Source organism: Paraburkholderia atlantica, from assembly GCF_009362785.1.
GTDB lineage: Bacteria > Pseudomonadota > Gammaproteobacteria > Burkholderiales > Burkholderiaceae > Paraburkholderia > Paraburkholderia atlantica.
On record NZ_WHNQ01000004.1, the window covers coordinates 57,672 to 285,562 of the forward strand.

209 protein-coding genes and 5 pseudogenes (2 of these 214 cut by a window edge) are annotated in these 227,891 nt (G+C 63.7%); 97 read left to right on the forward strand and 117 right to left on the reverse strand.

The window, feature by feature from the left end; all coding sequences use genetic code 11:
• Positions 1-877: the 3' portion of an NCS2 family permease gene (locus tag GCT19_RS06860; protein WP_018434391.1), read on the forward strand. The gene continues 425 nt to the left of window position 1, outside the view; 877 of the gene's 1,302 nt are visible here — the last part of the coding sequence; the start codon falls outside the window, past its left edge; its stop codon occupies positions 875-877.
• Between the two features lie 121 nt (positions 878-998).
• Complete coding sequence (locus GCT19_RS06865; protein WP_018434390.1) at positions 999-1,532, forward strand: cytochrome b; 534 nt, start codon at positions 999-1,001, stop codon at positions 1,530-1,532.
• Between the two features lie 165 nt (positions 1,533-1,697).
• Here the strand turns inward: GCT19_RS06865 and GCT19_RS06870 are convergent, their stop codons facing one another.
• On the reverse strand, positions 1,698-1,988 hold the full coding sequence (locus GCT19_RS06870; RefSeq protein WP_013092011.1) for a DUF1488 family protein: 291 nt from the start codon (positions 1,986-1,988) through the stop codon (positions 1,698-1,700).
• 305 nt (positions 1,989-2,293) lie between these two features.
• Here GCT19_RS06870 and GCT19_RS06875 point away from each other — a divergent pair, with 305 nt between their 5' ends.
• Complete coding sequence (locus GCT19_RS06875) at positions 2,294-2,602, forward strand: 2Fe-2S iron-sulfur cluster-binding protein (protein ID WP_018434388.1); 309 nt, start codon at positions 2,294-2,296, stop codon at positions 2,600-2,602.
• 61 nt (positions 2,603-2,663) lie between these two features.
• On the opposite strand, the gene GCT19_RS06880 is transcribed toward GCT19_RS06875, so the two are convergent.
• Genes GCT19_RS06880 through GCT19_RS06890 form a run of 3 tightly spaced genes read right to left on the reverse strand, consistent with a single transcriptional unit; the run spans position 2,664 to position 3,825 of the window.
• Positions 2,664-2,858 carry a YqaE/Pmp3 family membrane protein gene (locus GCT19_RS06880; protein ID WP_013092013.1) on the reverse strand — a complete coding sequence of 65 codons (195 nt, stop codon included), beginning with the start codon at positions 2,856-2,858 and terminating at the stop codon, positions 2,664-2,666.
• 36 nt (positions 2,859-2,894) lie between these two features.
• On the reverse strand, positions 2,895-3,122 hold the full coding sequence (locus GCT19_RS06885; protein ID WP_018434387.1) for a DUF1653 domain-containing protein: 228 nt from the start codon (positions 3,120-3,122) through the stop codon (positions 2,895-2,897).
• Between the two features lie 58 nt (positions 3,123-3,180).
• The gene (locus GCT19_RS06890; protein ID WP_026228479.1) at positions 3,181-3,825 is read right to left on the reverse strand and encodes a helix-turn-helix transcriptional regulator; all 645 of its coding nucleotides are present in this window, start codon (positions 3,823-3,825) and stop codon (positions 3,181-3,183) included.
• Between the two features lie 237 nt (positions 3,826-4,062).
• On the opposite strand from GCT19_RS06890, the gene GCT19_RS06895 reads away from it, so the two are divergent.
• From GCT19_RS06895 to infA, 3 genes are all read left to right on the forward strand, one after another.
• Entirely contained in the window at positions 4,063-4,281 is a 219-nt protein-coding gene (locus GCT19_RS06895) for a hypothetical protein (protein ID WP_013092016.1), read from the forward strand.
• Positions 4,282-4,782: 501 nt separating this feature from the next.
• A complete protein-coding gene (locus tag GCT19_RS06900) occupies positions 4,783-5,064 on the forward strand; it encodes a hypothetical protein (RefSeq protein WP_013092017.1) in 282 nt (93 codons plus the stop codon).
• A gap of 135 nt (positions 5,065-5,199) precedes the next feature.
• Positions 5,200-5,478 carry a translation initiation factor IF-1 gene (gene infA, locus GCT19_RS06905; RefSeq protein ID WP_013092018.1) on the forward strand — a complete coding sequence of 93 codons (279 nt, stop codon included), beginning with the start codon at positions 5,200-5,202 and terminating at the stop codon, positions 5,476-5,478.
• Positions 5,479-5,659: 181 nt separating this feature from the next.
• Here infA and GCT19_RS06910 read toward each other — a convergent pair whose 3' ends face one another.
• Entirely contained in the window at positions 5,660-6,403 is a 744-nt protein-coding gene (locus GCT19_RS06910) for a GntR family transcriptional regulator (RefSeq protein WP_152851456.1), read from the reverse strand.
• A gap of 204 nt (positions 6,404-6,607) precedes the next feature.
• On the opposite strand from GCT19_RS06910, the gene GCT19_RS06915 reads away from it, so the two are divergent.
• The 3 genes from GCT19_RS06915 to GCT19_RS06925 all read left to right on the forward strand — a co-directional run bounded on the left by GCT19_RS06915 (position 6,608) and on the right by GCT19_RS06925 (position 9,856).
• Complete coding sequence (locus tag GCT19_RS06915; protein ID WP_152851457.1) at positions 6,608-7,849, forward strand: cyanate transporter; 1,242 nt, start codon at positions 6,608-6,610, stop codon at positions 7,847-7,849.
• A 272-nt stretch (positions 7,850-8,121) separates the two neighbouring features.
• Positions 8,122-8,697 (forward strand): ANTAR domain-containing response regulator, encoded by a 576-nt coding sequence (locus tag GCT19_RS06920; RefSeq protein WP_152851458.1) that lies wholly within the window; start codon positions 8,122-8,124, stop codon positions 8,695-8,697.
• A 7-nt stretch (positions 8,698-8,704) separates the two neighbouring features.
• On the forward strand, positions 8,705-9,856 hold the full coding sequence (locus GCT19_RS06925) for a CmpA/NrtA family ABC transporter substrate-binding protein (RefSeq protein WP_152851459.1): 1,152 nt from the start codon (positions 8,705-8,707) through the stop codon (positions 9,854-9,856).
• 88 nt (positions 9,857-9,944) lie between these two features.
• Here GCT19_RS06925 and rhaS read toward each other — a convergent pair whose 3' ends face one another.
• The 6 genes from rhaS to rhaM all read right to left on the reverse strand — a co-directional run bounded on the left by rhaS (position 9,945) and on the right by rhaM (position 15,904).
• The gene (gene rhaS, locus GCT19_RS06930; RefSeq protein WP_152851460.1) at positions 9,945-10,955 is read right to left on the reverse strand and encodes a rhamnose ABC transporter substrate-binding protein; all 1,011 of its coding nucleotides are present in this window, start codon (positions 10,953-10,955) and stop codon (positions 9,945-9,947) included.
• 80 nt (positions 10,956-11,035) lie between these two features.
• Positions 11,036-12,061 (reverse strand): ABC transporter permease, encoded by a 1,026-nt coding sequence (locus GCT19_RS06935; RefSeq protein WP_013092022.1) that lies wholly within the window; start codon positions 12,059-12,061, stop codon positions 11,036-11,038.
• Positions 12,054-13,109: an ABC transporter permease gene (locus GCT19_RS06940; protein WP_152851461.1), complete on the reverse strand. Its 1,056-nt coding sequence runs from the start codon at positions 13,107-13,109 to the stop codon at positions 12,054-12,056. The genes GCT19_RS06935 and GCT19_RS06940 overlap by 8 nt, the downstream gene beginning before the upstream one ends.
• Positions 13,106-14,635, reverse strand: coding sequence for a sugar ABC transporter ATP-binding protein (locus GCT19_RS06945; protein ID WP_184128327.1), 1,530 nt, complete (start codon positions 14,633-14,635; stop codon positions 13,106-13,108). Before GCT19_RS06945 ends, GCT19_RS06940 begins: the two co-directional genes overlap by 4 nt.
• Before the next feature lie 49 nt (positions 14,636-14,684).
• The gene (locus GCT19_RS06950) at positions 14,685-15,578 is read right to left on the reverse strand and encodes an amidohydrolase family protein (RefSeq protein WP_152851462.1); all 894 of its coding nucleotides are present in this window, start codon (positions 15,576-15,578) and stop codon (positions 14,685-14,687) included.
• 8 nt (positions 15,579-15,586) lie between these two features.
• Positions 15,587-15,904 carry an L-rhamnose mutarotase gene (gene rhaM / locus GCT19_RS06955; RefSeq protein ID WP_152851463.1) on the reverse strand — a complete coding sequence of 106 codons (318 nt, stop codon included), beginning with the start codon at positions 15,902-15,904 and terminating at the stop codon, positions 15,587-15,589.
• Positions 15,905-16,025: 121 nt separating this feature from the next.
• Between rhaM and GCT19_RS06960 the strand changes: the two genes are divergently transcribed.
• The gene (locus GCT19_RS06960; protein WP_018434374.1) at positions 16,026-17,021 is read left to right on the forward strand and encodes a LysR family transcriptional regulator; all 996 of its coding nucleotides are present in this window, start codon (positions 16,026-16,028) and stop codon (positions 17,019-17,021) included.
• Between the two features lie 19 nt (positions 17,022-17,040).
• Here GCT19_RS06960 and GCT19_RS06965 read toward each other — a convergent pair whose 3' ends face one another.
• The 5 genes from GCT19_RS06965 to GCT19_RS06985 form a co-directional block, all read right to left on the reverse strand.
• A complete protein-coding gene (locus GCT19_RS06965; protein ID WP_321576772.1) occupies positions 17,041-17,823 on the reverse strand; it encodes an SDR family NAD(P)-dependent oxidoreductase in 783 nt (260 codons plus the stop codon).
• 57 nt (positions 17,824-17,880) lie between these two features.
• Positions 17,881-19,059, reverse strand: a complete 1,179-nt coding sequence (rhmD, locus tag GCT19_RS06970) for an L-rhamnonate dehydratase (protein ID WP_152851465.1) — start codon at positions 19,057-19,059, stop codon at positions 17,881-17,883.
• A 78-nt stretch (positions 19,060-19,137) separates the two neighbouring features.
• Positions 19,138-19,890 (reverse strand): SDR family NAD(P)-dependent oxidoreductase, encoded by a 753-nt coding sequence (locus GCT19_RS06975; RefSeq protein ID WP_152851466.1) that lies wholly within the window; start codon positions 19,888-19,890, stop codon positions 19,138-19,140.
• A 162-nt stretch (positions 19,891-20,052) separates the two neighbouring features.
• Positions 20,053-20,286, reverse strand: coding sequence for a hypothetical protein (locus GCT19_RS06980; RefSeq protein WP_018434370.1), 234 nt, complete (start codon positions 20,284-20,286; stop codon positions 20,053-20,055).
• Positions 20,287-20,434: 148 nt separating this feature from the next.
• Positions 20,435-21,052 carry a copper-binding protein gene (locus tag GCT19_RS06985; RefSeq protein WP_152851467.1) on the reverse strand — a complete coding sequence of 206 codons (618 nt, stop codon included), beginning with the start codon at positions 21,050-21,052 and terminating at the stop codon, positions 20,435-20,437.
• Between the two features lie 860 nt (positions 21,053-21,912).
• Between GCT19_RS06985 and GCT19_RS06990 the strand changes: the two genes are divergently transcribed.
• Entirely contained in the window at positions 21,913-22,191 is a 279-nt protein-coding gene (locus GCT19_RS06990) for a hypothetical protein (RefSeq protein ID WP_152851468.1), read from the forward strand.
• A 130-nt stretch (positions 22,192-22,321) separates the two neighbouring features.
• Here the strand turns inward: GCT19_RS06990 and GCT19_RS06995 are convergent, their stop codons facing one another.
• Positions 22,322-22,630 carry a hypothetical protein gene (locus tag GCT19_RS06995; protein ID WP_026228475.1) on the reverse strand — a complete coding sequence of 103 codons (309 nt, stop codon included), beginning with the start codon at positions 22,628-22,630 and terminating at the stop codon, positions 22,322-22,324.
• Between the two features lie 788 nt (positions 22,631-23,418).
• Between GCT19_RS06995 and GCT19_RS07000 the strand changes: the two genes are divergently transcribed.
• Complete coding sequence (locus GCT19_RS07000; RefSeq protein WP_013092035.1) at positions 23,419-23,745, forward strand: H-NS histone family protein; 327 nt, start codon at positions 23,419-23,421, stop codon at positions 23,743-23,745.
• Here the strand turns inward: GCT19_RS07000 and GCT19_RS07005 are convergent.
• Both GCT19_RS07005 and GCT19_RS07010 read right to left on the reverse strand, forming a co-directional pair.
• Complete coding sequence (locus GCT19_RS07005) at positions 23,742-24,380, reverse strand: arsenate reductase/protein-tyrosine-phosphatase family protein (protein WP_176135630.1); 639 nt, start codon at positions 24,378-24,380, stop codon at positions 23,742-23,744. The genes GCT19_RS07000 and GCT19_RS07005 overlap by 4 nt on opposite strands.
• A 364-nt stretch (positions 24,381-24,744) precedes the next feature.
• On the reverse strand, positions 24,745-25,446 hold the full coding sequence (locus GCT19_RS07010) for a J domain-containing protein (RefSeq protein WP_193727379.1): 702 nt from the start codon (positions 25,444-25,446) through the stop codon (positions 24,745-24,747).
• 506 nt (positions 25,447-25,952) lie between these two features.
• Between GCT19_RS07010 and GCT19_RS07015 the strand changes: the two genes are divergently transcribed.
• From GCT19_RS07015 to GCT19_RS07035, 5 genes are all read left to right on the forward strand, one after another.
• On the forward strand, positions 25,953-26,657 hold the full coding sequence (locus tag GCT19_RS07015; protein WP_018434362.1) for an NADPH-dependent FMN reductase: 705 nt from the start codon (positions 25,953-25,955) through the stop codon (positions 26,655-26,657).
• A 320-nt stretch (positions 26,658-26,977) separates the two neighbouring features.
• Entirely contained in the window at positions 26,978-27,193 is a 216-nt protein-coding gene (locus GCT19_RS07020; protein WP_008917353.1) for a hypothetical protein, read from the forward strand.
• A gap of 192 nt (positions 27,194-27,385) precedes the next feature.
• On the forward strand, positions 27,386-28,840 hold the full coding sequence (iaaH, locus tag GCT19_RS07025; RefSeq protein ID WP_152851470.1) for an indoleacetamide hydrolase: 1,455 nt from the start codon (positions 27,386-27,388) through the stop codon (positions 28,838-28,840).
• A gap of 103 nt (positions 28,841-28,943) precedes the next feature.
• Positions 28,944-29,732, forward strand: a complete 789-nt coding sequence (locus tag GCT19_RS07030) for a CDP-diacylglycerol diphosphatase (RefSeq protein ID WP_152851471.1) — start codon at positions 28,944-28,946, stop codon at positions 29,730-29,732.
• 159 nt (positions 29,733-29,891) lie between these two features.
• Complete coding sequence (locus GCT19_RS07035; RefSeq protein WP_152851472.1) at positions 29,892-30,884, forward strand: fatty acid desaturase; 993 nt, start codon at positions 29,892-29,894, stop codon at positions 30,882-30,884.
• 25 nt (positions 30,885-30,909) lie between these two features.
• Here GCT19_RS07035 and GCT19_RS07040 read toward each other — a convergent pair whose 3' ends face one another.
• A complete protein-coding gene (locus GCT19_RS07040; protein ID WP_018434357.1) occupies positions 30,910-31,395 on the reverse strand; it encodes a Cif family virulence factor in 486 nt (161 codons plus the stop codon).
• Between the two features lie 195 nt (positions 31,396-31,590).
• Between GCT19_RS07040 and GCT19_RS07045 the strand changes: the two genes are divergently transcribed.
• Positions 31,591-32,529, forward strand: a complete 939-nt coding sequence (locus GCT19_RS07045) for a cation diffusion facilitator family transporter (RefSeq protein ID WP_018434356.1) — start codon at positions 31,591-31,593, stop codon at positions 32,527-32,529.
• A gap of 125 nt (positions 32,530-32,654) precedes the next feature.
• Positions 32,655-32,966 (forward strand): hypothetical protein, encoded by a 312-nt coding sequence (locus GCT19_RS07050; protein ID WP_152851473.1) that lies wholly within the window; start codon positions 32,655-32,657, stop codon positions 32,964-32,966.
• Positions 32,967-33,011: 45 nt separating this feature from the next.
• On the opposite strand, the gene GCT19_RS07055 is transcribed toward GCT19_RS07050, so the two are convergent.
• The 3 genes and pseudogenes from GCT19_RS07055 to GCT19_RS07065 all read right to left on the reverse strand — a co-directional run.
• Positions 33,012-33,683, reverse strand: coding sequence for a SagB/ThcOx family dehydrogenase (locus tag GCT19_RS07055; RefSeq protein ID WP_018434354.1), 672 nt, complete (start codon positions 33,681-33,683; stop codon positions 33,012-33,014).
• Between the two features lie 97 nt (positions 33,684-33,780).
• Positions 33,781-34,062: pseudogene (locus GCT19_RS07060) on the reverse strand (MFS transporter); the annotation flags it as partial.
• Positions 34,025-34,294: pseudogene (locus GCT19_RS07065) on the reverse strand (hypothetical protein); the annotation flags it as partial. The pseudogenes GCT19_RS07065 and GCT19_RS07060, both read right to left, overlap by 38 nt.
• Positions 34,295-34,398: 104 nt before the next feature.
• Between GCT19_RS07065 and GCT19_RS07070 the strand changes: the two are divergent.
• The 4 genes from GCT19_RS07070 (at position 34,399) to GCT19_RS07085 (ending at position 38,970) form a co-directional block, all read left to right on the forward strand.
• Positions 34,399-35,232 carry a class II glutamine amidotransferase gene (locus GCT19_RS07070; protein ID WP_152851474.1) on the forward strand — a complete coding sequence of 278 codons (834 nt, stop codon included), beginning with the start codon at positions 34,399-34,401 and terminating at the stop codon, positions 35,230-35,232.
• 15 nt (positions 35,233-35,247) lie between these two features.
• On the forward strand, positions 35,248-35,940 hold the full coding sequence (locus tag GCT19_RS07075; RefSeq protein ID WP_227749210.1) for a response regulator receiver protein: 693 nt from the start codon (positions 35,248-35,250) through the stop codon (positions 35,938-35,940).
• Between the two features lie 163 nt (positions 35,941-36,103).
• Positions 36,104-37,396 carry an NRAMP family divalent metal transporter gene (locus tag GCT19_RS07080; protein ID WP_152851475.1) on the forward strand — a complete coding sequence of 431 codons (1,293 nt, stop codon included), beginning with the start codon at positions 36,104-36,106 and terminating at the stop codon, positions 37,394-37,396.
• A gap of 212 nt (positions 37,397-37,608) precedes the next feature.
• The gene (locus tag GCT19_RS07085; RefSeq protein ID WP_152851476.1) at positions 37,609-38,970 is read left to right on the forward strand and encodes a metallophosphoesterase family protein; all 1,362 of its coding nucleotides are present in this window, start codon (positions 37,609-37,611) and stop codon (positions 38,968-38,970) included.
• A gap of 250 nt (positions 38,971-39,220) precedes the next feature.
• Here the strand turns inward: GCT19_RS07085 and GCT19_RS07090 are convergent, their stop codons facing one another.
• The 12 genes from GCT19_RS07090 to GCT19_RS44360 form a co-directional block, all read right to left on the reverse strand.
• A complete protein-coding gene (locus tag GCT19_RS07090; protein WP_152851477.1) occupies positions 39,221-40,132 on the reverse strand; it encodes a LysR family transcriptional regulator in 912 nt (303 codons plus the stop codon).
• 93 nt (positions 40,133-40,225) lie between these two features.
• A complete protein-coding gene (aroE, locus tag GCT19_RS07095; RefSeq protein WP_018434346.1) occupies positions 40,226-41,059 on the reverse strand; it encodes a shikimate dehydrogenase in 834 nt (277 codons plus the stop codon).
• Positions 41,059-42,279, reverse strand: coding sequence for a CaiB/BaiF CoA transferase family protein (locus tag GCT19_RS07100; protein WP_018434345.1), 1,221 nt, complete (start codon positions 42,277-42,279; stop codon positions 41,059-41,061). Before GCT19_RS07100 ends, aroE begins: the two co-directional genes overlap by 1 nt.
• Positions 42,279-42,740, reverse strand: coding sequence for a MaoC family dehydratase (locus tag GCT19_RS07105; protein WP_152851478.1), 462 nt, complete (start codon positions 42,738-42,740; stop codon positions 42,279-42,281). The genes GCT19_RS07100 and GCT19_RS07105 overlap by 1 nt, the downstream gene beginning before the upstream one ends.
• A gap of 3 nt (positions 42,741-42,743) precedes the next feature.
• Complete coding sequence (locus GCT19_RS07110; RefSeq protein ID WP_018434343.1) at positions 42,744-43,136, reverse strand: VOC family protein; 393 nt, start codon at positions 43,134-43,136, stop codon at positions 42,744-42,746.
• Positions 43,133-44,083, reverse strand: coding sequence for a ketopantoate reductase family protein (locus tag GCT19_RS07115; RefSeq protein ID WP_152851479.1), 951 nt, complete (start codon positions 44,081-44,083; stop codon positions 43,133-43,135). The genes GCT19_RS07110 and GCT19_RS07115 overlap by 4 nt, the downstream gene beginning before the upstream one ends.
• A gap of 137 nt (positions 44,084-44,220) precedes the next feature.
• Positions 44,221-44,541, reverse strand: coding sequence for a DUF4148 domain-containing protein (locus GCT19_RS07120; protein WP_152851634.1), 321 nt, complete (start codon positions 44,539-44,541; stop codon positions 44,221-44,223).
• A gap of 131 nt (positions 44,542-44,672) precedes the next feature.
• Positions 44,673-45,428: a hypothetical protein gene (locus tag GCT19_RS07125; protein WP_152851480.1), complete on the reverse strand. Its 756-nt coding sequence runs from the start codon at positions 45,426-45,428 to the stop codon at positions 44,673-44,675.
• 202 nt (positions 45,429-45,630) lie between these two features.
• Positions 45,631-46,386 carry a glucose 1-dehydrogenase gene (locus GCT19_RS07130; protein WP_152851635.1) on the reverse strand — a complete coding sequence of 252 codons (756 nt, stop codon included), beginning with the start codon at positions 46,384-46,386 and terminating at the stop codon, positions 45,631-45,633.
• A 37-nt stretch (positions 46,387-46,423) separates the two neighbouring features.
• Positions 46,424-46,708 carry a protein kinase family protein gene (locus tag GCT19_RS07135; protein ID WP_152851481.1) on the reverse strand — a complete coding sequence of 95 codons (285 nt, stop codon included), beginning with the start codon at positions 46,706-46,708 and terminating at the stop codon, positions 46,424-46,426.
• Positions 46,709-46,823: 115 nt separating this feature from the next.
• Positions 46,824-47,237, reverse strand: coding sequence for a Tll0287-like domain-containing protein (locus GCT19_RS44355; protein WP_265334610.1), 414 nt, complete (start codon positions 47,235-47,237; stop codon positions 46,824-46,826).
• Between the two features lie 25 nt (positions 47,238-47,262).
• Positions 47,263-47,646 (reverse strand): DUF3365 domain-containing protein, encoded by a 384-nt coding sequence (locus tag GCT19_RS44360; protein WP_260326014.1) that lies wholly within the window; start codon positions 47,644-47,646, stop codon positions 47,263-47,265.
• 46 nt (positions 47,647-47,692) lie between these two features.
• On the opposite strand from GCT19_RS44360, the gene GCT19_RS07145 reads away from it, so the two are divergent.
• Positions 47,693-48,286 carry a ParB-like protein gene (locus GCT19_RS07145; protein WP_152851482.1) on the forward strand — a complete coding sequence of 198 codons (594 nt, stop codon included), beginning with the start codon at positions 47,693-47,695 and terminating at the stop codon, positions 48,284-48,286.
• A 14-nt stretch (positions 48,287-48,300) separates the two neighbouring features.
• On the opposite strand, the gene tssJ is transcribed toward GCT19_RS07145, so the two are convergent.
• From tssJ to tssF, 3 genes and pseudogenes are all read right to left on the reverse strand, one after another.
• Positions 48,301-48,822 carry a type VI secretion system lipoprotein TssJ gene (gene tssJ, locus GCT19_RS07150; protein ID WP_193727380.1) on the reverse strand — a complete coding sequence of 174 codons (522 nt, stop codon included), beginning with the start codon at positions 48,820-48,822 and terminating at the stop codon, positions 48,301-48,303.
• Positions 48,823-48,848: 26 nt separating this feature from the next.
• Positions 48,849-49,985: a type VI secretion system baseplate subunit TssG gene (gene tssG, locus GCT19_RS07155; RefSeq protein ID WP_152851483.1), complete on the reverse strand. Its 1,137-nt coding sequence runs from the start codon at positions 49,983-49,985 to the stop codon at positions 48,849-48,851.
• A pseudogene (gene tssF, locus GCT19_RS07160) lies at positions 49,982-51,043 on the reverse strand (type VI secretion system baseplate subunit TssF); the annotation flags it as partial. The pseudogene tssF and the gene tssG, both read right to left, overlap by 4 nt.
• A 15-nt stretch (positions 51,044-51,058) precedes the next feature.
• Here tssF and tssH point away from each other — a divergent pair.
• Positions 51,059-53,566, forward strand: coding sequence for a type VI secretion system ATPase TssH (gene tssH / locus GCT19_RS07165; protein ID WP_321576773.1), 2,508 nt, complete (start codon positions 51,059-51,061; stop codon positions 53,564-53,566).
• A gap of 14 nt (positions 53,567-53,580) precedes the next feature.
• Positions 53,581-54,006: a type VI secretion system baseplate subunit TssE gene (gene tssE, locus GCT19_RS07170; protein WP_026228468.1), complete on the forward strand. Its 426-nt coding sequence runs from the start codon at positions 53,581-53,583 to the stop codon at positions 54,004-54,006.
• Positions 54,007-54,347: 341 nt separating this feature from the next.
• Here the strand turns inward: tssE and GCT19_RS07175 are convergent, their stop codons facing one another.
• Positions 54,348-54,644, reverse strand: coding sequence for a hypothetical protein (locus tag GCT19_RS07175; RefSeq protein ID WP_152851484.1), 297 nt, complete (start codon positions 54,642-54,644; stop codon positions 54,348-54,350).
• Positions 54,645-55,334: 690 nt separating this feature from the next.
• Here GCT19_RS07175 and GCT19_RS07180 point away from each other — a divergent pair.
• The 3 genes from GCT19_RS07180 (at position 55,335) to GCT19_RS07190 (ending at position 58,131) form a co-directional block, all read left to right on the forward strand.
• Complete coding sequence (locus GCT19_RS07180; protein WP_018434318.1) at positions 55,335-56,627, forward strand: cation:proton antiporter; 1,293 nt, start codon at positions 55,335-55,337, stop codon at positions 56,625-56,627.
• Positions 56,628-57,041: 414 nt separating this feature from the next.
• Positions 57,042-57,320, forward strand: a complete 279-nt coding sequence (locus GCT19_RS07185; protein ID WP_018434317.1) for a DUF1488 family protein — start codon at positions 57,042-57,044, stop codon at positions 57,318-57,320.
• 19 nt (positions 57,321-57,339) lie between these two features.
• Positions 57,340-58,131, forward strand: coding sequence for a phosphate/phosphite/phosphonate ABC transporter substrate-binding protein (locus tag GCT19_RS07190; protein ID WP_018434316.1), 792 nt, complete (start codon positions 57,340-57,342; stop codon positions 58,129-58,131).
• A 40-nt stretch (positions 58,132-58,171) separates the two neighbouring features.
• Here the strand turns inward: GCT19_RS07190 and GCT19_RS07195 are convergent, their stop codons facing one another.
• From GCT19_RS07195 to GCT19_RS07210, 4 genes are read right to left on the reverse strand one after another with little or no spacing between them, the layout of a single operon-like run.
• Positions 58,172-60,241: an acetyl/propionyl/methylcrotonyl-CoA carboxylase subunit alpha gene (locus GCT19_RS07195; RefSeq protein ID WP_152851485.1), complete on the reverse strand. Its 2,070-nt coding sequence runs from the start codon at positions 60,239-60,241 to the stop codon at positions 58,172-58,174.
• Between the two features lie 52 nt (positions 60,242-60,293).
• Entirely contained in the window at positions 60,294-61,082 is a 789-nt protein-coding gene (locus GCT19_RS07200; RefSeq protein ID WP_152851486.1) for an enoyl-CoA hydratase/isomerase family protein, read from the reverse strand.
• A gap of 49 nt (positions 61,083-61,131) precedes the next feature.
• Positions 61,132-62,739 (reverse strand): carboxyl transferase domain-containing protein, encoded by a 1,608-nt coding sequence (locus GCT19_RS07205; RefSeq protein WP_152851487.1) that lies wholly within the window; start codon positions 62,737-62,739, stop codon positions 61,132-61,134.
• A gap of 52 nt (positions 62,740-62,791) precedes the next feature.
• The gene (locus tag GCT19_RS07210) at positions 62,792-63,973 is read right to left on the reverse strand and encodes an isovaleryl-CoA dehydrogenase (RefSeq protein WP_152851488.1); all 1,182 of its coding nucleotides are present in this window, start codon (positions 63,971-63,973) and stop codon (positions 62,792-62,794) included.
• A gap of 248 nt (positions 63,974-64,221) precedes the next feature.
• Between GCT19_RS07210 and GCT19_RS07215 the strand changes: the two genes are divergently transcribed.
• From GCT19_RS07215 to GCT19_RS07225, 3 genes are all read left to right on the forward strand, one after another.
• A complete protein-coding gene (locus GCT19_RS07215) occupies positions 64,222-64,959 on the forward strand; it encodes a TetR/AcrR family transcriptional regulator (RefSeq protein WP_013092088.1) in 738 nt (245 codons plus the stop codon).
• Positions 64,960-64,998: 39 nt separating this feature from the next.
• The gene (locus GCT19_RS07220; RefSeq protein ID WP_408582373.1) at positions 64,999-65,922 is read left to right on the forward strand and encodes a DUF72 domain-containing protein; all 924 of its coding nucleotides are present in this window, start codon (positions 64,999-65,001) and stop codon (positions 65,920-65,922) included.
• 239 nt (positions 65,923-66,161) lie between these two features.
• Positions 66,162-67,280 (forward strand): 3-deoxy-7-phosphoheptulonate synthase, encoded by a 1,119-nt coding sequence (locus tag GCT19_RS07225; RefSeq protein WP_152851489.1) that lies wholly within the window; start codon positions 66,162-66,164, stop codon positions 67,278-67,280.
• Positions 67,281-67,525: 245 nt separating this feature from the next.
• Here the strand turns inward: GCT19_RS07225 and GCT19_RS07230 are convergent, their stop codons facing one another.
• A complete protein-coding gene (locus GCT19_RS07230; protein WP_013092091.1) occupies positions 67,526-67,804 on the reverse strand; it encodes an HU family DNA-binding protein in 279 nt (92 codons plus the stop codon).
• Between the two features lie 392 nt (positions 67,805-68,196).
• On the opposite strand from GCT19_RS07230, the gene GCT19_RS07235 reads away from it, so the two are divergent.
• Entirely contained in the window at positions 68,197-68,550 is a 354-nt protein-coding gene (locus GCT19_RS07235; protein ID WP_152851490.1) for a hypothetical protein, read from the forward strand.
• A 215-nt stretch (positions 68,551-68,765) separates the two neighbouring features.
• Positions 68,766-70,739: a putative bifunctional diguanylate cyclase/phosphodiesterase gene (locus tag GCT19_RS07240; protein WP_018434307.1), complete on the forward strand. Its 1,974-nt coding sequence runs from the start codon at positions 68,766-68,768 to the stop codon at positions 70,737-70,739.
• A gap of 27 nt (positions 70,740-70,766) precedes the next feature.
• Here the strand turns inward: GCT19_RS07240 and GCT19_RS07245 are convergent, their stop codons facing one another.
• Positions 70,767-71,480, reverse strand: a complete 714-nt coding sequence (locus tag GCT19_RS07245) for a DUF899 domain-containing protein (protein WP_152851491.1) — start codon at positions 71,478-71,480, stop codon at positions 70,767-70,769.
• Positions 71,481-71,767: 287 nt separating this feature from the next.
• Between GCT19_RS07245 and GCT19_RS07250 the strand changes: the two genes are divergently transcribed.
• Positions 71,768-72,715 (forward strand): LysR substrate-binding domain-containing protein, encoded by a 948-nt coding sequence (locus GCT19_RS07250; RefSeq protein ID WP_152851492.1) that lies wholly within the window; start codon positions 71,768-71,770, stop codon positions 72,713-72,715.
• An 82-nt stretch (positions 72,716-72,797) separates the two neighbouring features.
• A complete protein-coding gene (locus GCT19_RS07255; RefSeq protein ID WP_018434304.1) occupies positions 72,798-74,078 on the forward strand; it encodes an MFS transporter in 1,281 nt (426 codons plus the stop codon).
• Between the two features lie 6 nt (positions 74,079-74,084).
• Here the strand turns inward: GCT19_RS07255 and GCT19_RS07260 are convergent, their stop codons facing one another.
• Positions 74,085-74,690 carry a peroxidase-related enzyme gene (locus GCT19_RS07260; protein WP_013092097.1) on the reverse strand — a complete coding sequence of 202 codons (606 nt, stop codon included), beginning with the start codon at positions 74,688-74,690 and terminating at the stop codon, positions 74,085-74,087.
• Between the two features lie 178 nt (positions 74,691-74,868).
• On the opposite strand from GCT19_RS07260, the gene GCT19_RS07265 reads away from it, so the two are divergent.
• The 8 genes from GCT19_RS07265 (at position 74,869) to GCT19_RS07300 (ending at position 82,632) form a co-directional block, all read left to right on the forward strand.
• Positions 74,869-75,285 carry a cupin domain-containing protein gene (locus tag GCT19_RS07265; protein ID WP_018434302.1) on the forward strand — a complete coding sequence of 139 codons (417 nt, stop codon included), beginning with the start codon at positions 74,869-74,871 and terminating at the stop codon, positions 75,283-75,285.
• 284 nt (positions 75,286-75,569) lie between these two features.
• Positions 75,570-76,589 (forward strand): VTT domain-containing protein, encoded by a 1,020-nt coding sequence (locus GCT19_RS07270; protein WP_184250292.1) that lies wholly within the window; start codon positions 75,570-75,572, stop codon positions 76,587-76,589.
• A gap of 251 nt (positions 76,590-76,840) precedes the next feature.
• Positions 76,841-77,062: a hypothetical protein gene (locus GCT19_RS43270; RefSeq protein ID WP_026228466.1), complete on the forward strand. Its 222-nt coding sequence runs from the start codon at positions 76,841-76,843 to the stop codon at positions 77,060-77,062.
• A 266-nt stretch (positions 77,063-77,328) separates the two neighbouring features.
• On the forward strand, positions 77,329-78,138 hold the full coding sequence (locus GCT19_RS07280; RefSeq protein ID WP_152851493.1) for a gamma-glutamyl-gamma-aminobutyrate hydrolase family protein: 810 nt from the start codon (positions 77,329-77,331) through the stop codon (positions 78,136-78,138).
• Positions 78,131-79,465 carry a glutamine synthetase family protein gene (locus GCT19_RS07285; protein WP_152851494.1) on the forward strand — a complete coding sequence of 445 codons (1,335 nt, stop codon included), beginning with the start codon at positions 78,131-78,133 and terminating at the stop codon, positions 79,463-79,465. Before GCT19_RS07280 ends, GCT19_RS07285 begins: the two co-directional genes overlap by 8 nt.
• A gap of 49 nt (positions 79,466-79,514) precedes the next feature.
• Positions 79,515-80,972, forward strand: coding sequence for an aspartate aminotransferase family protein (locus GCT19_RS07290; protein ID WP_152851495.1), 1,458 nt, complete (start codon positions 79,515-79,517; stop codon positions 80,970-80,972).
• A gap of 81 nt (positions 80,973-81,053) precedes the next feature.
• Entirely contained in the window at positions 81,054-81,788 is a 735-nt protein-coding gene (locus tag GCT19_RS07295) for an alpha/beta fold hydrolase (RefSeq protein ID WP_152851496.1), read from the forward strand.
• Positions 81,789-81,900: 112 nt separating this feature from the next.
• Positions 81,901-82,632: a DUF2278 family protein gene (locus tag GCT19_RS07300; protein ID WP_152851497.1), complete on the forward strand. Its 732-nt coding sequence runs from the start codon at positions 81,901-81,903 to the stop codon at positions 82,630-82,632.
• A 47-nt stretch (positions 82,633-82,679) separates the two neighbouring features.
• Here the strand turns inward: GCT19_RS07300 and GCT19_RS07305 are convergent, their stop codons facing one another.
• From GCT19_RS07305 to mdlC, 3 genes are read right to left on the reverse strand one after another with little or no spacing between them, the layout of a single operon-like run.
• Complete coding sequence (locus GCT19_RS07305; RefSeq protein WP_152851498.1) at positions 82,680-84,098, reverse strand: MFS transporter; 1,419 nt, start codon at positions 84,096-84,098, stop codon at positions 82,680-82,682.
• A gap of 59 nt (positions 84,099-84,157) precedes the next feature.
• Entirely contained in the window at positions 84,158-85,612 is a 1,455-nt protein-coding gene (locus GCT19_RS07310; protein ID WP_152851499.1) for an aldehyde dehydrogenase, read from the reverse strand.
• 35 nt (positions 85,613-85,647) lie between these two features.
• The gene (gene mdlC, locus GCT19_RS07315) at positions 85,648-87,291 is read right to left on the reverse strand and encodes a benzoylformate decarboxylase (RefSeq protein ID WP_152851500.1); all 1,644 of its coding nucleotides are present in this window, start codon (positions 87,289-87,291) and stop codon (positions 85,648-85,650) included.
• A gap of 104 nt (positions 87,292-87,395) precedes the next feature.
• Here mdlC and GCT19_RS07320 point away from each other — a divergent pair, with 104 nt between their 5' ends.
• The 5 genes and pseudogenes from GCT19_RS07320 (at position 87,396) to GCT19_RS07340 (ending at position 92,804) form a co-directional block, all read left to right on the forward strand.
• Positions 87,396-88,313: a LysR family transcriptional regulator gene (locus tag GCT19_RS07320; RefSeq protein WP_018434291.1), complete on the forward strand. Its 918-nt coding sequence runs from the start codon at positions 87,396-87,398 to the stop codon at positions 88,311-88,313.
• A gap of 8 nt (positions 88,314-88,321) precedes the next feature.
• Positions 88,322-88,483, forward strand: a pseudogene (locus GCT19_RS07325) (5-oxoproline transporter, DUF979 family subunit); the annotation flags it as partial.
• A 10-nt stretch (positions 88,484-88,493) separates the two neighbouring features.
• Complete coding sequence (locus tag GCT19_RS07330; RefSeq protein ID WP_152851501.1) at positions 88,494-89,504, forward strand: DUF2891 domain-containing protein; 1,011 nt, start codon at positions 88,494-88,496, stop codon at positions 89,502-89,504.
• A 134-nt stretch (positions 89,505-89,638) separates the two neighbouring features.
• Positions 89,639-92,023: a DNA polymerase II gene (locus GCT19_RS07335; RefSeq protein WP_152851502.1), complete on the forward strand. Its 2,385-nt coding sequence runs from the start codon at positions 89,639-89,641 to the stop codon at positions 92,021-92,023.
• A gap of 409 nt (positions 92,024-92,432) precedes the next feature.
• On the forward strand, positions 92,433-92,804 hold the full coding sequence (locus GCT19_RS07340; protein ID WP_018434287.1) for a BON domain-containing protein: 372 nt from the start codon (positions 92,433-92,435) through the stop codon (positions 92,802-92,804).
• Positions 92,805-93,011: 207 nt separating this feature from the next.
• Here GCT19_RS07340 and GCT19_RS07345 read toward each other — a convergent pair whose 3' ends face one another.
• Both GCT19_RS07345 and GCT19_RS07350 read right to left on the reverse strand, forming a co-directional pair.
• Positions 93,012-95,420, reverse strand: coding sequence for a heavy metal translocating P-type ATPase (locus GCT19_RS07345; RefSeq protein WP_152851503.1), 2,409 nt, complete (start codon positions 95,418-95,420; stop codon positions 93,012-93,014).
• 620 nt (positions 95,421-96,040) lie between these two features.
• Positions 96,041-96,538 carry a hypothetical protein gene (locus GCT19_RS07350; protein ID WP_152851504.1) on the reverse strand — a complete coding sequence of 166 codons (498 nt, stop codon included), beginning with the start codon at positions 96,536-96,538 and terminating at the stop codon, positions 96,041-96,043.
• An 842-nt stretch (positions 96,539-97,380) separates the two neighbouring features.
• Here GCT19_RS07350 and GCT19_RS07355 point away from each other — a divergent pair.
• Entirely contained in the window at positions 97,381-97,899 is a 519-nt protein-coding gene (locus GCT19_RS07355) for a DNA/RNA non-specific endonuclease (protein ID WP_085951675.1), read from the forward strand.
• A gap of 208 nt (positions 97,900-98,107) precedes the next feature.
• On the opposite strand, the gene GCT19_RS07360 is transcribed toward GCT19_RS07355, so the two are convergent.
• The 4 genes from GCT19_RS07360 to GCT19_RS07375 all read right to left on the reverse strand — a co-directional run bounded on the left by GCT19_RS07360 (position 98,108) and on the right by GCT19_RS07375 (position 103,583).
• Positions 98,108-99,598: an MFS transporter gene (locus GCT19_RS07360; RefSeq protein ID WP_152851505.1), complete on the reverse strand. Its 1,491-nt coding sequence runs from the start codon at positions 99,596-99,598 to the stop codon at positions 98,108-98,110.
• A gap of 133 nt (positions 99,599-99,731) precedes the next feature.
• Complete coding sequence (locus GCT19_RS07365; protein ID WP_152851506.1) at positions 99,732-101,687, reverse strand: aconitase family protein; 1,956 nt, start codon at positions 101,685-101,687, stop codon at positions 99,732-99,734.
• 133 nt (positions 101,688-101,820) lie between these two features.
• Positions 101,821-102,723 (reverse strand): LysR family transcriptional regulator, encoded by a 903-nt coding sequence (locus tag GCT19_RS07370; RefSeq protein WP_152851507.1) that lies wholly within the window; start codon positions 102,721-102,723, stop codon positions 101,821-101,823.
• Positions 102,724-102,827: 104 nt separating this feature from the next.
• Complete coding sequence (locus GCT19_RS07375; protein WP_152851508.1) at positions 102,828-103,583, reverse strand: 2OG-Fe(II) oxygenase; 756 nt, start codon at positions 103,581-103,583, stop codon at positions 102,828-102,830.
• A gap of 212 nt (positions 103,584-103,795) precedes the next feature.
• Here GCT19_RS07375 and GCT19_RS07380 point away from each other — a divergent pair, with 212 nt between their 5' ends.
• Both GCT19_RS07380 and GCT19_RS07385 read left to right on the forward strand, forming a co-directional pair.
• Positions 103,796-104,443 (forward strand): DsbA family oxidoreductase, encoded by a 648-nt coding sequence (locus GCT19_RS07380; protein ID WP_152851509.1) that lies wholly within the window; start codon positions 103,796-103,798, stop codon positions 104,441-104,443.
• A gap of 29 nt (positions 104,444-104,472) precedes the next feature.
• Positions 104,473-104,955, forward strand: coding sequence for a type II CAAX prenyl endopeptidase Rce1 family protein (locus GCT19_RS07385; RefSeq protein WP_227749211.1), 483 nt, complete (start codon positions 104,473-104,475; stop codon positions 104,953-104,955).
• A 53-nt stretch (positions 104,956-105,008) separates the two neighbouring features.
• Here the strand turns inward: GCT19_RS07385 and ppnP are convergent, their stop codons facing one another.
• A complete protein-coding gene (gene ppnP / locus GCT19_RS07390) occupies positions 105,009-105,329 on the reverse strand; it encodes a pyrimidine/purine nucleoside phosphorylase (protein ID WP_008917257.1) in 321 nt (106 codons plus the stop codon).
• 413 nt (positions 105,330-105,742) lie between these two features.
• On the opposite strand from ppnP, the gene GCT19_RS07395 reads away from it, so the two are divergent.
• Positions 105,743-106,030 (forward strand): BON domain-containing protein, encoded by a 288-nt coding sequence (locus tag GCT19_RS07395; protein WP_311734590.1) that lies wholly within the window; start codon positions 105,743-105,745, stop codon positions 106,028-106,030.
• A gap of 90 nt (positions 106,031-106,120) precedes the next feature.
• On the opposite strand, the gene GCT19_RS07400 is transcribed toward GCT19_RS07395, so the two are convergent.
• A complete protein-coding gene (locus GCT19_RS07400) occupies positions 106,121-106,900 on the reverse strand; it encodes a hypothetical protein (RefSeq protein ID WP_035490753.1) in 780 nt (259 codons plus the stop codon).
• A gap of 517 nt (positions 106,901-107,417) precedes the next feature.
• On the opposite strand from GCT19_RS07400, the gene GCT19_RS07405 reads away from it, so the two are divergent.
• From GCT19_RS07405 to GCT19_RS07420, 4 genes are all read left to right on the forward strand, one after another.
• A complete protein-coding gene (locus GCT19_RS07405) occupies positions 107,418-108,575 on the forward strand; it encodes an L-dopachrome tautomerase-related protein (RefSeq protein WP_018434273.1) in 1,158 nt (385 codons plus the stop codon).
• 247 nt (positions 108,576-108,822) lie between these two features.
• Complete coding sequence (locus tag GCT19_RS07410) at positions 108,823-110,028, forward strand: paraquat-inducible protein A (protein WP_152851510.1); 1,206 nt, start codon at positions 108,823-108,825, stop codon at positions 110,026-110,028.
• The gene (locus GCT19_RS07415; RefSeq protein ID WP_152851511.1) at positions 110,025-111,320 is read left to right on the forward strand and encodes an MlaD family protein; all 1,296 of its coding nucleotides are present in this window, start codon (positions 110,025-110,027) and stop codon (positions 111,318-111,320) included. The genes GCT19_RS07410 and GCT19_RS07415 overlap by 4 nt, the downstream gene beginning before the upstream one ends.
• Positions 111,317-111,952 (forward strand): PqiC family protein, encoded by a 636-nt coding sequence (locus tag GCT19_RS07420; RefSeq protein ID WP_152851512.1) that lies wholly within the window; start codon positions 111,317-111,319, stop codon positions 111,950-111,952. Before GCT19_RS07415 ends, GCT19_RS07420 begins: the two co-directional genes overlap by 4 nt.
• A 30-nt stretch (positions 111,953-111,982) precedes the next feature.
• On the opposite strand, the gene GCT19_RS07425 is transcribed toward GCT19_RS07420, so the two are convergent.
• The 3 genes from GCT19_RS07425 to GCT19_RS07435 all read right to left on the reverse strand — a co-directional run bounded on the left by GCT19_RS07425 (position 111,983) and on the right by GCT19_RS07435 (position 114,348).
• A complete protein-coding gene (locus GCT19_RS07425) occupies positions 111,983-112,975 on the reverse strand; it encodes a bifunctional helix-turn-helix transcriptional regulator/GNAT family N-acetyltransferase (RefSeq protein ID WP_152851513.1) in 993 nt (330 codons plus the stop codon).
• A 171-nt stretch (positions 112,976-113,146) separates the two neighbouring features.
• The gene (locus GCT19_RS07430) at positions 113,147-113,506 is read right to left on the reverse strand and encodes a protocatechuate 3,4-dioxygenase subunit alpha (protein WP_013092127.1); all 360 of its coding nucleotides are present in this window, start codon (positions 113,504-113,506) and stop codon (positions 113,147-113,149) included.
• Positions 113,506-114,348, reverse strand: a complete 843-nt coding sequence (locus tag GCT19_RS07435) for a gallate dioxygenase (protein WP_152851514.1) — start codon at positions 114,346-114,348, stop codon at positions 113,506-113,508. Before GCT19_RS07435 ends, GCT19_RS07430 begins: the two co-directional genes overlap by 1 nt.
• A gap of 390 nt (positions 114,349-114,738) precedes the next feature.
• Between GCT19_RS07435 and GCT19_RS07440 the strand changes: the two genes are divergently transcribed.
• Together GCT19_RS07440 and GCT19_RS07445 are read left to right on the forward strand one after the other, a co-directional pair.
• A complete protein-coding gene (locus tag GCT19_RS07440) occupies positions 114,739-115,440 on the forward strand; it encodes a GntR family transcriptional regulator (protein ID WP_152851515.1) in 702 nt (233 codons plus the stop codon).
• The gene (locus GCT19_RS07445; RefSeq protein WP_018434266.1) at positions 115,437-116,744 is read left to right on the forward strand and encodes a LysR family transcriptional regulator; all 1,308 of its coding nucleotides are present in this window, start codon (positions 115,437-115,439) and stop codon (positions 116,742-116,744) included. Before GCT19_RS07440 ends, GCT19_RS07445 begins: the two co-directional genes overlap by 4 nt.
• 72 nt (positions 116,745-116,816) lie before the next feature.
• Here GCT19_RS07445 and GCT19_RS07450 read toward each other — a convergent pair whose 3' ends face one another.
• Positions 116,817-118,952 (reverse strand): tetratricopeptide repeat protein, encoded by a 2,136-nt coding sequence (locus GCT19_RS07450; protein ID WP_152851516.1) that lies wholly within the window; start codon positions 118,950-118,952, stop codon positions 116,817-116,819.
• A 229-nt stretch (positions 118,953-119,181) separates the two neighbouring features.
• Between GCT19_RS07450 and GCT19_RS07455 the strand changes: the two genes are divergently transcribed.
• The 5 genes from GCT19_RS07455 (at position 119,182) to GCT19_RS07475 (ending at position 125,624) form a co-directional block, all read left to right on the forward strand.
• Positions 119,182-119,592 (forward strand): DUF2946 domain-containing protein, encoded by a 411-nt coding sequence (locus tag GCT19_RS07455; protein ID WP_152851517.1) that lies wholly within the window; start codon positions 119,182-119,184, stop codon positions 119,590-119,592.
• An 82-nt stretch (positions 119,593-119,674) separates the two neighbouring features.
• Positions 119,675-122,044 (forward strand): TonB-dependent receptor, encoded by a 2,370-nt coding sequence (locus GCT19_RS07460; protein ID WP_152851518.1) that lies wholly within the window; start codon positions 119,675-119,677, stop codon positions 122,042-122,044.
• A gap of 36 nt (positions 122,045-122,080) precedes the next feature.
• Positions 122,081-123,586 carry a PepSY-associated TM helix domain-containing protein gene (locus GCT19_RS07465; protein ID WP_152851519.1) on the forward strand — a complete coding sequence of 502 codons (1,506 nt, stop codon included), beginning with the start codon at positions 122,081-122,083 and terminating at the stop codon, positions 123,584-123,586.
• Positions 123,587-123,687: 101 nt separating this feature from the next.
• The gene (locus GCT19_RS07470; protein WP_018434261.1) at positions 123,688-124,482 is read left to right on the forward strand and encodes a DeoR/GlpR family DNA-binding transcription regulator; all 795 of its coding nucleotides are present in this window, start codon (positions 123,688-123,690) and stop codon (positions 124,480-124,482) included.
• Positions 124,479-125,624, forward strand: a complete 1,146-nt coding sequence (locus tag GCT19_RS07475) for an MFS transporter (RefSeq protein WP_018434260.1) — start codon at positions 124,479-124,481, stop codon at positions 125,622-125,624. The genes GCT19_RS07470 and GCT19_RS07475 overlap by 4 nt, the downstream gene beginning before the upstream one ends.
• Before the next feature lie 183 nt (positions 125,625-125,807).
• Here the strand turns inward: GCT19_RS07475 and GCT19_RS07480 are convergent.
• From GCT19_RS07480 to GCT19_RS07500, 6 genes and pseudogenes are all read right to left on the reverse strand, one after another.
• Positions 125,808-126,497: pseudogene (locus tag GCT19_RS07480) on the reverse strand (sterol desaturase family protein); the annotation flags it as partial.
• Between the two features lie 664 nt (positions 126,498-127,161).
• A complete protein-coding gene (locus GCT19_RS07485) occupies positions 127,162-128,106 on the reverse strand; it encodes a M23 family metallopeptidase (RefSeq protein ID WP_152851521.1) in 945 nt (314 codons plus the stop codon).
• A gap of 285 nt (positions 128,107-128,391) precedes the next feature.
• The gene (locus GCT19_RS07490; protein WP_018434256.1) at positions 128,392-128,619 is read right to left on the reverse strand and encodes a hypothetical protein; all 228 of its coding nucleotides are present in this window, start codon (positions 128,617-128,619) and stop codon (positions 128,392-128,394) included.
• Between the two features lie 97 nt (positions 128,620-128,716).
• A complete protein-coding gene (locus tag GCT19_RS42645) occupies positions 128,717-128,860 on the reverse strand; it encodes a hypothetical protein (RefSeq protein ID WP_018434255.1) in 144 nt (47 codons plus the stop codon).
• Between the two features lie 58 nt (positions 128,861-128,918).
• The gene (locus GCT19_RS07495; RefSeq protein ID WP_152851522.1) at positions 128,919-129,209 is read right to left on the reverse strand and encodes a hypothetical protein; all 291 of its coding nucleotides are present in this window, start codon (positions 129,207-129,209) and stop codon (positions 128,919-128,921) included.
• A 249-nt stretch (positions 129,210-129,458) separates the two neighbouring features.
• A complete protein-coding gene (locus tag GCT19_RS07500) occupies positions 129,459-129,791 on the reverse strand; it encodes a DUF2322 family protein (protein WP_018434253.1) in 333 nt (110 codons plus the stop codon).
• A gap of 760 nt (positions 129,792-130,551) precedes the next feature.
• On the opposite strand from GCT19_RS07500, the gene GCT19_RS07505 reads away from it, so the two are divergent.
• Positions 130,552-132,744: a hypothetical protein gene (locus GCT19_RS07505; RefSeq protein WP_152851523.1), complete on the forward strand. Its 2,193-nt coding sequence runs from the start codon at positions 130,552-130,554 to the stop codon at positions 132,742-132,744.
• Between the two features lie 368 nt (positions 132,745-133,112).
• On the opposite strand, the gene GCT19_RS07510 is transcribed toward GCT19_RS07505, so the two are convergent.
• From GCT19_RS07510 to GCT19_RS07530, 5 genes are all read right to left on the reverse strand, one after another.
• Positions 133,113-133,964 (reverse strand): carbohydrate ABC transporter permease, encoded by an 852-nt coding sequence (locus GCT19_RS07510; protein WP_152851524.1) that lies wholly within the window; start codon positions 133,962-133,964, stop codon positions 133,113-133,115.
• A gap of 10 nt (positions 133,965-133,974) precedes the next feature.
• On the reverse strand, positions 133,975-134,949 hold the full coding sequence (locus tag GCT19_RS07515; RefSeq protein ID WP_321576774.1) for a carbohydrate ABC transporter permease: 975 nt from the start codon (positions 134,947-134,949) through the stop codon (positions 133,975-133,977).
• A gap of 67 nt (positions 134,950-135,016) precedes the next feature.
• Positions 135,017-136,270, reverse strand: coding sequence for an ABC transporter substrate-binding protein (locus GCT19_RS07520; RefSeq protein ID WP_018434248.1), 1,254 nt, complete (start codon positions 136,268-136,270; stop codon positions 135,017-135,019).
• Positions 136,271-136,355: 85 nt separating this feature from the next.
• Positions 136,356-138,335: a beta-galactosidase gene (locus GCT19_RS07525; RefSeq protein WP_152851526.1), complete on the reverse strand. Its 1,980-nt coding sequence runs from the start codon at positions 138,333-138,335 to the stop codon at positions 136,356-136,358.
• A gap of 20 nt (positions 138,336-138,355) precedes the next feature.
• On the reverse strand, positions 138,356-139,507 hold the full coding sequence (locus GCT19_RS07530) for an ABC transporter ATP-binding protein (protein WP_152851527.1): 1,152 nt from the start codon (positions 139,505-139,507) through the stop codon (positions 138,356-138,358).
• Positions 139,508-139,700: 193 nt separating this feature from the next.
• Between GCT19_RS07530 and GCT19_RS07535 the strand changes: the two genes are divergently transcribed.
• Positions 139,701-140,744, forward strand: a complete 1,044-nt coding sequence (locus GCT19_RS07535) for a LacI family DNA-binding transcriptional regulator (protein WP_152851528.1) — start codon at positions 139,701-139,703, stop codon at positions 140,742-140,744.
• A gap of 61 nt (positions 140,745-140,805) precedes the next feature.
• Here the strand turns inward: GCT19_RS07535 and GCT19_RS07540 are convergent, their stop codons facing one another.
• Complete coding sequence (locus GCT19_RS07540) at positions 140,806-142,014, reverse strand: MFS transporter (protein WP_152851529.1); 1,209 nt, start codon at positions 142,012-142,014, stop codon at positions 140,806-140,808.
• A gap of 449 nt (positions 142,015-142,463) precedes the next feature.
• Between GCT19_RS07540 and GCT19_RS07545 the strand changes: the two genes are divergently transcribed.
• The 4 genes from GCT19_RS07545 to GCT19_RS07560 all read left to right on the forward strand — a co-directional run bounded on the left by GCT19_RS07545 (position 142,464) and on the right by GCT19_RS07560 (position 146,663).
• A complete protein-coding gene (locus GCT19_RS07545) occupies positions 142,464-143,465 on the forward strand; it encodes a sugar ABC transporter substrate-binding protein (protein WP_026228455.1) in 1,002 nt (333 codons plus the stop codon).
• Between the two features lie 97 nt (positions 143,466-143,562).
• Positions 143,563-144,552, forward strand: coding sequence for an ABC transporter permease (locus tag GCT19_RS07550; protein WP_018434242.1), 990 nt, complete (start codon positions 143,563-143,565; stop codon positions 144,550-144,552).
• A gap of 20 nt (positions 144,553-144,572) precedes the next feature.
• Positions 144,573-145,376, forward strand: a complete 804-nt coding sequence (locus GCT19_RS07555) for an ATP-binding cassette domain-containing protein (RefSeq protein ID WP_217709200.1) — start codon at positions 144,573-144,575, stop codon at positions 145,374-145,376.
• Between the two features lie 42 nt (positions 145,377-145,418).
• Positions 145,419-146,663 (forward strand): ROK family transcriptional regulator, encoded by a 1,245-nt coding sequence (locus GCT19_RS07560; protein ID WP_152851530.1) that lies wholly within the window; start codon positions 145,419-145,421, stop codon positions 146,661-146,663.
• A gap of 5 nt (positions 146,664-146,668) precedes the next feature.
• Here the strand turns inward: GCT19_RS07560 and GCT19_RS07565 are convergent, their stop codons facing one another.
• Both GCT19_RS07565 and GCT19_RS07570 read right to left on the reverse strand, forming a co-directional pair.
• Entirely contained in the window at positions 146,669-149,782 is a 3,114-nt protein-coding gene (locus GCT19_RS07565; RefSeq protein ID WP_152851531.1) for a transglycosylase domain-containing protein, read from the reverse strand.
• A gap of 308 nt (positions 149,783-150,090) precedes the next feature.
• On the reverse strand, positions 150,091-151,044 hold the full coding sequence (locus GCT19_RS07570) for a LysR family transcriptional regulator (RefSeq protein WP_152851532.1): 954 nt from the start codon (positions 151,042-151,044) through the stop codon (positions 150,091-150,093).
• Positions 151,045-151,203: 159 nt separating this feature from the next.
• Here GCT19_RS07570 and GCT19_RS07575 point away from each other — a divergent pair, with 159 nt between their 5' ends.
• The 3 genes from GCT19_RS07575 to GCT19_RS07585 all read left to right on the forward strand — a co-directional run bounded on the left by GCT19_RS07575 (position 151,204) and on the right by GCT19_RS07585 (position 154,379).
• Positions 151,204-152,136, forward strand: a complete 933-nt coding sequence (locus GCT19_RS07575; RefSeq protein ID WP_152851533.1) for a dihydrodipicolinate synthase family protein — start codon at positions 151,204-151,206, stop codon at positions 152,134-152,136.
• A 107-nt stretch (positions 152,137-152,243) separates the two neighbouring features.
• Positions 152,244-153,533, forward strand: a complete 1,290-nt coding sequence (locus GCT19_RS07580) for an NAD(P)/FAD-dependent oxidoreductase (RefSeq protein ID WP_018434236.1) — start codon at positions 152,244-152,246, stop codon at positions 153,531-153,533.
• 105 nt (positions 153,534-153,638) lie between these two features.
• Positions 153,639-154,379: a TetR/AcrR family transcriptional regulator gene (locus GCT19_RS07585; protein ID WP_018434235.1), complete on the forward strand. Its 741-nt coding sequence runs from the start codon at positions 153,639-153,641 to the stop codon at positions 154,377-154,379.
• Positions 154,380-154,492: 113 nt separating this feature from the next.
• Here GCT19_RS07585 and GCT19_RS07590 read toward each other — a convergent pair whose 3' ends face one another.
• Genes GCT19_RS07590 through aroQ form a run of 3 tightly spaced genes read right to left on the reverse strand, consistent with a single transcriptional unit; the run spans position 154,493 to position 157,301 of the window.
• On the reverse strand, positions 154,493-155,860 hold the full coding sequence (locus GCT19_RS07590) for an MFS transporter (protein ID WP_152851534.1): 1,368 nt from the start codon (positions 155,858-155,860) through the stop codon (positions 154,493-154,495).
• 50 nt (positions 155,861-155,910) lie between these two features.
• Positions 155,911-156,849 (reverse strand): shikimate dehydrogenase, encoded by a 939-nt coding sequence (locus GCT19_RS07595; protein ID WP_152851535.1) that lies wholly within the window; start codon positions 156,847-156,849, stop codon positions 155,911-155,913.
• A complete protein-coding gene (aroQ, locus tag GCT19_RS07600) occupies positions 156,846-157,301 on the reverse strand; it encodes a type II 3-dehydroquinate dehydratase (RefSeq protein ID WP_018434232.1) in 456 nt (151 codons plus the stop codon). The genes GCT19_RS07595 and aroQ overlap by 4 nt, the downstream gene beginning before the upstream one ends.
• A 320-nt stretch (positions 157,302-157,621) precedes the next feature.
• On the opposite strand from aroQ, the gene GCT19_RS07605 reads away from it, so the two are divergent.
• The 3 genes from GCT19_RS07605 to GCT19_RS07615 all read left to right on the forward strand — a co-directional run bounded on the left by GCT19_RS07605 (position 157,622) and on the right by GCT19_RS07615 (position 160,448).
• Positions 157,622-159,511 carry a bifunctional sugar phosphate isomerase/epimerase/4-hydroxyphenylpyruvate dioxygenase family protein gene (locus GCT19_RS07605; protein WP_152851536.1) on the forward strand — a complete coding sequence of 630 codons (1,890 nt, stop codon included), beginning with the start codon at positions 157,622-157,624 and terminating at the stop codon, positions 159,509-159,511.
• 196 nt (positions 159,512-159,707) lie between these two features.
• The gene (locus GCT19_RS07610; protein ID WP_013092163.1) at positions 159,708-160,040 is read left to right on the forward strand and encodes a hypothetical protein; all 333 of its coding nucleotides are present in this window, start codon (positions 159,708-159,710) and stop codon (positions 160,038-160,040) included.
• A gap of 153 nt (positions 160,041-160,193) precedes the next feature.
• Positions 160,194-160,448, forward strand: a complete 255-nt coding sequence (locus GCT19_RS07615) for a hypothetical protein (protein WP_152851537.1) — start codon at positions 160,194-160,196, stop codon at positions 160,446-160,448.
• A gap of 72 nt (positions 160,449-160,520) precedes the next feature.
• On the opposite strand, the gene GCT19_RS07620 is transcribed toward GCT19_RS07615, so the two are convergent.
• From GCT19_RS07620 to GCT19_RS07650, 7 genes are all read right to left on the reverse strand, one after another.
• The gene (locus tag GCT19_RS07620) at positions 160,521-160,850 is read right to left on the reverse strand and encodes a hypothetical protein (protein ID WP_152851538.1); all 330 of its coding nucleotides are present in this window, start codon (positions 160,848-160,850) and stop codon (positions 160,521-160,523) included.
• A gap of 17 nt (positions 160,851-160,867) precedes the next feature.
• Positions 160,868-161,635 carry an AraC family transcriptional regulator gene (locus GCT19_RS07625; RefSeq protein WP_152851539.1) on the reverse strand — a complete coding sequence of 256 codons (768 nt, stop codon included), beginning with the start codon at positions 161,633-161,635 and terminating at the stop codon, positions 160,868-160,870.
• Between the two features lie 159 nt (positions 161,636-161,794).
• Complete coding sequence (locus GCT19_RS07630) at positions 161,795-163,087, reverse strand: FAD/NAD(P)-dependent oxidoreductase (protein WP_152851540.1); 1,293 nt, start codon at positions 163,085-163,087, stop codon at positions 161,795-161,797.
• Positions 163,084-163,359, reverse strand: coding sequence for a (2Fe-2S)-binding protein (locus GCT19_RS07635; RefSeq protein ID WP_018434227.1), 276 nt, complete (start codon positions 163,357-163,359; stop codon positions 163,084-163,086). Before GCT19_RS07635 ends, GCT19_RS07630 begins: the two co-directional genes overlap by 4 nt.
• On the reverse strand, positions 163,352-164,503 hold the full coding sequence (locus GCT19_RS07640) for an NAD(P)/FAD-dependent oxidoreductase (RefSeq protein WP_018434226.1): 1,152 nt from the start codon (positions 164,501-164,503) through the stop codon (positions 163,352-163,354). Before GCT19_RS07640 ends, GCT19_RS07635 begins: the two co-directional genes overlap by 8 nt.
• On the reverse strand, positions 164,500-165,456 hold the full coding sequence (locus GCT19_RS07645; protein WP_152851541.1) for a 4-hydroxyproline epimerase: 957 nt from the start codon (positions 165,454-165,456) through the stop codon (positions 164,500-164,502). Before GCT19_RS07645 ends, GCT19_RS07640 begins: the two co-directional genes overlap by 4 nt.
• A gap of 179 nt (positions 165,457-165,635) precedes the next feature.
• Positions 165,636-166,343 (reverse strand): response regulator transcription factor, encoded by a 708-nt coding sequence (locus GCT19_RS07650; RefSeq protein ID WP_152851542.1) that lies wholly within the window; start codon positions 166,341-166,343, stop codon positions 165,636-165,638.
• Positions 166,344-166,635: 292 nt separating this feature from the next.
• On the opposite strand from GCT19_RS07650, the gene GCT19_RS07655 reads away from it, so the two are divergent.
• Positions 166,636-167,937 (forward strand): MFS transporter, encoded by a 1,302-nt coding sequence (locus GCT19_RS07655; protein WP_026228454.1) that lies wholly within the window; start codon positions 166,636-166,638, stop codon positions 167,935-167,937.
• Between the two features lie 154 nt (positions 167,938-168,091).
• Positions 168,092-169,552, forward strand: a complete 1,461-nt coding sequence (locus tag GCT19_RS07660) for an MFS transporter (RefSeq protein ID WP_152851543.1) — start codon at positions 168,092-168,094, stop codon at positions 169,550-169,552.
• Between the two features lie 39 nt (positions 169,553-169,591).
• Here GCT19_RS07660 and GCT19_RS07665 read toward each other — a convergent pair whose 3' ends face one another.
• The 6 genes from GCT19_RS07665 to GCT19_RS07690 all read right to left on the reverse strand — a co-directional run bounded on the left by GCT19_RS07665 (position 169,592) and on the right by GCT19_RS07690 (position 172,107).
• Positions 169,592-169,864: a hypothetical protein gene (locus GCT19_RS07665; protein WP_013092174.1), complete on the reverse strand. Its 273-nt coding sequence runs from the start codon at positions 169,862-169,864 to the stop codon at positions 169,592-169,594.
• Positions 169,865-169,926: 62 nt separating this feature from the next.
• Entirely contained in the window at positions 169,927-170,361 is a 435-nt protein-coding gene (locus GCT19_RS07670) for a DoxX family protein (RefSeq protein WP_018434221.1), read from the reverse strand.
• Positions 170,362-170,464: 103 nt separating this feature from the next.
• Positions 170,465-170,872 carry a VOC family protein gene (locus tag GCT19_RS07675; protein ID WP_018434220.1) on the reverse strand — a complete coding sequence of 136 codons (408 nt, stop codon included), beginning with the start codon at positions 170,870-170,872 and terminating at the stop codon, positions 170,465-170,467.
• Positions 170,873-170,908: 36 nt separating this feature from the next.
• The gene (locus GCT19_RS07680; protein ID WP_018434219.1) at positions 170,909-171,373 is read right to left on the reverse strand and encodes an RbsD/FucU family protein; all 465 of its coding nucleotides are present in this window, start codon (positions 171,371-171,373) and stop codon (positions 170,909-170,911) included.
• Between the two features lie 64 nt (positions 171,374-171,437).
• Positions 171,438-171,716, reverse strand: a complete 279-nt coding sequence (locus GCT19_RS07685; protein WP_013092178.1) for a hypothetical protein — start codon at positions 171,714-171,716, stop codon at positions 171,438-171,440.
• A 22-nt stretch (positions 171,717-171,738) separates the two neighbouring features.
• Positions 171,739-172,107 (reverse strand): nuclear transport factor 2 family protein, encoded by a 369-nt coding sequence (locus tag GCT19_RS07690; protein WP_013092179.1) that lies wholly within the window; start codon positions 172,105-172,107, stop codon positions 171,739-171,741.
• A gap of 284 nt (positions 172,108-172,391) precedes the next feature.
• On the opposite strand from GCT19_RS07690, the gene GCT19_RS07695 reads away from it, so the two are divergent.
• The 7 genes from GCT19_RS07695 to flhC all read left to right on the forward strand — a co-directional run bounded on the left by GCT19_RS07695 (position 172,392) and on the right by flhC (position 176,329).
• On the forward strand, positions 172,392-172,781 hold the full coding sequence (locus GCT19_RS07695; protein WP_026228452.1) for a type II toxin-antitoxin system RelE/ParE family toxin: 390 nt from the start codon (positions 172,392-172,394) through the stop codon (positions 172,779-172,781).
• Entirely contained in the window at positions 172,778-173,080 is a 303-nt protein-coding gene (locus tag GCT19_RS07700) for an addiction module antidote protein (protein WP_013092181.1), read from the forward strand. Before GCT19_RS07695 ends, GCT19_RS07700 begins: the two co-directional genes overlap by 4 nt.
• Positions 173,081-173,252: 172 nt before the next feature.
• The gene (locus GCT19_RS07705; RefSeq protein WP_084598341.1) at positions 173,253-174,101 is read left to right on the forward strand and encodes a helix-turn-helix domain-containing protein; all 849 of its coding nucleotides are present in this window, start codon (positions 173,253-173,255) and stop codon (positions 174,099-174,101) included.
• Between the two features lie 42 nt (positions 174,102-174,143).
• Positions 174,144-174,680: a GNAT family N-acetyltransferase gene (locus tag GCT19_RS07710; protein ID WP_152851545.1), complete on the forward strand. Its 537-nt coding sequence runs from the start codon at positions 174,144-174,146 to the stop codon at positions 174,678-174,680.
• 301 nt (positions 174,681-174,981) lie between these two features.
• Positions 174,982-175,218 carry a hypothetical protein gene (locus GCT19_RS07715; protein WP_152851546.1) on the forward strand — a complete coding sequence of 79 codons (237 nt, stop codon included), beginning with the start codon at positions 174,982-174,984 and terminating at the stop codon, positions 175,216-175,218.
• Between the two features lie 206 nt (positions 175,219-175,424).
• Positions 175,425-175,745 (forward strand): flagellar transcriptional regulator FlhD, encoded by a 321-nt coding sequence (flhD, locus tag GCT19_RS07720; protein ID WP_018434215.1) that lies wholly within the window; start codon positions 175,425-175,427, stop codon positions 175,743-175,745.
• A 14-nt stretch (positions 175,746-175,759) separates the two neighbouring features.
• Entirely contained in the window at positions 175,760-176,329 is a 570-nt protein-coding gene (flhC, locus tag GCT19_RS07725; RefSeq protein WP_152851547.1) for a flagellar transcriptional regulator FlhC, read from the forward strand.
• A 146-nt stretch (positions 176,330-176,475) separates the two neighbouring features.
• Here the strand turns inward: flhC and GCT19_RS07730 are convergent, their stop codons facing one another.
• The 6 genes from GCT19_RS07730 to GCT19_RS07755 form a co-directional block, all read right to left on the reverse strand.
• A complete protein-coding gene (locus tag GCT19_RS07730; protein WP_018434213.1) occupies positions 176,476-177,804 on the reverse strand; it encodes an Nramp family divalent metal transporter in 1,329 nt (442 codons plus the stop codon).
• Between the two features lie 58 nt (positions 177,805-177,862).
• Positions 177,863-179,062, reverse strand: a complete 1,200-nt coding sequence (locus GCT19_RS07735) for an acyl-CoA dehydrogenase family protein (protein ID WP_018434212.1) — start codon at positions 179,060-179,062, stop codon at positions 177,863-177,865.
• 187 nt (positions 179,063-179,249) lie between these two features.
• Positions 179,250-180,878, reverse strand: a complete 1,629-nt coding sequence (locus GCT19_RS07740) for an efflux transporter outer membrane subunit (RefSeq protein ID WP_026228450.1) — start codon at positions 180,876-180,878, stop codon at positions 179,250-179,252.
• A 13-nt stretch (positions 180,879-180,891) separates the two neighbouring features.
• The gene (locus GCT19_RS07745; protein ID WP_018434210.1) at positions 180,892-184,077 is read right to left on the reverse strand and encodes an efflux RND transporter permease subunit; all 3,186 of its coding nucleotides are present in this window, start codon (positions 184,075-184,077) and stop codon (positions 180,892-180,894) included.
• 43 nt (positions 184,078-184,120) lie between these two features.
• On the reverse strand, positions 184,121-185,344 hold the full coding sequence (locus tag GCT19_RS07750) for an efflux RND transporter periplasmic adaptor subunit (RefSeq protein ID WP_013092190.1): 1,224 nt from the start codon (positions 185,342-185,344) through the stop codon (positions 184,121-184,123).
• A gap of 35 nt (positions 185,345-185,379) precedes the next feature.
• Positions 185,380-186,246, reverse strand: coding sequence for an alpha/beta hydrolase (locus GCT19_RS07755; protein WP_013092191.1), 867 nt, complete (start codon positions 186,244-186,246; stop codon positions 185,380-185,382).
• 175 nt (positions 186,247-186,421) lie between these two features.
• Here GCT19_RS07755 and GCT19_RS07760 point away from each other — a divergent pair, with 175 nt between their 5' ends.
• A complete protein-coding gene (locus tag GCT19_RS07760; RefSeq protein WP_013092192.1) occupies positions 186,422-187,426 on the forward strand; it encodes a LysR family transcriptional regulator in 1,005 nt (334 codons plus the stop codon).
• Between the two features lie 210 nt (positions 187,427-187,636).
• Positions 187,637-187,939, forward strand: coding sequence for a DUF4148 domain-containing protein (locus GCT19_RS07765; protein WP_013092193.1), 303 nt, complete (start codon positions 187,637-187,639; stop codon positions 187,937-187,939).
• A 271-nt stretch (positions 187,940-188,210) separates the two neighbouring features.
• Here GCT19_RS07765 and GCT19_RS07770 read toward each other — a convergent pair whose 3' ends face one another.
• The 6 genes from GCT19_RS07770 to GCT19_RS07795 form a co-directional block, all read right to left on the reverse strand.
• Positions 188,211-188,876, reverse strand: coding sequence for a DUF799 domain-containing protein (locus tag GCT19_RS07770; protein WP_018434207.1), 666 nt, complete (start codon positions 188,874-188,876; stop codon positions 188,211-188,213).
• Positions 188,877-188,886: 10 nt separating this feature from the next.
• On the reverse strand, positions 188,887-189,255 hold the full coding sequence (locus GCT19_RS07775; protein WP_227717653.1) for a DUF4810 domain-containing protein: 369 nt from the start codon (positions 189,253-189,255) through the stop codon (positions 188,887-188,889).
• A gap of 71 nt (positions 189,256-189,326) precedes the next feature.
• On the reverse strand, positions 189,327-190,007 hold the full coding sequence (locus GCT19_RS07780) for a CsgG/HfaB family protein (RefSeq protein WP_026228448.1): 681 nt from the start codon (positions 190,005-190,007) through the stop codon (positions 189,327-189,329).
• 58 nt (positions 190,008-190,065) lie between these two features.
• Entirely contained in the window at positions 190,066-191,826 is a 1,761-nt protein-coding gene (locus GCT19_RS07785; RefSeq protein ID WP_018434204.1) for a ShlB/FhaC/HecB family hemolysin secretion/activation protein, read from the reverse strand.
• Positions 191,827-191,916: 90 nt separating this feature from the next.
• A complete protein-coding gene (locus GCT19_RS07790) occupies positions 191,917-192,390 on the reverse strand; it encodes a hypothetical protein (protein ID WP_018434203.1) in 474 nt (157 codons plus the stop codon).
• Positions 192,390-201,056, reverse strand: a complete 8,667-nt coding sequence (locus GCT19_RS07795; RefSeq protein WP_152851548.1) for a hemagglutinin repeat-containing protein — start codon at positions 201,054-201,056, stop codon at positions 192,390-192,392. The genes GCT19_RS07790 and GCT19_RS07795 overlap by 1 nt, the downstream gene beginning before the upstream one ends.
• Positions 201,057-201,339: 283 nt before the next feature.
• Between GCT19_RS07795 and GCT19_RS07800 the strand changes: the two genes are divergently transcribed.
• Positions 201,340-202,320: an aldo/keto reductase gene (locus GCT19_RS07800; RefSeq protein ID WP_152851549.1), complete on the forward strand. Its 981-nt coding sequence runs from the start codon at positions 201,340-201,342 to the stop codon at positions 202,318-202,320.
• A gap of 82 nt (positions 202,321-202,402) precedes the next feature.
• Here the strand turns inward: GCT19_RS07800 and GCT19_RS07805 are convergent, their stop codons facing one another.
• The 7 genes from GCT19_RS07805 to GCT19_RS43275 form a co-directional block, all read right to left on the reverse strand.
• Positions 202,403-203,308, reverse strand: a complete 906-nt coding sequence (locus tag GCT19_RS07805) for a cation diffusion facilitator family transporter (RefSeq protein WP_018434200.1) — start codon at positions 203,306-203,308, stop codon at positions 202,403-202,405.
• A gap of 182 nt (positions 203,309-203,490) precedes the next feature.
• Positions 203,491-208,329 carry an NAD-glutamate dehydrogenase gene (locus GCT19_RS07810; protein ID WP_152851550.1) on the reverse strand — a complete coding sequence of 1,613 codons (4,839 nt, stop codon included), beginning with the start codon at positions 208,327-208,329 and terminating at the stop codon, positions 203,491-203,493.
• Positions 208,330-208,527: 198 nt separating this feature from the next.
• A complete protein-coding gene (locus GCT19_RS07815) occupies positions 208,528-209,400 on the reverse strand; it encodes an alpha/beta fold hydrolase (RefSeq protein ID WP_152851551.1) in 873 nt (290 codons plus the stop codon).
• On the reverse strand, positions 209,397-210,434 hold the full coding sequence (locus GCT19_RS07820) for a M14 family zinc carboxypeptidase (RefSeq protein ID WP_035490748.1): 1,038 nt from the start codon (positions 210,432-210,434) through the stop codon (positions 209,397-209,399). Before GCT19_RS07820 ends, GCT19_RS07815 begins: the two co-directional genes overlap by 4 nt.
• Positions 210,435-210,704: 270 nt before the next feature.
• Complete coding sequence (locus tag GCT19_RS07825; protein ID WP_018434196.1) at positions 210,705-211,418, reverse strand: hypothetical protein; 714 nt, start codon at positions 211,416-211,418, stop codon at positions 210,705-210,707.
• Positions 211,415-212,029 carry a hypothetical protein gene (locus GCT19_RS07830; RefSeq protein WP_018434195.1) on the reverse strand — a complete coding sequence of 205 codons (615 nt, stop codon included), beginning with the start codon at positions 212,027-212,029 and terminating at the stop codon, positions 211,415-211,417. The genes GCT19_RS07825 and GCT19_RS07830 overlap by 4 nt, the downstream gene beginning before the upstream one ends.
• Positions 212,026-212,475, reverse strand: coding sequence for a hypothetical protein (locus GCT19_RS43275; RefSeq protein WP_018434194.1), 450 nt, complete (start codon positions 212,473-212,475; stop codon positions 212,026-212,028). Before GCT19_RS43275 ends, GCT19_RS07830 begins: the two co-directional genes overlap by 4 nt.
• A 690-nt stretch (positions 212,476-213,165) precedes the next feature.
• On the opposite strand from GCT19_RS43275, the gene phnC reads away from it, so the two are divergent.
• The 4 genes from phnC (at position 213,166) to GCT19_RS07855 (ending at position 217,035) form a co-directional block, all read left to right on the forward strand.
• Entirely contained in the window at positions 213,166-214,062 is an 897-nt protein-coding gene (gene phnC / locus GCT19_RS07840) for a phosphonate ABC transporter ATP-binding protein (protein WP_018434193.1), read from the forward strand.
• 60 nt (positions 214,063-214,122) lie between these two features.
• Positions 214,123-215,100: a phosphonate ABC transporter substrate-binding protein gene (phnD, locus tag GCT19_RS07845; protein ID WP_018434192.1), complete on the forward strand. Its 978-nt coding sequence runs from the start codon at positions 214,123-214,125 to the stop codon at positions 215,098-215,100.
• The gene (gene phnE, locus GCT19_RS07850) at positions 215,097-215,936 is read left to right on the forward strand and encodes a phosphonate ABC transporter, permease protein PhnE (RefSeq protein ID WP_018434191.1); all 840 of its coding nucleotides are present in this window, start codon (positions 215,097-215,099) and stop codon (positions 215,934-215,936) included. Before phnD ends, phnE begins: the two co-directional genes overlap by 4 nt.
• A gap of 262 nt (positions 215,937-216,198) precedes the next feature.
• A complete protein-coding gene (locus GCT19_RS07855) occupies positions 216,199-217,035 on the forward strand; it encodes a DMT family transporter (RefSeq protein WP_152851552.1) in 837 nt (278 codons plus the stop codon).
• Between the two features lie 161 nt (positions 217,036-217,196).
• Here the strand turns inward: GCT19_RS07855 and GCT19_RS07860 are convergent, their stop codons facing one another.
• On the reverse strand, positions 217,197-217,508 hold the full coding sequence (locus GCT19_RS07860) for a hypothetical protein (protein ID WP_018434189.1): 312 nt from the start codon (positions 217,506-217,508) through the stop codon (positions 217,197-217,199).
• Positions 217,509-217,776: 268 nt separating this feature from the next.
• Between GCT19_RS07860 and GCT19_RS07865 the strand changes: the two genes are divergently transcribed.
• Complete coding sequence (locus GCT19_RS07865) at positions 217,777-218,313, forward strand: thioesterase family protein (RefSeq protein WP_152851553.1); 537 nt, start codon at positions 217,777-217,779, stop codon at positions 218,311-218,313.
• Positions 218,306-219,298 (forward strand): alpha/beta hydrolase, encoded by a 993-nt coding sequence (locus GCT19_RS07870; RefSeq protein WP_152851554.1) that lies wholly within the window; start codon positions 218,306-218,308, stop codon positions 219,296-219,298. Before GCT19_RS07865 ends, GCT19_RS07870 begins: the two co-directional genes overlap by 8 nt.
• 40 nt (positions 219,299-219,338) lie before the next feature.
• On the opposite strand, the gene GCT19_RS07875 is transcribed toward GCT19_RS07870, so the two are convergent.
• Positions 219,339-220,301 (reverse strand): response regulator, encoded by a 963-nt coding sequence (locus GCT19_RS07875; RefSeq protein WP_152851555.1) that lies wholly within the window; start codon positions 220,299-220,301, stop codon positions 219,339-219,341.
• A gap of 618 nt (positions 220,302-220,919) precedes the next feature.
• Here GCT19_RS07875 and GCT19_RS07880 point away from each other — a divergent pair.
• Complete coding sequence (locus GCT19_RS07880; protein ID WP_227749212.1) at positions 220,920-221,729, forward strand: hypothetical protein; 810 nt, start codon at positions 220,920-220,922, stop codon at positions 221,727-221,729.
• A gap of 12 nt (positions 221,730-221,741) precedes the next feature.
• Here GCT19_RS07880 and GCT19_RS07885 read toward each other — a convergent pair whose 3' ends face one another.
• Positions 221,742-222,416 (reverse strand): HAD family hydrolase, encoded by a 675-nt coding sequence (locus GCT19_RS07885; protein WP_013092213.1) that lies wholly within the window; start codon positions 222,414-222,416, stop codon positions 221,742-221,744.
• 433 nt (positions 222,417-222,849) lie between these two features.
• Between GCT19_RS07885 and GCT19_RS07890 the strand changes: the two genes are divergently transcribed.
• On the forward strand, positions 222,850-224,010 hold the full coding sequence (locus GCT19_RS07890; RefSeq protein ID WP_018434184.1) for a porin: 1,161 nt from the start codon (positions 222,850-222,852) through the stop codon (positions 224,008-224,010).
• Positions 224,011-224,053: 43 nt separating this feature from the next.
• On the opposite strand, the gene GCT19_RS07895 is transcribed toward GCT19_RS07890, so the two are convergent.
• A complete protein-coding gene (locus GCT19_RS07895) occupies positions 224,054-224,935 on the reverse strand; it encodes a LysR family transcriptional regulator (RefSeq protein ID WP_018434183.1) in 882 nt (293 codons plus the stop codon).
• A gap of 120 nt (positions 224,936-225,055) precedes the next feature.
• Here GCT19_RS07895 and GCT19_RS07900 point away from each other — a divergent pair, with 120 nt between their 5' ends.
• Positions 225,056-225,808, forward strand: coding sequence for a TerC family protein (locus tag GCT19_RS07900; protein WP_152851556.1), 753 nt, complete (start codon positions 225,056-225,058; stop codon positions 225,806-225,808).
• A gap of 58 nt (positions 225,809-225,866) precedes the next feature.
• Here the strand turns inward: GCT19_RS07900 and GCT19_RS07905 are convergent, their stop codons facing one another.
• The 3 genes in view from GCT19_RS07905 to GCT19_RS07915 are tightly spaced (each overlapping or abutting the next) and all read right to left on the reverse strand, a layout consistent with a single transcriptional unit that may run on beyond the window.
• On the reverse strand, positions 225,867-226,499 hold the full coding sequence (locus GCT19_RS07905) for a DUF2894 domain-containing protein (RefSeq protein ID WP_018434181.1): 633 nt from the start codon (positions 226,497-226,499) through the stop codon (positions 225,867-225,869).
• Complete coding sequence (locus GCT19_RS07910; protein ID WP_152851557.1) at positions 226,492-227,145, reverse strand: OmpA family protein; 654 nt, start codon at positions 227,143-227,145, stop codon at positions 226,492-226,494. Before GCT19_RS07910 ends, GCT19_RS07905 begins: the two co-directional genes overlap by 8 nt.
• Positions 227,142-227,891: the 3' portion of a DUF802 domain-containing protein gene (locus GCT19_RS07915; protein ID WP_152851558.1), read on the reverse strand. 2,130 nt of this gene lie beyond the right edge of the window; only the last 750 of its 2,880 coding nucleotides appear in the window; its start codon lies off the right edge, out of view; it ends in the stop codon at positions 227,142-227,144. The genes GCT19_RS07910 and GCT19_RS07915 overlap by 4 nt, the downstream gene beginning before the upstream one ends.

Below are 227,891 nucleotides of genomic sequence, written 5' to 3' on the forward strand. Positions count from 1 at the left end.
CCTCTTTCTCGCGATCATTTCGCTGAAATCGGCGGGCATCGTGGTCGGCAATCCGGCCACGCTCGTCACGCTCGGCAATCTGCATGACGCGCACGTCGTGCTCGCGGCGATCGGCTTCTTCGGCATCGTCACGCTCGATCATCTGCGCGTGCGCGGCGCGATCCTGATCGGTATCGTCGGCGTGACGATCCTGAGCTTTTTCTTTGGCGGCAACCAGTTTCACGGCGTCTTGTCGATGCCGCCGTCGATCGCACCGACGCTGTTCAGGCTCGATATCCGCACCGCGCTGTCGAGCGGCATTCTGAACGTTGTACTGGTGTTTTTCCTCGTCGAGCTGTTCGATGCGACCGGCACGCTGATGGGCGTCGCGAACCGCGCGGGGCTGCTCGTCGAAGGCAAGATGCATCGGCTGAATCGCGCGCTGCTCGCCGACAGCACCGCGATTCTCGCCGGCTCGATGCTCGGCACGTCGTCGACGACCGCGTATATCGAAAGCGCGTCGGGCGTGCAGGCCGGCGGCCGTACCGGCGCGACCGCGATCACGGTCGCCTTGTTGTTCGTCGCGGCGCTGTTCTTCGCGCCGCTCGCCGAAGTGGTGCCGCCGTATGCGACCGCGCCCGCGCTGCTGTACGTGTCGTGCCTGATGCTGCGCGAACTGGTCGACCTGCCGTGGGACGACGCGACCGAAGTCGTGCCGGCCGCGCTGACCGCGCTGCTGATGCCGTTCACCTACTCGATCGCGAACGGCGTCGCGTTCGGCTTCATCTCGTACGCGGCGCTCAAGCTGCTGACGGGCCAGGCGCGCAAGGTGAAACTGGTCGTGTGGATCATCGCGGCGATCTTCCTGTTCCGGTATTTCTATCTCGGCAGCGAGTGAGGAAGTCGGGCGGTTGGGGAGCGAATGTGTCGTCGGGTTCGGGGACCGTTTATCATCCGATCTTTCGAACGACGATCGCCCGGGTCGCAGCGGACACGGGTCGCCGCCCCCAGGAGCCGCCATGTCCTCATATAACCGCACGACGGACCGCTATACGAGGCCCGCGATTTTCTTCCACTGGGTGATTTTTCTGCTGGTCGCGCTGGCCTATCTGGCCATCGAAATCCGCGGACCGCGCGGCTCCGACAGCCGCGAGTTCTGGACCGGCGTGCATTTCTGGGCGGGCACGCTGGTGCTCGCGCTGGCCGTGCTGCGGCTGCTGTGGAGGCTGTGGGCCGGCGCGCCGGAGGAACTCGAAAGTAACCGGCTGCTGGCTTTTGTCGCGCGCTCCGCGCATCTCGCGCTCTATGTGTTCATCTTCGCGCAGCCGCTGCTCGGCATTCTGATGGTCAACGCGGGCGGGCGGCCGGTGTCGCTCGCATGGACGGACATCAGCTTCACGCTGGTGCGTGCGGATTCGATCGCGCGGCCGCTGTTGAAGGACGCGCACGAGTGGCTTGGCAACGTGTTCTATTGGGTGATCGGACTGCATGCGCTCGCGGCGATCGCGCACCATGTGGTGTTCAAGGATCGGGCGCTGCGGCGGATCATTTGAATGCGACGGAGTTGGCTGCGTGCCGCCGATGCGTTTGACGCGGTCGCGGCTTGCTCGCGGGCCGGCGAGCCGCAGCGTCACGGCTGAATCCAGAACGCGCGCTTCGGCAGCGGTAGCGCTCGCCGAAGCTTCAGTACCGGTAGCCAGCCGATAACTTCCGGTCGGTCAGTTACGCCAGTTCGCCTCATAAAAGCGCACGTAGCCGCTTCTGAGCACGAGACACTGCGCGCGCGTTTCCGACAACAGCCGGCGCGTGGCGGCCTCGATGCGCGGACGGTGCGTGTCGAACGCAACGATCATGTCCTCCTGCCGGGGGGACGCGGCGCCGAAGTGATCCTCGAGCGCTTCAGCGGTGATCATGCACTCCACCCTCTGCCCATCGACCATTGCCGGAAACGCCAAAGTAAGTTCGCGACCTGAATATTCAGGGGCTTCGTTCGGAAATTGGATCTGCATGGGAGTCACCTGGAAGAGTGCGCGCGCGATGCGCTCGGGTAATGCGTGCGCTGATTGCTTGCTATCGCGTCAGCCGCTCATTCCTCCTTGTCCCATGCAGTCGACGCGGGCCGTCACTTCAACGCGGCATAGTCAATTCGCGCCACGCGGAGGTGAATTGATTCACTTTAGACGAGTTCGGGCGAGGTGCAAGATTTCCCCGATTTTTTCTTGACAACGCGACTGATTTGCCTATGTTGCAGCGCGGTATAAAGCGGCGTCCAATCCCGTGTAAAGTGTCGCGCACCTAGTCACCGACCCGCATGATGTCCTCCCCCACCCGCCCGCCTGTAGTTCGCGTCGAACCGCTCGGCCACAGCTTCGAAGCACCCAATTCGCTGACGATTCTCGAAGCCGCCGCTTTTGCGAATCTGCGTTTGCCGCGTTCGTGCCGCAACGGCACGTGCCGCACATGCTTGTGCCGGATGACGTCTGGCCGTGTGCGCTATTCGATTGAATGGCCCGGTGTGAGCCGTGAGGAAAAGGCGGACGGTTATATCCTGCCCTGCGTGGCGATCGCGGAAACCGACGTGGTGATCGAAGTGCCGGATGCGGTCGTGATACCGGTGGGGTGAATGATGGCGCGAGCGTGAGCGCGACGCGCCCACACTCGCCGACGACTTCAGACGCCGCGTGTTACCGCCCGTTGCCCATCGCGCGGGCGATTTTCTTGTCCGTGTTGTACTGGCTCAGCGCATACACCGACCAGATGGCGGCCGGCACCCAGCCGATCACCGTGATTTGCAGAATCAGGCAGATGATGCCCGCAAACGGACGGCCGATCGTGAAAAACTGCAACCACGGCAGAATGATGGCAAGCAAAAGACGCATTCGGTTTTCCTGTTCCTGTCAGTAAGGCAGCATGCGTTAGTCCGAGCGGCACGCATCTGCTTCGTTGTTGAGCTCATCGAGCGGCGCAAAGCGCGGCACCTTGACGCCGTCCTGCTCGACCAGCTCGAAAAACACCGTCGCTGGACGGGTCCAGATCGTACCATTGGCCGCCTTGTAGACGATCATCGTGACCGTCGGGTCCGATTCGAGCGTGGCCTCGCAGACCAGTTCGTAAATGCCGCCTTTGTAGTGTCGGTAGCGCATCGCGTATGTCCTTATTTTGGGCGTCATCGAAGCATTTTCAAGCACGTCGCGCCTGAACTCAGCCGCCCTCTTTCATCTGCTTCAGGATCTTGTAGACGGTCGCGCGTCCCATCGTCAGCACCGCGGCCACGTAGTTCGCCGAGCTGCGGCCGCGAAACGCTCCCTGCGCATGCAGCGCTTCGACGATTTCACGCTTGTGCTCGCGCGTCAGCGCATTGATGCCGATCTGCCGGTCACGCAACCACGTGTGCAGATACGTGTTGATGCGGTCCTGCCAGTCGTCGCGGAACAGATCGTCGCCGGGCGCGTCGGTCATCGTGCCGCCCTTGATGAACAGATCGAGCGTCGAGCGCACATCTTCGAACACCGCGATATTGAAGTTCACGCACAGGATGCCGGCGGGCTTGCCGTCGTCGTCGAGCAGGATGTTGCTCACGCAGCGCATGCGGCGGCCGTCCCAGTTCAGTTTCTCGTAGGGACCGATGGTCTGGCCGCGCGCCGCGAAGTGCGCGTCGTCGAGCACCGACGGCGCGCCCACCTCGAGCCGCGACAGATTGTTCGCCAGATACGCGATGGTCTGATCGCGCAGATCGTGAATCACCACTTCGGCGCACGGATAGAGCAGCGCGGCGATGCCGTCGGCGATCGGCGCGTAGCGCTTCAACAGCAGGTCTTTGACAGGAGACACGTTCGGGTTGCGCATGGAAAAAACGCGAGGTTCGAGGGAGGCGGCGCGCGATAGCGGATGGCGACGCTGCCAGATGCAAGCAGCGGGCTTCGGCGCGAACGCTCGGTCCGCCATTCAGGAAGCCGCCATTGTAGCGGCCTCGCGCTGGTGCCGCGAATAGCCGCCGGACGGCAATTTTGTCCACGTCGCGAGCGCATTTTTTTCGTGCGATAAACATTGATCTACCGACATCCAACCGAACGGAGCCTACCGATGGCCACACTCGAAGCACTTCGCGCCGTGCTCGACGACGAGCGCACGCCGGAGATCATTCGCAACCACATCATCGATTCGCTGCAGTACGCGCTGCGCAACTATGGTCAGGTCTTCACCGCGAAGGAAGTCGAATGGGTGGCCGGCTGGGACGATGCGCGCCTGCCGCTGGCAGCCGCGCGCGAATTGCAGAAGCGCGTCGCCGAGACGTCGCGCTGACGCCCGCAAAGCCAAGCCAGGCGGGCGTTGCGGCCGTGCGCTGAAGTTTGCACTATCCAATCAGCCCTATTTCAGGCATCATATTGCAATAGTTGCACCTCGCACCCATATAGCACTGGCAGCACCAGGCAGTCTCAGGCCGGCATCTCCGCACCACCCCCGACAGTTCGACCGCCCCTTAACGGCGATCCCGTCACTCCGGCAATGCGCCGTCCGCATTCGCCGCCGCGAGAAGTACACCGAGCGGTTCAGCATCATGCGCCCGGCGCACTAATCGGCGCGCCGCTTCAGCGTTTTCGGTCGAATCAGCGTTTTCGCGCGACCGCTCGCGCCATTGTCATTGAGCCCGCCGGGTCTAGCAGGCCTGTGCCAACCATTTTCATCGCGGCGCGCCCATCGGTGCTGCGCCGCCGGTCCGCGTCGCGACGCACCGAGGAGGCGTTGCCGGAAGCAGCGCCCCGCACGCGGCGAGCGGACCACGCAATACAGGACACGTTATTCATGAATTCAGCAGTCAAGACCTACAAGGGTTACGAAATTCACCCGCTCGTTTATCCGCGCCGCCCGGCGGGCGCGCAAGCGACCCGCAATCCTGGCGCCGGTTACGACGCGTCGGTGCGCATCTGCCGCGTCGGCGCCAATCCGGCGGCCGACGGCCGGGTGTTCCGTCTGCAGTATCTGTTTCCGTTCGACGGCATGGGCAAGGCGCGCATCGCGTGCATGGCGCATGCGGAACGGCTGATTGACGGCCAGGTGAGCGGTCAGTCGGTCACCGATCTTTGAGCGGCGTCATCGGCGCGTCACTCATGTCGCGCAGCGTGCTTGCGGGCGCCGCTGCTTTTCCAACGAATCCACAGTCGCGCCGCTCGCAATGCCCGCGGCCGATTTTCCCTTTATCCCATCGACCAGGAGTAATGCATGGCGAAAGAAGAACTGATTGAACTTGACGGTATCGTCGACGAAGTGCTTCCGGATAGCCGCTACCGCGTGACGCTCGACAACGGCGTCGTGGTCGGCGCTTATGCGTCCGGACGCATGCGCAAGAACCATATCCGTATCCTCGCGGGCGATCGCGTGACGCTCGAAATGTCGGTCTACGACCTGACCAAGGGGCGGATCAATTTCCGCCACAAGGACGAACGCCCGAGCGGCGGCGGTGCGCCACGTCCGGCGACGCAGGGTGCGCGGCGTAGATAAGCAGCGGTGACGGCGCCGCCCAGCGTACCTGCAATGCCATGCAGGTGACGCGGGCAGCCCGCCCGAATATCGGGAGTCAGCGCGAGGCTCTACAGACTCGCGCCATATCTTTCGACTCCGCGTTCCGTCTGAACGCGCGGCGTCTTGATAGGAATCTGGCGGCACGCCGCAGCGCGTCTCGCTAAACCCCAAACACCGCCCCCAAATCCTCCCCATCCGCGCTTTTGCGCACCTGCTCGACCACCCGCTCCTCCAGTTCCGACAGATGCTCGCGCATCGCCGTCAACGCGGCCTGCAGGTCGCCGGCATCGAGTGCGTCGATGATGCGCGCGTGCTCATCGGCCGAACAGCTCGAACCCTTCGACGGATCGAACAGCGCCTTGTACAGCTCGGTCTTCGCGACCAGTTGCCCGACCAGTCCAAGCAACTCGGTGCCGCCCGCCAGCTCCGTCAGCAGCACATGAAACTGGCCGGCGAGGCGCACGGATTCATCGATCGCGCCCGTGCGCAGCGCTTTTTCCTCGCTGCGCACATGCGCGCGCAAGCGCCGTTTATGCGCGGCGCTCAACGCCCCGCACAGCGATGCGACGATGCCCGCCTCGACGATCTGCCGCGCCCGATACACCTGGCGAATGTCCTCCTCCGACGGCGACGGCACGAATGCGCCGCGATTCGCCTCGAGCACGAGCTTGCCCTCGAAGCCTAGCCGCGCGAGCACCTTGCGCAGCGCGCCGCGCGTGCAGCCGAACGCGGCCGCGAGATCGCGCTCGACCAATTGCGCACCGGGCCGCAAACGCCCCTGCAGCAGGGCCGAGGTAATCGACGCATAAATGCGCTCTTCGACGCTCGGCGAGGCGTCGCCGCTCCCGGGGGATGCGGGTGGAGCGGTGTCGGCGGAGGGAGAACGCGGGGAACGCGTAGCCATGATTTCGGTGACCGTAGACGGTGGAAAACAAGAACAAATCAACGCCGCAGCATTCTAGCGATGCCCCGCGCACGACGCCAATCTACCTGGCTACGCCGTCGCTTATACCGGACATTCGCGCGAATGGTTAACCATTCCAGGTTACTATGGTTGACCAAAACGGAGACTGCAATGTCTTTCCGCAGTCCAGCTCCCAGGCTCGCCATGACTCTGCCCACCAGCGCTACGCCTCACAGTACCTCCGCAAACCGCGCCCGCTCCGCGCTGACATGGCACGACCTCGCATGGCTCGGCGCGATCGTCGTGCTCGGCATCAATCTGCGCCCGCTGCTGACCTCGATCAGCCCGTTGATGACGACGATTCGCGATGCCACCGGCCTGAGCTTCTACGGCGCGTCATTGCTGACCAGTCTGCCGGTCGTCGCGATGGGCGTCGGCGCGTTCGGCGCGGCGGCGTTGACGCGCAGCGTCGGCGAAACGCGCGGAGTCGCGCTCGGCCTCGCCGCGATCGCGCTTGCGTGCGCGGCGCGCTGGATTGCGTCAAGCGGCTTCACGCTGCTTTCGACGGCCCTGCTCGCAGGCGCCGGGGTCGCCGCGATTCAGGCGTTGCTGCCCGCTGTCATCAAGCAGCGTTTCCACGCCCGCGTGCCGCTCGCGATGGGCGTGTTCTCCGCGTCGATCATGGGCGGCGGCGGCCTCGGCGCGAGTCTGAGTCCGTGGGTCGGCCGCGCGATGCAGTCCTGGCACGCGGGGCTCGCGGTGTGGGCGCTGCCGGCCTGCGGCGCGCTCGCGTGCTGGTGGCTGTTGACGCGGCGGCATGCAGCGGCCCCCGCCACGCTGCGCACCTCTGCCATGCCCGCGCCGGCGTTCTCGCCGTGGACCACGCGGCGCGCGTGGACACTCGGCCTGTACTTCGGCATCGTCAATGGCGGTTATACGAGTCTGGTCGCGTGGCTGCCGGCGTTCTATCAGCAGCGCGGCATGAGCATCGCAGCGAGCGGCTCGCTGCTCGCTGCGATGACTGTCTTCCAGGCCGCGTCGGCGTTGCTGCTGCCGCTGGCCGCCGCGTCGTTCCGCGATCGCCGACCGTGGCTGCTGCTCGGGTTGTCGGCGCAACTGGCTGGCGTGCTCGGTCTGATCGCACTGCCCGACGCCGTGCCGTTGCTGTGGGTCGGTATCGCGGGCGCGGGGCTCGGCGGCGTGTTTTCGCTAACGCTCGTCACCGCGATGGATCATTCGAGCGATCATCGCGTGGCCGGCCAGCTGGTCGCGTTCACGCAGGGCGTCGGCTTTATCGTCGCGGCCGTCGCGCCGCTCGTGGCCGGCATCGTGCGCGGCTGGAGCGGCGGGTTCGCCGCCGCGTGGCTCATGCTCGCCGGCTGCATCGCCGCGATGATGGCGGTGACCTTGCTGTTTTCGCCGCGCAGTTATTCGCGCTGGCTTTGAGGCTTGGAGCCGTCGACCGCTGCGTACGCGATGCGCCGCATCGGTGCATCGGGCGTCCGCTGTCCCGCATGCCCCGCGCCGGTGCAGCGCGACCGACGTGGCCGCACACCTCTTTCGCGGACGATTCGCAGCCATCGCTCGCAAAAAAATCCCCATCGGCCCGCGCCATCTGCGCGCGCGCACGCTGCTCACACCCGTCGCCAAGCCCCGTCGCGCGAAGACTGGCATATCCATTGCTTTACCGGTGGTCAGATGTCCCTTCCCCTGACTCCATGCTGCGTGTTCTTCTTGTCACCGACACCGACAAACCCATCGGCGATCTGCGCGACGCGCTCGCCTGTCTCGGCTGCGAAATGCTGTCAGGCACCGCGACGCCGCAGGCGCTGCATCGCGCGGTGCAGGACGAGCGGCCCGATGTGATCATCATCGATACGGAGTCGCCGTCGCGCGATACGCTCGAACAGCTCGCCGTGATGCACGCGACCGCACCGCGCCCCGTGCTGATGTTCAGCCACGACGCGAACCAGCAACTGATCCGCGAAGCGGTCAACGCGGGCGTCACCGCGTATCTGGTCGAAGGCCTCGCGACCGAGCGGCTCGCGCCGATCCTCGAAGTCGCGCTCGCGCGTTTCGCGCAGGAGTCGCAATTGCGCGAGCGGCTCGCGCAGGCCGAAAACGAACTGGCCGAGCGCAAGCTGATCGATCGCGCGAAACGCCTGCTGATGGATCAGCAGAAACTCACCGAACCGGCCGCCTACGCGAGTCTGCGCAAACGCGCGATGAACCAGGGCGTCAAACTCGCCGAGATCGCGCGCGAGGTCGTCGCGTCGGCCGGCTCGCTCAAATGATGCGCTCATGAATCCAGCCACTTCCGTCACCGCGGCGGCCTTTGCGGAGCCGCCTGAAAAGACCCATCTGCGGCTCGGCTTCGTCGCGTTGTCCGACGCGGCGCCGCTGATCGCCGCGAAGCTGCTCGAGTTCGGCCATGCGCACGGACTCACGCTCGAACTGTGCCGCCAGCCGTCGTGGGCCGCCGTGCGCGACAGGCTGCTAGCGGGCGATCTCGACGCCGCGCACGCGCTCTACGGGCTCGTGTATGGCGTGCAGCTCGGCCTCGGCGGACCGCGCACCGACATGGCCGTGCTGATGGTGCTGAACCGCAACGGCCAGGCGATCACGCTGTCGAATCGGCTCGCCGATGCACTGGCGAAGCATGGGACCTTGCGCGAGGCGCTCGCGACGCTCGGACGCAAGCCGGTGTTCGCGCACACCTTCCCGACCGGCACGCACGCGATGTGGCTGTACTACTGGCTCGCGGCGCAAGGCGTCGATCCGTTGCGCGACATCGATAGCGTCGCGATTCCGCCGCCGCAGATGGTCGCGGCGCTCGCCGAAGACCGGCTCGACGGTCTGTGCGTCGGCGAGCCGTGGAATGCGATGGCCGAGGCGCAAGGCGTCGGCACAACGATCGCTTATACGAGCGAGGTGTGGCCCGAGCATCCGGAGAAAGTGCTCGCCTGCCGACGCGATTTCGTCGACGCGCATCCGCGCACGACGCGCGCGCTCGTGCAGACCGTGCTCGAAGCGTGCCGCTGGCTCGACGGCGCCGGGCATCGCGACGAGATCGCGCGCTGGCTCGCGCGCCCCGAATACATCGGTATCGACGAGTCGCTGATCGCGGCGCGGCTTGGCGACCAGCTTGACCCGGCGCACCCGCGCCGCCTGCCGATGCGTTTCTTCGACGACGGCGCGGTCAACTATCCGCATCCGATCGAAGGCGCGTGGTTCCTCACGCAGTTCGAGCGCTGGGGGATCATCGATGCGCGCGACGATTACGAAGCGATCGCCGCGCGCATCAACCAGACGCAGCTGTATCGCGAGGCCGCCGCGCGCGTGAACGTGGCGGTGCACGGCGAGGACGTGACGCGGGAATTGATCGATGGCGAGGTGTGGGGAAGCGGCTCATCGTCCGCCGCGTATGGGCAGCGTTTTGCGATCCGCCGCTGAGCGGACCGCGCGCGCAAGCTCGTGCTGATGCGCTAACTGCCCACGCGCCGCCAACGGCGGTCAAGTGGACAGTCGGCGTCGCCGAAGCTCAGAAGTTGTACTTGTCGATATTGCTCGCATCGAACGTGGTAGGCGGTCCGAGAATGATTTCGCCTTGCGCGCCGATCGTGCGTTTGCCGAGCTTGCCGGCGTCGAACGATTCACCCTCCTTACCCGCGATCTTGCCCGACGCGAGCGACGCCGCCGCGTACGCAGCCAGATAGCCGAGCTCGCTCGGGTCCCATAGCTGGAACGCGGTCACGGTGCCGTTTTTCACGAACGCGCGCATCTGGTTCGGCGTGCCGAGGCCCGTCACCGCCACCTTGCCCTTGCTCGACGACGACGAGATATAGCGCGCCGCCGCCGCGATGCCGACCGTCGTCGGCGCGACGATCGCCTTCAGGTTCGGATAGGCCTGCAGCAGACCCTGGGTTTCGACGAAGGACTTCTGATCGTCGTCGTTGCCGTACGCGATCTTGACGAGCTTGATCTTCGAGTACTCCGGTTTCTTCAGCTCCTCCTGCATCCACTTGATCCACGTGTTCTGATTGGTCGCGTTCGGCGTCGCCGACAGGATCGCGAACTCGCCCTCGCCGCCCATCAGCTTCGCGACCAGTTGCACCTGGCCGCGGCCGATGCCCTCGGCGTTCGCCTGATTGACGAACAGCTGGCGGCCTTCGGGCGCGGTATCGGAGTCGAACGTGACGACCTTGATGCCCTGGCCCATCGCTTTCTTCAGATACGGCACGACCGCGTTCGCATCGTTCGCGGCAATCACGATCGCGTCCTGGTGCTGCGTGATCAGCGTGTTGATATACGACACCTGCGACGATGCTCCCGCATCCGACGGCCCCACCGCCTTGCCCACGCCGCCGAACTCCTTGATCGCGGAGAGGCCGCCGTCGTCGGCGATCACTTCATACGGGTTGTTGATCTGCTTCGGCACAAACGCGATCTTCAGCCCGCTTTTCAGGTCCGCGGCGAACGCGCCGCCGCAGCTGATCGCGAGCAACGCGGCGCATAGCGCGGCCATGCCGGTGTGACGTAGAGGTTTGAACATGAAGTGTCTCCTGCGTTGTTGTTGGACAGAGAGGGGTCCGGGTTATCGGTCCTTGGGAGCTTTGTACAAAACGGTGACGACTAGGATGAAGAAGACGCTGCTGCGGACTTCGCGATGAAACGCCGGTCGCGCGCCGCACGCCAGCGCGCGACGAGGTTCGGAATCAGCACCGACGCGAGCAGCAGCACGCCGGTCACGATGGTCAGCGTTTCGCTCGATACGTCGTCGAGCGTCAACGCGTTTTTCAGCACGCCGATGATCAGCAGCGACAGCAGCACGCCGACCATCGAGCCGCGTCCGCCGAAAATGCTGACGCCGCCGAACAGCACCGCCGCGATCACCGACAACTCGAAACCCTCGCCGTTATCGCCGCGCGCACTGGTGAAGCGCAGCGTATAGACGATGCCCGCGAGCGCACTGACGAGACCCGACAGCACGAATAGCCGCAAGCGGATCTTCGCGACCTCGATGCCGGAGAACGCGGCGGCAGTCGGATTCGCGCCGATCGCATAGAGGCTGCGGCCAAACGCGGTGGCTTGCAGCAGCACGGTGAACAGCACGGCCGCGACGATCACGATCACGAACGGCAACGGGATAAACGTGGGCCCGAGCGTGTTCATGCCGAACGCCGTGTACGCGGCCGGAAAATCCGCGACCGCCTGATCGCCGAGCAGCACATACGCGAGACCGCGAAATAGCGCGAGCGTACCGATCGTGACCGCGAGCGACGGCAGGTTCAGCTTGACGATCACGAGACCGTTCAGCAGACCGGCCAGCGCGCCGGCGATCAGCACCAGCACGATCACGACCGGCATCGGCAGTCCCATGTGCCACAGCACGCCCATCAACGCGCTCGATGCGCCCAGCACCGAAGCCACCGACAGATCGATCTCGGCGGCGACGATGATCAGCGTCATCGGCAGCGCCATCAGCGCGATCTCGGTCAGATCGGCGAACACGTTGCTCAGGTTCGCGCCGGTCAGAAACACCGGCGACAGCCAGCGCCCCAACACCAGCGACACGACCAGCACGATCACCAGCAACACTTCCCATTGCAGCGGCGTTTCGCGCTTGCGCGTCAGCAGCGCGGAATCGGGTTTAGCCATGATCGCGTTTCCTCATCATGCGTTTGGCGACGGAGCGGGCCAGCAGCGTATCGGCGGCGATCGCGGCGACGATCAGCGCGCCCTGGATCGCCTGTTCCCAGAACGGCGACACGTGCAGCACGACCAGCGCGATGCTGATCACGCCGAGCACGAGCGCACCGAGCGTCGCGCCGAGGATCGTGCCGACTCCGCCGGTAATCGCGACGCTGCCGACCACCGCCGCCGCGACGACCTGCAATTCGATGCCCTTCGCGGTGCTCGCATCGACGGTGCCGAAGCGCGCGAGCCACAACGCGCCCGCGAAGCCCGCAATCGCGCCGGACAACAAAAAGCCCGACATCACGCGGCGCTCGACGTTAACACCGGCGAGCCGCGCGGCCTCCGGATTCGAGCCGATCGCGTAGTGCTCGCGACCGGCGCGAAACTGCTTCAGATACACCGACAGGCCGGCAAGCACGACGATCGCGATCAACGCGAGCGTCGGGATACCGAGCAGCGTGCCGGTCGCGAGCCGCGAGTACGCGTCCGGCAGACTGGTCGCGTTGATCTGGCCGCCGTGCACCCATGCGTAATCGGCGCCGCGAAAGATGTACAGCGTCGACAGCGTCGCCACGAGCGAAGGCACGCGCCCCACTGCGACGAGCAGCGCGTTGATGCCGCCCGCGACGAGCCCGATCGCGAGCCCCGCGGCCAGCGCGACGAGCACCGGCATATGCGGGAACGCAACGTACAGGCTGCCCACCGCATACGCGCTGACACCCACCGTCGAGCCGACCGACAGATCGATATGCCGCATCAGGATCACGACGGTCATGCCCGCCGTCAGCAGACCGATGATCGACACGTTCAGCAGCACGTCGCGCAGATTCTGCATGTTCAGGAACTGCGGCTTCGCAAGCCCGGTCCCCGCGATCAGCAGGATCAGCACGACGAACAACGTGGTTTCGCGGCTCTTCGCGATGCTCGCGACGAGACCGCCCGACGCAGCGGCGGAACGTTTCGGCAGCGATTGCTGGACCGGCGCGGGATGGGTCGAATGGCGCATCATGCTGCACGTCCCAATGGTGAGAGTCCCTGACCGAGCGCAGCGCCCATGATGCGTTCCTCGTTGGCGTCGGCGCGCGCGATCTCCGCGCTGATGCGGCCTTCGTGCATCACGAGCACGCGATCGGCCATGCCGAGCACCTCGGGCAACTCGCTCGAAATCATCAGCACGGCCATGCCGTCGCGTACGAGTTCGGCGAGCGCGCTATACACCTCGGCCTTGGCGCCGACGTCGATGCCGCGTGTGGGTTCGTCGATGATCAGCACTTTCGGGCCGGTCGCGAGCCACTTGCCGAGCACGACCTTCTGCTGATTGCCGCCCGACAGCGTGCCGACCGGCGCGTTCGGGTCGCCGGCCTTCAGGCGCAGACGTGTGCCCCACTTGTTCGCGAGCTGCGTTTCACTGCGCGTCGAAATGAGACCGTGCCGCACGAGCCGGCCGAGCACCGTCATCGACGCGTTGCGCGCGATGCTCAGTTCCAGCGCCAACCCTTGCTGGCGACGATCCTCCGGCACCAGCGCGAGCCCGGCGCGCACCGCGGCCGCGGGCTTGCCCGTGTCGAGCCGCTTGCCGGCCAGCCACACTTCGCCCGCATCGAGCGGATCGATCCCGAAGATCGCCCGCGCGACCTCGCTGCGCCCCGCGCCGACCAGACCCGCGAGCGCGACGATCTCGCCCGCGCGCACGTCGAAAGAGACGTCCTTGAACACGCCGATGCGCGTCAAGCCGCGCACCGACAAACGCACGTCGCCCGGCGTGCAATCGGCCTTCGGATAGAACGTTTCCAGATCGCGGCCGACCATCTTTGCGACGATCGCGTCGGTGCTCAGATCGGCGGTCAGCGCGTCGAAGACTTTCGCGCCGTCGCGCATGATCGTCACGCGCTGCGTCAGCGCGAACACTTCGTCGAGCCGGTGCGTGATGAACAGAATCGCGACGTCGCGTTCGCGCAGCTTGCGCACGATCGCGAACAGCCGCTCGACTTCGGGCAGCGACAACGCGGCCGTCGGTTCATCCATGATCAGCACGCTCGCGTTCAGCGACAACGCCTTGGCGATTTCGATCACCTGCTGATCCGCAATCGACAGACCGCGCACCAGTTGATCCGCGCGCAGTTCGACGCCGAGCGACGCGAGCAGTCCGTCCACTTCGCGATGCATCGCGTCGTACTGGATGCGGCCGAAGCGGTCGACCGGCTGCCGGCCCATGAAGATGTTCTCCGCGATCGACAGATCGAAGAACAGCGTCGGCTCCTGATAGATGACCGCGAGTCCCGCGTCGCGGGCTTCGGCGGGCGTCGCGAAGCGGCGCGGCTCACCGTTCACCAGCAATTCGCCGGCATCGGGCTGATGCACGCCGGCGAGAATTTTCACGAGCGTCGATTTGCCCGCGCCGTTCTCGCCGAGCAGCGCATGCACCTCGCCGGGCCACAGCACGAGGTCGCCGTCGGACAGCGCGCGCACCCGGCCGAAGGATTTGCTCGCGTGCCGCAACTCGAGTCGCGGCACCGCGGATGGGGATGGCTGCACTGCGTGTCTCCTTTTTTTTCGGCTGTGTTCTGCTCGACGCGGCGGCGCGTCAAATCCGGTAATACCGTTCCGCGTTACGCCGAAACAGCGCATCTTTCTCAGCCTCGCTCGCATCAGCGACGATCGACGCATACGCGCCCCACAAATCGGTATACGAACCGAACAACCTGTCGACCGGAAAGTTCGACGCGAACATCGCGCGTTCGACGCCGAACGTATCGATCGTTTCGAGCACATACGGCCGCAGACTTTCGACGGTCCATTGATGATCGAACATCGCGAGTCCGCTGATCTTCACCGCGATGTTCGGACGGCCCGCCAGCAAGCGCATGCCTTCGCGCCACGCGCGATAACCGGCCACGCTATTGCGATCGACGAACATGCCCGCATGATTGACGATCAACAGCGTGTCCGCATGCTCACGAGCGAGCGCGGCGGCCTCTTCCATCTGCGACGGATACAGTTGCAGATCGAACGACAGATCGAATCGGCGCAGCAAGGCGAAATGCTCGCGCCACTGCGGCTCGCGCATGTAGTGACGGCCGACGTAATCGAACAGCTTGTCGTCGTGTACGTTGAGAATCTGCCGGATGCCGCGCGTGTTCGCGAACGACGCGTGCGCTTCGAGCAACGCCGGTGCGTTCTGCGCGGACAGATCCACCGCCGCGACGATCGCATTCGGCATGCCGCGCGACGCGTGGCGATCCGCGATCGACTGCAACCAGCGCGTTTCTTCGACGGGATCGGCCGGATCGTGATTCGCTTCGACGTGCACGAGCTTCAGCACGTCGATGTCGCCCGCTTCACCGAGCAGATGCTCGAGCAGATAGTCATGCTTCAGCTCGCGCGCATCGCCGACGAACGACACGCCCGGGTTCTCCAGCCACGGATAGCGGTGCGTCTTCAGATCCCACAGATGGATATGCGAATCGACAACCTGCATGCGGCACCTCAATGACTGAGATGAAAGACCGGTTCGAGCATCTGCGACAGCGGCGTGTGATCGGGCGCGGTCTGCATGATGTCGGCCATGTAATCCCACCATTTGCGCATCACGTCGAGTTGCGGCAACTGCTCCATCGTGTGATCGCTGGTGCGCGACAGCACCGCGAAAAGATGATGCGTGTCGGGGTCGAAAAAAATGCGGTAGTCGCGCACGCCGGCGTTGTGCAATGCGTCAACGAGCTCGGGCCAGATCTCCGTATGACGCCGTTCGTATTCTTCGCGCATGCCGGGGTTCAGCACCATCCGGAAAGCGATCGTCTCCATTGCGGCCTGCCTCCTGTCGCCACTTCGAACGACTATAATTCCTGCATCGATAGCCTCTCAATCCCGTTGTTGGGATTGGGCGATCCACAAACCGAATCGCACGGGCACCTCTACTGGCACCATGAGCCAACATTCAGCCGCCGTCGCACTCGTCAACCGTCTGAAGTTCAAGCATCTCGCCCTGCTCGTCGCGCTCGACGACACCCGCAACCTGCACCAGGCCGCCGAGGCCGTCAACGTCGCGCAACCGAGCGCGAGCCGCATGCTCGGCGATATCGAGGAAGCGTTCGGCTTTCTGCTGTTCGAACGCAACGCCCGCGGCATGACGCCGACGCCGCTCGGCGTCGTCACGCTCGCTTACGCGCGCCGCGCGCTTGCCGAACTCACACGCTTCGCCGAAGACCTCGATGTCAAACGCCGTGGTGGCCACGGCCAACTGACCGTCGGCGCGATCATGGGCGCCGCGCCCGATCTGCTGGCAATGTCGGTCGCCACGCTGAAGACCGAAAGCCCGCTGCTCAACGTGCGCATCCTCGGAGAAACGAGCGACCAGGTCGTGCAATTGCTGCATCGTCGCGAGGTCGATCTTGCGCTGGGGCGCCTTACCAATCCTTTGCAGCACAACGACTTCAGTTTCGAGCCGCTCGCGCGCGAAACGCTGATGCTGGTCGTGCGCGCCGTGCATCCGCTCGCGCGGCGCACGCGCATCACGTTGCGCGAGCTGGTCGCGTGGCCGTGGGTTGCGCAGCCGGTCACAAGTCCGGCGCGCGTGCTGTTCGAGGAAGAACTCGCGCGCGCGGGGCTCGCCACGCCAGTCAATCTGACCGAATGTGCGTCGATCTTCGCGACGCTGCAATTGCTCGAAAACTACGATGCGGTCGCGATGCTGCCGGAGTCGGTCGTGCGCGATCATGTGCGCGGCGGGCTGCTGGTCGCGCTGCCGCTCGAAATCGGCAAGAGCCTCGCGGGTTTCGGCATTCTGACGCGCAAGGAAGAACCGCTCGCCGAGCCGGCGCTGCGTTTGATCGAGCTGCTGCGCGGCTTCTCGCGCAACCTCGTGCGCGACGATCCTGCCGTCGCACCCGGCACGCTGACTTCGCCCGCCACGGTCAATTGACGCCCGCATCGCGCGTCGCTTATTGCAGGTTCACGAACAGGCCGCCGTCGACGAGCAGCGCGGCGCCCGTCACATAGCGCGCGCGGTCCGACGCGAGAAACACGACGCAATCCGCGACGTCGTCGGGATGCCCGAGACGGCCGAGCGGAATGCGCTTCTCGAAGTAGGCCCTCTTTGCTTCGTCGGCGAGATCTTCGGCGTTCAGATCGGTGGCGATCGTGCCCGGCATCACCGAGTTGCAGCGGATGCCGAACGGTCCCAATGCAATCGCGCACGACTGCATCAGCGAATGCACGCCGGCCTTCGTCGGCGTGTAGTGCGTCTGCATGCCGCCACCCACCAACGCGCTGATCGAACTCGTCGCGACGATCGCGCCGCCGCTGCCCTGCTTTTTCATCTGCTGCGCGGCGGCTTGCGTGACGAAGAACGCGCCGTTCAGATTGACCGCGACCGTCGATTCCAGCACTTCGGCAGGCATGTCGAGAAACGCGTGGAACGGGCAGATGCCGGCATTGCTCGCGAGCACGTCGACCTTGCCGAACGCGTCGACCGTACGGCGCACCAGATTCTGGCCGGTGTCCCGCGCGGCGACGTTGCCTTCCACCGCGATCACGCGCCGCCCCAACCCCTCGATTTGGCCGACCACTTCCTCGACCGCCGAGCGGCGGCCATACGATGCGTCGTTGTCACCCCAGTAGTTGATCGCCACGTCCGCGCCTTCGCGGGCGCAAGCCACCGCGATTGCTCGTCCGATGCCGCGCGAGCCGCCGGTGACGATCACGACTTTGTCCTTGAGCAGCACCTTAGTCTCCTTTGACAGGGTTCGCGGTTCAGCACACGTTCAAAGCATTCAAATCGTTCAATGCTGATAAGGCCGCACCAGCGCGCATTCCGGGTTGAGCCGCACGCCAAAGCCCGGCGTGTCCGGCACCTTCATGCGCCCGTTCACCGGCACCGGCTCGTCGAGCAGCAGCGGGTTGAACATCGGCACGACTTCGTCGGCTTTCGGCGCCATCATCAGAAACTCGGAGAACGGCGAGTTATGGCGCGTGACGACGAAGTGATAGCTGTACACCGACGAACCGTGCGGCACCACCATCACGTTGTGCGCATCGGCGAGCGCGGAAATCTTGATTAGCTCAGTGATGCCGCCGCACCAGCCGACGTCGGGCTGGATCAGATCGCAGCACTGCATCTCCAGCAGCATCCGGAAGCCCCAGCGCGTCGCCTCGTGCTCGCCGGTCGACACCATCATGCCGCGTGGCACGTTGCGGCGCAGTTCGGCGTAACCCCAGTAATCGTCGGGAGGAAGACATTCCTCGACCCATTTGAGGCCGTACTCGTGCGCGCGTTGCGCGAGCCGCGTCGCGTAGCGCACGTCGAGACTCATCCAGCAGTCGTACATCAGCCAGAAGTCATCGCCGACGCGCGAACGCATGTCGGCGAGCTTGTCGAGGTTCTGCCTGAGTCCGTCTTCGCCTTCCGCGGGACCATGCTGCAACGGCAGCTTGCCGCCGATGAAGCCCATCTCCCTGGCGAGATCGGGCCGCGCACCGGTCGCATAGAACACCAGCTCGTCGCGCACGGGGCCGCCCAATAGTTGATACACAGGCTCCTTGCGGACCTTCGCGAGCAGGTCCCACAGCGCGAGATCGACGCCGGAAATCGTGTTCAGCACGACGCCCTTGCGCCCGTAGTACAGCGTCGCGAAGTACATCTGATCCCACATCTTCTCGATGTCGGTGACGAGCTGCCCTTCGAGAAAACGCGCGAGATGCTTCTCGACGATGAACGCGCCGATCTCGCCGCCGGTCGTCACCGCGAAGCCCACGGTGCCGTCGCTCGCCTCGATCTCGACGACCAGCGTGCCGAGCACGTTGATGCCGAACGACTGGCGGCTCTGGCGGTACTCGGGATAACGCGCCATCGGCGTCGCGATGTGATCGTCGATCCAGTGCCCGCCGGCCTGGTCGTGATAGTCCGCGCCGCCGCCGCGAACGATGAAGGCACGCACGTGCCGGATGGTAGGCATGGCCATGAAAGGGCTCCGTGAGAGAGGCGTCGAAGCGGCTCGACAACGCGCGTTCGACGCGTGTGAAATGCTTGAGCAGCGCGCTTAGTAAGTGGCGCGGCCGCCGGACAGATCGAATACCGAGCCGGTGCTGAACGCGCAGTCTTCGGAAGACAGCCACAGGATCAGCGCCGCCGCCTCTTCCGGCAGCAGGAATCGATTCATCGGAATCTTCGACAGCATGTAGTCGATGTGCTGCTGCGACATCGAATCGAAGATCTCGGTTTTGGCCGCGGCCGGCGTGACCGCATTGACGAGGATGTTTTTGGTCGCGAGTTCCTTGCCGAGCGACTTGGTGAGCCCGATCAAGCCCGCTTTCGACGCGCTGTAGTGGGAAGCATTCGGATTGCCCTCCTTGCCCGCCACCGACGCGATATTGACGATGCGGCCATAGCCCTGCTTCAGCATCTGCGGCACGACCGCGCGGCAAGTCAGGTACGGGCCGATCAGATTCACGTCGATCACGCGGCGCCACATGTCCGGCTCGAGTTCCCATGTCGTGCCGTTGCCGCCGGTGATGCCCGCGCAGTTGATCAGCACGTCGATCGAGCGGTGCTCGGCGAGCGTTTGCGCGGTGGCCTGCTGGACCGCGGCTTCGTCGGTCAGCTCGACCGTGACGGCGCTGACCTTGCCGAGTTCGCTCAGTTCGCGCTGGCTGCGCGCGAGGCGTTCGCTATCGACGTCCCACAACGCCACCGACGCGCCCGACTTCAATGCCCGCTGCGCGACCGCGTAGCCGATGCCGCGCGCACCGCCGGTGATGACGACCGCGCGTCCCTCCAGATCGATCCGATTCATTGCCGTGCTCCTGTGGGCCGCCGTGCGGCGCGCCGTCGAGTTGTTGTATATCGCTGCAGTCAATATACGGGCGGTGCGATGCACCAACAATTCGACTATTGCAGGAGGCGATAGCAAAAGTGGATCGGCAGCGGGATCGAACGCTAGAGGGAAGCGAAAATGCTAGTCATCGGCCGCGACGAAAAGCATCGACACATACAGAATGGTCGACACGACGATGATGCCGACACCGACCAGCACTTTGGTGCGGTCGAAGTTGATGCCGCCGATGATCGCTATGCCGATGCCGAACACCGACGACAATGTGCCGACCGCCGCGAGGCCCACGTGGATCTTGCTGCGGACCAGTCTTTTGCGCTCCGATTCGGCAGTGGTTTCCGTTTCGCTCTGTTCCATTCCCCGCTCCTTCGCGCGCGACGCAATGACCCTGGTGAAACCTGAGCCGCGATGGCCGGCGCGCGACATCGAATCTCCGGTTGCGGTTCGACGCCGCGCGCCTCGCGATACGCTTCAGCGTAGTTTATTTAAGCCTTGCCGAGCGCCGTTATTTGACGTCCGCGCCACTGCGCGACACCGACGCCGCGATGGCCGACACGAACACCGCGCGCACCGAATCGCCGACCTTCAGTTTTTCGAGCGGAATGTCCGGCGCCACGTCGAGCGTTTCGGTGCGAGACGGCCCGCGCAGCGTGATCGTGCGCTTCTTGCGATCGATCTTGCGCACCGTCGCCACGACTTCGACGCGCCGCGCCGATGCAACCACACCGTTGGCCGCGGGCTGCGTCACTTCGGTATCGATGCGCTGGCGAATTCCGCTCGGCGCGAGTTTGTCGACGCCGACCAGTAGCGCCTTTTTATACGCAATCGTCACGACGTCGCCGATATGCAGCTTGCTGACGTCGGCGGCTTGCGGATTCACGTCGAAGGTTTCGTCCCCGCCGTGGGGACCGCGCAGCGTCACGCTGTTCGTCGCGGGATCGATCGCGACGACGCGTGCCTGAACGTGCAGCAGCGCCGCGGCGCCGATTGCCCGCTGCTCCGGTGCGGACGCGGCCGCGTTGTCCTGCGCGAGCGCCGGCCCCCCCGCCGCGACCAAAACCGCTAACGCAACCGTGATCGCCTTCACCCGCATGAGCTCGGAGCCCGTTGCATTGCAAGCCATGAAATGCTCCTTTTGATTGCGTCGTTGTTACGACAAATGTTTTGTCGCAGATCGCGTACTACGCGCAGTAGCGGCAACTGCGGTCGCTTCGAAAAAAGGGAAAACGGACTATTAATCGCTTTTGTCAGACTGGGTATGCATTTTTTTGAAACCAATAACGGTTCCTTTCTGATGCGCCTATTTGTCTCGCAGAACTGATCGTGAAAAGCGCGTGCATCTCCATGCGATGCAGTCGGTATGCGCGGTGGGAGCGGGTGAGCTCGCGCAAGGAGCCGCGCGGCTTTGCGCACGGGTTCCCGGAGCGTCAGCGGTGGGGTTGGGAGCTAGCCATAACATATTCCTCGCAACGAGATGGACTACCGGGCGACCCAGTGTAAGCGGGTCCGGAAATTGCCGAACGTTATGACTATTTCAAACTGTCTCGGCGATGCTAGCAAACGGGTAAGGGAATGGCAAGACGAGGGATCGCGCATCGCTATTCCGACTAATCGGGCTTGCGGTGTCGATTCTTTTATGACGAGTGGCGATTCATTTCCGATAAAAATATGATGTCGTTGCCTGACAATGATCGAATCGACCCATTCGATATGCATTGAAAAGCGCCAGGCGCACAGGCGAATTTGCAATCTGCGAACTACTCAGCACAAACCCTTAATGGATGATACTGAAGCGATTGCGCATCGCTTCGCGACGGATACAAAAAATTGTCGTCAATCATTGGAATACTGCGGGTACGCCTGAATCGATCGAGCGAATTTTGCCGTGGAGGTCACAGTGATGTGGCATTACAGGCACAGCGTTTGCTATAGCTCGCGTCAGCGTTTAACACACACTATTTGAATATCGAAAGGACACCACACATGGTCACGACTCGCCCCTGCACCGCCGCCTGCGTCATCGACGGACGTCTCGTCACGCTCACTTTCTATCCGGACAACGGCGTGTTGCGGATTGCCGATCCGACCGGTGTCTGTCTAAAGGAAACGCGCTGGCATGGGTCATGGCGCGCTCTGCTGGAGGAGTTTCGCGGTTACTACGATGCGGCGGAAAACCACGACACGGCACGTGGCGTCGACGATATCGTCGCACGCCTCGGCGAGCGCAATGCTGATGCGCCGCGGCAATTGGCATTCGCGTGAAATGACATGCGCTTGCGCTCAAGCGCGTGAATGGCGGCGGCAGCGCGCGACGCCTTTTCACTGCCTGGAAACGCAGCGTCATTCTGGGCGCGCTTCATTCGGCGCGCCCGGCTGTAGGGGCGCGAACCGGTCATTGACCGAAATAGGTCTTGCACTCCGTGCTGAACGCGCAGGATTGGCTGCGCCGGCCTCCCGCTTGCGACTCGCCCGTCGGAACACCGCCATACGACGCGTTGCGCACGCCCTGCTCGCGCGGGTCCCAGCTTTGACCGTATGACATGTCGGTCGTCGCCTGTGCCGATTCGTTCGCATTGAGCTGCATCATCGCGCGACCTGACATGCCGGGGTCCGCCTGGCCGCTCAGTTCCTCCGCGGTGACTGTTCTCGGCACCAGAAACAGGACGGCGGTCGCGGCAATCATCAAGATACGTACTCTCATTTCCGGACTCCTCGATCCGGCGCAGCAGTGTTCGTCCTCCACAAGAATTGCTCCGCGAACAGCCAGCCTGCCCAATGGGGCCGAGGAACGGGTCGATGCCAATGCGCTACTGCTGCGACGGGTCACCGAACTAAACAGATGAAGAATTACCGCGCTTGCAACCGATATTCGACGCGCTCCTGAAGCGTCGGCGGAATCGGCGGGCATAAGGCGGTTGTAAGTCTGCGTTGCGCAGCTTTTCGTCTTTCTTTTATAGGTCGCGCCCCCTGGAATTCAATCCAGGAGCTTCCAGCAGAGTGGTCAATTGCCCACACCGTTCGATAAACCGCATTCACTGACAAATTCAATGTGAACTAAGCGTGCTTTGCTCGCGCATTGCGTTATGATGTTGCTACAAAGCACAAAAAGCGAACCCGCACATCGACGAAAGTCCGGTGAAAGACGGACAGCGTGGAGTGACTCCATCCATTCGCAATCACTGCATCGAGACTAAGAGTTTTTCATAGCGAACGTCAGGCTTACCGGCCTCGTTCGCCGCGCTGCGACATGCTGAAATATTTGCTGATTGAGACTCTCGGTTTGAGGGTCGGTTGTTCCAGCGGCCGTCTTTGTCCGAGGCCGTATAGCAATTCAGGGAGCAACGTTTTTTAGCCCGGCACATGGCATTTCCGTCAATCGACAACCCCACCGCGAGGCGGCCCCATTCAGTCGGGCTCGACGCTTCGCAGCTTTTTCCCCGCAATCTGTCTTCGACAGTACGCTGCACGTTTTAGAAGGACAAATATCCTATGGACGAAAGGAAGCGAGATAGCATGATTGCGTATCTCCGCCATCGCATGGAAGAGTTTGGTATCAGGCCAGAAGACCTTGCCGCGGCGCTGGCGACCGAGTCATTGGCCAAAAAGGCTGAGCGCTATCGCAATGCGACCGGAGACAGCTGGGATGGCAATGGCGAAATGCCGCAATGGTTGAAGCAGGCCATTAGTGCCGGCCAGAGCATTGAGCATTTCGAATTGGCCGCAAAACCGGCGCCCGCACCCCAACCGAAAAAACAGGTCGACTGGTCGAATGACCCGTTCGCCGGCACGCGGCTCGCGCGCCCGAATAACCGCTAGGTGCAGGCCGCCGCGCTCGAAGGCGCGGACACTATGGCTGTGGTTTCGAAACGAACCGCCGTGCCACGCACCGGTTTTGCGCCGCCGCTTGCCATATTCACGGTATTCGCGGCATTCACCGTATTCCCCGCATTGATGGCATTCGCCGGATCGACGATATTCGCGTGATTCGCGCGATTCGAGGCAGGCTGCGCATATTGCGGCAACTCGATAAACGCGCTGACCTGTCGCACGATCTGCCAGAAAGTCTTGTCGAAAAGACGGGCCTGCTCGTCAGCGGAGCCTTGGCCGCCCGCGAGCGGATCGGCAATGGTCCAATAGACGAACGCCGGCGCACCGGGAAATACCGGCGCATGCAGTCCGCCGACGGATTCGTCGAGCGCGATCACGATATCCATGCGGGGCGCCCATTCGCCGGTGAATTCCAGCCAGCTTTTAGGGCTCAGCACCGCGCGCCCGGAAATGCCCGGCTGCAATTGCGCGACCGCGAGTGGATGAAGCCGCGCGGCCGGTTCAGGGCCTGCGCTGAACGCCTCGAACCGGTGCCCCGCCAGTTCTCGAAGTAAAGCTTCTGCAATGATGCTGCGGATCGAATTATCGCGGCAGAGAAACAACACCTTATATTTTCTGGACACGCTTACCCCGTACCGATGTTCTTTTATTTAGCCTCTGGGCGGAATTGTGCCGCTCCAGTCTTGCGCCCCCGTGACACTACGGCGTCTTTTTTATTTGCGCCACGGGATTCGCGCCAGCTATCTCGAGTCCGGGGCACAGAGCACAACTTTGCGAACGATGGGCAGTGTACAGCGTCCTGCCCCCAGTTTCAGCACCCTTTTCAATATTAGTCAGATCAAGCGACGCGGCCGCCGTCCCACTGGTCCGGCTAGAACGGCTTTTCCGGTTCGCCGTCGGCTGCGGGCGTGGACGTGGCATAGGGTATACGCGGCCTGCGTCGCCTGGAAGAAGGTCGCGGGCGTCATCCCGGGTCGTTGCGACACGTCAGAATTTCAGGCCATTGAGGAACTGGAACCACAGGTTGCCGAGCGTGCCGGCCGGATGTATGTCGCCGGGGGTCTCATCGCGCTTCGCGTGGTTCGCGCGTTTGACATGCGGCGTGTCGTGAGAGGCGGTTTCTGAAGCCGCGCCGGTATCTTGCGCGGTTTTCGCCGGTTCCGGCTCGGCCGCCGCTTCCGCGCCCTTCGCCGCGTTGCCCGCGCGCTGGGCATTTTGCGCGGCGTCCGCCTCGTCGCGGCGCGCCGCCTGCAACGCCGCGACGCTGTCGGCGATCTGCGCGGCGCGCTGTGGTTCGCATTGCCGCCCGAGCAGCACGCCGAACAGCACGTCGCGATTGTGGCCCTGGTCCGCGAAGCGGATCGCGATCGAAACCATTTCCGCATACGCGACTTCGTCGGCCGCGCGCGCCGCCGCCTCACGCTTCGCCTGCGCGCGTTGCCGACGCGTGTGCTGCGCCTCCCACTCGCGCATCTGCTCGGCATAGACCGTGTCGTAGACCTTGCGCTGCTCGGCATCGGACAGGATCGCGTACGCGTCCTTGATTTCCTGGAACGCTGCGCGCGCCACGTCCTCGGCACCGTGATTACGATCCGGATGCCACTTCATCGCGGCTTTCCGATAGGCCCGCTTGATTTCGTCGTCGGTGGCGTGGGCGGGCACGCCGAGCGTGTCATACAGGGTTGCCATGCTGAGCTCGATCTCGCGGAAAATCACTGCGGGCATCGTAGCATGCAAAAACCGGCGTCATCGTGAAGTGGCTACCACGCAGGCGCATGCAACCGGCATTGCCGCAATGGCATAGCCGCGCATACCGGCCAACGACCCACGAAAAAAATGGCCCCACCACTTGCGTAGCGAGGCCGAGTCCCATGTCTAAGGAGATGTCATGGAGGAGACGAGTCCATCATATCGTCAGGCCCGCAACCGCCCAACCAACGGTTCACCATATGCTTATCTGCCGCGCTCTCACGTGCATTGCAGAGCGGCTCGGCGAGTTGTGGCCGGTCGGTTATATCGTTAGAACAAAAAGTCGCTTAGCCGTGTGGCGGCCGCTCATTAAGATGACACTTCAAAGTCCGGTTCGCTGCGGTCGGTCCATTCGCGGCCGTGCATGTGCGTTGCTAGCGCTGCATGAGTTCTGCATCAACCGCGCCGCCAACCACACCGTGAACCGCAATCGAAGGAGCATTTCGTTGAGCAGATCCGATCATTCCCGCCCGCCGCTCATCGTCGGTATCGGCGGTACGACGCGCGCGGCCTCGTCCACCGAGCGCGCGCTGGCCTTCGCGTTGCGCGGCGCCGAAGCCGCCGGCGCGCATACCCGCCTGTTCGGCGGCACTTTTCTGCATAGCCTGCCGCACTACGCGCCGGAACAGCCGGCTCGCACCGACGAACAGCGCGAGCTGATCGAAGCCGTGCGTCGCGCGGACGCGGTGATCATCGCGACACCCGGCTATCACGGCGGCGTGTCCGGGCTCGTGAAAAACGCGCTCGACACGCTCGAAGAATTGCGCGCCGACGAGCGCCCGTATCTGGATGGCCGCGCGGTGGGCTGCATCGTCACCGCCTACGGCTGGCAGGCGGCAGGCTCCGTGCTGACGTCGCTGCGCTCGATCGTGCATGCGCTGCGTGGCTGGCCGACGCCGTTCGGTGCCGGCATCAACACGCTGGAGACGCGCTTCGATAGCGTCGACAGCTGCTCCGATCCGAAAGTGATCGAGCAACTGGCGACCGTCGGCCAGCAAGCCGCGCAGTTCGCGCTCGCGTTCAATGCACAGCGTGCGCACGGCGCGCCCGCCGCGTCGAACCATTCGACCGCGAACCGGACATCCGCACCCAGCACCCCCACCTCGATCGCCGCGGACGGCCGTTCCGCGCGCGTCCTGCACGCGGTCTGAAATACTCTCCGGGCATCGTGACGCCGCCGCAATTGCGCGGCGCCACGCTTTGCGCCGAGCGACCGTGCGCCACATAACAGACATCGCGACCCCGCTCGAATAGAGTCCCGAACACAGCGACTTTGATCCGATCCGGGCTTCTGATTACCACTCCCGCGCCGCGCTGATTTGCTTCCGACGAAAGATTGGTTCACCCGCTGCGCAGCGCGCCCTACGCTTGACCTTGCCCGCCGCTTCACTCACCTTCGGCAACGACGGGGCCGCGCCGCACGCATTGGTATTCCGCACGACACTCGCGGACACACAGACAAGTCAAGATCATGAACTCACATATCCGCTATAAGGGCTACGAGGTCGAAGCGGCAACGCAACTGCTCCCCAACGGATTATTCGCCGCCAATCTGACGATCGAGCAGCGCGACGAGAATACGCGCAAGGCTTATTCGTTCGACGCGCTCGACTACTTCTTCGACGAAGAGCATGCGCTCGCCTATGCGTCCGACTGGGGACGCATGTGGATCGATAACCATCAATAAGCACATTCGATATCGATCGCAGCGAGCGCGACGCGTGTCGTGCATCGCCCGGCATCGGCTTTCAGGCGGATGTGCCAGAATAGCTGAACCCTTGCGTTCGCTGTCTGCCCGCGTGACCTGTCCGCTTCTTCGACGGATGCACTCGAACCTCGCGCCGCCCGCGACGCATCCATCGATACGGAGACGCCGGTCATGACATGGACCGTCGATGCACAACTCGCGCTCAGTGCGACACAAGCGGTCGAAGCGCTGCAATCCGGCCGGCTCAAAGCCGCCGACTATGTCGCAACCCTGCTCGCGCGCGCCGCCGCGCTCACGCAGCTGAACGCGCTCACCACGCTCGACTTCCATGGCGCGCTCGCCGCCGCGCAGCGCATCGACGCATTGCCTCCAGCGGAACGGGCGCGACTGCCGCTTTGCGGCCTGCCGATAGTCGTCAAGGACAACATCAACACCGCGGGTCTGCCGACGACGGCCGGCACGCCCGCGCTCGCCGGCTTCGTGCCGACCACCAGCGCGCCATCGGTGCAACGCCTCGTCGACGCGGGCGCGGTCGTGCTCGGCAAGGCCAACATGCACGAGCTCGCGTTCGGCATCACGAGTACCAACCTGTCCGCGCACGCGGGGCCGGTGCGCAACCCGTACGATCCGTCGCTGATGCCGGGCGGCTCGTCGGGCGGCACCGCGGTGGCGATCGCCGCGCGCATCGCGCCCGCCGGACTCGGCACCGACACCGGCGGCTCCACCCGCATCCCGGCGGCGCTGACCGGCACCGCGGGCTTGCGTCCATCGGTCGGCAACGGCGGCGCCGAGCGGCGCTATCACGACCCGAACGCGGTCGTGCCGATCAGCCATACGCGCGACACCGTGGGCCCGATGGCGCGCAGCGTCGCGGACCTGGCGCTGCTCGACGGCGTGATCACCGGCGACGGCGCGTTGCCCGAGATTGCGCTCGATGGCTTGCGCATCGGCTTGCCCGCGCCACTGTGGGACGCTCTCGAACGACAGGTCGAAGACGTCGCGCGCGCCGCGTTGCACAAGCTCGAAGCGGCGGGTGTCATGTTCGTGCCGGTCGCGATGACCGAGTTGGAGTACCTGAACGGAATGGTCGGCGGTCCGCTCGCCATTCACGAAGCGCGCGACGACGTGCTTGCGTGGCTCGTCGCGAATCAGGCGCCGGTGCAGACCGTCGCCGATCTGGCCGTGCGCATCGCGAGCCCCGACGTGCGCGCGATCTATGACGACGTGCTCGCAGACGTGCTCGGCTCGCACTACTCCGCCGCGCTCAACTACTGGCGACCGCGGCTGCAGAATTACGTCGCCGCGACGTTCGCGAATGCCGGTCTCGATGCGTTGCTGTTTCCGACGACGCGCCTCGTCGCGGTGCCGATCGACGATCTGAACGGCTCGTCGACGGTCACGATCGACGGCGGTCCGCCGATCGATACGATGGAAGCGTTCCTGCGTAATACCGACCCGGCCAGCACATCCGGCATTCCGGGGCTGTCGCTGCCGGCGGGTATCAGCGCGAGCGGGCTGCCGGTCGGCCTCGAACTCGATGGACCGCTCGGCTCCGACAGGCGGCTGCTGGCCATCGGTGTTGCGATCGAACAGGTACTGGGAGCGTTGCCGGCGCCGGTGCTGTGAAGCCCGTGTTTCACGCGTGCGCCATCCGGTTTGTGCTTTAATGCCTGCGCATTACAGCCTGCATTCCGACGCTTTCCCTGCCCGAACCCCACCCTAAGCGACGATGACGAACCTCGCCACCGCCCTCTCAACTCGCGGCCTCGCGCGCCGCATCGTTCATTTGACCGCCTTGCTCGCGGTCGCTTTCGCGGTCAGCGCCTGTGCGCGCCTCGCGACGGTCGATTCCAACGCGCTGTGGAAGATCGTCGAGATCCGCTGCGTGCCGTCGCAGCAGGCCACCGGCACGCCGGGTCAATGCACGGTCGTCGATCTCGACAAGCGCTATGTCGTCCTGAAGGACATTCTCGGCCGCTCGCAGTTTCTGCTGATGCCGACCGATCGCATCACCGGCATCGAAAGTCCGCTGATTCTCGCACCCGATGCGAAGGACTACTGGAGCGACGCGTGGGATTCGCGCCATTACGTGCAGCAAGCGGTCAAACGTGAATTGCCCGACGATCAGCTCGGCCTCGAAATCAACTCCGAATACCGTCGCTCGCAAAACCAGCTGCATATCCATATCGACTGCATGCGACATGAAGTCAGTGCCGCGCTCGCCAGTCACGCTCACGACGCGCCCGGCGAATGGCGCTGGGCGACGCTCGATGGCGAGCGCTACAGGATCATGCGCGTGAGCTCGCTGAGCGGCGCCGACAACCCGTTCAGGATCGTCGCGCGCGACAATCCCGATCCGGCGACGATGGCCACGCAAACTATCCTCGTCACCGGCGCGGGACCATCGGCGGCTCGGGATGGCTGGCTGATCGTCAACAGCGGTATCGACATCGATGGCGGCAGCGGCACGGCCGAAGGGCTGCTCGATCACGCGTGCCGCGTGGCGGACGATCATTGAACGCTTACCGGATACGCACTATCCGCGCCCGCTTTTCCACGATTGCGCAGATGCATTGCTCAATAAAATGGTTCGGGCGCACAGCGCCGCCCCGTACGATCGGTCTGGACCTGCGAACTGAAACCGCGGGTTCGAACAGACATTCGGACCGATTCAACGATGGCGATCTATCTCGACGACACCCAGCGCAACGATATCGACCGTCTGGCCGCTAGCCGGACCTGGCGCACGCAATGGCCGACATGGGCGCTGATCGTCGCGATCTACGGTGGCTGGTTCGGCGTCGCCACCCACGCTCGTCTGCTGGGTCTGCCGCTGACGGCCACGCTGCTGGCCATCTTCGGCGCGTGGTACATGTCGCTGCAGCACGAGCTGCTGCACGGTCATCCGACGCGCTCGCGATTCGTCAACGCGCTGCTCGGTTTCGCGCCGCTCGCGGTGTGGTTCCCTTATCCGGTGTATCGCGAGTCGCATCTGCGGCATCACGACGATGCGCATTTGACCGAGCCGGGCAGCGACCCGGAAAGCTATTTCGTTAGCGCAGCGCAGTGGCGACGCGCGGGCGCCGCGATGCGGGTGCTGCTGGTATTCCGCAATACGTTGATCGGTCGCTTGCTGGTCGGGCCGGCGTTTGCGATTGCCGCGACCGGTGCGCAGGCACTCGGCAAGATTCGCGACGGCGATTGGCGCGACCTGCCCGCATGGCTCGCGCATCTCGCCGCGCTGGTTGCACTCACTATGTGGTTGCAGCAGGTATGCGCGATACCGGCGTGGGTGTTTGTCGTCGGTGCCGGGTATGGCTCGCTCGCGCTTGCATCGGTGCGTTCGTTTCATGAGCATCGGATGGCGCAGCTGCCCGCACATCGCACGGTGATCAATGAGGCGGGATGGCTGTGGCGGTTGCTGTTTCTCAATAACAACTACCATGCGGTGCATCACGATCTGCCGCATGTGCCGTGGTTTGCGATTCGAAAGATCTATCAGGCGTCGCGCCAGCAATACATAGAACGCTCCGGGGGCTTTCTCGTGAATGGATACAGCGAATGGCTGCAGCGCTATTCACTTGTTCCAATCGCCGATCCCGTTGGCGGTGTGCCGCAAGATCACGCCGACAGCGGCCTTGATTCCGCTGCCGGGCATCTGTCGATATGAGGCCCGCAAGCGGCCCGTCGTTACGCTATGGAGCGGGCCGAATGGGCGTGTTCTGCCCCGCCGCAACCCACCACACTCCGTCCCGGCGCACCAGTACGTAAAGGGCCATCTCGGAGAACGACGCCGAAAGGTCATCGGACGGTTCTACCACCTGTCCGTCCAGCCCGAGCGCTATGCGCCGAACCTGCGCGACGGCCACACCGGGAGCCGGCGCAAGAACATCGACGATCTCGAAGCGGGAAGCATTGCCACCCTTTCCGGATCGCTTCAATCGCGCATGGATCGGATGCAGCTCCGCGTAGCCATGAACAGACGCGCCGAACGGGCTGCCCCACAAGATGTCCGCGGCAAAGTGGCGGTTCGACACGTCCGCGTCATGCTGGTCCCAGCCGGCCTGGAGTTCCTCGACGAAGCGCGCGACCGCATCGCTTGCCTGCCGCGTTGCGGATTCGTCGGCGCTCAGTGTCGGCCGGTTCGGTTGATGGCTGGCAGTCGTCGCGTGCGAAGTCATCGTGCATCTCCATTCGTCTGGTTCCTCAACAGAAAGGACAGAGGGCCGATGGGAATGTTCCACCTCTCACCCCGCAACGCACGGTTGATCGGTTGACTCTCTCGTAGTCGACAGGCGTTTCGAGGTCCGCTTTATGCTGTTCAATCTCCAAGCTCGGGAATCGCCCATTTTCGATTTGAACAAGGAGATAGGGTCATGAGGGCCAGGTCCGGGCGGCACATATCTGCGCCACGGGCGGTCTACTACGCCCTCGCATCGAATATCGCTGTCGCCGCGTGCAAGTTCGCCGTCGCGTTCTACACCAACTCGGGGGCCGCACTCGCCGAAGCCGTACACTCCAGCGCCGACTGCCTGAACCAGGTTGCGTTGCTCGTCGGTCATCGCGCCGCTCGAGCCGAGCCCGATGAGCAACATCCACTCGGCTTCGGTCGCGCGACCTATGTCTATGCAATGCTGGTGGCGATGCAGCTATTCATCTTCGGAGGCGTTGCGTCGATCGCGATCGGCGGCTTTCGCGCAATCCATCACTCGCGGCTCGAACAGCCTTTGCTCGCGATCGGCGTGTTGTGCGTGTCCGGCGTGATCGAGGCAGTCGCTCTCAGAGCCTCCATTCGCACGATCGAGCCCCGGCATCGCGCCCGCGGGCTATTGAACTGGTTCAGGGAAAGCGGCAGGCCGTCCGTGATGCTCGCGGTCAGCGAGGATGTGGCCGCGGTAACGGGCGTGCTCGTCTCCCTGATCGCGATCGGCATTACGGTTCTCACCGGCAATCCGCTTTACGATGCGCTCGGCAGTGTCGGCGTCGGCATTGTGCTGATGGCCACGGCTCTGTACTCGATGCGCGAGATCCAATCGCTTCTCGTGGGTGAATCGGCGCACCAGCGCATACGCCAGGAGATGCGCGCATGGCTCAGCGAGCGCAACGAAGTCCGTCGCATCGTCAGTCTGATCGCCTTGAAGTGGTCGGAGGATCTGGTAATCGCGATTCAGGCCGAGCTCGAACCGCACGACAGTGCGAACGAGCTGGTGCGCACGATCGACCGAATCGAGCGCGAATTGAAGGAGCGCTTTCCATCCGCTCGATGGATATTCTTCGAGCCCGAATTGCGAGAACATGGCCGAGCTCCGCTCTAGCAACGATGCAGCGCACCGGCGACACGTGGCGCGCCGCTTGCTTCCTCTATAGATGCGGGCGACATGGGGAGGGTTTGTTCCCCCAATGAACGGCTCGGTCAGGCCGGCTACGGCTGAGGGTGGCAATGGATAGCTTGCAGTGTGAGTACGACGATTGCGTGGTGCTGGTTCGCTCGCTTCGGAACTGGATTGACCGCCACTGGCCCATCGACCGCGCGCGCGTCAAGGCCGAGATGGGCCAGCTCATCGACATGGTGGAACGGGCCGGACCGCGCGACGCGATGTTTCACGGTCGTCTGGATGCGGCGCGCTCGCTGATCGTGCTCGGGCGATTGAGCGACGCGCTGGACTGTGTCGATACACTGCTGCCGGTCGTGCAACAAGGCGAGCGCAGCCCCAGGCGTTGGCCGATAACCGCCCGACGCTGGAGACCGTAAAACTCGCTGAGGCTCGATCGAACTCATCGTGCCTCTCCCCACGACTCAGGCCGGATAGCCTACCGGGATCAGATAGAGGACGGTCTGGCCGCGAGGCAGCCCGAGCTTGCGCGCCGCCGGGGCCCCGTCGACGGCGCCCACGGGTACGGCAACTAGCCCCAGCGCGACGACCTGCAGCAGCATGTTCTGGGTCGCATGCCCGACCTCGAGATCGGCATACAGATTGGCTCTGCCTCCATATCTCGCGGTCAGCCTGCTGGGGTCGGCGGCCACCACGAGCAAGGCCGGGGCCGCCTCGACCGACGCCTGGTTGACCGCAAGCGCTCGCAGTTCGGGGCGCAGGTCGTGGCTGGCGCGCTTCTCGGCCCGGTGGCCCTCCGGCAGGTAGTGCATCACCTCGGTCGCGGTCACCACGTAAAGTTCGAGCGCATACAAAGCGCCGGCCGCCGGAGCCGCGCGCTTACCGTCCGAGTTGGTGATGCCCTGCCCGGCCCACATCAATTGGCCAATGGCCTCGACCGGCAGCGGCTTCGCCGCGAATCTGCGCACCGACCTGCGCTTCGCGATGGCTTCCTCGAGGGACACCGTGCCTGTGAGGTTGGGCTTGGGCAACTCGATCTGATCGGTGAATTTCGCCTGGGCTGCCTGCGCCAGGCTGGTAGAACCCTCGGCGAGCGCGCCTGCGGCCAGCGCAACCAACAGTTCACGGCGTTTCATCGGGCACCTCCATCAGCAAAAAGCAGGCTGGCAGGCAGAGCCTGCAGCCTGCGCGAATCTCGGCACTGCGCGTTTGCGAACGCGGCCAGGCAACAGAACCCGCGACCGGTGTACGCCGCACTTCCGACAGATAGACCAGGATCAGAGAAACCCAGACGATCCCGTATAGGAACATGAAGCAGGTGGAACGCACGCTGAAAAAATCCAGCAGGATGCCGAAGATTATAGGCAGCAGGAATCCACCAAGGCCACCAGCAAGCCCGACGATCCCGGTGACGACGCCCATGTTCTCCGGAAAATCATCGGCCACCTACTTGAAGGTCGACGCCATGCGGAACGCGAAGACCGCGCCGAGCACGAACGCCAGCGCAACGAACACATACACGGTCACCCGCAGGTGAATGCTCGATCGACTGCCACGCCTGCACCGGTTCCAGCGAAGCGCGGCGCTCGCGCCACAGCTTGATCAGCGCACTGCGCACCAGCTCGTGATTGGGCACGTCGGGCCGGGTGCGCGGATAGTCCGCCAGCTGCGTTTCCCACGTGACGATGCCGCCCTTGACATAGATCTTCCATGAGCAGGAACCCGTGCAGTTCACGCCATGAGTTGTCTATGGTGACATGCGTCAAGTCTCCCTCAATCGGACTTTGGTCCTACAAACGCCGACCGCGCGGTGGTGTAGGTTTGTCATGCGCAACCGACAGGAGTCCAATCATGTGCCGCTGGCTCGCATATACCGGCAATCCACTTCAGCTCGAAACCGTGCTGTTCAACGCCCGGCATTCGCTGATCGATCAGAGCATGCATTCGCGGCTCGGCGCCACCACCACCAATGGCGACGGTTTCGGGATCGGCTGGTATGGCCACCCCACCGACATTCCGTTTCGCTACCGCTGCATCCAGCCCGCCTGGAGCGACCGCAATCTACGCGAGGCCGCGCGGGCGATCCACTCGCCGTTGTTCGTCGCGCATATACGCGCGGCGACCGACACGCCGTCGCAGGAAACCAACTGTCATCCGTTCCGCCACGGCCGCTGGCTGTTCGCGCACAACGGGCTGGTGCGCAACTACCCGAAGGTGCGCCGCGATCTGATGGTGCAGATCGATCCCGACCTGTTCCCGTCCATCGAGGGATCGACCGATTCCGAGGTGCTGTTTTTTCTCGCGCTGACCTTCGGGCTGCAGCTCACGCCCGTCACCGCGCTCGAACGGATGGTCGGCTTCGTCGAAACCGCCGGCCGCCGGCATGGCGTGGATGAGCCGCTGAACATGACCGTGTGCGCGACCGACGGCGAGCAGATCATCGCGGTCCGTTATTCGAGCGAAGGGCAGTCGCGCTCGCTGTTTCACAGCAGGTCGTTCCGTCATCTGCGCGAGTTGTATCCCGACGACGAGCGCATCAAGACGGCCGGCGAGAATGCGTTCCTCGTGCTGTCCGAGCCGCTCTCGGACTTGCCGGGTATCTGGCAGGAAATTCCCGAGAGCACGGCGGTGGTCGCACGCGGCGGCGAGATCGAGCAGTTTGCGTTCAAGCCACGAATGGACTGAGCCGCGCCTGGAATTTTGCGCCTTGCCGCCCTATGCTGCGGGAATGAGCAAGGTCAACGGCACAAAACGTGCGTACTGGCTCGGGAGAAACGCGGCGTGTCATCTTCGAATCCGGGACCGACGGCAGAAGACAAGCTCGCCTTCTGCGTCGCCTGCACCGCACTGGATCAGGCGACTCGCGATCTGCAACAGTTGAGAAGTAACCCGGCAACATCGCTGAATGCGCTGTCGAAAGCGCAGCGCGACTATGAATTGACCCGGGTGCAATGGCAGCGCTGTCAGTGGCAACTGCGGGCCGCAACGGCTCACGCAGTGAAGAGACCGTCACAATGCCTCGGCGCCGTCGTCATCGTCGGGCACGACAAGGCGGTCCGGGATTCTCTGCGCGTTCTGCTCAATGTAAAGGGCTATGGGCGCTCCAAAGCGCTCGGTTTCGATCATTGGCATGAAATATGGCTCGAACCGTCGCGCCAATTGATCGTTCTCGACGTGCCCGTCAATTCGATTACGACTGCGTTGTGGTTCGTGGAGAGCTTCGATACAAGCATCGATAAGCCGAGCATCATCGCGTTGGCGCGGCCGGAAGACGCGGCCAGTTTTGCTGGCAAGGTCGACGCCATCGTTGCCAAGCCCATCGTGCTCGAAGAACTGCTTTACGCAATCGACTTGATCCAGTTGCAAGCGAAGACTCCAGCGCATCATGGGTGACGGTGTCCGTCGGCACGGCCCCAGGTTCGTTCCTCCCCTATAGAAGCCCGTATTTCCGCCTACTTTCGCTGAAGCCGCGCTTCGCATCTGCTTGCCGAAGCCGCGCAACGCCTGCACGAACACCCGGGCCCGCAATTTGCTAACTGTGGGCGCGAGGTGACATATGAACGACGAAAAATTGATCGAGCCGGAATCCGCCGTACGCGATCCTGTCGAGCGATCCTGGATCAGACGCCTGGGCCCCGGCCTGATCACGGGCGCGGCCGACGACGATCCATCCGGAATCGGCACGTATTCGCAGGCCGGCGCGCAATTCGGATTCAACCTTCTATGGGTGATCCTGATCACCTATCCGTTGATGACCGCCATCCAGCTGGTCAGCGCGCAGATCGGCCGGGTGACCGGCAAGGGCCTCGCGTCGAACATCCGCGCGCATTATCCGGCTTGGCTGCTGTATGGCGCGGTCGCCCTGCTCGTCGTGGCAAACGTGATCAACATCGCCGCTGATCTGTCGGCGATGGGCGCCGCGGCCGGACTGCTGCTGCCCGGTCCGCAACACCTTTATGTCGTCGGCCTCGGGGCGTTCTCCGTCATCCTGCAGATTTTTGTCCCCTATGAAAGCTACGCGCGGATTCTGAAGTGGACCGCGCTATCGCTTCTTGCGTACGTCGCAGTCGCTTTCATCGTGCCGATCCCGTGGGGCGAAGTCGCACGCGCGATTGTGTTGCCGCGCATCTCGCTGACGTCGGACTATCTGACCATGGTGGTCGCGGTGCTGGGCACGACGATCAGTCCGTACCTGTTCTTCTGGCAGGCGTCGCAGGAAGTCGAAGAAATGCGCTCGGCACCGGAACAGGCGCCTTTGCGCCGCGTACCGCATCAGGCACCGGCGCAGTTGCGAAGAATCCGTTTCGATACGTGGGTCGGCATGGGGGTGTCGAACTTCGTTGCATTTTTCATCATGTTGACGGCGGCGGCTACACTGCATCTGCACCACATCGAAGTGAAAACCTCAGCCGATGCCGCGCGGGCGCTCGAGCCGTTTGCCGGACGCTTTGCTTACGTACTGTTTGCGCTCGGCATCATCGGCACCGGCATGCTCGCGCTGCCGGTTCTCGCCGGCTCGGCCGCCTACGCAGCCGCGGGCAGCTTTCGCTGGCGCAGCAGTCTGGCATTGCATCTGACGCTCGCGCGCGAATTCTATGCGGTGATCGCACTGGCCATCGTCGGCGGCGTGGCCATCACCTTCATGCATTTCGACCCGATCCGCGCGCTGTACTGGAGCGCGGTGATCAATGGCGTTACCGCGGTGCCGATCATGGTCATCATGATGCTGATCGCGCGAAGTCGGCGGGTGATGGGACAGTTCGCCGTCAAGGGCGTGCTGGCGTGGGGAGGATGGCTCGCAACGCTCGCGATGGCGCTGGCGGCGGTGGGCGTGTTCGTGCCGTCGTAACACACGTGTTCCACCACGAACCCGGCCTTCGCGCGGAACGGCGGTGCTCCGCAATTCGCGCCAATCGGGCGGCGCAACGGCAGCCGTATCTGAACTTCCTCGATTTACCTTCGTCTGAACGGTGCATCCGGCCGCGTACAGCACCGTCATATGCCGACGGTTTGCCGACAACCGCGTGGCCGCTCCCGTTCGACGATCAAGGAGGATTGCACATGCCGAAGAAGCGTTCAGACGAATCGTCAGCCGCCCGCGGCAACCGCAGAGGCAGAATTCTCGCCGCGCCGGTTTTCTCGCAGCCGCAACCCACGCCGGACCCGCAAACCTTCGTGGTCCGGCACGCATCCGATACCGCCGCGTACAAGGTGATCGACGAACTGAACCGCGAGCACAAGCTGAAGGCGCTGCCGTTTCCGCCGCCGCGCGGCGGCACCGAGCCGCGGCTGACGTTTGCGGAGGTGGTGAACAACAACCAGAAGCTCCTCGATACGATCAGCGAGAGCGGACAGATCGTCTTTCACGCCACCGGCGACTGTGGCAGTACGAAAGGTCCGGCCACCCAGAATGAAGTCTCGGACAAGATGGTCAGCGACTTCGACGAAGCCGATCCCGCCGAGGTGCCCCAATTCAACTTTCTGCTGGGCGACATCGTCTACAGCTTTGGCGAGGCGCAGTACTACTACGATCAGTTCTATGAGCCGTATCGCAACTATCATGCGCCGATTCTCGCCGCCGCCGGCAACCATGACGGAATGGTTTCGCCGTTGAAGCATGAGAAGAGCCTGCAGGCGTTTCTCAGGAACTTCTGCTCCGACTGCTTCCAGGTCTCTCCCGATGCGGGCCACCTTTCACGCACAGCGCAAATTCAGCCCGGTGTCTTCTTCACGTTCGAGGCACCGTTCGTGCGCATCATCGCGTTGTACAGCAATACGCTCGAAGACCCCGGTGTGATCGCTGACCGTCACATCGGCAACAGTCAGCTGAAGTTCCTGAAAGCGGCGTTATTGCGGGTGAAGAAAGAGAACTATCGAGGCGCGCTGCTGTTCGCGCATCACCATCCGCCGTATGTGGCGCGCGGCCGTCATGGCTGGAGCGTGGAAATGCAGCAGCAGATCGATACCGTTTGTCATGAGGTCGGTATCTGGCCACACGCGGACCTCGCGGGACACGCGCACAACTACCAGCGCTTTACGCGAACCCGTTCCGATGGCACCCACATCCCTTACATCGTTTGTGGGAACGGCGGTCACCAGGTGCAGCGGCTCACCACCAACGGACAGTCGCCCCTCCGCGCGCCGCAGCTGCTCCAGGCCGCGTCGAAAGACACCGATGCGGTCGTCCTTGAAAGCTACGACGACCGCAACTTCGGCTATTTACGGCTCGTCGCCAACGCGAGGCAATTGCGCATCGAATACCATCCCGCCGTTGACGGACCCAATACGAAAACCCCCGACGATCAGGTGACCATCGATCTGGCCACCCGGCAGGTCGCGCACTACGTCGCTCGCGACTCGGGCATACCCGCTCTTGCGGAGCGCATTCGTCAATTCGCGCAGGTCCAGCCTCGCGAAGGCTGACAGGTGCGCAATTCGCCGATTTGATGCGATCCGCGGCTCCCGCTGGTTTCCCCGCATTAAAGATTTGTGAATATCTACGGTAATCGTAAAAGTGAGGCGGCTCGCAGCGTTCGAGCCGTCGCTCAACCCGGTAGTCGGAGAACAGCGTGAGATTCAAAGCGGTCTCGTGCCCTAAAAAACCCCGATTGAGTCCCGGGTCGACAGCGACGCACACGCGAATGGCTGGTCAGCCCGCAACCAGCAGTTTCAACTATCTTCTGCTCCCATTGAGAAACAGATCCGCGACGACCGAGCGTAGCCAGCGATTGCCGGCTTCATGATGGTACTTCGCATGCCAGTGCTGGCGCACCGCGAACTTGTCCACCGGGAAAGGACATGAATGGACCACGACGTCGTTCGCCCGCGCCAGCGTCTCGCCAATGTGTCGCGGCAACGTAGCAATCAGATCGGTAGACTTGATGATCGATCCGAGTCCGAGGAAGCCGGGCAATTCAAGCACGACGTCGCGTTCGATGTTCTCGCGCAACAACGCCTGTTCGAGCAGTTGCCCGCCCGTGCCAGCCGCAATGACGACGTGCCCCTCGCTGCCGTATTGCTTCAGACTCAGCCGCGCACGCACGCGAGGATGATTGCGGTTCGCAAGGCATACCCAGTCCTGCATATAAAGCTGTTGCTGGTACATACCGCCCCCCAGCCATGGCACGTGCCCGATCGCAAGATCCGCCTCGCCGGATTCGAGTGCCCGCTCCGTATTGCCGTCGATCCTTGCCGCTTCCAGCCGAACGCCTGGCGCCTGCGCCCGCAAATGCGCCAACATTCGCGGCAGCAGCGTAATGTGGCTCGCGTCCGTCATGCAAATGCGAAAGCGTCGCTTGGCCGTGGCGGGATCGAACGAGATTTCCCACGCAGCGAACCGGCGCAGCGACTCCAGAATTTCCCTGCACGGTCCGATCAACGCGTCAGCCTGCGGCGTGGGCGTCATACCGCCCGGTGTGCGAACGAACAATGGGTCCTGCAAATGCTCGCGCAAGCGACCCAACCAGATGCTGACCGTCGGCTGACTTTGCCCGAGTTGCTCGGCGGCGCGCGTGACACTTCGCACGTCGTAAAGCAGGTCGAAAAGCTGAAGCAGCTTGAGGTCCGGAAGCTCAGTGGTACTCATGGCGATATTGTCAATTGCAATGTCGCCATTGTATCCATTGCGTCGTGCCATGGACGGACATCCGCAACCCGGGCGTCCTCGGCCCCTCGTGCGTCAAATGAGCGGAACGGTCAGCCGGTCGATGATCGCTTGCGTCTGCGGTCGAACGCCGCGCCACCATTCGAACGCTTCGGCAGCCTGCTCGACGAGCATGCCGACGCCGTCGGCGATGCCCTGCACGCCAGCATTTCGCGCGAGCCGCAAGAACGGCGTGAGCCCCTTTCCATACGCGAGTTCGTACGCGGTTCCCGCTGGGCTGAACACGTCCGGGGGAACGGCGGGCAACTGACCGGTCAGGCTCGCTGATGTCGCGTTCACGACGAGGTCGAACTGCCCCATCCCGTCGAGTTCGCGGTAGCCGCATGCGATCAATGGGCTGCTGCTCGCGACTTGTGCGACCAGCGCCTCGGCCTTGCGCACATCCCGATTCACGACGACCAGTTGCGCCGGACGCGCCGCGATGAACGGCAGCAGCGCACCGCGCACCGCTCCGCCCGCACCCAGCACGAGCACGCGCTTGCCTGCCATCGGCTGAGCGAGGTTCACTTCGATATCGCGCACGAGGCCGACGCCGTCGAAGTTCTCGGCAATGATCCGGCCGTCGTCGAACTTCAGCGCGTTCACGGCGCCGGCGAGCGTGGCCCGTTCGCTGCGCTCGTCGGCAATCGCGAACGCCTGCAGCTTGAACGGCGCGGTGACATTCATGCCTCTGCCGCCCGCGGCGATAAACGTCTTGACGGTCCCGGCGAAGGCATCGGCGGGCTCGATCGGACCTTCGATCGCCGAGTAGCTAATGTCCTGTCCGGTCTGCTGCGCAAACAGACCGTGAATCAGCGGAGATTTCGTGTGGCCGATCGGATTGCCGATCACCGCGTATCGGTCGCTCATCACGCGCTCCTCTTCGAAAACAGCACACCTTGAGTCTGCATCGCGTCGATTTCCGCGGCGCTGAATCCGAGCGACTGCGCGACTTCCGCGTTGTGCTGACCGAGGTCCGGGCCGACTTCGCGGATCGACGTATCGCAGTCGGAAAAGCGGAACGGCAGATTAGGAAGGCGCAGCTTTCCGAAGCGCGGATGGTCCTGCTCGATCACCATGCCACGCGCGACGATCTGCGGATCGTTCACCACTTCATCGATGCGCTGCACTTTTGCGCAAGGCACGTCGATGCCATCGAGCAGCGCCAGCACGTCGGCGACCGGGCGCGCCGCAACCCATGGCTTCACGACCGCGAGGATTTCTTCGCGATGGGCGTTGCGTCCGTTCAGACGGTGGAACCTCGCATCGGTGCCGAAGCCGGCCGGACCGCCGTGCTGTTCGACGAGCGAAGCAAACCGCTTCCACGCATCGTCGACCTGCGCGGCGATCACGAGATCGCCATCGGCCGCGCGGAACACGCCGTACAGCGTCGACGTCGGCATGTCGTGCCCCGTCTGCTCGGGCAGCACGCCTTGCATCGTGTAGCACTGCACCGCGTATTCGTGCATCGACACCAGCGTGTCGTACAACGCCATGTCGATATGCTGGCCGCGACCGCTCTTCACGCGCCCGAGCAAGGCAGCGTTGATCGCGGCGACCGCGTGAATGCCCGTGTACATATCGCCGAGCGAGATGCGCATCAGCGGCGGCGGTTCACCCGGATTGCCGATCATCTGCATAATGCCGCTCTTCGCCTCGGCGATCAGACCGAAGCCCGCGCGATGCGCGTCGGGCCCGGTGTGACCGTATGCCGAAATCGAGCAGTACACGAGCCCCGGATTGCGCTCGGACAACGCGGCATAGCCGAGGCCCAGCTTGTCGAGCGCACCGGGCCGATAGTTTTCGATGAACACATCGGCCGAATCGCACAGGCGTTGCATGAACTCCTTGCCGCGCGGGTCTTTCATGTCGACGCTGACGCCGCGCTTGCCCATGTTCAGTTGCAGGAAGTAGGCGCTTTGCTGGTCGTCGAGGATGGTCGCGTGCTGCCGGCCGGCATCGCCGCTGCCGGGACGCTCCACCTTGATCACTTCGGCGCCGAGCGCCGCGAGGCAGCGGCCCACGTACGGGCCGGCGAGAAAGTGGCTGTAGTCGACAACGCGGATACCTTCGAGGGGACGGGCTTGCATCAGTTCGCTCCCGGACGGCGCGGCACCATCAGGCGATGTTCGCCGCGCTGGACGACCTGGCCGTCCTGATTGATCAGCTCGGACGGCAGCACGACGATGCCCCAGTCCGGACGGCTGTTGCTCGCGCGCATATTGCCGACGCGGAACTTGACGTGAAGCACGTCGTTGACCTTGATCGGCAGCAGGAAATCCCACGTCCAGCCGAGCGACATGCCGGGCAGGAAGCGATAGTCGCTCTGCGTCTTCAAGCCGTCCGCGATCGACAGGCCGAACAGCCCGTGCGCGACGATCGAACCGAAGTGGCTCGCACTCGCATATGCCTCGTCGACATGCACCGGCGTGTGATCGCCGGTCAGATCGGCGTAAGCGAGAATGCGTTCTTTCGTGACGGTATAGGTCGGGCTCACGCACTCGTCGCCTTCGCTCGCGTCGTCCCAGTACCTTTCGATAATCGTGCTCATGCTTTACGCCTCCGCGCGTGGATTGATCGCCAGCGCCTGCGCAACGCACGTGGCGGGTTTGGCCTGAATCAGTTCGACCGCGAGTCCATCCGGCAGACGCAGCCAGTTGCGCCCCTGCGGCATTTCACTGACGCCGAACGCTTGCGCCGCGGCGAGCGAGGCCTCGAGGTCCTCGCACATCACGCCGAGATGCGCGAGCCGGCCCTCGGGACCTTCGTAGCGCGGATCACTGATGAACTGCAGTCCGCCGAGCGTCCAGTACTGACGCGGCTCGTCGCGCGTGCCGTCCACTTCGCGCATGCTCATGCCGAAGACCTGTTCAAAAAAGCGGATATGCCAGTGGATATCACCCACCCAGATGGCGACGTGCTCGAGATAAGCTTTCGCGCCGCTCATGCTGTCGCTCCTTCTCGCTGACGGTCCGTCATCGCGCGCTCGATGCCCTTGATGCACGCGACGAGCGTCGAATTGACCGGAGTCGGCACGCCGAGGCGCTCGCCCCAGCGCACGACCGCTCCGTTGATGAAGTCGATTTCCGTCACCGAGCCTTTTTCGAGACTCTGCAGCATCGAGGTCTTGAACGCGGGCGAGAGTCCTTCGGCCGCGAGCGTCCAGGCTTGCTCCGCTTTCGTCATCGAAAGATGGATGCCGGCGGCCTTCGCGGCCGCCATCGCTTCTTCGATCGCCGCCAACGCGGCGGCTTTCAGAACGGGCTCCTCGTACAGTTGCCCATACGTCAGACCGGTGATGCCGGTGATCGCGCCCGTCGCGACGTTGATCAGCAACTTGTCCCACATGGTGCCGAGGATGTTGTCGCTGACCGTGGTCGTCAGACCCGAACTGTTGAACGCGTCGGCGATGGCGCGAACCCGGTCGGTGACCCGGCCATCGAGTTCGCCGACGATCGTCAGCTTTCCGTTCACGCCCGACTGGATGTGCCCGGGCGCCTTCAGCACGCCGCCCACATAGGTCTTGCCCGCCAGCACGCGCTCCCGGCCGACGATTTCGCTGAGCACGTCTTCATGGCCGAGGCCGTTTTGCAGCGACAACACGAGCGTGTCGGGTCCGACGAGATCGAGCGCGCCGCGCATCGCCGAATCAGTGTGGAAGGACTTGACCAGCACGATGACGAGGTCCACCGGCCCGACTTCGGCGGGGTCGATGGTCGCGCGGACTTTTACGCGGCGTGAGCCGTTGGCATCGTCGACTAGCAGGCCGTCGCGGCGCATGGCCTCGACGTGCGCCGCGAAGCGGTCGACCAGCCACGTCTGGTGGCCGCCTTCAGTCAGCGCGGAGCCGATCGCGCAACCCAACGCGCCGGCTCCCAGGAATGCGATCTTCATAGATGTCTCCGTGATATGGAGACGAAGATACGATTCCGACATCATGCTGGCAATGCAATGAATGCAATAGCATCATTGCGATTTTTAATATCGAAGTGTGCCGCCGCCGCGGGTGGATCAACGTTCCAGTCTTTCTATCAATGCGTGCCCACCATTTGCCCGCTCTGTCCCGCGCTCATCGCCGCGGCCCTATCCGCTCGATGCATCGCGGCCACCTTTGCTTCCGCGGCCTGAATATCGGCGGGATAGGAACCATCATCGCCCATCGACGGGTTGTATCCCGCCGCTTCCAGTTCCTCTAGTTCGTGCATGACCTCCGCGCGCGTGAGTTGATGAGGCTCGGGCGCCGACGCAGTTTGCGCCTCCGCGCTTGCGCAGCCCGCCATCAACATCGCACCAGCGATCATGAGGCTCACTAACGAGGAAGCCGCGTATTGATTCAACGATTCCGATTTCATCATGAACTCCTTTTGACCTGAGGATGTATTCGCGCATCCGCATTCACTTCGGACCATCTCGTCAGATCGTGAGTGTTACGCGATGCACATCCGGTAGACGGAGTTTTCTCGTTGAATATTCCCGGTCTTATCTAAATAGAACTACCACGCAATCTCCGACGTTCTATCCCATTGCGCAATTGACCTGCGACGAACGCACCGACGATCAGAGAAAGATACAAGGCCACGAGATCGTGACGCCATGCGTTCAGCGCGAGCTGATGCGCAATCAGTTTTGGATCGGGAGTCGGGAGGATTGGCTGCTTCGCTTCGACGGCTCGCATCATCCGGACAAAGCCTGCCGCCGATAACAATGGCAGCAAGATGACCCACGTCAACAGCACGGGCTTCATGCGAAGCGCCCATCGCATGTGACGCAAGCGAAACCATAAGCCAAGGCATCCGTGTATCCATCCGGGCGCGAGCAGCGCAAGCTGCAAACCCTGCGTACCGGTCGTGAGCAACTGGATCACGATGCGCTCGTAATCCGGTTCGAAGCCATAGAGCGTGGACGCGAGCCGGGTCGTCACCGCATGACGGATCAGCAGCAGCGGCAGGCTCAGTCCTGCCCACAGACGCACCCACTCCGCCGGAGGCAACGCCCAGTGACGGCGCGCATAGATCGTTCGCATCGCCAGTGCGAAATGCAGCGCGGCCGCTCCGTACAACGCGATCGTTCCGGGAGCGCTGCGCCAGAGCCGCAGCGCCAGGACCAGACCACGTCCGGCCAGTTCGAGCGACCAGATTCCGAGCGCGTGATTGAGCAGATGGAGAAATAGATAGACCAGCAACACGACGCCGGAGCCGAGTTGCAATCGCCGCAAAGCGGCCTGCATCCGCAACGTCATGCGAACGTCCCGCTGGTGTCGTGCGTCACGTGCGGGGCAGACGCCGCCTTGTCGGGCATGTTCATTTGATCACCCATCCGATGTCAGTCTCACCTGCAAGACCACCGAGATGCGGTGCTTATTCCCGATTCGGCTCACGCCGTATCATCGTTTCGAGCGAGTACGACACGGTTGCGTGCTCGCGATGACAATTCGGGGACAGTCACAGCGTCGCCGTCACCCCACCATCGACATAAAGAACATGACCGTTGACGAAGTCCGACGCGCCACTCGCGAGGAAGATCGCCGCGCCGACCAGATCCTGCACATCGCCCCAACGCCGCGAAGGCGTGCGATTGACGAGCCAGTTGCTGAACGCTTCATCGTTGACGAGCGCGTCGGTCAGTTCCGTCTTGATGTAGCCGGGGCCGAGGCCATTGACCTGGATGCCATACTGGCCCCAATCGATCGCCATGCCTTTCGTCAACATTTTCACGGCGCCTTTGCTCGCGGTATAGGCGGCGATATTGGGCCGGCCGAGTTCGCTTTGCACCGAACAGATATTGATGATCTTGCCGCGCCTACGCGCGATCATGTGGCGCGCCACCGCCTGCCCGACCAGAAACACGCTATCCACATTGGTCTTCATCAACTGTTCCCATTGCGCATGGGAGAACTGCTCGAGCGGCGCGCGCCGCTGCATGCCGGCGTTGTTCACGAGAATATCGATCGCGCCGATCTCGCTTTCGATCTGCGCCACCGCCGTTTCCACCGCCTCCGGAGAAGTCACGTCGAAACATCGCCCATGCACGTTCCCGCCCGCGTCGCGCAGGCGGCTGACCGCTTCCGCCAGCCTCACTTCATTACGGCCGTTCAGCACGACTTCGGCACCGGCGCCGGCCAGCCCTTGTGCCAACGCATAACCGATACCGGTACTCGATCCGGTGACGAGCGCGCGACGCCCACTCAGGTCGAACATCTGCAAACTGTGGTTCAACTTGATCCCCCTTTTGAATTCAATGTACCAGCGTTCGATTCGTGGAAGCTAACCGGATGAATCGAGATCGTGCCGGAATTGGCGGCGCTGCGCGGCGTCTGTGATGCAAGCTTCGACCCGTTGAACGAAGCATGTCGCCGCTACTGTCCCCGTTGGCGAGCAGTTCCCGGCGCACGGTTTTCAGCGCCACCGGCCGTTCGAGGTGCGGATCGAACGCGAAATAGACGACGCCCATGGCTCCCGTGCCCAGCACGCGGTCGATCCGGTACTTGCCAATACGCGTAGGCGTTGCTTCGTTGCTCATGCGGGTTCCGATCGAGGGGCGCGTGGCCGATCACGCCAGCTTACGCCCCCAGCATCCGCAGCGCCTCGACGAGACTCGTCTTCATGCGGTTGAACGACACGGCGAGCGAGGCGATCTAGTCGCCGCCGCGCGTCGAAAACGATGCGGTGTCGAGCTTGCCGAGGCTGACTTCATCGGCCGCGCGCGACAAAGCCTTGAGCCGCTTCGTCACGAGGAAATGCACCATCAGGTTCGGCGCGATCAGCACGCACCCGAACACCGCCGGGAACGACAACATGAACGTGCGCCACACGCTGTGCGCCTGTCCCAGCGGCAGCGACATCGGCACGGACACGACCTGCGCGCCGATCGTTTCATGCAGAGGCCAGTTGAAGCCGTTCGCCGGCACGTACTTGTCGATCATCGTGCGCGGCGCCGCGCTGGGTGTGCTGTGGCATTCGAGGCACGCGGCCGAGTCGATGCGGGTGGGCCGCGCGATGTAGAGACTCGGGCTCGACGGCGTCGCGCGTTCGCCAATCAGTTTGGGCAATTCGGGGGGTCGTGCAGGCGCCGGATCACATCGGTCTCCCGTCCGTGGCGCGGTCGCGCGGGGCGGTCGGATCGAGCATCGCGCTCTTGTACGAGAAGCCCGGAAATTTCTTCTGGATCGCGAGCAGGCTCTCGACCGCCGAATACGCGGGAATCGACTGCGGCACGAACGCGTGTTTGATCTGCGTGGCCAGCAGCGGCGTCACCTGATCGGACGTGTAGTTCTGCGCCGTGGTAGCCGCTTCGATCATCAGGCTCGCGTCGCGCACGGTCGTCTGCACCGCGTTTTCCTGCAACACCCGGTCGGCCACGAAACCGGTCGCGGCGAATCCTGCGGCGAACACGACGAGGAAGGCGAGATTGAACAGCCGTCTCGTCCGGCACCGTGAGCGACGCTTCGTGCGGGGCATGAAATTTGCGGACTCCGCGTGATCGCATCCCGACTAGGAGACCGCCATGAACACCCGGCAAATCGAAGAACTCCGTCCGACGCAAATGACCCACGGCGCGCGTGAGGTCCGAGAAAAGGTCCGTCAATACCGATCGCTGAGCGGCCATGACCTGGAAATGGCCATCGCCGAAAAGCCGATACCGGTCGTCTGCGGACCGAACGGCATACCGTTCGCGATCGATCATCACCATGTGGCGGCGGCGTTATGGCAGGTTGGCGTCCGCTCGGTTCCAGTCGTGCTGGTGCGGGATCTATCCTCGTACACGTGGGCGTCGTTCTGGCTCAGCATGGAAAACGAACGATGGACGTTTCCGTATGACGCGCAAGGGATGCGCCGGCCTTTCTCCGAATTGGCGGAGCACGTCTGGGAACTGAAAGACGACGAATACCGAAGCCTCGCGGCAGCGGTCCGCGACGCCGGCGGCTATGAAAAAACCAATGTGCCGCTGGAAGAATTTCGCTGGTCCGACTTCTTTCGCTCGATGTTGCCTCGGCCCGATAGCGACGAAAAGTTCTCGGCTTTGCTCAAGGAAGCCTTGAAGCTGGCAAAGAGCGACTCGGCATTGGGACTGCCGGGCTATGTCGGTCGAAAGGATTGAGCCGGTGGCTCAACTCAATCGTGGGCCGCACTGCCCTCCGTCACGAGAAACTGATCCATCAACGAGATCTTCAGCGGCTTGTCCGCGTCGAGCTTCTTCTTCTCGATCACATACTTCCAGCCGTCCCCGCTGCCCGGATTGCGATAGAACGCGACGACCGCCACATATTCCGTATCGGCCTGCATCGGCTGCGACAGGCTCGCCGACGCACCCGGGTTCAGCACCGATGCCATGCTCGCCTGCAAATCCCGCGCGAGCAGCGTGCGATCGTTCTTCAGCAGATCCTCGTACGACGCGCCGTCGAACACCTTGCGGGCCTTCAGTTGATACACGCGCACCGCAACCGATGTCGCGCGACCGGCGTCGTCGGGGTTCAGCGCTTCGCGCGCGAACAGATCGACGTCGAGCACCTTGATCTGCTTGAAGAACACCGCGTGATACGCGCTCGACGACGCGTCCGACACGGCTTGCCATGCGCCGCATGCCGACAGCAGCGCAACGGACGCGACGGTGGAAACGGTAAAACGAAGATTCATCGATAGTCCTTTGGGCGCGTCGTTCATCACGCGGATCGAGTCAGGTACGGATTGGCCGCGGGCTTCGGAAACGCTTGACAAACCCCGAGCGCGACGTTGATCAGGCGTTCGCTCATGGCGGGCAGCACGGTGGTCCAGCCGAGGCGCGGCGCGGGTCCGGCCGATCCTCCGTGGATCGCGGGCAGCGGCGCGAGACGCGACGAGATTTCCATATGCAGATGCACGTCGGCCTTCACCCCGACATACAACTGCACGAACGCCATCAACTCGCGATGCAGCCACGCACCCGGCAACAGATCGTGCGCCTGGGCGGCATCGGCCGGCCGCAACGTCACGCGCACCGCCCCGCTGCGATACGCAAGCCGCTTGCCGAGCATATAGCCGCCGCCGAGGCCGCGGCGCGCGCCGTTGTCGTTGGTCGCACCAGCACGAGCGGCCAACGACGTCAGCGGTTGCGGCTTGCCGACGCGCGCGGGCGCGGGAAAGAACTCATCCACCCGTACATCGACGCCCGGTACCGCGAGCGCGACCACGCCCGCGAGCCCCTCGGGCGTGCGCGTGCGCTGGATCAACAGGCCGAGCAGCGCGAGCAGCCGCGAATCGGGCAAGCCTGCGCGCCGCGGCTTTTCGCCCCAGCCGAAGCCGGCGAGGCACAACAGATTGCGCGAATGCGCGTCGCTGCCGCCCGCGCGAAAGCTCTCGGGATACCGGTATTTCTTCCACGCGCGATACAGCAGCGTCACGAAGCGATGATTGAACTGATCGAGAAAGGCTTCGACCACTTCGTGCCCTTCCTCGCGCAGCACGATCTCGTCGATCATGTGCGACGGCATCGCCGCGTCGACGCCGTAGAGTCCCATGAAGGTCGTGCGTACGGTCGGCGGCGCGTCGCCGCCGCCGAAGGCATCTGGATCATCGTCGAATTCGACCGCGGCGATCTCGCCCGTCGGAAAGCCGGTGCGCGCGCGTGGCCGGAAGCGTACCGGCTCGTGCGCCGGGGTATCACGAGTGCCGAAATCGGCATGGGCCGGCACCCGCAATTCGAGCAGTCGGCACAACTGCATGAAGTTCATCCGTGGCGCGCGCGCGAGCAGCGCCGCGACGAGCGGTTCGAGATTCCGCGGTTCGTCGCGCGCCTCGAAAGCGTTCGTGTATGCGCTCATAACGGAGCCCGTTGCGCGTTGCTGCGCGGCCAATCGGTGCGGATCTGCGACGGCAGGCTCACGATCGATAGCTTCGTGAACAGATTGATCTCCGCATACAGCGCGAAAAAGCGTTGCAGCAATTCGCCGAACAGCATCACGTCGCCCTCGCCCGCGAACGCGTGCGAATCGAGTGTCACCTCGATAAGCACGCCGCGCTCGACCGAGCCGCCCGACACCTCCTCGAGCAACTCCTGCGACACCCACAGAATACCCGCGAGGCGCCGGCGGTTCAGTTCGTCGCTGGTCCAGTCGTATAGCGCGAGCGCGCCGCGCAGCACTTCCGCGTTCATCATCGACAGGAAATTCGGCGCGAGATGCGATAGCACCCGCCACTGGAAGCGGTCGCCGGTCGGCGGATAGAGCGGCAGCGTGGGCGCGACGAGATTGTTCACGCCGGCGAGGTTCGGCGTGCTCGTCGCCAGCTCGGCGATGCGCGCTTCGCGCAGGCCCTTGCGCGGCAGCATGCCGTTCGTGCCGGTGACGCGCAGCGACAGGCTTTCCTCGGGCAGCGTGTGCATCGTCTCCCACGCGTGACCGCCGAGCACGACCCACGTCTCGTGCAAACCCGCGACGCCGGGCCGCACGCGCGCGTGGAAGTAGCGCTCGGGCGCCTCGTGCCGCAGCATGCCGCCGCGATGCCGGAACGTCGCGAACGGCACGTACTCGTAGCGCTCGGCGGTGTCGTGATCGAACGCCTCGATCGCATCGACCGAATAGGTCTCGACGTGCTCGCCCTGATGGCCAGCGGGCAACACGCGGTATTCGGTTTCGTGATGATCGATCTCGATCGGCTCGGCGTCGAGTTCGAACAGGTTGATCACCGGAGTGCAGAAGAGCCGCACGTTTTCCGCACTGAAACGCTGATCTGACGGATACGCGTGCTTCAGAACGATCTCCAGTTCGAAGCGCGTCGAATTATCCGGCAGCTTCGTCACGTCGAGTCCGCAAAGATCGACGAACAGGAATTTCTCGCGGAACGTGAAGTATTCGAGTAGCAGCTGAAAGCCGGCGACGGCGACATCCCCGCTATCGTGCGGCATTACACGATCGATATCGACGCGCTGTGGGATGCGCTGCTCGGTGCAATCGATCGTCTGCCGCGCAATCTGCGCGGCAAGCCCGCGCTGTCGCCGCAGCTAGCGGCACTGCTTGCGGATGCATGGTTTCACGCGTCGTCGGAGAGAGACGACGCGCGAATCCGCTCCGGGAATCTGTTGCAGGCGATCGTCGATGCGCCCCATGTACTGCGCGCGCAGCATGCGTGGCCATTGCTTGCCGTCAGCAGCGCGCAGATCGAGCGTTTGCTGCCGCGAATTGCGCATCGGTCGTGCGAAAGTGAAAGTGAAAGTGAAGATGACGAACGGCAACCCGAACGGCCGCAACCCTCGGCGGCGAACGTCGTCTGTCGCGCAAAGGAGGTCACACCTGCCGGCGCCAACGCCCTCGCCCGCTTCGCGCTCGACCTGACCGACAAGGCGCGCCGCGGCGACATCGATCCGGTATTCGGGCGCGACCGCGAGATCCGGCAGATGGTCGACGTGCTCGCGCGCCGTCGCAAGAACAATCCGATCCTCGTCGGCGAGCCGGGTGTCGGCAAGACCGCGCTCGTAGAAGGGCTCGCGTTGCGAGTCGTCGATGGCAGCGTGCCGAACGTGATCCGCGACGTGCGCATCCTCACGCTCGATCTCGGCTTGCTGCAAGCGGGCGCCGGCGTAAAAGGCGAATTTGAGCAACGCCTGAAGAACGTGATCGACGAGGTTCAGGCTTCGCCCGTGCCGATCCTGCTGTTCATCGACGAAGCTCACACGCTGATCGGCGCCGGCAACGCCGCGGGCGGCGCCGACGCCGCGAACCTGCTGAAGCCCGCGCTCGCGCGGGGCGAATTGCGCACGATCGCGGCGACCACGTGGTCCGAATACAAGGAATTCTTCGAGCGCGACGCTGCACTGGAACGCCGCTTCCAGATCATCAAAGTCGACGAACCCGACGACGACGCGGCCTGCCTGATGCTACGCGGCCTGAAAAACCGCTACGCCCAGCACCATCACGTGCACATTCGCGACGAAGCACTGGTCGCCGCGGTCAAGCTGTCGCGCCGCTATATACCGGCACGGCAGTTGCCGGACAAGGCCGTCGATCTGATCGACACCGCCGCCGCACGCGTGCGCATGGGGCTCGACACACCACCGGCCGAGTTGCAACGCGCGCGTGCCGTGGTCGCCGCGCTGGAGCTCGAACACGCGACGCTCACAGACGACGAACGCGCCGGCATCGACGATGTCGAAGCACGCCGCGGCGCACTGGCCATCGCGCTCGCGAACGCGAAGACCGAACTCGCAGCGCTGCAAGCACGTTACGAACAGGAGCTCGAACTCGTTCAGGCGCTGCACCGCCAACGCGACAGCGACGCCGCAACCCACGATGCCACCGCGTTCGCGCAAGCACGTCGCGCACTCACTACCGCACAAGGCAAGGCCCCGTTGATCTTCGCGGACGTCGACGCCCAGGCGATCGCACGTGTCGTCGCCGAGTGGACCGGCGTGCCGGTGGGCAGCCTCGTCGAAGACGAACTGCAAAGCCTGCTGACACTGGAAAAGCAGCTCGCGACACGCGTGGTCGCGCAGCATGACGCGCTCGCTGCGCTGTCCGAAAGCCTGCGCACCGCCAAGGCGGGGCTCAAGAATGAACATGCGCCGCTCGGCGTGTTTCTGCTTGCTGGACCATCGGGCGTCGGCAAGACAGAAACTGCGCTTGCGCTCGCCGATTTGCTGTTCGGCGGTGAAGCCGCGCTGACGACGATCAATATGTCCGAGTACCAGGAATCGCACACGGTGTCGCAATTGAAGGGCTCGCCGCCAGGCTACGTCGGATATGGACGCGGCGGCGTTCTGACCGAGGCGGTGCGGCAGCGTCCGTATAGCGTCGTGCTGCTCGACGAAGTCGAAAAAGCGCACCGCGATGTGCTCGACATGTTTTATCAGGTGTTCGATCGCGGCATGATGCGCGACGGCGAGGGGCGCGAGATTGACTTTCGCAACTGCGTGGTCCTGATGACGTCGAATCTCGGCAGTGCGCAGATCGACGAAACGACCGCGGAAAACCCCGACGTCTCGCACAACGAACTGCTCGACGCGATTCATCCGCAGCTCGTCAGACACTTCCAACCTGCGCTGCTCGCGCGTTTCCAGACGCTCGTGTACCGCCCTCTCGATGCGAGCGCGCTGGCGTCGATCGTGCGCCTGAAGCTCGCTAAAGTCGCGCAGCGTCTACACCGCCAGCACGGCGTCGAACTGAACTGCGACGAAGTGCTGATCGATGCGATGGCCGAGCTGTGTCTCGCGCGCGAAACGGGCGCGCGCAATGTCGACGCGTTTCTCAATCAGCGCATTCTGCCGTCGGTGTCGCGTGAACTGCTCGCGCGCATGGCATGCGAAACCGCGCCTGCCAAGATCCTGCTGACCGGATCGCCCGCAGGCAAGTTGACGATCGATTTTGTCGATCGCGAACAAGCCGTCGCTGGCCATGCGGCGAACGGCTGACGGTGCGCCACTCGATGCCGGCGGGACCATCCCTCTACGACATGCTGCTCGGCCAGATCGGCGGCGAGCCGCTCGATGCCTACGACGATCGCACGCTCGAATGCCTGAGCGTCCAGCAGAACGTGCAGCGCATTCTGAACACTCGCGCGGGCGCGTTGAAACACCTGACCGACTACGGGCTGCCGGACATGACGAACATCTACAAGGCATTGCCATCGTCGGCGCACGCGCTGAAGCAGCAGATGGAAGCGACGCTGCTGAAATACGAGCCCCGGATTCGCGCTATCGACATCGACATCCTCGAGGACGATGATCCCGGCGTGCTGGTCAGCTTCGAAATGACGTGTCATTTGAAGAAGGCCGGGCTCGTCCGCTTCGGCACGTATTTCGAGCCGCCAGGGCGGCTACATATACGACGCAGGATACAGGGACGCGAGTAATCAATGCCACGCGCATGCCCATACAATTCTGATTTATTGGCAACTCGCTATAGTCGGGAAGGTCGATCACCGGATCCGATCGACCTTTCCAGACGGGGCAAAGAGCCTGCCCTTCGGCAGCCTCGATCGCGCTTCGCGTTCGAGGCTTTTCTCGTGTTTTCTGTTGTCATGCCGATGTCGCAGTGGGTTATCGAGCGCCCGCTATGTCAATTGGGCAAAAAAAATCCCGCACAGGGGGAGCGGGATTAAAACAACAGGACGCTGAAGAGACGAGCACGCCCTGTCGAGGACCCGCACGCATCGCAAGAATATGCGCGGTTATTTCTGAACTCGCCACAACCTCAGGCCGCCTTGCGCGCGACGCCATCGCCCATCATGTTCACCACGTCGTCGACCACCCGAGTGGCGGCCGCGAATCCAGCCGCCAGTACTTCCCGTAAATCGGTCGCCGAACGACCGGGCAACGGACCTACGCGGAAAGCAGTCGACCACTCGCCGCCGATCAGCCTTGTCTTCAACATGACGTTCGCCACGTACGCGCGCCGTGCAGTGACACCGCCCACATGTGAACACGTATCCGTCGCGTGCAACGCGCTGACCACGATGTCGAATTCACGATAACGATAGGTTTGCTCCATACTCTTCTCCGTCTTCATCAATTTCTACACAACAGCATTTCGCCATGTATCGATGCTGCATCATTCTCGACTCGTGATTGTCAAAAATTGTCAGATCTTCAGCGCTTTTCGGTTAGGGCTTTCCCTGTTTTCGACATGCCAATTCCGGCGTCCATCCTGTTCAATAGAGAAGTCATCGGATGGAAAAATCAGATTGCGAATTGATAACGAAATTCGGATCCAATTGAATAGATCGTGGCGAATCAAGCCGTGCGGAAGATCTCAAAATAAAAATCTATATCCCAAAATAAAGACCGGAACTCCCCCGGCGCTTCAGTGGTCCGAACACTACCACTGCCCATCGTGGCACCGTTCTGGCGAGCCTGGTTCTAACCGGTTTGCCGTCATCCGCTTGTGGTCCGATAAAGAGTACTTTGCGTCTGATCGCATCGTCCGTCGAGTTTGAATAAGGCGTCTGTAGCGGTACGTCGCTCTATCGCTAGCGGCAACGATCGTGTCATTGCAGACCATAGATCGTTTATCGGATTGAATGAGCCTGAATAAGGAATTGCTGGTGAAACACCTCGCTGGTTCAATATCGCAATCGTCGCGGCTTTCTCTGCCTGTCCGTTTTATGCCCCGTCGCGCGAGTTACGTCGGTGCCGTGGCGATCACGCATTCGCGCCGCCGCGAAGCGCGGGAGCGCACACGATGAGCGTCTTCCAGATTGCCGGCGCGCTGTTCGCCATCGTCGCGCTGTTCGGCGTACTCAACTATCGGTTCATCAGGTTACCCGACACGCTTGGCATCACCGCGGTCGGGCTCGTCGTGTGCGTCGGCATTTCGGCGCTCGGCTTCTACTATCCGGCGATGGCGATCGCCGCGCGCAAGATCGTCGTGCAGATCGACTTCGCCGACATCGTGTTTCACGGCCTGCTGAGCCTGCTGCTGTTCGCCGGCGCACTGCACGTCGATCTGTCGAAGATGCGCACGCAGCGGCGTGCGGTGCTGATGCTCGCGACGATCGGCGTATTGATTTCCATCGCGGTGGTCGGCTTCGGCTTTTACTACGCGGCGCAATGGCTCGGCCAACCGGTCAGCCTGTTGTGGTGCCTCGCGTTCGGCGCGCTGATCTCGCCAACCGATCCGATCGCGGTGCTCAGCGTGCTCAAGCGCGCCGCGGCGCCCGAAAGCCTCGAAACCAAGATCACCGGAGAATCGCTGTTCAACGACGGCACGGCCGTCGTCGCATTCGTCACGCTAGTCGGACTCGCGACCGGCGCGAACGAGTTCTCCGCGGGCGCAATTGCATTCGATCTGCTGCGCGAAGTCGCCGGCGCGCTCGTGCTCGGCGCGGCGCTCGGCTTCGGCGCGTCGCTGCTGCTGCGAGGCATCGACAGCTATCCAGTGGAGATCCTGATCACGCTCGCGCTTGCGACCGGCGGCTATAGTCTCGCTGAAGCGCTGCACGTGTCGGCGCCTCTGGCGGTCGTGATCATGGGGCTCGTGATTGGCAATCACGGTGCGTCGACATCGATGTCGGAGAAGACGCGCGAGCATCTGTTCAACTTCTGGGACCTGCTCGACGAGTTACTCAATCTCGTGCTGTTCGGGCTGATCGGGCTCGAAATCATTGCGCTGTCGCTGCGCTTCGAGATCGTCTGGCTCGGGCTCGCGGCGATTCCGGTCGTGCTGTTCGCGCGCGGCGTCAGCGTCGCGATTCCGCTGCTCGCGCTGCAGAACTTCCGGCGGCTCAGTCCGCATTCGGCTGTCGTGCTGACGTGGGGCGGACTGCGCGGCGGCATCTCGATTGCACTCGCGCTGTCGCTGCCAGAGTTTCACGGACGCGAAATGTTCATCGGCGTCACGTACCTGGTCGTCGTGTTCAGCCTGCTGATTCAAGCGACTACATTGGGCCCGCTGATCCGCCGGCTCAATTTCTCGGGCGCTCACGCAACCCGGCCGGCCCCGCCGGAGTCATTTCCTGCACAAAACTCGCGCTAATCGTAAAGTGGATACCTACGCGGATCTACACCGCGAGGTTGGTGGGAAAATCCCAAGGAGAGTCCGAGCCGGCGCGAGCTGTTCGCACGCCGGTTTCAACGTTGGATTGGAGCGCGTCCATTTAAGCGTCTTCTGAGCAGTGCCCGCCGTGATTGCGACCCGCGGCTGCCCACCACGAGGCAGGACCGATGGCGAGGCGAATCGCCGCAGCCTTCCCTCCGGCCACGGTTCACGCCGGGGCCCTGGCTCGGGCTTGAACGAGTCCGCCGCCAGTTTCTGGCTTGCTTTCCGCCAGTTTCCGGACCGTCGTGCCTGCCGCGGCGCCGGGCATTTGGCCGTCAATGCCGGTTTTCCCACATACCTGGCAGGCGCGGTTTGTCATCCTGTCGATTCAGGCGTTGGAAGGAGTTCGCCATGTCGGTCTATGTCGATGAAGGGTTTCGGCCCTGTGTGACGGAATGCGCGACGGTCGCGTTCCGGGTGTGCTGCGACGATCGCGCGCAGGTTTTTGAAGTCAGCGCCGACGCGCTGGTCGAGTTCTGCGGCGCCGAGAGCCGTCGCAAGGAGGACTTGCTGGTCGCGTTCGAGGATGCGCAGGACGAGATCCTCTCGGTAGCCGCGCAGCGCTGGCAGTACACGCCGAGCGAGCCGGTGCGGCTCGGTCTGGACGATTTCAAATTGGTCAGACATTAGGCGCGCGAGAAACGCCTTCATGAGCTGGATCGCCGCACTGCCGATGTACAACGTGACACCCGCGCTCGACCTCGAATGGCGCGAGTGGCTCGACGACGTGCTGCGCCGGGTCAAGCCCGCGTGCCGCATCGTCGAACCGGACGAGGAATTGCACGGCTTCTGGCGGCGCCCGAACCTGCTGATCTCGCAGACCTGCGGTTATCCGCTGATGCACGGGCTTCACGCGCAGGTGCAATTGGTCGCCACGCCCTGCTTCGACGCGCCGGGCTGCGACGGCGCGCATTACTCGAGCGTACTGGTCACGCGCGCCGACGCGCGCTTCGACTCACTCGCCTCGTGCCGCGGCGCGCGCGCCGCCTACAATCAGGACGATTCGAACAGCGGCATGAACGCGTTTCGTCACGCGGTCGCGCCGCTCGCTCGCGCCGGCATGTTCTTCGGCTCCGTGCTGCGTACGGGCTCGCACCTCGGTTCACTGCGCGCGGTTGCCGACAATCGCGCGGACGTCGCCGCGATCGACTGCGTGACCTTCGCCTTCGTTGGCGATGTGCTGCCGGAACTGGCGCGACGCGTGCGAGCGATCGGCATGACCGCCGCGTCGCCGGGCTTGCCGCTGATCGCCGCGGCCAATGTGCCGCCGGCCACGATTGCCGCGCTGCGCGACGCATTGAACGAGACGCTGAGCATCCGCCCCGAGCGCGCGAAACGTCTGCGTTTGAGAGGTTTTTCGACGCTGCCGCTGACCGACTACGCGCGCATCGGCGAGCTCGAAAGCGAGGCGCGCGCCGCAGGCTACGCGCGGCTTGCCTGATTCACGCCGTGGCTCATTTTCCACCCGGCGCTCGGCGCGCTTATCCATCCGCCTGCTGCACGTCCAGCACCAGCAGTTGCGCACCGTCGGTGACCTGATCCCCGACCGCATACAGCACCTCGGCGACGGTGCCGGCAGCCGGCGCGCCGATCGTGTGCTCCATCTTCATCGCCTCCATCACGATCAGCGGCGCGCCCTTCTCGACCACCGCGCCCGGTTCGACCAGCACCGCGATCACCTTGCCCGGCATCGGCGCGGTCAGTCGGCCTTCGCCATGCTCGGCATCCGCGGCATGCGCGAGCAGGTTCTGCCATTCGAATGCAAGCGTCTCGCCGTGGCAGAACACGTGGAACCTGTCGCCGTCGACAAATACACGCCCCGTCACGCGCGCATCGCCGATCGTCGCGCGGAATTCGTGGGCACCCGTGCCGACCGACCAGCTGAAGTCCTCGCGCAGGCCGTCGTGTTCGAGGGTTTGCACGAGCGCTTGCGTGTCCCCGTTGCGCGCGAAAACGACCGTGAACGACTCGGGGCTGACATCGTTGGCGCCGTCGTCGATCATGCGCCAGCCGAGCGTTTGCGTGTAACCGCCATTGAGCCGCCAGTGCGACAGCGCGTCCCACGGCGACGCGCCGTGCGCGGTGCCGCCCTCGCGCGTCAGCAACGCGGCGCACGCGAGCGCGAGCGCTTCCTTGAACGGCTTCCGTGCCGGCGCGAACAGCGCGTCGTGATGACGCTCGATCAAACCGGTGTCGAGATCGCCACTCGCGAACGGTTCGCTCGCGACGATGCGCCGCAGAAACTCGACGTTCGTATGCGGCCCGACCACCTCGCATGCATGCAACGCGCGGGAGAGGCGCGCCAACGCCTCCTCGCGCGTCGCGCCGTGCACGATCAGCTTCGCGATCATCGGATCGTAGAACGGCGTGATCGTGTCGCCCTCGCGCACGCCGCTGTCGATACGCACCGGCGCCTTGCGTCCCGGCTCGCCGAGTCCGGCCGCGTCGATCGCGAACTCGACGCCTTCGGGCAAGCGCAGATGCTTGAGCGTGCCGGTGGACGGCAGGAAACCGCGCGCCGGATGCTCGGCGTAGATGCGCGCCTCGATCGCGTGGCCGTCGAGCTTCAACTGCTGCTGCGTGAGCGGCAGCGCCTCGCCCGCGGCAACGCGCAGCTGCCATTCGACGAGGTCCTGCCCCGTCACCATCTCGGTGACCGGATGCTCGACCTGCAGTCGCGTGTTCATCTCCATGAAATAGAACTCGCCGGTCGGGGTCATGATGAACTCGACGGTACCCGCGCCGACGTAATTGACCGCGCGCGCGGCGGCCACGGCCGCTTCGCCCATCGCGCGCTTGACCTCGGCCGACAGCCCCGGCGCGGGCGCTTCCTCGAGCACTTTCTGATGCCGCCGCTGCACCGAACAGTCGCGGTCGAACAGATACACGGCGCCGCCGTGCCGATCGGCGAATACCTGGACTTCGACGTGCCGCGGCCGGGTCAGATACTTCTCGATCAGCACGCGGTCGTTGCCGAAACTGCTCGCCGCCTCGCGTTTGCACGACAGCAGCGCGGCCGCGAAGTCGGTGCTGCGCTCGACCACGCGCATGCCCTTGCCGCCGCCGCCCGCGCTAGCTTTCAGCAGCACCGGGTAGCCGATCGCGTCGGCCTCGCCCTGCAACAACTGCGGCTCCTGGTCGTCGCCGTGATAGCCGGGCACGAGCGGCACCGCGGCCGCGTGCATCAGGGCCTTCGCGGCGGCCTTCGAGCCCATCGCGGCAATCGCCTCGACCGGCGGTCCGATAAAGACGATGCCCGCTACCTCGCACGCATGCGCGAAGTCTTCGTTTTCGGAAAGAAAGCCGTAGCCCGGGTGTATGGCCTGCGCGCCGGTCGCGCGCGCGGCCTCGATGATGCGCTCGATGCGCAGATAGCTTTGCGCCGCCGTGGAGCCGCCGATATGCACTGCTTCGTCGCAGGCGGCGACATGTTTCGCGTTGGCGTCGGCGTCCGAATACACGGCCACGCTCGCGATGCCGAGCCGCTTGCAGGTCGCCGCGACGCGGCACGCAATCTCACCCCGGTTGGCGATCAGGATCTTGTTGAACATGAGTGTCTCGATGAAATAGGCGGTACGGGGCGGTTGTTGTTAGCGGGGCATGTTAGTTGCGCCAGCCCGGCGTGCGTTTTTCGAGGAACGACGCGACGCCTTCGCGGCCTTCGGCGCCGGCCCGCGTCTTCGCAATCCGCACTGCCGTGTCCTCGATCAGCGCGTCGCTCAATTCGCGGCCCGCGATGTCCTGCACGAGCCGCTTGCAGGCGCGCACCGCTTGCGGGCCGTTCGCGCACAGCGTCTGCGCGAGTTGCGCGACCGTCGCATCGAGCTGCTCGGCACTGGAGACCGCTTCGCTGACCAGACCCAGCCGCAACGCGGTCGCGCAGTCGAACGCCTCGGCGGTGACGAAGTAGCGCCGCGACGCCTGCTCGCCGAGCGCGCGAATCACATACGGCGCGATCGTCGCGGGAATCAGCCCGAGCCGCGCTTCGGACAGGCAGAAGTGCGCGCTGTCGACCGCGACGACAACATCGCACGCGGCTATCAGGCCCATGCCGCCCGCATACGCATCGCCACTCACGCGCGCGATCACCGGCTTGTTGCAGCGATATACCGCCGACAGCATGCCCGCGAGACGCATCGCGTCGGCGCGGTTCTCGTCGTCCGAGTAGCCGGACATTTTTTTCATCCAGTTCAGGTCGGCGCCCGCGCAGAACGCCTTGCCGTTCGCGGCGAGCACGACCGCGCGCACGTCGTCGCGCGTGTCGAGCGCGGTGAATGCGGCGGTCAGCTCGGCGATCATCGTTTCGTTGAACGCGTTGCGCACGTCCGGACGATTGAGCGTGACCGTCGCGAGCTGGCCGGCAACCTCGAGCTTCAGCGTTTCGTATTGCATGCGTTGCACTCCTTTGGCTGGCTTTGTCGCGGCGCGGCGCCGCGCGCCATCACATTCTGAATACGCCGAAGCGCGTGTCTTCGATCGGCGCATTCATCGCCGCCGACAGGCCGAGGCCGAGCACGTCGCGGGTCTGCGCCGGGTCGATCACGCCGTCGTCCCACAACCGCGCGCTCGCGTAGTACGGATGGCCCTGGTGCTCGTATTGCTCGCGGATCGGCTGCTTGAACGCCTCTTCTTCCTCCGCGCTCCAGCTGCCGCCCTTCGCTTCGATGCCGTCGCGCTTGACGGTGGCGAGCACCGACGCCGCCTGCTCGCCGCCCATCACCGAGATGCGCGCGTTCGGCCACATCCACAGAAAGCGCGGCGAATACGCGCGGCCGCACATCCCATAGTTGCCCGCGCCGAACGAGCCGCCGATGATCACGGTGAACTTCGGCACCTTTGCGGTCGCGACCGCCGTGACCATCTTCGCGCCGTTGCGCGCGATGCCTTCGTTCTCGTACTTGCGGCCCACCATGAAGCCGGTGATGTTCTGCAGAAACACGAGCGGAATCTTGCGCTGGCAGCACAGTTCGATGAAGTGCGTGCCCTTTAGTGCCGACTCCGAAAACAGAATGCCGTTGTTCGCGACGATGCCGACCGGATGCCCCCAGATATGCGCGAAGCCCGTCACGAGCGTCGTGCCGTAGCGCGCCTTGAATTCGTCGAACGCGGAATCGTCGACGATGCGCGCGATCACCTCGCGGATATCGAACGGCTTGCGCGTGTCGACCGGAATCACGCCGTAGATGCTCTGCGTGTCGTAGCGCGGCGGCTTCGGCTCCTGCAACACGAGCGGCGCCGGCTTCACACGATTCAGATTGCCGACGATGCTGCGCGCGATTCCAAGCGCATGCGCATCGTTCTGCGCGAGATGATCGACGACGCCCGACAGACGCGTATGCACGTCACCGCCGCCGAGATCTTCGGCGCTGACCACTTCGCCGGTCGCGGCTTTGACGAGCGGCGGCCCGCCGAGAAAAATCGTCCCCTGGTTCTTCACGATGATCGACTCGTCGCTCATCGCCGGCACATACGCGCCGCCCGCGGTGCACGAGCCCATCACGACCGCGATTTGCGGAATGCCCGCCGCCGACAGATTCGCCTGGTTGTAGAAGATCCGGCCGAAGTGATCGCGATCGGGAAACACGTCGTCCTGATTCGGCAGATTCGCGCCGCCCGAGTCGACGAGGTACACGCACGGCAAGCGGTTTTCGCTGGCGATTTCCTGCGCGCGCACGTGCTTCTTCACGGTGACCGGATAGTAGGTGCCGCCCTTCACGGTCGCATCGTTGCAGACGATCATGCACTCCTGGCCCGCGATCCTGCCGATGCCAGTAATCACGCCGGCGCCCGGCGCATCGTCGTTGTACATGCCGTACGCGGCGAGTTGCGACAGTTCGAGAAACGGCGTGCCCGGATCGAGCAGGTACGAGATCCGGTCGCGCGGCAGCAGTTTGCCGCGGCTCGTGTGCTTGTCGCGCGCGGCCTGGCCGCCGCCCTGCGCGAGCTGCTCGATCTTCGCGCGCAGATCGGCGACTAGCGCTTCGAGCGCCGCCGCGTTTGCGCGGAAGTCGTCCGAGCGTGGGTTCAGTTTTGATTCGATGATCGGCATGACGTGGCTTCTCCAGAGTGCCGTCTGTTGTTAGGGCTCACGCGCCCTTGCATCACAGCGTTTCGGCAAACAGCTCGCGGCCGATCAGCATGCGACGAATCTCGCTCGTGCCCGCGCCGATTTCATAGAGCTTCGCATCGCGCCACAGACGCCCGACCGGATACTCGTTGATATAACCATTGCCGCCGAGAATCTGGATCGCCTCGCCGGCCATCCACGTGGCCTTCTCCGCCGTGTACAGGATCACGCCCGCGCAGTCCTTGCGGACCTGGCGCACGTGGTCGTTGCCAAGCGTGTCGAGTTGGCGGCCCACCGCGTACAGATATGCGCGGCATGCCTGCAGCGTCGTGTACAGATCGGCGACTTTGCCCTGGATCAGCTGGAACTCGCCGATCGACTGACCGAACTGCTTGCGGTCGTGGATATACGGCACCACCGCGTCCATTACCGCGACCATAATGCCGGTCGGGCCGCCCGCGAGCACCGCGCGTTCGTAGTCGAGACCGCTCATCAGCACTTTGACGCCGCCGTTCAATGTCCCAAGGATGTTTTCCTCCGGCACCTCGACGTCCTGGAACACCAGCTCGCCGGTGTGCGAGCCGCGCATGCCGAGCTTGTCGAGCTTCTGCGCGACCGAGAAACCCTTCATGCCCTTCTCGACGATGAACGCGGTAATGCCGCGTGAATTCGCTTCGGGATCGGTCTTCGCATAGACGACCAGCGTGTCGCAGTCGGGGCCGTTGGTGATCCACATCTTGGTGCCGTTCAGCACGTAGCGATCACCCTTCTTCTCGGCGCGCAGCTTCATGCTGACCACGTCCGAGCCCGCGTTAGGCTCGCTCATCGCGAGCGCGCCGACGTGCTCGCCCGACACGAGCTTCGGCAGATACTTGCGCTTCTGCGCTTCGGTGCCGTTGCGATGAATCTGGTTCACGCACAAGTTCGAATGCGCGCCGTACGACAGGCCGACCGATGCCGACGCCCGCGAAATCTCCTCCATCGCGACCATGTGCGCGGTGTAGCCCATGTCCGCGCCGCCGTACTCTTCGGAAACCGTCATGCCGAGCACGCCGAGGTCGCCGAACTTGCGCCACAGGTCCATCGGAAACTGATCGGTGCGATCGATTTCTCCCGCGCGCGGCGCGATTTCTTTGGCGGCGAACGACGCAATGCTGTCGCGCAGCATTTCGATCTCTTCGCCGAGCGGGAACTGCAAACCGGGCAGATTGGGCATTGCGGTGTCTCCTGAGTTCGTGGGCGGCCGCTGACGGAACGCGAAGCGGCACGCGAAAACATGTCATGGCGCATTTCACGCCAGATTGACGTAAGCGTCAATAGGTATTTTTGAGCTTTACTCAGAAAATTTAGAAAACCGCGTCAGCACGCCTATTCAGTGCTAGGATCGCGCTTATCGGGCATATGCGCGGCCTTCTAACGCCGGTTTGCCCCTCAATCTGCATCGAAAATCTGAATCTGACTCATATGACGGTTGTCGAGAAGGCCGGATTACCTGTCTCGCGTCGCCAGCCGGCCGGGCGCAAGTCGCAGCAGCGCGTGAAGGAGATCCTTCAGGCGGGGCGCGACGTGTTTTCCGAAAAGGGCTACGAACGCGCAACGACCGCGGAAATCGCTCAGCGCCTCGGCATTTCCGAGGCGACGGTGTTCAGCTACTTTCGCGGCAAGCGCGAGTTGTGCGCCCGGGTTATCGGCGATTGGTACGACGAGATCATCGACGCGATCGAAGCGGGCCTGCCACGCGACGGCGACGTGCGCCAGCAGTTCGCGTTCATCGTGCGCATGCATCTGCGGCTGATGCTCGTGAACGGCACCGACCTATGCGCACTCGTGCTGTCCGAAGGTCGCGCGCGGCATCACGAACTGAGCGAAGCGCTGACCGAACTGCAACGCCGCTACACCGCGCCGTTGATGCGCGTGCTCGCGCAAGGCCAGCAAAGCGGCGAGATTCGCGTCGACATGCCGCTGCGACTGTTGCGCTCGATGGTGTTCGGCCCGATGGAACACGTGCTGTGGGACGCGACGCTCGCGAACCGGCAAATCGATATCGAGGCCACCGCCGATCAATTGATCGACGTGCTGTGGGCCGCGCTGACGCCCCCTGACCTCGCGCTTGGCGCGTTGCAGCGTTTTCGCGTGGAAGTGGCCGCAGCGAGCCGTCGTTTCGACGAAGCCAGCGCCGCGCGCCGCGAGAAAAGCGGCTAATCTACGAGCTTTCCCGCCGCAGCCCGAAGGAGAGCCCAAGTGCCCGCAGCGAAAAGCGCGAAGGAAAGCAGCAAGCGAAGCGACAAGCCTGACGAAGAACGCGGTGACAAGCCGCAAGCCGCACAGAAAGCGCCAACGAAAAAATCAACCGAAGCGCCGTCGAAGTCCGCGTCCGCCGCACGCATTCGCATCGGCATCGGCGGCTGGACCTACGCGCCATGGCGCGGGCCGTTTTATCCGGAAGACCTCACGCAGAGCCGCGAACTCGAATATGCGAGCCGGCATCTGACGTCGATCGAAATCAACGGCACGTTCTATGGTTCGCAGAAACCGGCCAGCTACGAAAAGTGGTTTCAGGAAACCCCCGACGATTTCGTCTTCTCCCTGAAGGCGCCGCGTTACGCGACCAACCGCAAGGTGTTGGCCGATGCCGGCGACACGATCGAGCGCTTCTTCGCAAGCGGCGTGCTGTTGCTCAAACAGAAGCTCGGACCGGTCAACTGGCAGTTCGCGCCGACCAAGAAATTCGACGCCGACGATTTCGAGTCCTTTCTGAAGCTGCTGCCGGCGAGCATCGAAGGACAGAAGCTGCGGCATGCGGTCGAGGTTCGTCATGATTCGTTCAGGACGCCGGAGTTCATCGCGCTCGCGCGCAAGTACAAGGTCGCGGTCGTGCTCGCGGCCGACAGCGAGTATCCGCAGATCGCCGACATCACCGCGCCGTTCGTCTACGCGCGCATCATGGGCACGAGCGACAAGCAAGCCAAAGGCTATTCGACGAAAGAACTCGACGCATGGGCCGAACGCGCGCGCCAGCTCGCCGCGGGTACCACGCCCGACGATCTGCAAACCTGCGCCGAGCCTCCCGCGAAAGCCGTCCCGCGTGACGTCTATCTGTATGTGATCAGCGGCTTCAAGGAGCGCAACCCGGCCGCCGCGATGGCGTTGATCAAGAAGCTCTGAATCCGCCAGCCGCCAAACCGGCGCGAGTGTCATAATCGCGCCAGCGCATCCGTGCGCGGTCGCGTCGGCGTCGCGTCAATTCCGACGCATGACCTTGCGTCGAACCTCGCCCGAGGCACGCAGCCAGCAGACCCGCACGGTCCACGTCAAATCCACGCAGCGCCCGCGCGCCTTCGTCGCGGCGGCGCTCGCATAGTCAGGCGGCAAGACCGCCTCATCAACCGATTGCGGAGAACATCTTGAGCGCCCTCGACAATCCCCTGCACGATCAGGAAGTCGGCTCGGCCGACGCCACCCAGGACACCACGCGCATCGACGACGTGCGCATCGGCGCGGTCCGGCCGCTGATTTCGCCGGCGCTGCTGCAGGACGAACTGCCGGTGCCGCCCGCGGTGCAGACGCTGGTCGAGAAGACCCGCGTCGAAATCGCCGACATTCTGCACGGCCGCGATGACCGGCTCGTGCTGATCGTCGGCCCCTGTTCGATACATGACCACGACCAGGCAATCGAATACGCGCGCAAGCTGAAGGCCGCCGCCGATCACTACCGCGACGATCTGCTGATCGTGATGCGCGTGTACTTCGAGAAGCCGCGCACGACGGTGGGCTGGAAAGGCTATATCAACGATCCGCGTCTGGATGGCAGCTTTCGCATCAACGAAGGGCTGCGTCGCGCGCGGCAGTTGCTGCTCGACATCAACGGTCTGGGGCTTGCCACCGCAACCGAATTCCTCGATCTGCTGAGCCCGCAATACATCGCCGATCTGATCGCGTGGGGTGCGATCGGCGCTCGCACGACCGAGAGTCAGAGTCATCGTCAGCTCGCGTCGGGACTGAGCTGCCCGATCGGTTTCAAGAACGGCACCGACGGCGGCGTGCAGATCGCCGCTGACGCGATCGTCGCGGCGCGTGCGAGCCACGCGTTCATGGGCATGACGAAAATGGGCATGGCCGCGATCTTCGAAACGCGCGGCAACGACGACGCGCACGTGATCCTGCGCGGCGGCAAGAAAGGACCGAACTACGACAGCGCGTCGGTGCAGGCAACCTGTGAAGCGCTGCGTTCAGCGGGTCTGCGCGAACAGGTGATGATCGACTGCTCGCATGCGAACTCGAACAAGTCGCACCTGCGGCAGATCGAGGTCGCGGACGATATCGCGCGGCAACTGTCGGCGCGCGAAGGCCGCATCATCGGTGTGATGCTCGAAAGTCATCTGGAAGAAGGCCGTCAGGATCTGAAGGCCGGTGTGCCGTTGCGTTACGGCGTGTCGATCACGGATGCCTGCGTGAGCTGGGCGCAGACCGAACCGGTGCTCACCACGCTCGCCGAGGCAACCCGCAAGCGTCGCGCCGGCTGACAGCACAACGCACGGACCGCGCGACCGCGGTTCGGCGACGACTCCACTCGCGACCCGATCAAGCCCGATCGAGGACGAGAACGCCAGGCCCCAAGATGCCAGGCACACGCGCCGCGCCAGTTGCCGGGCAAACCGCCAGGCGGGTTGGGCAGCGCGTGATCCTCACGCCTATCGCATCATTCACGCGTGCGCCTCACAGGAAGCTGCAAAGCGCACCGCGAATGCTCCGGCGTGATGCGCGTTGCTTACGACGCGTTGACGGCTTCCTTGAACGCCTTGCCCGCGGTGAACTTCACCGTCTTGGCCGCGGCGATCTGGATTTCTTCGCCCGTCGACGGATTGCGGCCCACGCGTGCCGCGCGCGCGCCGGTCGAGAACGAACCGAAACCGACCAGTTGCACCGTATCGCCGCTCACCACGGCCTTGGTCACTGCCTCGACGATCGCGTCGATGGTCTGGCCGGTTGCCGCTTTGCTTTCGCCCGTCGCTGCGGCGACTGCATCAATCAGTTCCTGTTTGTTCATAGCACTTCCCGTATGGTAATCATGGAACCGGCGCCACTCTAAGGCGCCGGGACCGACACACTAACGCATAGGCGCACCTTCGCGCAAACCCTTGGTGTAAGGCTTGTATCAAGGCCGGAGCGCCGGTTTGACGATTTTCCGTCGCAAACTGCCATAAGAATCGCGGGCTTATGCGCGCGCGTCGAGTTATTAGCGTTCGCCGCGCATCACAATCCGTTGCAATTTCAGTACTTTAGGTCGCGTTACGCGAGCCCGCGCGGCCTCCCCGATGACGATAGCCCTTTTCGCGAAGCGCGGGCGCGCTATTTGCAATACACGTCACAAGAAAACTTTCGGCAAGACATAAAAAAGTGAGAATTCGCCACTTTGCAACATGCGCGCTGCTTACCGTGATGTCATCGGCGGCTGCCGCGGCCGGCGACAACGCGTGCGCGACCCTCGTCGGCGCAACCAATTCCAGTGCCGCGCAGGGCTTTTCGCTCCGCGATGGCGAACCGGTCGACTTCGTCGGCGGCGCAAAAACGGTGCACGGCAAGCTGCTCGTGTTCAGCGACGGCGACGTGTTGCGCGCGTACTGGCAGCCGGACGACAGCCCGGAAAAATACGTGCTCGCGAATGCGGGAGCCGACGAGGTCCGGCTCGTCTCGTCAGCGCCACGGGGCACGCCCGCACCAGCCGGCCAGCCCGGCACTCCCATGCAGCCGCAGCGGGTGCTGTCGTGCCCCAACCTTGAGCATTTGCCATAGCGAGCTTTCATCGAGAGGCTCGCCACCGGCATCCAGCACAAACGTCTGCCTCCGGCGCCGCCAGGTAGTACTTACCGCGCGACGATTCGTAAGCATGCAGTCGGGTCACAGCCCCTCCGCTGCGATGCGCCTTTACCCCTCAAAACGCTCAAGTTAACCAGCTTTGCGCCGATATAAACAGCTGCGTTTAGCGCGCAAACGTTAAAAGGACGGTGATGGTTTGGCTCGCAAGATTGAAGAAGGTACTGTCGGTCGCCGATGGTGACCGTGCGCTGACGCGTGCACGGTTGCACGCGTTCAGCCGCCAGGTACCGCTTCTCTACTTCATCCTGCTCGTCAACACGGCGGCGGTCGCGGCGACGCATCTGGACAGCGCGCCGGCCTGGCTGTCGATATATATGCCCGGCGCGCTCGCCGCGCTGTGTGTACTTCGCTGCGTGCGCTGGTGGCGCAAACGCAACCGGCCGATGACGGACGCCCAGGTGGTCCGCGAATTGCGCGGCGTGACGTGGATCGTCGGCCTATTCGGCGTCGCGTTCAGCGGCTGGTCGCTGCTGTTGTTCCCGTACGGCGGTGCGTATCAGCAGGCGCAGGTCGCGTTCTACATGGCGACGACGCTGGTCGGCAGCATGTTCTGCCTGATCCACCTGCGCAAGGCCGCGCTTCTGCTGCTTTGCATCGTCCTCCTGAGTTTCTCCGGGTTCCTCGTGTCCAGCGGCTCGCCCGTGTTCTTCGCGATGGCCGTCGATATGACGCTGGTCGGCGTCGCGCTCGCGGTGGTCATCCAGCTTTACTGCCGCACGTTTGCGGACGCCGTGCGAGCGCAACGCGAACTACAGGCAAGCCATCAAAACACCCAACGGCTCAGCGACGACAACTACCGGCTCGCCAACATCGACAGTCTGACCGGCCTGCCGAACCGGCGCAGCTATTTCGCGGCGCTGAGCGCGATCCTGGAGCAGGCGCTCGAAACGGGCGGCGGCTTCAACGTCGGGCTCATCGATCTGGACGGCTTCAAGCAGGTCAACGACATATATGGTCACGCGAGCGGCGACCTCGTGCTGCAGGAAGTCGGCACGCGACTCGTGTCGATCAGCGAAACGGGCCTGATGTTCGCGCGCCTGGGCGGCGATGAATTCGGCGTGCTCGTGCGCCACAAGATGTCGAACGAAGCGCTGGTCGAGTTGGGACAGCGGATCTGCGACGCGCTCAGTCAGCCTTATCAGGTCGCCGACAATGTCGCGGAGCTGTCCGGCACGATCGGCTGGGCCGCATTTCCCGAAGCGGGCTCGACGGTCGCGCAGGTGTTCGAACGCGCCGACGCCGCGCTCTATGTCGGCAAGGAAAACCGCCGCGGCATGCCGGTGATTTTCTCGACCGAGCACGAAACGCAGATGCGGCGCCTAAGCCTCGTCACGCAGGAGTTGCGTCACGCGGACCTCGAAGCGGAACTGTTCCTGGAGTTCCAGCCGATCTACGATCTGCTCACCCACCGGCCGATCGGCCTCGAAGCGCTCGGGCGATGGCACAACGCGCGGCTCGGCATGGTCAGGCCCGAGGAATTCATTCGGATCGCGGAGCGTACCGAGCTGATTCTCGGCATCACCGACGTGCTGCTGCGCCAGGCGCTCGCCGAAGTCGCACACTGGCCGGGCGATCTGTATCTGTCGTTCAACCTGTCCGCGATCGATATCTCGACGTCGGCGCGCGCCCGTCGCCTGATCGACATCGTCGCGGCAAGCGGCGTGTCGCCGCATCGCGTGACGTTCGAAATCACCGAAACCGCGTTGACGCGCGATTTCGAGCAGGCGCACAGCGCGATGACGATGCTCAAGCAGGCCGGCTGCAGGATGTCGCTCGACGATTTCGGCACCGGCTATTCGAGCCTCAGCTACGTGCACCGCTTGCCATTCGACGCGATCAAGATCGACCGCAGCTTCGTCTCCGACGTCGATACCAACAGCGCGTCGAAGAAGATCATCAAATCCGTGATCGACCTGTGCCGCAACCTCGGGCTCGAATGCGTGGTGGAAGGACTCGAAACGCCGTTGCAGGCCCAGGTCGTCAAGGCGCTCGGCGCGCGCGCGGTGCAAGGCTATCTGTTCAGCCTGCCGATGCGGGCAAGCGCGGTCGGCACGTTTCTATGGACCGCGCTCGCGCAGAGCCACGCGGCGGAGACGCACTCCTAGCGCTCGATCGCTTCGCGGCAGTGCCGCTCAGTACGTCAGCTTCGGATACCAGTCGGTGCCGCGGCCGCCGGGGGTCATGTCGAGGATCGTCCATAGCGGCATCAAATCGGGCGCGCCGCGCGGGTCCTGCCCGGGGTCCGACGTCGATGGCCCCATCTCTTCGGCCCAGAAGTGCCGCACGACACCGCCCGTGCGCGTGAATACGTTGAGCGCGGGAACGTCGTCGGCGGCGGGATCTTCGGCTGCGTAATCGCGATTGAACGTGTTGCCGCCCGACGAATAGAGCCGCAGATGCCGCCAGCCGCGCTCCTGCTTGAACGCGACGAGCTTGTCGATCGGCGAACGGCCGATCACCGCGAACGCGACGCGCTGCTGGATATCGGGCATTTCGCCGTCCCACGCGCTCAGCAGCGACGTGCACATCGGGCACGGCTGCTCGCGCTGCGGTCCGAACATCCAGTTGTAGGTCACGAGCGTGTCGTGCGCGCCGAACATCTGCGATAGCGTGGCCGGGCCCGCTTCGCCGTCGAAACGGTAATCCTCCGGCACGATACCGCCCGCCGGCAGCGCGCGGCGCTGCGCGGCGACGCGCTCGATCTGGCGGCGCAACTCGATCTCCTCGGCGAGCAATGCGTTGCGCGCGCGTCGATATTCGGGGCTCTCGCCGGGAAAGCGTTGAGGCAGGTCGGCCAGTTCGCGGGCCGGTTTCAGTGTGTGCATCGAAGTGTTTGCGTCGTTCATCAGCCATCTCCTTGTGAGAAGTCGTGCGAAAAACGGACGGAAGACGGGCGGCCACCAGCGCTTTACCGCCCTTCCTATAAGAGACGACGGATGAGACCGCGGAAAATCGACATGCCTTGCGATGATTTTTGAGCGGCAGCCTTTTCGCAGCGTTTTGCCGACGGTTCGACAACGCACTCGCGAGCGCCACCGCAAGGTATGCTTGCGCCAGACAGCACGCCCACTACACTCGCCAACACCACGCGGCACGCGCGCCACGCACGACGCGGCCGCCTTGGGGAACGCACATGCCGCTTCGTCTGCCACCCCTGCCCGCGCTCCGTTTTTTCGAAGCGGCCGGCAGGCATCAAAGTTTCAAGCTCGCCGCCGCCGAGTTGAACGTCACGCCGAGCGCAATCAGTCATGGCATCGTCGGCCTCGAGGAAGCGCTCGGCGTCGAGCTGTTCGTGCGCGAGCCGCGCGGCATCTCGTTGACCGCGGTTGGCGCGGATTATCTGTCGTACGTCTCCGAGGCGTTTTCGCTGATCGCAATCGGCACGCAGCGTCTGCCCAATCAACGCGCGGATCGGTCGGTCACGCTCAGCTGCGCGCCGACCTTCGCGTCGCGCTGGCTGCTGCCGCGCCTCGGAAGTTTTCGCGCGCGCTGGCCGAATATCAACGTGAGCGTGGATACATCGCGTCGCCAGGTCGGTTTTCCGGTCGACGGCTTCGATTTCGCGATCCGCATGAGCCGCGCGCCGGTCGCCGGCACCGCATGGACGCGACTGTTCGGCGAGCGTTTCGTGCCCGTGTGCAGCCCCGCTTACCTGGCGACACTGCGCGACGAGCGCGGCGTCCCGAGCCTGCGACGCGCGACGCTGATTCACGTGAACGCCGCGAGTGAAGACTGGCAGATGTGGCTCGATGCAACCGGCACCGACGGCATCGACACGACGGGCGGCTTGCACGTCGACACGATCCAGCTCGCCTTCGAAGCAGCCAGCATGGGCCTCGGCGTCGCGCTCGGCCGCAAGCCGCTGGTCGACGGCGACCTGGCGAGCGGCGCGCTGGTCGAGGCTTGCGCGCCCACCATCGCATCCACCACCGCCTACTGGCTGGTCAGCACGGAGAACGCGGACAGCGCGATCCGGCGGCCCGAGCTCGCCGATTTCCGGCGCTGGCTCGTCGACGAGGCGGCCGCCTTCGACGCGCATGCCGACGCGGCCGCGGACGGCGACCTGGCAGCGCACAGGTGAGCCACGCTCACCTGTCGTCGAAATCTTTTCCTTTGCCGGCCATGCGGCGGGCTGCGACGATGGTGGCCAAGGAGAAGCCGCCATGTCGACCACCCACAGCAAGCAACCCACGCCGGCCCTCGCTCCGGCGACGACCGTCACCACGACGGTCGTGATCGTCGCCGCTGCGCTGATCCTGAGCGCCGCGATGGGCATTCGCCAGACCTTCGGCCTGTTCATCGGCCCGTTCTCGTTCGACCGCGGTCTGCCGGTCACGCTGATCGCCTTCGCGATCGCGCTGCACAACCTGGTGTGGGGCTTCGCGCAGCCGTTCGCGGGCGCGGCCGCGGATCGCTATGGCTCGGCGCCGGTGGTCGCGTTCGGCGCTTCGACGTTCGCGGCCGGCCTCGCGCTGTCCGCGGTCGCGCCGAGCGGCGCGCTGCTGGTGATCGGCATGGGGCTGCTGGTCGGCATCGGCGTCAGTTGCACGACCTTCGGCGTGGTGTTGCCGGCGGTCGGCCGCATGGCGTCGCCGGAGAAGCGCAGCGTCGCGATGGGCCTCGTCAGCGCCGGCGGCTCCGCCGGACAGGTGCTGATGGTGCCGCTCGTGCAAGGCATCCGGCTGCACGCGGGCATCGCGACCTCGCTATTCGTGCTCGCGTTCGTGATGCTGCTGATCGCGCCGCTCGGCATCGTGCTCGACCGTCGCGCGCAGATCCATGCGACAGGACAGGTCCGGATCGACGACGCACCCGAGACTTCGCTGCGCGAGGTTCTGTCACAAGCGACGCGCCATCGCGGCTACCGCCTGCTGACGCTCGGCTTCTTCACCTGCGGCTTCCAGCTCGCGTTCATCGCGACTCATCTGCCCGCGTATCTGACGCTGTGTCATATGCCGATCGGGCTGGGCGCCACCGCGCTGGCGCTGATCGGTCTATTCAACATGGCGGGCAGCTGGGCTTGCGGTTGGCTCGGCGGCCGGTTCCGCCAGCATCATGTGCTCGGCTGGCTTTATCTGATTCGCAGCGCGACGATCGCCGCATTCTTCGCGCTGCCGAAAAGCGCGGTGTCCGTGGTGATTTTCGCGGCCGTGATGGGCCTGACGTGGCTCGGTACCGTACCGCTGACGAGCGGGCTCGTCGCCAAGGTGTTCGGCACGCGACACCTGGGCAGCCTGTTCGGCGTATGCTTTCTGAGCCATCAGATCGGCTCGTTTCTCGGCGCGTGGCTCGGAGGCCTCGTGTTCGATCTGACGGGCTCGTACTCGCTGATATGGGTCGCGACGGTCGCGGCGGGATTGATCGCGGCACTGCTGCATTTCCCGATCGACGACACGGCGGTGACGACGCCGGCGCGGCGTTCACCGCGTCCCGCTCAGGCTTGATGCAGCTTACTTCTTCGGCGCATCCGCCGCGGCTTTCGGCACACGCCCCATCAGATAGAACTCGTCGTTCGGACGCATCGAGATCACGTTCGCCATCCGGTTCGATAGACCGAAAAACGCGGTGATTGCCGCGATGTCCCAGATGTCTTCATCGGTGAAGCCGTGGCCGCGCAGCGTCTGGAAGTCTTCTTCGTCGACCGTGCCCGACGCGCGGCACACCTTCAGAGCGAAATCGAGCATCGCCTTCTGGCGCTCGGTGAGGTCGGCCTTGCGATGATTGACCGCGACCTGGTCGGCGAGCAGCGGCGCTTTTTCGTAGATGCGCAGAAGCGCGCCGTGCGCGACCACGCAGTAAAGACAATCGTTGACCGCGCTCGTCGCGACCACGATCATCTCGCGCTCGCCTTTCGTGAGACCGCCCTCTTTCAGCATCAACGCATCGTGATAAGCGAAGAACGCGCGAAATTCGTCGGGCCGATGCGCGAGCGTCAGAAACACGTTCGGCACAAAACCCGCCTTCTGCTGCACTTCGAGAATGCGGGCGCTGATATCCTCGGGCCACTCGCTCGGCTCGGGGACCGGGTAACGGCTGATGGGCTGAAGCGTGGCCATGCGCTGTCTCCGTGATCTTTGTCTGGGATATGCCGACCATTGTAGCAACGCGTTTTCGCGGTCGCCCGCGCTTCACCCGGTCGGCTCGATCACGTCCGATATCGCCGCCCGCATCGTCTAGACTTTCAGTTCGGCATGCGTGAAGCCGCCCCGCACGGCGGCGACGAAAGGAGCAACCATGTCAAACGTGACGCACGACGCGCGGGCCACTGTGATCAAGGTGCGCCCGGAACGGGAAATGGCGACGATGCAGCGGCTGCCTTATTTCGTCGGCATTTCGGCGCGCACCGCGGGCACCACCGGCCTGTCGATGTATATGGTCGTGGTCCCGCCTGGCGGCCATGCGGAGCCGCACTATCACGCCGACTACGAAACCGCGATCTATATGCTCGAAGGCAGAATCGAGACGCGCTATGGCCCGGGCTTGCGCGAGTCGGTCATCACCGAGCCGGGCGACTTTTTGTTCATTCCGCCGGGCGTGCCGCACCAGCCGTTCAATCTCGACGCGAACGCCGCGGCGCGCGCGATCGTCGCGCGCAATCAGGCGAACGAGCATGAGCGCGTGGTGCCCTATGATCCGTCTGTAGATGCGTAAGGTGACAGGCCTCTTTCCGTACCACCTTGCCTGAAGCGACGCGAATCCCGCTGCTCTGTCCGTGTTGATCCACTTGCCGCGCGGCGCATGCAGCCTGCATGGCGCGGTGGGTCTCGCCCTTCCCCGCGCCCATTCGTCGCTCGCGCGCCACTTCGTCGGCGCACTTTCATAACGCCGACTCGCCACCTGTGCTTAAATCCGTCTTTCGCGTCGCTAGAGGCTTGTATGGGCCTCGGCCCGGACGATTTCTTTTTCCCTTTCTTTGCCTTATCAGGAGCGCGGTTGTGTGGCATTTCCCGGTCGCTATTCCACCGTCTGCGGGCGTGTGGGCCGTCTTCATGAGCGTGCTCGTCACGCAGCTCGGCATGCCGATTCCGGCCGCGCCGATGCTGATTCTCGCTGGAACGATGGCCGCGGTGGGCGAAGCCTCGTACCTGAACATGATCTGCGCGGCGGTCAGTGCGACGCTGATCGCCGACTCGCTATGGTTTTTTACCGGACGCGCGTATGGGCGCCGTCTGCTCAATTACCTCGTGCGCTTCTCGCTGTCGCTGGACACCACGGTGCGCGTCGCGCGCAATACCTATGAGCGCCATGGCGCGCCGATTCTGACGGTTGCGAAGTTCCTGCCCGGTCTCGGCCTGATTTCCGCGCCGCTGCTCGGCACGACCGCGATCGGCGTCGGCGTGTTCTTGTTGTGGGACATGGTCGGTGCGACGCTGTGGGCGAGCGTCTGGATCATCGGCGGCGCCGCCTTGCACGATGAGATCGTCCAATTGATGCTGTTCGTGCGGCACAACGGCGGCACGATCTTCGATACGTTCGCGGTGATCTTCGCGGCGGCTCTGCTGTATCGCTGGCTGCGCCGTTTGCAGTTTCGCCGCTGGCTCGCGCATGCACGCATTTCGCCCGATCAGCTCGACGCGATGATGAAGTCGAACGAACCCCCGCTGATTCTCGACGCGCGCCCGCACACCGTGCGCGCAAAGGAATCGCATCGCATTGCCGGCGCACGGCCGCTCGATCTCGAGTCGCCCGATCCGATTCATCCGGAGTATCTGAAGCGGCCGATCGTCGTCTATTGCGTGTGTCCCAACGAAGCGACCGCGAAGCGCATCGTCAGGCAATTGCATCGCAAGAACATTCACCATGTGCGCGCGCTGAAGGGCGGACTCGATGCGTGGGAAAAGCGCGGCTATCCGGTCGAGCCACTGCCACCCGATTTCAATACGGCGATGGCGCACATGCTCGAAGACAAGGGCAACGAAGGCGAATACACGGTGCGCGCGCGTCTCGCGGAGTGAACCAACAGTCGACAAAGCAGACGGCATCACGCTCGATGCCGTTTTGCCAAAAAACAAAAATAAATTGACGGCATTTTTAGCTCGTATATCCTAGCTATTGGGAGATCGCGTGCGCGGCGCTGCGAATTAAGCTATTACCGTTTAGTACCGTTTCTTCTCGATCGACCCGTGTCCTGTTTCTTCATTCAAAATCCGCTGTGGATTCGAAACAGGCCGTTCAATACCCTCAACTACGCCAGTCGAGTGTCATCGTGAGAGTCCGAGGCCCTTTGGTGAATTGGAATCGCAGTCAGGCGCGTTGTACTTGCACTGACGGCGCCAGCGCCGACGGCAGCAACGGCAGCCTTGCGTTTCGCCGCTTTCTGTCCGTCATCACAGTCCTGTCGCGTCGTTCCGTTCGACGCCGCAACGTCCTCTCCGCACGCGCGTTCATCGCAGTGCGCACAGACGAAGTCGCTTCGCTGCTGCCGTAGCGCCTCTCTTCTTTAGTCTCTTTTCGCGGCTCGATTCATCCGTTTGCACGCGTTTTCGCGAGCTGTCTGCTTGCGTCCGCGCGGTGCTGACTGATTGCCGCGCATCGCGACGGATTCAATCGAACCGCTTTTAATCTGACTAGCGCTGCGCGTTATTGCGCGGATTCGCTTTGGCGTCGACTCGCCTTCGCGGTTTCTCATATCGTCGCGCCCTATTTAACGCCGTTCACCTCGTGTGCGGCGTGGGATCGACACGCCTATTCGTTATGCGAAACCAACCGATAGTAGGAATCACCGCCGATAGAACGATGCTCGGCGCTCATCCATCGCACCTGGCCGGTGAAAAGTACATCGCCGCGATCGTCGAGGGCTCGCGCGCGCTCGCGATGCTGGTGCCGGCTTTCGGCGAACGTCAGTGCAGCGACGATGTGCTCGCCGCCGTCGACGGTTTGCTGTTCACCGGCAGCTATTCGAACGTCGAGCCGTGCCGTTACGGCGGCGCTTCGAGCGAGCCCGACACATTGCACGACCCCGCGCGCGATGCAACCACGTTGCCGCTGATCCGCGCGGCAGTGGCGGCGGGCGTACCGGTTCTCGCCATCTGCCGCGGCCTGCAGGAAATGAACGTGGCATTCGGCGGCACCTTGCATCAAAGCGTTCATTCGGTCAGTGGACTGAACGATCATCGCGAGAACAAGGACGACTCGCTCGACTTGCAATACGCCATATCGCATTCGATCGTGCTGACGCGCGGCGGCGTGCTACAGCGCCTCGCGGGCGGCGCCCACGTAGCGCGGGTGAATTCATTGCACGCTCAGGGCATTGCACGACTCGGCGTAGGCCTCGACGTCGAAGCCCTCGCCGCGGACGGCCTGATCGAAGCCATCAGCGTCAGCCACGCCCGCACATTCGCGCTCGGTGTGCAATGGCATCCGGAATGGAGACATGCAGACGATGCGTTATCGGCCGCGATATTCCGCGCCTTCGGCGACGCGTGTCGCCAGCGCATGAACACACGAAACCCTGCACGCATGTCTCCGGTCGCGGATCAAAACAGAGAGAACAATCATGCATGACATCGACGATTTTCTGAAAAAGCATCACGTCACCGAAATCGAAGCAATCATTCCGGATATGGCCGGCATCGCGCGCGGCAAGATCATTCCGCGCAGCAAGTTCGAATCGGGCGAATCGATGCGTCTACCGCAGGCGGTGATGATTCAGACAGTGACCGGCGACTATCCGCAAAGCGATTCGCTGACCGGCGTCACCGATCCCGACATGGTGTGCGTACCCGACGCGAGCACGATCCGGATGATTCCGTGGGCAGTCGATCCGACCGCGCAGGTGATTCATGATTGCGTTCATTTCGACGGCACGCCGGTCGAAATCTCGCCGCGCTGCGTGTTGCGCCGCGTGCTCGATCTGTACAACGCGCGTGGCTGGAAACCCGTGATCGCGCCGGAACTCGAGTTCTATCTGGTCGATATGAACCGCGACCCCGACCTGCCGCTGCAACCGCCGGTCGGACGTACGGGTCGCGCGGAAACCGGACGCCAGGCGTATTCGATCGAAGCGGTCAACGAGTTCGATCCGTTGTTCGAAGACATCTACGAGTACTGCGACGTGCAGGAACTAGAAGTCGATACGCTGATACACGAAGTGGGCGCCGCGCAGATGGAAATCAACTTCATGCATGGCGATCCGCTCAAACTCGCGGACAGCGTGTTTCTATTCAAGCGCACCGTGCGCGAAGCGGCGTTGCGCCACAAGATGTACGCGACCTTCATGGCCAAGCCGATGGAAGGCGAACCGGGCTCGGCGATGCACATGCATCAGAGCCTCGTCGATATGGAAACCGGCCGCAACCTGTTCACCGCCGCCGACGGCGAACCGACGTCGCTTTTCACCGGCTATATCGCCGGCTTGCAGAAATACACGCCGGCGCTGATGCCGATCTTCGCGCCGTACATCAATTCGTACCGGCGTCTGTCGCGTTTCATGGCCGCACCGATCAACGTCGCGTGGGGTTACGACAATCGCACGGTCGGTTTCCGGATTCCGCATTCGACGCCGGTCGCGCGCCGCATCGAGAACCGGATTCCGGGTGTCGATTGCAATCCGTATCTGGCGATTGCCGCGACCTTGGCCGCGGGTTATCTGGGCATCACGCAGCGGCTCGCCGCAACCGAACCGCTGGCGAGCGACGGCTACGCATTGCCCTACCAATTACCGCGCAATCTCGAAGAAGGCCTGACGTTGATGAGTGCATGCGAGCCGATTGCCGAAGTACTCGGCGAGCCGTTCGTCCGCGCGTATCTCGCGTTGAAAGAGACCGAATACGAAGCGTTTTTCCGCGTGATCAGTTCGTGGGAACGCAGGCATTTGCTGCTGCACGTGTGAGTGCCGCGGGCCAATCGGTCAATCAGAACTTTGGAAAGACGGAGGCAGTATGAGCTATAAGACCGAAGACTTGATGTATGCGGAGAAGGGAACGCCCGAACGTGGCGGCACGATAGACGCGCCGACCTCGCAAGCCACATGGCGAAGCACCGCCGAATACCGCGCACTGGATGCCGCGCATCACATCCATCCGTTCTCGGATATGGGCTCGCTCAACCGCGCGGGTTCTCGCGTGATCGTCAAGGCGCAAGGGGTGTACCTGTGGGATTCGGACGGCAACAAGATCATCGACGGCATGGCCGGACTGTGGTGCGTGAACGTCGGCTACGGACGCCATGAACTCGCCGACGCCGCCTTCCGGCAGATGCAGGAACTGCCGTACTACAACACGTTCTTCAAGACGACCCATCCGCCGGTGATCGAACTGTCGGCCCTGCTCGCCGAGCTAACGCCGGCGCCATTCAATCACTTCTTTTACTGCAACAGCGGCTCGGAAGGCAACGACACCGTGCTGCGCATCGTCCATCAATACTGGGCGACGCAACGCCAGCCAGCGAAGAAGTTCGTCATCGCGCGCAAGAACGCTTATCACGGGTCGACGATCGCGGGCGGTACGCTCGGCGGCATGGCTTACATGCATGAACAGATGCCGTCGAAAGTCGAGAACATCGTGCATATCGATCAGCCCTATTTCTTCGGCGAAGCAGCAAGCGATCAGACGCCGGAAGAATTCGCGCTGGCTCGCGCGCGTCAGCTCGAAGCGAAGATTCTCGAACTCGGAGCGGACAATGTCGCCGCATTTATCGGTGAGCCTTTCCAGGGAGCGGGTGGCGTGATCTTTCCGGCCGACACTTATTGGCCGGAAGTCAAGCGCATTTGCCGGAAGTACGACGTGCTGCTCGTAGCGGACGAAGTGATCGGCGGCTTCGGCCGAACCGGCGAATGGTTCGCGCATCAGCACTTCGGCTTCGAGCCGGACCTGATCACGCTCGCGAAGGGACTAACGAGCGGTTACGTGCCGATGGGAGCGGTGGGCCTGCATGATCGCATCGCCCGCGCACTGATCGACAACGGCGACTTCAATCATGGCCTCACCTACTCCGGGCATCCGGTCGCGGCGGCCGTCGCGCTTGCCAATCTGAAACTGCTGCGCGACGAGAAGATCGTCGAGCGCGTCAAAGCGGATACCGGTCCGTACTTTCAGAAGAGACTGCGTGAGACGTTCGCCGCTCATCCTATCGTTGGCGAGATCAGCGGCGTGGGCCTCGTGGCGGGGGTGCAACTCGCCGAGGTGCCGCTCGAGCGCAAGCGCTTTGCGAATGGCGGCGATGTCGGTGCGCTGTGCCGCGACTTCTGCTTCAACGGCAATCTGATCATGCGCGCGAGCGGCGACCGGATGTTGCTGTCGCCGCCTCTCGTGATCAGCCGGCCGGAAATCGACGAAATCGTCTCGAAGGCAAAAGCGGCGATCGATGCGACCGCGCGGCAGATGGGCATGCTATGGTAAGGCGGATGAATGACCACTCGACGATGGCGTCGTATCGAGTGTGATTTCTTTTATCCGTTCAACGCATCACAGGACCCACCCATGACCCACCAAATCGTTTTGCTCCCTGGACTGCTTTGCGACGACGCAGTGTGGGCCGATCAGCGCGGCGCGCTTGGCGCGATCGGCGACTGCTTCGTGCCCGACTACGGCATGCGCGACTCGCTCGGCGCGATGGCCGAGTTCGTGCTCGAGTCGGTTTCGGGAGACCGCCTGCTGGTCGCGGGTCATTCGATGGGAGGACGGGTCGCGCTCGAAGTGTTCCGGCGCGCACCGGAACGCGTCGCCAGTCTCGCATTGCTCGACACCGGTTGCGCTCCGCGCGCTGCCGGCGAGGCCGGCGAAAACGAGCGCGCGCAGCGGCTGAGGCTGCTCGAACTCGCGCGCGCGAAAGGCATGCGCGCGATGGGCAATGAGTGGGCGCCCGGCATGGTCAACGCTGACCGCCACGATTCCGCCGTCTACGAGGCGGTGCTCGACATGATCGAGCGAAGCACGCCAGATAAATTCGCGGCGCAGATCCGTGCGTTGCTCGATCGTCCCGATGCGACGGCGCTGCTTCACGACATCGCGTGCCCGACGATGATCGTGTGTGGACGCGATGATAAATGGAGTCCGCTGGCGCGTCATGAGGAGATGCACGCGCAGATTCGCGGCTCGAAGCTTCGCGTGATCGAACGAAGCGGTCACATGTGCACGATGGAGCGACCCGACGATGTGACCGAAGTGCTGGTCAAATGGGCTCGGTGGGCAGCCGGGTTCGAAACGGCTCGTTGATCTGTTTGCCGTTCGCCGCGCGGTCCGCACGATCCTGTTTATCGACGATTGGCACCTTATGCGTGGGTGCGAGTCGCTTTCCGTTCGTCAACTTCGACAAGGTCATTCAGTCATGAACGAATACTGCATGTTCAAGGGAAAACTGCTGCGCGCGGCGCCTTTCAAGGATTCGTACGTGGGCAGTCCGCACTATGTGATTACGGTGACTGGCAACGACAACACGCCATTCAATATCGTCGTCAATTCGGCATCGACGCAACCGGGCGCAAGCGGTAACGACGACGTGTACTTCTATGCAGATCTGAACTTCGCCGATCCACTCACCGCGAAACTGCAGGCCCTGAACCTCGGCCTCTACACCAGCGGCTTTCCGCGGCTCGATTACTTCCAGGACAGCAGCCTGCTCGACATTCACCGCATGCGGCCGGTCCCCTACGAGGATCAAAACGGCAATCGCGCCGACGTCAACGACATCATCGACGAAATCCTGAGCATCGACGAAAGCAAGCCGTCGCAAAGCCTGCCTTACGACAACGGCAGCGGTCAGCTGCATAACCGCGATTTTTGGACACCGACGACCGCAGGTATCGTCGTCTATGGGTTCGGCTTTCTGTTTCTGCCGAAGAAGGACGGTCTTCACGAAACCCACATGAATCAGGGCAATCCGCGCGGCCCGCATTACAACGAAAACGGCGCCTTCCAGGACGGCGCGGTGATCGTGCAGCGCGCCGACGGATTCGCCGCGATTTTTACCGCGTTTCAGACGCAATATTTGCCGACCAACGCGGCCGGCGATCCGGCCGCGAATGCGGTGGCGTTGCCTGTTTATATTCAACGAGGTTGATAGCGTCGCTACGCACGCCGGGGCATCGCGACGGACCTTCGCATCGGTCAGCGCGCGGTCGCGGCGCCTCGCCGTGGAATATGCCGCTGCACCACCGCCAGCGCGATCAGCACGATGACCATCGCGATACCGAGCATCAGCAGATAGCCCGATGCGCCGCCGGCCGTGATCACCGCGGCGCCCGCGAACGCGCTCAGAATCGCGCCGACGCGGCCGAATGCGAGTGCCGACGCAGTGCCCGTTGCACGCACACTGGTCGGGTAGACGTAGGCGCACAGCGCGTACATCGTCGATTGCACCGCATTGACGAACAGCCCGTGCAAGCCGAGACCGACGATCATCAGCGCCGTATGCCGCGTCGCGCTGACACCGAGCAGCATCCATGCGCTCGCGACGCCGCCCGCGCAGCACAGCAGCAACGGCCAGCGCGAGCCGTAGCGCCCGATCGCCAGCGCGCACAGCACCGCGCCGATTACGCCGCCGAGGTTGTATGCGCTCAGGCCATAGCCCGCGAGCGACACGCTCAAACCCTCGCTCGTCAGCATCGACGGCAGCCAGCTGAATGCCGCGTACACAGCGAGCAGGCACATGAAGAACGCGCCCCAGATTGCGACGGTGTCGCGCGAACGGCCATCGCGGAACAGCGCAGTGAAGCCAACGTGTTTCTCAGCGCTTTGTTCGCGTACGTCGGTATAGCTCGCATCGGCGGGCACGTCCCGCCCCATGCGCCGCAGCAGCTTCGCGAGTTCGGGCCAGCGATGCGGACGGCGCGCCATAAAACGCGGCGATTCCGGCAGCGCGGCGACGAGGACGATGCCGAGCACGAGCGGCAGCACCCCACCCGCGACGAACAGACCGCGCCAGCCATAAACCGGCAGCACCTGCCCGGCGAACAATCCCGCGACCATGCCACCGAGCGGCACGCACAGAATGGTCGCCGTCACCGCGAAGGTACGAAAGCGCGCGGGCGTGAATTCGGCGGTCAGCGTCGTCGACGTCGGCAACGCGCCGCCGATGCCGAGCCCCGCGATAAAGCGCAGCGTCGCAATGGCCGCGACGTTCGGCGCGAGACTGATCGCGCAGGTCGCGAGGCCGAACACGAACACGCTGCCGATCACGGCCCAGCGGCGGCCGAAGCGATCGGCGAACAGCCCCGCGAACGCACTGCCGATGCCCATGCCGATCAGCCCCGACGCGACCACCGGCGCAAACGCATTGCGCGTGATGCCCCACTCCTTGATCAGCATCGGAATCGCGAAGCCGATCAGCTGGCTGTCGAAACCGTCGACGACGATCGACAGCGCCGCCAGCACCACCGCGATTTTCTGCAGCAGCGTGTAGGGGCCGTCGTCGAGCGCATGACCGATGTCGACCGTGTTGCCGCCGCGCGCGATGCCCGCGAGCGCCACGTTGTCGCGCGCGGTCGAGGTCGAGGGCGCGGCCGAAGCCGGAGGAACGTAATTCATCGACAGGTCTCCGTTGTTTGCGCTGCACGCGCGTTGTTCGATTTTTTTGTTGTCGGCAGTTAGAACGGATAGTGACGCGGGGTCGTTTGCAGCGTGACCCAGCGCAGATCGGTGAACTCCGCGATCCCCGCCTTGCCGCCGAAGCGGCCGAAGCCACTCGCCTTCACGCCGCCGAACGGCATCTGCGCTTCGTCGTGCACGGTCGGACCGTTCACGTGACAAATGCCCGACTCGATGCGCTTCGCGACGTTCAGCGCGCGCGCCGCGTCGCGGCTGAACACCGCCGCCGACAGGCCGTACTCGTTGTCGTTCGCGCACGCTATCGCGGCTTCTTCGCCGCGCACGCGCACGATCGGCTTGACCGGCCCAAACGATTCGTCGTGATAGATGCGCATGTTCGCCGTCACTCGATCGAGCAGCGTCGCGGGCATCAAGGTGGTCTCGCTCTTGCCGCCGCACACGAGCGTCGCGCCCTTGGCGAGCGCGTCGTCGATCAGCGCATTGCAGCGCTCGACGGTGCTCATGTCGACCACCGAGCCGAGCACGACCGGCCCCTTGCGCGGATCGCCGAGCGGCAACGCGCGCGCACGCGCGGCGAGCCGTTCGACGAACGCATCGGCGATGCTGTCGTCGACGATGATCCGCTCGGTCGACATGCAGATCTGCCCGGAATTCGCGAACGCGCCGAACACAGCCGCATCGACGGCGGCGCCGATATCGGCGTCGTCGAGCACGACGAGCGGTGCCTTGCCGCCGAGTTCGAGCACCGAGGGCTTCAGATTGCGCGCGCACGTTTCGGCGATCCGGCGGCCCACGCGCGTCGAGCCGGTGAAGTTCACGCGGCGCACGGCCGGGTGTTCGATCATCGCGTCGACGATGCGCGCGGCGTCGGCCGGCGCATTGGTCACGAAGTTCACGGTGCCGCGCGGCAGACCCGCCTGCTGCATCGCCTCGACGATCAGGCCGTGCGTGGCGGGGCAGATCTCCGAGCCCTTCAGCACGACCGTGTTGCCGCATGCGAGCGGCAACGCGATCGCGCGCACCGCCAGAATCACCGGCGCATTCCACGGCGCGATGCCGAGCACGACGCCCGCGGGCTGGCGCACGCCCATCGCGAGACTGCCGGGCACGTCAGACGGAATCAGTTCGCCGGCGATCTGCGTGGTCAGCGCGGCCGCTTCTATCAGCCCGGCCGCCGCGAGATGCACGTTGAAGCCGGCCCAGATGCCCGACGCGCCGGTTTCGGCCGCCATGGCGGCGGCGAACGCGTCGGCCTTCGCTTCGAGCGCGTGCGCGGCCTTCGTCAGCAACGCGCGGCGCTCGCCGGGTCCGAGCGCGGACCACACCGGAAAGGCGGCCGCTGCGGCATCGACGGCGGCGACGGCATCTTCGACGGTCGCGGCCGGTGCGCGCGTCGCGACTTCGCCGTCGAGCGGATTGCGGCGCTCGAACGTCGCGCCGTTGCGTGCCTGGACCTGTTCGCCGCCAATCAGCATCGATACGGTTTTCGTCATGTGTTTGTCTCCTTGTTCGTGAACGGGAAGCGCCGTTAAGCGACGATGGCTTCGACGAGCGTGGGACCGCTTTTCACGTCAACTGCGTTCAACGCGCGACGCAACACGCCGGCAAGCTCAGCCGCCTCGCTGACGCGCACGCCGGGGCAACCCATGCCCGCCGCGATCGTCACGAAGTCGAGCCCCGGCAGGTCCGTGCCCTGCACGGTCTCGTTCGGCGCGAAGCCGAACACCGGCGCGAAATCCTGCAACGCCGCGTAGCGCGTGTTGTTCAGAATCACGAAGGTGATCGGCAACCGCATCTGCACCGCGCTCCAGATCGCCTGAATCGAGTACATGCTCGAACCGTCACCGATCAGCGCGATCACGCGCTCTCCCGGCCTCGCCAGCGCGACGCCGACCGCCGCCGGCATGCCGTAGCCGAGGCCGCCGCTGTCCATCGTCAGGAACGTGCCGGCACGCGCGATCGGCAGATAGGTCTGCATGACAGGCCGCGAGCTCGGCGCTTCCTCGACGACGACGCATTCTGGATCGCGCACTTCCGCGAGTGTCTGCAACGCGAATGCGACCGACATCCGCTCGCCTTGCGCGGGCGGCAGCGCACGCGGCGCCACCGCGCGCGGCGGGGGCAACTCGCGCGCTTTGGGCGCGGCGCGCGCGAGCAGGTCCTGCACGCCGAGCCGCATATTGCCGACCGCGGCGATGCCCTGCGGCGTCCATGCCGCGACGCCCGGATCGTCGATCAACTGGCATAGCCGCGCGCCCGGCGGCACATGCGGACCGCTGCCTTCGACGTGATACGTGAACGCGGGCGCGCCGATCACGAAGATCGCGTCATGCGCGCCGAGCATCTCGACGATGCGCTCGCGCATCGCCGGCAAAAAGCCCGCGAACAGCCGATGCGTTTCGGGGAAGCTGCAACGCCCGGTCATCGGCGCGACGTAGACGCGCGCGGCATGCCGCTCCGCGAGCCGGACGACTTCCGCCGCCGCATCCGCGCGATCGACCGCGCCGCCGACCACGAATGCAGGCCGCTCGCACGCATCGAGCACGGCGCCGATGCGCTCCAGCAGCGCCGGATCGGGACGCATGACGTGCGCGACTTCGCGCTCGGCCACCCGTTCGGCCGGCTGATCCCAGTCGTCGGCGGGAATCGACACGAACACCGGGCCGCGCGGCTCCTGCATCGCGATCGCGTACGCACGCGCGATCGCGAGCGGCACGTCCTGCGCGCGGGCCGGCTCGATGCTCCATTTCACGTAGGGCTTCGGCAATTCGGTCGCCTGGGTCGCGGCAAGGAACGGGTCGAACGGCAGGATCGAGCGGGCCTGCTGACCCGCGGTGACGACGAGCGGCGTGCGGTTGCGAAACGCGGTGAAGATATTGCCCATCGCGTTGCCGACGCCCGCCGCCGAATGCAGGTTCACGAGCGCCGCGTTGCCGGTGGCCTGCGCGTAGCCGTCGGCCATGCCGACCACGACCGCTTCCTGAAGACCGAGCACGTAGCGGAAATCCGCGGGGAAATCGCGGAACATCGGCAGTTCGGTCGAGCCTGGGTTCGCGAAGATCGACGTCATGCCGACGCGGCGCGCGAACTCGATGACTGCGTCTCGGACGCTCCATTGGGTGCCCTGCTCTTTTGTGTGTGCCGGCTTGTGCTGCGGCGCGCTGCCTGTCATGCGAGGCCTCCTGTGCGGTGAGGGCGAAAAATCGAAAGGCCATTATCACGGCCGCCGGGGTAACCGAAAATTGCCTAATTCGCTAAAAGGCATTACCTTTTGGCATGACTTACAACCTTCAACAACTGCAGGCATTCGCGGTGATCGTCGAGAGCGGCAGCCTCGGACGCGCCGCCGAAGCGCTGCACATCACACAGCCGGCGCTGAGCCGGACCATCCGTCGTCTCGAGGAACAGGTCGGCGCGCCGCTGTTCGAGCGGCACTCGCGCGGCATGCACCTGACCGCGGTCGGCGAGGCGCTGCTGCCGCACGCAATCCTGCTGCAGCGCGAAGCCGAACAGGCACGCGAGGAGATCGACGCGATGCGCGGCCTCGCGCGCGGCACGATCCGCGTCGGCGCGGTGGGCAGCATCGCGAGTCTGTTGTTGCCACTCGCGGTCAGCGGCGTGTTGACGAAGTGGCCGAACCTGCGCGTGGAGATCATCGAGGGCGTGTGGGACCGGCTCGCCGATGCGCTCGTCAAACGTCAGATCGATCTCGCGCTCAGCATGGCCGTACCCGATACCGACGAAATCACCGCGATCGCCGATTGCCGCTGGGAAGACGAGAGCTACGTGGTCGCCGCGCTCGATCATCCGCTGCGCGGTAAGCCCGACCTCACGCTGGCCGACACGCTGGGCGAGCGCTGGGCGATTCCGCCGCGCGGCACCGGGCCGTTCGAGCACATGCAGAGCGTGTTCGCCGAGCGCGGGCTGGGACTGCCGAATGTCGTCGTCGAAACGCGCTCGGTTACGGCGCTGAAGAGTCTGGTCGCGCGTTCGGGCTTTCTGAGCTGGATGGCGTCGACGATGTACGTGACCGAAAGCAAGGCCGGCGTGTTCGATACGCTCGGCGTGCCGGGCGTGGTCGGGCGGCGCACGTTGACCGCGTTCCGGCGGCGCCAAGGCATCCTGCCGAGTCCGGCGGTCAAGCTGCTGGAGCAGTTGCGGCAGTTGACGTCGGAGGGAATCACCACGGGTTGAGCGCTTCCGGCACGCTGATCACGCCGATGGCGGCGAACTTCAACATCATCCCCGCCGCGCTGCTCGAACTGAAGGAGCAGAACGGCGTGATCAACGCGCAATGGCCGACAGCTTTACTATTGCCGATCGTCAACACCATACTGTTGTACTTGTTCGTATTCCGCTTCTGAGGAGCCGTCGATGACCACCCAGCTCACCCGCGAATTCGCATCCAGATTCGCCAATGTCGCGCTCGCCCACCTCACGCGCGAATACCCGAACAAGCTCACGCACTCGCTCGCAGGGCCGCAGGACGTACAGGGTCCGCGCGCCCTGCATCCGATCTTCTACGGCAGCTACGACTGGCATTCGTGCGTGCACGGGTACTGGTTGATTCTGCATCTGCTCGAACGCTTCCCCGATCTGCCCGAGGCCGCGCGCATCGTCGCGGTGGTCGACGAGCATTTCAACGAGGCGAACGTCGCCGGCGAACTCGCGTATCTGGACCTGCCGCACAACCGCGGTTTCGAGCGGCCGTATGGCTGGGCGTGGCTGCTCGCGCTCAGCGCGCAGCTGCAGTCGATGAAGATCTCCGAAGCCGCGCGCTGGTCCAAGACGTTCGCGCCGCTCACCGAGACGTTCGTCGAACGCTTCGAGGAGTTCCTGCCGAAAGCGACCTATCCGCTGCGCGTCGGCACGCACTTCAACATGGCGTTCGCACTCGCGTTGACACTCGATTTCGCGCGGCATACCTCGCGCGAATCGCTCGAGGCGCTGATCGTCAGCACCGCGGAGCGCTGGTATCTGGACGACGTCGCGTGTCAGGCGTGGGAGCCGGCCGGCGACGAGTTCCTGTCGCCGTCGCTGATGGAAGCGGAGTTGATGCGGCGCGTGTTGCCGTCCGCGCAGTTCGCCGACTGGTTCGGACGCTTCCTGCCGCACCTCGGCGCGAAAAAGCCGGCAACGCTGTTCGAGCCCGTCACCGTTACCGATCGCAGCGACGGCAAGATTGCGCATCTGGACGGCCTCAATCTGAGCCGCGCGTGGTGCCAGCGTGCGCTCGCGCGTGCGCTGCCCGCCGGCGACGTGCGTCGCACCGTGCTGTTCGAAGCGGCCGAGCGTCATCTGCACTGTGCGCTGCCGCATGTGGCCGGCGACTACATGGGCGAGCACTGGCTCGCCACGTTCGCGACGCTGGCACTCGAAGCCTGAGCGAACCGGCAGCGGGCTGAGCAGTGCCGTTTGGGCGCTTCAATTTGAAGCGCCCTTTTCTTTGCCCGCTCAACAGCCGCTGCCCGCGGCGGTAAAATCGCGCAAGGCGATTGCGCCGCATCAAAGGTGGAAGTTTGACTGAGTTCGAGCAGGGTTTCATTTTGACCCGACATTGGCGGGACACACCCGCCGGCACGGAAATCGAGTTCTGGCTGGCGACGGACAGCGGGCCGCGCCACATCCGTCTGCGCCCTCAGCCGTCCACCGCCTTCATTCCAGCCGAACATCGCGAACGGGCCGAAACGATTCTTCGCCGCGACGCGCCGCTCGATTTGCGGCCGCTCGAATTGCGCGACTTCCAGCATCGGCCGGTCAACGGGCTTTACTGTGCGCAATACCGGCAATTGAAGGGCTTCGAGAAACGCCTCAGAGAAGGCGGTGTCGATGTCTACGAAGCTGATATCCAGCCGCCCGAGCGCTACATGATGGAGCGCTTCATCACCGCACCGGTGTGGTTCAGCGGCGTGCCGCAAAACGATGGTCCGGGGCGCGCCAGCCCGTGGCTCGATGGCGAGCTCAAACCGGCCAACGGCTATCGTCCGCCGTTGAAGCTCGTATCGCTCGACATCGAAACGAGCGCGCATGCCGAGCTTTATTCGATCGCGCTCGAAGGCTGCGGCGAGCGGCAGGTGTATATGCTCGGACCGTCGAATGGCAACGCTGCCGACGCCCTCGACTTCAAGCTCGAATACTGCGAAACCCGCGCACAATTGCTCGAAAAACTGATCGAGTGGATGGAGCGGCATGATCCCGATGCGATCATCGGCTGGAACCTGGTGCAGTTCGATCTGAAGGTACTGCAACAACATGCCGAGCAGTATCGCGTGCCACTGCGTATCGGCCGTGGCGGCGCGGTGATGGAGTGGCGCGAACATGGCGTTACGCGCAATCACTTTTTCGCCAGTGTGGCGGGTCGTTGGGTCATCGACGGTATCGAGGCATTGCGGTCGGCGACGTGGAGCTTTCCGTCGTTCAGCCTCGAATACGTGTCGCGCTCGGTGCTGGGCGAAGGCAAGGCGATCGACAACCCGTATCAGCGCATGGACGAAATCCAGCGCCGCTTCGACGAAGACAAGCCCGCCCTCGCGCGCTACAACCTGAAGGACTGCGAGCTCGTCACGCGCATCTTCGCGAAGACCGAGCTGCTGCCGTTCCTGCTCGAACGCGCGACCGTGACCGGCCTGCCCGCCGATCGCAGTGGCGGCTCGGTCGCGGCATTCACGCATCTGTACATGCCACGCATGCATCGGCAGGGTTATGTCGCGCCCAATCTCGGCGACGTGGCCGGCGCCGCGAGCCCCGGCGGCTTCGTGATGGATTCGCGGCCCGGCCTCTACGACTCGGTGCTCGTGCTCGACTACAAGAGCCTGTACCCGTCGATCATTCGCACGTTTCTGATCGACCCGCTCGGTCTCGTCGAAGGCATGCTGCATCCCGACGACGCGGACTCGGTGCCGGGCTTTCTCGGCGCGCGCTTCTCACGCACGCGTCACTGCTTGCCGTCGATCGTCGCGCAGGTGTGGCAGGCACGCGAAGCGGCCAAGCGCGAGCACAACAAGCCGCTGTCGCAGGCGCTGAAGATCATCATGAACGCGTTCTATGGCGTGCTCGGCTCGACCGGCTGCCGCTTCTTCGATCCGCGGCTGGCGTCGTCGATCACGATGCGCGGCCACGAGATCATGCACACGACGCGCGAGTTGATCGAGGCGCAAGGCTACGAAGTGATCTACGGCGACACCGACTCGACCTTCGTCTGGCTCAGGCACGCGCACGACGAGGAAGACGCCGCGCGCATCGGCCGCGCGCTCGTCGAACATATCAACGCGGCGTGGCGCCAGAAGCTGGAGGCGCGCTTCGGTATCGACAGTGCGTTGGAACTGCAATTCGAGCGGCACTACCGGCGCTTTTTCATGCCAACGGTACGCGGTGCAGAGGAAGGCAGCAAGAAACGCTATGCAGGCCTCACGGTACTGCCTGACGGGCGCGAGGACGTGGTCTACAAAGGGCTGGAAACCGTGCGCACCGATTGGACGCCGCTTGCGCAGCAGTTTCAGCAGGAACTGTATCGGCGCATCTTCAAGCAGCAACCGTATCAGGATTACGTGCGCGACTATGTGCGCGACACCCTCGCGGGCCGGCTCGACGATCAGCTCGTCTATCGCAAGCAGCTGCGCAGACCGATCGACGCCTACGAGCGCAACGTGCCGCCGCATGTGCGCGCGGCACGCGTCGCCGATGAGTTCAATCGCCAGCAGGGACGTCCGCTGCAATATCAGAACGGCGGCTGGATCAGCTACGTGATCACGGTGGCCGGCCCCGAGCCGCTCGAAACGCTGCGCTCGGCGATCGACTACGAGCACTATCTGACGCGGCAATTGCAGCCGGTGGCCGACGCGATTCTGCCGTTGCTGCGCGACGATTTCACGACGCTGATGTCTGGGCAGAAACAGTTGTTCTGATCGTGGCGGCGAGCGCGCGGCTGCGACCATGGACGAATTGCCTACTTCATCACGGACGGCGGCTGAGCCTCTTCATCGGCGGGCGCTCTATGCCCAAATGTAACTTTGCCGCCACATCCCGGATGGCTAAATATGTCAATCAGGCATAAGTAATCCATGATTAAAGGCGGAAAAAAACTAATCCTTAGTTTTTGATTTGTAACGCTATCAACGGAATTAGAGCGCCATCATAATTTGAAGTATTCTAATATCGTTGCTTGTCCGCGCAATTGGCCTGATTTCCATTGTTTCTTGACCAAACCCTTTATTGTCCTATAGTGCCATTTGATCCGCCCCGGAAAAATTGCGGGGGCCTGTGCGATATCCCCGAGTCTGTAGCCCAACGATCTGCAACGACAGGAGAAGATGCATGAAAGCAATCCACGCCGTCAGACTGGTCAGTGCCGCCCTTCTGATTTCGGGTTCGATTCACGCCTTTGCGCAGGCGAGCAACGCTAATGCGCCTGAGTCTGCCCCGACCACGACGCCCGAAGCCCGCTCGCATTACAAGTCGATGAAAGCAGCGAACCGGGCGCTACAACGCCAGGTTCGAAATGCGCTGGTGAGAGATAGGAGCATCTCGACGTCCAATATTACGGTTCGCGCCCGCGACGGTGCTGTGACGCTTCAGGGCAGCGTACCGCTTCAGGCACAGAGCGACCGGGCAACCGAGGTGGCAAAAGGTGTACCCGGTGTAACTTCGGTCAAGAACGCGCTGTCTATCCGGCCCGTCGGGACCTGACGTGCCAACGCGGCACACATGGCGGAGGGCCGGCTCGAAGCCGGCCTTCGCTATGTAGAAATCGTCTCCCGTCGGAGCGCTTGATCAGCATCGCGTGCGGATTTTGCGATATTGCGACGCAACAAGCTTTGCCTGGCTGCATCACTTCACTGCCTAACGGGAGCGCTGTGCACACATTTCGTGCCTAAGCTCCGCCCGGACGAAGCGTCAAATCCGGACTTTCCGGAGGCGCAATGCGTTCGCCACCACCGATGCGGAACTCAGGCTCATCGCTAGCGCGGCAACCATGGGCGAAAGCAACATACCCGTGGGTGCGTACAGTACCCCCGCGGCAAGGGGAACGCCCAACGCGTTGTAGACGAAGGCAAAGCCAAGGTTTTGCTTCATGTTCCGGATGGTCGCCTCCGACAAGTTCCGGGCACGGGCGATCCCGCGCAGGTCGCCCTTCACCAAGGTCACCTGAGCACTGCTCATGGCGACATCCGTACCTGTTCCCATGGCAATGCCCACATCGGCCTTGGCGAGCGCCGGCGCATCATTGATTCCGTCGCCGGCCATCGCGACGACCTTGCCGTCCTGTTGGAGCTTCGACACGAGAGCCAGCTTATCGGCCGGCTTTACCTCGCCGTGGAATTCCTCGATGCCCAGTTTGGCGGCCACAGCCTTCGCCGTCGCGACGCCGTCACCTGTGGCCATCACGACATGGATGCCTTCTTCCTTGAGCTTGGCAACCGCTTCCGGCGTAGTCGCCTTCACCGGATCTGATAAAGCAAGAAGCCCTGCGAGCTCTCCGTCAACAGCCAGATACATTACGCTGGCGCCCTCGGCGCGTAACGCGTCACCGTCGTTGGCCAGAGAGGCCGTCGCAATCCCCTCCGCTTGCATCAATGCCGTGTTGCCGAGTGCGAGTTTCCTGCCGCCAACAATGCCTCGCACCCCGATGCCGCTTCCAGACTCGAACTGCTCCGCCTTCTCGAGTGCAAGGCCTCGCTGACGAGCCGCCTCGACGATAGTTGCCGCGAGAGGATGCTCGCTGCCCTGGTCCAGACTTGCCGCCAGCCGTAGTACTTCGTCTTGCGCGAAACCGTTCGTACCGATCCCACGCTCGAACGTCGGCCGCCCCTCGGTGAGGGTGCCAGTCTTGTCGACAATTAGCGTATCGACTTTCCGCAGATGCTCGATGGCCGCAGCATCACGAAACAGCACACCGTTCGATGCCCCTTTGCCACTCGCCACCATGACGGACATTGGGGTTGCAAGTCCAAGAGCACACGGACACGCAATGATGAGGACGGCCACCGCGTTGACGAGACCATACACCCAGCTCGGCTCAGGGCCGAAGAAGCCCCAGACGAACAAGGTGAGTAGTGAAATACCAACCACCGCCAGAACGAATACTCCCGCTACTTTGTCGGCCATCCTCTGCATCGGTGCCTTGGAGCGCTGTGCCTGGGCGACCATCTGAACGATCTGGGACAGGACCGTTTGAGAGCCGACTTTCTCAGATTCGATGACCAGGCTCCCAGAGGTGTTCATCGTGGCGCCGATGACGTGGTCGCCAACACGCTTGGTGACTGGAATCGGCTCGCCGGTAATCATCGACTCATCCAGGGCGCTCGAACCTTCGGTCACAACGCCGTCGACCGGCACCTTTTCGCCCGGCCGGACTCGAAGCATGTCGCCAACGTGTACGTGGGCGAGTGGCACATCTTCCTCGCTGCCGTCCCGGTTGATGCGTCGGGCCGTCTTCGGTGCCAGTCCGAGCAGCGACTTGATAGCAGCCGACGTCTGCGAGCGCGCTTTCAATTCCAGCAACTGTCCGACCAGCGTCAGCGAGATGATGACCGCCGCAGCTTCGAAGTACACCCCGATTCGCCCCTGGGCTGTGAAGGTTGCCGGAAAGACATTGGGCGCAACCGTCGCGGTGACGCTGTACAGATAGGCAGCGCCCGTGCCCAGTCCAATCAACGTCCACATGTTGGGGCTGCGATTGATGAATGACTGCACACAGCGCTGAAAGAACGGCAGGCCAGCCCAAAGGACGATGGGAGTGGAGAGAACCAATTCCACCCAACTCTGGATAGACGCCTCCATCCAGCCAAGGAGATGCCCGAACATGGCCAGGATGAATACCACAGCAGTCAGTGGCAGCGTCCACCAGAAGCGATGGCGGAAGTCAACGAGTTCAGGATTCTCTTCGTCGTCCAACCCTGGAATGAGAGGCTCCAGAGCCATGCCGCACTTTGGGCAATTGCCCGGGCGGTCCTGGCGAATTTCGGGGTGCATCGGGCAGGTGTAAATGGTGCCTTCCGGGGCGGCTGCAACTTCCACGGGTGCGGGCGCGACGTACTTCAGGGGCTCAGCCTGAAACTTCCCCCGGCACGACTCACTGCAAAAGAAGTACTGGACTCCATCGTGTTCGCTATGGAATTGCGATGCTTCTGTAACCGTCATGCCACACACCGGGTCCTTCGATTGCGTCGCGGTGGTGGGAGTCGCATGGCCATGATTGTGCTCGTGCCCGGCATGGCTTTCGGGCGCAGAAGCATTCGGATTCGCGTGGTGATCATGGGAACATTGGTGGGAGTCCGCGTCCTTGCTACCCTGGTCGCTCATTTTCGATCCTCCAATTCTTACGTCGCACCGTGCATCCACCCTTCCACGCATTGCCTTCACAGCATCCAGCTCCGGCGCTGCCACGAAGCTCGCGGATTTGCTTAATAGCGTCGCGGCGCCGCTCATTCCAGCATCGGCAAGGAGGTGAGAAGCAGGGAACGGAATTTATGATAGTCCCCGCATAGCAGTTTGCGCACCCGCCGCACGCGTGGCCGCCTGGTGCCACGCGCGGGCCATAATTCGCGCTCGAACTGTGCAAGGGACGATCACCGTCAAGTGATCCCACTAGCGGAAGAGGCGTCGTCTGAGAAGCGGAAGTATCCGGTGCGCTCGCTCGGCTATGCCGCTGAGCGCCCGCAATCGCCCATCACTCGACAAGGCCGCATGGCAGGCGTGGAAGGGACCGCAGACGCTCGAATGCCAGGGCGAAGGCACCGATCAGTGTCCATCGATGGTCGACTGTACGCGTTCAGCAACCGTCACCTCGAGCAGCGATTCGCGCGTCGGAAAGCTCTGGAAACGGCATTGAAAATCGCGGAGACGGAAGTCGCTTCATGGGCGAAACACAGCCGATACGCATGGCCCCGGCTAATGTGTATGCGGATGACTCCGGCGAAAACTCAACGGATTCGATAGCTACCGGTCTTTTTGCCGATGTAGTTGAAAGTGCCTTTATCCGATGGCAAAGCCCGCACCTGCTCCCAGACCAATTGGCCCTCGATGCCCTTATATTTTCCGGTACCGGACCCGAGCGTGCCCTTTCCCTTGGTCTCGCCTACCTGATATGTGAATGACTCAATGAACTTGTCGCCGTCTTTGTCTGCGTATACGCAGTAACCAGTAGCGGTCGCTCCGCTCAAGCCGACCTCTGCACAGCGCGCGGTTACGTTCTGCATTAAGGGGGAAACAGGATTGTTAGCTAACAATAACGTCGACTCGAACAGGTAGACAGCGTCGTCGCCAGTGACGATTATGTCTTTCACATCTGAACCTGCCGCCGTGTAGGTCGCTTCGATGACGCCGCTCTTTGGAAGCGTCTGGGCCAATGCGGACGATACCCAAACAAGGCTTCCTATCACCATGGCGATCGACTTTCCAGCATTGCTTTTGTTTTTCATGGTCTTCCACCTCCTCACTGTTTTACCTGCGTCGCGGTCTGCTGTAGACAAGCGTGCGACATCGTTCGGGCAGACCGCTACCCGAAGGCAATAGACGTATTGGGATGGGAGATTATCGGAGCGGAAAAGAGCCGGATCTGCTCATGGAAGTCCGATTGATTCTACACATTCTTTTTATAGATCTTTCAAAGTGAAAGGTCTAGTACTTCCGCTTCACGGCATACCATGTCGGCTGATTTTTTCAGAGTGCCGGCCGAATCGTACTAATCAACCGGTTGTAATTTGTTGCTAAAAAAGCGAACCCGGTTGGATGGTTTTGCAAGGAAAAAACCTTCTGTCGGCTAGCCTCCTTTTTTAACCATCATAAGCAGATCGCAACTGCCCCTCGCCCGTTGAAGCTCCTTCCCAGTTTGCATACCGAGCTGTCCAGCACTATGTGCGCCAGGGCACACAAGGGGTTATCCACCTCATTCGCGTCGATTCGGGATCTCCTATTGTTACCTGGAAAATCGAACGGCATGTCGAAAAAGACTCCCGTATTGAAATCAGATTAAAACGGGACAACGAATAAGCGAGTCATCGCTGACAATGCGATATTCGTGAAAAGTGAACTCGCGAGCACACCTGGAAAGGTGCGATCTACTGCATGACCGCGTTGTGACAGCCGTAGTAAAGCGCTTCGAAAAATAGAAATATCAAAGTTAGTTGTCGCCTTTTCAAGCCTACGTTATGAGCAGTAGGCAAAGTCAAAAGCGTGGTTCTTGCGTCGAAAGACGATCAGTGCATCGAGTCAACGTCAATTTCGTATCTAGTGATCGAATAAAGCGAATGGAGAATCTTCGATGGAGAAGAAAACGATAGATGAAATCCGGTCCCGCGTCGCCGAAACGGAACCAGAACGCCGCCAGGTAGCCTTGCGAAGCAGATTGCATCATTGCGCGCAGACGAGCCCACGCGTAAGCAACAGTTTTTTCCTGGATCAGACGTTCTACTCGCAGTGGTCGACCTACTCCGACCGAGGTCATCTGACGCGTAGATCGGACCCAACATGGGGCACACCGGATGAAGCCGAACGTGCCAACGCAGATACATTTCATTTCTCGAACTGCTCACCGCAACACTTCCGTTTCAATGAAAGCGCCGTGTATTGGCAAGGCCTCGAGCGTTACGTGCTAGAAAACGGCGTACTGGACAACGAAACGAAGCGCAGGCTGTGCGTGATTCAGGGCCCCGTCTTCGACGATAAGATCGACCTGTGGGCCGATGATGTACAAATACCATCGTCATTCTTCAAGATCGTCGTCTGGAAATCGGCGGCAGGAACCAAGGCTGGAAAACGGGGCTTGATTTCGGCGCTCTGATTCGAAATGCCGACACCATCGACCAAGCGGACCAACCCGACGTCGGCGAAGCCAAGGTACTGATCAGGGACTTTTCCGCCATCAGGCTTTGAGAGATTTGGCTCGAGTCAGCTGAACCTAAAAATCGAGGCTACGCCGCCCGTCAAGAGATCGGTCAAACGATAAGAATCCCAGACGGGCGCCTTCACGCGCTGCTCCAAATGCCCTTCTATTTGGAGATTGCTTCGAGTTCAAGTCCTTTTGTACGCGGTCCCATCAAACCGATCGCCAGCATCACGATGAACATCGCACCGGCGATGAACACGAACACGCCGGTCGTCCCGAAATAGCGCAACACGGCCGCGATCATAAAAGCCGTAAAAATCGCGGAAAAACGGCTCCACGAGTAGACGAAGCCGACCGCGCGCGCCCGGATGCTGGTCGGAAACAGTTCCGTCTGATACGCGTGATAACTGTACGAGATGATGTTGCCAGCCAGTGTCAGGCACACCCCGAGGCTCACCAGCAGCACCGCGCCCGATGCCTGACTGAACCACAACCCGCACACGATATTGACGCCGGCCATCACGACGATCACCGTCTTGCGCTCGAAGCGGTCGCCGATAAACAGCCCGATGATCGGACCTATCGGCGCGGCCAACGCAATCACGCTCGAATACATCAGGCTCGTGGTAATGGTGATGCCCTGCTTGATCAGCAGCGTCGGCACCCAGTTCGCGAAGCCATAGAAGCCGACCGTCTGGAAGATATTGAAGATCGTCATCATCAGCGTGCGGCTGCGGTACGGCGGCACCCACATGTCGCGGAAACTGCCGCGTGGTGCGACCGCCACCGGCGGCGCCGGCGGCGGCAACTCGCGGCCGTATTCGTGGCGCACCTTCTCCTCGAGCGCACTCATCACACGGTCGGCTTCGGCGAGACGTCCTTGCTGCGCGAGCCAACGCGGGCTCTCCGGCAACGCGCGGCGAATCCACCAGACGAATAGCGCGCCGTGCGCGCCGATCAGCACGACCCAACGCCAGCCGTCCAGACCGAACAGCGTACGCGGCACCAGCAAAAACGACAGAAACGCGACCACTGGCACCGCCGTGAAGCCGACCGCCTGCTCGCACGCGAACGCGCGGCCGCGAATCTGCTTCGGCACCAGCTCGGAGATGTACGTGCCGATCGTCACCAGCTCGACGCCGATGCCGACACCGGCGACGAAGCGCCAGAAATTGAGGCCCGTAGCGGTCTCCTGGAATGCCATCACGACGTTCGCCGCGGTATACCAAAGCAGCGACCACGTGAACACCGCGCGCCGCCCGAAGCGATCCGCGAGGAAACCGCACGCGATCGTGCCGATAAACAGGCCGCTAAACAGCGCGGCGATGAAACTCGCGACGCCGGTCGAGCCGAACAGGCCACGCGTGGTCGCGGTCAGCAGGCCGCTTTTCACGAGGCCCGGCGCGACATAGCCCGAGTACAGCAGATCGTAGAGTTCGAAGAAGAAGCCGAGGCTCAGCAGCACCACGAGCTTCCAGATGGAGCGGGTGGCGGGCAAGCGGTCGAGGCGCGCCGAAATGCTGCCGGCGTCGAGCGATGCGTGGCTCGCCGCCTGAGCGGCGGTGCTGCGGGCGGCACTGCCGGCCGCGTCGGTGGAATGCGCCGCGTTGCCGCCGCTGCGTGCGACGGACCCCGCGTGATCGGGGGATGCCATGTTGTCTGTCTCCTTCTGTTGCGACTGCTTTTGCGGCGCGCTGATCGCTCGCCGCGGCCGGTCCGATGCCGGCCTTGCGTTTAGTCGCGCGTCGCACGCATCACGTTGCCCCGGCCGGAGTTCGGCCAGCATTCTAGCCGTGCGAGCGCTGCAATTGTTCGAACGTGGTGATTTTCCCGGCCAGCGCGCTCGCCGCGACCGTGTACGGGCTCGCGAGCCACACGTTGCCCGGTCCAGAACGGCCCGGGAAATTGCGGTTGATCGCGCTGATCGTCACATCGTGCGGGTTGGCCGATTGTCCCGGTCCGCAATTCGCACACGAGCCGCAGCCAGGCATCACGAGCGTCACGCCCGCGCGCTCGAACACCGGCAGATAGCCCTGCTCCTCGCAATACGCGCGCACCGCCATCGTGCCGAACTGCAGATACAGACGCGTGCGCTCCGGCACGCGCAGGCCGTGCTCGACGCCCCAGCGCAGCACCTCGTGATAGAAATCGAAATCCTCGCGCTTGCCCGCGGTACACGAGCCGCCGTACGCGATATCGATCGCGACGTCCTGTTCGAGCCGCGGCGCCGGCACGCCGTTGCCGGGGTCGCCCGGCCGCGCGAGCATCGGTTCGATCGCGTTCGCATCAATATGGATCGTGTCGCGATAGCTCGCGCCCGCGTCGCTTTTCATCCAGTTTTGCAGCACGAAATCGACGCCGCGCCGCTCCTTCAGGAACGCGACCGTGCGCTCGTCCGGCTCGACGATGCCGGTGAAGCCGCCGAGCTCCGCGACCATGTTGGTCAGCGTCGCGCGTTCATCGATCGACATCGCGCGCACCGCCGCGCCGCCGTATTCGAACACGAGGCCGATCGCGCCGCCCGAGCGGATCGCTTCCATCCGCAGCAAATGCAGCACGACGTCCTTCGCGGTGACGCCTTCGCGCAACTGGCCGTCGATCTCGATGCGCAGCGTCTCCGGCACCTTGCAGCGCACGTAGCCGGTGACCCAGCTATTGGCGATTTCGGTCGCGCCCGCGCCGAACGCGAGGCAGCCGAGCGCACCCGAATGCGGCGTGTGCGAATCGGTGCCGCACGCGACCTGTCCCGGCAGCGCGTATTGCTCGGCCATCAACGCATGACAGATGCCCTCGGAGCCGGGCACGCCGTCGAGCGCGCCGTGCGAGCGCACCGGGTAGTCGCGCGAAAACGACGTGTGGCCTTCCATCAGATTCGCGACGCCGGGCAGCAGACCGTCGCGCACGTGCGGGATGCTCTGCGGCGCGAGCACCAGATGATCCTGGAACGCGATGATGTGATCGGGCGCATGCAGCGGCGCGGGCTTGCCGAACGCGCGATGCATCAGATGCGCGCACATGCCGGTGAAATAGTCGTGGCTGAAGCGCCAGTCGGCGGCGATGAACACGCCGTCGCCGCGTTGCGCGCTCGCGGTGCCGGGATGCAGATGACGGCCGATGATTTTCTCGACCAGCGTTTTCGGCTCGGCGCCCAGCGCGTCGGTCGCGGCATTGTTCGCGCGCTCGGCCGGCGCCGGCCAGTCCGCGAACTTGCTATACGCGAGCAACCCGCCGCTGCGGATGATCTGCTGCGTGAGCGCGTCGCGGCCCTTCAGGAACTCGTCGATCGGAACCGCTTCACCCGCGAGCAGGCGATCGAGGACGGAAAAATCCGTCGTGGTCAGAATGCCGATGTTGTCGCAGTTCTGCTGATAGATACGCTCGAAGCTCTCGGCAACGATCAGCCGAATCCCCGCGGACAACTCCGCGAGCGGGCTCGATTCGCGCGACGAGCCCTTGCCATAGCGCTTGCCCGCCACCGTCACGCGAAAGCCGCCGTCCTTCACCGCGTTGCGGCCGATCGGCAGACATTCCCCCGCCTTGAAGCCAACGTACGGGTACTGGCCAAGGCGCTCGTCGTAGGTGAGCATCACAGTGACGGGCGTGATCTCGTCGGTCGACACGTTGTCGCGCAACGGCCCCGCTGTGTCGCGAGTGAAGTTTTCGCCGGCCAGTTGCGCCTCGATCACGGCCGGGTCTTGCGACAGGTACAGCACGCGGCCATCCAAACGAATCGTATCGCTCATCACTGCATTCTCCTTGCGCCCACTATACGGCGCGCAAGGCCGATGCCGAAGTGCCGATACGGCAACGCTGCCGTCTCGTTTCGCTAATGCTCGATGGAGGAACCGCGGCGCGACGTCCGTGTGGGGGAATCGACTAAGGCTGATTGCCGAGGAACGACACCAGCGCGGCCGCGCTCGCGCTCAACTGCTCGCGCGCCTTGAAGATGATGATCAGATGACGCTCGGCCCAGGGATCGGCAAGCGGCAGGAGCCGCACGTCGAGCGTGTTCACGTACAGCAGGCCGACCGGCTCGGGGACGACCGCAATGCCGAGCCCCGCATGCACCATCCGGCACAGCGCATCGAGACTGCTCACGCGCATCCGCACGTCGAGCTGCCGGCCCGCGCTCGCCGCCTGCTGGGCGAGCAAGCGCGTGAGCGCGCTTTCGCTGCGCAAGCCGACGAAGCTGTCGTGCAACAGATCGTCGAAGCTCACCCGTGCCGCGCTGGCGAGCCGATGCCCGCCCGGCACGAGTACCGCGAGCCGGTCCTGCCGGTATGGCACCTGCTCGAACGCCTCGCTGCCCGCAACCGGATTGCAGATGCCGAAGTCCGCACCGTGTTCGTCGACGATACGCAGCACGTCCGCGCTGTTTTCCTCTTCGAGTTCGATCGATACGTCCGGGAACGCGCGGCCGAACGCGGCGACGTCTTCAGGCAGAAACTGCACGATCGACGACAGATTCGCGACCACCCTCACGCGCCCTTTGACGCCCGTCGAAAAGCGCGACAACTCCGCGCTCATCTGCTCGATATTGCCGATGATCGCGAGCGCGTAGCGCAGCACGGTTTCGCCGACCGGCGTCACGGTAATGCCGCGCGACTGCCGCTGAATCACCGGCAGTCCGATCAGCGCCTCGATCTCGGCGATGCGCCGGCTCACCGCCGACGACGCGATGAACTCGCGCTCCGCAGCACGCGCGATATTGCGCTCCTGGCAAACGGCGACGAACAGACGCAGCGAAGTGAGATCGAGTTTCTTGAGCAGGTTTTCCATGGGACGAGGCGACGGGCGTTACGACAATGGCGGCGGATCGCTGCAATCGTGGAGCTTATCGTCTCACGGCGCGCAGTGTTGCGCCATTGCGCCGGCCTCGATCCTCACAACGCATCATGAAAGATGATGCCGACCGTATGCCGATGCCCCGAGCGCAGGCGGCTCACGCCATGCCGCAGATTCACGCGATACGGTCCGCGCGTGCCCTGCACCGGCCGGCTGTTCACCGTGAACACGACCGCGTCGCCCTTCGCGAGCGGCACGACTTCGGCGCGCGACTGCATGCGCGGACGCTGCTCGGTCATCACGAACTCGCCGCCGGTGAAGTCGCGCCCCGGCTCCGACAGCAGCACCGCGACCTGCAGCGGGAACACATGTTCGCCGTACAGATCCTGATGCAGGCAGTTGTAATCGCCTTCGCCGTATTGCAGGATCAGCGGCGTCGGCCGCACCTGGCCGGCATCATGGCAGCGTCGAATGAATTCCGCGTGCTTCGGCGGATAGCGCACGTCGATGCCCATCGCCCTGTTCCAGCGGTTCGCGACCGGCACGAGATGTGGATACAGCGCGCCGCGCAAGCCGTCGACGAGCGGCGGCAGCGGATACGCGAAGTACTTGTATTCGCCGCGGCCGAAACCGTGGCGCGTCATGACGATGCGGCTGCGATACAGCGCGTCGCGTGGGTAGAGCGCGCTCAGCGCGTCGCGTGGGTAGAGCGCGCTCAGCGCGTCGCATTCGCGCGGCGTCAACAGTTGCGGCACGGCGGCGCAGCCGTATTGATCCAGATCATGTTCGATCCGCGGCCAGTCGAGTGCGTCGACGCGTTGGTCGATGGTTTGGGTGGGAGCGATAGCGTTCATCGTCGATGAGAGGGCGGCCGGGCTCGTTGCCCGCGCCGCGAAAGTAGATAGCTCGATGCGCTTAGTGTACGAGTGTGGCGGCGGGAAAACACTCCGGGTCTTGCGGTCAAATTCGACAGCACTGCACGGGCGGACGATTCACGCTACGCTGTCGGTACCGTTGCGGCCGCATTTGCCCGGCCGCCTCGCAGTTCATTTCGCCAGGGACAACCATGAAACAGCAGCTCACCATCGATTTTGTTTCCGACATCGCCTGCCCGTGGTGCGCGATCGGCCTGTCGTCGCTGCAGCTCGCGCTCGCGCGGCTTCAGGACAAGATCGACGCGCGCATCGTCGTGCATCCGTTCGAACTGAATCCGCAGATGGGACCGGACGGCGAAGACATCGTCGAGTATCTCGGCAAGAAATATGGCCGCACGGCTGCACAGATCGCCGAAACGCAAGCGATGATCCGCGAACGCGGCGCGAGCGTCGGCTTCGATTTCGGTCCGCGCACCCGCACCTACCACACGTTCGACGCGCACCGCCTGCTGCATTGGGCGGGCCTGAAGGGCCAACAGTTGCCGCTGAAGCTCGCGCTGTTGCGCGCCTATCACGCCGACGGCAAGAATCCGGGCAATCATGACGTGCTGGTCGAAGCGGCGCAGTCGGTCGGACTCGACGCGGCCGAAGCGCGCGAAGTGCTGACGAGCGGCGCGTATGCCAGCGAAGTGCGCGAAGCGGAAAAGAACAATCAGGAAATGGGCATTCAATCGGTGCCGTCGATCATTTTCAATCGCCGCTATCTGGTGACGGGCGGCCAACCGGTCGAGCAATTCGTGCAGGTGATCGAGGAGATTCTGGCAAAAGAGACGGCCTGAGATCCTGCCAATCGCGAACGGAGCCCATATTGCACGCGCTGACGGTTTTAACGAAAAGAAGCTGGAACGAGGTGCCCCGATGGGGGCTGATAATCGGCGGCGCGGCAATCATGTTTTTCGGCCAGATCGCGCTGATCTTCGCTCAATACGCGCTGTGGGGCGCGCCGCCGCCGCATAAAATCCCGCTCGCCGATAAACCGATCCTGGTTCAGCTGTTCTTTATCGTCATGCTGATGCCGTTGCTGGAGACGATCGCCGGGCAATGGCTGCCCATTCGGCTCATTAGCGGCGTTTTTCGTTTGTCGTGGCGGGTTGCCGCAGTGGGGTCGATTGCGTTGTTCACGCTGATGCACGGTTACGTCGATCGTGCGGTCGTGTCGATTCTGTTGGGTGCGGTGGTGCTGGCGGCGGTGTTTATCGTCGAAGCGAAGCGTAATGGACGGCCCGTTCTAAGCACCTGGCTCACGCATGCACTCGCGAATGCTTGCGTGTTGTCTCTTCAACACATGTGAGCAAGGATGGCTTGGACCCATTGCCCAAGCCGTCGCGAGTGCCTTAAAACCGCTTACAGATAGCTGCAAACATAGTCGAGCGTTTCGACCACATCGATATCGAAGCGGCTCTTGCCCGGCACCGAGAACGATTCGCCCGCGCCATAGGTCTTCCACTCGTCGCTGCCGTCGAGACGGATGCGGCACTTGCCCGCCTGCACTTCCATCAGTTCCGGCGCGTCGGTGCCGAAGTTCAGCGTGCCGGGAAGGATCACGCCGAGCGTCTTGCGGGTGCCGTCGGCGAACAGCACGGTGTGCGATACGCACTTGCCGTCGAAGTACACGTTGGCTCGTTTGACAACAGAAACCTGGTCGAATTGCGTTGCAGCCGTCATGGCGGTCTTCCTCTGGGTCATCATCGTGAATGGATGCGTTGCGGCCCGTTGGGCGCGGCAGACGGCGCGCGATCCGCGCAAGCCGCCCGCGCGGGGCTCCGGCCCGGGCGCGAGCCCGCCATGATACAGGCTATTGATGGCGCCAATACGGTAAAGTCTGCCACAAGCGTATCGACACAGTGCCGACGACGTCCATGCGATGTCGCTGGCGAATCTCGAGTACTGCACGGTCGTCACCAGGACGCGCTATTGGGCAACCGGTAACCGCATTAGCCGGAACTCATATACGGCGAATTCCCGGTATAGGAGGACATGTGAGTAAAGTCAGCGCAAACACCATAATTGGCGCAATCGCAGCGGCAGCGATTGCGATCGGCACAGCGACCTGTGCGAACGCACAACCTGGTGGCGGCATGCCGACCGATGCTTCCGCGCAAAGCCAGTCCATCGCGGCGTCGCCGGCTCGCAACAGACCCGATAGCGAACTCGCGCGCGACGTGCGGCGCGCGCTCGCACGCACACCGAATCTGCATTCAACGGCGATTCACGTGCAGGCGCGCCGCGGAGTCGTGACGCTGACCGGTTGGGTGCCGCAGCGCGCCCAGGTGCAACGCGCGGGCAGTGTCGCGAGATCGGTGCGCGGAGTCCGGCAGGTGATTAACCATCTGAACGTGCGCACGAGAGGAGCCAGCGGTCATTAGCGCAAAGCGAATAAAAGAAAGTACTCAGCCCGGCACGAATGCGCCCGGCTGAGTACTTTCAATCGATGCGCGAGAGTTCGCCGCAATCCCTCAACGCCACATACGATAGCCATACACCGGCGGCGCACGATACGCATAAACGCGCGGCTGCGCCCAATAGACCGGCGGATGATAAACCTGATAAGCAACAGGCGCGGCCGGTTGAATCACCGTTTCCACGACCTGCGGCATTTCTTCGTATTGCGCCTGCGGATAAACCGGCACGTACTGCACGGGTGGCTGCGGATAGTCCTGCCGCACATAAACCGGCTGGTTGTCGTAGACCGGTTGCATCTGCGCGTAGGCCGGCGCCTGCTGGTATTGCATTGGCGGCGGCGCGTATTGCGGCTGCTGGTACACCTGCTGATATTGCTGTTGCGGCGGCGGTGGCGGTACCTGACGCTGCGCATACTGGACCGGCTGCGGCTTCTGAGGCTGCGGCGGAATACTCGTGTACTTCGAGTTATCGTCTTCTGGCACGCCCGGCGGCAGCGGCGGCACGTCGACCCGCGCGACGTCGGTCTTCGCGGGTTGCCGCTGACCGTGATTGTGCGAGTCGATCATTGCCTGGTAATCGGCCTGATCCTGCTTGCCGCGATTGATATAACCATTGCGATACGCGCGGGCCACGTCCGACATCTTCGCGTTCGGATCTTCTTTCATGCCGTCCGCATTGACCTTGTACTCGTTCGGACTGAGCGAGCCGGCCGGCACCTCGTCGCCGGACGCATACGCCGCTTCGGGTCCGTCGGCCCACGCTGGATAACACTGCAGCGTTAGCACCGAAGCGACCGTCGTCACCCCGAGCCCCCAAAGCGCACTTGTTCTCATGATCCACCTCACGGCCGATTAAGAGTATTGAAAGCCGAAATTTTTACTTGCAGGCGTGGCTATTTCTCTGCGCGTGCAATTGTTATTTTCTAGCACATTCCTTTGACGCCGGCATTATTTTTTCTTTGCAAATGAGCGGTGTAGCGCACGACTGACACGGCGGCTCCAAATGCGAGGCAGGAGAAACCCTGAGAGTCAAAGTTGCCGAAATGGACCGCCTGGTACGGCGGCTCCGCAAGCCGCCGCGAAGCAATTCTTTTCGCCATGAATGACTTGGTAGCGACGCGGCCTTTTAGCGCGCCAGTTCGCATCAAGCACTGCGCGACAACTCGGCTTTCCCTATTGCGCGACCTGCCGTTCTCTGCTCGCGCGAAACTCAAACAATATGCATAAAGGACGATGCGCAATTCAAGTGAATACCTTTCGAAAGATTCGCGGATTACGATCTACTTTATCTATGCCCGCGGCATTCGCTTTGCTGAATACGGACATTTCCACTCTGCCCCGGAGGCAGCCCATGAAAGACTCCGTCACGCCACCCGCCGCGGATAGGGTTCCGCTGACCGCCGCGCCCGCATCGAGCGCCGATGACGACGGCTCGCGGCCGCATCTGCGCGAGATCGCATCGTTCGGGCATCAGGTTACCGGCGTCGCCGTCGCGGCGGACGGACGCATCTTCGTCAACTTCCCGCGCTGGACAGAAGACTCGCCGATCTCCGTCGGCGTACTCACGTCCGATGGCGACGTGCGTCCTTATCCCGACGATCGCTGGAACGGCTGGCGCAATGCCAGGCGTGACGAGTTGAACCCGCAGGATCGCTGGGTCTGCGTGCAGGCAATGCTGTGCGATTCGCAAAACAACCTGTGGGTGCTCGACCCCGGCGCGCCGGCCCAGTCCTTCGTCGTGCCGGGCGCCCCTAAACTGGTCCGCATCGATCTTGCGACGGATAGCGTCGTCGGCTGCATCGCGTTTGCGCCCGAGATCGCTCCTCAGGGTAGTTATCTGAATGACGTGCGCGTGAGTCCCGACGGCCAGTTCGCCTACATCACGGACTCCGGAACACGCGGGGCGATCGTCGTGGTCGATCTCGGCACGGGTCAAGCGCGCCGCGTGCTCGACGGGCATCCATCGACGCAAATGGATCCGAGCGTCACCGTGCATGCAGGCGGCGCACCGTTGCGACGTCCGGATGGACGCGGCGTCGAATTTTCGGCCGACGGCATCGCGTTGACTCGCGATGGACGGTATCTGTACTGGCAGGCCTTGAAGGGCAAAACGCTTTACCGCGTGCCCACCGAAGCGCTTCGCGATACCGCGCTCGCGGCCGACGAAGTCGGCAACCGCGTCGAGAAAGTGCTCGAGCATCGACCCGCCGACGGCCTGCATATCGACCGCGCGGGCCGCCTGCTGATTACCGCGGTGGAAGAACATGCAGTGAAGGTATGGGACGGCACGACCTTGACGACGCTGCTGCACGAGCGCGGCCTGCGCTGGCCGGATACGTTCGCGGAAGGGCCGGATGGCACGATCTACCTGACCGATTCGCGCATCCCCGAGATGAACTGGTTCAAGCCGGGCCATCCGGACGCGCTGCCTTCGAGGTTGCTGATCATTGCCGACGCCGCTCCATCCGCCGCGCCGGACACCCAAGCGGGCACGCCGCCCGGCTCGTAAAGCGAGGCCGAGCGGAACTGCTCAACCGACTGACGCCATACCGCAGCCGCCGACCATCAGCGCTCCCCGGCGTGCGCAGGTCGCCCGGGAACGCGCAATGCTAGTGGAGGAAATGGAGCTGGCGCGTGCCAGCGCGCCTGCCGTGCATTCACGCGCCAACCGGCGCCGGGGGTCGAGGGATGATCGGCGAAACCTCATTTGCAACGCACTGCCCGCCTGAAGACGGACAGCCGATGGAGAACGTCGCATGACGATCGGCTGCCCCGAATGCGGCGCGCTGGAAGACATCCCGCCGCTCGCCGCACACACCTACGCGCGTTGCCGCGCCTGTCATTTTCCGCTCGAGCGGCGTAACGGCCGAAGTCAGACCGCGGCGCTCGCCTGCGCGAGCGCAACCTTCGTGTTGCTGTTTCCGGCCAACCTCGCGCCGCTGATGTACGTGCACATGCTCGGCGTCGAGCACTCGTCAGTGCTGTCGTCGGGCATCGTGCAGATGTGGAACGACGGCTGGTTCATTCTCGCGGTACTGCTCGGCACCTTCGGTATCGTGCTGCCGTTCGTCCGCTTCGGCGGCCTCGTGGCCGTCCTCGTCGCGCTGCGGCTCGGCTGGCGTACCAGGGCAATCGGCGCGCTGTTTCGCTGGACCACCTCGCTCGATATCTGGGCCATGCCCGATGTCTATCTGGTCGGCGGCTTCGTCGGTTACGCGCGCGTGACGCAGAATCTGACCGGCACGATCGCTCCGGGCGGCTACTGCTTCATCGCCGCGGCGCTGCTGTCGATGCTCACGCGCGCGTCGCTCGACCGAAGAACCGTGTGGCGCGCGATCGCCCCCGACAACGAGTTGCCGGAACACGAAGCGCCGCTGTCCTGCACGGTTTGCGATCTGGTCGTGCCGATGTCGCAGGAGGGGCGTCCCTGCCCTCGCTGCGCGCTGACGTTGCGCGCTCGCAAAACCGACGCCGTCGTGCGCGCGGCTGCGCTGTCGCTCGCCGCGCTCGTTCTGACGATCCCGGCCAACGTGTTTCCGATGACCAGTTCGATGCAACTCGGGCAGATCCAGTCGACCCGGATCATCGACGGCGTCTACCAGCTGTTCCACGTGGGCCTGTGGCCGCTCGGCATTCTGATCATCTGCACGAGCATCGTCATTCCGGTGGCGAAGATTGTCGGCATGGGCTGGTTCATCGTCTCCGTCCGGCGCCGTTCGCGTCGGCATCTGCGGGTCAAGGCGCATCTGTATCGCCTGATCGACGAACTCGGACGTTGGTCGTTCGTCGACGTGTTCACGATCGCCGCGTTCGTGCCGCTGATCCAGTTCGACGGCATCGCGTCGGCCAGACCGGCGATCGGCGCCACCGCGTTCGCGCTGGTCGTGTTCCTGACGATGGCCGCTTCGCGCGCATTCGACCCGCGCCTGATGTGGGACGTCCACCCGCGGAGCAAGCGATGAGCGGCACGCGTCCCCGTCGTTCGCAAGCTCAGGTGCGGCGCAGCCCGTGGCCCGGCTGGATCTGGGCGGTGCCGGTCGCCGCCTTCGCGATGGCCGGCTGGCTCGGCGTTCGCGCGCTGACGCAACAGGGCGGGACGGTCACGGTCACCTTCGACAACGCATACGGCATGAAGCCCGACGATACGATCGTCACGCTGCGCGGCGTGAAGGTCGGCGCCGTCTCGGAGATCACGCTCGCGCCCGATGGCCAGCACGTGCAGGCCGAGCTCAAGATAGATCGCGCCGAGAAGAAGTATCTGCGCAGCGAGACCAGGTTTTTTCTGCGCGGCGCACATGTAGACCTCAACGATCCAGCGTCGCTCAAAGGCGTGCTGTCCGGCCCCGAGATCGTGATGGAGCCTGGGCCCGGTGAACCGACGTCGCGCTTCGACGGTGTCGATCGCCGCCCCGCGCTCGCACCGGGGCACGGCCCGGTCGTCACTTATCTGGTGCGCTTCGACGGTGCCGTCGGCGACCTGAAGAGTGGTGCCGATGTGCAATTGCGCGGTTTCGACGTGGGCACCGTCACCAGCGTGCGCCTGAACTACGACGCACGCACGGGCGCGCTGAGCACCCCGGTAGAGATCGCGCTGAACCCGGCGCAGCTCGGCATCGTCGGCGCGCCGCCGCCGGCCAACGGCGACTGGCGCCCGCTCGTCGACGCCATGCTCGGCCGCCTCGTCGCCACGGGCTTGCGCGCGCGGTTATCGCAAGATCCGCCGGTCGTCGGCGCGGACAAGATCAACCTCGACTTCGTGCAGGGCGCGCCGGTCGCGACGCTCGCCAGCGAGGACGGCCTGCCCGTCATTCCGAGTGTCGCCGCCGCGAATCTCGACACCACGATGGCGAAGGCCAACGAGGTGATCCAGAAAATCGACGATCTTCCGATCCGGCAAACCGGCGAACAGGTCCGCAGTATCGCCGCGCACATCAACGCGCTCAGTTCGTCGCCGCAGATCAAGGACAGCCTGACCCACATCGACCACTCCGTCGCGCAGATCGATCACACGTTGCAGCAGGTCTCGCCGCAAATCGGTCCGCTCGTCGCGCAACTGCGCGACACGGCGAGCGCGGCAGATCGCACCGTTGCGGCGGCTAACCGTACGCTAGGCGGCGATGCGTCGAGTCAGAACGACCTGCCCGCCGCGATGCAGGAGCTGACCGACACGGCGCGCTCGATTCGGGCGCTGGCCGACTATCTGGACCGCCATCCCGAGGCGCTGATCCATGGCAGGCAGCAGGAGACTCAATGATGACGAGGTCCACGCTTCGCATCGGACGCGCCGTCGCGGCATCGCTCGCGACGAGCGTCTGGACGGCGGCGTTTGTCGTCTCGGTCGCCGCGATGACGCTTGCCGGATGCGGGCACAGCATGCCGACGCGCTACGTGACGTTGAACCCGATGCCCGCCGACGCGCCGCCAGCCACGGCGCCGATGCCACCGATTCAACTGACCGCCGTGCATATTCCCGCGGTGCTCGATCGGCTCGAAGTCGTCACGCTGGCTTCACAGAACCGCCTGACGATCGACGATAGCGACCGGTGGGGCGCACCGCTCGCTCAGATGATGCGCAAAACGCTTGCCCAGGACTTGCTCACGCGGCTGCCCGCCGGGTCGTTCGTCGTACCGGATGCGCCCGCGCCGCCGGGCACGCGCAGGCTGGTCGTCACCGTGTTGAACGCGACGGCCGACGCGAGCGGCACACTGAACTTGCAGGCGGAGTGGACGTTGTTGAACGGGCATTCGGATCAGGCGCCGCTGCGGCAGCAGGTGACGCTCGACTCCGCGATCGACGGACACGATGCGCCCGCGCAGGCGGCCGCGTTGAGCCGCATTCTCGCCGTCCTGGCCGACCGGATCGCAGCGTCGGTGGTCGCGCATTGACCGAAGGTATCGAGCTCGCTGCTGCGTCGATCACGCGGCGCCGCTACCGCCCTTCTTTGCGGAACGCCGGTTGAAACGCTGCTCGACGACGCGTGCTCCCCATTGCTCACCTTCCGATTCTTCGCTCAGCCGAAAACCGAACGACTCGTATAGATGGCGCGCCGCGTCGAGCCCCTGGAAGGTCCATAGATAGGTTTCGTCAAAGCGCTCGTCGACGAAACGCATCGCATGCGCCAGCAATTGCCGTCCAATCCCCAAGCCGCGCAAGGAATCGTCGACGATGAACCAGCGCAAATGCGCGACACCCGTGTCGTTGTCCCCGTCGATCACGACAGAAGCCAGCGTGCGGCCGTTTTCGACGTAAAGCCAAAGCCCTTTGCCTTCTGCCGGCAATGCGCCCGCGAACTCCGCCAGCTCCGTCGCGACCTTCTTTTCGAAGAAGGCGCCGAAACCCCAGTGTTGCGCGTAATAGCGCGCGTGCAGACTCGCGATATCGCCGATACAGCCGGGTTGGTAGCCTGCCACGAATCCCGCGGACCCCGCTTCCGTCGCAGGCAGCTTGCTGACCTCGCCATGCGCCAGGGCGTCCGCATAAAGCGCGAGAGAACGGACCAGCGCCTGCTGGTCGGCGGGAACCATGCGACGCAGAGCGCCGGACACGCGATCGGTCGCGAACCGGTCGATCTTTTTACGCAGCTTTTGACCTTCGGCCGTCAGGTAGAGCTCGGAAGAACGGGCATCGTCGGCGCAGACCGCGCGCTCGACCAGCCCGCTCGCTTCGAGCTTTGCGATCTGCCGGCTCGTATTCGATTTGTCGAGCCGCAGGATGGTCGCCAGATCTTTCGCGCTGATGCCCGGCGACATGCCGATCTCGATCACAGCATGCACGGCCGAGGGCGCCAGATCGCTGTCGGCGAGCGTCGTGCGCATGAAGCCGAGTTCGCGAACCAGCCGGCGGGAAAACTCGCGCAGTTCGAGAATCGTCGTGTCGCGAGGCTTGGCGGGGGCTTCGATCAGATCCATGATGGCGCTCACATAGCAGTTGCGTTGCGCAATCAATATAGTTGCGGCCCGCAACTTAAGCAAACGCTAAGTTGCGGCCGACAGCGTTGCAACGCGGCATCCAGATGAAAAAAGCCGGGCTCGAACGAACCCGGCTTGCTTTTCCGTGCGCGCGCCTTCGATGCCCGGCCTTTAAACGGCGTCGGGAACCTGGCGGGTCTTCAGAAACTCTTCGAGCGTTTCACCACGCATGCTCGCGTACACGCCGAGATTGGTGATCTTCACGACGCGCGCGAACTTCTCGAGCACGAAGAAAGACACCCCATAACGGATCAGACCGATCCAGTCGGTGTTGTCGACCAGCGTGCGCTCTTCCGGCGTCAGGCCGGCCGCATCGTAAGCGGCGGTGCGATTTTCGAGCCACAGCGCGCGCGCCGACGCTTCGCGCATCTGCCAGAAAAAGCGGTTCAGGCGCATCGCCTTCATGCTCTGGCGGATATCGAACGGATACGTGCCGGTCAATTCTTCGACGCCAACCAGTTGCGGATTCATTACGCCACCTCTCCTTCGTAGATCGTCACGGCCATCGCGGTGCTGGTCGCAAGGTAGTAGCTGCGATGCAGCTCCCGGACCTTCTGGCCGAGCGCGCCGCGCATCGCGAGCCACATGATCGTCTCGACGCTTTCCGCGCCGCCGAGGCGCACGTAGTCGACGTGCTTCATGCTGGCAAGACGCTCCGGATCGTTGACGATCAGGTCGAGGAACTCCATGTCCCATTCGGTGTTGTTGAAGCCGCTGCGCTCGCCATGCACCTGGTGCGACAGCCCGCCCGTGCCAACCACCACGACCTTCAGATCCTGCTCGAACGATTCGATCGCGCGACGCAGCGCCTGGCCGAGCCGGTAGCAGCGATTCGCGGTGGGCAGCGGATACTGCAGCACGTTGACTTCGAGCGGCACCAGCGACAACGGCCAGCCGCCCTGATGCGGCAGCATCAGCGACAGCGGCGAATTGACGCCGTGATCGAGCGGGCGATCCTGGAAGACGGTCAGATCGAATTCGTCGGCGACCAGTTGCTCGACGATATGGATTGCCAGATCCGGGTGGCCGGCGATGTCCGGCAGCGGACGCTTGCCCGCGCCTTCATCGGCGAATTCGTGGTTGGGCGATACGCCGAGCGCGAAGGTCGGATAGCAATCGAAGAAAAAGCTGTTCGCGTGGTCGTTGTAGAACATCACCATCACGTCGGGCTTCTGCTCGGCCAGCCACTGCGCCACCGGTTCATAACCCTTGAACATCGGCGCCCATGCCGGTTCATTCTGCTTGCCCTTGTCGTACGCCAACCCGATCGTGGGTACGTGGGACGTGCCGATACCACCAATGATCCTTGCCATATTCGTTCTCTTCCGTCACTTCGTGCTGCTGCCAATCGGATAGGTCGCCTGGCTTACCGCGCTAGTCGCGGCGACCGTCTTGGGATACAAAGATAGAAATTGTGCCTCGATACGGGAAGCACGGGTATACCTCAGGTTGAGCCGGGATGATGGATGAAAACCCGGTATTCGCGGGCCAGGCGAGCCGATAACCCAGCCGCAGCCCAAGCTGCGTAGGGCTCTCTCGGTATCCCAAGCCCGTGCGGCGAGCCTTCCGCGGACTCCTCGCGCCCCGGCACACGATAAATAAAACAGATGGCCCTGAAAACAACTCGCAACGCACTTTTTCAACGCTTGGAGCGGTGCTGCACGGGTGGCTATACTGCGGTGCTTCCGACGAGCGACGAAACGATGAACGAGACGACCCAGCAAGCGATTGTGCAGACCTTACGCGAGAAGATCCTGTCGGGCGAATTGTCGCCCGGGCAGCGGCTCGTCGAAGCGCAGCTTGCACAATGGCTTGGCGTGTCGCGCACGCCGCTGCGTTATGCGTTGAGCGTGCTGTCGTCGGAAGGGCTGCTCGATCGTTCGGGCTCGCGCGGCTATGTGGTGCGCCGCTTCAGCGTGCGTGACGTCCTCGATGCGATCGACGTGCGCGGCGTGCTCGAAGGACTCGCCGCGCGCTCGGTCGCCGAGAACGGCGTGAGCCCGGCGCTTGCCGCAGCGCTCGACGAATGTTTGCGCGAAGGCGACGAAATCTTCGAGCAAAAGCATCTGCAGCCGGGAGACGACGTTCGCTACGCGCAGATGAACGGCCGCTTTCATGCGCTGATCGTCGAAGCGGCGCAGAACCAGGCGATCTCGGCCGCGCTCAGTCTGAACGACAAGGTGCCGTTCGTGTCGCCGTTCGCGATCGCGTTCGACGAATCGGCGCGCGAGCGTCAGTTCATGATGCTGATGTACGCGCATCGCCAGCATCACGCGATCGTCGACGCGCTGAAACAAGGCGAAGGCGCGCGCGTCGATGCGTTGATGAAGGAACACACGCACATCTCGAAGGAAAGCCTGAATCTGTCGCTGCCATCGTTGCATCTGATCGCGGGCGCGGCATGAGCAACGACACGCGTTCCGCCGACACCAGCCAGGCAGCCGCGAAAGCGCCGCTGTCGGTCAGCAGCAAGGACCTGCTCAATCTCGCGCAACTGCGCGCCTTCCGGCTCGTCGCCGATATGGGCAGCGCGACCCGCGCGGCGGCCGCGCTATTTCGCGCGCAGTCGGCGGTCACGCGCTCCGTGCAGGAGCTCGAGTCGGCGCTCGGCGTGCCGCTGTTCGATCGCGGTCCTTCCGGGATGCTGCCCACCGCGGTTGGCCGCGCGGTGCTGCATCGCTGCGAGCGGATCTTTGCCGAACTCGAAGAACTCGCGCAATGGTGCGCCGCGCGACAGACGCGCCGCCGTCCCGCCGCGGAAGCCGCATTGCCCGCGTATCTGCTCAACACGCGGCGGCTGCAACTGTTCGCCGCGCTCGCGCGGCATCGGCATATGCCGAGCGCGGCAAAAGCCTTCGGCATCAGTCAACCCGCGGTCAGCACCGCGATCCGGGTCCTGGAAAGCGGCTCGGGACTGAGTCTGTTCCATCGCAGCCCGCGCGGCATCCTGCTGACGCCCGAGGGCGAAACGTTCCTGCTGCACGTACGCCGCGCGCTGAACGAACTGCGCCACATCCCCGACGATATCGCCGCATTGCACGGCAAGATTCAGGGCTCGGTGACGGTCGGCGCGTTGCCGCTCGGACGCACGCTGATCCTGCCGAAGGCGATCGCGCGAATGACCACGGAGAATCCGGGCGTGCGCGTGGTCACCGACGAAAGCGCATACGAGACGCTGGTGGCCGGTCTGCGTGCCGGCGACATCGACTTCATTCTCGGCGCGCTGCGCGACAACGACGCAACGAGCGGCCTGAAGAACGAGCGGCTGATGTCGGAAGACATGGTGGTGCTGGTGCGCCGCGGTCATCCGCTGACTCGAGCGCACGATCTGACCATCATGGATCTGCGCGACGCGCAATGGATTCTGCCGCGCAGCAACGCGCCGGCGCGTGCGTTGTTCGAAACGCAGTTCAAGCGGATGAAGGTGAAGCCGCCGCTACCGACCGTCGAGACCGCCGACCTCGCGGTGATTCGCGGTCTGCTGCTCGGCACCGACATGGCGGCGGCGTTGTCGGCGCAGCAGCTGCATCACGAGGTCCAGTCCGGGCAACTGGTGGTGCTCGACGTACCGCTGCACAACACGCGGCGCGAGATCGGCCTGACGATGCGCGCGGCCGGTACGCCGTCGCCAGCCGCGCGCGCGTTGATCGACGCGATCCGGCTGTCGGTCGTCGATGTGACGCGCACGGTCAGTATCGGCGCGACCTGAGCGTTCCCATCGCTGAAGGACCGCTTCGAACTATCGCCGTAGGGCCGGTATCACATGCAGCTCAACGAGGCGTCATAGCGCGCCGCCGAATCGCTCGACGCACGCCTGCCGCACGCGCTCGACCGAGCTCGCCCAGTCCTCGCCCGGCGCGCGCCGGAACAGACGCAGCGTGTGCGGATACCACGGCGAATCGTCGCGCTCGTGCATCCACCGCCAATCCGCATCTCTTTCGGGCAGCAGCACCCAGCACGGCTTGCCGAGCGATGCGGCCAGATGCGCGATCGACGTATCGACGCAGATCACCAGATCGAGTTGCGCGACGATCGCCGCACTGTCCGCGAAGTCCGTCACGCGCGCACCGAGATCGAGCAGCGGCTGCGCGAGCGGCGGATTGCGCGCTTCGTCCTCGTCCTGCCCCTTCTGCAAGCTCACGAAATTCAGTCCAGGCACGGTCCACAGTGGCGCGAGCGTGGCGAGCGACGGCATCGAGCGATTCGCATCGTTGTGATGCTTCGCGTTGCCCTTCCAGACCAGACCGACTCGATGGCCGGGCGGTAGCGCGTCCAGCGTGGGGCGCCAGTGTTCGATGAGCGCGGGTTCCGCGCTCATCCGAGCGGGGCGCGGAATCGTATCCAGCGTCGTGCGCAGATACAGCGGCACGCTCAGCGGACTGGTCCAGCAATCGTAGGTCGCGGCGCGTGTGAGCGCTCCATGATGGTCGAGCACCGCATCGACGCCCTCCACCTTCGCGATCAGCCGATGCAACGCCGGTGCACACGCAAACGCAATATGCGCGGCCCCCAGCGCCTTCAGCAGCGGAACATAGCGGCTGAATTGCAGGATGTCGCCGAGACCGTCTTCCTGCCACAACAGCACGGACTTGCCCGCGAGCGGCTCGCCTTGCCATTGCGCACAACTGAGCATCGTCTGCGACTGTCGATGAACGAAATGCGGCTGCTGATAGCGGCATTCGTAGAGAGGCCAGCCCTCGTCGAAGCGGCCGAAGCCGAGCAGCAACACGCCGAGGCCGAAACGCGCCTCGGTATAGTCGGGTTTGAATGCAATCGCCTGCCGATACGCGCTTTCTGCCTCGGCAAAGCGCCCGATCTGGGTCAGCGCATTGGCGATGTTCGAATGCGCCTCGGCGAGTTGTGGCGACACCGCGAGCGCTTGCTGGAACGCGTCGAGCGCTTCCGGGAAACGCTCGAGCACGCGCAGCACACAACCGAGATTGTTGTGCGCATGGGCGAGCAGAGGTTGGCAGCGAATCGCGTCGCGATAAGCCTGCTCGGCTTCCTCGTAACGCTCCTGCCTGAACAGCGCCACGCCGAGGTTGTAATGCGCCTCCGCATAATCCGCCCGATGCGCCAGCGCTTCGCGATATGCCGCCTCGGCCTCGCTGACGCGATCGAGATCGACGAGCACCGCGCCAAGATTGAGATGCGCTTCCGCATAGTCGGGCCGGATAGCGATCGCGAGTCGGCAAGCCTGTTCTGCGTCCGCGAGATGCCGCATCGCCTTCAGCACGCCGGCGAAGTTATTGAGTGCCTCCGGATATTGCGGTTTCAGCGTCAGCGCTTCGCGACACGCGGCGTCCGCTTCCGCGAGACGCCCCAGTTCCATCAGCACGATGCCGAGGTTGTTGTGCAATTCGGCATGGCCACGCAAGCCGCGCAACGCATGACGATAAGCCGCTTCTGCTTCCTGCGGGCGTCGCAGGTCGCGCAGCACGATGCCGTGGTTGTAGTGCGCTTCGGCGTGGTCGGGGTGAATCGTCACCGCCTGCCGAAACGCCGCCTCCGCTTCGGCGCGATAGCCGAGCCCGTAAAGCACGTTGCCGAGTTGATAATGCGCGTTCGCGTCGAGCGGGCGCAGAGAAACCCATCGCTGATACGTCGATTTCGCGGCCGACAGGCGGCCGAGCGAACTGAACAGCGAGCCGAGACTCGCATAGACGTCCACGTAATCAGGCTTCAGATACAGGCACTGGCGCCAATAGTTCTCCGCGTCCGCCCACTGACGCAGCGCGAACGAACACGCACCGGCGATATTGAACGCATCGGCCCGCTGATCGTTCGGCAAACTGGTGTTTTCGAGCAGCGGCGCGACGAGCGGCAACGCGTCGGCGAACTGTCCGGCCGAACATAGCGCCACCGCCCGCTGGTTGATGTCTGCGATCGATGAAGCGGGCGTCTGCGTGAGTGTCATGTGTCGTGGCGATGTTTCAGCGGCGTGGCCGTGCGGCGGGTGCGCCGCTGTTGCGCTGTTGATTCGGTACGCGCACCTCGCGCGATTGCACAGCATAAGTGATTCGCCTCGGCCTCAGCGCCCCGAAATAGGCGCGTTTTCACCGTTAAATCCGCCGCTATACCCGTCATTACGAATGAAAGGATCGTGCGGTGATGCTAGAATCGGCCCCGTCTTTTCTTCGACGCTCATGACTCGACGCTCCCGCAACCAACTGACCGCATGGCTTGGCCTCGTCGCCATGTGGCTCGTCGTGTTCGCGCCGCTCGTCAGTCAGTTGCTCGAATCGGGCCGCGCCCACGAGCCGATTGCCGCGCTGTGTTCGGCGCTTCACCCGGCCGGCGCAAGCGATATCAGCGATGCGAGCGTCGTCGCTCAAACGAGCCCCGCCCCCGTGCATCTGAGCCACGACGATGCGTTCGGTGCCTGCGGCTACTGTCATCTGCTCGAACATCACGTCGCGATGCCGACGCTCGCTGCCGTCGAGCCGCCGGCCGCGCTGCCGCTGGCCGGCACCGCGCCGCCCACGCTGTCCACCCGCTTCACGCCGCTTGGCGCGTTCCCGTCGGGACGTCCGCGTGCGCCACCTGCCGTTTCCTGATCGCTGCCGGTTCTGATCGCGCCTTCGTCGCTGATATCGACGAAACCCGCGATCGCCTGTTCAATGCATCAAGGAAACGCTCATGTTCAACTTCGCGCTGCGAAGGCTGTCTTTTTGCGTCCGTCGTGACGCTGTCTGTTCCGCTCATCGCGGGGTTCGTCGTTCCGTTCGTTGGCCCGCGCTCGTGCCTGCTTTCGTGCCGGCTTTGGTCGCAACACCCGCGCATGCCACTGACGCCGATGCGACGCTGCCCGCCGTCAGCGTCAATGCCAGCGCAAGCGCAAGCGCCGCATCGCGCGCCGTCGACCCGAACCTGCCCGCCTCCGTCGAAACCGTCACACGCGATCAGTTCGCGAACTGGAACGTCGTCAACACCGAGGACGTGCTCAAGTACCTGCCGAACCTCGCGGTACGCAAGCGCTTCATCGGCGACCTGAATTCGATCATCGCGGTACGCGGCACCAGCAATACGCAGAGCGCGCGCGGCCTCGTCTATGCGGACGGTTTGCTGCTGAGCAACCTGCTCGGCAATAGCTATTCGTTTCCGCCGCGCTGGTCGATGGTGTATCCCGACGAAATCCAGCAGGTCGACGTAATCTACGGACCGTTTTCCGCGCTGTACCCTGGCAATTCGCTCGGCGCGACCGTATTGATCAGTACGCGCATGCCGACGCAGTTCGAAGCCAACGCCGACGTCAAGGCATTCACGCAGCACTTCAGCCTGTTCGGCGTGAACCAGAGTTTCAACGGTAGCGAAGTGAGCGCGTCGCTCGGCGATCGGATCGGCAAGTTCTCATACCTGCTCGGCGTCAATCATCTCGAGAACACCAGTCAGCCGCTGCAATTCGCGACGCTCGCGCAGTCGACCACGCCGGCGAAGGCCGGCGACACGCCCGTCACCGGCGCCTATTTCTACAACAACCAGACTAATGCGCCGACGGCTGTGCTCGGCGTGAACGGCGAAGGCATCGAGCACACGGTGCAGGACCAGTTCAAGCTGAAGATGCAGTACGACTTCACGCCGACGCTGCAGGGCGGCTTCACGCTCGCCTACTGGCACCGGACGTACAACAGCGAAACATCGACGTTCCTGCGCGACGCGAACGGCAACCCGGTGTACAGCGGCAACGTGTCGATCAACGGCTACCACTACACGATTCCGGCTGCCGCATTCGCGCCGAGCCTCGGGCACAGCGAGAACTGGCTCTACGGCGTGTCGCTGAAAACGCGCAACGCAGTCGGCTGGAACGGCGAGGCAATCGCGTCGTATTACGACATCGGCAATAGCGTCGCACGCACCGCGAATGCCGGCGGCCCCGGCAACGGTCCCGGCACGGTGCTGTTCGGCGACGGCACCGGCTGGAAGACGCTGGACCTGCGCGGCACCTTTACGCCCGCGACAAACGAGGCGGGACTCGCCAATCACGCACTGAGCTTCGGCTACCACTACGACAACTACTTCGTCGACAACCAGACCTACAACACGCTGGCCTGGCGTGACGGCGACGCGACCTCGTTCGCCAATGCGTTCACCGGCAAGACGCAGACGCAAGCTCTCTATGCGCAGGACGCCTGGCGTTTTCTGCCGCGCTGGAAGCTCGTCTACGGCGTGCGCTATGAAGACTGGCAAGCCTACGATGGTGCACAATCGCTGCCCGGCACGACGATCGCTTACAGCGACGCCAGCCAGCGTCACTTTTCGCCGAAGGCGTCGTTATCGTTCGATGTCAGCGACGATCTGACTTTGCGCGCGTCGATCGGGCGCGCTTATCGCTTTCCGACCGCGAGCGAACTGTTCCAGGGGCAAATCAATGGCTCCGCGATCGTCAACAACAATCCGCATCTGCAGCCCGAAGACGATCTGTCGAAAGAACTGAGCGCCGAATGGGCGCACTGGAATGGCGTGTTCCGCCTGTCGCTGTTTCAGGACGACGTGAAGAACACGATTTTCAGTCAGACCGACACCACCGTGATTCCGAACGTGACGAACTTCCAGAACATCGGCAAGGTTCGCTCGCGCGGCGTCGAATCGAGTTATTCAGGCGAGGACGTGTTCGTGCACGGACTCGATCTGCTCGCGAGCGTCGCGTACACGCAGTCGAAGATCCTCGAAAACGCGCAGAATCCGGCCTCGGTCGGCAAGTACTTTTACCGCATTCCACTGTGGCGCGCGAATCTTGCCGCGACGTATCACTTCGACGCGCGCGCGGCGCTGACGCTCGCCGCGCGTTACTCGGGCCGTCAGTACAACACGCTGACGAATACCGACACGAACCCCAACGTGTTCGGCGGCACCAGCACCTACACGGTCGCCGACGCGAAGTTCACGTTCAAGCCGACGAAGCTCAGCGAACTCGGCATCGGCGTCGACAACCTGTTCGATGCGCGCTACTTCGTCTACCACCCGTATCCGGGCCGCACGTTTTATGTCGAAGCGAAGCTGCATCTCTGAGCAACCCATCGCCCCCTTTTGCCCGACTAGGATTTCATGTCCACGACTCCAACCGCCGAACCCGGACGTGCTCAGAACGGTACGACCGCTGCCGCGACGAACGGCCCGGCACATCCAGGCTATAGAACACTGTGGCGCTGGCATTTTTACGCGGGCCTCTTCGTGATGCCGTTTCTGCTCGTGCTCGCTATCACCGGCACGCTGTATTGCTTTCAGCCGCAGATCGAGCCGCTGCTGTATCGGCAGCAAATGGTCGTCGCACCGCAAGCGGTGCCGAGACTGCCCGCCAACGTGCTGCTCGCGCGAGCGCGCGCGGCGATGCCGCCCGGCTCGGTCGCGACGACCGCGGTGATCACGCGCGATCCGCAGCGCAGCGCCGAATTCGTGTTTCGACTCGCAGATGGCACGCAGCAGAGCGTCTATCTGAATCCGTACAACGGCGATTTGTTGGGCACGCTGAGCGTCGAGCGTCGCTTGATGCAGGTGGATCGCATGATTCATCGCAAGCTGCTGCTCGGCAAGCCCGGCGAACTGCTGATGGAACTGGCCGCATGCTGGACGCTCGTGATGATCGGCACCGGCATCGCGCTATGGTGGCCACGCGGCAAATCGACCGCGCGCGCTGTGCTGCTGCCGCGCCTCGGGCTGAAAGGACGTCCGCTATGGAAAAGTCTTCATGGGGTCATCGGCATCTGGCTCGCGCTGGGCGCGCTTGCGTTCGTCTTGACCGGTCTGCCGTGGACCGGCTCGTGGGGCAAGCAGTTCAAGGCGTTCGCGACCGCGACGAAGCTGGGCGCGCCGCCGGGCGCGTGGGGCGGGTTGCCATTGCGCTCCAGCGTGCCGGGAGCGCAACCGGACCGCGCCGACCACGCGAGCGCCACGGGCGCCCATGCCACGCATGCCGACATGGACTCGATGCCCGGCATGGTCATGGACGACCTGCCGTTGCCGCTGACGCCGTGGGCTGCAGGCAACTTCAGCGTGCCCTCTTCTTCGGCCAGCGACGCGGCGCAGCCGCTGTCGCTCGGCCATATCGTCGCGCTCGCCGCGTCGCTCGGCATCACGGACGGCTACAGCATCGTGCTGCCGAACTCCGCAACCGGCGTCTACACGCTTTCCTGGTTCCCCGCGAATCCGCGAGATGAACGCACGCTGTACGTCGACCAATACAGCGGCGCGATCCTGAAGGACATTCGCTACGGCGATTACGGCGCGATCGCGAAGGCCGTGTCGTACGGCACGTCGCTGCATATGGGGCGCTACTTCGGCGTCGCGAATCAGATACTGTGCGCGGCCATTTCGGTCGGCCTTGCCGCGCTCGCTGCGACCGGCTTCGTGATGTGGTGGAAACGCCGGCCGCAACGCTCGCTCGGCGCGCCGTCGCGCGAGCGCGCCGCGCCGCCGATGCGTGGCTGGAAAGCCGGCCTCGTGCTGCTCGGCGTCGTTTTCCCGCTGATGGGCGCAACGCTCGTCGCGGTATGGCTGCTCGACCGGCTGGCTTTCGGCCGTGACTCACGACCGGAATTGAACGAAGTTGCATGAGACCCAGCGCAAACCGCGTCGGCGCCGCTTGCGTCTCGCGACCGTTTGCGATACATTTTGCTCGTTTATGATCGGTTTGCACCGAAACGGAGAGGGGACCCATGCAGCGAACCCGGGAAGAAGCGATCAACGGGCTACTGCCCGAGCAGCGCGAAGCGCTGATTCTGGAGCGATTGCGCTCGCATGGTCGGGTGCTCGCGGCCGAGCTTGCCGCCGAGTTGCAGATCTCCGAGCACACGGTGCGCCGCCATCTGCGCGATCTCGCCGATCAGGGGCACTGCAAGCGCGTGTACGGCGGCGCGCTGCTGATGTCGCCCGCCGACAAACCCGCGGCGCTCCGGATGAACGAGGCCGTCGATCGCAAGGCACGGCTTGCCGCGGCGGCTGTATCGATCGTTCGTCCGAAGCAGATCGTGCTGCTCGACGCGGGCTCGACCAACGTCGCGATCGCGGCGGCGCTGCCCGACAACGCCGGCCTGACCGTCGTCACGAATTCGCCTGAGGCATGCGCGCGGCTGCTGAACCGGCCGGGAATCGACGTGATACTGATCGGCGGCCGCATCGCCGGGGGCGCGGCGGGCTCGCTCGGCGCGACCGCGCTGCTGCAAATCCAGCAGATCCGCGCGGACCTCTGTTTTCTCGGCGCCTGCGCCTTCGATCCCGACGAAGGCGTCGCCGCATTCGACGCTGAAGACGCTGAACTGAAACGCGCGATGGTCAAAGCGAGCGGCCAGATTGCCATCGCGCTGACCTCGGAAAAGCTGATCACAGCGGCGCCTTTTGCGGTAGCGCCGGCTGCGTCGGTCGATCATCTGTGCGTCGAAGCAGACGTACCGGGCGCGCGTGTCGCGAGCCTCAAGGCCGTCTGCGACAACGTGATGGTGGCACGCCCATGAACTCACTCGTCAGGGAACGCATCGCGACGCTCGCCGTCTTCCTTGCCAACGGTTTCGGCATCGGCGCATGGGCGGTCGAGGTGCCGCGCATCAAGGAAAGTCTGGCGCTCAGCGACACCTCGCTCGGTGTCGCGCTGTTCTGCTTCGCGCTCGGCGCCATCGTTGCGATGCCGCTCGCGGGACAGCTCGCGCCGCGCGTCGGCAGCGGCCGCGCCACCGCGCTGCTCGGCGCGGCATTCGCGATCGCGCTGCCGCTGCCCGCGGTCGCGCCCGGCATGCTGTCGTTGTGCGTGGTGCTGTTTGCGCTCGGCGCGTCGAACGGCGCACTCGACGTGTCGATGAACGGTCATGCGAGCGCGATCGAAACTCGCTGGCGCGCGCCGATCATGTCGTCGTTTCATGCCGCGTGGAGCGCGGGCGGCCTGCTTGGCGCAGCGAGCGGCGCGATGCTGCAGAAAGGCGGCGTCGGCGTCGTGGGCGGGCTGCTCGTCCCCGATCTGTTCATCGCGGCCCTGATCATTTTCGCTGCATGGTTTGCGTTGCGCGATATCGGTCCGCGCGCGACCGCCGCGTCGAGCGGCTTCGCATGGCCGGACAGCGGCGTGATGAAACTGGCGCTGCTCGCGTTCATGTGCATGCTCGTCGAAGGCGCGGTGGCCGACTGGAGCGCGGTGTACCTGCGCTCCACGCTGAACCAGGAAGCGAGCATTGCCGCGATCGGCTACTCCGCGTTCGCGTTTTCGATGGCGGCCTGCCGGATCGCAGGCGATGCGTCGGTGCGACGCTTCGGTTCGAGCAAGGTCGTCGCGCTCGGCGGTCTGATCGCGTTCGCCGGGCTCGCGCTGGTGCTGAGCCTGCCGACGGTGCTGACCGCTTGCGTCGGCTTCGCGATGGTTGGCATCGGTCTCGCGAATATCGTTCCGGTGATTTTCAGCGCAGCGGGCCGGTCGAGCGCGACGCCGGCGATCGGCGTGTCGATGGCGGCCACGTTCGGCTATGCGGGCTTTCTGGTCGGGCCGCCGCTGATCGGTTTCGGCGCTGGCGTGCTCGGTTTGCGCGCGGCGTTGGGTGTGCTCGTAATGGCCACGCTGATCGTGTCGCTGCTGGGCGGCAAGGCGGTGCGCGGAGCGCAACCCGCTTAGCCCGCGCTATTTCGCTTTCTTGTCGAGCACCGCAAGCGGCTTGCGAACGGGTAACGCATCGCGTCCCGCATGCTGACCCAACGGCCAGCTGAACGCGCCGAGCAACGAGCTCGGCTGCGTGCCATCGTCGAGACCGGTGGCCGGCCACTCGTGTTTCGCGGGCACCCAGCGCGTGCCGAACACGTGATCCCACATCGGCAATAACTGCGTGAAGTTGTGGTTAAGATGCTCGGCGCGAATCGAGTGATGCAAGCGGTGATACTGCGGATTGTTGACCCACGTGACGTAGCGGCCGAGGTCCACGCGCAAGTTCAGATGCGCGAAGTAGTTGCCGAACATGAATACGATCGACGTCGCACCGACGATCCACGGCTCGACCTTGAACAGTACGCCGACGAGCGGATAAAGCAGGCAGCCCTTGATGAGCACTTCGATCCAGTGATGCCGCAACGTGATCGTCACGTTGAAATCGACCGCGCTATGGTGCAGCGAATGCAGCTTCCACAGGATGGGCCACGTGTGCTGCAAACGATGAAACGCGTATTCGAGACAATCGATCGTCAGCAGCACGATCACGAACGAAGCGAGCGCGCCCCACCCGTGCGACACCAGCACCACCATGCCGCCGCCGAGCGCATTCACGATCGCGACGCTTGCGGCCGCGGTCAGCGGCTTCGTGGCTTCCACCAACGCCAGATACAGGCCCGCATAAGCCATGTTCAGACGCTGCCCCGCGCGCGATTGCAGCAATGCGGCCGGCCAGCGACGCTCGAGCAACGCGCCGAGTCCCATCATGACCAGCACGAGCGCATAGCCTTGCAGCCACAGGCTCGCGTGGTGCAGCAATGCCGGAAACGGGCTCGACGCTAACATGGCATTCCCTGATGCAGCGGCTGCATACCGTGTAGAGGAGCGTTAGCATGATCTTCGCAGCCCGCCGGTCCGCGCGCAAGCGCCCTTTCGCTCGGACCGCCGCGCATTCGGCTTGACCCGCAAGCACGGAAAAAAATGGCGGGGTCATCGCTTCACGCCGTCACGATCGTGAGCCGACGTTAGATACAACCGTATCGTCCGCGCGCGTCGTCGTTGTTTGTCGACATCCGTTTGGTGTGGCCCCGCCGTACTTCGCATGTTGCGCCAAGCTCCCCGAGCGCGAATCGCGAAGACGTTTGCTGCCGTCGGCATTTATTCACTGCGTGAAATTCCGGCTGCAACATGTGTAGTTCTTGTGCCGGTCTTATTGCAACCGCTATGCCATGCTGGAACAAAGCGTTGCCAGTTAAGGACGGATGCGTTCCGATGCACTTCGAAGCGGGCCTGATCGCACGTGATGCATCGAAAATGAGACGCCGCGTGAATGCTTCGACGAGTTCGTGCCGGTTCGCACACATCGTTCGACGCACGCGGGAATACCCGAACGCGCATTGACAGGCCATGGTTTGCGACACGTACCGGCCAGAATTGCCGGCGCATGATGCGACGAAACAATACCGGGTCATGCGGACCGACGTGTCGCAAAGTTGAGACGACAAATGGCTTACAGCAGCGCGGTCAATTGCGCGACCCGCAACTCGAACAGCCGTAATTCATCCGCGGCAAGCGACTTCTTCTGCGGCAGGTCGACCTTGAGCGGGTCCTGCGGCACATCGTCCACGTGAACCTCGAAATGCAGATGCGGTCCGGTCGTCCAACCGGTCTTGCCCACATAGCCGATCACCTGATCGCGCACGACGCGGCTGCCTGCGCGCAGTCCTTTCGCGAAGTGCGACAGATGCGCGAACGTCGTCGAAAACGGTGCGGGGTTCTGAATGACGACCACATTGCCATAACCGGACTGACGACCGACAAAACGGATCACGCCACGCGCGGTCGCCCGCACGGGTGTGCCGGCCGGCGCCGCAAGATCGACGCCGTCATGACTTTGCCAACGATGCACTACCGGATCGAAGCGGCGCAGCGAGAAAGCCGACGACACGCGCGTGAAGTCGAGCGGATAGCGCTCGAACGCGGGCCCCGTGCTGACGCCGTCTTTCGAGTAGTAGTGCGGTTGACCTTGCGGATTCTTGTGAAGGAACACGTCGTGCGCGCTCGAGCCTCGTACGATGCGCACCGCGAGCGGTTCGCGCGCTGCGCCTTTGCCGTTGTCGCTACTGGTGTCGAATACGGCGCTCACGCGGTCGCCAGCTTTCAGATCGCGCGACAAATCGAGTTCGTCGCGAAACGCGCGCGACAGAATCGCTGTGGTGCCCGCATCGATGCCAAGGCTCTGCGCGGCCGCCGCGAAGGTGCGCTCGACCGGCGCTTCCCTCACGGTGAACGTAGGGGCTTGCGCAGCCGGCACCGCCGGCGGAGGTGCCGACGCCGATCCCGGCGCGCGGGCAATGGCCGTCGTCGAGTCCTTGCTCCGAAGCGACACGTCGGGTTCGTCGTTGCGCGCGGCGCGTTCGTGAGTGACGAGATAGGCAGCGCACACCGAGCTCATTGCGCATACGACAATGATTTTGCTGGCGCGTCCCGGCAAAAGACGAGCTACAGATAGAGGCATGTTCAAGAACGACTGTCGACCGTCGCATGCGCGAAAGGCACGCACGACGAGGTGGTTTCGTTGAATTAGCGTCTGCTGGCACTGCGTTAGACGCTGTATGAGGCTCGGGGCAGCCTAGGGTCGCTTTCTTAAGTCAGCCTTAAGCTGCCCCCCAAATGAAGCTGGGACGCCGCGAGAGAACGAGTCGGAATATTCGGCTCGCTTGCGCGGACGTCAGCCGACTCAAGACAACGAAGCAAGCATGTTCGACAGACGCCGGACATGGGCCTTGAATGCATCGCTCGTTTCGCGGTTCGTGGTGGGATTCAGATGCGAGCTTTCGGCGAGTTGCGCCTGCTCGTGAAAGTCGTTGGCGATTCTGCGCTTGATGTCGTCAGGCAGCGACCGCACGATGGAGACCAGCAAAGCCTCTTCGGCATGCAACATGCCGTGAATCGAATGTGTGTCCATACGAGAACCTCCGGGGGGAACATCGTCGGTGCCGGCCGGCAGTGGCGCCGGCGCTCCTCATGTTACCCCGTTGATTCCGAGTCGTTGGGCGTGCGAGTTACTCGGCGATCGAATAGCGTGACGGATGGGCACGCGGCCGTTCTGCCTCACGCTCGACGCGGGGACTCGCGCCGCGGATGAACAGGACCGCGCAAAAAGCGACCATGGCCCAAATGCAAAGAATGACGGTCAACGTGCTCATGTCAGTTTCCGGAACTTCGGGACTACAGGTTGGTACGGTGTTGCTGCCGCGTTCGCCGTCAATGCAGCGTGGACCGCTCGGGCGCACCGAACAGCAGCTCATCGATCAGGGCGGTGGTGAACGTCAGTTGCGTTTCGAGCGATTGACGTGCGGCTTGCGCGCCCGCTTCGTCGCTTCGGGCAACGGCCGCGTGCGCCTGCGTGGCGAGACGCAGGATAGCTTCGGAACCACGTTGCAGTTCGCGCATCGCGGGGTCGTTCGGACCCAGCGTCGGCTGATCCCGTTCCGAGGTGGTGAGTTCCGGCAGGTCGGTGTCGAACCGGCGGGGTTTGTTGTGACGGGAGGACATCCGGGGCTCCTGACGGAAAAGCGCGATATACGCGACGGGACGAACTCAGTGTGCGCCGGCCCCCTGCGCTTCAATTCGCCGAACAGAAGCCGAATCTGAAGCTAATCCGGGGTCTTCGAGAAAAACGAGGGTTTTTACCGAGCAATCAGCGCTGGGGGGCCGCAAATCCCGTCGCCGGGGGGCGTCGGAGTTCGCGGCAATGGCAGGAAAACGTCTACCTTGCGGAAGCAGAAAAGACTCTGAGCGGTCTTAAGCTGCCGGAACGACGTCGATGCGCAATGCCTCGCCGCCGGCGGCAATCACCAGCAGGTGGTCGACGTTCGGATGGGCGCCCGGACGGTTGCGCGCGTCGGCCGTATGCTCGGCGAACAGCGCCAGGCCGTGTTCGGCCGCCTTCGCGTCGAGCGTGCCGAACGCGCCGCGCAGGTAGTTGTACACCGCGAGCGAGCCCTGCTTGCCCGGTTTGTTCTCGATAGTAGCGACCACGGCACCGCTGCCGTTGACCAGATCGATGCGTGCGATGCCGTCGATTGCCGGCATTCTGGCGAGATTTTCCTTGAAAACGTTGCTCGGTTCGATCATTGAAACCACTCCTTCCGTTCTAAAAAATGCATGGCGGGCCGTATCTTATCCGATGGGCGGCGGGCGGGTGAATTGGCGGCCACGGCGGACCGGCACGCGCTGCCGATGCCTGGTATTCCTAGTAAATGTTTCGCACGGATCAAGGGCTCGACAAGCCAGAGAAAACGTTTAACTGAACGCGCGCAATCCATAAGAATCCGACCACCGTGTAATCACTTTCGAAAGACACCGGCATGGAGACGAAAGCAACGCGTCGGCCTCACGACGCGCGGATGCTTCGCCAACCTAACTAACTTTCTCGGAATTAACCAAATCGATAATCACTGTCGATCGCACATAAAATCAACCTCCAAACTCAAAACGATAAACGAGGGGTCAAATCATCGAATACCCACCTTATCCGCGCCGCACAGCGACTTGCTCGCGTTTTGGACCGCTTGCAATCCACCGTGAGATATGATCTCCTACGTCTTACAGGCTATTTATCTGCCGCGATTTCAGCGGAGGAACAGCCAAGCAGAGTAAGGAAGATCACCAACGGTAAAGCTAGCAACGAGGATGAAACATTCCTCGATGCAAGAAGGCCCTTTATCCGTCGAAGCGTGTCATCTGACGACTGACGTTTTTTAACCCAAGTCATTCTTTTTGTCGGCACGCAGATTATTTGAATCACAAATCCATTTAAAAAGGAGACAAACAATAATCAAGGAATATCGGAAAAGTTAATCAGACCATCAATAAACCAAAATCTGGAGACGAAATGCTTTCCCCGAAGAAAACGACGCTTGCCTTTGCCCTCAGCGCTGCCACCGCGCTTTTATTCACCGCCTGCGGCGGCGGTGTGAATGACGGCCCATCCTCTTCCGGCGGCAGTCCGTCCACGAACTCGCCCTCTCCCACGCCCGATCCGTCGAAAAACGGCGCAATTTCGCTGCATGGAATCGTCTACGGCGGGGCCGACACCAGCGTGCCGACCGGCGCAGGCATTCCGATCACGATGATGGGGCAAATGCGAGCGCTATTCGATCTGATCAGAAAATCGTCCGATTTCACCCAGGTGGTGATGGATCTCGGCGACGGCAGCCCGGTCCATGTGCTCGATACGAACACCGGCGACAAATTCCTGCCCGGCAAGCTCGCGCTCGGTTTGTCGTGGATCCTGATCGACATGAAAACGAAAGGCGATCCAGCCTACGCCGACTACCTGGCGACGTACCAGAAGATCACGACGGCGATGATGACGCAGATGACCGGCTCCAATTACACGTACGCGAATACGTCCTGGGGCGAGTACTACTATCTCGTCGCGCTCAACAATTTCCAGTCGCACGGCATGCTCAACGAAGTGTTCAGCGACGCGATGCTGAAGACGCTACAGGCGCGCCTGACCTTCTGCGACATGTTCGGCGCGGACGCGAGCGGCAAGACCGACACCTGCCCCGCCGCAGGGACGCCGATCGACGTCGCATCGCTCAATACCGCGCAGAACTACTACGCGGTGTCGTATGGCATCGCGGGGCTGCGGCAGAAGCTCGGCTGGAGCAATCCGACGTTCTCGTCGACCACCGACCCGACCGTGGCCACGATGAACGCGCGCGACGCGCTGCTGTACACGCTGACGAAGCACATCCGCAACGATTCGACCGGCGGCTTCTCCGACGAAGCGTCGAACACGCACACGACCTATTACGATCAGGCGCGCTACGACCGTTACAGCACGCTGCTAATCGGCGAAGTGACCGAGCGCACGCTGGAAATGGGCAATCAGGCAAACCTGACGCCGGAGTTGAAATCGTATCTGCGTAACTCGGTCAACCTGATTCTTCCGCAGCTCAATACGAAGGGCGAAGGCTTCAACTATGGCCGCTCGATCGGTCCGTATGGCGACTCGGCATTCATGGAAGTGCTGACCGCCGCCGCCAATGCGGGCATCCTGACCGATCAGGAAATGAAGGTCGCCTACACGTACATCTACAAGTCGGCTCTGCGCTACAGCAACTTCTGGTACGACCCGACACTGCCGACGCCGTCCGTCAACATGTGGGTCAAGGGCCGCGGCACCGACTCGTATCGCGGCAAGCCGCGCGTGATGGGCGAAAACTTCAGCCTGCTGCATCAGTACATGTACGTGAACGCGTGGTGGGACAAGCTCGGCTTCAACGGCAAGGCGCCGCTGTCCGATACCGACATGCAGTCTTATCTCGACGCGTTCCCGCACTACACGCTGACCTGGTACAACCAGCCGGGCGATACCGCGCACCCGTATAGCGCCGCTCTCATAACCGTGCGCGACGGCAGGCGCGTGATCAACCTGAACCTGAGCCAGGCGCCCGACTACAACTCGTACACGCCGTACTATCCGGCGCCGTCCTCGGATAATCTCGTGTACGGTACGACGGACCTCGCCTATGCGCTGATGATTCCGCAAGTCACGTACAACGGCAAAACCTATATTCCGGTCACGTACTACAAGAATCTGAACGTGCAGGAAACCAACGGCCAGGTGGTCGTCACGTTCGACACCGCGAAGTTCAGGCAAGCGGCCAAGAACGCGTTGTACACGACGGATCTCGATCTGCAAGTGCATACGGTGATGACGTTCGCCAAGGGCTCGATCACCCGCACCGATACGCTGAGCTCGGGCACGTTGACGGGCAATCTCGCGGTAGAAACGGACTACACGTCGTTCGCGGACTTTCAGAACACCACGGCGAATAGCGACGGCTACTCGGTCAGCTACGCGAATAGCCCCGCGACGAACTACGCCGCGGTGGGTTTCGATAGTTGCGCGCTGTCGCAGTTCGATACGGTGAACGGTGCGACGAACCCGTTGTCGACCACGCCGATCGGACAGTTGCACTCCAACTTCGCCTGTACGACCAATCCGTTCGCGTTGACGGGCGGCGCCAGCCGTACGCTGTCCTGGACGCTGAAGTACGCTGATCCGGCCTGATAGGGGTAGCAGCAATACCGGTAGCAGAAGTTGCCTTGTTAAGGAATCTCCGAGTCGGAACAATGCGACATCAACGCAGCGAACCCGAAGACGAGTCCGATTCAGGCAACTTCACCGGAGCTGGCAATCATGCGCATTTCCTTTCTGCTGAGGCTGCGGACCTCGCGAGCAAAGCGGGTGAAGGAAAACGGCCCCTCGATAGTGCGCGCGCGGCGTTGAATACCGTTATGCGGCGGCGGCTCGACCACGCGTCAGCTAAAAAGCGTTGATTGATAAGCCTGCGGACGAGCCGCAATCGAGCACGCCGAAAAAAAGCCCGCTTACGCGGGCAACCCTTCTCACCGCAGCATCGCCACGCGCCAACATCTTCACCCCTTCGTCGCGCCAAACGTCAGGCCCGCGACAAAATGCTTCTGCATCGCAAAGAACATCATCACCGATGGCAGCGCCGCCAGAATCGATCCCGCCGAAACGAGATTCCACGCGGTCGTCCACTGCCCTTTCAGCGCGGCTACACCTACCGTGATCGGCGCGGCGTCATCGCCTTGCGTCAGACACAGGGCCCAGAAATAGTCGTTCCACACGAACGTGAACACGAGGATCGCCAAGGCCGCGAGCGCCGGACGAATCAGCGGCAGCACGATCCTGAAGAACACGGTCCACTCGTTCGCCCCTTCTATGCGTGCCGCCTCGACCAGTTCGAATGGCAGCTGCTTGATGAAGTTGCGCAGAAACAGCGCGCAAAAGCCGGTCTGGAACGACACATGAAACAGAATCAGCGCGCTCACGGTATTGAACAGCCCGAGCTGCAACGACAGATCTCGCACCGGGATCATCAACACCTGGATCGGCACGAAGTTGCCCGCGACGAACGTGGCGAACAACGTCGAATTGCCGCGAAAGCGATAGATCGCCAACGCAAAACCCGCCATCGCCGCGAGTGTGATCGAGCCCACGACCGCAGGCACCGTGATCAACACGCTGTTCCAGAAGTAATGCAGCATCGGCGACGTCGTCAACGCCTCGCGATAGTTATCGAACATCGCAAAGTGCTTCGGCCATCCCCAGTAGTTGCCCTCGCTCAGTTCTTCGGTCGAACGCACGGACGTGATCAGCACCGCGATCATCGGCAGCAGCCAGATCACGAGTGCGATTGGCAACGTCAGCTTGTATGCGCGGCGCGTGGCCGGCTTCCATTTGTCGATCGGAATCGGAAACATCAGCGGCTCCTTATTGCTCGGCGCGCAGCATCCGCCGCAGGTGATAGACGATGTACACGAGCATGATGCCGAACAGCACCACCGCGATCGCCGCGGAATAGCCGATGCGGAAATATTTAATCGCCTGGTCGTACATGAAAAAGGCGAGCACCGTCGAGCTTTCGAACGGACCGCCGCCCGTCATCACCGAGATCAGATCGAAGCTGCGCAGCGCGCCGATGATCGTCACGACGATCGCCATGAACGTGGTGGGCCGCAACTGCGGCAGGATCACATGCCAGAGCATCGACCAGCCCTGCGCGCCTTCCATTCGCGCGGCTTCGATCTGCTCGGCGTTCAACGTGGTCAAGCCGGTCAGATACAGAATCATGCAGTACGCGGTTTGCGGCCACAGTGCCGCGAACACGATGCCGAACGTCGCATAGCGTGGATCGCCGAGCACTGGCACGCCGTGGCCGAGCATCATCGCGAGCAGGCCGAAGGTCGGATCGTAGAACCATGAAAAGATCAGCCCGACCACGACGCCCGACAACACGAACGGCGCGAAGAACAGCGACTTGACGATACGGATGCCCGCCACCGCCTGGTTCAGATACAGCGCGACGGCGAGGCCCATCGGCGGGGCGAGCAGGAACAGCACGAGCCAGATCAGGTTGTTCCTCAGCGCCGTATAGAACGTCGGCGTATGAACGAGCTCGATATAGTTCGCGAGGCCGATGAAGGTCGGCTCGGTCATCCCGTCCCAGTTGAAGAAGCTCAGGCGGATAGTCGAGAGGATCGGCCACACCACGTACACGGCCACCATGAAGCAGGCCGGCGCGAGAAACAGGAACGCGGCGCGCCGCTGCCGCCGCGCGGTCGGCGTCGGGCCGCGCCGGCGCGACGCGAGCGGCGCGCCGCCCACCGCACCACCCGACGCCGGCAACCCCTGCCCGCCGGATTCAACAGGACCGTCGACGCTATGACGGCTGACGGAATGCGACACGATCAATCTCCCGATCCGATCTGATACAACGCAATTCGTCGGACAGCGGCCGTGCGGCCGCCGCCGCTCACTTCTTGTAGATACGCTGACGCGTCTGCTCGAGCTGCGCGAGGATGCTGTCGAGCTTCGACGGATCGGAGACGAACTGCTGCATCCCCTTCATCCCTTCGTCGGCCATCTCCTTGGTCATGTCGCGATCGTAGAACTGCGCGATGCCGCCCTTCGTATTCGACAGGATCTGGAAGCCGATCTTCGAAATCGGATCTTCAGGTTCCGGCGACTTGCTGTTCGCCGACAACGAGCCGAGTCCCTTCGCGAGCTGCGCGCCGATCTCCGGCGTTTCGACGAACGCAAGGAACGTATGTGCATCGGCCTTGTTCTTCGCTTTCGACGGAATATGCAGTGATTCGACCGGCCCATCCTCGGCGGTCGGCACCTTGGAGTCGATGATCGGGAACTGGAAGTACCCCATTTGCGGCTTTACGTTGTCCGGGAAACCCGCCGCAATGAACGTCCCCATCAGCATCATGGCCGCCTTGCCCTGGAACAGGAACGGCTGCACCGCGTCGAGATCGTAGGACAGTGAATTGTTGATGAAGTAGCCGTCGTCGATCAGCTGCTTCCACGTCGTATAAACCTTCTTCACGCGCGGATCGGTGTACGGAATCTCGCCGGCCATCAGCTTCTGATGGAACGCATTGCCGTTCAGACGCAAATCGAGGTAATCGAACCAGCCGGCAAGCGTCCATGCATCGCGGCCCGCCACCGCGATCGGCGTAATGCCGGCGGCCTTCAGCTTTTTCCCGGCGTCGAGAAACTCGTCCCACGTTTTCGGCTCGCCCTTGATGCCGGCCTTCTCGAACAGGTCCTTGCGATAGAACATTCCCCACGAGTAGTACACGGTCGGCGCGGCGTATTGCTTGCCCTTGTACGACGACGCTTCCTTCGTCGACGCATACATGTCGTTCCAGCCGTTCTTCTGCCAGTCGCCGGTCAGATCTTCGAACAGGCCACGCTGCGCGTAATACGCCATACGCTCGCCGTCGTGCCAGTTGACGATATCCGGCGCGACAGTCGAAAGCCAACCCGGCAACTGAACCTTGTAGGCCTCTTCGTCGATGAACGACACCTTCACGTCGATCCCGGGATGCGCCTTCTTGAACTCGTCGACCACCTGCTGCCACACCGCGCGCTGGCTCGCGCCCTTGAACGCGATATTCATCGCGAGCGTGCCCGCCTGCGCGGTGCTGACGACCGAGGTCCCCGCGGCAACCGCGGCCAGCGCGAGCGCCGCCAGAATCTTGCGTGGTTTCAGTTTCATCCTGACTGTCTCCTTCATTCCATGGTTTTTACGTCGTTGTCGCTTCTGTATCGAATGACTGCGTGGAATTGCCAAGGCCAGACTTCTATTGCGAGCGGTAGACCGCTACCCCTTGCGGCGCCACCTCCCGGGAGCCGATCACGAAAGCGTCGTCGGAAATGTTTTCGAGCGTGTGGGCTTGATCGCCGTAGTTGAACACATAGGTCAGTCCGCCGCGACGGCTGATGCGCACGCTGTCGCCGAGTGCCTGCGTTTCGAGGCCCGCTTCCTGTGCGATCCGCGCGAACAGGCGCACGGTCAACGCGTCGTCGAACAGGCTCGCGAGGTAGTGGAACGCGCCGCTTCGCACGTACGCGGGATGACCGTCCGCGAAACGCGCGCGCACGTCGAATGAGGATGATGCATCGCTGTCGATGAAATCGCGCCAGTGTCGCGCGAAGCCGTCGGCCGCACCGCCCTGCTGGTCCAGCACCACCGCTTCGGTCACGTTCGGCCGCATCGATTCGACGCGCCACACGCGCAGCGGCAACACCGACGTCAAGGCACCGGGCGGCAGATTCGCCGGAATCCGCAGGTCGCGCGTCTTCGATCCGGTGCGCGGGCCGAGCACGACTTGTGCGCCCGAGCGTGCGAGACGTTCGGCGAAATCGTCGGGCACGACCGGCAGTGGCGGCACGACGACGAGGCAATAGCCATCGAACGATGCATTGGCCGGCACCACATCGACGTCGAGTCCGAGCGCGCGCAATGCCGAGTAGTACTCGAACGCGAAGCGCGGATAGTGAAAGTCCGCGCCCTGCGGATGAATCTCGAACAGCCACTTCGCTTCGTAGTCGTAGACGAGCGCGACTTTCGAGCGGATCGACGCATTCGCGTCGGCATTCGCGGCGAGCACCGTGTGAATTTCCGATGCCACCTGCGAGGCTTCATTGCCGCCGACGTCGAGCCGGTTATCGGGCGTATTGAGCCCCGCGTGCATCTGCTCCTGCGCGAACGGTGCCTGACGCCAGCGGAAATACGACACGCAACCCGCGCCGTGCGCGAACGCTTCCCAACTCCACAGCCGCACCATGCCCGCCAGCGGCGCCGGGTTCCACTGCGCCCAGTTCACCGGTCCCGGCTGCTGCTCCATCACCCACAGCGGCAGCTTCGACATGCCGCGATACACGTCGTGATTGAACGACGCGAAATCCGGATGACCGGTGCGCAACCAGCGCGCCTTGATGTCCGGTGCGAACCACTGCTCTTCGAGCGCGCCGAGCGGATAGCTGTCCCACGTCGCGACGTCGAGATCGGCCGCGACCTTGTAGTGATCGAACTCGGTGAAGAGCTGCATGAAGTTGTGGGCGACGGGCCGCCCCGGCGAATGCGCGCGAATGATCTCGACCTGCATGCGGTTGTAGCGCGCCACTTCGTCGGATGCGAAACGCCGGTAGTCGAGCCGATGCGACGGATGCGCCTCGGTCACGGTGCCGACCGGCGCGTCGATTTCTTCGAAACCGCGGTACTCCATGCTCCAGAACACCGTGCCCCACGCGTCGTTCAACGCCTGGATCGTGCGATAACGCGCCTTCAGCCACTCGCGAAAGCGCGCGACCGCGGCCGGCGAATAGCTGACCACCGTGTAATGACAGCCGAATTCGTTATCGGTCTGCCAGAAAGCGACCGCCGGATGCTTGCCGTAGCGCTCGGCCACCGCCGTGCAAATTCGCCGCGACGCCTCGAAATACGCGGGCGACGAGAAGTCGTAATGACGCCGCGAGCCGAACGCGCGCGGACGTCCATCGGCGCCGACCGGCAGGATGTCCGGATGACGATCGATCAGCCACTTCGGCGGCGTCGCGGTCGGCGTACACATGACGACCTTCAGGCCAGCCGCGCCGAGCACGTCGACGGCGCGATCGAGCCAGCCCCAATCGTATTCGCCGGGGGTCGGCTCGATCCGGCTCCACGCGAATTCGGCAATGCGCACCTGCTCGATGCCGAGCCCCTTGATCCGGCGCGCGTCGTCTTTCCACATCGACTCGGGCCAGTGCTCCGGGTAATAACAGACTCCTAAACGCATCCCTGTGTCCCCAATGTTCTTCAAGCGTAGTGTTCGACGGTTTCGAGCGACGCGGCCGCGAAGCCGTCCTCGGTAAACAGATGACAGGCGGTAAGCGGCACCAGCAGGCTCGCGCGATCGCCTGGCGCGAGGCGCGTGTTGCCCGGCGCCTTGGCGATCAGCACGGCGCCGCCGGGTTGATCGAGGTGCACGTAGCTGTGTTCGCCAAGCTGCTCGACGAGCGATACGGTGCGCGCGAGCACACCCTCTTGCGACGCGGCCGATGCATCGACGAACTCCAGATGCTCGGGGCGCACGCCGAGCGTGACCGGCTGAGCTGACTGCAAGCCCACGCTGCTGACCGGCACACGCACGTTCTCGCCGGTGTGATCGAGCGTGACGAGCACGACTTGCGCATCGACCGACGCCACCTTGCCCGGCAGGAAATTCATTCGCGGCGAGCCGATAAAGCCGGCCACGAAGCGGCTTTTCGGGCGGTGATACAGCTCGAGCGGCGCGCCGATCTGCGCGATGCTGCCGTAGCGCTCGGTGTCCTTGCCCGAATGCAGCAGCACGATCTTGTCCGCGAGCGTCATCGCTTCGATCTGATCGTGCGTCACGTAGACCACGCTCGCCTTCGCGAACTGCTTATGCAGGCGCGCGATTTCGACGCGCGTTTGTCCGCGCAAGGTTGCATCGAGATTGGACAGCGGTTCGTCGAACAGAAACACGCCGGGCTCGCGCACGATCGCGCGGCCGATCGCGACGCGCTGCCGTTGCCCGCCCGACAGCGCCTTCGGCTTGCGCTCGAGCAGTGCCTCGAGTTGCAGAATGCGCGCGGCTTCACGCACCTTGCGCTCGATTTCATCCTTCGGGGTCTTCGCGAGTTTCAGACCGAACGCCATGTTCTCGAACACGCTCATGTGCGGAAACAGCGCATAGCTCTGGAACACCATCGCGACGCCGCGTTGCGCGGCCGGCACGTCGTTGACGATCTTCCCGCCGATCGACAGGTCGCCGTCGGTCACGTCCTCGAGTCCGGCGATCATGCGCAGCAGCGTGGACTTGCCACAGCCCGACGGGCCGAGAAACACGCAGAATTCGTTTTCGCCGATATCCAGATCGACGTTGCGAATCACCGGCGCACCGTCGCCATACGCCTTTTGCACGCCTCGTAACGAAATGCTCGCCATTGCCTCGACTCCGTGATTTAATCGGCGCGAAGTCGGAGATTAAGCGCTTAATCAGCGTGACCGAAAAATCGATCGCAAGGCGATCGTTGGTCTGTCTCCGATATCGTTTTGTACGTTGGTTCGACGACAGATGTTGCCGCGCCTTGCGCCGCGACGCAAATGCCGGGCAGCCATCCCAGATACTGACCAGATCATGCCTACACTCAGCGAAGTCGCGCGTCATGCCGGCGTTACGCCGGCCACGGTGTCCAACGTGCTGCGCAATCGCGGCCGCGTCGGCGAAACGACCCGGCAACGCGTGCTCGACGCGGTCGCGGCGCTCGGCTATCGCCCGCATCTCGCCGCGCGCGCGCTCGCCGAAGGCCGCGCCCCGACGCTTGCGCTGATGGTGTCGAGCATCGCGAATCCGTTCTATCCGGAGTTCGCGCTCGCGGTCGAACGCGCCGCGCGCACGAGCGGCCACTTCGTGATCATCTGCAATACCAACGAGGACCCGCTGAGTGGCCGCGCGTACCTCGACCAGATTGCCGGCACCTTGTCCGAAGGTGTGCTCGTGACCAACGCGAACCTCGATTTCGCCGATCTGCACAAGACCGAAGCGCGCGGCACACCGGTCGTGCTGTGCATGTGGGAGCGGCCCAGCGAGCCGCCCGGTTTGCCGTGCGTCGCGGTCGATTTCCGGCTGGCCGGCAAACTGGCCGCCGAGCACCTGCTCGAACTCGGGCATCGGCGCATTGGTGCGATCGTCGGCAGCAAGGCGTCGGGTATTCACGCGACGCGCTACGAAGGTTTCGTCGACGCATTGCGCGCTGCCGGCGTGCCGAAGAATCGCGTGCGACACGGGCTCGACACGATCCACGGCGGCTACCTTGCGGCGCGCGCGCTGCTCGAAGCCGATCCGCAACTGAGCGCGATCTTCGTGACCAACGACCTGCCCGCGCTCGGCGCAATGCACGCGGCGGCAGACCTCGGCCTGCGCGTGCCGCACGATCTGTCGGTGATCGGCATCACCGACATCCAGCTCGCGCGCGAGTCGCGTCCCGCGCTGACGACGGTGGCGGTACCGACGGTCGAGGTCGCCGGACTTGCAGTGGAACTGCTGCGCGAGCTGATCGAGACGTCGTACGGACAGGCGGGACGCGCCGTGGGGGATGTGCGGGCGCACGTGCCGATGCGGATTTCGTCCGAGCCGAAACTGGTCGTGCGCGCGTCGACGGCCGCGCCCCGCTCGCGTTGATGTGGCCGTAACAGCCACGACGCAACCTTGCAGTCGACGAGGTTCGGCCAGCTTGCGCGCATCAACTCGCGTGACGGGGCACACGCGCACCGACTGCCAAAGCAATGCAGGCCAATACCGCGGAAACCGCGGCAAATGCGACGTTCGCCCACAAATGCCCGACCCGGGTCGACAGCAAGGCTATGCCGACCGCCGGCAACGAGTTGCCGGTGTAACAGCAGAGCAGATAAGCCGATAGCAATTCGGCGCGCTGGTCCGCGGGCGAGATCCGGTTGACCTCCTGCAAGCTGCCGCGAAAACCGAGCGCGGCCGCGATGCCACACGACGCCGTCGCCGCGCTCAGCACCACGATCGACGCGGCGACCTGCGCCCACAGCAGCAACGCCAGACTCGGCGGCAACAGCCACAGTCCGGCAAACATCGCGGTGCGGGCGGCGAGTTTCGACGTGACCATCACCGTGATCGTGCTCGCGACAAACAGCTCGGCGACGAGCGCCCCGCTCAGCGCGGGGCTATGCAGATGCATGCTGTTCGCGATCAGATTGGGCAACAACGCCGCGAAAAAACCGAGCAGCGCGAAGGTCGCGAATGCGGTGACGGCAGGCACGACGAATGCCACGCGCAATCGCGCGGGTACGCCGATGCGCGGCGCGAACGACACCTGCGCCAGGGTCCGGGCGCGCTCCTGCACCGTTTCGCATGCGAGCGCCGCCAACGCCGCGGTGACCAGAAGCGTCAACAGATAAACGACGAACACCGTGTGCAACGGCCACGGCGCGAATTGCGCGAGCAGACCGGTCAGCAGCGGCCCCACTCCGAGCCCGGCCAGATTGACCGCCGCGGCAAGACGGCTAGCGGGCGCCTTGTCGGCGCCGGCGTGCAATTCCGCGATCCACGCGGTCGCCGTCGCGGCACCGACGCCGATCGCGAGTCCGCTTGCCGCTCGAGCGACGAAAAGCCACGTCGCATGCGTGGCGAATAGAAAGCACATCGTGCTCGCGATCGCGGCTGCGAGCACCAGCAGAGTGACCGGTCGACGGCCGGCCTGATCGGACACGCGACCGAATAAGAACAACGCGCCGAGATTGCCGATCACGTAGGTCGCGTACACGAGCGTGATCGTCAGATCGGACAAGCCGAACCGGTGTTGATAGAGCGGATAAAGCGGCGTGACCATCGTGCTGCCCGCGTACAGAACGCCGATCACGAGCGCGGCGGCGATCAACGATGCGCGGGAGCCGAGTCGTCGCTGCCACCAATGCGAAGGCATGGGTCTCTCCGACAGGTCCACGTCCTGTCGAGGCGAGCAAGTGCTGTTCCGCCGCGACCTCCCCTCAGGATTCAGCGGATACCGAAAAAGCGCGTTACACGCGCGAATTGTGTTGAAAAACCCTCGTTCAGCCTTCAACAAGCTTTCAGTTGAGCCAGGACTTTCCCGAAGCCGAGACACGCTGCTCCGCACTGCAACACTCCTTCAAAGCCTTGCCACACAAGGCTTTCAGCCTGGACCCGGGGCGCTGCACGGCAATTATTCTGCGTTCACATTTCCTTGACGATCGGCTGCGCGCCTGCTGTACTAAATCAACCAAAGTGATTTAGGCGATTTCCTTCGGACCACGTCGAATCGAAGCGTCATCGCCAAACGTCGACCCCGCAGTTTTGCAGTTTCGATCTATCTGCAGTCTCACACATCGTTGCCAATAACCGGAGGAGCGTCTCATGAATCTGAATTCCCACAGGCGTCCTGTCGCCAGGACAATCGTGTCGATGTGCGCCGCGGCAGCGGCGCTGTGGTGCGCGAGCGCGAGTCAGGCCGCCGACCAGCCCGTCATCGGCCTGATCACGAAGACCGATACGAATCCGTTCTTCGTCAAGATGCGCCAGGGCGCGGACGCGGCCGCGTCGAAAGACGGCGCGAAACTGATCACGGCCGCCGGCAAGTTCGACGGCGACAACGCGAGCCAGGTCACCGCGATCGAAAACATGATGACGGCCGGCGCGAAGGCGATCCTGATCACACCGAGCGACACCAAGGCGATCGTGCCGAGCATCAAGAAGGCGCGCGCGGCCGGCGTGATGGTCGTCGCGCTCGATACGCCGACCGACCCGCAGGACGCGACCGACGCCCTGTTCGCCACCGACAACTTCAAGGCCGGCGTGCTGATCGGCAAATATGCGAAGGCCGCGCTGAACGGCAAGCCCGCGAAGATCGCCACGCTCGACCTCGCGCCGGGCGTGTCGGTCGGCGTGCTGCGTCACAACGGCTTCCTCGAAGGCTTCGGCGTCAAGGAAGGCGATGCGTCGATCGTCTGCAGCCAGGACACGCGCGGCGATCAGGCGAAAGGCCAGACCGCGATGGAAAACTGCCTGCAGAAAGCGCCCGATATCAACGTCGTCTACACGATCAACGAACCGGCCGCGGCCGGCGCGTATCGCGCGCTGAAGGCAGCAGGCAAGGACAAGGGCGTGATGATCGTGTCGATCGACGGCGGTTGCGAAGGCGTGCGCAACGTGAAGGCCGGCGCGATCGCAGCGACCTCGCAGCAGTATCCGCTGAAGATGGCCTCGCTCGGCGTCACCGCCGGCGTCGACTACGCGAAGACCGGCAAGAAAGTCTCCGGGTATCAGGACACCGGCGTCACGCTGATCACCGACAAACCGATGTCCGGCGTCGATAGCAAGGACACGAAGTTCGGCCTCGATAACTGCTGGGGCAAGTAACGCGCATTGCACAGCGGCCCGTTGCGCGTCGTACCGGGCCGCCATCTGATTCGCCGCGTGACCTTCACGTCACGCTCATGTACCGAGGACTGCCATCATGTCGACCCCTTCCGCGCCCGCCGGCCGCCGGCGCCCGTCTTTCTCCGAGCACCTTCCGTCGCTGTCCGAAATCGGACCGCTGATCGCGCTGGTGCTGGCCTGCGGGTTCTTTATTTCGCAGAGCAGCCGCTTTCTATCGTTCCAGAACCTGTCGCTGATCCTGCAACAGACGATGGTCGTCGCGGTCATCGCGATCGGCCAGACACTGATCGTGCTGACCGGTGGCATCGATCTGTCCTGCGGCATGGTGATGGCTTTCGGCTCGATCATCATGACCAAGTTCGCGGTCGTGCTCGGCGTACCACCCATTCTCGCAATCCTGTGCGGCATCGGCGCCAGTACCTTGTTCGGCTTACTGAACGGTCTGTTGATCACGCGCATCAAGTTGCCGGCGTTCATCGTCACGCTGGGTACGCTGAACATCGCGTTTGCGCTCACGCAGATCTACTCGAACGCGGAAAGCGTGTCGAACCTGCCCGACGCGATCATGTTCTTCGGCAGCACGTTCAAGCTCGGACCGGCGGAAGTCACGTACGGCACCGTGCTGACGCTGCTGATGTACCTGGCCACGTGGTTCGTGCTGCGCGACACGGTGCCCGGCCGCCATCTGTACGCGCTCGGCAACAACGCCGAGGCCGCGCGGCTGATGGGCCTGTCGTCGCAGCGCATTCTGCTGATCGTCTACACGCTCGCCGGCGCGATCTATGGCATCGCCGCGCTGCTGTCGGTAGCGCGCACCGGCGTCGGCGATCCGCAAGCCGGGCAGACCGAGAACCTCGACAGCATCACCGCGGTCGTGCTCGGCGGCACGAGTCTGTTCGGCGGACGCGGGTCGATCGTCGGCACCTTGCTTGGAGCGCTGATCGTCGGCGTGTTTCGTAACGGCCTGACGCTGATCGGCGTGTCCTCGGTGTACCAGGTCTTGATCACCGGCATCCTCGTGATTCTCGCGGTCGCCGCCGATAAACTCTCGCACCGCGGCCGTTGATCCCGCACAGGAGCCTTGTCATGCTGACCTCCACCTCCCCTTCCACGTCCGCTGCGATGCCGGTTCTGCAAGCACGCGGGCTCGTCAAACGTTATGGCAACGTGACCGCGCTCGACGGTTGCGATTTCGAAGTGCTGCCCGGCGAGATCCTCGCGGTGATCGGCGACAACGGCGCGGGCAAATCGTCGCTGATCAAGGCGCTCTCGGGCGCGACGGTGCCCGACGAAGGCGAGATTCTGCTCGACGGCAAACCGGTCAAGTTCCGCAGTCCGCTCGACGCGCGCGCTCAGGGCATCGAGACCGTGTACCAGGAACTCGCGGTCGCGCCGGCGATGAGCATCGCCGAAAACCTGTTTCTCGCCCGCGAATTGCTGAAACCGGGCTGGCGCGGCTCGCTGTTCAAGATGATCGACAAGCGCCGCATGCTCGACGAAGCGACCGCGGCCATGAAAGATCTGCAGATCGGCATCCGCTCGATGCGCCAGGCGGTCGAAACGCTGTCGGGCGGTCAGCGCCAGGGCGTCGCCGTGGCACGCAGCGCGGCGTTCGCGCGCCACGTCGTGATTCTCGACGAGCCCACCGCCGCGCTCGGCGTGAAGGAGGGCAACATGGTGCTCGAACTGATCCGCCGCGTACGCGATCGTGGTCTGCCGGTCATTCTGATCAGCCACAACATGCCGCACGTGTTCGAGATCGCCGACCGCATCCACATTCAACGGCTCGGCCGGCGCGCGGCGCTCGTCAATACGAAGGACGTGCACATGTCGGAAGCGGTCGCGATCATGACCGGCGCGAAGACAGCCGACGTGAAGGCGATCGCATGACGCGCCGCTCAACCCGCTGAGCCACGAGGCCGATACACGACAATGGACACCTCCAGCACCAGCACGCGTTCGCCGGTCAAACGCACGGTCGGCTCGAACCAGGTGGGCATGCGGCAATTCAACGAGCGGATCGTGCTGCAAACGATCCGCTTGCATGGCCCGCTGCCGAAGGCCGAGGTCGGCCGCCTCACGCGTCTTTCGATGCAGACGGTGTCGATGATCGCCGATCGGCTGATCGCCGACGGTCTGCTCGAAAAGCAGGCGCGCGTGCGTGGCAAGATCGGCCAGCCGTCGGTGCCGATCGCGTTGTGCGCGGACGGCGCGTACACGATCGGCATCAAGGTCGGACGCCGCAGTCTCGACGTGCTCGCGATGGATTTCGCCGGGCGCATCGTGTGCCGCGACGTGTTCGAGTATGCGTATCCCGACCCGCGAACGCTGTTCCCCGCGCTCGAAAGCAAACTCGCGCGCGTGAACCAGACGCTCGGTGCGAAGGCCGGCAAAGTGGTCGGCGTAGGCGTCGCGGCGCCGTTGTGGCTCGGCGGCTGGCGCGACTTTCTCGGCGCGCCGCCCGACGCGCTCGAAGCCTGGAACGACATCGATCTACGCGCGCGCATCGCGACGATAACCGGCCTGCCCGTCGAGTTCGCCAAAGACACCACGGCCGCGTGCGCGGCCGAACTCGTGATGGGCCAGGGACGTGGCATCCACAACTTCCTGTATCTATTCGTCGGCACGTTCATCGGCGGCGGGCTCGTGATCGACGGCCGTCTGCATGGCGGTCCGCACGACAACGCGGGCGCGGTCGGTTCGATCCCGCTGCGCGAAGGCAGCGCACGCAAACCCGCGCGGCAGTTGCTGCACGCGGCATCGGGCTTCGTGCTCGAACAGCTGTTCAGCGATGCGGGCGCGCCGGCCGCCGCGGCGCACGATCATCGCGCGCTGTCGCCCGAGTTGTGGCGGCATACCGAGCAATGGCTCGACAGCGCGTGCCCGGCAATCGCAAACGCGCTAACCAATGCGGCCGCGCTGCTCGATCTCGAAGCCGTCGTGATCGACGGCGAGTTCGACCGGCTATTGCTGCGCGAGATCATTCGCCGCACCGAGCGCGTACTCGATCGTTTCGAATGGGAAGGGATGGTGCGGCCGCAATTGCTGGAAGGTGCGATCGGTGCCGATGCCCGTGCAATGGGCGGTGCGATTCTGCCGCTATACGCGCATTTCGCACCGGTCCATGAACTGTTTCTGAAGCCGGCGGCCACCGAGCCGGGTTATGACGAGCGGTAAGCGCTTCAGTGCGCGGCGACCTTCGTCGCTGTCGGCGTCGATTCTGCCGGCACCGCCGTCACGGTTTTCTGAACCGGCTTATCGAGCAACGGCTGCAACGCCGGCGCCATCGACTTCAGCAACTGCACCGCCAGCGCACTCGTGAAGTCGTAACGCGCGGCATACGGCTCGTGAACCCACGCGGTCAGCGTGCCGTAGAAGCGGTCGCCGAGCGCGAACACGAAGGTCGCGCTGCGATTCACCTTGCGCGACTCGATCAGGCGCGCGCCCTTCGCATAGACGTTCAAGCGCTGATCGCCGGTGCCGGTCTTGCCATAGACTTGGAGCGTTTCGCCGTTCGGGAACGTCATGCCTTGCGCGAGACGCCTCGCGGTGCCGCCCGTCACGACATCACGCAACAGCATCCGTACCTCGCCGGCGATCTCCGGCGACACCTGCTGCTGCGGCGCAACCACCGCGCGCCTGAAATGCGTTTCGTACGGCGTATCCTTCGCGAAGTCGATTTGCGTCAGCGTTTCGGTCGGCACCTTGTTGCCGCCGTTCGCGATCACGCCGATCAGTTGCGCGAGCGCCGCCGGACGATCGCCCGACGCGCCGATCGCCGCCGCATACGACGGCGTCAGCGACGCAAACGGATAGCCGAGCGCCTGCCATGACTTGCCGATCGCGTCGAACGCGCGCAGTTCGACCATGCGCTTGATCCGGCGATCCTGGGTCGCGTGATAGCGCGTCTTGAAGAGCCACGAGTAGGTGGACAGTCGCACGTCCTGGCTCGCGGTTTCGATCTGCGCGAGCGTCGCATCGGGATGCGAGCGCAGGTAGTTCAACGTCCACAGTTCGAGCGGATGCACGCTGGAAATATAGCCGCGGTCGTTCAGGTTGAAGCGGTTTATGCCGTACTTGTCGTACAGATTCGCGAGATCTTCATCGTCGAGCATCGAAGCCGACGGTGTGTTCTTCAGCGCCGCGTACATCATCCTGTTGAACCACGCGTTCGATTGATCCGGCGCCACGCTGCGCAAAGCGGTCGCCACTTTCGGCGGCGATTTGCGCACGCCGAGCAGCAATAGCGTGATCTGCTGATCGGGCGTCTTGCCGTGATACTTCGTGTAGAAGCGCTTCATGTACACGCGGCTTTCCTGATCGGCGAAACGCGTCAGATACATCTTGCGGGTCGCCGTATCGCCGAGCCACTCCGACGACGGCCCGGTGGTCTGCACCATTTCATAGTGCACGATATCGCGCATCAGCCGCACGAACACGAGATTCACCGAATGCTGGAACGCGCGATGCACGGTCAGGATGCGGCTGTTGTCGTCGGACTCGAAGTTCGTGAAGGTCTGCGCGCCGCCGCCCGTAAAGAAGGTTTCACCCGGGCTCGCCGAGTATTTACGCTCGACGGCGGCGTCGAGCATCGGCTGCAGCGAATGATCTCGCGTGTGCAGCAGATAGTCGATCGCCCAGCGCGTCAGCCGATCGTTCGGATCGGGTGTGATCGCTTTCAGCTCGGCATTGCTCAGCGAAGCGTAGCGGGTGTGCAAATCGGTGACGATCTGCAGATACGTGATCACGGTGCGCAGTTTCGCGGTCGAGCCGAGGTTCAGGCGCGCGCCCGAATTGATGTCGAACGGCTGGTTCACGCTATCGGTCTGCACGCGCACGAGGTTCGCGTCGCCGTGCCGCTCGAACAGCGTGAAGCTGTAGGCGATATGCGTCGGATCGTCGGACCCGCGCAGCATTTCGTAGCCCACCAGCCCCGCGGCCTTCGCGCCGTCTTTGGTCGCGGCGGCGGCGAGGCGCTCGGCAACGGCCTGTTGCACGTCATTGTTCAGCGTGCCCGTCGCCTGCATGTCGAGGCGGTCGAGTTCATAGAAACTGCGCACGCCGAGCGCGGCGAGCAGATGCGAGCGCATCGACGTGACCGCCTTGCGCGACACGAACGAACCGAGATCCGGTGTGCTGCGCGGCGCGCGATGCAGTTCCACATGCGCCGCCAACGCCGCGTCGCGCAACTGCGCGGTGATCACGCCGCCACTCGCGAGCAGCCGCAGATAGCTGTCGGTCAGCCGTTCCAGCTCGGGATAGCCGCGCTGCAGGAAAAACGACGGCGCGCGCTGCGCGATCATCAGCGACAACACTTCCCGAAACGCCAGGCCCTGGTCGGGCAGATTCGTGTCGCTCGACGGTGCCTTCAGCAGACGGTTGGTCTCGCGGAAATCGCGCCCGTACCAGGCGGCGAGACCATCGCCGATACCGTTGATTTCGCCGACGCCGGGCTGCGCGGCAAGCGGCACCGAGTTCAGATAATGCACGACGATCTGTTCGCGCGCGGACAGCGTTTGCGGTCCGTTCAGATAGGCGCGCACCGACGCGGACGCGATTTGCCGCAGCTTTTCCGGCGGCGCCGCGGTGCGGCCGCCCGCCGAGTGACGGAATTTCTCGATCTGCGTCGCGAGCGTGCTGCCGCCCGGCGTCTGCTGATGTCGATTGAACACGCGCGCGCCCTGGTCGGCGAGCGCGCGGCTGAAGCGCCCCCAGTCGATCGCCGGATTGCGGTTCGGCTGATTCGGATCGAGCAGATAGCGGTCTTCGATGAACAGTAGCGAGTTCACGACGAGCGGCGGAATCGCGTCGAAGCTGTCGTACACGCGGCCCGGAAACTGGGCGCTGTATAGGGGCACGCCGGTGCCGTCGAACAATTGCAGGCCCGCGGTGTCTTTTTCGTCGTAAGGCAGGAACAGGCCGCCATCTGCCAGCGACAGCATGCGTTCTGAATCGCGCGCCTGCGAGCTGATTTCGAAGCCATGCTGCAACAGACGCTGCTGGATCGCCGGCAACAGCGCGTAGCCGAGGCGCGCGTCGTACGGGCCCTTGTCGGCTTGCGGAAAGCGGATGGAATGACTGGGACCGTCGGCGACCGAGAAACCAACGTCGCGAGTCAGTTCGGAAAGGTAGCGCGCCTGTAGCCGCGAGGTCTCGACCTCGATCTGCACGAGCCGCGCAACTAGCGCCATCGCGAGCAGGAAAAACGCGGCCAGGCCCCATTTGAGCCAACGCCAGCTCCGCACGGTCACGGTGCTGGTCGCGCGAAGCGGAAACCGAAGCGGTGGCCGATTCATGGCTGCTCTCCCCGAGCGATGGCCAGGATGTCGAGCCTGGCTCAGTTCATTTAAACCAGTGTAGCTCGGAACGAGAGACCCTCATCGGCCCAGATTGACGTGACAGTGTCGCGGCTACAACACCTGCTGGCGTCGAATGACAAAACGCGAACCGGCATGAGATATTGAATATCTTTTCACACGAATACCAAACCGCCTTTTCGGACGGTTTTGCCGTTTCTGGCGGGCCTTGTCGAAATAAAGTCGCTTTATTGCTGGCATTCTTACCGGCAACGGGCGGGCGGCCGGGCAAGCTGGTTGCTCCGCGCCTAAGTTCGCGTTTTCGTCTGCGCCCGTTGTGTCTGCGCGCGCAACAGCGAGATAAACCGCTCCGCCGGCGGCGACAGCACGCCGCCCTTGCGCGTGACGATGCCGAATGTCTGCGACGGCGATTTGAGCCTGACCGGCACGACGCGCAGCATCTTGTGCCGCACGAACGGCCCCGCAATGGCGCTCGGCAGCAGCGAAACCAGTTCGGCGCTGCTTTGCAGCAGTGCCACTGTCACGAAAGTGGAAGCCGTCGAAATCGGATTGTCGGGCATGTCGAGGCCGGCGAGATCCATCTCCCGTTCGAGCAGCGCATGCAGCGGCATATGTGACGGATACGTGACCCAGCGATGCCCGGCGAGATCGCTCAACGTCATCTCGCGACGCAGCAATGGCGCATGCTGATACCCGACCACCACCGCCAACGGCTCGTCGCCGAGCGGGCGATACTGATACTTCGACGGATCGGCCGCGACCGCCGCGCGGCCGACCACCAGATCGAGCCGGCCGTCGTCGAGCTGCGCGAGCATCCGCGCGCTGGTGTCCTCGACCACCTCGATCGACAGACCCGGTTGCGCCGCATGCAATTGATTCAGCGCGGGCACCACGCAGTCGGGAATCGCGCCCATGATCGCGCCGAGAGCGAGGCGGCCGCCGCGCCCGGAACGTATTTCGGCGACGTCCTGACAGAGCGCGGTGAGGTCGGACGTCACGACGCGCGCATAACGGATCACGCAATGGCCGAGCTGGTTCGGGATCATGCCGCTTTTCGAGCGCTCGAAAAGCGGCGCGTCGAGCATCGATTCGAGCTCCTGCAGCGCCTTGCTCGCCGCCGATTGCGTCATCGACATCACGCCGGCCGCCTTGTGCAGCGATTTGTGATCGTCGAGCGCGATCAGCAGTTGCAGCTGCTTCATGCGCAGCTTTGACAGCAGGACGTTCAGTGTGTCTTTCATTGCGAGGGTGATTCGTAAAAGCGATCACGATATGGAAACAATTCAATATACCTGTGAGGCCCAGCGCCGTATAGTCGCCGCAGCAGACATTCATCCAGTTGCGCCGCTCGCTTGCGGGCTCGAGCGCAATCCTTCCATCCCAACACGGACCACATCGCCATGAGCCAAGCGTCACACTCCCCCGCCCTGCGCGGCGTCTTCCCCGTCGTGCCGACGATCTTCGACGACGCCGGCCGCCTCGACCTAGAAGGCCAGAAGCGCTGCCTCGATTTCATGATCGACTCCGGCTCGAACGGCCTGTGCATTCTCGCCAACTTCTCCGAGCAGTTCGCGCTGTCCGACGACGAGCGCAGCACACTAATGCATGTCGCGCTCGAACACGTCGCGGGCCGTGTGCCGGTGATCGTTACGACCACGCACTTCAGCTCGTACCAGTGCGCGGAACGCAGCCGCGCCGCGCAGGCCGCGGGCGCCGCGATGGTGATGGTGATGCCGCCGTATCACGGCGCGACGATCCGCATCGGCGAGCGCGGCATCTACGAGTTCTATCGCACGGTGTCCGATGCGATCCAGATTCCGATCATGATCCAGGATGCGCCGGTCAGCGGCACGCCGTTGTCCGCGCCGTTCCTCGCCCGCATGGCGCGCGAGATCGACAACGTGTCGTACTTCAAGATCGAAACGCCGCAGGCTGCCAACAAGCTGCGCGAGCTTATTGAATTGGGCGGCGACGCGATCGTCGGTCCGTGGGACGGCGAGGAAGCCATCACACTGATGGCCGATCTCGATGCGGGCGCGACCGGCTCGATGACGGGCGGCGGTTATGCCGATGGCATCCGCCTGATCATCGATGCCTACGCGGCCGGCGATACCGAAGCCGCCGCCGCGCACTATCAGCGGTGGCTGCCGCTGATCAACTACGAAAACCGCCAGGGCGGCCTCGCATCGTGCAAGGCGCTGATGAAGGAAGGCGGCGTGATCGGTTCGGACGCGGTGCGTCATCCGCTGCCGCAGATGCATCCGGCGACGCGCGAAGGACTGTTGAAGATCGCGCGCCGGCTCGATCCGCTGGTGTTGCGCTGGGGTCGATAACACGCTTTGAAATGCAGCGGGGCGCCCGCCGACGTGCGGGCTCACGCGGGCTGGACGGCGACACGCGATTGCCGCTAACCTAGGGCGTGTCCACGAGCTTGCGCCCCATGCAAAGTTTCTACGAAGCCACCGTCACCCGCTCCTCTGCCTATGCGCCGCTCAACGGCCGACGCAGCGCGCACGTCTGCATCATCGGCGGGGGACTCGCGGGACTCTCCACCGCGTTGGGACTCGCAGAGCGCGGCGTCGAAGACGTCGTCGTGCTCGAAGCGCAGCAGGTCGGCTTCGGCGCATCGGGACGCAACGGCGGCTTCGTGTTCGGTGGCTATAGCCTCGATTGCGCCGACCTGCTGAAGACGCTCGGCCCGACACGCGCGCGCGAACTCTACGCGCTGACCACCGACGCAGTCGAGCTGATGCGCAAACGCATTGCGCGCTACCGGATCGATTGCGACGCAACCGATGCCGGCGTGATCCTCGCGAACTGGTTCGACGAACCCGCGCGTCTCGAAGCGCAACGGCGTCTGATGCGCGATTCGTTCGGCGTCGACTGGGAACCGATCGCTGCCGAACAGCTCGCCGCACAACTGAAAACGAGCCGCTACTACGGCGGACTGTTCGAGCGCAACGCGTTCCATTTTCATCCGCTCAAGTACGTCGTCGGTGTCGCCGCCGCGGCCGCGCAAGCGGGCGTGACGATCCACGAGCGCTCGCCGGTCGTCGGCTTGCGGCGCGACGGTGCGGGCTTCGTCGTCGAGACGCAGCAAGGTGCGCTCGACGCGCGTCACGTCGTGATGGCGGGCGGCGGCTATGCGCGCAACGTGTACGCGCGCGTCGAGCGCGCGGTGCTGCCGATCGCTACCTACGTAATGGCGACCGAACCGCTCGGCGAACGCTTGCACGACGCGATCGCGACGCGCGCCGCGGTCTACGACACCCGCTTCGCATTCGACTACTACCGGCCGCTGCCCGATACGCGCATCCTGTGGGGCGGCCGCATCTCGGTGCGCGACCGCGAACCCGAGGCGATCGCGCGTCTGTTGCGGCAGGACCTGTTGAAGGTCTATCCGCAGCTGCGCGACGTACGCATCGAGCACGCATGGGGCGGCCTGATGAGCTACGCGCGACACAAGATGCCGCAGATCGGCCAAAGCACGGATGGCGTCTGGTACGCGGTCGGTTTCGGCGGACACGGCATGGCGCCGACCACGGTGTCGGGGGAACTGCTGGCGGCGGCGATCTGCGGTGAACGGCCGGTGCCCGATGCATTCGCGAGCTTCGGCCTCACGCGCACGTACGGCGCGCTCGGTCTCGCGGCCGCGCAGCTCACGTACACCGCGATGCAAACACGCGATGCCCTCGCCGCGCGCCGCCGGCCCACGCGACCGGTCGCGTAAGCGCCGCCCGGGCTCCTTCGAAATACCTGCACCGATGCCCGAGACCCCCGCCAGAGGCCCATTTCGCCATGCTAGAATGCGCCGTCACTGCCGCTCGAAACCACAATGAAAAAGGGAAGCAAGGCCGCCGAGCCTGATACCAACGGCATCGTGTCTGGCGCGCCGCACGCCGACGCGCGACGTACCGACGCCAAGCGAGCCGACGCCCGGCGTGTGGACGCCCCACGCAAATACGATCCCGAGCAGACGAAGCGCAACATCCTCGACGTCGCGACCCAGGAGTTCTCCGCGATGGGACTGGCGGGTGCCCGCGTCGACGCGATCGCGGAGCGCACGAACACCACCAAGCGCATGCTGTATTACTACTTCGGAAGCAAGGAAGGGTTATATCAGGCGGTGCTGGAAAAGGTGTATGGAGACATTCGTGCGCTCGAACAGGACCTGCACATCAGCGAACTCGACCCGGTCGAGGGCATGCGCGCGCTGGTCGAATTCACGTTCGATTACCACGACCGTCAGCGCGACTTCGTGCGCCTCGTGACGATCGAAAACATTCACGGCGCGAAGTACGTCGAGCAGGTCAAGACGTTCAAAGGACGCAACGTCACCGTGATTCACACGATCGAGGATCTGCTCGCGCGCGGCATCGCGGCCGGCCAATTCCGCAGCGACATCGATCCGATCGATCTGCACCTGATGATCAGCTCGCTGTGCTTTCATCGCGTGGGCAACCGGCATACGTTCGGCACCGCGTTTGGGCGCGATCCGTCGCATCCACGGCTGCGCGCGCGGCATCGGGCGATGATCGTCGATGCGATCTTGCGGTTCGTGAAGAAGGACGATTGAGGCCGGTGGCGACGCGAGCGGCTGAAAAATGAAAAACGGGATGTGGTGAAAGCCACATCCCGTTTTTTGTCGCTTCGACACCCGTCACCTGAAGCGACGTCTCACAGGAAGCCTTAATCCGCCAGCACGATCCGCTTGATATCGCCGACGATGAAGATATACGACAGCGCGCCGATCAACGCGACGACACCGATGAACACCAGCGCGCCCACGAACGAACCGGTCGCCGCGACGATCAAACCCACCACCAGCGGCGTCACGATACCCGCCAGATTCGCGGCGAAGTTGAAGATGCCGCCGGTCACACCGAGCAGACCCTCGGGCGCGATATCCGATACCAGCGTCCAGCCGAGCGCCGCCATGCCTTGCGCGAAGAACGCCACCGACAGAATCGCGATCACGACCACGTTGCTCTCCACATAGTTGGCGAGAATGATCGTCGACGCGAGCAGCAGACCAGCGATGATCGGCAGCTTGCGCGCGACGTTCGGCGATTTGCCACGACGCAGCAGCCAGTCGGAGAACACACCGCCGAACATCACGCCGATCGACGCCGCAATGAACGGCATGATCGCGAAGAAGCCGATCTTCAGCCACGCCATGTGACGTTCGGTGGCGAGATACGTCGGGAACCACGTGAGGAAAAATACCAGCGTCGAATTGCCCGCGAACTGGCCGAGACAGATGCCCGTCAGCTGACGATGCTTGAGCAGCTGGCCGATCGTGCGCCATTGGAAGCCGCTCTGCTTCGATGCCGCCGTATCGGCTGCACCCGCGACATCCTTGTGGCGCTGCGTGAGACCGCCGCCCGCCTCGATATAGTCGAGCTCTTCCTGATTCGCCGACGGATGATCGCGCGGCTCGCGATACATCAGCCACCACACCACGCCAAACGCGATACCGACGCCGCCGACCACGAGGAACAGCGAGCGCCACCCGAATGCGCCCATCAGCATGAACAGGAACGGGCTGAAAAACGCGAGACCGATATATTCGCCGACCGTGTAGGTGCCGGTCGCCATCGCGCGTTCGTTTTGCGGAAACCACGTGGCGACCACGCGGCTATTGGTCGGAAAGCACGGTGCTTCCGAAACGCCAAGGCCGAGACGGAACGCGAACAGGCCGGCGATGCCACCCACGAGCCCTTGCGCGAGCGTGCACAGCGACCAGAAAGTCATCGACAGGAAGTAGGTGATCTTGCTGCCGAAGCGGTCGAGAAACAGGCCCCCCGGAATCTGCGAAGCCACGTAGCTCCACGAAAATACGGAGAACAGCAGGCCCATCAGCGCGGCGTTGATGCCGAGCTCCTTCGTCAACTGCGGCGCCGCGATGCCCAGAATGGTGCGGTCGAGATAGTTGATCATCGTGCCGACTGCGAGCAGTCCGAGGATCTGAAAGCGGGCTTTCGAACGGCGCGCGGGGCTCGCCGTCTTGCTGTGCGCGGGCGAGCCCGCGGAACTGGGTTGGAACGATTGCGTCATGTCGTACTGGTCTCCTCGATCAGCTTGGATGCCGGTCTCTACGCGGCCGGTTAGCGTTGCAACAGCGATTGAAAATGGGTGTAGACCCGCTCGGCGTCCGGCTCGAGGCCAGTGAAAATGCGCATGGCGTCGACCGCCTGGTAGACCGCCATGCCGCCGCCGCTCAGCGTGCGGCAGCCGAGCGCCTGGGCCGCTTGCAGCAGCGCTGTGCGAATCGGGAAATAGACGATGTCGGCAACCCACAGGTCGCGGTGCAGCAATTCGGCCGGCAGCGGCAGGCCGGGCATTTTAGCCATGCCGGTCGGCGTCGCGTGAATCAGCCCTTGCGCGGCGGCGAGCGATTCTTCGAGCGACGTGCCCGCGCTGACCTTGGCTTTCGGGAAACGCGCCTGCAATTCGTCGGCGAGCGACTGCGCGCGGGCGGCATCGACGTCGAACAGCGTCAGCGACTGCGCGCCCATGTTTAGCGCCGCGTGCGCGACCGCCGCGCCGGCCCCGCCGGCGCCCAGCTGCACGACTCGTTCCAGCGACACGTCCGGCAGGCCGCGCTGGAACGCGCGCGCGAAACCGGACCAGTCGGTGTTGTGACCGATACGCTTGCCGTCCTTGAACAGCACGGTGTTGACCGCGCCGAGCGCGCGGGCGTCGTCGGACAGCTCATCGAGCAGCGGAATCACCGCCTGCTTGCACGGATATGTGATGTTCAGGCCGTTGTAGCCCATCCGTTCGGCCGCGGTCAGCAGCTCCGGCAGCGCCGCGGTATCGAGCTTCTGCGCATCCAGATCGATGCGTCGATACACGTAATGCAGACCGAGCCTGCTGCCCTCTTCCTCGTGCATTGCGGGCGTGAGCGAACCGCTGATGCCCGAGCCGATCAGACCGACCAGAAAGGACTGAGGCGTGGCCCGCAAGCTCGCCTGCGCATTGGCCAACGCGGTGACCTGCGCGTCGGACCGGGGATTTTCCTGAGTCTTCGCTTGAGTGTTCATTTCGCCGCCCTATTCTTAAGAATCGTCGCCATCCGTTCCAGCGCGAGCACATAGCCCTGCGTGCCGCAGCCAACGATGATCGCGTCCGCCACCGCCGACACGTACGAGTGATGCCGGAACGCTTCGCGCCGATGCACGTTCGAGATATGCACCTCGATGACGGGCTTTTCGATCGCCGTCAGCGCGTCGGCGATTGCAACCGACGTATGCGTGTACGCGGCCGGATTGATCACGATGCCGTCGACCTTGGTGCGCGCCGCGTGCAGCCAGTCGATCAGTTGATGCTCGGCGTTCGACTGGCAGAAGTCGATCGCGAGGTCGAGGCGCTCGCCCGCGTCGCGGCACAGCTTCGCGACGTCGTCGAGCGTTTCCGAGCCATAGATGGCCGGCTCGCGCGTGCCCAGCAGATTGAGATTCGGTCCGTTCAGGACCAGTACGGAGGCAAAGCTCATGACAACGACTCCCGCAAAATAAAGCTCGACTCGAACCGAGGCACCCGCGACGGTTCTTCGACGCATGGCGAAGTGTGCGCTCATCGGCCGTCGCCGTCATTCGGGGTTTCTACGAATTTGTACCATCTAGTTAGTTTGTATAGACTATCGAAACTCCTCGGCTAGTGTGGGATATTCTGGTCTGCGTCTTGCTGGAGTGCGTAACGAACTAGCTCATTTTGCGCATTGCAGCAAGCTTGGCAGGCCGCGCCCCATGGGCGCGCCGCAGCGGTTTGCCCCCTTGTTTCCCCCTCGTTTGCCCGTTTTTGCAGGAGCCGTTCATGCAACGTTCGATAGCCACCGTGTCGATTAGCGGCACCCTCGTCGAGAAGCTGAGCGCGATCCGCGCGGCGGGCTTCGAAGGTGTCGAAATCTTCGAGAACGACCTGCTGTATTTCGACGGCTCGCCCGCCGACGTGCGCCGCATCGCCGACGACCTCGGCCTGAAGATCATGCTGTTCCAGCCGTTTCGCGATTTCGACGGCGTCAGTCCCGAGCGGCTCGAGCGCAATCTCGACCGCGCGAAGCGCAAGTTCGACGTAATGCACGAGCTCGGCACGGACCGCATCCTCGTGTGCAGCAACGTGTCGCCCGAGACCATCTGCGACGACTCGCTGATGATCGACCAGTTGGGCGCGCTGGCGCGCGCGGCCGAAGCGGCGGGCGTGATCGCCGGTTACGAGGCGCTCGCCTGGGGCAAGCACGTGAAGACCTACCGCCACGCGTGGAAGCTCGTCGACGCCGTGAACCATCCGAGCCTCGGGCTCGTGCTCGACAGCTTTCATACGCTGTCGCTGGACGACACGCCGGACGCGATCGCGGACATTCCCGGCGAGCGCATCGCGTTCGTGCAGATCGCGGACGCGCCGAAGCTCGCGATGGACGTGCTCGAATGGAGCCGCCACTACCGCTGCTTCCCCGGCCAGGGCGACTTCGATCTCGCGAACTTCACCGCGCAGGTCGTCAAATCCGGCTACGAGGGCCCGCTCTCGCTGGAAATTTTCAACGACGGCTTTCGCGCCGCCCCCACCACGATCACGGCCGCCGATGGCCATCGCTCGCTGTTGTTTCTCGAAGAGCAAACTCGCGCGCTGCTCGAAGAGCAGCCGCCGCAGAAGACGACTGGCGACCTGTACCGCTCGCCCGCCGCGCCCGCGCACGTCGGCTATCAGTTCCTCGAATTCGCGGTCGATCACACCACCCGCGCGCAGCTCGCCGACTGGCTCGGCAAGCTGCGCTTTCGCCAGGCCGGCCAGCATCGCTCGAAGGACGTGACGCTGTATCAGCACGGCGCGGCATCGATCGTGCTAAACGCCGAACCCGATTCGTTCGCAAACGCGTTTTTTCAGCAGCATGGCTTGTCGCTGTGCGCGTCGGCGTTTCGTGTCGACGACGCCAGCCAGGCGTTCGAGCGCGCCGCCGGCTTTGGCTACGCACCGTTCTCCGGCCAGATTGGGCCGAACGAGCGCGTGCTGCCGGCCGTGCAGGCACCGGACGGCAGCCTCAACTATTTCGTCGACGAAACGCCGGATCAGCCCACGCTGTTCGAGGCGGATTTCGTGCTGACTGACATCAACGGGCCGACCGAGGTGGGACCGCTCGAGCGCATCGATCATGTGTGCCTGTCGGTGCCGGCGAGTGCGCTCGATACGTGGGTGCTGTTTCTGCGCACCGCGTTCGGCTTCCAGGCCGAGCCGGGGGTGCTCGTGCCCGATCCGTACGGCCTCGTGCGCAGCCGCGCACTGCGCAGCGCGGACGGCTCGGTGCGGATCGCGCTGAATGCATCGGTGGATCGCCATACGGCGGTGGCCGAGGCGCTGCACACGTATCACGGCTCGGGACTGAACCACGTTGCGTTCAGTACCAGTGACATTTTCACCGCGATCCCCGAGTTCGTCGCCGACGGCGTACCGATCCTGCGCATTCCGCGCAACTACTACGACGACCTCGCGGCCCGCTACGCGTTGTCCGACACGCTGCTGGAAGCGATGCGCGCGAACAACATCCTGTACGACCGCGACGAACGCGGCGGCGAGTTTTTCCACGCCTATACGGAACAACTCGACCAGCGCTTCTTCCTCGAAATCGTCGAGCGGCGCGGCGGTTATGACGGCTACGGCGCGGCCAACGCGGCGGTGCGGCTCGCGGCGCAGGCGCAGCGGCGCAAGTAACGGGCAGACAGCCCGGGCACGACGGCGGCTGGGCTGCGTCATTGGAAATCGCCGCGACGACACCTATTTCGTCTTTTCAGGCACGCGATTTGCGCCCCCGATCGGTCAGGTTCGCCGCCTCGATATAATGGCGGCTGTTTTGGGGTCTACTCCGCGCGACGCGCGGACCCTACGCCGAATCAACGCCAGGAGAGATATGAAGAAGTTCGCTGCAGTCCTGTCCCTTTCGCTGCTTCTCAACGCTTGCGCGTATTTCCAGAAAGACCCCGATTCCGGCGAACCCGTCACCGACACGACGACGCAGCGTTCCGTCGACGACGTGGTCGCCTGTCTGACGCAGTTGGCCAATCATCACAACGCCGCGTTCAAGTCGACCGGAATTCCGCAAGGCCAGATGCTCGACTTCGGCGACTCGAACATCATCAAGGTACGCAGCGACAACGGCGAGACAACTTACCGTTTCTATGCGGGCAAGCGTCATGTAAGCAACCTGTGGATCGAATCGGCCGCCAAAACCTGCGCGCCATGAGGCTTTGTGGCGCATAAAGGCGAAGTTGCAGGCGTCGGAATCTGATCCATTGCAACGTTCATGTCACGGTGTTACAGGACAATGGAGTCTTAAGAATCGTTTAAGACTTCGTCCGCAACATCCCCGGACATGTCCCCGCACGAGGTGCGCTCCATGAACCAGCCCGAACCGAATACCAACGAAACGCCGGCCAAGCGGCCCACTATCCTGCGCCGTCTGTTGAGCCATCACGAACTCGCGACGCTGCTGCTGTTGCTGCACGCGCCGATCGATGCATCCGCAAAACCCGAAATTCCGCAGCTTTACGAAGCAGGTCTCGTCGAGACCATTTCGAACGACGCGGGCACGTCGCATATCCGTCTGACGTCCGAGGGTAATGCCGTGTTGCGGGGGCTCGGGGTGAAGTAAAGCACGACCATCGAAACTGTCTGAGGCCGCGGCAATGATTCACATTGCCGCGGCCTTTTTCATGCAAGCATTTCAGGCCTGCCACACCCCATACCCCGCCTCGCGCAACCCGATCGCCAGCTCCACTTCCATATCCTGCGCGCCGCGGTAAGGCATCGGGTTGAACACTTCGTACAGTTCGGGCATCAGCCGCAAGCCGTAGTCGCGCGCATACCGATTCGCCTGAATGCCCGCCTTGTGCCGATCGAAGCGCAGGTCCGGGTCGAGCCCCGTCATGCCGACGTACACGCACGGCTTGTCGAAACGGTAATCCGGATTCGCGCGACGAAAGCGCGCCTCGTTCCACACCTTGTCGTCGAGCGCGACGACGTACACGTAATAATGATGCCCGCGACCCGCCATGACACGCCCGACGCCGCTCAGCCGCGCAGCGTACCGTGCAGCAACATCCGGTATTCGGTCGGTGTGACGCCGACGGTCGCCTTGAATTGCCGCGTAAATGCGCTGTGATCGGTGTAGCCGCAACGCGCGGCGACGTCGGTGACCTTGTCGTGCGAAACCAGCAGCGCGGTCGCAGCATCGAGTCGCGTTTTCAGCAGCACCTGGCGCGGCGTCAGATGAAACACCTTGTGAAAATAGCGCTCCAGTTGCGCGACCGACATGTCCGCCATCGCCGCAAGCTGCTTCAGGTTCAGCGGCTGCACGTAATTCTCCTGGATCGACTGCACGACGGCGGCAAGCCGGCTGTAGGCCGGGTGGCTGCTTTCGTCGGCTTTCAGATCGCGGGAGATGCCGGCGAGGCCGACCACCTTGCCGCTCGCATCGCGCAACGGCTGTTTGCAGGTCAGGCACCAGCCCGGTTGACGGCCCGGATACAGATGCAATTCGAGCTGATCGAGCATCTGGTTGCCGACGCCGATGATCGCCTTGTCCTGCGCGGTATAAATGCGCCCGAAGCGGCGCGGAAACACGTCTTCCGCGGTTTTGCCGAGCAGCGCCGCCTTTTCCTTGAAACCGCAACGCGAAGCGAGTGTGCGATTGACGAGCGCGTAGCGCGCGTCCGCGTCCTTCACGAAGAACACGACGTCCGGCATTGCATCGAATACCGGCTCGAGCAACCTGAAATGCGACAGCATGCCGGACAGCGTCGTATCGTCCGGTTCGAGCGGATGAGCCAGCGTGTTCATCGTGCGGTCCCGTTGGTGCGTGCCTGATTGAATGCGTTGGGTTGCGTTCGCGGATCGCTGCGCCGGTGCGGCCGGGCAGCCGGCGGGTGCGGTTGATAGCGATCGATTATAGAACCGCGCCTCGCCCGCCAATATCTTCCGAGGGTAAGCGCGGAGCCGTCATGGCGCCGCTGCCGGCGGTTCGGCGGCGCTCATCAGCGCGCCAATTTGCGCCGGGCTGAATGGCGGGCGCGCCGCGGCGGCCGGCCAGCCGAAGTACAAGCTCGCGGCCGCGCCGCAGATGCGCCCCTGGCAAGGGCCCATGCCGCAGCGCGTCTGCAGCTTCGCGTCACGCCAATCGGCGCAGCGGCGCACCTCGCCGACGCTCACATCCTCGCAACGGCACAGCAGCGTCGCATCGGGAGGCGGCGTGCGTACCGCGTCGCCCAATGCGAACGACGCCGCGACGCGCGCGCCAAAGCCCCGCCAGCGCGCGCGCTGCGTGACGAGCGCCGCCAGCGCGGCGCGTTGGGTCGCCGCCGCGCCGCTCGCCACGAGACCGGCGATCTCGCCTTCCGCGCAAGCGAGCTCCGCGCCACCGACGCCCGTACACTCGCCCGCCGCATAAACGCGTTCGAGCGAGGTGCGCTGCCCGTCGTCGACGATGATTTCGCCCGCGTCGTTGAGCGCGCAGCCAAGCGCCTGGGCAAGCGTGACATTCGGCAGCAGCCCATAGCCGCACGCGACGCGGTCGCAATCGAGCGTCACGTCGCGCTCGCCGCGCCGGATCGTCACCTGCTGCACGCGCTCGGCGCCGCGGGCTTTGCGCACGATGCTGCCGGTCCAGTAGCGCAGTCCCGCGAAACCGCGCGTGAGGCTGATCGCCTGACGCAGCTTCGCGGGCTCACGCAGCAGCGATACGCCAAAACGCGCGACCTCTGCCGCCGATGCCTGCTCGACCACCGCGATCACATGCGCGCCGGCCTCGCGCGCCGTCGCGAGCGCGGCCATCAGCAGCGGGCCGCTGCCGGCGATCACGATGCGTTCGTCGCGCACCGGCATGCCGCCTTTGATCAGCGCCTGCAATGCGCCCACGCCGGTCACGCCGGGCAAGGTCCAGCCGGGAAACGGCAGAAAACGCTCGCGCGCGCCGGTCGCAAGAATCAGTCTGTCGTAGCTGATCGACACCCCGCCGTGTTCAGCGGATTCGAGCAGCAAACCTTGCGTGCCGAGCGGCGCGATCACGCGCGTCGATGGCCAGTAAGTGAAGTTTTGCTGCGATTGCAATGCCGCGAGCAACGCATGCAGCGGCGCTTGCGGCGGATAGGCGGGCCCGTGGCGCCAGATCTGGCCGCCGGCGCGCGGGTTGTCATCGATCTGCGCGACGCTCGCGCCCGCCTGCGCCGCCGCCCGCGCGGCATTGAGGCCGGCCGGACCACCGCCGATCACCACGATGTCGAAGTGCTGAGTCATGCGTGTACGGTCCCGTTTCGTGTCTGCACGCGCTGGCCATCGCGGCACAGCGTCTGGCACGCGAGCGCATGCGCTCGACCGTCGATCGTCACGCGGCACTCCTGGCACACGCCCATCCCGCACAATGCGTCGCGCGGCTCGCCTTTGACCGACAGACGCGAGCCGCGGATGCCCGCGATAGCGAGCGCCGCTGCTACGGTCGTGCCGGGTTTCACTTCGATGCTGCGGCCGTCGACCGTCAAACGGATGCGGGCCGCGTCAGTGTCAGTCATGCGCCACCTGTTCGGCAAAACGGACCGGCAGATAAGGTTCGAACGGAATCGGCGCGGCGTGGCCCGTGATCTGCGCCGCGAGCAGTTTTGCGGTCGCGAGCGAGGTCGTTACGCCCAGCCCTTCGTGACCGACCGCAAGCCATACGCGGGACGTGGAACCCGAGCCAACGTCGGGCGCAAACTCGCCGGCCGGTCCGATCAGCGGCAGGCCGTCCGGCGACGCGGCACGAAACCCCGTCCACGCGCGGATGCCGCTGAGCGTCGGCAACGCCGGCAAATACTGCGCGGCGCGTTGCAGCATCTGCGCGAGCACTGGCATCTCGACGGCGGGATCGGTTGTTTCGAACTGGCGCGACGAGCCGATCAGCAATTGCCCGGTCGGACGGGGCTGCGCGTTGAATGCGACCGACGTGCCGGTCGCGTGATGTGCACTCTTGATATAGCCGAGTTCGAGAAGTTGATGACGGATCAGCCCCGGATAGCGGTCGGTGATCAGCAGATGGCCTTTCTTCGGCTGCATCGGCAGCGACGGCAGCAATTGCGGCGCGCCGAGGCCGTTCGCGACGACCACGTGCGCCGCGCTGATGCGCTCGCCGCTCGCCAGCACGACGCCACCCGCATCGATCGACGCGACCGGCGCGCCAAGCCGCACACCGATATTCGCCGCGTGCGGCGATTGGGCGAGCAGCCATTCAGCGGCGGTCGGCGCATACACGATGCTGTCGTGCTCGATCCGCAAGCCGCCGGCCATCGACGGTGCGAGCGCCGGTTCGCAGGCGCGCAAGTCGGCCGCGTCCACCAGTTGCGCGGCGACGCCCTGGCTCACAAACGCCGCATGCATTGCGCGCGCGGCTTGCCATTCTTCGTCGTCGGCGGCGACCCACAGCGTGCCGCAGCGCGCGAACGCGTCGCGCGTGCGCAACTGCGGCGCGAGCTCGAGCCATAGCTCGCGCGAATAGCGGCTCAGCGCGAATTCGGCGGGCGAGTCGTTCATCACGACGATATGGCCCATACCGGCCGCCGTCGCGCCGCCGCCGATGCGCTCCGCGTCGAGCACGTCGACACGCAGGCCCAGCGCGGCCAGTTCCGCCGCGCACGCTGCACCGACGATACCCGCTCCGATGATCAGCGCGTCCGGGCTCATGCGGTCCGGATACCCCATGCGAACGGATCGCGCTCGTCGAAACAAAGACGCCCCTCGGCCGTGATGTGCGCGTGGCCGGTGATGGTCGGAATCACGTGGACGCCGTCGCCCGCCGCGCGATAGCTCGCCTCGAACACGCTGCCGATGATGCTCTCCTGGCGCCACACCGCGCCTTCGGCGAGCTTGCCGTCGGCCGCGAGACACGCGACCTTCGCGCTCGTGCCGGTGCCGCACGGCGAGCGGTCGTACGCGTTGCCGGGGCACAGCACGAAGCTGCGGCTGTCGAGGCCGTCGCGCGAGCCCGGTCCGAACAGCTCGATATGGTCGATTAGCGCGCCGTTCGCGCCGGTGATGTTCTGTGCGATCAGCGCGTCGCGAATCGCCGAGCTGAACGCAGTCAGGCTCGCGATGTTTGCGGCCTCGAGTTCGTGCCCATGCTCGGCCACGAGGAAAAACCAGTTGCCACCCCAGCCGATGTCACCGGTCAGCACGCCATAGCCTGGCACGTCGACCTGCACGGCCTTGCGGTGGCGATACGCGGGCACGTTGCGCACCGCGACGCCGCCGTCTTCGTTCAGCGTCGCCTCGACCACGCCGACCGGCGTTTCGATAAGGTGCCGTCCCGGTCCGATCCGCCCCATGTGCGCGAGCGACACGACGAGCCCGATCGTGCCGTGCCCGCACATGCCGAGATAGCCGACGTTGTTGAAGAAGATCACGCCGGCCGCGCAGCTCGGATCGTCAGGCTCGCAGAGCAACCCGCCGACCACCACGTCCGAGCCGCGCGGTTCGGTGACGATACCGGCGCGCCAGTCGTCGAAGCGGGTGCGGAAAACGTCGAGCCGTTGCGCGAGCGTGCCGCCGCCCAGATCCGGGCCACCCGACACCACGAGGCGGGTGGGCTCACCGCCGGTGTGCGAGTCGATGATATTGAGGGTTTTCATGTCGCCCATGGTAGGAATCGGGGGCCGGTGGGTCTTGGTGCGCGTGCGCGCGGATTGAGACGATTTCGGCATACCGGCACGATGGGCGATCCGCCGTGCGCGCGGCGCGCGGAACCTCCCGAACGGCGCTGGCCAGTGCAACGACCCGCAACGCGGATTTCAGCATATACCCGGCCGACTGCAGATCTTCACCCGCCAAGCACGTGGTCGCCGACCCTCAGCAACCGGTAACCGCTCTTGTATACAGGCTGCAGCCGGAAGCCATTACGCGGCTCGATAGCGAGCAGCAGACGCAGCCGCGACACGTGACTGTCGATGGTCCGCGTGTATTCGCGCATCTCGCGGCCCCACACCGTCGCGAAGATATGGTCGCGCGACATCACGCGACCGATGTTGGAAAAGAGCAGCACCGCGATCCGGTACTGTGTGGGCGACAGCGGCACCGGCTCGCCGCGCAGCGTAACGGCCCGGCGCACTGTGTCGAAGCGATAAGGGCCGGCCTCGAAACAGGTCGCGGCACTGAAGCGCACCGGATACGCGCGCCGCAGCAGCGCCGCGACTCGCGCGCGAAACTCGGCGTCCCGCAACGGCAACGCGAGGTATTCGTCGGCGCCGCCCGCGAGCGCGCGCACCATGCTTTCCTCCGACCTGTCGTTCGACACGAACATGATCGGCACATGCTCGCCTGCCACGAGGCGCACCGAGCGCAACAGGTCCGCGCCGGCGGGCCGCGTATCGTGCCAGTCGAGCACCAGCAGATCCATCGTGGAGTGCACGAGCGACCTCGACATCGCGCGGCCGTCCTCATACGCCGCGCAGAAATGGCCGGCTCTCACCAGCATGGATTCAATGGACTGACGCATGACCGGGTCACGCTGAAGAACAGCAACACGCATGGGATGGACTCTCGACAAGGACTCGCCGGCCATTCTCCGAGGCGCACCCCGGTCCCTCCCTTCGGAGCATTCCGAATTTCGGCGCTTTCTTCGCCCAACCAGGCGCTTTCGCGGGACTTCCGCTTTCATCCTGTAAAATTCGCGCCGGCCTCCGTCGTCAGCGCGCCCGCCCTATCCGGACGGCGCGCCCGTGTCCCGTGCTCTACCCAGCGCCTGCCACACTTCTCGCCCGACGACCGCCGTATGTCCACGCGTGACCCGCGTGGCTCCCAATTCCACAAAAGACATGGCAATGCAAGCAACAAATCTGGGTGGAGCACAGGCTGTCACCCCACGCCCGCTTGGGCACAGCGATTACAAGACACTCGGTCTCGCCGCGCTCGGCGGCGCGCTCGAGTTCTACGACTTCATCATCTTCGTTTTCTTCGCGCCGGCGATCGGCCAGCTGTTCTTCCCGGCGGCGATGCCGGAGTGGCTGCGTCAGGTGCAGACCTTCGGCATTTTCGCAGCCGGTTATCTGGCACGGCCGCTCGGCGGCATCATCATGGCGCACTTCGGCGACCTGTTCGGCCGCAAGCGCATGTTCACGCTGAGCGTGCTGCTGATGTCGGTGCCGACGCTGCTGATGGGCCTGATGCCCACCTACGCGAGCATCGGCGTGCTCGCGCCGGTGCTGCTGTTGCTGTTCCGCGTGATGCAGGGCGCGGCGGTAGGCGGCGAAGTGCCGGGCGCATGGGTGTTCGTGTCCGAGCATGTGCCCGGGCGGCACGTCGGCTATGCGTGCGGCACGCTGACGGCCGGCCTCACGGCCGGCATTCTGCTCGGCTCGCTGATCGCGTCGGCAGTGAATCGCCATTTCACGCCGGCCGATATTTCCGAGTTTGCATGGCGTATTCCGTTCCTCATCGGCGGCGTGTTCGGCATGTTCTCGGTGTATCTGCGCCGCTGGCTGCACGAGACGCCGGTGTTCGCCGAGCTGAAGCAGCGCAAGGCGATCGCCGCGGAAGTGCCGCTGAAGGCCGTACTGCGCGATCACGGCCGCGCGGTGATCGTATCGATGCTGCTCACGTGGATGCTGTCGGCGGCGATCGTCGTCGTGATCCTGATGACGCCGACGCTGCTGCAAAAGCAATTCCACATCGAGCCGGCCACCGCGCTGCTCGCGAACTGCGTCGCGACGCTGTGCCTGACGATCGGCTGCGTGATGGCGGGTTCGATCGCCGGCCGCATCGGCGCGGGTCGCACGATTTTCGTCGGCGGCATTGCGCTTGCAATCACGTACTACGTGATGTTTCGCCAGTTGGCGGTCGATACGTCCGTGCTCGTGCCGCTGTATGCACTGGCCGGGCTGTTCGTCGGCGTGATCGGCGCGATTCCGCTCGTGATGGTCCGCGGATTCCCGCCAGTGGTGCGCTTCTCGGGCATCTCGTTCTCGTATAACGTCGCGTACGCGGTGTTCGGCGGTCTGACGCCGATCGTCGTGTCGCTGATGATGAAGTCGAACCCGCTGGCCGCGCCGCTGTATGTCGCGGCGATCTGCGTGCTGGGCGCACTGACCACGCTGTTCATCAAGGATGCGCCGCAGGCGCGTTGAGCCGACTGAACCCGCTTCGTCGATCCGCATCTAGCGCGTCGACGAAGCGCTCCGCGACGGCGCGACTTTCAGCGCGCCGTCGCCCGCACGGGCGACATCCATACTTCAGGCCGCGCCGAAACGTGGCACGCTGCATCGGGCATACGATGCAGTCATGAACTCATCCAAATCCTCCTTTTCGCCCGCCCTCGGCCGCATTCTGGCGACCGTCAGCGTCGGCTTCGTGGTCACGCAACTCGACGTGACCATCGTCAACATCGCGCTGCCACGAATCGGCGCGGACCTGCACGCGAACGTCGCGGGACTGCAATGGGTCGTCGATGCGTACACGCTCGCGTTCGCCGTGCTGATGCTGTCGGCCGGCGCGCTCGGCGACCGTTTCGGCGCGCGGCGCATGTACGCCTGCGGGATCGTGCTGTTCGCGCTCGCGTCGCTGGCCTGCGGGCTCGCGCTCGACGCCCCGATGCTGGTCGCCGCGCGCGCGATCCAAGGCATCGGCGCGGCCGCGATGCTGCCGAATTCGCTCGCGCTGCTCAATCAGTCGTTCGGCCACGAACCGAAGCCGCGGGCACGTGCGGTCGGCCTGTGGACCGCGTCCGGCGCGATTTCGATCGCCGCCGGGCCGGTGGCCGGCGGTCTGCTGATCGCCGCGTTCGGCTGGCGCAGCATCTTTCTGGTCAATCTGCCGATCTGCGCAGCCGGCCTGCTCGCGACGCTGCTGTGGATTCCGCGTCCGCAAACCGCGCAGCGCGGCGCGCCCGCCGCCGCTCGCGGCACCGCCGGCGCGACGCCGCGCGGCATCGATCTCGGCGGCCAGTGTCTCGCGATCGTCGCGCTGACCGCGTTCGTCGCCGCGGTAATCGAATGGCGGCCGCTCGGGCTCGCGCATCCGCTGGTCGCCGGCGGCTTCGTGCTGGCGCTGCTGGCGGCGGTTGCGTTCCTGTTCGTCGAAGCGCGCGTCGCGAGCCCGATGCTGCCGCTGTCGCTGTTCGGCACGCGCACGTTCAGCGCCGCGGTGCTGTTCGGCATCTGCGTGAACCTGACGTATTACGGCATGGTGTTCGTGCTGAGCCTTTACCTGCAGCGTGTGCGCGGCTATACGCCGTTGCAGGCGGGCCTCGCGTTCCTGCCGCTGACGGGCGGCTTCCTGATCTCGAACGTCGCGAGCGGCTGGGTGATCGGCCGCCTGGGGGTGCGTGTGCCGATGATCCTCGGCGCGATTACGGCCGGTCTCGGCTACGGCCTGCTCCATCTCGTCGATGCCGACACGCCGCTGATTGGCCTGGTGCTGCCGTTTTTGCTGATTCCGTCGGGCATGGGACTCGCGGTGCCGGCGATGACCACGGCGGTGCTCGCATCGACCGAAGCGCGGCGCGCGGGCACGGCGTCCGCGGTATTGAACACGGCGCGCCAGGCTGGCGGCGCGGTGGGCGTGGCGGCGTTCGGCGCGCTCGCGGGCGGCGCGGCCGCGACCGAGATCGTGCCGGGGATGCAGGCGGCCACGGCCATTTCGGTGGGATTGCTGGTGCTGGGTCTCGCGCTCGCGTGTTTCGTGCATCCGGAGCCGCACGCGACGGCATCGTCTGGGCGCGGGGCGAGAGCCGCGAGTAAGTAAACGGTGTGTGTAACGCAGCGGTGGGTGTAACGCAGGCGCCTACAGCGACGCCTCCTGAATCGTGCCGGTATCGATCGCGCGCTCGATCAGGCCTTCGTTGCGCGCCTTGGCGATCGCATCGGCGACCAGTTTCTCCGGGTCCTCGATCTCCGCCTTCAGCGTGCCGATGAATCCGGACGCGTCCAGAACCACCAGCGTCTTCGCAGAATCGGCGAGGCTGATGATCACGCGATGCGGCGTCGCCCCTTCGCCGAGACTTGCGCACAATTGCGTCACCTTGCCGCCGATCATTTGCTCGAAGTTCTGAATCATCATCTGCCCCCTTGATTGGCGCGGATTGGAAACCCTGCTGGTAGCAGGATGCGGGCCGCGTTTTACAGGCCGCCGAGTCCGCTGCGCGGCGCGCGCGCATTGTCGATGCTCAGACGCCCCGCGCCGGTGACGAACAGCAGCAGGAAACCGCCCGCGATGCCGATGTTCTTCCAGAAATGAATCACCATGTCGTGCTGCAACGCAGGGTCGGTGATATTCCAGAAGTCGTGGCCGAGCACCGCTGTCGCCACCGTATACACCGCCATGATCAGCGCGAGCGGCCGAACCTTGAAGCCGACCACGAGCAGCAGGCCGCCGAGCACCTCGACCGCGGTTGCGATCGGCGCGGCGATCTGCACGAACGGCACGCCCTTCGAATGCAGGTAGCCGACGAAGCCCGCATAGCCCAGCAGCTTCATCACCCCACTCCACAGGAACAGCACGGAAAGCGCAAGACGGGCGATGAAAATAATGCCGAAATCGACGGGACGCGACATGGGGGGACTCCTGTAATGAATAAGCAGCAGACCCGAATAGGCGGGCTCAGTTCCCCGCCTCGCCCCTGAGCATATGTGCAATGGCGCCGATTTCCAAGCCCGCTCAGGCTGGCGGATAGGTGGCGACCTCGATCAGGTTGCCGTCCGGGTCGCGGCAATACACCGAGGTCATCTTGCCGCGCGCGCCGTCGCGCTCCACCGGCCCCGCTTCGATCGCGACGCCTTGCGCGAGCCAGTGCGCCTTGACGTCGTCCGGGCTTGCGGTGGTCACGAAGCACAGGTCCGCCGTGCCCGGCACCACCTCGCGCGACGTGAACCACGCGACGGTATCGGCCGACGCGGGACGCAGATTGATCTTCTGATTGCCGTAGGTCATTGCCACGCGCGTGCCGCTGCGGGACATGAACTCGGTGCGTCGCATGCCGAGCATCCGCGCGTACCACGCCGCGCTCACTTCGACGTCAGCGACGTTCAGAACGAGATGATCGAGACTGTCTAGCTGGAAGCCCATGGTTTTGTCGTGATGAATCGGGGAAGGTGGTCGCAACTATGCGCGTGGCGCGTCCGGTGCGAGCAACACGCCCTTCGTGAACACGAAGCAACCATAGCCGCGCTCCTCGCCCGTCGCGATCACGCAGTATGCGCGGCGAGCACGCTCGTAAAACGCGAATCGCTCGATCGACACGAACGGCACCTCGCGCCCCTCTCCCGCGTTGACCTCGGCTTGCGCTTCGCGCTGCACCGCGGGAATAGTCTGCGGCTCGCCCACCACTTCCATGCGCGACGCGGGATGCTCGATGAAGGTGTCGAGCGGCAGCACCGACAGCACCGCGCGGATCGCGCGCGGCGAACTGACGCCGTCGAGGCGCAGCGGCCTGCCGAGCACGGTATCGCGCGCGACCGCGTCGGCCGGGAAGTTGGCGTCGCAGATCACGAGTTCGTCGCCGTGGCCCATCGAGCGCAGCGCGTGGAGGATATCGGCGTTCAGTAGCGGGTCCAGATTTTTCAGCACGGGGTCTCCTGGTCGTTCGGTTGGGAACATGCCGCGGCGGTGAGGTCGTGTGTGTCACGCGTCATCAGCACGACGATCGATTGTAGCAAGCGCGTCGCGCGTCTTGCGGCGCTGCGCTCGCACCGCATTGGCAGCGCAGCCATCCGACCAGAGCGAGCAGCACGAGCCCCGCGCCGCCGAGCACCGGCTCGCGCCAACCGAACAGTGCGATGAACATGAACGCCCGCGCGCCGCCGAGCAGCGCAAAACCGGCGATCGCGCTCGATAACGCATCGAACGCGGCCGCGACGCGCAGCAACGCGAGATGGACTTGTGCGGGCCTGGCAGCGGCGGGGTCGTGCATGATCGTCTCCGTGAAAAGCGCCTCAGGCGGCGCCGGGGGTTTCGTCGAGGAAACCGGTGACCGCTTGCAAGCGTCCATGCGCGTCCACCACGCCGAAGTCGGAGCCCTTCACGATCGCCTCGCCCGCGGGTGTCGTCAGTGCCCACGAGAAGCGCAGGCGATTCGCGAAGCCGTCGACGTCGGTCGTACGGCGAAACGTGTGATGCGGAAAGCGCTCGTGCACCGCGCGGATCATCGCGTCGATGCCATCGTGGCCCGCCCCCGCCAGCAGCGGGTCGCGATAGTCGGCGTCGGCGCTCCACGTGGCCGCGATCAACTCGCGACGACGCGCGCCATCGGTCTCGTTCCAGATATCGAAATAACGGTCGATCAAATCGGTATGCGCATTCATCTCAAACTCCTCGATTGGTAGGACTGAGCACTTCGCGCCTCATACGCATCGCATGCGGCGGGCTCGGAATGAAGATTGACGGTTCGCGTGCATTGCGTCGATTACGTGAGAGGTAATCAAGCGAATGCAGCGTCGCTGTCACGCATCGTCTTTCGCTGTCCTTCACGCCAAATAGGCCGTTCGGCCGAGTCGTCAAAAAACCTTTGCATCGCTAACCTCACGTGACTGATCGAAGCCTGCCGATGACATCGCGAGGCAAGCACTGCAATGAACAGGAGGACGGCTTGGACCGCTTTATCGAGACACTTTTTTCGCTTGCGCGACCGTATCCCAGGAGATACACTCATCCGCAGATCGAAACACCGCGCGTGTACACGATCAACTGCACCGAGGAGTTCGATCGCTGGCTTCACGGCCTCACCGACCTCAAGGCCAAGGCGCAAATTCTCGTGCGAATCCGGCGCGCGGAACGCGGGCTTTTCGGCGACGCGAAGTTGCTGGAAAACGGCGTGTTCGAGATGCGCATCGATTGCGGCCCGGGTTATCGGGTCTACTACGCACGCGAGGGGCGCGTGATGTATCTGCTGCTGTGCGGGGGTAACAAGTCCACGCAGCAGGCCGATATCAGGCATGCCGGAGCAATGTGGACAACCATCAGAAAGGAACGGTCATGAGCAAGATCAAAACGGCACGCTTCGACGCATCGAAGTACCTCGACAACGACGAAATGGTCGCGGCCTATCTGAACGCCGCGCTCGACCAGGGCGACTCCGATCTGCTGCTCGCCGCCATCGCGGACATCGCCAAGGCACGCGGCATCACGAAGATCGCCGCGGCAGCGGGTCTGGGCCGCGAAAGTCTGTACAAGACACTCGCGCCCGGCTCCAAGCCACGCATGGACACGGTCCTGAAGCTGGCGAGTGCGATCGGCGTCAAATTCACCGCCGTGCCGCTGCGCCTGGCTGCCGCCTGAGCCGGGCGCTGCGCTGGCCACGGTGTCGCGCGAGTTCGCGCATGGCGGCCGAGGCAGGCGCAATCGTTGGTGTGAATCGACGGTATCGGCCGCGGGTTACGTTGATTGAAATTGGCGGGGCATTACCTCTCAGGTAATCGATTGCTTGCACGCTTTGACTATCATCGGTGGCATGAACACACTCTCTATCGCACAAACGGCTCCGTCATCCCCGTCGAGAGGCACTCGGGCGGTCGGCGAACTTCTCCGCGAATGGCGGCAACGGCGGCGCATGAGTCAGTTGCTGCTCGCCACGGAAGCCGACATTTCGACGCGCCATCTGAGCTTTGTCGAATCGGGGCGCGCGCTACCGAGCCGGGAAATGGTCATGCATCTCGCCGAGCGTCTCGACGTTCCATTGCGCGCGCGCAATGCCCTGCTCGTCGCGGCCGGTTACGCGCCGCTGTTTCGCGAACGTCCGCTCTCCGACCCACAGCTCTCCGCCGCGCGCGAAGCCGTCGAACTGGTGCTCAAGGGACACGAGCCCTACCCGGCCCTAGCGATCGACCGGCATTGGACCATCGTCGCGACCAACCATGCGCTTGCGCCGTTGTTGAGCGGCGCGAGTCCCGAGTTGCTAAAGCCGCCGGTCAACGCGCTGCGGTTGAGTCTGCATCCGCAAGGCATCGCCGCGTCGATCATCAACTGGCATGCATGGCGCGAGCATGTGCTGGCCCGGCTGCAACGGCAAATCGACGTCAGCGGCGACGACACGCTGAGCGCACTGCGCGACGAACTGGCCGGCTATCCCGCGCCGCCGGACGCAGACGCCTCGATGCCGGACGACGCAGTCCTCAACCAGATCGCCGTGCCATTGCGGCTGCGCACGCCGCTTGGCGTGCTGTCGTTTTTCAGCACCACCACGGTGTTCGGCACGCCGGTGGACGTTACGCTGTCGGAACTCGCTATCGAGGCGTTCTTTCCGGCGGATCAGCAAACCGCGGCCGCGCTGCGCGAGTTTGCCGAACACCAGCGCGGCTAGCCCCTCGCGTACCCGTCCCCCGACTCACCACGAACAAGTGATATGTCCGTCAACGCCGACACCCTGCTCATCCGCCAACTCGGACCCGCCGACCGGGACGCCTATTTCCAGCTTCGTCTGCGCGGGCTGAAGGCGCACCCTGCTGCGTTCGGACAAAGCTACGACGAAGCGCTCGCGAAAGGCGCGGCACAGCATGACGCGACGTTGCTGGGCTCGGAGGCGGAAGGTTCGTTCCTGCTTGGCGCGTATGCGTCGGCGGATGCGCCGCTGATCGGCGCCGTCGGTCTGCTGCGGAACAAAGCCCACAAGGAGCGGCACAAGGCGAACGTCGTCGGCATGTATGTCGCCCCGGAAGCGGCTGGGCGTGGGGTCGGGCGTGCGCTGCTCAGCGAGTTGTTGACGCGCGCGGCGCGCGTCGACGGTTTGCGGCAGGTGCAACTGACCGTGGGAAGTCGCAACGACGCGGCGCGCAAGCTGTATGAATCGCTCGGCTTTCGCAAATACGGATGCGAACTCGGCGCATTGAACGTCGACGGCATATTCCATGACGAGGATCTGATGGCGCGATTCCTCGTCTAGCGCGCCGGAATCATTGACAACGGGCCCCTGCCGCCCATTCCGGTGCCTCGCCAAGGTTGTAAAATCGGCGCCCATTGCAGCAACATCGTGTCAGGCATCCTGCACGGCTCTGGCCCCTCGCTGTCTTCGTCGGCAACGCAATCGGCACACGTTTGCGACCGCTTTTCGGTCCCGGGGCGGAACACATCCGCCAGCCCGGCTGCCGATCCTCACCGAGCCGTTACAAATCCCGCCCCAGTTTGCATAGTTGTAACTGGGGATGCATCATGCCGTTACACCCCCCATCCGTCCCCGACCCGCCATGCAAGACGAGTATTTATTACCGTCCATTCCGGCGCTTTCCATTTCCTTTCTAATTCAAAACAAATATACCGATCGCTGCACGGCGGGCACGCGTGGCGTGGACCAGTGCGGCTTGACGCCCACCCAGCAAGGGTTTTCATGGATTAGAGGTGACTGTCGAAAGGCTAAAAATCCACTTGGCATCATTCATTACAACGGCGTGAAAAACTTACCGAAAAATGATGTAGCTTTTTGAGATATTTTTTTGCGAAGGGATTGATTTCTGGTTTTAGCCTTCATACAATTCGTCCCGAGCTGTTACGAAATGTAACGTCTTGTATCAAATGTTCGCTGCTTCTAGCAGGTAGCAACATGTAGCCGGAGGCAGCGTTTCCGGCGAGGCAGAAAAGACATAACGGCGCAAAGCCGACATAGAAATTCGGGGCTTCGGAAACAGAGAAAATGGACCGTAGCAGCGAGACGCTGGATTCAATCCGCGAGATCAATTTGTCTTACATCATGCTCGCGCAACGTATGTTGCGCGAGGACAAACCGGTCGGAATGTTCCGGCTGGGACTGTCGTCGGAACTGGCTGATTTGCTTGCCGGGCTGTCGCTCGCGCAAATCGTCAAGCTGGCCTCTTCCGACCAGCTTTTGTGCTTCTTCCGCTTCAACGACCACGCGATGCTGTCGGCGTTGACGCAAACGACGAAGCACGCCGCAGTTGCACCGACCCACACGGCGATCCTGCTTGCAGGCCAGCCCGCCGAGCAATTTGCCTGACCGAGGTGACTGCAATGCTCAAGCGAAGCCTGACCGAAGATGCACAGGAAGTATTTCGCGCGATCGCACTGATCGAGCTCGGCGCCCGCATGCAGGTGCTCGAGAGCGAGCTGACGCTGTCGCGCGATCGTATGATCCGCCTGTATCGCGAGGTCAAGGGCGTATCGCCGCCCAAGGGCATGTTGCCGTTTTCGGCGGACTGGTACATGACGTGGCTCGCGAACATTCACGCGTCGCTGTTCTACAACACGTATCTGTTCCTGAAGAACGAAGCGCGCTGCTCGCATCTGGATGCGCTGACCAAGGGATACCGGCTGTATCTCGAACACTGTCAGCACAGCGAAACCGAACCGGTGCTCGATCTGACCCGCGCGTGGACGCTCGTGCGTTTCTTCGACGCGGACATCCTGCAACTGACCAAGTGCTGCCGCTGTACTGGCAAGTTCGTCGCGCACAAGCACGACCTGCAGCACAACGTCGTGTGCGGCGCGTGCCAGCCGCCGTCGCGTGCCGGCAAGACGAAGAAGGCAGCAGCCGCGCGCCGCGAAGCGCTCGGTGCGGCGCAGGTCGCGCAGGCCGCCTGACCGATCGATACGCCCGTCGCGAGACGCGGCCAACCCGATTCCAACCGAAGCTCACGTGAATCCGCGCAGTGCTTGAACTGCGCGGATTTTTTTCGCCTTCACGCCGGGCCAACCGGCGTTCGAATGAATCTCCGCCCCCGACCGGATCAACCGGCCAGCCCCACCGTCTGGACGACAAGCCACAGATTCGCCGCACTGATCGCTACAAACAGCGTCCACACGAGCAGACGCGTCGGCAGCGTGTTGGCGAATTCGCCCATCAGAGAACGGTCGCTCGTCATGCGGATCAGCGGATAAAGCGCGAACGGCAGCTGCAGGCTCAGCACGACCTGACTCGCGACGAGCAGTTGGCCGACCGCGCCGTTGCCGAGCATCCGCACGCCGATCAGCGCCGGAATCAGCGCGAGCGCGCGCGTGATGAAACGCCGCTGCCAGCATGGAATCTTCATCTTCAGGAAGCCTTCCATGATGACCTGCCCCGCCACCGTGCCGGTGAACGTCGAGCTTTGTCCCGACGCGAGCAGCGTGATCGCGAACAGGACCGCGGCGAAGCCGGTGCCGACGATCGGCGCTAGCAGCCGGTAGGCGTCCTCGATCTGCGTGACCTGGTTGTGGCCCGTCGCATGAAACGCGGCGGCCGCGAGAATCAGGATCGCCATGTTGATCAGCGCCGCGAGCACGAGCGATGCGATCGTGTCGATACGCGACATGCCGATCGCCGAGCGGATGCTGGCCGAATCGCGCTTCACCGCGCGGGTCTGCACGATCGACGAGTGCAGATACAGGTTGTGCGGCATCACCGTCGCGCCGAGAATGCCGATCGCGAGATACATCGGCTCGCGCGAATTCAACGCCTGCCACGACGGAATCAGCCCTTGCGCGACCGACGGCCAATGCGGCCTGACGAGCGCAAGCTCGATGATGTAGCCGACGCCGATCGTCGCGATCAGGCCGAGCATGATCGCTTCGAGGTCGCGAAAATTCTTGCCCTTCAGGCCGAGCACGATCAGCGTGTCGAACGCGGTGAGCAACACCCCGGTGGTCAGCGAGCAGTTGAACAGCAGATGAAACGCGAGCGCGCCGCCGAGCACTTCGGCGAGATCGCAGGCGATGATCGACAGCTCCGCGAGCAGCCACTGCGCACGCGCGACGCCCGGCGAATAGCGCGCGCTCGACAGTTGCGCGAGGTCGCGCCCGGTCGCGATGCCGAGGCGCATGCTCAGGCATTGCAGCGCCATCGCCGACAGGCTCGACAGCAGCACGACGAATAGCAGGTTATAGCCGAAGCGCGAACCGGCTTCGATCGCGGTGGCCCAGTTGCCTGGGTCCATGTAGCCGATCGATACCAGCAGGCCGGGCCCCGCGAATTGCAGGATCTTCTTCCAGAACGGTGCGCCCGCGGAGACGGAGACCGATCCCTGTACCTCGGACGGGCAGAACGGCGCTGTGGCGGTTGTAGGTAGTTTGAACAGCAAGCCGGAAATCTCTCGAGAGGAATCGACGCGACGCCTCGGGCGGGCGTCGCAAACGGCCTCAAGTGTACAGAGAAACGTCCGGCAATGTCCCGCTAAGCGCGTAGCGGCCGACGTCGCGCACGCGGTAGTCGAGCGGATCGTGCAGCGTGTGCACGCGTGCATTGCGCCAGAAACGATCGAGCGCGAGCGGCGCATGAGTCGCGCGTGCGCCGCAGGCGTCGAAGAGTTTTTCGCCGATGTCGAGCGCCGCTCGATGCGCGACGATCTTCGCTTCCGAGGTCGCCAGCGCGACCCGCGCACGGCTTTCGGCATCGAGCGTTGCGCGTTGCTGCCACGCTTCGTCGAGCGCGTTCGCGGCGCGCGCGGCCAGCGCTGCGGCGCTCACCATCTGGATATGCATTTCGCCGAAGCGCTGGATCAGGTAGGGGTCGTCGGTCGCTTTGGCGACGCCGGAGGCGATCCACGGCCGGCCATGTTCGTGCACGTACGCTCTCGCCTCTTCGAGCGCGCCCTGCGCGATTCCGACGAACAGATTGGTCAACACCTGTTGCGAGATCAGCGTACGCAGGCTCGCGTGCGGCGTGTCGGGTCGTTGGAGCACCTCGTGCGGCTCGACCCTGACGCGCGCGAACGACACGCTGCCGCTGTCGGTCTGCCGCTGGCCGATCGGGTCCCAGTCGTCGTGAACGGTGATGCCTTCGCGCGTGGTCGGCACCGCCGCGAATACGGGTTTGCCGGTCGATGGATCGTGCGCGGACACGGTCATCATCTGCGAGCCGCGCGTTCCGGAACAGAAGCCTTTCTGGCCGTCGAGCAGGTAGCCGCCATCGTGCGTCGAAGTTGCAACGAGACGCGCATCCAGTGGATTCACCGCATTGCCCCACCACCAGCGATGCTCGACGGTGCCGCGCAGATATTTCTCGCGCTGCCGTGGATTGCCCCACAGGTCGATGCTGACCACCTGCAGGCAGGTGAAGCCGAACAGATGCGCGAGCGCGCTATCGACGCGCGCGAGCTCACGCACCACGTCGTAAATCGCGGACCAGCGCGCGCCAGCGCCGCCGAATTCGCGCGGCACGGCGAGCGTCAGCAGGTCCGCGTCGGCGATCCACTGCTTCTGTTGCGCGGCGTGACCGCCTTCGCGATCGCGCTGCGCGGCGCTCGCGCGCAACGCGGCTAGCAGTGTGGTGAGGTCGCGCGCGCAATCCTGATGCTGCTGCTCGCGAATCTGCTCGATGCCGTCATGCACGAAAGTCACTGGCTTGCCCTAGGGTCGTCGTTGGCTGGATCGGACGATGATAGGCAGCCGCGCGCATGTGGTCTACGAAGCGATTCGCACAAGGAAAGCGCGAAAAACGATTTGCATGAAAAACGCCGGGCAGCGCTTGCGTGCGGCCCGGCGTCGTTGATGAGGCTGATGAAGCGCTTGCTACAGGGTTATGAATTCAGCGCTTCGCCACTTGCTGTGGCGCCGAAACGGCTGCAGCTTCAGCCGCGGAGCCAGAAGCACCAACCGGCACCGCGCCCACCGCCGTCCCCCCCGCCGTCACATCGCCCCAACCACCACCGAGCGCGCGAATCAGATTCACGGTCGCGACAGCCTGCGTGCCCGCCAGATGGCTCGCCTGCAATTGTGACTGCAGCACCTGCCGCTCGCCGTCGATTACGTCGAGATAGCTGACCGCACCCTCCGTGTACTGCGTGCGCGACAGATGCGCGGCGCGCTGCGACGCATCGACCGCGTCGTTCTGCTCGCGCATCTGATCGTCGAGCAAGCGTAGATCGGCGAGATTGTCTTCGACTTCACGGAACGCCACGAGCACCTGCTGGCGATATTGCGCGACGTCCTCGTCGTACTTCGAACGCGCCTGCGCCAGATTGGCCTTGCGACGGCCGCCGTCGAAGATCGGCATCGTCAGCGCGGTACCCACGGCCGGACCGAGGATGAACGCGCGGCTCGACCACATGAACAGATCGCCGAGCGTCGCCGATTCAAAGCCGAACGCGCCGGTGATGTCGAGCTTCGGGAAGAACGCCGACTTCGCGAGCCCGACGCGCGCATTCGCTGCCTGCATCGCGCGCTCGGCTGCCGCGATGTCAGGCCGGCGTTCGAGCAGCGCCGACGGCAAACCGGCCGGCACGCGCACCGTCACCAGCGCGAGCGGCGCTTCCGCGAACGTGAAATCCGCGGGCGGCTTGCCGAGCAGAATCGCGAGGCTATGCTCGGAGGCGGCCCGTTGCCGCGCGACGCCGACCGCATCGGCGCGCGCGCTGGCGAGCTCGTTACGCGCACGCGACAGATCCAGCTCGCTGATATCGCCTTCCTTGAAGCGCCGCTGGACGAGCTTCAGCGTGTCTTCGCGCAACGCGACGGTGCGGCGGTACAGATCCTGGTCTGTGTCGAGCTCGCGCAACTGGAAGTAGTTCTGCGCGACGTCGGCCTGCAACGACAGCTGCACTGAACGGAACAGCGCTTCGCTCTGCTGCTCGTCCGAGCGCGCCGCGTTCACGTTCGAGCTGACGCGCCCGAACAGATCCGCTTCATACGACGCGCCGACCTGCGCGCGCCAAATCGTGCCGGTCGTGCCGCCCGCGCTGTCCGGCTGGAATTGCGATGCCGCCGACGCGCGTTCGCGCGTCGGGCCGAAGCCCGCGTCGAGCTTCGGGAACCAGTCGGACTTCGCCGCCTGCGTGACCGCGCGTGCCTGCTGCACGCGCGCGGCCGCGGCCTTCAGGTCCTGGTTCGCGGCGGCGGCCTGCTCTTCGAGCGCGTCGAGCTGCGGATCGCCGAACACCTTCCACCATTCGCCGCGCAGCGCGCTGTCGGCGGGCTCGGCCGGTTTCCACGTGCCGTTGTTTTGTGCCGCCCCGGCTGAACCAGCCGCCGCGCCCGACGCCGCCGCAGCCGACGTCTTCACCACGGGCGCTTCCTTGAACGCCGCCGGCGTATCGACGTCGGGGCGCTTGTACGTCGGCTCGAGCGAGCAAGCGGCCAGCAGCGCGATCAGCAAACCGCTCGCGGCCGCGCGGCCCCATCCGCGCAAGGATACAAAGCGAGATTCAAAGCGTTTCATTGTTGTTTTCTCCTCAGGCGTCCGTAACGGGCGCGCCGTAGCGCGGCGCATCCTTCTGCGCGACGTGAATCGTCCCGCCCGCGAGCGAACGCAACACCACATAAAACACCGGCGTCAGCATCAGACCGAACAGCGTGACGCCGAGCATGCCGAAGAACACCGCGACGCCCATCGCGTGACGCATTTCCGAGCCCGCGCCGCTCGACAGCACCAGCGGCACCACGCCCATGATGAAGGCGATCGACGTCATCAGAATCGGCCGCAGACGCAGACGGCTCGCTTCGATTGCCGCTTGCAGCGGACTGCGTCCATCGTGTTCGAGCTCACGCGCGAACTCGACGATCAGAATCGCGTTCTTCGCCGATAAGCCCACCAGCACCATCAAACCGATCTGCGTGAAGATGTTGTTGTCGCCACCGGTGAGCCACACGCCGGTCAGCGCCGACAGCACGCTCATCGGCACGATCAGGATCACCGCCAGCGGCAGCGTCAGGCTTTCGTACAACGCCGCGAGCACGAGGAACACGAGCAGCACGCTGATCGGGAACACCCACAGGCCTGCGTTGCCAGCGAGGATCTGCTGATACGTGAGATCGGTCCATTCGAGCTTCACGCCGCGCGGCAGCACTTCGGCAGCCACGCGTTCGGCCGCGGCCTGCGCCTGTCCCGACGAGAAGCCGGGCGCCGGGCCGCCGTTGATGTCGGCTGCCGTGTAGCCGTTGTAGCGCACCACCATCTCCGGCCCGTAGGTCGGCGTCACGGTGACGAGCGACGACAACGGCACCATCTCGCCCGCCGCGTTGCGCGTCTTCAGTTGCAGGATGTCGTCGGCGCGTTGACGGAACGGCGCATCCGCCTGCACGCGCACCTGATATACGCGGCCGAAGCGGTTGAAGTCGTTCACGTACAGCGAGCCCAGGTAGATCTGCATCGTGTCGAACACATCGGTGACCGGCACGCCGAGTTGCTTCGCCTTCACGCGATCGAGATCGACGTTCAGTTGCGGCACGTTGATCTGATAGCTGGAGAAGGTCGGCCCCAGTTCGGGCGTTTGCGCCGCGCGCTTCACGAAGGCCTCGGCAGCTTTGTTCAGTTCGGCGTAGCCGACCGCGCCGTGATCCTCGAGCTGCATCTTGAAGCCGCCGAGCGTGCCGAGCCCGAGCACCGGCGGCGGCGGGAACACCGCGACGAACGAATCCTTGATCGCGCCGTACTGCTGGTTCAATGCACCGGCAATCGCGCCCGCCGACAGCTTCTTGTCGCCGCGCTCCTTGAACGGTTTCAGCGTGACGAACACGATGCCCGCGCTCGAACTATTCGTGAAGCCATTCACCGACAGACCCGGGAACGCCACCGCGCTTTCGACGCCCTGCTGCTTCAGCGCGATCGAACTCATATCGCGGATCACCTTCTCCGTGCGATCGAGCGACGCACCGTTCGGCAACTGCGCGAACGCGATTAGATACTCCTTGTCCTGCGCGGGCACGAAGCCGCCCGGCACGATCCGCGCCATCAACACGGTCGCACCGACGAGGATCGCGTACACCGCGAGCATCGCGCCCTTGCGGCGCAGCACGCCGCTCACGCCGCGGCCGTAGGCTTCCGAACCGCGATGAAAGACCTTGTTGAAACGCTTGAAGAAGCCGCCGAGCACGCGGTTCATCACGCGCGTCAGCCAGTCCTCCTTCTCGCCGTGGCTGCGCAACAGCAGCGCGGACAACGCCGGCGACAGCGTCAGCGAATTGAACGCCGAGATCACCGTCGAGATCGCGATGGTCATCGCGAACTGCTTGTAGAACTGGCCCGTGAGACCCGTCATGAATGCGAGCGGCACGAACACGGCGACCAGCGTCAGCGCGATCGCGATAATCGGCCCGCTCACTTCGCGCATCGCCTTGTAAGTCGCATCGCGCGCACTGAGCCCGCTTTCGATGTTGCGCTCGACGTTCTCCACCACGACGATCGCATCGTCGACGACGATACCGATCGCGAGCACCATGCCGAACAACGACAACGCATTGATCGAAAAGCCGAATGCCAGCAGCAGCGAGAACGTACCGACGATCGACACCGGCACCGCGATCAACGGAATGATCGACGCGCGCCACGTCTGCAGGAACACGATCACGACGATCACGACCAGTGCGATCGCTTCGAGCAGCGTATGGATCACCGCCTCGATACTCGAACGAACGAACTGCGTCGGGTCGTAGACGATCCGGTATTCGACGCCGGCCGGCATGTCCTGGGCAAGTTCCTTCATCGCCGCGCGCACCTGCTCGGAAATCGCGAGCGAGTTCGCGCCCGGCGCCTGATTGATCGCGAGCGCAACCGCGGGCTTGTTGTCGAGCAGCGAACGCAAGCCGTACTCCGACGCCGCGAGTTCGATCCGCGCGATATCGCGCAGATACGTGACACCGCCATCGGGCGCGGTCTTCACGATGATGTCGCCGAATTCGCTCTCGGTCCTCAAACGACCGCGCGCATTCACCGACAACTGCAACTGCGTGCCGGGCACCGACGGCGATGCACCGATCACACCGGCCGCCACCTGGATGTTCTGTTCGCGAATCGAATTGACGACTTCGGTCGCGGTGAGACCGCGTTGCGCGACTTTCTGCGGATCGAGCCAGATACGCATCGCGTAGTCGCCCGAGCCCCACAGTTGCACTTCGCCGACGCCCTGAATGCGCGCGAGCCGATCCTTCACGTTCAGCAGCGCGTAATTGCGGAGATACGTCATGTCGTAGCGATCGTTCGGCGAGATCAAATGCACGACCATCGTCAGCGTCGGCGAACTCTTGATCGTCGTCACGCCGAGCCGCTGCACGTCTTCCGGCAGACGCGGCAGCGCCTGATTGACGCGGTTCTGCACGAGCTGCGTCGCGAGGTCGGGATTGGTGCCGAGCTTGAACGTGACCGTCAGCGTCAGATTGCCGTCGCTATTCGCCTGCGACTGCATGTACAGCATGTTCTCGACACCATTGATCTGCTCTTCGAGCGGAGCTGCGACCGCCTCCGCGATCACCTTCGGATTCGCGCCCGGATACTGTGCGTGCACCACCACTGAAGGCGGCACGACTTCCGGATACTCGGAGATGGGCAGCTTGAACAGCGAGATGATGCCCCCAAGCAGGATCAATACCGATAGCACGCCTGCAAAGATCGGGCGATCGATGAAGAATTTGGATATGTTCATTGGAAGCTCTTAACTTTGGAACATGCGCGTTGGAACATGCGGCTCACGAATTGCCTTTCGCGCCGGTGTCCGCCGCCTTGCCGTGCGACTGCGCGAGCGCTGCGCTGTTCGGGTCGTCGTCGGTCGTCATCGGCACCATGTGCGCGCGCACCGCATCGCCGGGGCGCACACGCTGAATGCCGTTGACGACGATACGGTCGCCCGCCTTCAAACCGTCTTTGACGACGCGCAGATTGCCCTGCATCGAACCGGTCGTGATATTGCGATAAACGACGTGGTTGCCTTGATCGACGACCAGCACGAACTTCTTGTCCTGGTCGGTGCCGACGGCGGCATCGTCGATCAACAGCGCCGGATGCGGGGCGCTACCGCCCACCTTGACGCGCGCGTAGAGGCCCGGAATCAGTGCACCGTCCGCGTTGTCGAACTTCGCGCGCACGCGGATCGTGCCCGACGACGTGTCGAGCCGGTTGTCGACCGACTCGATCGTGCCGCTGCGCGAGTAGCCGGATTCATCGGCGAGACCGAGTTCGACCGGCACCTTGCCGCCGTCCTTCGCGCGGCTCAGGTATTGCAGATAGGTCTGTTCGTCCGCGTCGAACGACGCGTAGATCGGCGACACCGACACAAGTGTGGTCAGCGGCGCCGAGCTGGCGCCAGCCGACACGACGTTGCCGACCGTGATCTCCGCGCGCGACACGCGGCCCGACACCGGCGCGACGATCTTCGTATAGCCGAGATTGATGCGCGCGGTTTCGAGCGCGGCTTGCGCGGCCTTCAGGTTCGCGCTCGCCTCGCGCGCGGCGTTCTGCTTCTCGTCGTAGTCGCGCTTGGCGATCGCGTTGTCGACGATCAACCGTTGCGCGCGTTCCCAGTCGCTCTGCGTATAGCCGGTACGCGCCTGCGCGGCCGCGAGCTGCGCTTCCGCGCGATCGACTTCGGCCGCGTATGGACGCGGATCGATGACGAACAGCGTGTCACCCTGCTTCACCAGCGCGCCGTCCTTGAAGTTGACCGAGACGATCGTGCCTGGCACCTGCGAACGCACGTCCACTTTCTGCACGGCTTCGAGACGGCCCGAATAGGACTGCCAGTCGGTGATGGTCTTTTGCACGACGGTCGCTACATCGACTTCCGGCACGATGGTCGGCGCGGCCGGCGAACTCGCATCCACACGGATCGCGCCGAACGTGCCGAGCCCGGCAAGAACGACGACCACTAGCGCGGCAAGCGCCACGCGGCGGCGGGAAAGAGGAAGGATAGTCATGTGTAGCTCCCGGGTATTGTTGATTGAATTTCTGTTTATCGATGAGCGCGCGCATCGAAGCGCCACTGGAAAAAGCGCACCGCTTCCTGCAAAGCGGGCGGATGATCGGCGAGCGCCGCGTGCGACACGCTTGGAAAGCGCACCACCTGGGTCTGCACGCCCGCGTCGATCAGATTGCTTGCATACTTTTCAGCCTCGACGTGCAGCACGTCGTTCTGCGCGGTCGCGATCAGCGTGGCCGGCAAGCCCGCGAGCCGCGCCGATTCGAGCGGCGCCGCATACGGATGCATGCGCTGCGACGCTTGCGGCAGATACGCGCGATAACACGCGGCGCACTCGCGCGCGGTGATGTCCGAACCGAGCCGCTTCTCGTCGCCAAGCCGCGTCAGGCTCGGATCGAGCATCGGACCGAACAGCGCCTGCGCGCTGATCTGCACGTCGCCTCGATCGCGCGCGATGAACGCGAGACAATTGGCGAGTTGGCCGCCCGCGTCATGACCCGCCACCCCGATCTTTCTGCTATTGCCGCCAAACGCCCGCGACCGTGTCTGCACCCACAGCGCCGCACGATGCGCGTCTTCCGGCGCGGCTGGAAACGGAAACCGCGGCGCGAGCGAATAGCCAACCGACACCACGAGCGCCGGTAAGTGTTCTGCGAAATACCGCGCGGCGAAGTCCGCGCATTCGATCGAACCTTTCGTAAAGCCGCCGCCGTGAAAATAAAGCAATACCGGCAATGCGGTTTTTTTCGTCAGCCGATACAGGCGTAACGTAATGGGCTGAGCGTACCCATCGATACCCACGTCGGTGACTTCAAGTGTTGCGTCAGTGGCCTCAGCGCCAGTGTCTTCGGCGGAAACGCCGATGGAAACGGACGGGTACGGCGATTTGAATGCATCCATGTCGAGCCGCGCAAATGCGCATAGAACTTCAATGGTGCGAATTGTGGGTTCAGCAGACTCGCAAATAAATGCCTATAATCCGGCAACACAATTCGGTGCCTTTGAACAATCCCGTCGCGATTGTTTTCGCGGACTCCATTCCCGCCTGCGCACCTGCCCCTACTGGAGGTTTGCAATGGACCGGCTTCAGGCCATGCAAGTGTTCACGCGTGTCGTCGACACCAACAGCTTTACCCGCGCAGCGGAGACGCTCGATCTGCCGCGCGCGTCGGTTACTACGATCATTCAGAACCTCGAAGCGTTTCTCGGCACGCGGCTGATGCACCGGACCACCCGCCGTCTGTCGCTGACGCCGGATGGCGCCGCGTATTACGAGCGCTGCGTACGCATCCTCGCTGATGTCGAAGAGACCGAGGCGAGTTTCCAGAGCGGCAACAAGAAGCCGCACGGCAAGCTGCGCATCGACATGCCGGGCTCGATTGGCCGTCTGCTCGTGATTCCGGCGCTGTGCGAATTCCACACGCGCTATCCGGACATCGATCTGCAACTGGGCCTCACCGACCGGCCCGTCGATCTGCTGCAGGAAGGCGTCGATTGCGTGGTGCGCGTCGGCGCGCTGCAGGATTCGTCACTGGTCGCACGCCGCATCGGTCTGTTCGAGGGCGTGACCTGCGCGGCACCTGACTACATCAAGCGCGCGGGCATGCCCACTTCGCTCGAAGATCTCGAAAATCACAAAGCCGTCAATTACTTCTCGAGCCGCACAGGACGCACGATCGACTGGGCGTTCCTGGTGAACGGCAACGAGGTGGAAGTGAAGATGAAGAGCATCGTGTCGGTCAACGACGCGGATGCTTACGTGACCTGCGGACTCGAAGGCTTCGGCCTGATTCAGCCGGCGCTCTTCATGGTGCTGCCGCATCTGCGCTCGGGCCAACTCGTCGAAGTACTGCCGGAACTGAAGCCTTTGCCGATGCCGATTTCGGCAGTCTATCCGCACAGTCGTCATCTGTCGCCGAAAGTCCGCGTTTTCGTAGACTGGATTGCGGAGCTGTTCGATCGTTGCCCATTGCTGAGCGGCCGCGGCAGTCTCGACGCCACCTGCACGAAGCGCACGTTCGAGCAGCGCGAGTCCGCGCCGGCACTCGACACGCCGGTGATGTCAGAATGGGTCGCCTGAAGTGCGTTAATTGAAACAGTGAATTCCAGCCGCGGCGCCAATGCCGCGGCAACTGTGCAATCGGGTGGCTTCTGCAAGGCTCCGTCGCGATTGTTCCTGAATCGCGACAATTCATTTCGCAAAACCGCGATTTATCCGCCACGCGTCAACGTCTAAATTTCACCCTGTCGCAGCGCCATCGCGCTGCCAATGAATCGACAGGAGTGAATCATGAAACGCAATCTTTTGGCAGGCCTCGCCCTGTCGCTGCTCGTCAGCGTTCCGGCATTTGCGGAAGGCGGCAGTATCGGCCGTGCAGGAACCTATGACACGCAACCGGCGCCGAGCGCGAGCACGAAGACCCGCGCCGAGGTCAAGGCGGAACTGGTCGCCGCTTATCGCGACGGCTCGCTGCCCTCGCTGAACCGCACCTCGTATCCGAACAAAGGCCTGATCGGTCAGACGCAAGCCGCGCGCATCGCATTGCAGGAAGGGACGAACGGCGAAGTGACGCGCGTCGCGAAGGGCCAGTAACGAGTTAGCAGAAGTTGATTAGGAAACCGGCGCGCCTGTCGCACGAGAAGCGCGCGCCTCTTCATCAAGGAGCACATCATGACACCATCGGAACTCGATAACTGGGATACCGATACGCCCGTGTGGACGCCGTATCGCCCGGCACAGCATTGAGCGTTAGCTGTCTGTCGTTCACGGCACTCGCCGTTATGCGCCCGCGAAGTGGCTTCGCGGGCGCATTTGCATTGAAGCGATCGAAAGCGCAAGCCGTTTCTTGCTGACTGAGGAGCGTTCAATCGGTGCCGTATTTGGGTGAGCGTGGCCCGTACAGCAGTCCGTTCGGCGGCCCGGCATGCAGAAGCCGATAGCTCGTCACCCCAGCGATATCGTGGCCCCTGTCCGTCAGCGAATCCGCAACCTGCTTGATCGCTGCCGTGACGAGCATGCCGATCAGCCCACCGCCAGCATAGTTGTTGCCCTCATTGCTGTTGGCGCTCGCACTACCCTGCCATAGCACGTCACCGGTCTTGAGATCGACCAGCCGGGCGGATGCCGTGACGACTGTCGCACTGTCGACGACGTGGTACACGGTGCCGTACTGCGTGATCTTCGAATACAGGGCCGCGTCGGCACCGAAGATTTCGCGTAGCTTCGCGGGCGAGATCGCTTCGATCTCCGCCGCCATCGTCAGGCCGTTCTGCCTGAACGTTTCATCCATCACCGCCACCGGTATCACGTAGTAGCCGGATTCGGCGAGCGGCATCGTCATTTGCGAGAGCATGCTGTTGGTCGCCTGTACGTCCGCCGTTTTGTTGGTCGGGGGCAGCAACAGGATCGAGTGCGGCCGGCTGTTCCTGAATGCCGTGTAGTCGGCGTGCTTCACAGGTTGCGCGCACGCGGCCAGCAGTACGACAGTCGATAGCGCAAACCAGTGTTTGAGGGAAAGGATCTTGGACATGGTGGCTCGCTCAGGGCTGTTTCGGTTTCTTCATCAGGAAGTCCATGTAGGTCGTGGATTCCGGAAACAGCTGCTTCTCGGACTCGAATTCCTGCATGGCCTGGGTGTCGTTGCCGACACTCGCGAACAACATGCCCAGTTGCGCATGAAATCCGGGCGGCGGCGTGTGCCCCTTGCCCCGGATGACCTGGAGGGACTTTTCGAGCGCCTCGATCTGCTCCGGCGGAGCCTTTTCTCCCTTCAGATAGTCGTACACGGCCGGCTGGTAGCCGGTCCACTGGTAAAGCGGCTGGGGACTGTTCGCCGCGCATCCCGAGAGGAGCACGGCTGCCATCGTTACTTGCAAATAGATTCCCCGCATCATGCGGTTATGTTTCATTGTGAATCGCGTCATCATGTTTATTGCTGGTGCGGTGGGACGTGGATCGAACGCAATAGACCGGCACGCACTTACTGTGCGGCCTTGAGCGTCCCTGCATCGACCTGCTCGACCAGGTGATTGACGGCCTCCTGGATCGCCAGATCGAGCACCTTGCCGTTCAGTGTGGAGTCGTAGCTGGCCGTGCCGCCGAAACCGATGACTTCACGGTTCGAAAGGCTGAACTCACCCGCGCCCTGGCTCGACGCCACGACTTCGGATGTCGTCGTATCGACGACGTTCAGGCTGACCTTTGCATAGGCCACCTGACTCTTGCCCCGGCCGAGGATGCCAAACAGCTGCCGGTCGCCGACCTCCTTGCGGCCGAATTCCGTGACGTCCCCCGTGACGACGAAGCGCGCACCCTTGATCGACTGGTCCTTTTTGAGGAAGCCCGCTTCCTGGCGGATTTCGTCGAGGTTGTCGCGATCGAGCACATTGAAGCGGCCGCTCTGCTGGAGAGACGTGATCAGAATGGTTTTGGCCTGACCACCGAGACGGTCGACACCGTCCGAGAAGATGCCGCTCATGTAGCTCGAACGGTTGTCGAACTTGCCGACTGCAATGCCGATGGGTTGGCCCACAGCCGGTTTCTGGGCGCTGGCGACGGGCGATACCGGTAGCGAGCGTGAGGACTCGGTTGCACATCCGCCCAACGCCACGACAACGGCAATAGCCACGGTTCCCCGCGCATATGTTTTTGATATCTTCATTTTGTTTTTCCTCTTTGTTGAAACGACAGAAACCCCGATCGCGTCGGCGGGGAAAATTTCAGAATTGCGCGGTTACCTGAAAACCCAATACGACGCGTGCGGCATCGAATCCGGCCGGCATGTAGATCGGCGTGCCCGCGAACACGTCATAGCTGTATGCGCCGAGACGGGACGGCACAGAGCCTTTCACGCCAAACGCCGCGCCCGCGAGCTGCGTGCCCGCGAGGTTCGCCGCCGACGGTCCCCATAGGTGGCCATAGTCGAGACCGGCATACAGCACCTGTCCCGAAGCTCCAAGCGGATACTGAAGTTCATTGCGCCAGTAGAAGCCCTTTTCCGCCGCGAGCATCGTCTGGCCACTGAAGCCGCGCACCGTGTAGCGGCTGCCGATCGTCAGGTCGTCGATGTAGTTCAGCTCATCGTTGGTGAATTGGCCGTGTACGGTTCCCACGTAGCGAAGCAACTGGCCTGCCGCCTGGAACGGCACTGAGAGATTGGCGTCGAGCGTCGCCATGTGGAAGCGGTAGGTTGGGCCGCCCGGCGTGTCGGGCTGTGCGCCGAGCCAGCCGATCCCCTGACGGTAGGCGAGTGTTCCGTCGAACTGCGCCGCGCCGAAGTAATGCCGGTTAGTGAGACCCGCCTCGATGAAGGTGTTGTCGCGCTGCTGCTGCGGAATTTCGGTGCCCTCGATAAAGCTTGCCCCGAAGCGCTTGATCACTTGGAATTCGACACCCGATACATCGTTCTGGCTGCGGTGAAAGACACGTTCGAGCTTTAGACCGGCCGTCTGCGCATTGCCGCTTGCCACGAACGTGCCGTTGACCGCCGCGATCTGCTGGTAGTAGGTGTTCGTGTAGCCATACAGCGTGCCGGTCCAGTAGCCCCACGGCACCGAATACGAAGCGTTCCAGCCGTGTGTGCCGAGGTCGTGATTGCTGAACTGCAAGTCCTGGTTGTAACCGGCCGAGAGAATGTCGTTCAGGGCGAGCAGGTTATATAGTCCAAGCGTCACATTGCCGATATATCGGCCCGTTTCGTTCGTGCCCGAGTTGTCGGCCGACACGGCAAGCGACCATGGCTTGGAACGCTCGACGGCAATTGCCACGTCGCTTTCTCCGGGCGCGTCGCCGGGGACGATCTGCATGGTCGTGTCCTGATTGGGCACGCGCTTCATGTGCTCGAGTCCCTGTTCGAGGTCGCGAAGCTGGAGTAGATTGCCGTCGCGCGCCGGGAATGCTGTCTTCCAGGTGCCGCGCGTGGACGCGTCGGCGAACTTAAGATGACGGATGACGCCGGGCACTAGGGCGAGTTTTAGCATGCCCGTTGAAAGATCCTGCGTTGGCAGCATCACGCGCGTGGTGATGTAGCCGCGGCTCAGAATCTCTGCCTGCAGGCCCTTTGTGAGCACGTCGAGCCCCTTCTGGCCGACGCATCGGCCCTGGTAGTGATCGAGCCATTCGCGCGCGAAGGCGAAGCGGTCTCGCGGTAGCGCGGATGCGCCTTGCGAGCGGACTGGTTCCCGCAGCGTGGACGGCACGTCGAGCGCGAACGTATCGATGCGGAAACAGGGCGTTTCAGCTGGCAGTGCGGGCCTGCCTTCCCTCGCTGGTATCGTCGAGCGCACTGTGGGCGCAGCAACGGCCGCCTCGCGCTGCTGGAGATCCCGCTGCTGCTGCAGTTGGCGGTTCAGCTCGGCGTTGGCGCGGCCTGCTGCGACTTCGACAGGGGGGGTAATGGTCCGCTGCGCGTGAACAGCATCTTCCGCTAACGAGGCAGAGACTATCAACGGCAGAAGCGATAGCCTCTTGCTGATATTCATTCTTGTTCCAATTCATGAACTTGTTCCTCACGCGACGACGCGGGCGGATGAGGCTCACTGCCGCGTTGAACAACTATCCTTTCCAAGCTACTACATCAGCGAAGCTGCAAGGACTGACGGAATGTCTTCCGTAGATTCGATTGACATGACTGGGTCGTCATAACCTTCGATGTTCTCGTTTAACCACTGTTCGGTAGCGCGCTTCACATGAAACTTAACAACAACGCTCAGCTCATCGGCGCTAACAATCGCAATCAATATCGGCCTTGGCGCCGACGTATTCCAGCCCATCAAAACCTGAATGGCAAACTGTATTGCCTGCGCTAACGGCATCTTGTTCTCGTAGTCTTCGACGTGCACGGAGTTAACAAAACATTCATATGCGGTGCAATCGTAAAAGGTCGCTCTTCGCGCATCTTTTGCTAGCCCAAGAAGGGCTCGCAAAAGATAGCAGTCATCCCTCTGCTCAAATCCTAAATCTGCGATTGCCTTCAAAGATGGCTCAAGTAGCTGGTCAAACTTTTCCACCTTCAACTGCTTCTTCATTGCTGAGTTGATCTTCATCAGTTACCTCCGAGATATTTGTTAAGGCCCTTTTGAATCGCTGCACTGAAGCCGGGATCGCTCAGCAATTTGTTGACGGAGTTGGGCGCGTCGGGAAACGAATTTGTCGTCGGATCATACAAGTACTTATTGCCTGCATTGTCTTGATAGTGAATTTGCCCAGGTCGCTGGCCGGGGTTCGGATTTTCGACATCAATGCGCTCCTTGCCGTCCCCCTTCCAAATCGTCTTACTCGCAACTTGAGGACCATTCTCACCCAACATCGTAGTGACATAGTCAACCAGCCCCTCAGCCACGTTCACAACTGGCGGCATCTTGAAAATGTCGTCGATCACACCCGATCCCGAAGGCGTCGTCATCGGCGTGCCTGCCTTGATGGTCGGATCGAGCTCAGTGGCCGGATCAGCGATCACACCATCGCCCTTGCTGGCCGTTTCCCCCTTGAAGCCCGGCAGCTTGCCAAGTGCCTCCAGCCAGCCGGGCAACAACGAAGTCGACGGGACCGCCACAGAGAACTGGTTGTTTTCCCCTTCGATCTGTCCGGCACCCGTTGCGGTCGCCGCATTCACCCCTGACGCCGTGGCAATCCCCGCCACCAGGCTCGTCACCAGATTCTCCCGTGCCTGACGGTCCTCTGCCGACATCCCATCGGTTGGCGCGAGCAGGCTGCCCAGCACCGAACTCGTAGCCGCCCCCATCGCCCCCGCGCCACAACTCTGGCTGCTCGCCGCCGCACCCGCGCAACCGACGATCGCATGCAACGCCGCGCGCGCAGTCTCACTGTCGAGGCTATCGGCAATGTGCTTGACCCTGCTCGCGCCCAATTCCTGCAAGTACGCCACCGTCGCACTCTGCGCGAACTGCCCCATGCTGCCGGTCACGTTCCCGCCCGCCGCCACGCTCAACGCGGTCAGCACCTGCCGATACGAGCCCCCAGGCCCCCACTCGGCATTCAGCTGTTCAGCCTGCTGCTGCGCCGCTGCACGCTGCTCGGGTGTCAGGTTCGGATCATTCGCCGCAGCCTTCGCCGCATCTGCTTCCTTCGCCCGGTTGCTGACGAACGTGCCGACCTGATTGATGAACTGGCTCGTGATATCGAACCCGGCCTCGATCTTGTCCTTGTCGAAGATCGGTGCGATCGACCCCAGCGTATCCGACGTCTCGCGGCTGATGCTTGCCACCGCTTCATCGGCAGTCTGTCCGGTCAGTTGCTGCTGTGCGGCGCCGTCGGTAATCGTGACCGTCCCGCCGCTGATCGCGCTCCTCGTCGTACCGCTGGCATCGCCCGATGTGCTCATGACGATCGGCGGCGCCATCGAAAGGCCGCCGCTCTTCGGCAGCGTCGTACCGGGAACCGGATTGACGTTGTCGGCCTTACCAGCCTGGCTCTTGCCGATGTCGCCACCGTAACCGCCGCTGATGCCCACTGACTGCCCGCTGTATTCGGCCCGATTCTCGATGTCGCTATGCGTGAGCGTCGCGGTCGTCAGGCTGTTCACGCCGCGCTGCACGGCCGCATCGCTGCTGGAAATTACGGCCCCCCTCAGGTCCGTATTGCCCTTGACATTGATTTGGAAGCCGCCGTCGCCCGCACTGATCCCCGACTGCTCCGTCACGCTCGCATAGTTGCTGTTCAGCTTCTGCTGGCTGATGCTGCCCGCCACGCTGGATGCGCCGTAGCAGAGCGGCGGCACGCACACGCTCACCGACACGCCGCCGCTCTGCTGCTTCGAGTCGTAGGTGCTCGTGTCCTGCAGGCTTTCGATATTCAAATTGCCGCCGATATTGGCGATCACCTGCTGACCGTCCGCGACCGCACCCTTCAGGTTCGTATCGCCGCCTGATTGCAGCGTCAGCGTGTTGCCCGCGTCGACGTGCGTATTGGTCCACGTCGCATCACTGCCGTTGCCATTGCCCTTCGTGCCTGACACGCCCGCCTGGAACGAGATACCGTTCGACTTTCCGACGCCGAACGTCACGCCGATACTCGCGCTCGATCCGCTGTTCGTGCTCTGCTGGCTGTCGGTGTTCCGCGCTGCCTGAAGATTGAGGTTGCCTTCGGCATTGAGCGTGGCGTCATTGCCCGCCTTGATGTTGCTGCCAATGACATCGATGTTGCTGGCCGCTCCCGCGCCGGCTGCCGCGATCGTCAGGTTATGGCCCGCCGACACGGTGCTGCCCACGGCCGTAGTCGACGACGCCGTCGAGTTGCTGTTGCTGTGGCTCGTGCCCAGCGACACGTTGATGCCCACGCCCCCAACAGCCGTCGGGTCGCTCATGACCGCATCGTAGGCGTTCTTCGCGGCGAGTCCCGTCGTCGCAGCGGCGAGCGCATCGAGGCGCGCGTCGCCGTTGGTCTGCTTGACGTCCTTGCGCATCTGGTTCGCGGTCTGCACTGCCGCAATAACCGGGTTGCTGACGCCCGCGGAAATCGCGGTCTGTTTGAACGACTGCTGCTCGTTCTGCGTCGCGGTGTTCTGCGCCGCGTCAATGGTGACGGTCTTGCCCGCGAGGCTCAGGTCGTTGCCTGCGTAGATGGTACTGCCGGTCACATGCAGGTCATTGCCAGATGCGATGGTGACGTTGCCGTTCAGCGAGCCGACCATACTGCCCGTGTTCGCGACCTGGGTGGCCTGCTGCGCGTCCGTCGTGGTGCGCGTGCCGATCGTGTAGCCCTGCAGGCCGCCATCGAGCTGGTTCAGCGGATTGAGGCCCGACAGGAAGCCATATTCCTTCTTCTGATAACTACTCTGCGACTGCTGCGTGTCCTGCGACGTCGTGATGCTGACGTTGCCGATGGCGCCCAGCTTCACATCATTGGTACCGACCACGTTACTGCGCTGGATGGTCAGATTGCGACCGGCCTGCACAGTGACGGTATCGCCCGAGACCGTACTCGCCACACCGATATTGGCCTGCGTGGCCTGCATCGTATCGGTGGTCGATCCGCTGACGACACTGCCGCGCTTTGACTCGACGGCCTGATAGCTGTCGTGTTCTTCGCGGGCCTCGTTGATGGTGACGTTGCCGGATGCCGCGATCGTGGCCGTACCCGTGCCGTTATCCACGCCGTTTGTCATGCCGGCGGTCAGACTCGAGCCGGTGAGCGTCACATTGCCCTTGCCAGTATCCGTGCTGACCGCGCCGAGCGTCGCATTGCCGCCCGCAGTGAAAGTCGTACCGAGCGCGTGTTCGTCGTACGCGTGATCGACTTCCTTGCGCGAACTGCCGTCCGTCGCGACGTTGTTATAGGTCGCGGTGTTCGTAACCGTGGTCGCCGTTAGATTGCCGCCCGCGACGACCGCCATGTCACCGCCCGCCGTCACCGTTGCACCCATGAAGGTTGCATCGTTGCCGCTCTGCATCGCGAGGTCGCCACCGGCCGATATCGCGCTCGTCTGGTTCGTTGTGCCGCTCGCCTTCCAGTGATGCTGGTCGTTCAGCGCCAACGATTGCGTGGTCGTGGACTGCACGGCATCGACTTCGATATCGTGACCGGCGCTGATCGACGCATTGCCGCCCGCTTCGATGTTCGCGCCGTGCACCGTCAGGTCGTTGCCTGCGGCAATGACCATGTCGCCGGCCGAGGCGATGGAGCCCTGCGCGCCGAGCATAGTCTGGCCGACCTTGCTGTCACCGGCCGCCGAACTGATTCCAGTCGCGTCGACCAGCGTCGTGTTGACGATGTCGTGGCCCGCCAACACCGCGACACGGTTGCCGGTAATCAGACCCGATGCATTGACCACGTCGTTGGTCGCCGACACGACCGTCGTACCATCCATGCCGCTGCTCGCGATCGTGCCCGCCCGGTTCACGATATTGGTGCCCGTAACGACTGTCTGTGTACCGCCCCTGATCGTGCCGCTGTTGTTCACACTGCCCGTCGCGTGCAATTCAACATCGTCGGCGGCAATGAGCGCCCCCGTAGGCTGCAGATCGTTGGCGTGCATTTGTGCCAGATACACCTGCGGAACCAGCACCGATTGCGTCGTGCCATCCGGCAGTGTGACTGTCTGGCTGACCAGCCACACGATATCGCTCGTCAGCGCATCCATCTGAGCCGCACTCAGCGCGACGCCAACCGCCAGGCCAAACTGCTGCGCGACATTCACGCCCGCCGTCATCAGCGCCGTGTATTCGTCGAGGTTGCTGCTGTAGCCTTGCAGGTAGACGCGACCGGTGAGTTGCGTAACCTGGTTTTGTACTAGTTGCGCCTCATAAAGCCCGTCGCCGAGGCGCTTTTCCACGTTCTGCGGATTCAGGCCCAATGCGCGAAGCATGTAGTCGCTACTGATGAACTTCGTGTAGCTCGTAAAGCGCGGATCAGTCTCGACGAGGTACGGGGCGTTCGGTGCCGTACGAAGCGAATACAGGCCGCTCGTCGGCAGCGTGACATGTAGCGACCCGGAGCTGTCCGCGACCGTCCGTGGCGCGTTCGCTTTCTGGCCCGCCAGCGCCTGATTGGCGCCGAGCGTGCCGCCCGTCGCTCCGGTTGCCGAGTTCGCTGCCGCGACGTTGGTATTGTTGATGTCCGTGCCACTGATGACCACCGCCCTGTTCGCGATGATCGTGCCGCCCGTGCCGCCGATCGCCACCGGCGCGAGCATGACGGACGGTTCCACCACCTGGCCCACGTCCTGCGTGATGTTCTGGTTCCATGCGTACGTCGATACGATGTCCTGGCGCTGGTACTGGTACAGCGTCTGCCCGGTGTTGTTCACCTGGGTGCCGCCGTAGTTGCCGCTGCCCGACGGATCGAGCGAGCCATCCTGCGTGGTACTGCCGATCTGTATCGAGCCGCCCGCCGCAATCGCGCTGTGGCTGTTGTTCAGCGTGCCGATGTTCGCGAGCGTCATGTCACCGCCCGCAAGCAGCTGACCCTGCTGTGCCTGCGCGCCCGTTACCTGATCCTGCTGCGTGGTGGTCGTCGTATCGCGTGCGTACTCGACGCGCTGGTAGCCCTTGTGTCCGTCGCTGCGGGTTGCGTACTCGGTTGACGGCAGGTAGTTGATATTCGGGTTGTAGTCGTCCCAGTAGTTGACGGTGATCGTGCCGTCGCCGTTGGTCGTGATCGAGTTGTACCAGATCGTCTGCTGCGTGCCATTGAAGTTCACAACGAGCACATTGTCCGTCGGATTGGGGCCCGCCGTTTGTGAAATGATCTGCGAAGCGGAGAACGTCGTGTCGATCGGCGCAATGTAGCCGTTATCCCACATCGACTGCGAGCAGTAACCGCTCACCGCATTGCCTGTTGCACAGGCCATGTATTTGCCGCGCTTGGTCTGGTGGACCGTGTCGACGTCGGTAGTCACGGTCTGAACCGTCGGCGCGGGCCGCGAGTTGGTCAGCGTCTGTGCGGCGATTTCGAGGTTGCCCTGTGCCTGGATCGTCGACTGGTCGTTCGTGACCGTGTTCGAGCGGTTGGACAGCAGGCCGTTTGCGTCGCGCGTGCCATCCGCTGCGAGGTTCACGTCGCCGAGGCTGAAAATATTCGCGCCGCCCGTGTTGGAAATATCGCCGGGCGAATAGAGGTTCACTTGCGCCGCTGCGGCAATGATCGCGGCCGCGCCGGCATTCGCCATGGACTGGCTACCGGTCAGCGTCACCGTATTGCCGATGATGGTCGCCGTATTGGTCAGCGTTGCGCTATTCGTCGTGACCGTATCGCCCTCGATGCGGCCTTCGTTGGTGATTGCGTTCGTTGCATTGACGGTCGTGCTGGCCGAGTTCAGGTCTGCGCCCGCCTGGTTGTCGACGTTCGCCGCATTCACCGTCAGCGCATTCACCGCGCCCAACGTGCCCCGGTTCGTCAGGTTGCCCGCGACCGTGAAGCTAAGATTGCGGTTTGCCTGGATCTGGTTGGCAGCATGGTTCACGTAGTCGCCATTGACCGTCACCGTGCCATCCCGACCTGCGATGATCGTGCCGTCGCCCGCCAGCCCGTTCGTCGTGAGCGTGAGGTTCTGATCGCTGCCGATCGCGCCGTTCTGATTCCTGAGGGTGCCGGTCGTGATGGCGACGCTACCACCGCTGCCCTGGTCGTTGCCGATCCTGCCCGAGGTGTTGTCCAGCGACGCGGTATCAAGACTGACCACGCCATTGCCATGGATCGAGCCGTTCACATTGGAAGCCGCCGCGCCTGCACCGTTGAGCGTCAGGTCGGTCGCGCCCGATAGCGTACCGTCCGAATTGTCTACGGACTGCGATACGTTAACGGTCAGGTTGTTGCCCGCGACGATCTGGCCACCCTGGGTATTCGACAGCGACGCGCCTGAGACCACGACATCGCCGTTCCCGCCGATGACCCCTGCGCCCGCTACGCCGCTCCCATTGCTGTTCGTGATCGATCCAGCACTGACCGTCGTCGCGCCCGTACCGGTATTGGCGATGCGGCCCGAAGAATTGTCGAGCGATGCGCCGGAAATCTCCAACGCTGCCGTGCTACCGTTCGTGCCGATCTGCCCACCCACATTTGTGACCGCACCTTGTGCGGACACCGATGCGTCGCCATTCGACTGGATGAGGCCCGCCGCGTTGTTCAGTGTGCCGCCTGACTGCGCGGCCAGTGCGCCGCCCGCGATCAGCGAACCGCCGCCATTGTCGATGCTGCCGCCCGACACCGACACGTCGCCGTTGCCCCCAATCAGGCCGCTCGCTGTGTTCGTCAGCGTGCCCAACGCAGTGACGATTGTCGTACCCGTACCAGCGTTGGAAATGCCGCCACTGTCATTCGCTACGCTCTGTGCCTTGATGCCTAACGTGTCGTCCGCCTGCACGGCGCCGCCGGCGTTGCTGAACGCCCCGGAGTCGGCAATCGATACGTCGCGGGCGCTGATCTGCCCACCCGCACTGTTGTCCAGCGAGCCAACCCTGAATGCCGCCGACGACTGCGCCGCCAGCGTGCCGCCCCGGTTCGATACAGGCCCTGCCTGAACGTCGAGCGAGCCATTGGTGGCAAGCGTGCCGCCATTGTTCGACAGCGAGCCTGTCTGCACGGACAGCGTGCCGGTGCCCGAACTGGTGATCGTGCCGTCGTCGTTGAGGATCCTGGCAGGGCTCAGCACCAGATCGGCGCTGTTGGTCTGCAATGAGCCGCGGGTGTTGTCAAGCGTGCCGGAGACGGCAACCGTAATCGGCCCGGCGCCGGTCTGCGTGATCGTGCCGCTGCGGTTCGTGAGGTTGCCTGCACGGATCACGAGTTGCGGCGCGTTGAAGGTGCCACCGCTGTTGTCGAGCGTGGCCGCCGCATTTGCCGTAATGGACGCGCCTGCACCGGTGATTGCGTTGACGAGGCTCAGGTTACCGTCCCTAGCTGTCAGCGCGAGCGCCGTACCTGCCCACGTCTGCGCATTGGCCAGATCGAGCGACGCCCCATAAAGCGTCACGTTACCCGGAGCGACGTTCTGGCCCGTAGCGGACAGCAGCCCCGCCGAGGTCACCGACAGATTGCCACTGCTGCCCAGGCTGCCGTCAGGATTGACGCCCGCGCCGAGCAGCCCCGTCGAGGCGACGCTGCCCGCCGTCGCATTGAGGTCCTGCTGCGCCGCAAGCGTTCCGGAATTCGTTAGCGCGCCTGTCGCGCCGATCGTGGTGTTCCGCTGCCCGTAGATCGTGCCGCTATTCGCGACGCTCGCCGCATCGATACCGATGCTGCCGCTTGCGTTCATCGTGCCGGACTGCACGAGCTGGCCTGAACTCGTCAGCGTGAGGTCGCCCGCCTGCGCGGCAATCGTGCCTGCATTGGCCACGCCGACACCCTTCTCCGTACCGACCAGCGTGATACGGTTCGCGTACATGCCGCCGAGTTGCGATACGTCGATCGACACGCCCGGCGCGGCTCCGCTTCCAGTGATGGGCGTCGCGCTCAGGCTCGCGTAATCGACGCTGTTCGCACCCGTGACGACGTTCAGCGTATTCGCGTAGATCGCCGCATTCGCCCGCACCGCGCGTGCGATGATGTCCACCTGATCGATATTCGAGGTGTTCAGACCCGCACCCTGAACCGTGATCGTGCCGCCCGTAACGTTGAACCCGGTGAGGTTGCCACTGCCGTCGATCAGCGGATTGCCGGTCGTGAGGATGCCGCGCGAGGTATTGATGAAACCGCCACCGTCCACAACCAGCCCCGATGAATTGGCGATCACGACAGCCGCCGCTTTCTGGCCCGCAACCTCGACATAACCGCGCAGCAGCGACGGATTATTGCTATTGACCTGATTGACGATAATTTTCGCGGCGTCGTTCGGTCCGAAATTCGAATTACCGTTAATCTGCCCCGCCAATTGCGTACCCGTTATAACGGGTGAATTATTGAGAATCGCGCCATTCTTCTGGACGTCGAACTGTGAATAAGTGTTGAGAGAAACACCCGCACCGGACGGTTTATTGATATTAACCTGCGGCAGGCCGTTTGCCGTGCTGATTACGCCAGGCGCATGGGTACCCGATGGGACAATCTGCGCGTCAGAAAGCGCGGGCGCGAGTCCGCACAGCACCAGCACGGCAAAGGCCGCATGACGCATTGCAAACAGTGTGAACGACTGTAACCCGACCGATAAGCCGGTTTCACCGCGACTGGAGTTTCCGTGACCGGTCGCAGTTTCTGCAACGGCAGTGAGCATACCCCGAAGCTTGCTGAACACAAGCCGATAACAACGGTTATTCATTGCTTAAACCTGTGATGCCCGATGAAGCCGTGCGCAATGCAACGGCATCAAAAGGTTATCAAGGAGAGCAAATGGCAACTACGAGACAATTCTGAATTATTCTGAATTTGTCGATATTTAACGATCGTAGTTATCCACCGTTTTTTCAGAAAGTCAACGCTTCATCAAATCCACGCCTTTTGCAGACTTTTTCCGGCAACGACGCGCTTGCCGTCGTTTCCTTATAATCAAAGGTCCTTCCCTCGCAGCGGGTTTGTGCGCTTCACCATAGGAGAGCAACACGATGGATTATGTGAAACTCGGCCGCACCGGCCTCGATGTATCGCGTCTCTGTCTCGGCTGTATGAGTTATGGCGTGCCCTCGCGCGGCACGCATACCTGGACGCTCGACGACGAAGCCGCGCGGCCATTCATCAAGCAGGCGCTCGATCACGGCATCAACTTCTTCGATACCGCCAACGTCTATTCGGACGGCACCAGCGAGGAAATCGTCGGCCGTGCGCTGAAAGACTTTGCGAAGCGCGATGAGATCGTGCTCGCCACCAAGGTCAATAGCCGCATGCATCCGGGCCCGAACGGCGCAGGGCTGTCGCGCAAGGCAATCATGGCGGAGATCGATCACAGCCTGCGCCGGCTCGGTACCGACTATGTCGACCTGTATCAGATCCATCGCTGGGACTACGGCACGCCGATCGAAGAAACGATGGAAGCGCTGCACGACGTCGTGAAGGCCGGCAAGGCGCGCTATATCGGCGCGTCGTCGATGTACGCATGGCAGTTTGCCAAGGCGCTGCAGGTGGCCGAGCGCAATGGCTGGACCCGCTTCGTGACGATGCAGAACTACGTGAATCTGCTGTATCGCGAGGAAGAGCGCGAAATGCTGCCGCTGTGCGAGAGCGAAGGCATCGGCGTGATTCCGTGGAGCCCGCTTGCACGCGGACGCTTGACGCGCGACTGGGACACCGAGAGCGCGCGCTCTGAAACCGATGAGTTCGGCCGCACGCTGTACGCGCAGACGCAGGAAGCGGATCGGCGTATCGTCGAGCGGGTCAGCGAGATCGCGAAAGAGCGCGGCGTGCCGCGCGCGCAGGTTGCGCTAGCGTGGGTGCTGCAGAAGAAACCGATTACCGCGCCGATCGTCGGTGCGACCAAGCTGCACCATCTCGACGATGCGGTCGCGGCGCTGTCGTTGAAGCTCAGCGGCGAAGAGATTCAGCGGCTCGAGGAACTGTATGTGCCGCATGCGGTGGCGGGGTTCAAATAAGCGCTTTGACGCGTACAGGAATCCTGTTAACACAGGCGGAATGGCCCGCGCTTGCAGCGCAGGCCGTTTCGCCTCCTCTTCATTAACTACGCGGCACGTCCGGTTCGAAGAACACCCAGCGCACCTGAGGAAACGCGGCCTGCAAGTCGGCCTCGATAACATTGATCGCATCGACCATCGCGCGGCCGCTCGCATAGTCGATCATTTCCGCCTGCACCGCCACCACCACGTGACGCCCCCACTGCAGCGTGATCATGTTGATGATGCTGCGAATCTCCGGACGCGCGCGCAGATGCGCGTCGATGGCGCTGCGCACTTCCGGGCTCGCCGATTCACCGACGATCATCGACTTCACTTCACGCGCGACGAGCCACGCGATCGTCATCAGCAAAAGACCGACTCCGACCGAGCCGAGCGCGTCATACACGGGGTTGCCGGTCATCATCGTCAATAGCACCGCGACGAAGGCGATCGCGAGACCGAAGAGCGCGGCGATATCTTCACCGGCCACGACCAGCAGATCCGATTCGCGCGTTTCGCGAAACCACTGCCACAGATTTTTGTCCGGATACGTCTTGCGAATCTCCTTGATCGCGCCCCACAGCGATAGTGCTTCGAGCACCACCGACACACCGAGCACCGCCAACGCGACGAACGCATACTGCAACGGCTCGCGCGCAATCAGCCGATGCACGCCCTCGTACACCGAAAACGCGCCGCCGACGAAAAACAGCAGCAACGCAACCAGCAGCGAATAGAAGTTGATTTCGCGGCCGCTGCCCATCGGATGCAAAGGGCTCACCGGCTTGCGCGCCTCGCGCAGCCCGAACAGCAGCAGCAGTTGATTGCCGCAGTCGGCGGTGGAGTGAATCGCTTCGGCGAACATCGAGCCGGAGCCGGTGAACGACGCCGCGGCGAATTTGCAGACGGCGATGCCGAGGTTGGCGGCGAGTGCGTAGAAAATAGCTTTCGGCGATTCTTCTTTCATCTGCGGGCGGGCGTCCGTGAGTGGGCTGGGTATGGTTGGGTATTGTCGGGTATGGCACGACCGAAGTGGTCGGCAAGCACCCGGTATTATGGATGACAACGACACACCCGGCCGCAGGAATCGGACCTGATGTGTCGCCGTGCCGCCAGCACCCCAAGCGCCCTTTCCACCATTCGCGCGGCTCACGCCCGCTCGAGCGCGGCCATCTCCCGCACGACCACCAGCAGCACCGAAAGACTCGCGCCACCCGTCGCACGCAAATCGGTCAGCAGACGCGTATAACGCTCGAGCTGCGCCGCGCGTTTCTCGCGCCACGTTTGCACCAGCGCATCGGGCGTCGACGCATCGGTCGCGCCAGCCAATGCGCTCGTGGTCAGCGCCCGCTTGAGCCGGGCGAGTTCGGCAAGCGCCGATGCGCGCGCGAGCATGTCCCAATGCGTCGGCGCCGGCAATGAAGCGGCGCGCTCGCTGATCCAGCTGTAGTTGAGCAGCGTGCCGAGCGCGAAGTAGACGCCCGCAACCTGTTCTAGATTGCGCTCGCACGTCGACGCGACTTCGGCGATATCGAGTAGCGCTGCCGACACCTCGCCGCTCGCGATCCGCACCGCGAGATCGCTATCGACACCCGCATCGACGAACGCCCGCTGCCGCTCCGACAACGCTTCGAGATCGGCGGCCGGCAACAGCGCTGGCCATTGCGGGGCAAGACGCTGCGCGGCATCGCGACAGCGCGCGAGCAGGCCGGTCACGTCGCCGTTGGCCGCGCCCGTTTGCAGATGCCGCAGGAACCACAGCGCGGAACGTTCGACGAGCCGTGCGACCTCCGCGAACATGCGTGCCTGCACGTCGTCGGCGACGCGGTTGTCGAGCGCGTCGATGCTGCGCCAGATCTGATCGAGATCGAACACGTCGCGCGCCATGATGCAGGCACGCACGATGTCGCCGGGCTCTGCATCGGTCTCCTCCATCAGCCGATGCACGAACTCGCAGCCGACGCGATTCACGAGCGCATTGGTCAGATGCGTCGCGAGGATTTCACGGCGCAGCGGATGGCGCTGCATCGGTTCGCGGAAACGCTGCCGCAGCGGCTTCGGAAAGTACTCGATCAACATGTCGCTGACGAGCGGGTCCTCCGGCATCGACGATTCGAGCAGCGCGTCGTAGAGCCACATCTTGCTGTACGCGAGCAGCACCGCGCGCTCGGGTGTCGTCAGCCCCTGTTTCGCGGCTGCGCGCTCGGCGACATCTTCGTCGGTGGGCAGAAATTCGATCACCCGATTGAGCCGCCCAGCCTTCTCCAGATAGCGCATCAAACGGGTTTCTGCATCGAGCAGCTCGACGCCGAAGCGGCCCGCGATCGACAAAGCCTGCGTCTGGTAATAGTTGTCCGTCAGCACGAGCAGACCGACTTCATCGGTCATTTCCGCAAGCAGTGCATTGCGCTGTTTCTCCGTCATCTCGCCATCGGCGACGACGAGGCCCAGCAGAATCTTGATGTTGACCTCGTGATCCGAGCAATCGACACCGGCCGAATTATCGATCGCATCGGTATTGATGCGGCCGCCATGCTGCGCAAACTCGATGCGGCCGAGTTGCGTCAAGCCGAGATTGCCGCCCTCGGCCACGACCTTGCAGCGCAGGTCGGCACCGTTCACGCGGATCGCGTCGTTCGCACGATCGCCCGCTTGCTGGTTGGTTTCGCGGCTCGCCTTCACGTAGGTGCCGATGCCGCCGTTATAAAGCAGATCGACCGGCGCCTGCAGAATCACGCGCATCAACTCGGCCGGCGACAGCGCCGCCGCGCTGGTGCCGAGCGCCGCCTGCACCGCCGGCGACAGCGGAATCGTCTTCGCGCTGCGCGGGAACACGCCGCCGCCCGCCGAGATCAGCGACGGATCGTAATCCGCCCAACTTGAGCGGTCGAGCATGAAGAGCCGCGCGCGCTCGGCCATGCTCGCGGCGGGATCGGGATTCGGATCGAGAAAGATATGACGGTGATCGAACGCGGCGAGCAGCTTGATATGCGGCGACAGCAGCATGCCGTTGCCGAACACGTCGCCCGACATGTCGCCGACACCGACCACCGTGAAGTCCTGGCTCTGCGTGTCGACGCCCATTTCGCGGAAGTGCCGCTTGACCGACTCCCACGCGCCGCGCGCGGTGATGCCCATTTTCTTGTGGTCGTAGCCGACCGAGCCGCCCGACGCGAACGCGTCGTCGAGCCAGAATCCGTATTCATGCGAGATTGCATTCGCGTAGTCGGAGAACGTGGCCGTGCCCTTGTCGGCGGCGACGACCAGATACGGGTCGTCAGGATCATGGCGCACCACGTCAGGCGGTGGCGCGACTTCGGTGCCCGCCAGATTGTCGGTTACGTCGAGCAGGCCGCGCAGGAAGGTCTGATAGCACGCGACGCCTTCGCGCATCCACGCATCGCGCTCGCTCTGCGGCGGCGGATTCTTGACGACAAAGCCGCCCTTCGAGCCGACCGGCACGATCACGACGTTCTTCACCATCTGCGCCTTCATCAGGCCGAGCACTTCCGTGCGGAAATCCTCGCGCCGATCCGACCAGCGCAAGCCGCCGCGCGCGACGCGCCCGCCGCGCAGATGCACGCCCTCGACGCGCGGCGAATAGACCCAGATCTCGAACATCGGCTTCGGCTCGGGCAGGCCGGGCACCTGCGCGGGATCGAACTTGAACGACAGGTACGGCTTCGGTTGCCCCTGAGCGTCGTGGCGGTAGTAGTTGGTGCGCTTGGTCGCCTTGATCACGCCGAGGAACTGCCGCAGGATGCGGTCTTCGTCGAGATTCGGCACCTGGTCGAGCGCGCTGTCGATCGACTCCAGACACGCGTTGACGCGGGCTTCGCGTACCGCGCCGAGCGCCGGATCGAAGCGCGCGACGAACAGATCGACGAGCATGCGCGCAATCGCCGGATTGCCGGTCACCGCGCGTTCGATATACGCGTCGCTGAACGTCGAACCGACCTGGCGCAAGTACTTCGCGTACGCGCGCAGAATCGTCACCTCGCGCGCATTGAGCTGCGCACGCAACACGAGGCGGTTGAAGTCGTCGCTTTCGATCGTGCCGGTCCACACCTGCTCGAACGCCTGCTCGAACAGATCCTTGACCCGCTCGATGTCGAACTCGGCATCGTCCGCGAGTTCGAGGCCGAAGTCGTGAATCCACGCGGGCATCGCGCCCGGCGCCTCGATCAGATAAGGCCGCTCTTCGTCGACGCGCACGCCCAGATGTTCAAGCATCGGCAAGCTGCGCGACAGCGCGATCGGCATGCCTGCGCGATACACCTTGAAGCGGAACGCGCGCGGTCCGGATTCGATCGGCCTGTACAGATTCATTGCGAGCCGCTCGCTGCCTTGCACGCGCTCGATCAGTTCGATATCGCGCACCGCCGTGCGCGCCGGATAGTCGTCGCGGTAGCCGGCCGGAAACGAATCAGTGTAGTGCTGCAACAAGCGGTTGCCTTGTTCTTCGCCGAACGCGTCGAGCAATGCGTCGGCCAGATCGTCCTGCCAGCGTCGCGCGACTTGCACGAGGCGCGCTTCGAGCTCGCGCGTATCGACGCTCGGCATGCCGCCCTCTTTGGCATGGACGACGAAATGAATTCGCGCGAGCGTCGACTCCGACAGCAACGGCGTGAATTCGACGTTCTCGCCATTGAATGCATCGGCGAGCAGGTTGGCGATGCGTTGCCGCAGATCGGTGTTGTACTTGTCGCGCGACACGAACACGAGGCACGACACGAAGCGATCGAAGCGATCGCGCCGCACGAACAGCCGCGTGCGTTGATGTTCCTGCAAACGCAGCACGCCGAGGGTGGTGTCGTAAAGCTGGTCTTCGTCGGCCTGGAACAGTTCGTCGCGCGGATAGGTTTCGAGCACCGTGACCAGCGATTTCGCCAGATGACCTTTCGGCAGGAATGCAGCGCGTCGGACGATATTCGCGCACTTGCGCCGCACGATCGGAATCTCCGCGGCCGACACGAAATAAGCGGTCGACGTATACAGGCCGATGAAGCGACGTTCGCCCGTCACCTTGCCATCGGCGCCGCTCAGCTTGATGCCGACATAGTCGAGATAGCCGGGCCGGTGCACCGTGGCGCGCGAATTGGCCTTGGTCAGGAAGATCGGCGACGAGCCGGAGATGATCTCCGCGGCCGCCGGCGGCAACGGCGTAACTTCCGGCGCGCCGCCCGCACCCTGCGCATCGCGCAGAATGCCGAGACCGGAGCCCGCCACCGCCCGCAAACCATAGCCGCCATCGAGCTGCACCAGTTCGTAATCGCGCTGGCCGAGGAACGTGAAATGATCGGCGACCATCCATTCGACGAACGCGCGCGCTTCGACACCCTCGGGACCGGTCTCGCGCGCCTTCATATCCTGAATCGTCTGCTTCGCGCGTTCGATGATCTTCGGCCAGTCCTCGACCGCCGCGCGCACGTCGCCGAGCACCCGGGCGATATCGTCGCGCAACGCGTCGAGTTTTGCGGCATCGCCACAACGATCGACTTCGAAATGGATGCACGAGGTCAGATGCGAGCGCGTATCGCCGGCTTCTTCGGCGCCCTGGCTCACGCGTGCGATGCTGCCGTCCGCCGCGCGCCAGATCCGAAACACCGGATGCACGACCGAATGCAGCGCGAGCCGATGGCGGTTGACCGTCATCGAGACCGAATCGACGAGGAACGGCATGTCGTCGTTGACGATCTCGATCACCGTGTGATCGGAATGCCAGCCATGCTGTTCGAGGATCGGGTTATATACGCGCAGCCGCTGCTCGCCCGGCACGAAGCGCTGCGCGGTCTGCCAGTGGGCGAGCGCCGCGCCGTACAGATCGGCGATCGAGCGGCTTTGCAGATCGCCTGCGTCGACAAAATCGTAGTAATGCCGCAGGAAGGGTTCGACGATATCGAAGGTCGGTTCCGGCAACCGCCCCCGCGCAAATTCGACGACATCGTTCAGCAGGTGCGTGACGGCTTCTTCGTTCTTTGCTTGCATGATCGACTCCCCTGGCTGGCGGCAATGGTGAGTATCGCGTGATTCGCAGGCAACGTCTGACTTGGAATTATGCGCCTGCCGTGCGCGATGCGTCCGTTTCGCGAAGTCAGGTAATACCCGCTGCCGGCTCGTCGAAGAATCGTCACAGTTGGCGTGGAAGGGGTCGCGTCGCTGCGGCGCGGCAATGTCGTGAGCGGCTCAACTCGCGGGCTTGGCCGATGCGGGTCCCGGCGTGGCCGCATCGCTGTCCTCGGCGCGCTGAGTGAGCCACGCGCGAATCTGCGCGGCGGTCCACGCGGGATCGTCATGCGGCAGATCATGGCCGGCCCACGGATGCTCGCGATGCGGCGCGCCCCACGCCGCCGCGAGCTTCGCCGAACAGACCGGGTTGACGAGCCCATCGGCCGCCGACGACAAAACGAGCAATGCACAGGCGGGCGCGGCGGGCGCCGCGCGAAAGCGGGCGGCCGCCCACAATTGCCGCAGCGCATTCGCGCGGCTCACCGGTGCGCTGCGGCGGATCGTGGTCCAAGCGGCGAGGTCCGCGGCCAAGGTGTCGAGGTTGTTGCAGGTGAGGCGATGGATGCCGCTCTCGGCATCGGCCGCATCGCCCCAATGCGCGGCGACGCCGAGCAGACCCGGCCACGCCGACGGCCGCAGCCGCTCGTGCATGCGACTGAACGGCCGCATGCTCGTATTGATCAGCACGAGCCGTTCGATTTCGCCGGGATGACGCTGCGCCCAGTCGGTCGCGACCATGCCGCCGAGCGACATCGCGATTATGTTGTAGGGGCCCGGCACGCCCGATTCGAGCGCAGCCTGCCGCACGAAGGCGACGATGCCCGCGACGCTCGCGGGCGCGCGCCGCCGCACGTATTCACCGTTGCCGGGAAGATCGAGCGGCAGCAAACGTACGCCGGTCGTGGTCGTTGCGTTGGAGATGGCGGTTGTCGTCTGACCGCACGAGCTGCGGTCCGGGATCTGACCTAGGGATTCACGCAACGCCGCCGGCAAGCGCCCCCAATGCCGCGTTTCGCGCGTCAGTCCGCGCAGCAGGACCCATGTGCTCATTCGCGATCCGGCCTGTACCAGTGGTCGAGCGCGCGTTGCAGCAACTGCTCGCGATGGTTGCCTTGCGGCAGCCAGCGCTGCGACGAAAATGCCGCGCGCGCGAGAAAGTCGAACAGGTTCGCATGGCGCCGCAGCACGCGCGCGGTGCGATGCTCCATGACCGGATTGAACATGCCTTGCCGGGAAAACAACTGGCGCGGGTTCTTCTTGATCCACAGCCACGAGCCGAGTTCGAGCGTCATCGGCAGGAAGATGTTCGGCACTGGCGTGCGGTCGTACGCGTAGTCCCACAGATCGCCGTGCAGCAGATACTGGTGGCTTTGCGGCTCGAACGTGTAGCCGTGATGCGGATGCGCGTGTTCGAACATGCTCTTCAGCATGTACATTTCGGGCAGATGCGGCATCTGCTGGCGGGTTCGCGCGTATGGAAACCAGATGCTGTCGCTCCAGCCGTAGCCGGAATGGCAATCGAGCGCGATGCTCAGCGGCCGCGCGGCGAGTTGCGTTTCGACCACGTGCAGCAGCGCGGCCGCCTCGACCTCCATCGGTTCGCCCGCGCGGCCCCGATACCACGGTAGCCACGCGCCGACGCGCTGGCCGCCCGCAAGCAGCGGCACACGCGCGTCGGCGTCTTGCGGTGCGTTGCGCATCAGATCGACACCGCGCGGATTGGCGCGCGTCGCTGCCCACATGCCACCGGGATTCGCAATCGGTAAAAAGATCAGCCGGATGGATTGCAATTCACGCACCAGAAGTTCGTCCCATTCGAGCCGAGCGAGCAGCGAGCGCATATAGTCGAGCACGAGTTGCGAGCCGATTCGCTCGAGCCCGTGAATGCCGCCGAAAAAGCCAATGGCCGGCGCGAGCGGATCGGACGAACCGATGCTGGCGGTGTAGATGGAAAAGCGCCGGCCACGTACCTCGGTCTCGCAGACCGCGCGGATTTCGAAGCTCGCCCTGCCCTGATCGAGGATTGACTTGAGATCTTCATATTCGGCAAAACTGTCCGGAAGAAAGCTCAAAGGAGTCGGCATGACAGCGTGACCGGGGTGTCGGGATTTTTAAGGACGGCCGGAAAACACGCACTATAGCCTGGCTGTGTGTCAGTGGGCGGGAGCGTCGAGCCGATCGGCAGTTGCGTAGGATCGAGCTGTAGCGCCGCGTCGATGCGTGGGCCGTGCCGCGGTTAGAGACACTGTCACTTGCAGATGATGTGAGCATCCTACGATGGTGAACCGCTTTGGTTTTCTGGACATGGTACCGGCTCTGTAAGTAAGCCGGCGTCAGGAGAGATGGTCGGTCGCTTAGTTCTTGTCTTGGACCGAAAATTGAAACGGTATCTCTGGCTGCGCAAATCTGAGCCGAAGTTGGTTTAGAGCCGGTACCGGGACAAAGCGCTGATTCTCAAACGTGTAGTACGACACTAACAATCCAACGCGGGATTGTTGTGCATCATCGAACAGGTAACTGTTCTTCGGAAAGGCAAGCTTGCCGTCCTTCGTCGCCACTACAGCCAGACATGACGAAAGCAGACTTGGCAGATGCAAGAATGTCGGCTTACGAGCTAGAGGATTCACCAAAAGGAATATCTGCTGGTGCCGGTCGGCTTCGCCTGAACCACTGCCGTACCCTTCCATACACAGAAGCGGAGGACGATTGCTCGTCCCTCCCGCCAAGAACACCTGAGCGTTGCCCGGATAAATGTCTATTGCATACTCATCCGGAAACGTCGTTGCGCGCGCAAAGCGATAGCTTTTGCCATTGACCGTTATGCGATTCTCTGCAACCTCGATTCGCAAAGCCCTTCCGTCCAGAGTGGATCTCAGTTCCGTGTAACTACCCTGCCCCCCGAGATCTGAATAAAGGTGGAGAGGCCCGGCAGGTTGCTTGATCGGGGCACCAAACACCACGCCCGGCTGGGCGGAATAGAACGCATCGTAACTGTCGTAAGATCGGACCGCGTGAGAATTACTCGACATGGCGGCCAGAGCCGCCATCAGCATCACGGTGGATTTCATCGGTATGCCTTTGCTCCGTTAGCTTTCAGGTAATCTGGGTTGTGCCGCCAAAATACGGTGCCACCGTGAGCGGCCGTCGAAACCCATACCGAATCGTAGCGGCCGCGTTCGCCGCCGTCGACGATTTGCCCAGTCTTCTTATTACGGACTCTCCAATACTTGATGACTTCCCGCCGCTTCTCTGGCACACCGAAAATATTGTCAGATGGGGAGCCCCATTTGAACCCGTCTAGCACCTTGGGACGGCTCGCGTATCTGGTCTTGAAGTCGAGCCCGTCCCACCAGAATGCACCGTTCGACGGGTCCGGTCCGTCGTTGGCCAATGCCTTTTGAGCCCAATCGACAGCCAGCTTCATCCCAGGATTCGGTTCAATCTCACTGTCAGGGGCGCGCATCAATTTGTTGAATCTAGCGTTGGAGCCGTCCCATGCGTACGAATAGTTCGGGTCTGCGGCGCGCAACTCGGACACCGTCTTTCCGCCCCATGCGCGACACCGATTTGCCACGGCAAACGCAATTCCCCCGATTTCATGCGGGTCGTTGGCCGTGGATGCCTCCCCGTAAGCGATCGCGGCAAGCAATCGTACCTCCTCGCTGATTGCGCCGCTCATCGCACATCCCCCTCACGCCACGCCACGAAGGTCAGATTCGGATGCCGCATCAATGAGAACGCGCGCGTTCTCCCGCCTGCCAGCGACGCGTGGTCGACAAGACATTGACCATCGCTCGATAGCCTATAGGTCATCCCTTCGACGGGAGCCTTGGTCTTCGCGTCAACAAGCTCGAAATATTGCTCGAGTTCCTCAAACTTCGGCGCTGCCTTGCGTCCGCGACAGTTGCACGCCCATGCGTAACCCAGAGCTTCGGCCATGGCATAACCGGATTTCATCTTACGAACCCTGTCAAACGGAAAGAACTCGCCGGTTTCAGCGTTCAGGGCCTGTGCGTGCGGCATCGGCGGGAAGTTTGAGTAGATCGAATAGGTGATACGGCAAAGGTCACATTCTTCATCCACTGTCCAATCCGTCCCACTGCTTTGCTGTTTCAGTTGCTCCATTACACTCCTCAAGAGTTTTCAGTCGAAACCTCGCGAATTAATCATCGAAAAGGACCGCGGTCAACCGCTTTAATTCGGGATAATCCCGATTTGACAACTATTTACGACTGTGTCGAATATCTCGATTTCTATTGCATATTCCGGCTGGCGCAGGACGAAAAAATGGCGGCATTGCGCCGCCTTTATCGTCAGGGATCGAAACTGGTTAGTGTTGCGTCCATGAAGCATCAATCGCCGCCAGTTTCGCATTCGCACCTTCCGTGGCGTCAGCGAGAATCGCTGCCGTGTCGTCCGGTTAGAGTCGCCGGCTGGGAAGCTCCTCGATGGCGTCGAGCCAAGGGGCCGTGAAAAGCTCCGGATCAAAGGCGCCGCCATGACGGCGCGACCCGTGTACCGGGAGCATCAAGCACGACGGCAAACGACGCAATGTTGCCTCGCCAAGAGTCAACATGAACGAGTTCGCCCGTCTGCACGCAAATCATGTCATCCGTATGTCACTCTCCGTTCAAATCAGTGACTTCAAGCTGACTTTGTTCTGCCATCCCGACGTCACATGACGCCGCGGGAAAATTCGACACAGAAACATGTAGTCGTCTAGACGTTGCGATGCCTTCACTCAACCGTCACAGTCGCTTTCTAGAATGAGCCCCACACATGCCGGCAGTATCCGGTTGCATCGAGGGAATACAGATGGAAGCGATTCGTGAAGCTATTCGAATCGAACGTTTGAGCAAGACGTTCGACAACGGCCGCAAAGCGCTCGACGAAATCGATCTGCGCGTCGCGCCCGGTGAAATGGTCGCGCTGATCGGCGCGTCGGGCTCGGGGAAATCGACGTTGTTGCGGCATATCGCGGGCTTTACCGCGTCGGACGCGCAGCCGTCGCAGATCGAGATTCTCGGCCGGCCGATCCAGCAGAACGGCCGCATCGTGCGTGAAGTGCGCAGCATTCGTCGCGACATCGGCTTCGTTTTCCAGCAGTTCAATCTGGTGAACCGGCTGTCGGTCGAAACCAACGTGCTGATCGGCGCGCTCGCGCGCCTGCCGTGGTGGCGGCGTCTCTGCGGCCGCTTCCCGCGCGCGGAACGCGCACTGTCGCTGGCTGCGCTGCACGAAGTCGGGATCGGCGAACATGCGCGCGAGCGGGCCGCGAACCTGTCGGGCGGTCAGCAGCAGCGTGCCGCGCTTGCGCGGGCGCTCGTGCAGCGCGCGCAAATCGTGCTCGCCGACGAGCCGATCGCCTCGCTCGATCCGGAGTCGTCGCGCCGCGTGATGGACATGCTGCGAGCGCTGAACGTCGAGCATCGGATCACGGTGCTGGTGTCGCTGCATCAGGTCGACATCGCGATGCGGTACTGCCCGCGCACGGTCGCACTGCGTCGCGGCAAGGTGGTCTACGACGGCCCTTCCAATGCGCTGACGCCGGCGCTGCTAAAGAAACTCTACGGCGACGATGCGCGCGAACTGCTCGACGACGCGACGCACGACGCTGACGACACTCACGACGCACCCGCGCAGGCCGAAACCGGCCCCGGCCCTGCCGCCGCGCGCTACGCGTTCGCGCTGAACACCGCGCCGTCGAACTGAACCGCGCACGCTGTCGCGCCCGCCTGTTTCTCTCCCATCCACTCAACCGGACCTCAACCGATGAAACTCCTGCGCTCCCTGATCACGCTCGCGGCCGGCGCTGCCGCTTTCACCTGTGTCGCCGCGGCCCACGCCGAGGACATCAATCTCGGCATCATCTCGACCGATTCGTCGGCGGTGCTCAAGCAACGCTGGGAACCGCTGATCGAAGACATGAAGAAACAGACCGGCCTGGACGTGAAGGCATTCTTCGCGACCGATTACGCAGGCATCATCGAAGGCATGCGCTTCAACAAGGTGCAGGTCGGCTATTTCGGCAACGCGTCGGCGATCGAAGCCGTCGATCGTTCGAATGGCGAAGTATTTGCGAAAGTCGAGCACGCGGACGGCCAAAGTGGCTACTACTCGCTGCTGATCACCAATGTGAACAGCCGTTTCAAGACACTCGACGACGTGTTCAAGGACACGAAGAGCGTGACGCTCGGCTTCGGCGATCCGAAGTCGACGTCGGGCACGCTGGTGCCGGGCTACTACCTGTTCGCGAAGCACAACGCGCCGGTCAATACGTCGTTCAAGAGCGTGCTGCCGTCGAGCCATGAGGCGAATCTGCTGGCCGTCGTCAACAACAAGATCGACATCGCGACCAACAACAGCGAGATGATGGACACGCTGAAGCAACAGCACCCGGACAAGTACGCGCAGGTGCGCGTGCTGTGGACCTCGCCGCTGATTCCGTCGGACCCGCTCGTGTGGCGCAAGGATCTGCCTCAAGCAACGAAGGACAAGCTGCGCACATTCTTCCTGAACTACGCGAAGACCGATCCGCACGAAAAAGCGGTGATGGCCGCCATCACCGGATACAGCGGCTTCTCGGCATCCTCGGATCAGCAACTGCTGCCGATCCGCCAGATCGTGCTGTTCCAGCAGAAGCAGAAGATCGAGAACGATACGCATCTGTCCGATAGCGACCGCAAGACGCAATTGGCCGCGCTCGACGCGAAGCTGAGCGCGCTCAGCAGCGAACAGTCGAAGCAATGAATACGGCCGATCTGATCACGTCGCCGGCGCACGCGAGCGAAGCGGCCGCCGCGCAGGCGGCGCGAGCAAAAGATCGTGCCGGCAAGCGCAGTTGGTGGTCGTTGCTCGGCTGGATCGCGGTGCTTGCGGTGCTCGGCGGCGCGTGGCACGGCGCCGACATGCGTCCGCTGGATCTGCTCAGCGACTCCGCCAACATGGGTCAGTTCGCGGCGGACTTCTTCCCGCCCGACTTCACCGAGTGGCGCACCTACGTGCACGAGATGTACGTGACGCTGGCGGTCGCGATCTGGGGCACCGTGCTATCGCTCGTCTGCGCGGTGCCTTTTGGCCTGATGTCCGCGCACAATCTCGCGCCAAAGTGGGTCGTGCAACCGGTGCGCCGCCTGATGGATGCGTGCCGCGCGATCAATGAGATGGTTTTCGCGATGCTGTTCATCGTCGCGGTCGGCCTCGGGCCGTTCGCCGGCGTGCTCGCGCTGTGGGTACATACGACCGGCGTGCTCGCCAAGCTGTTCGCCGAAGCGGTCGAGGCAATCGATCCGCGCCCGGCCGAAGGCGTGCGCGCAACCGGCGCGACGCGTCTCGACGAAATCGTCTATGCGGTGCTGCCGCAAGTGCTGCCGCTGTGGATCTCGTACGCGCTGTATCGCTTCGAGTCGAACGTGCGCTCGGCGATGGTGGTCGGCATGGTCGGCGCGGGCGGCATCGGCGTCGTGTTGTACGAGGGGATCCGCTCGTTCAACTATGCGCAGACGGCCGCCGTGATGATCATGGTGATCCTCGTCGTGACGGTGATCGATCTCGGCTCGGCGTGGTTGCGTGAGCGGGTGATCTGAGGACGGCGCGCGTCGCGCGCGGGACACGGACCAGTCAATTCGAAGCGAACAGGAACGGGCGAGGCGCACTGCGGCTTCGCCCGTTTCTTTTTTGCCGCGTCACCCGAGCTTTCCGCTGCACACCGCAAAACGCCGCTTCCATCTACACAAAGGCCCTTCGCATTAGTCATCAACTCCGCCATTCCAGCGTTCTGCTGGAATAATCACGGGCTCGCGACCGCCCTGCGGTCTTTCCTTGCCTCTTCGTCCGATCCCGCTGTCGATGGAACCCTTTGTCGTCCTGCTGGTGCTGTTCTCCGCACTGCTTCACGCAACCTGGAACGCGTTCTTGCATGTCTCCGAAGATCGCGTCTGGCTGCTCGGCATGATGGCGATGCCGTATATCGCGGTCAGCGCGATCGGCGTGCTTGTGCTGCCGCTGCCGGCGCCGGCCGCGTGGCCATATATCGTTGCGTCGGTGGTGCTCGAATGGGGCTATCTGCTCGCGCTGATCCGCGCGTACAAGAGTGGCGATTTCGGCCAGATCTATCCGATCGCGCGCGGTCTTTCGCCGATGCTGGTGTTCGTCGGCGCGCTCGTGTTCGCGGGCGAAGTGCTGAAGCCGCTCGCCGCGCTCGGCGTCGCGCTGGTGTCGTGCGGCATCGTCTCGCTCGCGTTCCGGCGCGGCATGCGTTTTTCCGGCGAGAGCGTGCCGTTCGCGCTGCTGACGGGTCTATTCATCGCGACGTACTCGGTCGTCGACGGCGTCGGCGCGCGCGTCGCGGGCAATGGCCTCAGCTACATCATGTGGGTCTATCTGATCTGGAACATCCCGCAGTTCCTGCTTGCGTGGCATTGGCGCGGCGGCGCGAATGGGCTGTTCATCGGCCGCGCGCTGGTGGCGAAAGGCATCGCGTCGGGCGTGATCGCGCTCGGCGCGTATTGCCTGATCATCGAGGCGTACCGCTATCTGCCGATCGCGATGGTTTCCGCGTTGCGCGAGTTGAGTTCGATCTTCGCCGTGTTGATCGGCTGCATCTTCCTGCGCGAGAAGCTCACCACGCGACGCATCGTGGCATGTGTGCTCGTGACGCTCGGAGCGGTGTTGATACGGATTTGATGGGAAGTCGGGGCGCGGCCATCTCGGAACGCAGTTAAGTGCCATCAGTTACGCTTCGTTCTTCAAAAGTCCGCGGCTACGACGGAAATCTGGCTGGTCGGTGCGATCGCCGAAGTCATGCTGAGCGGCGGACCCGAGTTCGCGCATTTCACGAAGTGTAGTCAACGCGTGTAGTTCACCACCGGCACGGAATACGAGGTCGGCGCGAATTCAGTCCGGCCGCTGCGCTGCGACGAACCATTCGACGGCGCACCGTACCCGCTATTCTGCGCAGCCTGCTTTTGCGCCGCGACCTTTGCTTCGACCGGCTGGATATGGGCCCGATAGTCGATCACGTTCGCGTTCGACGAATCGTGCACCTGTGCGCGCGGGAGCGGCTGATCGGCCTGATTCGACTGCGCAAACGCTGCGAACGGCGCAGCAATCAGAGCGGCGATAACCCCTGCTTCAATCAACGACTTGATGGACTTCATGATTTCCAACCTCCAGAGATGGCTTCATGCGGTTGCCGCGGAGCCTCGTGCGACTATCGGCTATCGGCTGTCGACTATCGGCAACAGCGAAGTCAGTTTAGGAGCCGGTCAGGCCGCGTAGTAAGCCCTGAACCATGAATTCACTGTTGCCATAGCGGCCACAATTCGAGGTCACCTGGGTCCGGCGCGGCGTCATCGCGATGAACTACACTGATAACGCCAAACGACGCGCCGCCGCCATCGCATCCGATCGAGGAGATTGACGCTCATGTCGCATCCCGTTGCCCTGCCGTCTTACCGTGACAGCGTGCGCGCCGAATGGGTCGATTACAACGGCCACATGCGCGACGCGTTTTACCTGCTGATTTTCAGTCTCGCGACCGACGTGTTGATCGATCTGATCGGCCTGCCCGATGCGGTGCGCAAAGAGCGGCATCGATCGATCTACACGCTCGAAGCGCATCTCAACTATCTGCATGAAATCAAACAAGGCACGCCGGTGCGCGTCGACATGCGCGTGCTCGGCTACGACGCGAAACGTATGCACGTCTACTTCGAAATGTTTGCGCTGGACGCGACGCAAAACCAACGCAGCGGCCCCGTCGCCGCGGGCGAGCAGATGCTGCTGCACGTCGATACCAGCGGACCGCGTGGCGTCGCTTTCGATCCGGACGTCAAGGCGCGCGTACATGAACTCGCGCAGGCTCATGCCGCATTGCCGCCGGCGCGTTTCGCGGGACGTGTGATCGCATTGCCCTGCGCAACGCAACGGAAAACACTACCCGAACGGAGTGACCATGCTTGAGCCGGAAATCGCCGCGTTTATCGAACGAGCGAGTGCGCTCTATCCGTCGCATCACGCGGCGATGACGCCGCGCGAGCAGCGTGATCTGTATGACCGCTACGCCGCGACCTTAACGCCGCCACTGCCCAGCGAACTCACCACACAGGACGCGAACTTTCGCACCGACGCGGGGCAGGCGATCCCGCTACGACTCTACCGGCATCGAGCGAAAGCAAGCGAACACGGCACGATCCGTGGCACGGTGCTGTATTTTCATGGCGGGGGTTTCGTGCTCGGCTCGCTTAACAGTCATCAGATGGTGACCGCGCGCCTCGCCGCCGACACCGGCCTCGACGTGATCGCGGTCGACTACCGGCTCGCGCCCGAGCATCGCGCGCCGGCCGCGCACGACGACTGCCTCGCAATCACGCTTGCCGCGTTGAACAACCGCCTGCCGTTCGATCTGCCCGACCACGCCGGATTGCAACTCGCCGGCGATAGCGCCGGCGGCACGCTCGCGGCAAGCGTCGCGCTGCGCTTGCGCGACGACGGCGTCAGCGGCGTGCGCGGCGTCGCGCTGGTTTATCCGATGCTCGGCACCGAGCCGCAACTACCCGCGCGCGACACCGAGGCCAACGCGCCGATGCTGACGCTCGCGGACGTGCATAAGTTTCGCAACGCGTACTGGGGCACAGTTGGGGGAAACAGCGGAGAACGAGACGAAGAATACGGCGACCCCACGCCCGGCCCCGCATGGACGATCCCGCTCGCCGCAACCCGCTTCGACGGACTTCCGCCGACGCTTGCCATCGGCGCCGAGCACGACCCGCTACGCGACGACGCGCGCGTGTTCGTCGAGCGGATTCGCGAGGCTGGTGGGGATGCCCGACTGCTGATCGGCACGGGGCTCGTGCATGGATGTTGGCGAGCGCTTGAAACGAGCCCCGGCGTGCAGGCGATGCACAGGGCTGTATGCGATTTTCTCGGCGAACAGGCACGCGATTAGCGCGGCGACACGACCGCCGCGCCCGTCGCGCTGCTGCGACTCAGCGATTGCGGTCAGCGCGCCACTTCGCGAACGTGACGAGATCGAGGCCGACTTCGCCCGGCTCGATGCGGGTCCAGCCGAAGAACGCGTCGTCCCAGCCGGGAATGCTTTCGGGCTTCAGCGACCGGAACTTCATGCCGGAACGATACGCGAGGTCCGGCCAGAACAGCGGCATCACCTCGCGCGTGGCGAGCTGGCGCAGCAGGTCGGACGGACCACCCTCGTCGGCGACGATTTCGCCCTGCGAGATCCAGTCGTTCTCGGCCCACGCGACGAACACGCTCGGGTTGCCGGCGGCGTCGAACATCAGGATCACGTTCTGCTCGGGCCGCCAGTAATACTCGACGATGCCCTGCGCGGCCACCACTTCGTCGATCACCTTGCGCGTGCGCGGATCGCAGTAGGTCATGCCGTTTTCGCCGAGCGCGAGCCAGCCCGACTCCCCGCAATGGCGGCTCTTCGCGTCTTTCAGGAAATGGGTGAGACGATTGGCCGAATCCGCGTCGGTCTTGCGCAGGTACAGGTCGACGATGCCGGCGTTGAACGCTTTCACCGCGACAGTTTCATCGGCGACGCCGGTGAGCAACACCTTCGCGCAACGCAGATGCGAGATCGACGACAGAAATTCGACGCCGCCGATGCCCGGCATGTCGTAGTCGACGACGACCGCCGCCACTTCCTCGAAGCGCGACGGCCGCGCGACGATGTCGCGTTCCGCCGAGGTCTCGACGAAGCGCTCGACGCCCGGCTCGCTCAGACACGCCGACGCCGCCGCGAATTCAAGCGAATTCTCGCGCGCGTGCTGGCGGATATAGTTGAGGGCCGCTTGCGGCCGCGTGAAAAACAGGTTCGTGTAAGTGCCCGGAAAAAACCGGCGAAGCGCGTCGAGGTAGCTGTCGTTGTCGTCGACGAAAACCACCGTGGACGGATAAAAAACGGGAGGTCGAATAAAGTTGTTCATATCTTCACGTGTTTCCCACGCCGCCGCGAACACTCAGACCAACCGGTCGGTCGGTTGATCTGGCGTTTCGCAAAGCGACTGCCCAAGGTATGCCGGGCGATGTCGCGCCCGCGGGTCCGCATGATCAATGGGTTCTTGTCGCTACTTCCGGTCACCGCCTGCCGTCGCCGTCATGGACGCTGTTCGCGCGTCTCGGATGGCGCAGTTTGGCGGGCCTGCCGGCATGTGCATTGCGAGCCAGTCGCTGCAAGTCACATTTACACGCCGGATAATCGAACTGTGGCTGCCGGTCGTCTGCAATGGTTCGTATAGTACAGGCTCCAGGCATTGGCGGCACAACTTAAATCGCTTTCCTGCAGGCGCCTATCGCGCAAATGCGGCGCGGCTGATCGATCGAAAAAAACCGCGGCTCACGGAAAAAATGCCCGCTTCAAGCGGGCCGACAAGGGCCTCTAACGGCAGGCATGCGCCGTTGTGGCGCCAGGTTCGATCAGACATCTACCATCGTGATGCGCCGCAATATGCCGACGAGAAGCGTCGATGGCGAAATGGTCGTTTATCATCAGTCAATCGCAGTTGTTTAATGGTTGTTGCTTAGATATGACGAATACCGGGAAGATGATGATAGTCGGGCTGCTCGTGGTCGACGCGGGCGTCGCCGGTTATCTGCTATACCCCAGGGACGATCAGGCGCCGGCCGTGACCGGCGCGGTGACTCGCAGTGTCAGCGGCGCGGTGGAATCGCAACCGCAGACCGACACGCGCGCCATTGGCGGCAGTGTGAGGCCGGCGCAACCGGTGAGCCCGCCCGCACCGCGCGCGGACATCGCGAACAACGTCGCGATCGCGCCGCAGTCGGCGGCCTCGCAGCCGGAGTCGGCTGCTCCGGCACCGGCTCCGGCACCGGCACCGGCGCCAACTCAGGCGCAAGCTCTGGCACCCGCTCCCGCCCAGTCCCTGCCCGCAACGGCGGCCACCCCCGCGCCGAGCGTCATGCCCGATGCGGGCCAGACCGCCAGCGGCCGCATCGATAACGCAGCGCCGGCCGCGGTCGCGCGCGATCGCTCGAAACTGCAGTCGTACGCCCAGCAAAGAGCACAATCGAGGCCGCAGTACGGGCCCCGCATCGACCAGACGACCCAAGGCCGCCGGCGCGACGACACGCACCCGAACGGCGCCAACCCCGTCGCCGCGATGCTGACGGACCAACTGGTCAAGGAATCTTCCAAACCTGACCCGTCGCTGCCGATGCCGTCCGGCGTCACCGTGCCGATGCCGTCTGATAATGGCCCAGGACCTGGCCCCAGTGTCGGCCGCGGCAGCACGAATCCGGTTGCGTCGGCGATGACCGATAAGCTCGTGCGCGAATCGTCGAAAGTGGGACCGACGCAGCCCCCGGCTGAGCCGCCGATCCTCACCAAACCCTGAGCGACGCCGGGCTCACGGCCGCGACGCCACCTCGTCGAGATGCGCGAGCAGATCGGCCGGATCGTCGTAGACGCGCAACGCCCCCGCGCGCTCCAGTTCCTCGGTGCCGTAGCCACCCGATAGCAGGCCGACGCCGAGCGAGCGGCAGCGACGCGCGGCGAGCATGTCCCAGATGCTGTCGCCAACCACGACCGTGTGCTCGATCGGCACGCCGAGCCGTTCGGCCGCGGCGAGGAACAGGTCGGGATCGGGCTTCGCGTATTTGACGTCGTCGCGCGTGACGACGACCGCCTTGGCCGGATCGACGCCGAGCGCCGCCAGATTCAGGGACGCGGTTTCCATCCGCCCGCTCGTCGCGACGGCCCACGGCGTGCCGGCTTGCGTCAGCGCGGCGAGCAGTTCGCGCGCGCCCGGCAGCGGGCAGACCTGCGCGCGCATCCGCTGATAGGCGGCCGCATGCGCGTGCCGCAGCCGTTCGGCGCGTTCGACGCTGATCTCGCCGTGAGTCTCACGCAGCAACTGGTTCGTGAACAGCCCGCCGCTCATGCCGATCTTGCGATGGATACGCCAGACGGACAGCGGGATACCCTCGCTGTCGAGCGCCTCTTTCCACGCCAGCACGTGCTGATAGACGCTGTCGACGAGCGTGCCGTCGAGGTCGAAAAGAAAGGATGTCTGGATACGCATGCGGGCCTCCTGTGATGATGGGTTCGGTCACTATGCCATGTGTCGATGAAACGGCCAGGGCGGGCCACCGCGTTTCAGCAGGTTCCGGCATCTAAAACATTTGCGCGAATTACCACAGATTAGCGCGGTATTTGCGCCGATTTCGGCGTCTCCCCTCCCGGCGCACACCGGAACACGGTAAGCTTCGCCGCCTCGTTGTTTGCGCCGTCTACCGTTTTTCGAAAAATCCCCGCTTTATTTCCCCGCTGGACAACCAGAGTGCGATTTTGGCGCCCCGCGTCAGGCCCGAGCACGCCGCGTGCTCCCGGCCGGTTCACGAAATCACTTCTCAATAACGCGATATCGCAAGCGGAATACGCACGCTACGGCATCCGGCAAATCGCGCAACCAGCCCATTAATCCAAAAACACGTTAGTCAATCAAGGAACCCGCAATGAAAAAGACCCTGCTCGCCGCCGCACTGTGCGGCGCCTTCACGATATCGGCGCACGCCCAAAGCAGCGTGTCGCTGTACGGCCTGATGGACGCCGGCATCGTCTATACGAATAACCAGCTCGGCCACAGCAACTGGCAGCTCGCTAGCGGCACCACGCAGAACACGGTATTCGGCCTGAAGGGTTCGGAAGACCTCGGCGCGGGCTTGCACGCGGTTTTCAAGCTCGAGCAGGGCTTCATGATGAACAACGGCGCCCAGGCGTTCGCAGGCAGCGCGTTCGGCTCGCAGGCATGGGTCGGCCTGCAAAGCGATCCGTACGGCACGCTGACGCTCGGCCGCCAGTTCGACGCGATGAACGACGCCGTCGGCCCGCTGACGGCTGGCTATAACACGTGGGGCGGCAGCCTCGCCGGCCATCCGTTCGAAAACGACAACCTCGCCGCGAACTCGGTCGTGATCAACAACTCGGTCAAGTACGCGAGCCCGCTGTACCACGGTCTCACGTTCGAAACGATGTACTCGTTCAGCAACAAGGCCGGCGGCTTCGCAAACAACCGCTCCTACGGCTTCGGCCTTGCGTACGCGCGGGGCCCGCTGAACCTGGCGGCCGGCTACCTGCAGTTCAACAACGCAGGCAACGGCGCCGGCGCCGTGACCACCGCCGACACCAGCGCGAACTTCATCGCCGAACGCCAGCGCGTGTGGTCGCTCGGCGGCAACTACACGTTCGGACCCGCGACCGTCGGCCTCGTCTGGAGCCACACGCAGATCGACAACGTCGCGGGCGTGTTCTCGTTCGGCACCGGCAGCTACCTCGGCGCGGCCGGCGACGCCACCGGCACGCTCGGCGGCTCGCTGCGCCTCGACAACTACGAGGTCAATGCGAAGTACGCGCTGAGCCCGGCCTGGAGCGTATCGGGCGCGTACACGTTCACGCATGGCGCATATAACGGCTCGTCGCCGACATGGAACAGCGCGATGCTGCAGACCGACTATGCGCTCAGCAAGCGCACCGACTTCTACGTCGAGGGCGTGTACCAGAACGCGCACGGCGCGCCGGCCGATTCGGTGTTGTCGCACGCGATGATCAACACGCTGTCGCCGTCGTCGACGAATTCGCAGGTCGCGGTCACGGTAGGCATGCGCCACGCGTTCTGACGCTGGCGCGCCGCGGTCGCGGCGCCGCGACGGTGCGACGCCCTCACGACTGCGCCGCCGCGATCACCTGCGACGCGAGCGCATGATGCTGGCCGCGTCGCGAGCGGATCGCGTGAATCTCCTCGATCACGCCGTCCGCGCGGCCGAGCCAGCGCAAGCCCCTCAATAACGTGAGATCGTCGGCGCCGAGCTCCGCGAGCGGAAACACGCCGAGCCCCCGCGCCGCGAACACCGCCATCAACGCGCTGTCCTCGAATTCGCCGACGACGCGCGGCCTGATTCCCTGCGCCTCGAACCAGCGCTCGAGCCGCGCGCGCAATGCGCCGTGGCGGGTCGGCAGCAGCACGGGCAGTTCCGCGAGACAGTGCGGAAAGCCGTCGCGCGCCGACTTGCGCACGATCTGCGCGGGCCCGTACCAGTCGACCGGCGAGCCCGCGACGCGCTGGCTCAGCACGCGCAAGTCCGCGCCGTGCGGCGCCGGCTGACAGGCGAGCACCAGGTCGAGCCGATGCAGCGCGAGCTCCGACAACAGTTGCGCGGGCTCTCCCTCATGACACAGCAGCCTTAGCGAGGGCGTGGCAAGCACCGGCGCGAGCAACGCATGAGCGGCGAGCTTCGAAATCCCATCCGATAAACCGACCGCGAGCCGCACCGACTCCGCGCCGCTCGTCTCGCGCATCTCGTCGAGCAACGCCTCGCCCAGCTGAAATATCTGCTCCGCGCGGTTGAACGCCTGCTCACCGGCTTCGGTCATCGCGACGCCGCGCCCGGCGGGCTTCAATAGCTGGCGCCCGAGCGCTTTCTCGAGTTCGCGAACCTGCGCGCTGATCGTCTGCACGGCCATGTCGAGCCGGGCGGCCGCGCGCGCGAAGCCGCCCTCCTTCACGACAATCCAGAAGTAGTACAGGTGACGATAGTTGAGCATGCTGATCCGATACTTCGAAAAAACCGAAATGTCGTTCAGGTTATCACTGGTTCATTCGAACCGTGTATAAGCCGATGATGGCGGTTCCGCCGCTCGCGGCCCACTCGCTTGCCCCACATCATGGACTCCCTGTTCGCACTCGTTGCCGATCCCGCCGCCTGGGCCGCGCTGGTCACGCTGATCGTGATGGAAATCGTGCTCGGCATCGATAACCTGATCTTCATTTCCATCCTCAGCAACCGCCTGCCGGAAGCGCAGCGCGCACGCACGCAGCGCACCGGGCTGCTGCTCGCGCTGGCGATGCGGCTGATCCTGCTCAGCACCGTCGCGTGGATCGCGAAGCTGACCGCGGTCGCGTTCACGCTGTTCGATCTTGGTTTTTCGTGGCGCGATCTGATCCTCGTCGCCGGCGGCCTGTTCCTCGTGTGGAAAGCGACCACCGAAATCCGTCAGCACATGATCCCCGATGACGAAGACACCGCGAAATCAAGCTCGACCGTGCAACTGACGGTGGCCGCCGCGATCGGTCAGATCATCCTGCTCGACATCGTGTTTTCGGTCGACAGCATCATCACCGCGGTCGGCATGACCGAGCACCTGCCGATCATGTTCGTCGCGGTGATCGTCTCGATCATGGTGATGTTGTTCGCGGCGCAGCCGCTCGCGCGCTTCATCGATCGCAATCCGACCATCGTGATGCTGGCGCTGAGCTTCCTGCTCGTGATCGGGATGACGCTGATCGCCGACGGTTTCGGCTCGCACGTGCCGAAGGCCTATATTTACGCGGCGATGGCGTTCTCCGCGTTCGTCGAGGGAATGAACATGCTCGCGCGGCGCGCGAAAACGAAACGTCTGGCAAGCAACGCAGAGTGATGCCGTGATGAAATGCCCGGCGGCTCGGCTCGAGCAATGTCCAGCCGCCGTTGCAGCGTCAGCGCGCCTTCCTGCGAGCGCCCTTGCCGGTCGCCGCGGCGCGCGGCGCTTCCTTCTCGACCGGCGCGCCGCCGTTCATCTGCTCGAGCCACGACAGCGTATCGACGTACGACAGAAACTGCTTCAGATACTCCGGCGACAGTTCGCGCATCAACGACAGCGCGCGATGCACGAGGCTGCTCGAATTGAGCGGCCCCGCATTGCCGGGCACCTGCGCGAGCGACTGGCGCAGCTGCTTTTCGGTGCGGACTTTCGACCATACTTCGCGAAAGTAGTCGACCGCGGGGAGTTCGGGATAGGCGGCGGCGTGCGGAGCATCGGCCCGCGCCTGGTGGCGGGCGAGCTGTTCGATCAGCGCCGCGAGCGTGGCGTCGCTGGCCGCGTTGGCCTCAACGGAGGTGGCTTGCAACGCGCTCCGGTCCGCAGCCGCACGCTCGACCTCGGCCGTATATTCGGCCAGTAATGCTGCCAACCGTCGCTCGATCACTCGTCGCGTCTCGCCACTGTGCTGCGCCGCGCGCCGCGCAAGCGCGTCGAGCAGATGAAAGCGCAGCGGATCGAGCCGATCCGCACCGCTCGCGCGCCATGCATCGAGCGTCGCGCGAGCCGCATCGATTGCATCGTCAAGCACCGGACTTCTCCCCCGTCGCCGCGCTCGACGGCCGCGGCACCGGCGCGATTTCGACGCGGCGGTTTTTCGCACGGCCGGATTCGTCGGCATTCGAACTGACCGGCTGCTCGGAGCCGAACGCCGCCGCAAACACCGACGACGCCGGCAGGCCCTCGTCGATCAGCGCGCGCGTGACCGTCAACGCGCGCTGCGCCGACAGCTCCCAGTTATCGGCGAAGCGTCGATTGCCTTCGCGCAGGCGTTGATCGTCGGTGAAGCCGCTGACCATCAGGATCTGATCGCTCGCGCGCAGATACGCGGACAGCGGACCGGCGAGGCTCTTCAGCAGCGCGCGGCCCTCGGGCTGCAGCTGCGCGGAGTTCAGCGCGAACAGCACGTTGCCGCTAATGCCGATGCGGCCATTGACGAGCGTCACGCGCCCCGCCGCGAGCGGTCCCGCGAGCGCCTGCTCGAGCGTCTTGCGGCGCTGCGTTTCGGCCTGACGCTGCTTGACCTCCTGCTCGAGCTTGTTCGACAGCACGAGCTGGATGCCGATCACGCTCACCAAAATCAGCACGAACGCGCCAACCAGCACCGACATGAGATCGCCGAACGCAGCCCAGACCGGCGCGGCCGTTTCCACGCCGCCGTCGATGTCCTCGCTCATACCGCGTCGGCTCCGACGGTCGCGCGCTGCGCGGCCAGCAACTGCAGGTCTTCGACGATCTGCTTCTGCGACATCACGCTGAGGTCGACCACGTCACGCGCCTGCGCGACGTAGTAGGCGAGCTGTTCGTCGCTACGGGCAAGCGATTTGTCGAGCGCCGCTTCGATGCGTTCGAGATGCGCGACGAGCTTGTCGTTCGCTTCGCCGAACATGCCGACGGCCGCGCCGAATGCTTCGCCGAGGCTCGCGACTTCGACCGCGCTGCCGGTGACCTGCGCGGCGACCGTGCCGAGCTTGCCGGTCTCGTGCTCGAGGTGCTCGGTGAAGCGATTGCCGACGCGTTCGAGCAGATCCGCCGACGTCGAGACCAAGGCATCGACGGCGGTACGCTGTTCGGTCGACGCGTGGTTGACCGCGTCCAGCAGCGTTTCCAGCGTGGCGAGCAGACGACTGCGCTCTTCCAGCATCGCGGTATCGCGGACCATGCTGTCGGAGAGCTTCTGGCGCAGCTCCGCGACGACTTCGGCGGCAGCCTTCGGCGCTTCCGACGCCGCCTGCACGAGACGCTCGATTTCGGCGATCGTCGCGTTGGCATGCGTTTGCGTCTGCGCGGAGATTTCGTGAGCGGTTTGCGCGAGTGCGTCGCAAATCTGCTGCTGACGGGTCGCCGTTTGCGAACCCGTTTGCTGCCATTGTTCGCTGAGCTTTGCGGTCATCGCACCGAGCGCTTCGGTCCATGCGGCGAA

What these genes read in the sequence shown, in the direction of transcription:
- GCT19_RS06865 (WP_018434390.1), top strand. Translation starts at nt 999, where the DNA reads ATGTCCTCATATAACCGCACGACGGACCGCTATACGAGGCCCGCGATT.
- GCT19_RS06870 (WP_013092011.1), bottom strand. Translation starts at nt 1,988, where the DNA reads ATGCAGATCCAATTTCCGAACGAAGCCCCTGAATATTCAGGTCGCGAA.
- GCT19_RS06875 (WP_018434388.1), top strand. Translation starts at nt 2,294, where the DNA reads ATGTCCTCCCCCACCCGCCCGCCTGTAGTTCGCGTCGAACCGCTCGGC.
- GCT19_RS06880 (WP_013092013.1), bottom strand. Translation starts at nt 2,858, where the DNA reads ATGCGTCTTTTGCTTGCCATCATTCTGCCGTGGTTGCAGTTTTTCACG.
- GCT19_RS06885 (WP_018434387.1), bottom strand. Translation starts at nt 3,122, where the DNA reads ATGCGCTACCGACACTACAAAGGCGGCATTTACGAACTGGTCTGCGAG.
- GCT19_RS06890 (WP_026228479.1), bottom strand. Translation starts at nt 3,825, where the DNA reads ATGCGCAACCCGAACGTGTCTCCTGTCAAAGACCTGCTGTTGAAGCGC.
- GCT19_RS06895 (WP_013092016.1), top strand. Translation starts at nt 4,063, where the DNA reads ATGGCCACACTCGAAGCACTTCGCGCCGTGCTCGACGACGAGCGCACG.
- GCT19_RS06900 (WP_013092017.1), top strand. Translation starts at nt 4,783, where the DNA reads ATGAATTCAGCAGTCAAGACCTACAAGGGTTACGAAATTCACCCGCTC.
- infA (WP_013092018.1), top strand. Translation starts at nt 5,200, where the DNA reads ATGGCGAAAGAAGAACTGATTGAACTTGACGGTATCGTCGACGAAGTG.
- GCT19_RS06910 (WP_152851456.1), bottom strand. Translation starts at nt 6,403, where the DNA reads ATGGCTACGCGTTCCCCGCGTTCTCCCTCCGCCGACACCGCTCCACCC.
- GCT19_RS06915 (WP_152851457.1), top strand. Translation starts at nt 6,608, where the DNA reads ATGACTCTGCCCACCAGCGCTACGCCTCACAGTACCTCCGCAAACCGC.
- GCT19_RS06920 (WP_152851458.1), top strand. Translation starts at nt 8,122, where the DNA reads ATGCTGCGTGTTCTTCTTGTCACCGACACCGACAAACCCATCGGCGAT.
- GCT19_RS06925 (WP_152851459.1), top strand. Translation starts at nt 8,705, where the DNA reads ATGAATCCAGCCACTTCCGTCACCGCGGCGGCCTTTGCGGAGCCGCCT.
- rhaS (WP_152851460.1), bottom strand. Translation starts at nt 10,955, where the DNA reads ATGTTCAAACCTCTACGTCACACCGGCATGGCCGCGCTATGCGCCGCG.
- GCT19_RS06935 (WP_013092022.1), bottom strand. Translation starts at nt 12,061, where the DNA reads ATGGCTAAACCCGATTCCGCGCTGCTGACGCGCAAGCGCGAAACGCCG.
- GCT19_RS06940 (WP_152851461.1), bottom strand. Translation starts at nt 13,109, where the DNA reads ATGATGCGCCATTCGACCCATCCCGCGCCGGTCCAGCAATCGCTGCCG.
- GCT19_RS06950 (WP_152851462.1), bottom strand. Translation starts at nt 15,578, where the DNA reads ATGCAGGTTGTCGATTCGCATATCCATCTGTGGGATCTGAAGACGCAC.
- rhaM (WP_152851463.1), bottom strand. Translation starts at nt 15,904, where the DNA reads ATGGAGACGATCGCTTTCCGGATGGTGCTGAACCCCGGCATGCGCGAA.
- GCT19_RS06960 (WP_018434374.1), top strand. Translation starts at nt 16,026, where the DNA reads ATGAGCCAACATTCAGCCGCCGTCGCACTCGTCAACCGTCTGAAGTTC.
- rhmD (WP_152851465.1), bottom strand. Translation starts at nt 19,059, where the DNA reads ATGGCCATGCCTACCATCCGGCACGTGCGTGCCTTCATCGTTCGCGGC.
- GCT19_RS06975 (WP_152851466.1), bottom strand. Translation starts at nt 19,890, where the DNA reads ATGAATCGGATCGATCTGGAGGGACGCGCGGTCGTCATCACCGGCGGT.
- GCT19_RS06980 (WP_018434370.1), bottom strand. Translation starts at nt 20,286, where the DNA reads ATGGAACAGAGCGAAACGGAAACCACTGCCGAATCGGAGCGCAAAAGA.
- GCT19_RS06985 (WP_152851467.1), bottom strand. Translation starts at nt 21,052, where the DNA reads ATGGCTTGCAATGCAACGGGCTCCGAGCTCATGCGGGTGAAGGCGATC.
- GCT19_RS06990 (WP_152851468.1), top strand. Translation starts at nt 21,913, where the DNA reads ATGGTCACGACTCGCCCCTGCACCGCCGCCTGCGTCATCGACGGACGT.
- GCT19_RS06995 (WP_026228475.1), bottom strand. Translation starts at nt 22,630, where the DNA reads ATGAGAGTACGTATCTTGATGATTGCCGCGACCGCCGTCCTGTTTCTG.
- GCT19_RS07000 (WP_013092035.1), top strand. Translation starts at nt 23,419, where the DNA reads ATGGACGAAAGGAAGCGAGATAGCATGATTGCGTATCTCCGCCATCGC.
- GCT19_RS07010 (WP_193727379.1), bottom strand. Translation starts at nt 25,446, where the DNA reads ATGGCAACCCTGTATGACACGCTCGGCGTGCCCGCCCACGCCACCGAC.
- GCT19_RS07020 (WP_008917353.1), top strand. Translation starts at nt 26,978, where the DNA reads ATGAACTCACATATCCGCTATAAGGGCTACGAGGTCGAAGCGGCAACG.
- iaaH (WP_152851470.1), top strand. Translation starts at nt 27,386, where the DNA reads ATGACATGGACCGTCGATGCACAACTCGCGCTCAGTGCGACACAAGCG.
- GCT19_RS07030 (WP_152851471.1), top strand. Translation starts at nt 28,944, where the DNA reads ATGACGAACCTCGCCACCGCCCTCTCAACTCGCGGCCTCGCGCGCCGC.
- GCT19_RS07035 (WP_152851472.1), top strand. Translation starts at nt 29,892, where the DNA reads ATGGCGATCTATCTCGACGACACCCAGCGCAACGATATCGACCGTCTG.
- GCT19_RS07040 (WP_018434357.1), bottom strand. Translation starts at nt 31,395, where the DNA reads ATGACTTCGCACGCGACGACTGCCAGCCATCAACCGAACCGGCCGACA.
- GCT19_RS07045 (WP_018434356.1), top strand. Translation starts at nt 31,591, where the DNA reads ATGAGGGCCAGGTCCGGGCGGCACATATCTGCGCCACGGGCGGTCTAC.
- GCT19_RS07050 (WP_152851473.1), top strand. Translation starts at nt 32,655, where the DNA reads ATGGATAGCTTGCAGTGTGAGTACGACGATTGCGTGGTGCTGGTTCGC.
- GCT19_RS07055 (WP_018434354.1), bottom strand. Translation starts at nt 33,683, where the DNA reads ATGAAACGCCGTGAACTGTTGGTTGCGCTGGCCGCAGGCGCGCTCGCC.
- GCT19_RS07070 (WP_152851474.1), top strand. Translation starts at nt 34,399, where the DNA reads ATGTGCCGCTGGCTCGCATATACCGGCAATCCACTTCAGCTCGAAACC.
- GCT19_RS07080 (WP_152851475.1), top strand. Translation starts at nt 36,104, where the DNA reads ATGAACGACGAAAAATTGATCGAGCCGGAATCCGCCGTACGCGATCCT.
- GCT19_RS07085 (WP_152851476.1), top strand. Translation starts at nt 37,609, where the DNA reads ATGCCGAAGAAGCGTTCAGACGAATCGTCAGCCGCCCGCGGCAACCGC.
- GCT19_RS07090 (WP_152851477.1), bottom strand. Translation starts at nt 40,132, where the DNA reads ATGAGTACCACTGAGCTTCCGGACCTCAAGCTGCTTCAGCTTTTCGAC.
- aroE (WP_018434346.1), bottom strand. Translation starts at nt 41,059, where the DNA reads ATGAGCGACCGATACGCGGTGATCGGCAATCCGATCGGCCACACGAAA.
- GCT19_RS07100 (WP_018434345.1), bottom strand. Translation starts at nt 42,279, where the DNA reads ATGCAAGCCCGTCCCCTCGAAGGTATCCGCGTTGTCGACTACAGCCAC.
- GCT19_RS07105 (WP_152851478.1), bottom strand. Translation starts at nt 42,740, where the DNA reads ATGAGCACGATTATCGAAAGGTACTGGGACGACGCGAGCGAAGGCGAC.
- GCT19_RS07110 (WP_018434343.1), bottom strand. Translation starts at nt 43,136, where the DNA reads ATGAGCGGCGCGAAAGCTTATCTCGAGCACGTCGCCATCTGGGTGGGT.
- GCT19_RS07115 (WP_152851479.1), bottom strand. Translation starts at nt 44,083, where the DNA reads ATGAAGATCGCATTCCTGGGAGCCGGCGCGTTGGGTTGCGCGATCGGC.
- GCT19_RS07120 (WP_152851634.1), bottom strand. Translation starts at nt 44,541, where the DNA reads ATGAAATCGGAATCGTTGAATCAATACGCGGCTTCCTCGTTAGTGAGC.
- GCT19_RS07125 (WP_152851480.1), bottom strand. Translation starts at nt 45,428, where the DNA reads ATGACGTTGCGGATGCAGGCCGCTTTGCGGCGATTGCAACTCGGCTCC.
- GCT19_RS07130 (WP_152851635.1), bottom strand. Translation starts at nt 46,386, where the DNA reads ATGTTCGACCTGAGTGGGCGTCGCGCGCTCGTCACCGGATCGAGTACC.
- GCT19_RS07135 (WP_152851481.1), bottom strand. Translation starts at nt 46,708, where the DNA reads ATGAGCAACGAAGCAACGCCTACGCGTATTGGCAAGTACCGGATCGAC.
- GCT19_RS44360 (WP_260326014.1), bottom strand. Translation starts at nt 47,646, where the DNA reads ATGCCCCGCACGAAGCGTCGCTCACGGTGCCGGACGAGACGGCTGTTC.
- GCT19_RS07145 (WP_152851482.1), top strand. Translation starts at nt 47,693, where the DNA reads ATGAACACCCGGCAAATCGAAGAACTCCGTCCGACGCAAATGACCCAC.
- tssJ (WP_193727380.1), bottom strand. Translation starts at nt 48,822, where the DNA reads ATGAATCTTCGTTTTACCGTTTCCACCGTCGCGTCCGTTGCGCTGCTG.
- tssG (WP_152851483.1), bottom strand. Translation starts at nt 49,985, where the DNA reads ATGAGCGCATACACGAACGCTTTCGAGGCGCGCGACGAACCGCGGAAT.
- tssE (WP_026228468.1), top strand. Translation starts at nt 53,581, where the DNA reads ATGCCGGCGGGACCATCCCTCTACGACATGCTGCTCGGCCAGATCGGC.
- GCT19_RS07175 (WP_152851484.1), bottom strand. Translation starts at nt 54,644, where the DNA reads ATGGAGCAAACCTATCGTTATCGTGAATTCGACATCGTGGTCAGCGCG.
- GCT19_RS07180 (WP_018434318.1), top strand. Translation starts at nt 55,335, where the DNA reads ATGAGCGTCTTCCAGATTGCCGGCGCGCTGTTCGCCATCGTCGCGCTG.
- GCT19_RS07185 (WP_018434317.1), top strand. Translation starts at nt 57,042, where the DNA reads ATGTCGGTCTATGTCGATGAAGGGTTTCGGCCCTGTGTGACGGAATGC.
- GCT19_RS07190 (WP_018434316.1), top strand. Translation starts at nt 57,340, where the DNA reads ATGAGCTGGATCGCCGCACTGCCGATGTACAACGTGACACCCGCGCTC.
- GCT19_RS07195 (WP_152851485.1), bottom strand. Translation starts at nt 60,241, where the DNA reads ATGTTCAACAAGATCCTGATCGCCAACCGGGGTGAGATTGCGTGCCGC.
- GCT19_RS07200 (WP_152851486.1), bottom strand. Translation starts at nt 61,082, where the DNA reads ATGCAATACGAAACGCTGAAGCTCGAGGTTGCCGGCCAGCTCGCGACG.
- GCT19_RS07205 (WP_152851487.1), bottom strand. Translation starts at nt 62,739, where the DNA reads ATGCCGATCATCGAATCAAAACTGAACCCACGCTCGGACGACTTCCGC.
- GCT19_RS07210 (WP_152851488.1), bottom strand. Translation starts at nt 63,973, where the DNA reads ATGCCCAATCTGCCCGGTTTGCAGTTCCCGCTCGGCGAAGAGATCGAA.
- GCT19_RS07215 (WP_013092088.1), top strand. Translation starts at nt 64,222, where the DNA reads ATGACGGTTGTCGAGAAGGCCGGATTACCTGTCTCGCGTCGCCAGCCG.
- GCT19_RS07230 (WP_013092091.1), bottom strand. Translation starts at nt 67,804, where the DNA reads ATGAACAAACAGGAACTGATTGATGCAGTCGCCGCAGCGACGGGCGAA.
- GCT19_RS07235 (WP_152851490.1), top strand. Translation starts at nt 68,197, where the DNA reads ATGTCATCGGCGGCTGCCGCGGCCGGCGACAACGCGTGCGCGACCCTC.
- GCT19_RS07240 (WP_018434307.1), top strand. Translation starts at nt 68,766, where the DNA reads ATGGTTTGGCTCGCAAGATTGAAGAAGGTACTGTCGGTCGCCGATGGT.
- GCT19_RS07245 (WP_152851491.1), bottom strand. Translation starts at nt 71,480, where the DNA reads ATGAACGACGCAAACACTTCGATGCACACACTGAAACCGGCCCGCGAA.
- GCT19_RS07250 (WP_152851492.1), top strand. Translation starts at nt 71,768, where the DNA reads ATGCCGCTTCGTCTGCCACCCCTGCCCGCGCTCCGTTTTTTCGAAGCG.
- GCT19_RS07255 (WP_018434304.1), top strand. Translation starts at nt 72,798, where the DNA reads ATGTCGACCACCCACAGCAAGCAACCCACGCCGGCCCTCGCTCCGGCG.
- GCT19_RS07260 (WP_013092097.1), bottom strand. Translation starts at nt 74,690, where the DNA reads ATGGCCACGCTTCAGCCCATCAGCCGTTACCCGGTCCCCGAGCCGAGC.
- GCT19_RS07265 (WP_018434302.1), top strand. Translation starts at nt 74,869, where the DNA reads ATGTCAAACGTGACGCACGACGCGCGGGCCACTGTGATCAAGGTGCGC.
- GCT19_RS07280 (WP_152851493.1), top strand. Translation starts at nt 77,329, where the DNA reads ATGCGAAACCAACCGATAGTAGGAATCACCGCCGATAGAACGATGCTC.
- GCT19_RS07285 (WP_152851494.1), top strand. Translation starts at nt 78,131, where the DNA reads ATGCATGACATCGACGATTTTCTGAAAAAGCATCACGTCACCGAAATC.
- GCT19_RS07290 (WP_152851495.1), top strand. Translation starts at nt 79,515, where the DNA reads ATGAGCTATAAGACCGAAGACTTGATGTATGCGGAGAAGGGAACGCCC.
- GCT19_RS07295 (WP_152851496.1), top strand. Translation starts at nt 81,054, where the DNA reads ATGACCCACCAAATCGTTTTGCTCCCTGGACTGCTTTGCGACGACGCA.
- GCT19_RS07300 (WP_152851497.1), top strand. Translation starts at nt 81,901, where the DNA reads ATGAACGAATACTGCATGTTCAAGGGAAAACTGCTGCGCGCGGCGCCT.
- GCT19_RS07305 (WP_152851498.1), bottom strand. Translation starts at nt 84,098, where the DNA reads ATGAATTACGTTCCTCCGGCTTCGGCCGCGCCCTCGACCTCGACCGCG.
- GCT19_RS07310 (WP_152851499.1), bottom strand. Translation starts at nt 85,612, where the DNA reads ATGACGAAAACCGTATCGATGCTGATTGGCGGCGAACAGGTCCAGGCA.
- mdlC (WP_152851500.1), bottom strand. Translation starts at nt 87,291, where the DNA reads ATGACAGGCAGCGCGCCGCAGCACAAGCCGGCACACACAAAAGAGCAG.
- GCT19_RS07320 (WP_018434291.1), top strand. Translation starts at nt 87,396, where the DNA reads ATGACTTACAACCTTCAACAACTGCAGGCATTCGCGGTGATCGTCGAG.
- GCT19_RS07330 (WP_152851501.1), top strand. Translation starts at nt 88,494, where the DNA reads ATGACCACCCAGCTCACCCGCGAATTCGCATCCAGATTCGCCAATGTC.
- GCT19_RS07340 (WP_018434287.1), top strand. Translation starts at nt 92,433, where the DNA reads ATGAAAGCAATCCACGCCGTCAGACTGGTCAGTGCCGCCCTTCTGATT.
- GCT19_RS07345 (WP_152851503.1), bottom strand. Translation starts at nt 95,420, where the DNA reads ATGAGCGACCAGGGTAGCAAGGACGCGGACTCCCACCAATGTTCCCAT.
- GCT19_RS07350 (WP_152851504.1), bottom strand. Translation starts at nt 96,538, where the DNA reads ATGAAAAACAAAAGCAATGCTGGAAAGTCGATCGCCATGGTGATAGGA.
- GCT19_RS07355 (WP_085951675.1), top strand. Translation starts at nt 97,381, where the DNA reads ATGGAGAAGAAAACGATAGATGAAATCCGGTCCCGCGTCGCCGAAACG.
- GCT19_RS07360 (WP_152851505.1), bottom strand. Translation starts at nt 99,598, where the DNA reads ATGGCATCCCCCGATCACGCGGGGTCCGTCGCACGCAGCGGCGGCAAC.
- GCT19_RS07365 (WP_152851506.1), bottom strand. Translation starts at nt 101,687, where the DNA reads ATGAGCGATACGATTCGTTTGGATGGCCGCGTGCTGTACCTGTCGCAA.
- GCT19_RS07370 (WP_152851507.1), bottom strand. Translation starts at nt 102,723, where the DNA reads ATGGAAAACCTGCTCAAGAAACTCGATCTCACTTCGCTGCGTCTGTTC.
- GCT19_RS07375 (WP_152851508.1), bottom strand. Translation starts at nt 103,583, where the DNA reads ATGAACGCTATCGCTCCCACCCAAACCATCGACCAACGCGTCGACGCA.
- GCT19_RS07380 (WP_152851509.1), top strand. Translation starts at nt 103,796, where the DNA reads ATGAAACAGCAGCTCACCATCGATTTTGTTTCCGACATCGCCTGCCCG.
- ppnP (WP_008917257.1), bottom strand. Translation starts at nt 105,329, where the DNA reads ATGACGGCTGCAACGCAATTCGACCAGGTTTCTGTTGTCAAACGAGCC.
- GCT19_RS07395 (WP_311734590.1), top strand. Translation starts at nt 105,743, where the DNA reads ATGCCGACCGATGCTTCCGCGCAAAGCCAGTCCATCGCGGCGTCGCCG.
- GCT19_RS07400 (WP_035490753.1), bottom strand. Translation starts at nt 106,900, where the DNA reads ATGAGAACAAGTGCGCTTTGGGGGCTCGGGGTGACGACGGTCGCTTCG.
- GCT19_RS07405 (WP_018434273.1), top strand. Translation starts at nt 107,418, where the DNA reads ATGAAAGACTCCGTCACGCCACCCGCCGCGGATAGGGTTCCGCTGACC.
- GCT19_RS07410 (WP_152851510.1), top strand. Translation starts at nt 108,823, where the DNA reads ATGACGATCGGCTGCCCCGAATGCGGCGCGCTGGAAGACATCCCGCCG.
- GCT19_RS07415 (WP_152851511.1), top strand. Translation starts at nt 110,025, where the DNA reads ATGAGCGGCACGCGTCCCCGTCGTTCGCAAGCTCAGGTGCGGCGCAGC.
- GCT19_RS07420 (WP_152851512.1), top strand. Translation starts at nt 111,317, where the DNA reads ATGATGACGAGGTCCACGCTTCGCATCGGACGCGCCGTCGCGGCATCG.
- GCT19_RS07425 (WP_152851513.1), bottom strand. Translation starts at nt 112,975, where the DNA reads ATGGATCTGATCGAAGCCCCCGCCAAGCCTCGCGACACGACGATTCTC.
- GCT19_RS07430 (WP_013092127.1), bottom strand. Translation starts at nt 113,506, where the DNA reads ATGAATCCGCAACTGGTTGGCGTCGAAGAATTGACCGGCACGTATCCG.
- GCT19_RS07435 (WP_152851514.1), bottom strand. Translation starts at nt 114,348, where the DNA reads ATGGCAAGGATCATTGGTGGTATCGGCACGTCCCACGTACCCACGATC.
- GCT19_RS07440 (WP_152851515.1), top strand. Translation starts at nt 114,739, where the DNA reads ATGAACGAGACGACCCAGCAAGCGATTGTGCAGACCTTACGCGAGAAG.
- GCT19_RS07445 (WP_018434266.1), top strand. Translation starts at nt 115,437, where the DNA reads ATGAGCAACGACACGCGTTCCGCCGACACCAGCCAGGCAGCCGCGAAA.
- GCT19_RS07450 (WP_152851516.1), bottom strand. Translation starts at nt 118,952, where the DNA reads ATGACACTCACGCAGACGCCCGCTTCATCGATCGCAGACATCAACCAG.
- GCT19_RS07455 (WP_152851517.1), top strand. Translation starts at nt 119,182, where the DNA reads ATGACTCGACGCTCCCGCAACCAACTGACCGCATGGCTTGGCCTCGTC.
- GCT19_RS07460 (WP_152851518.1), top strand. Translation starts at nt 119,675, where the DNA reads ATGTTCAACTTCGCGCTGCGAAGGCTGTCTTTTTGCGTCCGTCGTGAC.
- GCT19_RS07465 (WP_152851519.1), top strand. Translation starts at nt 122,081, where the DNA reads ATGTCCACGACTCCAACCGCCGAACCCGGACGTGCTCAGAACGGTACG.
- GCT19_RS07470 (WP_018434261.1), top strand. Translation starts at nt 123,688, where the DNA reads ATGCAGCGAACCCGGGAAGAAGCGATCAACGGGCTACTGCCCGAGCAG.
- GCT19_RS07475 (WP_018434260.1), top strand. Translation starts at nt 124,479, where the DNA reads ATGAACTCACTCGTCAGGGAACGCATCGCGACGCTCGCCGTCTTCCTT.
- GCT19_RS07485 (WP_152851521.1), bottom strand. Translation starts at nt 128,106, where the DNA reads ATGAGCTCGGTGTGCGCTGCCTATCTCGTCACTCACGAACGCGCCGCG.
- GCT19_RS07490 (WP_018434256.1), bottom strand. Translation starts at nt 128,619, where the DNA reads ATGGACACACATTCGATTCACGGCATGTTGCATGCCGAAGAGGCTTTG.
- GCT19_RS42645 (WP_018434255.1), bottom strand. Translation starts at nt 128,860, where the DNA reads ATGAGCACGTTGACCGTCATTCTTTGCATTTGGGCCATGGTCGCTTTT.
- GCT19_RS07495 (WP_152851522.1), bottom strand. Translation starts at nt 129,209, where the DNA reads ATGTCCTCCCGTCACAACAAACCCCGCCGGTTCGACACCGACCTGCCG.
- GCT19_RS07500 (WP_018434253.1), bottom strand. Translation starts at nt 129,791, where the DNA reads ATGATCGAACCGAGCAACGTTTTCAAGGAAAATCTCGCCAGAATGCCG.
- GCT19_RS07505 (WP_152851523.1), top strand. Translation starts at nt 130,552, where the DNA reads ATGCTTTCCCCGAAGAAAACGACGCTTGCCTTTGCCCTCAGCGCTGCC.
- GCT19_RS07510 (WP_152851524.1), bottom strand. Translation starts at nt 133,964, where the DNA reads ATGTTTCCGATTCCGATCGACAAATGGAAGCCGGCCACGCGCCGCGCA.
- GCT19_RS07520 (WP_018434248.1), bottom strand. Translation starts at nt 136,270, where the DNA reads ATGAAACTGAAACCACGCAAGATTCTGGCGGCGCTCGCGCTGGCCGCG.
- GCT19_RS07525 (WP_152851526.1), bottom strand. Translation starts at nt 138,335, where the DNA reads ATGCGTTTAGGAGTCTGTTATTACCCGGAGCACTGGCCCGAGTCGATG.
- GCT19_RS07530 (WP_152851527.1), bottom strand. Translation starts at nt 139,507, where the DNA reads ATGGCGAGCATTTCGTTACGAGGCGTGCAAAAGGCGTATGGCGACGGT.
- GCT19_RS07535 (WP_152851528.1), top strand. Translation starts at nt 139,701, where the DNA reads ATGCCTACACTCAGCGAAGTCGCGCGTCATGCCGGCGTTACGCCGGCC.
- GCT19_RS07540 (WP_152851529.1), bottom strand. Translation starts at nt 142,014, where the DNA reads ATGCCTTCGCATTGGTGGCAGCGACGACTCGGCTCCCGCGCATCGTTG.
- GCT19_RS07545 (WP_026228455.1), top strand. Translation starts at nt 142,464, where the DNA reads ATGAATCTGAATTCCCACAGGCGTCCTGTCGCCAGGACAATCGTGTCG.
- GCT19_RS07550 (WP_018434242.1), top strand. Translation starts at nt 143,563, where the DNA reads ATGTCGACCCCTTCCGCGCCCGCCGGCCGCCGGCGCCCGTCTTTCTCC.
- GCT19_RS07555 (WP_217709200.1), top strand. Translation starts at nt 144,573, where the DNA reads ATGCTGACCTCCACCTCCCCTTCCACGTCCGCTGCGATGCCGGTTCTG.
- GCT19_RS07560 (WP_152851530.1), top strand. Translation starts at nt 145,419, where the DNA reads ATGGACACCTCCAGCACCAGCACGCGTTCGCCGGTCAAACGCACGGTC.
- GCT19_RS07565 (WP_152851531.1), bottom strand. Translation starts at nt 149,782, where the DNA reads ATGAATCGGCCACCGCTTCGGTTTCCGCTTCGCGCGACCAGCACCGTG.
- GCT19_RS07570 (WP_152851532.1), bottom strand. Translation starts at nt 151,044, where the DNA reads ATGAAAGACACACTGAACGTCCTGCTGTCAAAGCTGCGCATGAAGCAG.
- GCT19_RS07575 (WP_152851533.1), top strand. Translation starts at nt 151,204, where the DNA reads ATGAGCCAAGCGTCACACTCCCCCGCCCTGCGCGGCGTCTTCCCCGTC.
- GCT19_RS07580 (WP_018434236.1), top strand. Translation starts at nt 152,244, where the DNA reads ATGCAAAGTTTCTACGAAGCCACCGTCACCCGCTCCTCTGCCTATGCG.
- GCT19_RS07585 (WP_018434235.1), top strand. Translation starts at nt 153,639, where the DNA reads ATGAAAAAGGGAAGCAAGGCCGCCGAGCCTGATACCAACGGCATCGTG.
- GCT19_RS07590 (WP_152851534.1), bottom strand. Translation starts at nt 155,860, where the DNA reads ATGACGCAATCGTTCCAACCCAGTTCCGCGGGCTCGCCCGCGCACAGC.
- GCT19_RS07595 (WP_152851535.1), bottom strand. Translation starts at nt 156,849, where the DNA reads ATGAACACTCAAGCGAAGACTCAGGAAAATCCCCGGTCCGACGCGCAG.
- aroQ (WP_018434232.1), bottom strand. Translation starts at nt 157,301, where the DNA reads ATGAGCTTTGCCTCCGTACTGGTCCTGAACGGACCGAATCTCAATCTG.
- GCT19_RS07605 (WP_152851536.1), top strand. Translation starts at nt 157,622, where the DNA reads ATGCAACGTTCGATAGCCACCGTGTCGATTAGCGGCACCCTCGTCGAG.
- GCT19_RS07610 (WP_013092163.1), top strand. Translation starts at nt 159,708, where the DNA reads ATGAAGAAGTTCGCTGCAGTCCTGTCCCTTTCGCTGCTTCTCAACGCT.
- GCT19_RS07615 (WP_152851537.1), top strand. Translation starts at nt 160,194, where the DNA reads ATGAACCAGCCCGAACCGAATACCAACGAAACGCCGGCCAAGCGGCCC.
- GCT19_RS07620 (WP_152851538.1), bottom strand. Translation starts at nt 160,850, where the DNA reads ATGGCGGGTCGCGGGCATCATTATTACGTGTACGTCGTCGCGCTCGAC.
- GCT19_RS07625 (WP_152851539.1), bottom strand. Translation starts at nt 161,635, where the DNA reads ATGAACACGCTGGCTCATCCGCTCGAACCGGACGATACGACGCTGTCC.
- GCT19_RS07630 (WP_152851540.1), bottom strand. Translation starts at nt 163,087, where the DNA reads ATGACTCAGCACTTCGACATCGTGGTGATCGGCGGTGGTCCGGCCGGC.
- GCT19_RS07635 (WP_018434227.1), bottom strand. Translation starts at nt 163,359, where the DNA reads ATGACTGACACTGACGCGGCCCGCATCCGTTTGACGGTCGACGGCCGC.
- GCT19_RS07640 (WP_018434226.1), bottom strand. Translation starts at nt 164,503, where the DNA reads ATGAGCCCGGACGCGCTGATCATCGGAGCGGGTATCGTCGGTGCAGCG.
- GCT19_RS07645 (WP_152851541.1), bottom strand. Translation starts at nt 165,456, where the DNA reads ATGGGCGACATGAAAACCCTCAATATCATCGACTCGCACACCGGCGGT.
- GCT19_RS07650 (WP_152851542.1), bottom strand. Translation starts at nt 166,343, where the DNA reads ATGCGTGTTGCTGTTCTTCAGCGTGACCCGGTCATGCGTCAGTCCATT.
- GCT19_RS07655 (WP_026228454.1), top strand. Translation starts at nt 166,636, where the DNA reads ATGCAAGCAACAAATCTGGGTGGAGCACAGGCTGTCACCCCACGCCCG.
- GCT19_RS07660 (WP_152851543.1), top strand. Translation starts at nt 168,092, where the DNA reads ATGAACTCATCCAAATCCTCCTTTTCGCCCGCCCTCGGCCGCATTCTG.
- GCT19_RS07665 (WP_013092174.1), bottom strand. Translation starts at nt 169,864, where the DNA reads ATGATTCAGAACTTCGAGCAAATGATCGGCGGCAAGGTGACGCAATTG.
- GCT19_RS07670 (WP_018434221.1), bottom strand. Translation starts at nt 170,361, where the DNA reads ATGTCGCGTCCCGTCGATTTCGGCATTATTTTCATCGCCCGTCTTGCG.
- GCT19_RS07675 (WP_018434220.1), bottom strand. Translation starts at nt 170,872, where the DNA reads ATGGGCTTCCAGCTAGACAGTCTCGATCATCTCGTTCTGAACGTCGCT.
- GCT19_RS07685 (WP_013092178.1), bottom strand. Translation starts at nt 171,716, where the DNA reads ATGCACGACCCCGCCGCTGCCAGGCCCGCACAAGTCCATCTCGCGTTG.
- GCT19_RS07690 (WP_013092179.1), bottom strand. Translation starts at nt 172,107, where the DNA reads ATGAATGCGCATACCGATTTGATCGACCGTTATTTCGATATCTGGAAC.
- GCT19_RS07700 (WP_013092181.1), top strand. Translation starts at nt 172,778, where the DNA reads ATGAGCAAGATCAAAACGGCACGCTTCGACGCATCGAAGTACCTCGAC.
- GCT19_RS07705 (WP_084598341.1), top strand. Translation starts at nt 173,253, where the DNA reads ATGAACACACTCTCTATCGCACAAACGGCTCCGTCATCCCCGTCGAGA.
- GCT19_RS07710 (WP_152851545.1), top strand. Translation starts at nt 174,144, where the DNA reads ATGTCCGTCAACGCCGACACCCTGCTCATCCGCCAACTCGGACCCGCC.
- GCT19_RS07715 (WP_152851546.1), top strand. Translation starts at nt 174,982, where the DNA reads ATGCAAGACGAGTATTTATTACCGTCCATTCCGGCGCTTTCCATTTCC.
- flhD (WP_018434215.1), top strand. Translation starts at nt 175,425, where the DNA reads ATGGACCGTAGCAGCGAGACGCTGGATTCAATCCGCGAGATCAATTTG.
- flhC (WP_152851547.1), top strand. Translation starts at nt 175,760, where the DNA reads ATGCTCAAGCGAAGCCTGACCGAAGATGCACAGGAAGTATTTCGCGCG.
- GCT19_RS07740 (WP_026228450.1), bottom strand. Translation starts at nt 180,878, where the DNA reads ATGAAACGCTTTGAATCTCGCTTTGTATCCTTGCGCGGATGGGGCCGC.
- GCT19_RS07745 (WP_018434210.1), bottom strand. Translation starts at nt 184,077, where the DNA reads ATGAACATATCCAAATTCTTCATCGATCGCCCGATCTTTGCAGGCGTG.
- GCT19_RS07750 (WP_013092190.1), bottom strand. Translation starts at nt 185,344, where the DNA reads ATGACTATCCTTCCTCTTTCCCGCCGCCGCGTGGCGCTTGCCGCGCTA.
- GCT19_RS07755 (WP_013092191.1), bottom strand. Translation starts at nt 186,246, where the DNA reads ATGGATGCATTCAAATCGCCGTACCCGTCCGTTTCCATCGGCGTTTCC.
- GCT19_RS07760 (WP_013092192.1), top strand. Translation starts at nt 186,422, where the DNA reads ATGGACCGGCTTCAGGCCATGCAAGTGTTCACGCGTGTCGTCGACACC.
- GCT19_RS07765 (WP_013092193.1), top strand. Translation starts at nt 187,637, where the DNA reads ATGAAACGCAATCTTTTGGCAGGCCTCGCCCTGTCGCTGCTCGTCAGC.
- GCT19_RS07770 (WP_018434207.1), bottom strand. Translation starts at nt 188,876, where the DNA reads ATGTCCAAGATCCTTTCCCTCAAACACTGGTTTGCGCTATCGACTGTC.
- GCT19_RS07775 (WP_227717653.1), bottom strand. Translation starts at nt 189,255, where the DNA reads ATGAAACATAACCGCATGATGCGGGGAATCTATTTGCAAGTAACGATG.
- GCT19_RS07780 (WP_026228448.1), bottom strand. Translation starts at nt 190,007, where the DNA reads ATGAAGATATCAAAAACATATGCGCGGGGAACCGTGGCTATTGCCGTT.
- GCT19_RS07785 (WP_018434204.1), bottom strand. Translation starts at nt 191,826, where the DNA reads ATGAATATCAGCAAGAGGCTATCGCTTCTGCCGTTGATAGTCTCTGCC.
- GCT19_RS07790 (WP_018434203.1), bottom strand. Translation starts at nt 192,390, where the DNA reads ATGAAGATCAACTCAGCAATGAAGAAGCAGTTGAAGGTGGAAAAGTTT.
- GCT19_RS07795 (WP_152851548.1), bottom strand. Translation starts at nt 201,056, where the DNA reads ATGAATAACCGTTGTTATCGGCTTGTGTTCAGCAAGCTTCGGGGTATG.
- GCT19_RS07800 (WP_152851549.1), top strand. Translation starts at nt 201,340, where the DNA reads ATGGATTATGTGAAACTCGGCCGCACCGGCCTCGATGTATCGCGTCTC.
- GCT19_RS07805 (WP_018434200.1), bottom strand. Translation starts at nt 203,308, where the DNA reads ATGAAAGAAGAATCGCCGAAAGCTATTTTCTACGCACTCGCCGCCAAC.
- GCT19_RS07810 (WP_152851550.1), bottom strand. Translation starts at nt 208,329, where the DNA reads ATGCAAGCAAAGAACGAAGAAGCCGTCACGCACCTGCTGAACGATGTC.
- GCT19_RS07815 (WP_152851551.1), bottom strand. Translation starts at nt 209,400, where the DNA reads ATGAGCACATGGGTCCTGCTGCGCGGACTGACGCGCGAAACGCGGCAT.
- GCT19_RS07820 (WP_035490748.1), bottom strand. Translation starts at nt 210,434, where the DNA reads ATGCCGACTCCTTTGAGCTTTCTTCCGGACAGTTTTGCCGAATATGAA.
- GCT19_RS07825 (WP_018434196.1), bottom strand. Translation starts at nt 211,418, where the DNA reads ATGAAATCCACCGTGATGCTGATGGCGGCTCTGGCCGCCATGTCGAGT.
- GCT19_RS07830 (WP_018434195.1), bottom strand. Translation starts at nt 212,029, where the DNA reads ATGAGCGGCGCAATCAGCGAGGAGGTACGATTGCTTGCCGCGATCGCT.
- GCT19_RS43275 (WP_018434194.1), bottom strand. Translation starts at nt 212,475, where the DNA reads ATGGAGCAACTGAAACAGCAAAGCAGTGGGACGGATTGGACAGTGGAT.
- phnC (WP_018434193.1), top strand. Translation starts at nt 213,166, where the DNA reads ATGGAAGCGATTCGTGAAGCTATTCGAATCGAACGTTTGAGCAAGACG.
- phnD (WP_018434192.1), top strand. Translation starts at nt 214,123, where the DNA reads ATGAAACTCCTGCGCTCCCTGATCACGCTCGCGGCCGGCGCTGCCGCT.
- phnE (WP_018434191.1), top strand. Translation starts at nt 215,097, where the DNA reads ATGAATACGGCCGATCTGATCACGTCGCCGGCGCACGCGAGCGAAGCG.
- GCT19_RS07855 (WP_152851552.1), top strand. Translation starts at nt 216,199, where the DNA reads ATGGAACCCTTTGTCGTCCTGCTGGTGCTGTTCTCCGCACTGCTTCAC.
- GCT19_RS07860 (WP_018434189.1), bottom strand. Translation starts at nt 217,508, where the DNA reads ATGAAGTCCATCAAGTCGTTGATTGAAGCAGGGGTTATCGCCGCTCTG.
- GCT19_RS07865 (WP_152851553.1), top strand. Translation starts at nt 217,777, where the DNA reads ATGTCGCATCCCGTTGCCCTGCCGTCTTACCGTGACAGCGTGCGCGCC.
- GCT19_RS07870 (WP_152851554.1), top strand. Translation starts at nt 218,306, where the DNA reads ATGCTTGAGCCGGAAATCGCCGCGTTTATCGAACGAGCGAGTGCGCTC.
- GCT19_RS07875 (WP_152851555.1), bottom strand. Translation starts at nt 220,301, where the DNA reads ATGAACAACTTTATTCGACCTCCCGTTTTTTATCCGTCCACGGTGGTT.
- GCT19_RS07880 (WP_227749212.1), top strand. Translation starts at nt 220,920, where the DNA reads ATGATGATAGTCGGGCTGCTCGTGGTCGACGCGGGCGTCGCCGGTTAT.
- GCT19_RS07885 (WP_013092213.1), bottom strand. Translation starts at nt 222,416, where the DNA reads ATGCGTATCCAGACATCCTTTCTTTTCGACCTCGACGGCACGCTCGTC.
- GCT19_RS07890 (WP_018434184.1), top strand. Translation starts at nt 222,850, where the DNA reads ATGAAAAAGACCCTGCTCGCCGCCGCACTGTGCGGCGCCTTCACGATA.
- GCT19_RS07895 (WP_018434183.1), bottom strand. Translation starts at nt 224,935, where the DNA reads ATGCTCAACTATCGTCACCTGTACTACTTCTGGATTGTCGTGAAGGAG.
- GCT19_RS07900 (WP_152851556.1), top strand. Translation starts at nt 225,056, where the DNA reads ATGGACTCCCTGTTCGCACTCGTTGCCGATCCCGCCGCCTGGGCCGCG.
- GCT19_RS07910 (WP_152851557.1), bottom strand. Translation starts at nt 227,145, where the DNA reads ATGAGCGAGGACATCGACGGCGGCGTGGAAACGGCCGCGCCGGTCTGG.